Here is a 222,918-nt window from a genome sequence, read left to right as displayed (position 1 = left end):
CGGATCTCGTCGAAGACGTCCATGTAGCGGCCCTCGAGGAACGCCCCGCGGTCGATCACCATGTCGACCTCGTCGGCGCCGTACTCCACCGCCAGCCTCGTGTCGGCCAGCTTGACCTCGCGGCTGGTGCGCCCGGAGGGGAACCCGGTCGCGACGCTGGCCACGTGGACGGCGCTGCCTGCGAGCGCTTCGACCGCGGCCTCGACCATGTCGGGGTAGACGCACACGGCGGCGACGCGCGGGCAGTCCTGCCGCTCCGGGTCGGGCCGCAGCGCCTTCGCCGCGAGCCCGCGAACCTTGCCGCGGGTGTCGGCGCCTTCGAGCGTGGTCAGGTCGACCATCGAGATGGCGGTGTCGATGGCCCAGCGCTTCGCGTCCTTCTTGATGCTTCGCGTGCCCAGGGCCGCCGCACGCTGCTCGACCCCGACCTGGTCGACGCCGGGCAGCCCGTGCAGGAACCGCCGCAGGCTCGCCTCGTCGCGAGTCACGTCCGCCAGCGGCGCCGGGGTGTCCGGTGCCGCGTTCGGGCTGGTGGTTGTGGTCATGCCTGTGAGTGTAGGTGGGCGACTCGCTGTGCCGGGTCACTCACGGGAATCTGTGGATTACTCGACGGGGGGTGCACGACACTGGGCTGCTTCCCGGTCGTGAGGAACTGGTGCAGACCGCGGCGCACAGTGGCCACCGGCACTTCGACGTCGGCCGGGACTTCGGACACGTTGCCCTGGTACACGTACTCGACGAACTCCTCGGGGTCGCCGTCGCCTCGGGTGCTGCCGCCTCGTGTGTCGTGGTAAACGATGAAGCCGAGGGTTTCGCCGAGGCCGACTTCGAGCACGGGGTAGCCGGTGCGGCCCTTGATGCCGAGCTGGATCATCTGGCCGAGCCGGTTGTCGCGCGTCTCGTCGAGCACGCGGTCGAGCAGTTGATCGAGTGCCGCGGGAGTGGTCACCACGATTGCCGGATCACCCTCGGCGAAATCGTTCTCCGGTTCCTGGTCGTACCAGATCTCTAGCTCGACCACTTCTTTCTGCCATGAAGGTCTTGCGATAGTTCGGTCCGTGCACGGTGATCGAGTATCCCGTCGGCAGGATGACGGGGAGAAGGCGGTCGCATCCGAGCAGCCTGACGCAAGGTCGGTTGTTGATCACCAGCTCGATGTGCCTCAATCTTTGCTTCACCATCCGAGCGGCCATCTTCATTTCGACGTGATCGGTGACGACCGGTCTTCGGTCGCAGGAAAGGCCCGCAGCTTGCAGCTGCTGCCATGCGGTTTCGGAGTCCGCGTCTCGTCCGCTGGTCAGGTGTCGCGTGTTTCCTGAGCTGTCGACCCAGCTGCCGTGAGTTTCCGGCCCTCCGGGTTCGGCTTGGGGACCGCAGCGGGCAACCCGGACGGCCGGTTCGAGGGAGACGTCTCGTAGCGTGGTGATCGCCTTGGCGACTGCCGCAACCACATCCCCGACCGACATCAGACCCCGTTTCAGGACTCGATCTGCCGGTTGTCCTTCTTCGCCTTCTTGCGGTACACGACCACACCGCCCCAGAAGGCGAGGCCGTTGATGGTCAGGGTGGGGGCCGTGGGGGGTGCGGGTGGGGCACCGGACTTGTCTTCGAGGACGAAGCCGCCCATGAGGCCGAGGCCGGTGACGTCGACATTGATGTCGTCGGGGACCGTGATTTCGATGCCGCCCATGATGGCGACGGCGGTGATGGTGGACTGCTTGTCGGCGAAGCGGGCGCTGCGCAGGTCGATCTCGGTGCCGCCCCAGAAGGCGATGCTGGTGTGCTGCGGCGGGAGGACCCAGCTGCCCTTGCGGACGGCGCCGGAGAGCACGCCGATCGAGAGGTTCGAGCCCGGGTGGCCGCCGATGCGGTTGTCGGGGAGGCCGAGCGCGCGGGTGGTCGCGGGTTGCAGTGCCGTGGACGGACCCGGGGTGGGGCCGGTCGCGCCGATGGGCAGGTCGCGGGTCACGGGCTTCAGCTCGCCGAGGGTTTTCGCGGCGTAGACGATGGAGAGGCGTTCCTCCAGCTCGGTGATCGTGATGCGGCCCTCGGACAGGGCCTGGTGCAGAACCTGCGCGACCTGCTCGCGGTCGGCGTCGGAGGCCCGCATCTGGTCGGGGCTGGGCAGGGCTGCGTCGTCACTCACCCGGGGCAGCCTAGCCCGATCGGGGGTGGCGCGGGGTCCATCGAACGATGGATAGGGCCAAGATGGGGTGATGGCATCAACACTGGTGGGGACCCTCGCACTGCCCGACGGCGCCGTGGTGCGCGGCCGCGGCCTCGGCCGGCCGACGCCCGAAGGCCCGGCGCCCGGTTATGGGCTGTACCTGGGGTCGGGGCGGTTGCGCCGCAAGTACGACGCCGGGCTGACCTGGGAGCACGAGTGGATCCGGTGGCCGGATTTCTTCCTGCCGCTGAACTGGGGTGACGCGCGGCGCAAGATCCTCGCGCTGCATGCCCGGGCGCTGGCGGGGGAGTCGGTGGAGGTGGCTTGTTACGGAGGGGTCGGCCGGACCGGGACGGTCCTCTCCTGCCTTGCCACCCTCTCCGGACTCGGGCCTGACGAAGCTGTGACGTGGGTACGCGAGAACCACCACCGCCGGGCCGTCGAGACGGCCTGGCAGCGGCGGTGGGTTCGCTGGTTCGCTAGCGCGCGGAGCTGAGGAACGCGGTCCAGGCGGTCGGCGACACGGTGAGGTGGCCGCCTGCGCGGTCCTTCGTGTCGCGGATGCCGATTTCGACCGGTGACGTTGCGGTTACCTCGACACAGTTGGAGTCGTTGGTGGTGTAGGAGCTGTTGCGCCAGGCTCCGACCTCCACACAGTTTGAGTCACTGGTGCTGTATGAGCTCTTTCGCCAAGCCGCGAACTCGACGCAGTTGGACTGGGCCGTCGTGTAGGAGCTCTTCCGCCACGTGGCCTGGGCGAAGTCGGGGGCGATCATGGTTCGTACTCCTCGGCTTGAGTCGTCTCGCCAAGCATATCGGCAATCATCCGGGCCGAGGCGTCTGATGACAGGGCGACAGAGCGGAGCCTGCGCCACGCGGTCTTGACGCTGTCGATGTAGTCATCCTCTTCGAGGAAGCTGCTGGTGCCGCGACTCTCGACGTGCGCGAGGGTCGGCTCGTTGTCGAATTCGAGGAGAACGAAGGGCCCGCGCAATCCGGGGTGGGCGCCGGCTTCGAAGGGCACGATCTCGATGGTGACGTTCGACCGGCGGCTCATTTGGAGCAGGCGGCGGAGTTGGGAATGCATGGTCTCGGCATCACCGATCCGGCGATGAAGGATCATTTCATCTAGCATCAGGTGGACTGCCGGAGCATTCGGTCGGGTCAGGATGAGCTGGCGAGTCATTCGCGCGGAGACCAATCCTTCGACTTCGCGCTCGGTAAGCAGGGGGTTGCTGCCCTGGATCATCGCGCGTGCGTACTCGGGGACCTGAGCGATCCCGGGCATGACAAGGCTCTCGTAGTTCTTGATTGAGGTAGCGTGCTCTTCGAAGCGGATGAGGTCCTTCCATGAGGAGGGTAGTTTCCCCGTCACTTCATGCCAGTTGCGCTCCTCGCCACCCCTCACGAGCGCCATGAGCTCTTGCCGCAGATCCGCCGGCGCCTGGAGAAATCCGAGGATCGCCGCGACATCATCGGGGTACAACCCGCGGTCGCCGGTCTCCATGCGGGAGATCTTGCTCTCCGAGAAGTCCACGCCTTCGGCCACCTGTTTGCAGGTCATCTTCCGCAGTAACCGCAGCCGGCGCAGTTCTCCGGAAACTCTCCGCTGGCGAACGGAGACCCCTTTGTTCTTCGTGATGGGCACACTTTGTCCTCTTGCCACGGTGGCACGAAAGATCGCTCACCTGAAGGAAGGTTGCGTGCGGTTCTGGCATCGGGAGAACGTTTGGCTCGTGTTCTCGCGGAGGAGGAAACCCATGCGCCAGTCCTGGAAGATCAGTGGAGCTTACGCCAACTGGAGGATGATTGTCTGCATCGAGCCGCCGGATGATGCGAACAGTGCCGACGTGCCGAGTTGGCCGATCGACAAGCTGGCGCCCGTCGTGGGGCATTTCTTCGAGGCGGTGAACTACTACGAGATGAGCCGCGACGCGGATGACACCAAGCAGCTAAGTTAGGCGGCATGGATGTGCACGTCGTCGATCACCCGTTGGCCAAGGCCCGCCTGTCCACGATGCGTGACGCCCGCACGGACAGCGCGGCGTTCCGGGCCGCGCTGCACGAGCTGACCGTGATGCTCGTGTACGAAGCCACGCGTGACGTGCCGGTGCGCACCGAGCGGATCCACACGCCCGTCGCGCGCACGGAGGCCTACCGGCTGGCCAGCCCGCCGCTGCTGGTCCCCGTGCTGCGCGCCGGGCTGGGCATGGCCGACGAGGCGCACAAGATGATCCCCGACGCGCAGATGGGCTTCGTCGGCCTCGCGCGCGACGAGGAGACGCTCAAGCCGACTCCCTACCTGGAATCGCTGCCCGAGTCGCTGGCCGACCGGCCCGTGATGGTGCTCGACCCGATGCTCGCCACCGGCGGCTCGATGGAGTACACCATCCGCCTGCTCACCGACCGCGGCGCCACTGACGTCACCGCCATCTGCGCGCTCGCCGCGCCCGAAGGGCTGGCGCACCTGGAGAAGACGGGCCTGCCCGTCCGCGTGGTCACGGCCAGCATCGACGAGCGGCTCAACGACTCCGGCTTCATCGTCCCCGGGCTCGGCGACGCGGGAGACCGGCAGTACGGCGCGGTCTGAACCAAGCCGTCTGAACCAAGCCGTCTGAACCACCCGCACCGAACCAAGACCAGGAAACCCACAACAAACCCTCCCCACCCGGCCACTTCCCGGTGTGACCATCCAAGGGGTGACCGTGGACGCCGAGCTCTTCGGGCGCGCGGCAGGCGGGGACGAGAGGGCGTTCGGCGAGCTGTTCGAACGCCACGCGCAGGCGGTGTGGAACCACGCCTACCGGCTGACCGGGTCGTGGGCGGTGGCCGAGGACCTGACGGCCAACACCTTCCTGATCGCCTGGCGCAAGCGCGCCGAGCTGAAGCTGATCAGGAACAGCGCGCTGCCGTGGCTCTACACCGTCGCGGGCAACCTCGCGCGCACCGAACACCGCGGCGCCCAGCGGCGGTTGCGGCTGCTCAGCCGGCTCCCGGAACCACCGAAAGTCTCCGATCACGCCGACGCCGTGGCCGCCCGGCTCGACGGCGAGGCCCGGCTCAAAGCCGTGCTCGTTGCCGTGCGAAAGCTGCCGAAGGCGCAGCGCCTGGTCGTTGAGCTGTGCCTGCTGGGCGACTTGCCGGCCGCAGACGCGGCGGCGCTGCTCGAAGTCGCGGAGGTCACCGTCCGCTCGCACCTGTCGCGGGCGCGAGCCCACCTGCGTGCGCTCCTCGACGAGAAAACACCGGAGGAACAATGATCGACAACCTCCCCCCACGCCGTGAACTCCCGCCCGAGGTGCGTGACCGCATCCGGTACCGCGTGAACGTCGGGCTCGTGGCCGAGAAGAAGAGCCGGCGACCGATGTGGCTCGCCGCGGCGGCGGTCGTCGTGCTCGCCGCCGGTGCGGTGTTCGCGACCGGCGTCCTGCGCGACGGTGACGGCGACCGGAACCACGCGCCACTCGCGCCCGCCGCGCCCACCACGGCGTCACCCGGTGAACTGCAAGACGCCGTCGACCGGTGCTGGAACGCGGCGAAAACCCGTGGTTACCGCCTCGCCCTGCCGCGCGACTGGCAGCTGAAGATCATCTTCAAGCACAAGGACACACTGTTCCTCGCGGCGATGATCGGCGACAAGCCGCTGTTCTGCGAGACCACGCTGACCTCGGTCACCGTCTCGGATCCTGCGGCGAAGCCGGTGCCTGTTCCCCGAACCCAGAGCACGGTGCTGCTGCGCACGGTGGATGGCGTGGTCGCGGGGATGGCGGACCCGGCGTGGCGGCAGGTGGCGGCGAGCACGCCCGACGCGACGATCTTGCCGGACGGACCGGTGCAGGCCGCGGAGGTTTCGGAAACCTCGCACCAGTTCGTGGTGTTCACCAACGCGGGCGCGGACGTGCCGATCGCGCTCGGCCCGGGGCCCGGCTTGGTGAACAACGCGTCCCTCGTGACGGTGCTGCCCACGCTGATCACGGCGGTCGACCGGCCGGCTCCGGCTCAGCGGACGTCCGACGCCGGGAAGTTCCTCGGCGAGTGCCTCACCGGGTCACGGCAGCCGGTGCCCGACCTCGACGCCTGGGTCGCCGGCGCCCACCTCAGCTGGAACCAGCGCGAGCTGGTGGTCGCGAGGCTGGGCAGGCAGGTGATCACCTGCTCGGCGCGGCCGTATCCGGGGAAGGCCGGGTTGGTCTACTACGCCGTCAACCCCAACCAGCAGGAGCTGACGCCGGGCGAGGCGACCTGGCCGCTCACGCCGGTGCTGGGCCCGGGGAAGGAAACCGGTGAGCCGGAACGGTTGGCGCTCGTGGCCGGCGTGCCGGAGAACGTGACGAGGGTTTCGGTCACCTTCCCCGGTGGCCGGCAGCAGGACGCGGTGGTGGGGCACGGAACGTTCGCGATCTGGCACACCGACGCCGACGAATCATCCGTTGTGGACGGAAGGACGACCGCGAAGGCCTACGACGCCACGGGCAAGGTGGTGATCGAGGCTTCACTCAAGCTGATCTGACCGGCTTCGAGCCGATCACCCAGCGGATGTGGGTGATCGGGTCGTCGACGGTCGGGTCGGGGCCGCGGCCGTAGCGGGCGGTGAAGTCGGCGACGGGGGCGCTGGTCAGCGTCCAGCCGGCGGCACGCAGGGCGGCCGCCGAGTCGGGGCGGGTGCCGTCGTCGAAGAGGCGGCCGATGTCGGTGCCGGTGCTCGTGCCGGTGGCCGCGTAGAGGTCGTGCGTGCGCAGGTTTTCGTCTTCCTGGTCGAGCACGATCTCGTAGCCCAGTTCGCTGCCGGGCGCCGACAGGCGGTCGAGCGAAGCCATCAGCCGGGCCTCGGCGGCGCCGGAGAGGTACGGCAGGACACCCTCGACGAGCCAGGCGGTGGGCCGGGCCGGGTCGAAGCCGGCGTCGGTGAGCACCGCGGCCCAGTCTTCGGCGAGGTCGGCGACGAGGAACTCGTGACGGGTCCTGGGCACCGCGTCGGCGAGCACGCGGCGCTTGAAACCGAGCACGTCGGCGCGGTCGAGCTCGAAGAACCGCAGGTCGGCGGGCAGGTCGAGGCGCCACGCGCGGGTGTCGAGGCCGGAGCCGAGCAGCACGATCTGGCTGACGGTCGAACCCGCAGCCAGCAGGAAGTCGTCGAACGTGCGGGTGCGCAGGCCGGAGTAGCTGCCGCCGCGGCCCCACACCGGGTCGGCGTCGCCGAGGTCGACGTCCTCGATGCGGGTGGGCAGCCGCAGGTCCGGCTCGGCGGCGCGGACGAACCGCTCGGCCCACTCGTCGCGGATGAGGCCGTCGGGGCGGTGGGTTTCGATCGCGCGGGCCGCGGCGATCATCAGGGCCGTGGCGCTCACGCCGGAGTCGATCACGACGGCCCTCCCGACTTGCGGCCGAAGAACCATCGGAAGCCCGCGATCGGGTCGTCGACCGCGGGGTCGGGACCGCGGCCGTAGCGCGGGGTGAAGTCGACGCCGCGGTCGCTCGTGACCTGCCAGCCGGCGGTGCGGAGCGCGGCCGCGGAATCGGGGCGGACGCCGGTGTCGAGCAAGCCGCCCACGTCGTAGCCCGCGGTGTTCGCGGTGGCCGCGTACATCTCGTGCGAGCGCGCTTCGGCGTCCGGCCGGGGGAAGGTCTCGTAGGCGATCTCGCTGCCCGGCGCGGACAGTTCGTCGATCGTCGTCATCAGCAGCGTCTCCACGGTGCCGGGCAGGTAGTACAGAACGCCTTCGATCACCCAGGCCGTCGGCAGGTCCGGGGAGAAACCGGCGCCCAGCAGCGCCCGGCCCCAGTCGTCGGCCAGGTCGACCGCGAGGAAGTGGTGCTCCACCGGGCTCTTGTGGTCGAGCACGCGGCGCTTGAAGTCGAACACCTCTGCGCGGTCCACCTCGAAGAACCGGGTGCGGGCGGGCAGGTCCAGCCGCCACGCGCGGGTGTCCAGGCCGGAGCCCAGCAGCACCACCTGCCGGGCCGTGCGGGACGCGGAGAGCACGAAATCGTCGAACACCCGGGTGCGCAGGGCGAAGTAGCCGCCGCCGCGGTCCCAGAAGGGGTCGGCGTCACCGAGTTCGACGTCTTCGATGTGGGTGGGCAGGTCCGAGGCGGCGGCGTGCACGAAGCGCTCGGCCCACTCGTCGTGCACCAGGCCGTCGGGGCGGTGGGTCTCGACGGCCCGCGCCGCGGCGATCAGCAACGCCGTGGCGCTCACTCCGGGTTCGATCACGCGAGCCAGCCGGAAGCGTTGGCGTGCAAGGCTTTCTCGTACGCACCGCGCACGGTGAACTCCGGCGGCAGGTTCCCCGACAGCTCCAGCGACACCAGCCCGTGGACCAGGCCCCACGAGCTGACGACGATCACCTCGGGCGCGACGTCGGCGAACTGCCCCGACGCGATCCCGTGCCGCACGGTGTCTTCGAGGGGCTTCAGCGTCGCGCGGGCCACGCGGTCGGCGTCGGCGTTGGGCTCGAAACCGGGCACGGACCGGGTGAACATGATCGTGTACAGGTGCGGGTCGGCCTGCGCGCTGGCGCGGTAGGCGACGCCGAGGCGGACGAGGTCGGCCACGGCGTCGCCGGTGCGCGTCACGGCGTCGAGTCGCTCGCCGAAGCGGCGGAACCCCTCGACGTAGAGCGCGTTGACCAGCTCCGGCTTGCCGCCGAAGAGCGAGTACACGGCCGTGGTCGAGGTGCCGGCGTCGGCGGCGAGCTTGCGCAGGGACAGGGCCTTGGGGCCGTCGGCGGAGATGAGCTCGCCGGCCCGGTCCAGCAGCTTCAGCCGGAGGGCCTCGTCGTGCGTACGGGGACGGGGCATGCGCTCAGCGTAACGCAACGGTGTTACCGTACGCGACCCTCAACAGCGGACTTCCCTGACTGCCGCTCTGCAGTACTCACCGGCTGACCTGCGTTGTTCGGAAGTCGTCCCACCCGGTCGGGATTTGACCTGGAGTGCGCTCCAGGTCGTACTGTCGAGTGCATGAGCTACTCGATAGCGGAAGCCGCACGACGTAGCGGCCTGTCGATCGACACCCTTCGGTACTACGAGCGGATCAAGCTGCTGGACCCGCCGGCCCGCGACGCGGCGGGGCGGCGCGCGTATTCGGACGACGATCTGAGCTGGCTCGGGTTCCTCACCAAACTGCGGCTCACCGGCATGCCCATCAAGAGCATGCGCGAGTACGCGTCGCTGCGGCGCGTCGGCGTGGCGAGCGCCGGCCGGCGCAAGGCGATCCTCGTGGAGCAGCGCCAGTCGGTGGCGGACCGGATCGCCGAGCTGCAAGGGTGCCTGGACATCCTGGACTACAAGATCAGCAACTACGACCAGGTGGAACGCAAGGTGTTCGGCCACGTGTCCGCCATGGAGGAGATCTCCGCGTGATCGCGACGAGGAAACTCGGTGAACTGGAAGTCAGCGCCCAGGGCCTGGGCTGCATGGGGATGAGCCAGGCGTACGGCGTGCGCGACGACGACAACGAGTCGATCGCCACCGTGCACCACGCCCTCGATCAGGGGGTGACGTTGCTGGACACGGCCAACGTGTACGGGGCGGGGGAGAACGAGAAGCTGGTCGGCCGCGCGATCGCCGACCGCCGCGACCAGGTGGTGCTGGCCACCAAGTTCGGCATCGTGTGGACCGAGGGCGGCATGACCGCGCGTGGTGACGCCGCGTACGTGAAGCAGTGCTGCGACGAGTCGCTGCAGCGCCTCGGCGTCGACCACATCGACCTCTACTACCAGCACCGCGTGGATCCGAACGTGCCCGTCGAGGAGACGTGGGGCGCGCTGGCAGAGCTGGCGCAGGCCGGAAAGATCCGGTACGCCGGGATTTCCGAGGCGAACGCCGCCACGATCCGGCGCGCGCACGCGGTGCACCCGGTCACGGCGCTGCAGAGCGAGTGGTCGCTGTGGACGCGCGGGATCGAGGACGAGATCCTCGCGACCTGCCGTGAGCTGGGTATCGGTGTGGTGCCGTTCTCGCCGCTGGGCCGGGGTTTCCTGACCGGCGCCGTGACGTCGCTGAAGGACCTGCCCGAGGACGACATGCGCCGCGGGCTACCGCGCTTCGCCGAGGGGAACTTCGAGCGGAACATGGCCATTGTGAACGCTCTGCGCGCGCTGGCCGAACAGAAGGGCGTGACCGCCGGGCAGCTCGCGCTCGCGTGGGTGCAGGCGCAGGGTGAAGACGTGGTGCCGATTCCGGGCACGAAGCGGCGCAAGTACCTCGAAGAGAACGTCGCCGCGGCCTCGCTGCAACTGTCCGAAGAGGACCTTGCGGCGATCGAGCAGGCGGCGCCGGCCGACGCCGTGGCCGGGGCTCGGTATCCCGAGCAGCTCGCGCGTGCGGCCGGCAAATAATCGGAAGCTTGCACCGAACGGGGAGAAACATGGCTGGATCAACGCTGCCCAACCGCCGCCTCGGCACGCTCGAGGTGAGCGCGCAGGGCCTCGGCTGCATGGGGATGAGCGAGTTCTACGGCGAGGGTGACGACACCGAGTCGGTTGCCACCATCCACCGCGCGATCGAACTGGGCGTGACCCTGCTCGACACCGCCGACATGTACGGCCTGGGCGCCAACGAAGAGCTGGTCGGCCGCGCGATCGCCGACCGGCGCGACCAGGTTGTGCTGGCCACGAAGTTCGGCTTCGTCCGCGACCCCGAGGACCCGGCGAAGCGCGGCGTGCGTGGCGACGCGGCGTATGTGCGCGAATCCGTGGAGAACTCGTTGCGGCGCCTCGGAACCGACTACATCGACCTGTACTACCAGCACCGCGTGGATCCGGACGTGCCCATCGAGGAAACGGTCGGCGCCATGGCCGAGCTGGTGCAGCAGGGCAAGGTGCGCCACCTCGGGCTTTCCGAGGCGGGCGCCGAGACGATCCGCCGCGCCCACGCCGTGCACCCGATCTCGGCCGTGCAGACGGAGTGGTCGCTGTGGTCGCGTGACATCGAGGACGCCGTGGTGCCCGCGTGCCGTGAGCTCGGTGTCGGGCTGGTGCCGTACTCGCCGCTGGGCCGCGGGTTCCTCACCGGCAAGTTCACCTCGGCCGACGACTTCGGCGCCGACGACTTCCGCCGCAACACCCAGCCGCGCTTCGCCGACGGGAACCTGGAGAAGAACCTCGCGATGGTCGAGGCGCTGCGCGCGCTCGCCGCGAGCAAGGGTGTGACCGCTGGGCAGCTCGCGCTGGCCTGGGTGCAGGCGCAGGGTGAAGACGTGGTGCCGATCCCCGGGACGAAGCGGCGCAAGTACCTCGAAGAGAACGTCGGCGCGGTCGCGCTCGAACTGTCCGAAGAGGACATCCGCGCGATCGAGACCGCGGTGCCGGTCGACGAGGTCGCGGGCACGCGGTACGCGCAGGCGGCGATGAAGCTCCTGTCACGCTGAGCCATCGGTTTGTGAAGCGCCTCGTGGTGTGAAGGGCCTCTTGGGGTACGCGAGTTTCCCCAAGAGGCCTCTTCCCTGGTGTCCACCGCCCACTGATCGGGACCTCTGAGCCTTTTCTGAGATCTCCGGATCAGGCTGTCGGCCGTCAGGCGAAGATCGAGGCTGGAGGCCGGTGTGGTGGACGACGTTCTGGACTATCTGGTGGTCGGCGCGGGGCCCGCGGGTCTGCAGCTCGGCCGGCAGCTCGAACAGGCGGGTCACCGCTACCTCGTGCTCGAAGCCGGTGCCACGCCGGCGACGTTCTTCACGAGGTTCCCGCGCCACCGCACGCTGATCTCGATCAACAAGAAGCACACCGGCTGGACCGACCCGGAGCTCAACCTGCGCGTCGACTGGAATTCACTCCTCGACGACGGCCCGGACCCCCTGCTGTTCACCGACTACAGCGCCGAGCTGTTCCCGCCGGCCGAGACGTTCGTGCAATACACCGCCGATTACGCGGCGAAGCACAAAGTCGCCATCCGCTACGACACCCGGGTGACGCGGATCAGTCGTGATCAGGAAAGCGCTCTCTTCACGATCACCGACGGCGACGGCAACAGCTACACCACCCAGCGCCTGATCATGGCGACCGGGGTCAGCAAGCCGTACATCCCCGACGTTCCGGGCATGGAGCTCGTGGACCAGTACGCCGACTTCGACACCGATCCCGCGCAGTTCACCAACAAGCGGGTGCTCATCCTCGGCAAGGCCAACTCGGCTTTCGAGACCGCCGACAGCATCAACGCGTACGCGGCCGTGCTGCACGTCGCCGGCCCGCGGCCGGTGAAGCTGGCCTGGCGCACGCACTTCGTCGGGCACCTGCGCGCGTACAACGCCGGCGTGCTCGACATGTACCAGCTCAAGCTGCAGCACGCGATCCTCGACGGCGACGTGCGCGAGATCCGCAAGGACGAAGACGGCTACCACGTGAAGTTCGCCTTCGCCCGCGCCGACGAGGTGGTGAAGGAGATCCGCTACGACCGCGTGATCGCCGCCACCGGCTTCCGCTTCGACAACTCGATGTTCGACGAGGACTGCCGCCCCGAGCTCACCATCAACAACCGCTTCCCGGCGCAGACCTCGTCGTGGGAGTCGGTGAACGTGCCCGATCTGTACTTCGCCGGCACGATCACGCAGGCCCGCGACTTCAAGAAGGCCACCAGCGGCTTCATCCACGGCTTCCGCTACGGCGTGCGCGCGCTGTCGAAGGTGCTCGAAGAGCGCTACCACGAAAACGAGTGGCCGCAGACCGTGCTCAAGGCCGAGACCGGCGAGCTGGTCGACGCCGTGCTCAAGCGCATCAACCGCACCTCAGGGCTGTTCCAGCAGTTCGGGTTCCTCGCCGACGTGCTCGTGGTCGAGGGCGGCCAGGCGCGTTACCTCGAAGAGATGCCGGTGGCCCGCGTCGCCGACACCCCGCTGGGCGAGGCCGAAAACACCTTCCTGATCACCCTCGACTACGGGCCCGACCACGACAAGGTCGACCCGTTCGACTTCACCGTGAAGCGCGCGAGCCAGGACGTCGCCAACGACAACGGCGAGGGCCACTACCTGCACCCGATCGTCCGGCACTACCGGCGGGGCGAGCTGGTGGCCACCCACCACGTGACGGAGAACCTCGAGAACGAGTGGGACCGTCCGGTGCACGTGGAGGCACTCACGAAGTTCTTCACCGACCAGCTGGCCTGAGCCGTGCGCACGATCGCGGAGCTCGAAGCCGCGGCGCGCGACCGGCTCGACCCGGCGCACTACGACTTCTACGCGGGTGGCGCCGGCGACGAGCTGACGGTGCGCGCCAACGAAGAAGCATTCTCGAACCGAGTGCTCGTGCCCCGCGTGCTGCGGGGGGTGGCCAAGCGTGACCTGGCCGCGGAGGTGGTGGGCTCGCCGTTGTCGATGCCGGTGCTGGTGTCGCCGACGGCGTTCCACCGGCTCGCGCACCCCGACGGCGAGCTGGCCACGGCGAAGGCGGCCGCGAAAGCCGGCACGGTGCTGGTGGTGAGCATGGCCGCGACCACGGCCGTGGAGGACATCGCCGACGCGGCCCGCCAGGTCGCGGCCGATCCGGCGTTGTGGTTCCAGCTCTACCCGCAGCCGGACCTGGACTTCACGGAGTCCGTGGTGCGCCGGGCCGAGCGCGCGGGTGTACGGGCGTTCGTGGTCACGGTCGACTCGCCGGTGTTCGGCCGGCGCGAACGCGACCACCGCAACGGCTTCCACGACCTGCCGCCCGGGCTGGTCGTGGAGAACCTGCGCGACGGCACCGGGCGCGTGCGCGACATCGAGATGGGCGCGGAGCTGACGTGGGAGCACGTGGCCTGGCTCAAGCGCACGACCGCGCTTCCCGTGCTGCTCAAGGGAGTGCTGCATCCCGAAGACGCGCGGCTCGCGGTCGAGGCGGGCGTCGACGGGCTCGTGGTGTCGAACCACGGCGGCCGTCAGCTCGACACCGCCGTGTCTACTGTGGACGCTCTGCCGGTGCTGGCCGAGGCCGTGGCGGGGGCGATCCCGCTCGTGCTCGACGGCGGCGTGCGGCGGGGCACCGACGTGGTGAAGGCGCTCGCGCTGGGCGCCACGGCCGTCGGCGTCGGGCGGCCCGTGCTGTGGGGCCTCGCCGCGGCGGGTGAGGAAGGGGTGACCGAAGTGCTGGAACGGCTGCGGGAAGAGACCGACCACGCGCTCGCCTTGTGCGGGGCCGCCGTGCCGGGTGAGCTGACCGCGGACCTCGTCCGATGAGGCGGCTGGTCACGGCCGCGTTGGCCGCGGGGCTCGTGGGATCACTGCCGAAGTGGCTGCCCGGGCGCGTGGTCGCGGCGCGGGTGAAGATCTTCGCGCTGGTCAACGGCGACGAAGGCCTGCCGATCCCCGGCGACCGCGTGGGTGTCGAGGACTTCCGGCGGGTGTACGCCGACCCGGCGGCCAACGGGCGCAGCAAGGGCGCGGCGCTGTCGGACCTGTTCTGGTACTGGCTCGCGCCCGGCCCGGAGGTGCACCAGGAGCACCTCGAGGCGGGGCCGCGCTACGACGAGGTCGCCAAGACCACGCGCCACATCCTCGTGAAGACCCGCGCGGAGTCCGAAGAGCTGACGCGGCGCGTGACCCGGCACGTGCTCGACGGGCTGGAAATCGGCGACGGGCGCCTGATCCGGCTGCGCGACGAGATGATGCCGATCTGGGCCGAGCTGTACTACGAGCTGGTGTTCGGTGAACCGTGCCCACCCGAGGCGCGCGACCTCATCGTGGGCCACGCCGACGACGTCGTCTCGGCGCTCAAGTGCGTGCGCCCCCGGAACATGCGCCGACGCGCGAAGCTCACGAAGTACCTGAAGAAGCGGCTGGCCGACGTGCCGCACGCGCTGCCGACCCGGCTCACGCGTGACGAGCAGGTGTTCTACCTGCAGGGCACGTTCTTCAACACCGCCGTGGTGCAGATGTCGGAGGCGATGGCTCACCTGCTGATGATCATCGCACAGCACGCGGACGTGCAGCGGCGGCTGGTGGCGAACCCCGACGACGACGAGTACCTCGACCGTGTGATCGACGAGGGCCTGCGCACGTACCCGCTCTTCGGCATCGCGCACCGCATCACCACCGGCGACATCGAGCTGGCCGACACCACGATCGACGCCGGCACCGTGCTGCTCTTCAGTTACCTCGACTTCCACCACGCGGGGTTCGAGCGGCCGGACGAGTTCGACCCGTCGCGCTGGGAAGCACCCGCGGGCTGCCCGGCGCACGCCGCGCCCGCGAAGAAGGACGCGAACTTCCTGCCCTTCGGCGTCGCCCAGAACCGCGCGTGCCCGGCCCGTGGCCTCGCGCCCGTTACCATGCGAGTGGTCACGCGGGAGTTCCTGCGCCGCTACGCGCTCGCGTCGTCCGCGGCCCACACCCGCTCGATTCCCAACCGCGGCCCGGTTTTCCTCACTGCGCGCGGCTCGGCGCGCTCGACCCGCGGCCCGCTGGCGTTCCTCGCCGTGCGCGACCGCTGGGAAGACGTGTGGCGCAGCCTCGCCCAGCTCGTGTTCGGCACCTACATGGTCCTCGACGCCCGGCGGAAACGCCTGTGCGTGAACTACTTCGCGAACCACGGAGGCGAATGATGTCCGCAGCGGAAGCGGCCCCGGCGTTTTTCCTCGCGGCAGTGGTGATCCTGGTGGTGGTGCGGCTCGTGACCATGCTCGCGGTGAAGCTCGGGCAGCCGCCCGTGGTCGGCGAGATGGTGTCGGGTGTGCTGCTGGGCCCGTCGCTGCTCGGGCTGCTGCTGCCCGGCGTCCAGTCCTACCTGTTCCCCGACGACGTGCGCACGCTCGTGTACCTGGGTGGGCAGATCGGGCTCGTGCTGTACATGTTCGGTGCCGGTTACGAGTTCCGGACCAAAACGGTGCGGGAGTCGTCGAAGCTGGTGGCCGCCGTGTCGAGCGCCGGCACCGGGATCCCGCTCGTGCTGGGGATCGGCGTCGCCGTGCTCGGCGCGGAGTGGGTCGGCATCCTCAAGCCCGGCGTCTCGCCGGTGGTGTCGGCGGCGTTCGTGGGGGTCGCGATCGCGATCACGGCGTTCCCGATGCTGGCGCGGATCATCACCGAACGCGGCTTGACGAAAACGCGCTTCGGCTCACTCGCGCTGGCGTGCGGCGCGGTCGACGACGTGCTCGCGTGGATCCTGCTGGCCGTGGTCGTCGGCATGCACGCCGGCTCGGTCGGGCCGATCGCGCTGGCGCTGGGCGGCGGTGTGGTGTTCGCGCTGTTCGTGTGGATCGTGGCGCGCCGCGTGTTCGCGAAGATGTTCGCCGGCCCGCGGATGTCGGTGGACCAGCGGCTGCTCGTCACGGCGATGATCCTCTTCGCCGCCGCGTGGTTCACCGACACCATCGGGCTCTACGCGGTGTTCGGCGCCTTCATCACCGGTATCGCGTTCCCCCGCGGCGAGGCGGCCGACGCCGTGGTGTCGAAGCTGCTGCCGGTGGGCAACATCGTGTTCCTGCCGCTGTTTTTCACCTACTCCGGGCTGAACACGCGGTTCGCGCTGCTGGCCGACCCGAACCTGCTGCTGTTCGCGTTGCTGTGCGTGGTGGTGGCGATCGTCGGGAAGCTCGGCGCTTCGTGGGGCGCCGCGCGGCTGGCCGGGGAGCCGCAGCCGATCGCGGTGCGCATCGGCGTGCTCGTGAACGCGCGCGGGTTGATGCAGCTCATCGCGCTGAACGTGGGGCTGCAGGCGGGGATCGTGTCGCCGGCCTTGTTCACGGTGCTGGTGCTGGTGGCGCTGGTGACCACGATCATGACCGCGCCGGTGCTGAGCTGGCTCGACCGGCGCGACCGGAGGAAGTACTCCGCCGATCAGCTGCCGGAGTTCCTCCTTTCGGCTCAGCCGGCGGGAAAGTGATCGATTTCCCTACGAAAGTTGAGGGTTCAATCGGCGATCTGACTGCGAGTATGGACACGTGCACGATGAGGCAGGAACCGCAGCGCGGGTGCTCCTCGTGGAGGACGACCGCGAGCTGGCCGGGATGCTCGCCGAGCTGCTCACCGATTCCGGTTACGAGGTGGAGCTGGCCCACGACGGCCAGCGGGGCTTGCACCGCGGGCTCACGGGGCACCACGACGTGATCGTCCTCGACCGGCGGCTGCCGGTGATGGACGGGCTCGAGGTGCTCGCCGGGCTGCGGCGCCGGGCCGTCACGGCCCGCGTGCTGGTGCTCTCGGCGCTCGGCGAGCTGGCCGACCGCGTGCAGGGTCTCGACGCGGGAGCTGACGACTACCTGGTGAAACCGTTCGAGACCGACGAGCTGCTGGCCCGCATGCGGGCGTTGTGCCGGCGTGATCTCGACGGCGCCGAATGCCTGCCGCTCGGCACCGCGGCCCTCGACCTGCAGCGCCACGAGGTGGTGCTGTCGCGCGGTGAGCGCGTGACGCTGTCGAGGCGCGAGTTCGAGCTGCTGCGCACGCTCGCACAGCGGCCGAAGGCCATCCACCCGCGCGAGTCGCTGCGCACCCACGTGTTCGCCGACTCGACCGGTGAGTCCATTGTGGACACCTATGTGTACTACCTCCGGCGCAAGCTGGGCCGCGACGTGGTGAAGACCGTCCACGGCCTGGGGTACCAGATCGGGGTCATGTGACGGCGGTCGCCGATCCCGACGCGCGGGCGCTGCGGCGCGCGCGGCGGACGATCGCGAGCCAGATCGCCGTGGTGATCACGCTGGTCGTGCTCGCCGCCGGCGCCATCGCGTACGGCGTGCTGGTGCACGGCCAGCACGCGGAAGTCGACCGGCAGATCGACTACACGCTGGCGCGGGGTCTGTCGGCGACCCCGCCCGGCTGCGTGTTCCTGGTGACGCCGGTGGGGCACGTGCCCGCCGCACTGCCGTTCACGCCGCCGCCCCCACCCGCCTTGCCGGCCGGTGGTTCCGTGACCGCGGACCAGGAGCTGGCCGGTGCGCACTACACGGTCCGCGCGGTGGACCACGACGGTCAGGTGTGGCAGGTCTTCGTCGACCTGCGGTACCAGACCGCCGACCGGCAGCAGTTGCTGATGGGCCTGGTGATCGCGGAGCTCGTGGTGCTGCTCGTGTCGGTGTTCAGCGGTTTTGTCCTCGCCGCACGCGCGATCCGGCCGCTGGGGGAGGCCTTGCGGCGCCAGCGCACCTTCGTCGCCGACGCGTCGCACGAGCTGCGGGCGCCGTTGACCCGCTTGCACACCCGTGCGCAGCTGCTCGCGCGCCGGGCACGGCAGGCGCCGGTGCCCTCGGGTGACCTGGATCTGCTCGTGTCCGGCACGCGCGAGCTGGGTGAGGTCGTGGAGGACCTGCTGCTCTCGACGCAGGCGTGCAACGAGCGGCCGCTGCTGGAGCCGGTGGAGCTCGGGCTGCTGGCCGAACAGGCCGTGGCGGCGGAGGCCGTGCGCGCCCAGGACCGGCGGGTGCGGATCGAGGTGCGCCGTCCGCCGGGGTTGCTCGACGTGGTGCCGGGTGTGCCGGCGGCGCTGCGGCGGGTGCTGTCGGCGTTGCTGGACAACGCGATCGGCCACACCCCGCCCGGCGGGTCGATCGAGGTGTCGCTGGAGAACCCGGACGACCGCCACGTCGAGCTCCGCGTGGCCGACACCGGCGTGGGCTTCGCGCAGCGGGACACCGGGCGGCTGTTCGAGCGGTTCGCCCACGGCGACCAGGGTGACGGCCGGCGGTTCGGGCTCGGGCTGGCGCTGGTGCACGAGGTCGTGACGGGACACGGCGGAACGATCACGGCGGCGGGGGTCCCGGGCGCCGGGGCGACGTTCACGCTGAGGTTCACGCGGGCGTAGCGGCCGCACCCCTCAGCATGAGACCGCGCCGTGTCGCGAGTGGTCCAGGACCGGGGTGAACGCACCCGGAACGTCGCCCAGCCCGAGCAGACCGCCGCTGCCATGACGGTGTCCGACGAGGTTGTGCTGGATCCCGGCGGCCGGGGGACACCTTCGCCGCCTTCATGACCGGCTACGACCTGGTCGTGTGCCCGGCGCTCACCGGCGCGGCCTCATCGTCCGTGACAACGTTTCGTGACAGCGTTTTAAAACGATGTTATGGTTGCTCTCGGGGAACACTCTGGGAGGAGAAAGCCATGCACGGACCGACGCAGCTGTTCACGGTCATCGCTCTCGTCTCGCTGCCCACCGTGATGTACGGCGGGTACGCGCTGATGGGGCTGCTCAAGCGCGAGGTGCTCAACGACCAGCAGAAGGGGTTCTTCCGCGCGGGCCACGCCCACGCCGGGGTGCTGCTGGTGCTCGCGCTGGTGGCGTTGCAGGTGCTGGACCGCAGCGGGCTGCCGGATCCGCTGCGGTGGGTGGTGTGTTTCCTGCTGCTGTTCGGCGTGCTCGCGCAGTCGGGCGGGTTCTTCGTGGCGATGCTGCGCACGCGGGTCGGCATGTCGATCACCACGGCCGGCGCGGTGCTGCTGGGCGCGGCCATGTTGATCACCGCGTACGGGGTGGCCTTCCTTTAACGGCTCGGCGCGGTCGTTAAGCTGGTGACCGTGCCTGAATACCTGTCGACCGCGCCTGTCAAGGGGACCCGCGACTTCGTCCCCGCCGAAATGTCCGTCCGCACGCAGGTGTTCGGCCATCTCTACGACGTGCTCGAGCGCTACGGCTTCCTCCGCTACGACGCGCCGGTGCTCGAACCCGCCGAGATCTACGAGCGCAAGTCCGGCCAGGAGATCGCCGACCAGCAGCTGTACACGCTCACCACGAAGGGTGGCGAGCGGCTCGCGCTGCGGCCGGAGATGACGCCTTCGGTGGCGCGGATGATCGCGGGCAACGCGAAGTCGCTGTCGTTCCCCGTGCGCTGGTACAGCCACCCGAACTGCTTCCGCTACGAGCGCCCGCAGCGCGGCCGCGTGCGTGAGCACTGGCAGATCAACGCGGACATCTTCGGTTCCGAGAGCGCGAACTGCGAGATCGAGATGTTCGAGCTCATCCACGACCTCATGGAGTCGGTGGGCGCGTCGTCGGACATGTTCGCCGTGCGCGTGAACGACCGGAACCTGCTCACCTCGGCGCTCACCGACGTCGTGGGCGTTTCGGCGGAGCACCTGCCGGCCGTGTTCGGTCTGGTGGACCGCTGGGAGAAGACGACGGCAGAGGAGCACGCGTCCTCGGCCGAGGAGATCGGGCTCACGGACAAGCAGTTCTCGAAGCTCACCGAAGTTCTCGGCTCCGGCGCCGCGGTGCTCGACGAGCTGCCCACGGAGGTCAAGGAGCAGTCGAACCTGGTGCGCGTGCTGTCCAGCTCGGCCGCGAGCCTGGTGAGGTTCGAGCCGGTGATCGTGCGGGGGCTGGCCTACTACACGTCCACGGTGTTCGAGGTCTTCGACACCTCGCCGAAGAACCGCCGCGCCCTGTTCGGCGGTGGCCGCTACGCGGACCTCGCGTCGCTGTTCACCAAGGAGCAGATCCCCGGCATCGGCTTCGGCATGGGCGACGTCACGCTCATCGACTTCCTCGACACCCACGGCCTCACGCCCACCCCGCGCACCGAGGTGGACGTGATGGTCATCCCGGTCACCGAGGACCTCGCCGACGCCGCTCGCCAGGTCGCGACCTCCCTGCGCCGCGCGGGTCTGCGCACGTCCACCCCGATCGAGCACCGCAAGCTCGGCAAGGAACTCACCCGCGCCGACAAGGCCGGCGCCGCCGCCGTGGTGATCGTGGGCCAGGAGGACTGGGACGCCGCTCGCGTGACCGTGCGGAGCCTGGCGACGCGGGAGCAGCAGCATGTTCCGCTGGCCGAGGTGCCTGCCGTGGTGAGTGCTTTGGTGACGCCGGCCAATCCGGCTTGAGTTCGCGGTGAAGAACCGCCCTGCCGGAGTTCCGGCGGGGCGGTTTTTCGTTGCGGTGATTCAGGTTTGGACGTGAGTGTGCAGATTTTGGCGGGCCGTTCGGCGATCGGGTTGTGCCCCGCGTTGTGATGGTGGAGCGGCGGCGGGTTTTGCTCGCGGGGTGGTGTCGGCAATGGGCGTTTCGGCGACAACCGTCAACCCCGGCTTGAAGTTCACCGATAGAACCGCTCTGCCGGAGTTCCGGCGGGGCGGCTTTTCGTTGCGGCGCTTCAGCTTCCCGCGGCAAACGCGGCGATGACCGCGGCCACCTCCGCCGGCCGTTCGACGAACGGCGTGTGCCCCGCGTCGAGGAAGCGGACCTCGGCACCCGCAGCGCGGTAGCGGGTGGCGCTGCCAGTGTGGTTGTAGAGGCGGTCGCGGCGGCCGAGGAGTGCGAGGGTGGGCCGGCCGAGGGCGGCGACCTGCGTGTCGAGCGGGGTGGTGGCCAGGAGCAGGCGCCGTTCGGTGAGGACGGCGTGGGACACGGCCGGGCTGGTGGCGGCGAAGTCGGCGTGGGCCTGGCGCAAGGGGGTGCGGCGCAGCGCCGAACCGAGGGGCGGGAAGCCGGCCGCGCGGTGCAGCAGCCGGCTGACGGCAGGTCGCGCGAGCAAAGCGTTGCCCGGTGGGAAAGTGGCGTGCGTGTAGTCCGGGGCCTGTCCGATGAGGACGGTCCGGGTCACGTCGTACCGCGCTGCCAGCGCCAGCACCACGTCGGCGCCGAAGGAGTGGCCGACGGCCGTCAGGTGGGTCACGCCGGCGAGCGAGAGGGCGCCGGCCAAGGTTGCGGCCTGCGCTAGGGCGTCGAGGCCGGTGTGACCGCCCGTGCAGCCGTGGCCGCGCAGGTCCGGGCGCAGCACGCGAAACCTGTCGGCCAGCAGCGGCACGAGCCGGTCCCAGGAGTGCAGCGAGCCGATGAAGCCGTGCACGAGCAGCAGCGCCGGGGCGTCGGCGGGGCCGTCTTCACGCAGGTGGAGGGCGACCCCGTCGACGTCGAACACCGTGCCGGTGGCGCGGCGCGTCACGCGGCCGCCCGGGCCATGGCGCGGCCGGCGGCGCGGCCGGAGAAGATGCAGCCGCCGAGGAAGGTGCCTTCGAGGGCGTTGTAGCCGTGCACGCCACCGCCGCCGAAGCCCGCGACCTCGCCCGCCGCATACAGGCCGGGCAACGGCGAACCGTCGGCCCGCAGCACGCGCGAGTCGAGGTCGGTCTGCACGCCGCCGAGGGTCTTGCGCGTGAGGATGTTGAGCCGCACGGCAATCAACGGACCGTGTGCCGGGTCGAGGATCCGGTGCGGCTTCGCGACGCGGGCCACGCGGTCGCCGACGTAGCGGCGCGAGTTGGCCATCGCCATCAGCTGCAGGTCCTTCGAGTACCTGTTGCCGAGCTCCAGGTCCCGCGCCACGATCTGGCGTTCCAGCGTGGTGGCCTCCAGGACCGGCCCGCGCGAGAGCTTGTTCATGCCGGCCACGAGGGTCGCCAGGTCGTCGGCCACCACGAAGTCCACGCCGTGCTTCTTGAACGCGTCGACCGGTCCGGGCGCGCCCTTCGCGGCGCGGCTGAGCAGCGTCTGCTTCAGGTCCTTCTCGGTGATGTCGGGGTTCTGCTCGGAACCCGACAGCATGAACTCCTTCTCGAGGATCGACTGCGTGAGCACGAACCACGAGTAGTCGTAGCCGGTCGAGAGGATGGACTTCAGCGTGCCCAGCGTGTCGAAGCCCGGGAAGTTCGGCGCGGGCAGCCGCTGCCCGGTGGCGTCGAACCACATCGACGACGGGCCCGGGATGATGCGGATCGCGTGGTCGGGCCAGATCGGGTCCCAGTTGTGGATGCCCTCGACGTAGTGCCACATGCGATCGCGGTTGACCACCCGCGCGCCCGCCGCCTCGCTGATGCCGATCATCCGACCGTCCACATGGGCCGGAACGCCGGGGATCATCGTCCTCGGCGCCGGGCCGAGGCGGTCGACGGGCCAGTTCTGGCGCACCAGCTCGTGGTTGTGCCCGATGCCGCCGGAGCTCACCAGCACCGCGGGCGCCGAAAGCTCGAACTGGTCCACGGCGGTGCGCGACGACTTCTTGCCCCGCGGCAGGTCACTCGGTTCGAGCACGGTGCCGCGCACGCCGGTGACCACGCCGTCGGTCTCCACGAGCTCGTCGACCTGGTGGCGGAACGCGAACCGCACCTGGCCACGTTGCTCCGCGGCCAGCACCGGCTCGGCGAACACGCGCACGACCTCGGGTCCGGTGCCCCACGTGAGGTGGAAGCGCGGCACGGAGTTGCCGTGCCCACCCGCGGTGCCACCGCCGCGCTCGGCCCAGCCGACCAGCGGCGTCACGCGCAGGCCCAGCTCGTGCAGGTAGCTGCGCTTCTCGTACGTCGCGAAGCGCACGTACGCCTCGGCCCACTTGCGGGCCCAGCGGTCCTCGTCCTCGCGGTCGAAGCCGGCCGAGTCGAGCCAGTCGCGCAGGGCCAGCTCGTAGGAGTCCTTGATGCCGAGCCGGCGCTGCTCGGGGCTGTCCACGAACAGCAGCCCGCCCAGCGACCAGAACGCCTGGCCGCCGAGGTTCGCGCGGTTCTCCTGGTCGAGCACCAGGACACGGCGCCCGGCCTTCACCAGCTCGTGCGTCGCGACGAGCCCGGCCAGCCCGGCGCCGACGACGATCGCGTCTGCCGCGAAGTCGGTCATGTCAACTCTCCTTGGTGTAAGCGGTGATGACCTGCACGAACAGGTCCTCCCGCCGCCGGCGCACGAGCGGGTTGCCGGGGTCGATGAGGCACTGCGCGCTCGTGCCGTCGTGGAGGGCGACGAGCGCCTGGCCCAGCGCCACGGGATCCGGGATCGAGCGGCCGACGCGCGCGAGCAGCTCGACCAGCAGCGGCATGAGGGCCCCGGCGATCGCGTCCTCGCGCGAGGTCATCACGCGCAGCAGGCTCGGGTTGCGCAGGGCGTGGGCGGTGAACTCGGCACTCACGCGAAACCACACGTCGTCCACGGGAATGGCGGGCAGCACGTGCTTCACGATCGCCCGCACGTCGGGCAGGTCGGTGGCGGTGACCTCGTCGAACGCGGTGCGCACGGCGTCGGTCATCGCCGCGGAACGGCGTTCCCACATGGCGAGGAACAGCTCGTCGAGTGAGGCGAAGTTCGAGTAGAACGCCCCGCGCGTGTAGCCGGCGCGCTCGCAGACCTGCTCCACAGTGGACCGGCCGAAGCCCTCTTCGGCGAACACCGGGAGCGCGGCGTCGAGCAGTCGCCGCCGGGTCTCGGTGCGCCGCCGGGGCACCCGTTCGGCGGTCGGTTCGATCACCACGTCTCCCTCGTTCGATACACAAGCGTACTCAATACGCTTGTGTATCGAAGGCAGGCGTGACGAAGATCAAGATCGACTCCCGCGGGGAAGGCTCAGGCGACGCCGCGCGCCATGACCAGCAGCGGCTTGCCCAGCGCCGACAGCTCGGCCAGCGGGTCGCCATCGACCACCAGCAGATCGGCGGACAGCCCCGGCTCCAGGCGGCCGGTGACCGCACCCAGGCCGAGGCCCGCCGCGCTGTCCTCCGTGGCGATCTCGAGGATCCGCCGCCGGGAGAAGCCGAGCCATTCGTAGAGCTCCAGCGCGCCGAGCGGATCGTCGAACGTCGAGCCGGGCAGGCCGGCGTCGGTGCCCGAGAGCAGGCGCACGCCGTGCTCCTCCAGCCACGGCAGCCGCCCGTAGACGCGCCGCGCGAGGTCCTCGCCCATGCGCTCGGCCATCATCCGCCAGTTGCGGCTGCTCGTGGAGCACGCCGAGGTACCGCCCGCGGCCATGCGGCGCGCGAGTTCCGGGCGCAGGTCGGTCTGCTGCGGGCCGGTCATGAACGTGCAGTGCTCGATCGTCGACACGCCGGCCTCGACGCAGTCGGCGATGGCGTCGGCGCCGTGGGCGTGCGCGGCGACGGGCAGCCCACGCCGGGCGGCCTGCGAAACGACCACGCCGAGCCGGCGCGCGTCGAATTGCGATTCCCACATCTCGGCACCACCGGGTGTGATCTGGCCGCCGCCGGCCATCACCTTGATCACGGCGGCGCCCGCGGCCGCGGTGGCGTCTATGCGCGCGCGGATCTCGGCGTCGGACGTGACGACACCGCCGAAGAAGTGGCAGTGTCCTTCCGGGACGGTGAGCGGCGGCCCGGCCGCGAGCACCCGCGGGCCACGGGCCGCCTTCAGCACCGTGCGGGCGCCGAGGTCGCGCACGGTCGTGACGCCGCTGCGCAGCAGCTGCTCCAGGCGGTCCCGCGCACCGGCCGCGATCGCGGTTTCGTCGCTCGCCAGGAAGTTCGGCAGCATTTCACGCGTGGCGTCGAAGGAGAGGTGCACGTGGGAGTTGATCAGCCCAGCCAGCACCGTCGCGCCGGGGAAGTCGTGGACCACGGGGTCGACGGCCGCCGCGGCCACGTCTTCGCGCCGCCCGACCGCGGCGATCTCGCCGTCGCGCACCAGCACCGCGCCGCCGTCGATCGGGGTCGAGGGCCGCGGCAGCACCCGGGCCGCCGTGATGAGGGTGTCCACGCTCAGCTTTCCTTTCCTGCCAGCGAACTCGCCAGCGACAGCAGCGGCCGCACGTCCGACTCCAGGTCCGCGCCGCCGCCCGGCAGCACGAGCTTGGCCCGCCCGTCGCTGGCCTCACCCGCCGCGTGCCGGGCCAGTGCCTCGTGCAGGGCGGCGGCCGCCGCGGCCGGGTCGTCGGCGGCGAGCGAGGCCAGGTCCGTCTCCAGGTAGGGGCTCAGCTGCACGAGCCCGTCGCGGATCTCGATCACGCGCCGGTAGTAGCGGCGGTGCACGGCGAAGCGGTCGCGCAGCCCGCCACCCGGCGGCGTTCGCAGCACGATGCTCGGGTACGCGGCCACCAGCAGCGTCCACAGTGGAGCGAGCCGGTGGTGGTCGGCCCGGTGCCGGCGCCGCCGGGCCACCGCCGCGACACGGGCGCGCGCGCCGGGGTAGGTGATGCCCGCGAGGAACAGCACGCTGCCGAGGATCACCAGCGGCACCCCCAGCCACAGCAACGCCGGCACGGTCACGTCGAACACCCACGCCACCACCAGGTACAGCGCGCGGAACACGCTGCCGGCCGCCGCCGCGAACAAGCTCGCCGCGCCGATTCGCAGGCCCGTGCGCAGGTGCGGGTCGGCCACGCGCTGGTAGCGCACGATCCACACCGCGCACGCCGTGATCGCGTAGATCAGGTACAGCCCCGCGCCGAAGTAGAACAACGCGATCCCCGGCTCGTGCACCGTGTCCGGCCCGAGCGCGGCGCCCCGCAACGGCAGCGGCGTGCTCGCGAGCGCCACGGTCATCACGGCGATCGCGACCGCCAGCGGCAGGAGCTCCAGCGCCACCCGGCGGACCTGGCGCGGGCCGAGGGCGGAGCCGAGGAAGAAGATCAGCAGTGAGCAGACGCCGCACGAGAGCAGCACGTTGTTCACCAGCCGGGCGCCGCCGGGTGCGGTCAGGCCGTCGAACCAGCTGGTGACGCCGGCTTGCTGGAAGAGGAACGCCAGCGCGAACGCGGCGATGGTGACCGTGACGGCCCAGTTCGGCAGCCTCGGCGACCGCACGAGCTGGTACCCGCGCCAAGCCAGCGCGGCGGCGAAGAGGACGAAAAACGCGGCAGTCACAACCAGCCCTGGTGGTCGCCCAACGTGCCTTGGATGCGCCGCAGGTCGTGGTCGGCCGCGGCGCGGGGGATCGTGTAGTTCAGCACCGACGCCCACTCGAGGATGATCGTGGCCACCGTCTCGGCTTCCCATTCGTGGGCGTCGTCGTAGGAGGTGCGGCGCAGGGCGCGTCGCACCGCGTCGCCGTCGAGGCTCTCGACGGCCGGGCCCCGCAGGAAATCGGCCGGTTCGGCGTCGCCGCCGGGCTCGTGATCGGCGAGCAGGTGGCCGAGTTCGTGCAGGATGATGTGGTCCTGGTGGGCCTTCGTGGTTTCCTGCTGGAAGAAGATGTAGTCGGCCGCCGCGGTCGCGATCCAGCAGCCGAACGGCCCGGGCACCTCAAGTGGGTAGGCCATGAGCCGGATCGGGCGGCCCCGGCGCTCGCCGAGCCGCGCGCACAACTGCGCGACGTCGAGCGGCGGGCTGATGTCGAGGTCCTTCAGCAGCCGTCGGCAGCGTTTGCGCAGTTCGCGTTCCTTCACGACCCGGCGGGGCCTTCCCGTTCGGCGCGCTCGTAGCGTTCGACGAGGTCGAGCAGGTCCATCACCTGACGCCGGCCCTGTGGGGAGAGTTCCTGCGCGCGCATGGCCATCAGTTTGGCCTCGACGGCGGGCGCCCCGCTCGACGAGCGTTCGCTCTCGTCGTCGAAGAAGTACGTGACCGGCACGCCGAACAGCTTCGCCAGCGCCTCGACGTAGTGGATCTTCGGGTTGATCCGTTTACCCGTGGCCAGCTGCTGCAGGTAGGCCGGTGACATCGCGGGCCCGCCGGCGCGCTCGATCGCCGCCGACATCTCGCGGTAGCTGTGCGGTGCGCGGCCGTCGGCCCGGGACGAGTCGATGAGCGCGCTGAGCTTTTCCGCGAAGGTGCGTTGCATGACCCACCCCCCTCTCCCTGATCCGGATTTTAGCGCCGAGTCCACTGTACGCACTTGTTGACACCACCTGTATGCAGTGGTTTACAGTGGCCGCGTCCCGCTCCGGAGGTGTCCGCACTCTGGGGGTGTCCGGAACCCGGAGCGGGATCTTGTCCTGCGCCTGGCTCGCCGGGATCAGCCATTTGTAGTACGCTTGCGTGGTCAAGGTTGATCGCCTCGTAGCGAACCCTTGATCTGGCCTGTTGCCGGAGGTCGACCCCCAGGGCTTCCGGTGACAGGCCCCTTACTTTTTGGAAGATACAGTTCAGGGCCTCACTCCATCAGCGTCGCGGCCACCGTCGCCCCCAGCTCCCGCAACGCCGCCAAGGTCGCTTTGTCCGGTTCACCCGTGACCAGGACCGGGTCCGTGACCTGCGTCCAGCCGAGCCCCGTGGTGATCGACCCGAGCTGGCGCACGGTACCGGCCGTGTCGTTGTTGCCGTGCACGTACGCGCCGAACGGGCGGCCCCGCGTCGCGTCGAGGCACGGGTAGTAGACGGTGTCGAAGAAGTGCTTGAGCGCACCGCTCATGCTGCCGAGGTTCGCGGGTGTGCCGAGCAGGTACCCGTCGGCGTCGAGCACGTCGGCGGCGGTGGCGCCGAGCGCGGGCCGCCGGACGACTTCCACGCCCTCGATGTCGGGGTGCTTCGCCCCGGCGAGCACGGCTTCGAACATCGCTTGCATCGACGGCGACGGCGTGTGGTGCACGAACAAGAGCTTGGCCGGTTTCACCGGACCCAGCCTGCCACTTGTGCGGGCGCCCGCGCGCGGGCAGGCTGGGTCCGGTGATGGGGGACAAGCTGCGGCCCCGTCTTGCCGTGGCCGCGCTCGTGGTGCTCGGCCTCGCCGGGCTCGTCTGCACGCTCATACTGGTATTCGGCGCGTTCGCCGACGCGATTTTCAGCCCGGGCGACTGGACCGACGAGGTCGATCAGCTGTGGCCGTGGACGGTGCCTTCCCTGGTGGGCTTGGTTTTCGCGATCGTCGTGCGGCGGCGCGAGTACATCGCCGCGTTCGTGGTGCTGCTGGTGGTCGACGTCGCGGGCCTGCTCGGGCCCAGCCTGCTGGGCCGCGAAGTCGACCCCGGGATTCCCGCGGCGGTCAGCTCAGCAACCTGTCGATGTCCTGGCGCACCGCGCTGAGCCTGGCGGCCGCGGACTGCCGCGCCGCCGTGAGGTCACCGGTCACCGGGACAACCACCTGCAGATAGGCCTTCAGTTTCGGCTCGGTGCCCGACGGGCGGATCACCACGCGCAGGCCGTCGCCGCTCAGCCGCAGCACGTCGGCGTCGGGCAGCAGGTCCTCCAGCGTCACGGGTACCTCGCCCAGCGTCGCCGGCGGCTCGGCGCGCAGGCCGGCCATCAGCGTGCCGCGCACGGCGAGATCGGTGACGCGCAAGGAAACCTGGTCGGTGAGGTGCACACCGTGGAGGGTGGCGATGTCGTCGAGCACGTCGAGCGGCCCGCGGCCGGCCGCCTTGAGCGCCGCGGCGAACCCGGCGGCGAACACCGACGCGGCGATGCCGTCCTTGTCCCGCACGAACCCGGGGTTCACGCAGAGGCCGAGGGCTTCCTCGTAGGCGAAGACCAGGCCCTCGCCCGCGCGCACGAGCCACTTGAAGCCGGTGAGCGTCTCGGCGTAGCGCGCGTTTGCCGCCTTCGCCAGCTCACCGAGCAGCGACGAGGACACGATGGTCGTCGCCACCAGCGGGTGGGGGTTGTCCGTTGTGGACAGAATGTGCGAGCCCAACAGCACACCCGTTTCGTCGCCACGCAGCATGCGCCACGCGCCGTCACGGCCGCGCGCACCGAGGGCACAGCGGTCGGCGTCGGGGTCGAGCGCCACAGCCAGGTCGGCGTCCACTTCGGACGCGAGCTCCAGCAGCAGGTCGGTGGCGCCGGGTTCTTCGGGGTTGGGGAACGACACGGTGGGGAAGTCGGCGTCGGGCTGCGACTGCGCGGCCACGAAGTGCACGTCGGTGAATCCGGCCTGCGCGAGCGCCGTCTCGAGGGTTGCCGCGCCGACGCCGTGCAGCGCGGTGGCGGCGATCCGCAGCTCGCGCTCCGGCCCGTGCGGCAGCGCGGCGACGTCGGCGAGGTACGCGGGCCGCGGGTCGACGACTTCGCCGCCCGTCGCCCGCCGGACCTCGACGGCGGCGGGCGCGGCCTGGATGGCCCGCTCGATCTCGCCGTCCGACGGCGGCACGATCTGTCCGCCGGTGCTGTCGTAGAGCTTGTACCCGTTGTCCGCGGGCGGGTTGTGCGACGCGGTGATCTGGATCCCGGCGATGGCGTCGTAGTGCTTCACCGAATACGCGAGCAGCGGCGTCGGCAACGGCAGCGGCATCGTCTTCACGGCGAAGCCCGCCGCCACGAGCACTTCGGCCGCAGCCTCCGCGAATGCCTCCGAACCGTGGCGAGCGTCGCGGCCGACCACGACCACCCCACGTTCGTGGCCCTTGTCCTTGAGCCACTTCGCGACGCCCGCCGTGGTCCGCGTGACGACCGCGACGTTCATGCCGTTCGGCCCCGCCCGCACCGGCCCGCGCAGCCCGGCCGTGCCGAACTCCAGCGGCCCGGCCATCCGGTCGGCGAGCTCGGCGGCCGCGTCGGGCTCCCCGGCGAGGGCGCGTTCGAGCACTGCCTGCAGCTCTTCGCGCGTGGCCGGGTCGGGGTCTTCGGCGATCCACCGGTGGGTGGCCTCGCGCAGCTCGGGAGCAATCGTGTTCTGCACCGCGCCAGCCTACGGCGCCGAGGTCAGTCCGTGGTGGTGGCGAGTGGCTCGGCGCCGGCCTTGCCCTGGTCGGCGGGCTGTTCGGTCCGCTGGTGGTGGCCGTCGCGATGACGCAGCCTGAGCAACACGAGGGCGAGGCCGGCGAGCACCGACGCGCCGATCAGCAGGTAACCCGGCGCCATCTTGTTCTTCGTCAGGTCGATCAGCAGCGTCGACGCGAGCGGGGTGAGGCCGCCGAAGACGGCCACCGCGAGGCTGTAGGCCACGGACATACCGAGGCCGCGGATCCGCGTCGGGAACGCTTCGCCGATCAGTGCGCCGAACGGGTACGCCGTAGTTCGTCTTGGCGATCGGTCGGGCCCGCGATGCTGCGGGTCGCGGGTGAGCTGGCCGACGGCACGGTCACGTGGTTGGCCGGGCCGCGGACGTTGGGGGAGCACGTCGTGCCGTCGATGGGGCTCGGGAAGCGCGTGATCGCCGGGTTGCCGGTGTGCGTCACCGCCGCGGAAGCCTCGGTACGGCAACGGATTTCGGCGGATTTCGCACTGGCGGCGCAATCACCGGAGTACCGGGCGGTGTTCGAGCGCGAGGGCGTCGCCGGTGCCGGCGAGGTCGCGGTGGCGGGGGACGAGGACTCCGTCGTGACTCAGCTCGGGCGGCTGCGCGACGCCGGTGTGACCGAATTCTTCTTTTCGCCGCAAGGATCCCCCGCCGAACAACGGCGGACGATCGAGGTCCTTGCCGAATTCACCTGACGGAGCACCGCGAAGTCACTACCGTCGGGCAAGTGCGACTTGTGTTCACCTCCCTCGCGTCCCATGGCCACCTCTACCCGCTGATCCCGCTCGCGGTCGCCGCGCGCGCGGCGGGGCACGAGGTCGCGTTCGCGACCGCGGAGGACTTCCACCCGGTGCTCGACAAGGCGGGTCTGCGGCCGGTGAAGGCCGGTCTCACGATCTACCAGGCCTTCGCCTCGCAGTACGCCGGTGATCCGGCGCAGCGCCGGCGCGAGGCGTCGGACGAGGAGATGAACGAGGTCATCGACCGGGTGTTCGGGCGCGTGCTGCCCGAGCGGTTCGTCGCCGATCTCGGCGCGCTGTTCGAGCGCGAACGGCCGGACCTGGTGGTCTACGAGGTCGGCAATTCCGGCGGCGCGTTCGCGGCGATGAAGGCCGGCATCCCCGCGATGGGCCACGGGTTCGGGCGCGTCTCGAAGGACGGCCTGATGACGGAGATCCGCGGCGCGCTCGACGACTACGCGGCCGAGCTGGGCATCACGGGCGGCGACCGGCCCTCGTGGGGCAACCCGTTCGTGGACATCTGCCCGCCGTCGGTGCAGTCGCCGGAGTTCGTGGCGCGCGCACGGCGGCTGCCGTTGCGGCCGGTGGGCTGGAGCGAGCCGGGTGATCTGCCCGCGGGAGTCGTGGACCGGCAGCGGCCACTCGTCTACCTGACGCTGGGCACCACGCCGATGAGCCAGGCGCACATCCTGACCTCGGCGATCACCGGGCTGGCGGCACTGGACGCCGACGTGCTGGTGGCGACCGGCCCGTCGGTGGACGTGGCCTCGCTGGGTGAAGTGCCGGCGAACGTGCGGCTCGAGGCTTGGGTGCCGCAGTCGGAGCTGTTGCCGCACGTGGACCTCGTGGTGCACCACGGCGGCAGCGGCACGACGATGGGCGCGTTTTCCGCCGGGGTGCCGCAGCTCGTGCTGCCGCAAGGAGCGGACCAGTTCACCAACGCCGAGGCCGTGGCCGCGGCCGGCGTCGGTGAACGGCTGCTCGGCGCGGCCGTCACGGCCGAGGCGGTGCGGGAGGGCGCGCGGCGGCTGCTGGCGGACTCGGCGGTGGCCGACGCCGTGCGTGAGGTGGCGGCCGAGGTGGCGGCGATGCCGTCGCCGGACGAGGTGGCCGCGCAGCTGCCCGGCTACGCGTGAGGCCGGGCAGCCGCGCGGACCGTCACGCGCGGGCGATGAGGTCCTTGAGCAGCGAGCCCATGCGGGTCGCGGCCTGGCGGCCGGCCTCGAGGACTTCTTCGTGGTTGAGCGGCTCGCCCGTCATGCCGGCGGCGAGGTTGGTCACGAGCGAGAGCCCGAACACCTCGACCCCGGCGGCACGGGCCGCGATGGCCTCCAGCACGGTCGACATGCCGACGAGGTCCGCGCCCATCGTGCGCAGCATGCGGATCTCGGCGGGCGTCTCGAAGTGCGGACCGGTGAGGCCGGCGTACACGCCCTCCTCCAGCGAGCCGTCGATCTCCTTCGCCAGGGCGCGCAGCCGCGCGGAGTAGAGGTCGGTCAGGTCCACGAAGTTCGCGCCGACGATCGGCGAGCGGGCCGTGAGGTTGAGGTGGTCGGAGATCAGCACCGGCTGCCCGACGCTGAAGTCCTCGCGCAGACCGCCGGCCGCATTGGTGAGCAGCACGGTGCGCGCCCCGGCCGCGGCGGCGGTGCGCACGTTGTGCACCACCGGGTCGACGCCCTTGCCCTCGTAGAAGTGCGTGCGCCCCAGCAGCACCAGCGCGCGCTTGTCGCCGATCTTCAACGACCGGACGGTGCCGGGGTGCCCCACGGCGCCAGGCGTGGTGAAACCGGGCAGCTCGCCGAACGGGATCTCCGCCTCGGCCGTGCCGATCACGTCCGCGGCCGGGCGCCAGCCCGAGCCGAGCACCACGGCGATGTCGTGCTTCTCGACGCCGGTCCGCTCGGCGATGGCGGCCGCGGCCGCTTCCTCGTGGTTGGTCATGGCGCCGAGCGTAACCGGGCGCTGCGGATGATCAAGAACACCACCAGCCCGAACGGCGACAGGAAGATGGTCAGCACGAGGACCGGGCTGACCAGCCACCACGGGATGCCGAGCCGGCGCCCCTCGAAGTACATCCACCGCCCGAGGAACAGGTCGAACGCGATCAGCTGCGCCCAGATCAGCGCCGCCCCCGCCGAGGACCCCGCAAACGCTTGCAGCAGGGCCAGGTCGGGCCGGCTCACGGCCTGCCACAGCTCACCGAAGTGCGGCAGCGCCACCGCGAAGTAGCACGCCAACGGCAGCACGGGCACCCACGGCGAAGCCATGATCCGCGGTGTCCACCGCCAGGCGGGGGCGAAGATCAGCAGTGCCCAGAACGGCGTGGCGAGGGGGAAGGTCCAGGTGAACACCTGCTGGGTCATCGCACGAGCTCCCGCGCCGGCCGGTACACCGACGCCAGCGTGCCCAGCGCCACGGCCGCGACCAGTGCCCCGGCGGCCGTCAACGTCGGCGCGCTCGGGTGGACCAGGGATTCGCCGCGCACGGCCTGCCAGGTGACGAGGGCGACGAGGCCCGCGTAGCCGACCGTCGCGACCCACACGAGCCGGACGCGCACGGCGCTGTCACGCAGCCGCGGGATGCGCGTGGCCAGCAGGCCGAGGCCCAGCGCCACCAGGGGGAGCAGCTGCAGCGCGTGCATTCCGGTGAAGTGGGGGATGCGCAGGTCACCACCGGTGGTGCTCCAGCCGAGGATCGGCAGACCGGGGCCGCCGTCCGCGACGCCGACGCTGTGTGCGCCCACCAGCGCCGACGTCCCGGTGGCCTTCAGCGACACCAGCTGCGCCGCGGTGGGGCTCGTCATCAGCGCGCCGAGGCCGATGCCGATGAGGGAGATGACCGCGCCGGTGCGCACGGCCCAGTGGGTGGCGCGATCTTCCAGGTGGGTGAACATCAGCAGGACCGTGAGCACGAGCGTCGCGACCCAGAGGACGGCGACCATGCCACCCATGATCTGGAACAGCGTGTTGTCCAGCGGGGTCGCGTTGTTGAAGTGGCTGGGCCGGCCGCGCACGGCCTGGAACACCATCACCGCGTACTCCGCGGTGAACAGCCCGATGGCCGCGTTCGTGGCGACGTTCGCGGTCCGGCGGAAGCGCGGCAGCAGCGACACGAGCCAGCCCCAGGTGAAGAAGTACAACGCGCCCGAGATCGCGAACTTCAGCATCTTCGCCCACACGGGCGCGCCGAGCACCGTGCGCTGGTCCACCACCATCGCGACGACGCACGCCAGCGCCGTGACCACGAGGGTCGCGGCGAAGCGAGTGGCCGGGCGCTGCCAGGTGTTCGTTGAGCTCACGAGCGTCGTCATGTCGTCCTCCCGGAATGGATAGTGAAACTATCTGTTATGGGAAGCTAGACTATCCAAGCTGAGAAGTCCTCAGGGTTTTTCCCCGAACCGGGAGTTGATGCGGCCGTGCGGATGGCCGAACTGAGCGCCGAATCCGGCATGCCGGTCGCGACGATCAAGTACTACTTGCGCGAAGGCCTGCTCCCGCCGGGCGAGCGCACCAGCCCCAACCAGGCGCGTTACGGCGACGAGCACGTGCAGCGCCTCAAGCTGATCCGCGCCCTGCTCGACGTCGGCGGCCTCTCGGTGGCGACCGTCGGCGGCGTCCTCGCGGCCATCGACGCGGGCCGGCCCACCAACGAGGTCCTGGGTGTCACCCAGCGCGCCCTCGTCGGCGGCAGCGATGACCGCGACGACGAGGCCCGTGCGTGGGCCCTGGACCTCCTGGGAAAGGTCGCCACCGCCCACGGCTGGAAGTTCACCCCCGAACACCCCGCGGCGCCCGGCCTGGTCACCACGCTGTGCACCCTGCGCGCGCTGGGCCACCCGGCGCTCGTCGACAGCCTCGACGACTACGCCACCCTCGCCGACCGCATCGCCGAGGTCGACCTCGACACCCTCAGCGCCCAGGCGTCCCTGGACCGCATCGTGGAGGCGGCGGTGGTCGGCACCGTACTGGGGGACCGGCTGTTCGCGGGGCTGCGGCGGCTGGCGCAGGGGGCGGAGTCGCGGCGGAGGTATCCGGACGGGTTGCGCTGAACCCTACTGCTGGCCCGGGAAAGAGAGCGTCTTCTTGATCTGGTCCCACGTCGGCCCGCCGACGTTCTCGATCTCCGCGGGCACCGTGAGCGACACGGCCCACAGCGAGTCGTTCGAAGTCTTGAGGAGAGCGAACGTCGTGCGGGTGATCCCGGAGTCCGAGCCGCGCCGACCGGGTTGGCTGTGTTCCGACGTGCGGTATTTCAGCTCGGTGCCGGCATCGGTTTTCGTGGGCGGTACGACGAAGTTGAACGAATTCGGGCCCGCGGCCTGGAGGCTGGCCTCGTAGTCCGACTCGTCGTGTTTGGCGAGGTAGCCCGGGAAGCGTTCGATGCGCAGGGACAGGTGTCCGTCCGGCGACACGTACTGCACCACTGTGGACGAACCGAGGTTGTTCGAGATCCGGCCGGCGATGAAGCGTTGCCAGCCTTCCGGCACCGAGATGACGTACTCGGTGTCGCGGGTGGCGTTGGCCGTTTCGCTGGCGTTGCCGTGCTGCGGCACCAGCTTCAGCTGCGCCGGTGCCTCCGTGGTGTTCGCCGACCCGGCGGGAGCGGCGCTGCCGGCGGGTGGAACGAGGGGCTGGCCGCTGATCAGGCGCGCGAGAGCGAACCCGCCGACGCCCGCGATGAGGAACAGCACCACCGCCGCCAGAGCCAGCAGTGCCGACGCCCGCGTGCTGCGTCGTGCGGGGGCCGCCGCGGCGACGGGGGCCGGGGCGGCCGGCGCGTTCTGCCGCAGGAACGGCAACGGTCCGGGGTCCGCCGCGAGCGCACCACTGCGTTCCGACTTCTTCTGCGCGGCAGCGGACCCGGTCGGCGCCACCGTCTCCAGCACCTGCGTGTCGGTGGCGTCGAGCTGCGCGGAGGTCTTCTTCCCGTCCGGCGTGCGGAACAGCTCCGGTCCGAACAAGTCGAGCGCGGTCTTGCCCTGCAACGGGTACAGCCGGTGGCGGACCTCGCGCAGCGAGATCCGCTTCTCCGGTTCCTTCTTCATCAACGCGGCGATCACGTCGGCCAGCGGCCCCGGCTTCGGCTTGGGCACCGAGCCGTTCACGACCTTGCCGACCGTCTCCAGTGGATCGCCGTCCGCGTCGTACGGCGGGGCCCCCTCGACGGCGGCGAACAGCGTCGCGCCCAGGCCCCACAGGTCGGCCGCCGGCGTGACCGCACCGCCCGAGGCGACTTCCGGGGCGATGTAGGCGGGCGAGCCGAGCATGATCCCGGTGCGGGTCATGGTGGCTTCGGAGACGTTGCGCGCGATGCCGAAGTCGGTGAGCTTGATGCGGCCGTCACCGGCCACGAGCACGTTGCCCGGCTTCACGTCGCGGTGGGTGATGCCGGCGTCGTGCGCCGCTTCGAGCGCGGCGGCGACGGCGATGCCGACGGCCGCCGTCTGCTCCACGGTGAGCGGTCCGTGATCACGCAGGATGTGCGCGAGGCTGCGCGAGGGCAGCAGCTCCATGACCACGAACGGTTCGTTGTTGTCGCGCGCGACGTCGTGCAGGATGATCACGTTCGGGTGCGACAGCACCGCGATGGCGCGCGCCTCGCGCAGCGTCCGCTCGCGCAGCTCGTCGGCCTGCGACGCCGGGACGCCCGGCGGCAGCTTCATCTCCTTGACGGCCACCGGCCGGTGGAGGAACTCGTCGTAGGCCGACCACACCGTGCCCATCGACCCCGCGCCGAGCACGGAGCGCAGCCGGTAGCGCCCGGCGACCACCCGGGACGACTGCCCCGAGCCGGACTCCGGTGTGCTCGGCTCGTTCGGGCTCGGCTCTTCCTGCGAGGACGACACCCCCTGATTGTGTCGTAAGGCACCGACACACTTCGACCCAGTGGGCAAGAGGTGCCCCGCCCGTGTTCGGCGGATACCCCTGAACACTCCGGTGGGGCGACTAGAGTCACAGGTGCCGGCACTGGCGTGCCTCTACCATCACTGGGTATGACGAACGTGGCTGGGCCGATCTCCGGACCCGAGCTCGCGCTGGCCGCCGGGTTCCCGGCCGCCGACCGGGCGCGGTGGCAGGAACTCGTGGCGGGAGTGCTGCGCAAGAGCGGCCGCCTGCCGGAGGACTTCACGGGCGCGCCGGAGAGCAAGCTCGTCACCCACACGTACGACGGTTTCGACATCCGGCCGCTGTACACGCGCGAAGACGCCGTCGGCGACGCCGGCTACCCGGGCTTGCCGCCGTACGTGCGCGGCGCGCGGCCCGAAGGCGTGGTCGGCACCGGGTGGGACGTGCGCGTGCGGCACCTGCGGGCCGATGCGAAGGCCACCAACACCGCGATCCTCGCCGACCTCGAAGGCGGCGCCACGTCCGTGTGGCTGCGCGTCGGAGTTGAAGGGCTGCCGATCGACGCCCTGGCCGACGCGCTGAACGAGGTCTACCTCGACCTCGCCCCCGTGGTCCTCGACGCCGGCGCGGACTACGCAGCCGCGGCCGAAGCGCTGCTGGACGTGTTGGCGGAGCGCGAAATTCCGCCCAGTGAGGCGGTCGCGGTGCTCGGCGCGGATCCGATCGGCTTCGCCGCGCGCACCGGCGAGGCACTGCCCGTCGCCCCCGCAGCCGAGCTGGCCGCGCGCGTGGCCGCGAAGTACCCGAAGGTACGCACGCTCGTCGCCGACGGCCTGCCGTTCCACGAGGCCGGCGGTTCCGACGCGCAGGAGCTGGGCGCGACCGTCGCCGTCGGCGTCGCGTACCTGCGGGCGCTCACGGAAGCGGGCCTGGACGTCGAAGCCGCGGCCGCGCAGCTGGAGTTCCGCCTGGCCGCCACGGCCGACCAGTTCCTCACCATCGCCAAGTTCCGCGCCGCCCGTCGGCTGTGGGACCGCGTGCTCGAAGTTTCCGGCGCGGCCGCCGGTACCCGTGGTATGCACCAGCACGCCGTGACCTCGCCCGCGATGCTCACCCAGCGCGACCCGTGGGTGAACATGCTGCGCACCACGGTCGCGTGCTTCGCCGCGGGCGTCGGCGGCGCGGACGCAGTGACGGTGCTGCCGTTCGACGCCGCTATCGGCCAGCCCGACGCGTTTTCCGCGCGCATCGCCCGCAACACCAACGCGGTGTTGCTGGAGGAGTCGAAGCTCGGCAGCGTGATCGACCCGGCCGGCGGCTCCTGGTACGTCGAGCAGCTCACCGATGAGCTGGCGAAGGCCGCGTGGGCCGAGTTCACCGCGATCGAAGGCGCGGGTGGCGTGGAGGCCGAGCTGGCCTCGGGCGCGCTGGCCGGGCGGCTGGCGGCCACGTGGGACAAGCGCGCGAAGCGCCTGGCCACGCGCCGCGACCCGATCACCGGCGTGAGCGAGTTCCCGAACCTGGCGGAGAAGCCCGTGACGCGTGAACCCGCGGAGTCCACTTCGGACGGTGGCCTGCCCCGCCACCGCTACGCCGAAGCGTTCGAAAAGCTGCGCGACGCCGCCGACCGGTACCTGGCCGAGCACGGCGAACGGCCGAAGGTCTTCCTCGCCACGCTCGGTCCCGTCGCCGCCCACACCACGCGCGCGGGCTTCGCGGCCAACCTCTTCCAGGCCGGCGGCCTCGAGGTCGTGAACCCGGGGGCGACCGACGACCTGCCCGGCGCGTTCCGCGAGAGCGGCGCGCGCATCGCGTGCCTCTGCGGCACCGACGCCGCGTACGAGGAGCAGGCGGCCGACGTCGCCGCCGCGCTCGGCGCCGAAACGGTGCTGCTCGCGGGCAAGGCGAGTTACCCGGGCGTGAGCGGCAACGTGTTCGCGGGCTGCGACGCGCTCGAAGTCCTGACCGGCGTCCACCAGCAGCTGGGAGTGGAAGCATGAGCGCAGCTCGCAAGCGAATCATCGAAATTCATGCCGGCGCCTCCCGATCGGCCGGCGTGCAACTCCTCATGGAGGCGGCGGCATGAGCATCCCCAACTTCGCCGACGTTCCGCTCGGCACGCCCGAGCCGGGCGATCGCGCCGCGTGGGCGCAGGCCGTGCAGGACGCCACCGGCAAGGGCCCGGACGCGCTGGCCTGGGAGACGCCCGAGGGCATCGGCGTGAAGCCGGTCTACACCGCGGAGGATCTGTCCGATGTGGACTTCCTGGGCACGTACCCGGGCATCGCGCCGTTCCTGCGCGGCCCGTACCCCACGATGTACGTGAACCAGCCGTGGACGATCCGCCAGTACGCCGGGTTCTCCACCGCGCAGGAGTCCAACGCCTTCTACCGCCGCAACCTCGCGGCCGGGCAGAAGGGCCTGTCGGTGGCGTTCGACCTGGCCACGCACCGCGGCTACGACTCCGACCACCCGCGCGTGTCCGGCGACGTCGGCATGGCGGGCGTGGCGATCGACTCGATCTACGACATGCGCCAGCTCTTCGACGGCATCCCGCTGGACAAGATGAGCGTGTCGATGACGATGAACGGCGCCGTGCTGCCCGTGCTCGCGCTCTACGTGGTGGCCGCGGAGGAGCAGGGGGTGGCCCCGGAGCAGCTCGCGGGGACGATCCAGAACGACATCCTCAAGGAGTTCATGGTCCGCAACACCTACATCTACCCGCCGCAGCCGTCGATGCGGATCATCTCCGACATCTTCTCCTACACCTCGCAGCACATGCCGAAGTACAACTCGATCTCGATCTCCGGCTACCACATGCAGGAGGCCGGGGCGACCGCCGATCTGGAGCTGGCGTACACGCTGGCCGACGGCGTCGAGTACATCCGGGCGGGCGTCGACGCGGGGCTGGGCGTGGACAAGTTCGCGCCGCGGCTGTCGTTCTTCTGGGCGATCGGCATGAACTTCTTCATGGAGGTCGCGAAGCTGCGGGCGGCTCGGCTGCTGTGGGCGAAGCTCGTGAAGCAGTTCGACCCGAAGAGCGAAAAGTCGCTTTCGCTGCGCACGCACTCGCAGACGTCGGGCTGGTCGCTGACCGCGCAGGACGTGTACAACAACGTCACGCGCACGTGCGTCGAGGCGATGGCCGCGACGCAGGGGCACACGCAGTCGCTGCACACCAACGCGCTCGACGAGGCCCTGGCGCTGCCGACGGACTTCTCCGCGCGCATCGCCCGCAACACGCAGCTGCTGCTGCAGCAGGAGTCCGGCACCACACGCGTGATCGATCCGTGGGGCGGTAGCGCGTTCGTGGAGAAGCTGACGTATGACCTGGCGCGCAAGGCGTGGGGCCACATCACAGAGGTCGAGAGCGCGGGCGGCATGGCGCGCGCGATCGACGAGGGCATCCCGAAGCTGCGCATCGAGGAGGCCGCCGCGCGCACGCAGGCGCGCATCGACTCCGGTCGCCAGCCCGTGATCGGGGTGAACAAGTACCAGGTCACCGACGACATGGAGATCGAGGTCCTCAAGGTCGACAACGCCGGCGTGCGCACGCAGCAGCTGGAGAAGCTGCGGCGCCTGCGGGAAGAGCGTGACTCCGCGGCGACGGAAGACGCGCTGCGGCGGCTGACCGAGGGTGCGCAGAACGACGGCAACCTGCTGGCGCTGGCCATCGACGCGGCGCGCGCGAAGGCCACCGTCGGTGAGATCTCCGACGCGCTGGAGAAGATCTGGGGCCGCCACTCCGGGCAGATCCGCACGATCTCCGGGGTGTACCGGGAAGAGGTGGGGAAGTCGGACAACGTCGAGAAGGCCCGTGCGCTGGTCGAGAAGTTCGCCGAGGACGAGGGACGCCGGCCGCGCATCCTGATCGCGAAGATGGGCCAGGACGGCCACGACCGCGGCCAGAAGGTGATCGCCACCGGCTTCGCCGACCTCGGTTTCGACGTCGACGTCGGCCCGCTGTTCTCCACGCCGGGTGAGGTCGCGCGGCAGGCGTCGGAGGCCGACGTGCACGTGATCGGCGTGTCGTCGCTGGCCGCGGGGCACCTGTCGTTGGTGCCGGCGCTTCGGCACGAGCTGGCGGAGCTGGGCCGTTCGGACATCATGGTCGTGGTCGGTGGCGTGATCCCGCCGCAGGACTACGACGAGCTGCGCGCCGCGGGTGCCGCCGCGATCTTCGGCCCGGGCACGGTCATCGCCGACGCGGCGATCGGCCTGCTGGAGCAGCTCGCGCACCAGGAGTCCTGAACCTTGCCACGCCGGATCGACGTCGCCGCCTACGCGAAGGGCGTGCTCGCGGGCGACCGCGGCACCCTGTCCAAGGCGATCACGCTGGTCGAGTCCCACCGGGCCGACCACCGGGCGCAGGCGCAGGAGCTGCTGGTGGAGCTGCTGCCGCACGCCGGGAGCGCCCAGCGCGTCGGCATCACGGGCGTGCCCGGTGTCGGCAAGTCGACTTTCATCGACCAACTGGGCACGGACCTCACCGCGGCCGGCCACCGCGTCGCCGTGCTCGCCGTCGACCCTTCGTCGACACGCACGGGCGGCTCGATCCTGGGCGACAAGACGCGCATGTCGCGGTTGGCCGTGGATCCCCACGCGTTCATCCGGCCTTCGCCCACCTCGGGCACGCTGGGCGGCGTCGCGCGGGCGACCCGCGAGACGATCGTGCTGATGGAAGCCGCGGGCTTCGACGTGGTGCTGGTGGAGACCGTCGGCGTCGGGCAGTCCGAGGTCGCGGTGGCCAACATGGTGGACACGTTCCTTTTCCTGACGTTGGCCCGCACGGGTGACCAGCTGCAAGGAATCAAGAAGGGCGTGCTCGAACTGGCCGATGTCATCGCCGTGAACAAGGCCGACGGCCCCCACGCCCGCGACGCCGCCCGCGCTGCCCGCGAGCTGTCGGGTGCGCTGCGGATGATCTACGGCAAGGAGGCGCCGTGGACACCCCCGGTGCTCACCTGCAGCGCCCTGGAGGGCTCCGGCCTCGACGAGGTCTGGGCGACCATCGGCCGCCACCGCACCTTGATGCAGGACTCGGGCGAACTCGCCTCGCGGCGCCGGCAGCAACAGGTGGACTGGACGTGGTCGATGGTCCGCGAACAGCTGCTCGACCGGCTGACCTCCCACCCGGCCGTTCGCGCTCAGGTCGCGGACGTCGAACGGGCCGTCCGCGACGGCGAACTCACGGCGACTCTGGCCGCGGAACGGATCCTGACGGCGTTCGGCGAGCCCGCGGAAGACTGAGCCTGCCGAAGCCCCCGTTCGGGTCCCCGCCCCGCTCACCGCCCCGCCAAACCCACCCTCGGTGGCCCACCGGCCCCCTTCGATGGACGAGCGGTCCCCCGAAGTGACTTTGGTCAGACCTCACGACCGCTCCACGTTCAGTGACGACCGGTCACCGTGTGGTGGTGCGGTCGGCGGGCGGTGGGGCGGGCTCAGCGGTGCGGCTCCACCGCGTGGCGGCTGCGCCCAGAGCCGTTCGACGGGCAGAATGCGACGCAGTGCCGTAGAAGGGATGTCATGGCGAAGGTGCGTGGACTGCTGCTGGCCGGCCTGCTGGGCGCGCTGTTCTTCTGCGCGGCTCCGGCCCAGGCGGCCGTCGTCGAGGTGCCGGCGCAGGTCGTCACCCAGGTCCAGTCCCACGTCGCCGCACCTGCGGAAGCGCTGTTCCCGGCGCCGCGACAGGCGGATCCGGGGCCGGTGCTCGACCCGACGCAGACCGACAAGGCGAACGCGCAGAAGACGCGGAACAAGCTGATCGCGGGTGGGGTCGCCATCGTCCTCCTGGCGATCGTGTTCTTCGGGCGCCGGCAACGCTCGAAGAAGAGCAAGGGCTGACCCGGCCGTTCACCCAGACCGAATTCCGCCGGGCCGTTCAACGCAGATCCGGTACCGGCCGTCTCGGGTCCCTCGTCGAGGTGCGCGGCTTGCCACCTGCATGGTGCACGATCATCTGCAAATGCGTACGACAGATCGAACAGCACGGTGCGGGTCCCCCGGCATCCTCCGTGTTGCGGGAGGAGGTGCGGCGTGACCGTGTTGGATTCACGTCCGGACGTTCCAGGCGACCCCCAGGGTCGCGTCGCCAACCCGATCGAGGCGCCCACCGCGCTGATCACCGAGGCCGGGGTCAGCATGGCACCTGTGGACGATCTCGGTGCGGGCCGTGGCCCGTTCTGGCTTGACGACTGGCTGCGGGCCAACGTCACCGACGTGCTCGCGTGGCGCCGGCACATCCACGCCCACCCGGAGCTGTCGCGGCACGAGTTCGCGACCACCGAGCTGGTCGTGTCGCTGCTGCGCACCGTGGGCCTCAAGCCCTGGGTGCTGCCCGGCGGCACGGGCGTGGTGTGCGACATCGGCCAGGGCGAGCGCTGCGTGGCGCTGCGCGCCGACATGGACGCGCTGCCGCTCACGGAGGACACGGGGCTGCCCTACGCCTCGACCGTCGAGGGCGCGGCCCACATGTGCGGCCACGACGCCCACACGGCCATCCTGCTGGGCGCGGCCCGCGCGCTGGCCGGCGCGCCCGAGCTGCCCGGCCGCGTGCGGCTGATCTTCCAGGCCGCCGAGGAGGTCATGCCCGGCGGCGCGCTGGACATGATCGCGGCGGGGGCGCTGGAAGGCGTCGAGCGGATCTACGGTCTGCACTGCGACCCGCGGCTCGAGGTCGGCAAGATCGGCACCCGCGTCGGCGCGCTGACCTCGGCCGCCGACCTGATCGAGCTGCGCCTCACCTCGCCCGGCGGCCACACGTCGCGGCCGCACCTCACCGCGGACCTCGTGTACGCGCTGGGCACGGTCATCACGTCGCTGCCGTCGGTGCTGTCGCGTCGCGTCGACCCGCGTTCGGGCACCGTCCTCGTGTGGGGCGCGGTGCACGCGGGCCAGGCCGCCAACGCGGTGCCGCAGGACGGCGTTCTGCGCGGCACCCTGCGCACGGCCGACCACGAGGTGTGGACGGCGCTCGAGCCGCTGGTCGCGTCGTCGGTCGAGTCGCTGCTCGCGCCCATCGGTGTCGGGTTCTCGCTCGACTACCGCCGTGGCGTGCCCCCGGTGGTCTCCGACCCGGAGTCCACGGCGCTGCTGCGCGCGGGCGTCGAAGCCGCGCTCGGTGAGCAGGGTCTCGCCGGCACCGAGCAGTCCTCCGGTGGCGAGGACTTCGGCTGGTACCTCGAGCACGTGCGGGGGGCGTTCGCCCGCCTCGGTGTGTGGCCCGGCCCGCCGGCCACGCAGTCCGACATCCACCGCCCCACTTTCACCCTCGACGAGCGGGCGCTGATGGTCGGTGTCCGCACGCTGGTCCACACCGCGCTGGCCACTCTGGCCTGAGTTGTCCACAGGTTCACCCGCTCGAGTTATCCACAGCGCCGCGAAGCTGTGGACAACTCGAGCGGGTGGTTTTTGCGTCCGCGCAAAGCCCTGGGGTCACCTATTTCACCCGGTCTTGTGAACTCTCACTGAGTTGTCGGACGGCCCATTCACCCCGGGTGGTCGCCACCCGGCGCACCACGATGACCGTATTCGTTGAAACGGCAGTTTTTACTTACGCGCCAACGAGTTGCGGTGACCATCAAGCACCTTTGACAACTCCGCCGACGGCCGCGAAACAAAGCGTCGCAAGCCAGAAAGGTGAAACAGTGTCAGGCGTTTACCGGCCAATGGTGAACGCTGTTCACGATGCCCAGGTCGGCGCGGGAATCCGCCGAGTTGTCCACAGGGCTGTGGTCAACCGGTGATCCCGGAGCACGGCCGGGTGCGCAGGTCATCCACATAGTCCGCGGGCGCTCCGGCGGCCTCCGCTGCGTCGGCGAGCACACCGAGGTAGCGGGCCGAGGGCAGGCCGCCCTCGTACGCGTCGAGCACGTACAGCCAGGCGAGCGCCGAGCCGTCCATGGTCTGGACCCGCAGGCGGATCTTGTTGTGCATGCCGAGCTCGCCGCCTTCCCAGCGGTCGAGCCCGGTCTCGTCGAGCGGGGTCACGTCGTAGAGCACCACGAACACGCGCGAAGCGGCGTCCTCGACGATCGTGGCCAGCGCACCTTCCCAGCCGAGGTCCTCGCCCCCGAAGGTCAGCCGCCAGCCCTCCAGCCAGCCGGTGCCGGCCATCGGTGAGTGCGGGGCGCGCTCCAGCATCTGGGCGGGCTCCATGTTCGATCCGTAAGCGGCATACAACGGCACGGGCGACAGCCTAGCGACCCACTCCGCGCACGAGCGGATGCACATGCCGTGTCCGGCCACTTCGCTTGCCGAAAGACCCCTCCGCGTACCGTTGGACCCACCGCCCACACGCGTATCGAGGAGGACCTCAGGTGACCAGGATCGTGATCATGGGCGGGGGCCCGGCGGGTTACGAAGCCGCCTTGGTCGCCGCGCAGCACGGCGCCGACGTGACGATCGTCGAGCGCGACGGCCTGGGCGGCGCTTGTGTCCTCTACGACTGCGTTCCCTCGAAGACGTTCATCGCGTCCTCCGGCGCGCTGGCGAAGATGCACGACCTCGGTGAGCTCGGCATCAACACCGACATCGCCGACACGAGCGTCGACCTGCCCACCGTCCACGGCCGGGTGAAGGGTCTCGCGCTCGCGCAGTCAGCCGACATCCGCGCCCGCGTGCAGCGCGAAGGCGTGCGTGTGGTCAACGGCACCGCCCGCTTCTGCGACGACGAGCCGGGCCTGGCCACCCACAAGGTCGCCGTGACCCACGCCGACGGCACCACCGAGCCGCTGCAGGCCGACGTCGTGCTGATCGCCACCGGCGCCACCCCGCGTGTGCTGCCCGGTGCCGTGCCCGACGGCGAGCGCATCCTCGACTGGCGCCAGCTCTACGACCTCACCGAACTGCCCGAGCACCTCGTCGTGATCGGGTCGGGTGTCACCGGCGCCGAGTTCGCGTCGGCGTACACCGAGATGGGCGTGAAGGTCACCGTGGTGTCCAGCCGCGACCGCGTGCTGCCCCACGAGGACGCCGACGCCGCCGCGGTGCTCGAAGAGGTCTTCTCGCAGCGGGGCACCACCGTCGCGAAGCACGCGCGCGCCGAGCGGGTCGAGCGCACGGAGAAGGGCGTGGCGGTCCACCTCGCCGACGGCCGCGTGATCGAGGCGAGCCACGCGCTGATGACCGTCGGGTCCATTCCGAACACCGCCGGCATCGGCCTCGACAGCGTGGGCATCGAGCCCGGCCCCGGCGGGTTCATCACCGTCGACCGCGTGTCGCGCACCAGCGTGCCCGGCATCTACGCCGCGGGTGACTGCACCGGCGTGCTGATGCTGGCGTCGGTCGCGAGCATGCAGGGCCGCATCGCGATGTGGCACGCGCTGGGTGAGGGTGTGGCGCCGATCAAGCTGAAAACCGTGGCCGCCAACGTGTTCACGCACCCGGAGATCGCGACCGTCGGCATCAGCCAGCACGCCATCGACTCCGGCGAGGTGCCCGCGCGCACGATCATGCTGCCGCTGGCCACCAACGCGCGCGCGAAGATGGAAGGTCTGCGCCGCGGTTTCGTGAAGCTCTTCTGCCGCCCGGCAACGGGTGTGGTGGTCGGCGGGGTCGTCGTGGCGCCGACGGCGAGCGAGCTGATCCTGCCCATCGCGCTGGCCGTGCAGAACCAGCTGACGGTGGACCACCTGGCGCTCACGTTCTCGGTGTACCCGTCGCTGTCGGGTTCGATCACCGAGGCCGGGCGCCAGCTGATGCGCCACGACGATCTCGACTGATCGATCTCGACCGATTTCCGGTTCCCGCGCAACCCGGCGTGGTTCGTCGCGTCTTGTGCGGTGACAGGCTGATGTGACGACGCACGACAAGGGGCCAGCGGGTGCGCAAGAGGGCGGTTTTCGTTGCGGCGATGGCGATCGGGACGATCGCGGTGGCCGGCCAGGCAGTGGCGGCGACCGGCGGGCACGCGCCCGCTCCCACCGGTCCGGCCCCCGCGGCGCCGGCCGTGACCGTGCAGCTGAACCAGGACACGCCGGCGATGCCCGGGCTGGTGAACCACTTCCAGCGCGGTGAGGACAACGTCGCGCTCGCCGACTGCCCCGGCGCGAATGTCGGTTCGACCACCTTCAGCTCGCCCGTGCTGAAGTTCGGGAACTACGACTTCGGCCCGTTCATCGGTGTGCAGGCCACCGTGTCCGCCGACGCCGAGCTCGCGCCCGGCACCGCCGCCGGCGACTACCCGCTCACGGTCGCGTGTGGCGGGAAGACTTACACCGCGAAGTTCTCGGTGCCGGCCGCCCAGGTGACCAAGGTTCCCGCGGGCGCGGCGAAGGCCGGCGACGGAAGCCTGGCTGAATAGCTTTCAAGACTGCGAACAAAGCCGCCGGAATTCGTTTCCGGCGGCTTTTTCGTGTGTGCCGGGCCGAGGTCCCGGTGTGCCCGAATTGTTACCCCTGCTGGCAACCCAGTGCAGGTCAGAGGCGTCTTCATGGTGTCGGAGGAGCGCGGCCGCGAAGCAGGGGGAACTGTGCTCGCGGGGTTGCGGAATCCGCTGGCTCCGTTGCGGAAAAACAGCTGAGGGGAAATTTCATGAAACGCATTGTGATTGTTTCGTCAATTCTCGCGACCGGGTTGCTTTCGGCGGCGCCGGCCTTCGCGGCCGAGGCCACCAAACCGACGCCCACGCCGCCGTCGAGCACCACTTCGCCGGTGCCGCCCACGAGCGACCACCCGGACAAGCCCCGGGCGACGCTCCTGGTCATGCCGCGCGCGGGGCGTGGCGGCGACACCGTGACCGTGCGGGCCGGGTGCGCGGTGGGGACGAGCAAGAAGCTCTCGTCGCCGGTGATCACGTTCGAGGCGCTCGAACCGGTCGGTTCGCCGCAGCAGCTGGACCCCGTGCCCGTGTACCAGGCGCTGGGGAAGGTGGACAAGGACGCGAAGCCGGGCATGTATGCGGTGACGTTCGTGTGCGGGGAGATCAAGGCCGCGCAGAGTTTCAAGGTGCTGCCGGCCAAGGGAGCGGTGACGCCGCCCCCCAAGCAGGTCAGCAAGGTGCCGGTGGGTGCGCCGCAGACGGGTGGCACGGACGGTCCGGTCGGCGACTCGTCGTCCGGGCTCGCGGTGGCGGCGGGAGCGATGGGCGTGCTCGCCGTCGGCGGTGCGGGGATGGCGCCGACGCGGCGGCAGCGCGGCTGAGGCGGGCGGTCGCCGGAGGGACCCCTCCGGCGACCGCACTCAGTCACCTGATGGGGTGAGGACCGCACGCTCGAAGGGGGAGACGTGATCAGGAAGAGGTTCGCCGCGCTGGCGTTGGTGACTGCGGCTCTGCTGGGCGGTTGTGCCGCGCCGCCGGCGCCGGTCGGTTCGGCGCCGGTCCCGCATTCGCCGGCGCCCGTGGCGGAGTCGGCCGTGCTGCCGAAGTCGAAGCCGGTTTCGCTGGACATCCCGAAGATCGGTGCGCGCTCCACGCTCGTGCCGCTGGGGCTCAACGCCGACAACACCGTGCAGGTGCCGCCGTTGAGCACGCCGTTGCAGGCCGGCTGGTACGAGTACTCGCCGACGCCGGGGGAGCGCGGCCCGGCCGTGGTCCTCGGGCACGTGGACGGCAACAAGCACGAGGGGATCTTCTTCCGCCTCAAGGACATGGCGCCGGGTGACGACGTGTCGATCGCGCGCGCCGACGGCACCACGGCGCACTTCGTGGTGACCAGGGTGGACCAGGTGCCGAAGGACGTCTTCCCGAGCGACGCCGTGTACGGCGACACTCCTGATTCGGAGCTGCGCCTGATCACGTGCGGCGGGGTGTTCGACCGGTCGGCACACAACTATGTGGACAACGTGATCGTCTACGCGCGACTGGTGGCCGGCGGTAATTGATCGCCCCTGCTCGTTGGTGGTGGGAGGTCGTTGAGCCGCGCACGCGTTCGGCGGAGCCGACGCAGGCAAAACTGTCGGGGGTCGGTGCGAGACTGTGACCACAGGCACAACTCCGCGACAGATCCATGGGGAGAAACGATGTTGTTCCGCGACGAACGCTGGCCCGACGGCACGCCGTGCTGGGTCGACCTGATGGTGCCCGACAGAACCGCCGCCGCGCGGTTCTACCAGGAGCTCCTGGGCTGGGACGTGCAGTTCGGCGGTCCTGAGACGGGGGGTTACGGCATGGCGCTGCTCGCCGGCCGTCCGGTGGCCGGGGTGGGGGAGACCCCGCCGGAGCAGGCCGGCACGCCGGCCGTGTGGACCACGTACCTCAGCGTGTCCGATGTGGACAAGACGGTGGCGGCCATCGTCGAGGCCGGCGGGCAGGTCATCGCCCCGCCGATGGACGTGATGGCCGAGGGCCGCATGGCCATCGCCGCCGACCCGACGGGCGCGGTGTTCGGCCTCTGGCAGGCGGGCCGCCACTACGGCACGCAGGTCACGCTGGCGCCGGGCGCGCCGGCGTGGAACGAGGACATGTCCCGCGACTTCGCCGCCGCCAAGGCTTTTTACGGCAGCGTGTTCGGTTATACGTTCAACGACATCTCCACCGACCAGTTCACCTACGCCACGCTGGACATCGACGGCCGCCCGACCGGCGGCATCGGCCAGGCCACCGGCGACTACGAACCCGGCTGGATGACCTACTTCTGGTCCTCCGACGTCGACGCCGCCGCCGCCCGAATCCCCGAACTGGGCGGCACCGTGGTCGAGAACCCGGTGGACACGCCCTTCGGCCGCATGCTCATGGCGAAGGACAACCAGGGTGCGTCGTTCCAGCTGATGGCGCCCAACGAACAGTCCGGCACGCGGGAGGGCTGGGGCGCCTGAAACCGGGCGCCTGACCGGTCCGGCCCTCACCCCGAAAGGTGAGGGCCGGGCTCGGGACGCTGAACGGCTGGAACGGCGAGAAATCGCATCCGCCCGGTTCGGTCCTCGCCTGAGGGCCGCCAGGTTGGTCCAGCCGACCCCGCCGGACGACCTCGGCGCTCATGAACCGCCCGAAAACAACCGCGCCTGAAAAAGATCAGCCCGGCCCTCACCCAGAAGGGCGAGGGCCGGGCCCGGCCGGGCTCAGTCGACCCAGTCGAACGTCTTCGTCACGGCCTTCTTCCAGTTGCGGTACTCCGACTCGCGGCGGGACTCGTCCATTGACGGGTCCCACTGCTTGTCCTGAGCCCAGTTCTTGCGGATGTCGTCCTCCGACTCCCAGAACCCGACGGCCAGGCCGGCCGCATACGCCGCGCCCAGGGCGGTGGTCTCGGCGACCACCGGGCGGATCACGGGGACGCCGAGGATGTCGGCCTGGAACTGCATGAGCAGCTCGTTCACGACCATGCCGCCGTCGACCTTGAGGGACTTGAGCGGCACGCCGGAATCGGCGTTCATGGCGTCGATGACCTCGCGCGACTGGAACGCCGTGGCCTCGAGCACGGCGCGCGCGAGGTGGCCCTTGTTCACGAACCGCGTGAGGCCCACGATGGCGCCGCGGGCGTCGGAGCGCCAGTACGGGGCGAACAGGCCGGAGAACGCGGGCACGAAGTACGCGCCGCCGTTGTCCTCCACCGTGCTGGCGTGCTGCTCGATCTCCGCCGCCGACGAGATCATGCCGAGGTTGTCGCGCAGCCACTGCACGAGCGAACCCGTCACGGCGATCGAACCCTCGAGCGCGTAGACGGTGTCCTTCGAGCCGATCTTGTAGCAGACCGTCGTCAGGAGCCCGTTGTCCGACATGACTTTTTCAGTGCCCGTGTTGAGCAGCACGAAGTTGCCGGTGCCGTAGGTGTTCTTGGCCTCGCCGGGGGAAAGGCAGGCCTGGCCGAACGTCGCAGCCTGCTGGTCGCCCAGGATCCCGGCGATCGGCACACCCGCGAGTGCACCCTTTTCGCGCACCTTGCCGTACTCCTCCGACGAGGAGCGGATCTCCGGCATCATCGAGAGCGGAATGCCCATGTCCGCGGCGATGTCCGCGTCCCACTGCAGCGTGTCGAGGTCCATCAGCAGGGTGCGCGAGGCGTTCGTCGGGTCGGTGACGTGGATGCCGCCGTCGACGCCGCCCGTCATGTTCCACAGGACCCACGTGTCCATGTTGCCGAAGACCAGGTCACCGGCCTCGGCCTTGGCGCGGGCGCCTTCGACGTTGTCGAGGACCCACTTGATCTTCGGGCCCGAGAAGTACGTCGCGAGCGGCAGGCCCACCTTCTGGCGGTAACGCTCCTGCCCACCGCCGAGCGCACCGAGGTCGGCGACGACCTTGTCCGTGCGCGTGTCCTGCCAGACGATCGCGTTGTACACCGGCCGGCCCGTGGTCCGGTCCCACACCAGCGCCGTCTCGCGCTGGTTGGTGATGCCGACGGCGACGATGTCCCGCGTGTGCAGGTCGGCCTTCGCGACCGCGCCACCGGCGACCGCGCGCGTGTTTTCCCAGATCTCCTCGGCGTTGTGCTCGACCCAACCGGCCTTGGGGAAGATCTGCTCGTGCTCACGCTGGTCGACGGCCACCACCCGGCCGGAGTGGTCGAAGATCATGCAGCGGGTCGACGTGGTGCCCTGGTCGATCGCGGCTACGTACGAAGTCATCGTTGCTCCCTCGGTCTGGCGGGCTCCATCGGAACGCTGGACTCGCCCGTCATTCGGCGGCCGTCCGCTGGCTCGGCGCCGATTCGTCGGCCGGGACGCGCCCCGGCTCGGGCAGGAACTCGCCGGCCTTCTCCCGGGCCGTGAGGACCTGGCCGATGAGCAGGTCGTAGATCAGGATGCCGACCAAACCGCCGACGAGTGGTCCGACGATCGGAATCCACCAGTAGTTGCTGAACCATTCGCCGTTGCCGGGGAACGCCTTGTTCCCCCACCCTTCGAACAGCGTCAGCAGCCTCGGTCCGAGGTCGCGTGCGGGGTTGATCGCGTAACCGGCGTTCGTGCCGAACGACAGCCCGATCCCCACGACCACGAAGCCGATCAGGGCCGGCCCCAGGTTGCTCTCGGGGGCGTTGTTCCGGGTGTCGATCAGCGCCGCGATGATCCCGACGAGGATCGCGGTGCCGACGATCTGGTCGAGCAGCGGTCCCCACACCCCGTTCCCGAAGTACTCGGCCGGGAAGGTGGCGAAGATGGAGAACGTGCCCAATGAGTCCGGTCGCGACAGTGGTGGGTTCTGCGCGGCGTTGAAGGCGTTGATGGCGTCGTGGTACACGGCGTAGACCACTGCGGCCCCGGCCAGTGCGCCGAGCACCTGCGCCAACCAGTACGGCCCCACCTTGGCCCACGCGAACTTGCGCCGGACGGCGAACGCCAGCGTCACCGCCGGGTTGAGGTGCGCGCCGCTGATACCGGCGGCCATGTAGACCGCGAACATCACCGCGAAGCCCCAGCCGAAGGCAATGATCAGCCAGTTGGCCGGACCGAAATCGACCGACTGCCGGCCGGATCCGGGGAGACCCACCACCGCGACCGCGACCGAGCCGCAGCCGAGCAGGATGATGACGGCTGTCCCGAGAAACTCGGCGAGCATTTCGCCGCCAATGTTCGAGCGCAGTCGGCTCCAACCGTTTGACCTCTGAGAGATTTGCTCGCTCATCGCTTCCCCTCTCACTACGACGCCTCCTTGCGCCGAGGCCTACCATGCTGCTCTGCCTCGTCGGAACGGACAAGTTTCCAGGCCGAGCGGTGCGCTCGGTAGTCGTGCAATGCTGGAGGGGTGCACAACAGCCAGTCGCGAGGAGGGCAGCCGCGGTGACGGAAGCGAAGCTGGGACCGGCGGCGCGGGAGGAGTCCTGGCAGCGCCTCGGCAAGGAGACCTTCGACCTGGTCGTGATCGGCGGCGGCGTCGTGGGCGCCGGGACGGCACTCGACGCCGCGACGCGCGGGCTGCGCGTGGCGCTGGTCGAGGCCCGTGACCTGGCGTCCGGCACGTCGAGCCGATCGAGCAAGCTCTTCCACGGCGGCTTGCGCTACCTGGAACAGCTGGAGTTCGGGCTGGTTCGTGAAGCGCTTCACGAGCGCGAGCTGATGCTGACGAAGCTGGCCCCGCACCTGGTGAAACCGGTGAGCTTCCTGTACCCGCTGACGCACCGCGGGTGGGAGCGCCCGTACACCGCCGCGGGCCTGTTGATGTACGACACGATGGGCGGCGCGCGGTCCGTGCCGGGCCAGAAGCACCTCACCCGGGCGGGTGCTTTGCGGATGGTGCCGGCGTTGAAAAGGTCGGCCCTGATCGGTGGCATCCGCTACTACGACGCACAGTCCGACGACGCCCGCCACACCATGACCGTGGCCCGCACCGCCGCCCACTACGGCGCGGTGGTGCGCACCTCGACCCAGGTCGTGGGTTTCCTGCGCGAAGCCGACCGGATTTCGGGCGTGCGGGTGCGTGACGTCGAGGACGGGCGCGAGACGGAGATCCAGGCCGGCGCGGTGATCAACTGCACCGGCGTGTGGACCGACGAGCTGCAGCGGCTCTCGGGCGGACGCGGCCGGTTCCGCGTGCGCGCGAGCAAGGGCGTGCACATCGTGGTGCCGCGCGACCGGATCGTCTCGGAGTCGGGGCTGATCCTGCGCACTGAAAAATCCGTCCTCTTCGTCATCCCGTGGCGCAACCACTGGATCGTCGGCACGACCGACACCGACTGGCACCTGGACCTGGCGCACCCCGCGGCCACGAAGCACGACATCGACTACATCCTCGATCACGTGAACACAGTTCTGGCCACCCCGCTCACCCACGACGACATCGAGGGTGTGTACGCGGGGCTGCGGCCGCTGCTGGCCGGGGAGAGTGAAGAGACGTCGAAGCTTTCGCGCGAGCACGCCGTCGCGCGCGTGGCGCCGGGGCTGGTCGCGATCGCGGGCGGCAAGTACACGACCTACCGCGTGATGGCGGCCGACGCCGTCGACGCCGCCGTGGTCGACCTGCCGGGCCGGCCGCCCTCGTCCATCACGGACAAGGTGCCGCTGCTCGGCGCCGACGGCTACCACGCGCTCGTGAACCAGGCCGACCACCTGGCCGCGCAGCACGGCCTGCACCCGTACCGCGTGCGCCACCTGCTCGAGCGCTACGGCTCGCTGGTCCACGAGGTCCTCGCGCTGGCCGACGGCCACCCGGAGCTGCTCAAGCCGATCGACTCCGCGCCCGACTACCTGGGTGTCGAGGTCGTCTACGCCGCCAGCCACGAAGGCGCGCTGCACCTGGAAGACGTGCTCGCGCGGCGCACCCGGATCTCGATCGAGTACGCCCACCGGGGCGTCGACTGCGCCGAGCAGGTCGCGCGGCTCGTCGGTGAGGTGCTGGGCTGGTCGGCCGAGACCGTCAAGCGCGAGGTGGACGTGTACACCGCGCGCGTGGAAGCCGAACGCGAGTCACAGTCGCAGCCCACGGACGAGTCGGCCGACGCCTTGCGCGCCTCTGCGCCCGAGGCCCGGTCGGGGATCATCGAACCGGTCAGCTGACGTGCGGTGAAGGGCGACCCGGGGAATTCCTCGGGACGCCCTTCACCCTGTTGAACTGCCGGTGTTTCAGGCCTTGCGGATCCAGCGGATGAGCGGTTCGCCGGTCGGCGCCGGCGTGCGCTCCGGCCCCACGTGCGTGAACCCGCACCGCGCCGCGACCGACGCGGACACGACGTTGCTCTCCTCGTGCCGGTAGCTGATCTCCTGCAGACCGAGCCCGCCGAAGCCGTACCGCAGGGCCGCGCTCAACGCCGTGCTCGCGATGCCCTTGCCGCGCTCGGAGGGATGGGTCCAGACCGACGCCTCGGCCGTGTCGAACGTCAGGTCCAGCTCCCGCAGCCCGACCTCCCCGAGCAGCCGCCCGGTCGTCGGCTCCGCGACGGCCCACGAGCACCGCTCGTCGCACGCCCACTGCGCGGTGCGCAGGGCGATGTACTCGGTGGCCTCGTCGAGCGTCCGCAGCCGGTAGTTCAGCACGTACCGCCGGTGCTCCGGATCGGCGAACGCCTCCATCAACGCGGCCCGGTCGTCGAGGTGCCGGTCCGCGCGCAGTTGGCGCAGGTAGTACGCGCCCGCGTTGATCTCCACGGGTTCCACGTCAAGAGGGTAACCAGAACGTGGTGCTCAGCGCTGCCAGATGACGGGTGCGCCACCTTCGTCGAGCGGTCCGTTGGACACGATTCCGGTGATCGTGCCGTCTTCACCGACCGCCTGCACGTCGCCATCGCGGTATCCGTCGGGCAGCAACAACCTGCCGATCGGGGTGGTGTCCTGCCAGGCGAACGGCGCGCCGGCGTTCGGTGTGGTGGGGTTGGGCAGTTGCCCGGCGCTCAGCCCGGTGCTGTTGACGAACATCGCTTGGTCTCCGAGGGGCAGCGGCTCGGGGCGGTCGGGGGTGACCCACCTGAACGCCTGGCTCGGCGGCGGGCCGTCCGGGTTGGCGAAGCCGACCACCACACCATTGCGGAGGGCGAGCCCGAAGGCCGTGGAGTAGCCGGCCGGCAGCTTGAACGGGGTGGTGACCCCGTCCTGCCACAGGTGGTCGCGGAACAGCACCGTGCCGTCGTTGTCGAGGTGCATGGCGTCGGGCCAATCACCGGTGTGCGGGACGACGACCAAGCCCTGGCCGACCGCGGGCCACAGGCCGACGGCACCCTTGGCCGGGTCGTCGGCGACGAGGTTCACCAGCACGTCGCCGCGATCGTTGAGGGCCAGCACGGTGCTGCCCACGTAGCCGGCAACGTCGGGTACGAGGTGAAAACCGTTGTCGTCCAACAAGAATCCGCGGGTGCGACCGGTGTCGTAGTCGCTCGCGTCCCCGAGCACGACGCCCGAGCCGTTCTCATCCCGCACCGACGCGAACTCGTACCCGGCGGGCACGCCACGCACGGTCGGCCGGCCGTTCGTCCAGGTCACGACCTGCGAGGTGCCGTCGATCCCCAGGTCGCCGGTGTAGCCCCCGTGTCCGTCGGTGCCCATCACGAACCCGGTCGCGTCCTCGTGCCCCACCGGCAGTGGCAACAGAGTCGCGTGCCAGGTCGCCTCGGCGCGTGCCGGGACCGCCCCAGGCCGGTCCCGGCCACCGCCACCGCGGCGACGGCCAGTGCTCTCGGCTTCACGTGATTCCTCCCCTTCCTCGGGGAGTTCACGAACCAGACGAACCCGGCGTTGTCCGGCAAACGGGTGAAGGTCAGAGCAGCCCGCGGCGGTAGGCCTCGGCGACGGCGGCCGCGCGGTCGTTCACGCCGAGTTTCGCGTACGCGTGCAGCAGGTGGGTCTTGGTGCTTGCCTCGCTGATGAACAGCTGGTTCGCTGCCGCGCGGTTGGTGGCGCCGGTGGCGACCAGGCGCAGCACGTCGAGCTCGCGCGAGGTCAGGGCCCCGGGCGTGGGCCGGCGCAGCGGCGCCATCAGGCGGGCCGCGACGCTCGGCGCGAGCACCGCTTCCCCGCGCGCGGCCGCCCGGACGGCGTGCTGCAGGTCGGCCACGGGGGCGTCTTTCAGCAGGTAGCCGGTGGCGCCGGCCTCGATGGCGGGCAGCACGTCGGCTTCGGAGTCGTAAGTGGTGAGGACCAGGACGCGCACCTTCGGGAACGACTCGGCGAGGCGGCGGATCGCGCCGACGCCGTCGAGCTCGGGCATGCGCAGGTCCATGAGCACCACGTCGGGGTGGTGGTGCGCGACGAACGCCAGCGCCTCGACGCCGGTGGCGGCCTCGCCGATCACCTCGATGTCGGCGCAGCCCGTGAACGCGCCGCGCAGCCCGTCGCGGACGATCGGGTGGTCGTCGGTGAGCAGGACGCGGATCATCGGTCCGCCGGGATGGCCGGGAGCTGCACGTTGACCGCGGTGCCTTCACCTGGGGCCGATTCGAGCGTGAAGGTGCCTGCCACCCGCCGCACGCGCTGGCGCATCGCCTGCAGGCCGAAGCCGGTGCCGTCCCCGCGCACCGGCGCGACGGGGTCGAAGCCGGCGCCGTCGTCGCGGACGTCGAGGAGCACGAGGTCGCCGGCGTAGGTGAGCGACACCGCGATGCGGGTCGCGTGTGCGTGTTTTTCCGCGTTGGCCAAGGCTTCCTGTGCCACGCGGTACAGCGTCACCTCCAGTTCCGGCAGCAGCGGCACCGGCTCGCCGCTGGTCTCCGCGGCCACCGCCACCCCCGACGTGTCCGTGACGCGTCGAGCCAGCTCGGCCAGCGCATCGGGCAGGCGCGAGTCGGTGAGGGGCTCGGGCCGCAACGCCAGCACGGCGCGGCGGGCCTCCGTGAGGCTGTCCTTGGCGAGTGCGTGGACCTGGGCGAGGTGGCGTTCGCGCGATGCCGCCGACGCCGCGCGGTCGGCGGCCTGCAGCTGCGTGACGATGCCGGTGAGCCCCTGCGCGAGCGTGTCGTGGATTTCGCGGGCCATTCGCCGGCGTTCGTCGTGCACGCCGGCCTCGCGGGCCTGGGTGAGCAGCTGCGCGTGGAGCCCGGCGTTCTCCTCGAGCGCGGTCTCGAGGCGGGCGTTGGCCTCGGCGAGGGCGGCGTTGGCCAGCCGGCGTTTGTCGTTCTCCACGCCGACGAACCAGGCCGCGTACAGCATCGGGCCGACCACCGAGACCACGTACACCCACGCCGGCGAAGATCCGTCCGTGCCCCAATTCTCCTTGGCCAGCAAGGGAATCACGGCCGTCGCGGTCACGGCGAAGATGCTCCAGCGCGCGGCGAACAACACGAACGCGATGGGGTAGGCGACCGACGCGTAGGCCGTGAACGTGGTGTCGAGGGTGTTGAGCGCGGCGGCCCCGGCGAGCAGACCGGCGAAGTACCCGACCGCGAGCCACGGCCGCTGCGCGCGGTGCGGGAACAGCGGCACGAGCAGCAGCAGCCAGCCCGCCGACAGCCCCGCGGCGGCCAGCGTCGCAGTGTCGACGCCGTCGCTTGCCGCCGCCCAGATCGTGCACGTCGCGAGCACGACGATCCCGATCGCGGCGAACAGCGGCCCGGCCAGGCGCTCCCCGTTCGGGTGCACGGCACCCGGCACCACACCCATCATGGCCGCGATTCTCGCAGTCGCGCGGCCTCGCCGGGCTCCACCGTTCGACGCGGCCATCCACCGATCGGTGGATCAGCGCCGGCGCCAGCCCGTGATCAGCAGCACGGCCAGCGGCAGCGCGAAGACGAGGATGAGCCGCCCACGCGAGAGCACGAACACCGCGATCGCCACCACCACGGCGATGGGCACGGCGAAGCGGATCGCGAAGCGCATCAACGCGCTGTCACCGGCCGGCGGGCCGGCCACCGGCACCGCTGCCGCCGGGCGGGGGATGGCCAGCAGCGCGCTCGGCCGGGGCGAGGGCAGGTCGTCGAAGAGGGGTTCGAGATCGCTGACCCGCTTGGCGGCGGTGACCTTCGCCGAGCGGGTGCCGTATTCGTCGACGTCGAGGCGGCCGGTGCGCACGTGCTCGGAAAGCACGTCGAGGGCGTCCTGGCGTTCTTCGTCGCTCAGCCGCATGTCGGGCACGGGGTGCGCCTCAGCGGTCGAACCGTCGGCGACGGTCGTGGTAGTCGTCGCGCATCTCACGGCGGGCCTCGAGCTGGTCGCGGCGGAACTCGTCACGTAGTTCCCGGCGCGCCTCGCGGTGGTCGAGCCGGTGCTCGCGGCGACGGTCCCGGTGGTGGTCGCCGCCGGCACCCCAGAGCGCCCGGCCGACGATGCTGAGCGCGATCGGCGCCATGATCAGCGGCCACGCGGGCAGCGTGCCCGTGGCGATCAGCGCGATGGCCGCGATCCACACCAGCGGCATCAGTGCGGCCACCGCTCGCTGTCCACCGTTCCAGCCGTCCGGCCGCGCCACGGCCGTCTGCGGGGCAGGAGCCGGAACCGGTGCCGACGCAGGAGCGGGTGCCGCAACCGGCTCGGCGCTCCCGTAAACGGGGTGCGGCGTCGGCAGATCGGCGAACAGCTCGGCCAGCTCACCCCGCGTCTTGGCCGCGGTGATGCGCGCCGAGCGTTCGCCGTACTCGTCGATGTCGATCCGCCCCGCGCTCATGTGCTCACCGAGCGCATTCAGCGCGGATTCCCGTTCCTGGTCGCTGATCCGCAGCTGCGGAGACGGCACCTCTGTCACACCGTTGATGGTAGGCCGCCGCGGGCTCGCGGACCCACGACATTCAGCACAACTTCAGTCCTTGAGCTCCAGAAGCTGCGTGCCCTGGGTCACGGCGGCGCCGACCTCGACCGAAAGCCCCGTGACGGTGCCCGCTTTGTGCGCCGTGACCGGGTTCTCCATCTTCATCGCTTCGAGGACCACGATCAGCTCACCGGCCTCGACCTGCTGGCCTTCCTCCACGGCGATCTTCACGATGGTGCCCTGCATCGGTGCCGTGACGGCGTCGCCGCTCACCGCGGCCTTCGCGCCGCCCGCGCGCTTGCGTGGCTTGGCCTTCGTGGCCGTCGCGCCGCCGCCCGTGCCTTCGAGTGCGAAGCCGCCCGGCAGTGAGACCTCGAGCCGGCGCCCGCCGACCTCGACCACCACGTTCTGGCGCGGGGCTTCTTCCTCGGCCTCGGCTTCAGGCGCGGTGAACGGCTCGATCTTGTTGTCGAACTCCGTCTCGATCCAGCGCGTGTGCACGCTGAAGCCGTTTTCGTCACCGACGAACGCGGGGTCGTTCACGATCACGCGGTCGAACGGCAACACGGTGGCCATACCCTCGACCACGAACTCGGCCAGCGCGCGACGGCTGCGCTCCAGCGCGTTGTTCCGATCGGACCCGGTGACGATCAGCTTCGCCAGCATCGAGTCGAACTGGCCGCCGATCACGCTGCCGGACTCGACGCCGGAGTCGACGCGCACGCCGGGACCGTTGGGCGAGATGAACTTGGTGACCGTGCCCGGCGCCGGCAGGAAGCCGCGGCCGGCGTCCTCGCCGTTGATGCGGAACTCGATCGAGTGCCCGCGCGGCTCGGGGTCTTCGGTGATGCGCAGCTTCTCGCCGCGCGCGATGCGGAACATCTCCCGCACGAGGTCGAGGCCCGTCGTCTCCTCGGAAACCGGGTGCTCCACCTGCAGGCGGGTGTTCACCTCGAGGAAGGAGATGGTGCCGTCGGTGGCCACGAGGTACTCGACCGTGCCGGCGCCGTAGTAACCGGCTTCCTTGCAGATCGCCTTGGCCGACTCGTGGATGCGCGCGCGCTGGTCGTCGGACAGGAACGGCGCGGGCGCTTCCTCGACGAGCTTCTGGTGGCGGCGCTGCAACGAACAGTCGCGGGTGCCGACCACGATCGCGTTGCCGTGCTGGTCGGCCAGCACCTGCGCCTCGACGTGGCGCGGCTTGTCGAGGTAGCGCTCCACGAAGCACTCGCCGCGGCCGAACGCGGCCACCGCCTCACGCGTCGCGGACTCGAACAGCTCGGGGATTTCCTCGCGCGTGCGGGCGACCTTGAGGCCACGCCCGCCACCGCCGAACGCCGCCTTGATCGCCACGGGCAGGCCGTGCTCGTCGGCGAACGCCACGATCTCGCTCGCGTCCTTCACCGGTTCCTTGGTGCCGGGCACGAGCGGCGCACCGGCGCGCGTCGCGATGTGCCGCGCGGTCACCTTGTCGCCGAGGTCGCGAATGGACTGTGGGCTCGGGCCGATCCAGGTGAGCCCGGCATCCAGTACGGCCTGGGCGAAATCGGCGTTCTCCGACAGGAAGCCGTATCCCGGGTGGACGGAGTCGGCACCGGAACGCTTGGCGACGTCGAGGAGTTTGTCGATCGACAGGTAGCTCTCGGCGGCGGTGGTGCCGCCGAGGGAGAACGCTTCGTCGGCCAGGCGCACGTGGGGCGCGTCGCGGTCGGGATCGGCGTACACGGCCACACTTTCGAGACCCGCGTCCTTCGCCGCCCTGATCACGCGGACCGCGATCTCACCGCGGTTGGCGACGAGGATCTTGGTCACCGGACCACCCGTGCTCGCGACGTCCTGCTCGGTCACCCGGTACCTCCCGTGAGCTCCACTGCCTGGTGTCCCGGAGTCTACGGACCGCACTACCCGCTGGGATGAGAGCTGGACCACCTGGTGGTCTCGTTATACCCGCGCGGTGTGCCGCAGCTCGACCGGGAGTTCCGAGTCGAGCACGATCACGTCGTACGGGTTGACCTGGTGGATCTTCGGCAGGTGCTCGGTGTTGATCATGATCCACGGCTGGTGCTCGCCGCAGCAGTCGATCAGGCGGTCGAGTGCGGTGAAGGCGACCAGGGCCACTCGGCCGTCCGGTGTGCGACGCAGCTCGATGTTGGCGCCGGTGCCGCCGTCGGTCGTTCCGCTGACCGGTCCGGTCGGCAGGTACAGGGCTGGGGGGAGGTTGGGGTTCGTCACTCGGACAACATAGACGGCCACCGTCCGCAAGATCGCCTACAGTCTCGGATATGCGGACTTCGCCGACCCGGACCCCGCGGTCCGCGCTGCTCACGGCTGTGCTCGCCGCCGTGGTCACGGTGGCGGCGCTCGTGGTCGTCGTCGTGCTGCGCCCGAAGCCCGACGGCGTGGCCGAGGTCCCGCCCGTGAACCTCGAGCCGGCGGCACCCACCGCGACGACCTGCGGCAGCGGTCCGTGCCGGCAGCTGGCCGCGATGACGGTGTCCGGCACCCCGGTCGTGTTGCTCTCCGACGCTTCGGGCGGCTGGGGCCGGGTGCAGGTGGGACGGCAGCCGGGCACGGAGTTCGAGCTCGCGATCACCACGATGGGCGCGAAGCTCAGCGCGCAGTCGTTGCACTGCGTCGCGGGCGAGACGGCGGCGTGCCTGGTGACCGGCGACGTCGGCGGGGGCGGCGGTGCGTACGGCGAGCTGCTCATCAACTCGGGCGACGTGTGGCGCGACTTCGGGAAGCCGTACTTCGCCGATGCGGGCACGCTTTCGCTCTTCGACGTCGACACCGACGGCCGGCCCGAGGTGATCGTCGTGCGCCACGAGTGTCCCGACGCGACACCCGGCACACCCAGGTGCCAGGCGGCGCCGGTGCTCGCGGAGGTCTACCGGCTCAGCGGCGCGGTGCTCGGGTGCACCCGCACGGTGGTGTCGCCGTCGGACCTGCGCGGCTGGCCGCAGGTCGAGGTGCGGTCCTCGGAGCTGCGGACCTGTCCGGACGGCGGCTGAGCGGGTTTCGTCGCCCGGCCGCCGTCCGGGGTTGATCAGGCGGTGACGGGCGTGGCCTTGGCTGCCTTGTCGGAGGCCGGGGCGTCACGCACCGAGTCGTCGAGCAGGCCTTCGCCGCGGGCGACGATGGTCGGGACCACGATCTGGCCGGCGACGTTGGTGGCCGTGCGCATCATGTCCATGATCGGGTTCACGGAGTAGATGAGCGCGATGCCCAGCGCCACCTGCTTGGCGTCGAGGCCGATGAACGCGGTGGTGAGCGTGAGGGCGGTGAGCCAGCCCGTGGTGCCCGCCGTGGCGAGCGCGCCGAGCACGGCGACCACGACGATGCCGATGTACTGCCCGATGCTCAGCTGCACACCCGAGAGGTTCGCGATGAAAATGGCGCCGATGGCCGGGAACACCGCGGCGCAACCGTCCATTTTGGTCGCACTGGCCAGCGGGGTGGCGAAGGCCGCGTAGGAGGGTTCGACACCGAGGTTCACCGCGGCCTGGCGGGTGAGCGGCAGCGTCGCGGCGGACGACTGCGAGGCGAAGGCGAACTGGATCGCCGTGCCGGCCTTGGCGAAGAACGTGGCGGGGCTGATCTTCGCCACGAACTTCAGCAGGATCGGGTACACGACGAACAGCACCAGCAGGCAGCCGACGTAGACCGCGGCGGTGGTCGAGAGCAGCGGGCGGAAGAGGGCGTCGCCGTAGTTCGACACGGCGGCGCCGATCAGGCCGGCGATGCCGAGCGGGGCGAGGCGCACGATCCAGCCGAGGTAGCGCTGGATGATCTCGAACACGCTCGTGGTGAAGTCGACGAACGGCTTCGCCTTGTCACCCAGGCTGTAGGCCGCGGCACCGATCAGCACCGCGAGGAAGAGCACCTGCAGCGTGTTGCCGTCGGCGAAGGCGGAGAAGAAGTTCTGGGGGAGCAGGCCGTCGATGAAGGCGTCCCACGAACCCCAGTTGCTCACGCTCTTGGCGGCCTTGTCGGCGTTCTTCGCCGTGGCCGCGATGCCCGCGCCGAGGCCGCCGGTGCCCGGGTTGAACAGCTTGCCGATCGCGATGCCGATCAGCGATGCGATGAACGACGTGATGGCGAACCAGAGCACGGTGCGGCCGCCGAGCCGGGCGGCCGTGCGCCCGCCGCCGAGGCCGCGCAGGCTCGTGATGCCGACCACGATCGCGGTGAAGACCAGCGGGATCACCGCGATCTGCAGCAGCGTCGTGAAGATCGAGCCGATCTCGTGCAGGACGTTGGTCAGCGTTGTGGCGCCCGTCGTGCGGGCGAGGATGCCGAGCAGCGCGCCGACGACGAGCGAGCCGATCACGGCGGCAGCGAATACGCGAGGTTTGGTGTAGGCGCGGAGGAAGGACACGAGGCCACCCCAGAGGTCGAAAGTTCCCGTTCAGGCCCGAACCGGGCCGAACATGAACTTTCTTCCTTCACTCGGTGGAGTGAAAGTCTTCTCAGGATGTGGGAGAAATCCAGAGATCCACGACACTCACGCCGACCTCGGTCAGCAGGCGCCGCACGAGTGGCAAGCTGAGCCCGATCACGCTCGACGGGTCGCCCTCGATGCCCTCGACGAACCAGCCGCCGAGCCCGTCGAGCGTGAACGAGCCCGCCACCTGCAGCGGCTCGCCCGTGGCGATGTAGGCGTCGAGCTCCTCGGGGCTGGGCTGTCCGAAGTGGACGGTGGTGCGCTGCGTACCGGCCGCTTCCTTGGTGCGGTGGCCGTTCTCGACGCGGATGATCGCGTGACCGGTCAGCAGCTCGCCCGTCCGGCCGGCCATCGCGGCCCACCGTTCGCGCGCCACCTCGGGCGTGCCGGGCTTGCCGACCATCTCGCCGCCGATGTGCAGCATCGAGTCGCACGCCACGATCACCGCGTCGGTGTGGATGCCCGCCACCTCGGCGAACACGGCGTTGCCCTTGGCCGCGGCGAGTGCCATGACCAGCTCGTCGGGCGTCGGATCCGTGAGCGCCGCCGCGACGGCGTCCTCGTCGACACCGGACACCACGACACTCGGCTCGATCCCGGCGGCGCGCAACAGCGCGAGGCGGGCGGGGGACTGGGAAGCAAGTACGAGACGCACGGGTGAAAGCTACCGCGCGTTCTGAGAGTTGCCGAATTGTGACCTGCAACACCCGATCGTGGAGCTAGTTTGTTGTTGCTCACAACATATCGAGGCTGGGCTCGGCTTGCCCCCGACGCTACCAATAACGACGCCGCGAAGGGACGACGGTGACCATGACGGTCAGGGTGATGGAATCGACCCCGCCGACCAGGCCGCGCTCGGCTTGGTGGTCGCGCCTGCGAGCCCCGAAGCACCGCGAAGCGGTCCGCGGTGGGAGTGCCGAGGTGTTGAAGGGCTCGCCGCCGTTGCGCTGATGGGTCTCCTTCCCGCCCGTGGGCGTGTTCGCGCCGGGCGGTGTTCGACTTTCCTCCCGCGGTAAGCGTGTCGGCCCCTCGGTCCCGGAATCCCGCACCGGTGCCGAGGGGCCGCCACGTCACTGGGGTCGATCGGACTCGTGAACCCGCGGCCGGCCTTGTCGTGAGCAGCTGCGACCCGAGTTCGCGAGCAAGGCGAGCCCCGCCCGTGATCACGCGGTCGCCGGGGCCTCCGAGGTCGTCGGTGTTTTCGCCGGCGCCGGCCGAGGGGCGACGCGGCGGAGGAAGGACGCGGCGACAACACCGAGGAGCAGGACGGCGATCGGCAGGATCAGGGTGGCACGAGCGGCGTCCGTGAGGCCGTTGTGGACCGCCTCCGACGCCAGTCGGCCCGCCTGGGCGGCGAGGTCCGCGGGCAGGCCGGGCATGGCCGCGGGGGCGCCGCCCGAGGAACCGAACTCGCCGGTGGACGCGGCGGCGTGCGCGATGCCCTCGGCGAAGGGCTGCCGGTACTGCTCGGGCAGCTGCGCCGCGGCGATGGTGGCCTCGTCGGTGATGGAGGCGCTGATGCGGGCCTGCAGGAGCACGCCGATGGCCGCGCTGCCGAGAACGCCGCCGACCTGGCGGGCGGTGTTGAAGATGCCCGACGCCGTGCCGGCGAGCTGCGGCTGCACCGACGCCATGGTCAGGTTGCTCATCGGCGAGAAGATGCAGCCGATGCCCAGACCGCAGACCAGCAGGGCCGGGATCAGCGCCCACGGGCTGGTGTCCGGGCGGGCCTGCACGGCGATGACGGCGATGCCCACGGCGAGCAGCGCGAGGCCGCCCATCACGAGGTACTTGCCGTTGATCCGGTCCGACGCGCGGCCCACGAACGGCGCGATCACGCCGGACAACAACGACATCGGCGCGGTGAGCACCCCGGCGAGCGTGGGGCTCAGGCCGAGCACCGTCTGGATGTAGATGATCAACGGCAGGAACATGCCGGTCATCGTGAAGCCGACGGTGGTGGCCGTGAGGGTGCCCGCGGAGAAGTTGCGGTTGCCGAACACGGCGAGCGGCACCAGTGGTTCGCGGCGGTTGTACTTCTGCCACAGCACGAACGCCACCAGCAGCACCACGCCGGCGCCGATGAACTCGAACACCGTGATGCCGCCGAAGACCGTGCCCCAGTCGTACTGCTGGCCGTTCTGCACGCCGAACACCAGGCAGAACAAGCCGGCCGCCGAGAGGAAGATGCCGATGAAGTCGAACGAGTGGGCGTGCTTGGGCTGCCAGTCGGGCACGAGCAGCACGGTGAGCACGATGGCGACCACGCCGATCGGCACGTTGACGAAGAAGATCCACTCCCAGCCGAGGTGGTCGACCAGCACGCCGCCCAGCAGCGGGCCCGCGATGGTGGCCAGGCCGGCGACGCCGCCCCACGCGCCCATGGCCGGGCCGCGCTTGGCGGGCGGGAACAGGTGCGTGATGAACGCCAGCGTCTGCGGCGTCATCAGCGCGGCGCCGAGACCCTGCACGGCACGTGCCGCGATGAGCATCTCGACGCTGCCCGACAGGCCGCACCACAACGACGCGGCCGTGAACACGATCAGGCCGGCGAGGAACACGCGCTTCGGCCCGAAGCGGTCACCCAGGCGGCTCGTGAAGAGCATCGGCACGGCGTAGGTCAGCAGGTAGACGCTGATCACCCACACCACGGAGTTCAAGCCCGTGTTCAGCTTGTCGAGCATGTTGGGGATCGCGATGGACACGATGGTGGTGTCCAGCAGAATCATGAAGAACCCCAGGCACAGCGCGCTGAGCGCGGCCCACGGGTTAGCTTGTCTTGCGTTCATGGTCTTCCTTGGTGATGAGACTGAGCGTGGGCTTTTCGTCCTGGAACCGGATGCGCCCTGAGGAAAGATCGGTGTAGAGGCGGTCGCACCACTCGAGCTCGAAGGCCCGGTGGGCGGCGGCGTAGCGGAAGTCGAGCCAGTAGATCTCGGGCAGGCCCCCGTCGCGCAGGCCCTTGAGCACGGTCTGGTCCGACGCGACCTTCGCGCGCAGCAGCGTGATGCGGTGCTCCAGCTCGGTCATCGAGATGTCCCGGCCGAGGTCGTCGATGACCGCGAGCCCGCTGAGGAACTCCGGGTACTCCTGAGCGACGTCGCCCAGCAGCTCCCGGGCCCGCTGCACGAACACGTCCTTGCCCGCCGCCGTCATCGCGTACACGGTGCGCTCGGGGCGCCTGCCGTCGCGCTGGGTGTCGACGATCTCGATGAAACCGTTGTTCTGCAAGCGTTCCACGGTGTGGTAGAGCGACCCGGCCTTCAGCTTCACGCGCAGATCCACGTAGCGCTCGCGCATGAGCTGAGCCATCTCGTAGGGGTGCATCGGCTTTTCGTGGAGAAGCTCGAGCACGGCCACCCCCAGAGTGGTCAGCTTCGCCGCAACCATGGCTGTTGATCCTTTCGAGTGATCCGATGTGGTTATTCCATGTGGACTATACGTGCTGGATCATACGTCGCGGACTAGTACTCGATCCAGCGTGGTTCAAGCGTGGTTCAAGCGTGGTTCAAGCGTGGTTCAAGCGTGGTTCCGCTGGTGAGCGCGCTGTCGCGCACGGTGATGAGGGGGTTCCGAAGTGGTTGGGTCAAGGTATCCGGGGGCACCGACAAAATCGGGAACGGACGATGTCGAGAACGCGTCATCGGCTGCGTCCCCGGGGCACGAGCGGCCGCAGGGGCCGCCGGGCAGTCACCCGGTCAAGGGAGGAAAACCATGACGGTCCGCCGCATGGATCACGCCGGCGTGGTGGTCGAGGATCTCGCCGCCGCCATCGCGTTCTTCGTCGAGCTCGGCCTGGAGCTGGAGGGGCAGGCCACGGTCGAGGGTGAGTGGGTGGACCAGCTCCTGGGGCTCCCCGGCGTCAAGGCCGACCTCGCCTTCGTGCGCACACCCGACGGCCACAGCCGGATCGAGCTGTCCACGTTCCACTCGCCGGTGAGCACCGCCACGCCGCCGCGGCCTCCCGTGAACACCCCGGGCATCCCGCGCCTCACGTTCGTCGTCGACGACCTCGACGACGTGCTGCGCCGCCTGCGTCCCCACGGCGCCGAGCTCGTGGGTGAGCTCGCGCGGTACGAGGACTACTGCCGCTACGCCTACGTCCGCGGCCCGGCGGGCATCATCGTCGGGCTGGTCGAAGAACTCGGCTGAGCCACCACTCCAGGAGAGGACCACCACCATGGCCGTCGCCGAAGACCTCGACCGCGCCACCGACTCGGCGTGGGACTGGGTCGCCGAGCAGACCCGCACGTACCTGGCCTCGGGAGGTACTGAGGGCCACGAGTCCAACGGCGTGCACACCCTGATCCTCGCCACCACCGGCCGGCGCACCGGCGAGCCCCGCCGCTGCTGCCTGATCTACGGCACCTCGGGCGACGACTTCGTCGTCGTCGCGTCGAAGGGTGGTGCCGACGAGGATCCGGCGTGGTTCAAGAACCTCGAGGCGAACCCGAGCGTCGGCGTGCAGGTCGGGCTGCGGCGGTTCACCGCCCGCGCCAGGGTCGTGCCCGCGGCCGAGCGGGAACCGTTGTGGGCGTTGATGTCCGGCATCTTCCCGCGGTACGACGAGTACGCGCGGAAGACCGACCGCGTGATCCCGCTCGTCGTGCTCACGCCGCAGGACTGAGGGGGTCGCTCGGCGTCAGTCACCCACGTGCTCCAGCTGCCGCCGGGCCTCCCGTGCCCGCCGCCCCCACAGCGAGTACCAGCCGGCGATCGCCGTGCCCACGGTCAACGCGGCCGCGCTCAGGCCCAGCGACCAGTGCACACCCACGGCGGCGCCGAGCAGCCCCACTGTGAACCCGCTGCCGGCGCGCAGGCCGTTGGCCGAGACGTTGTAGACGCCGATCACGCGCCCGCGTTCGGCCGGTTTCGCCAGCAGTTGCACCACCGTCTGCCCGATCGACATCGACGCGAGGTTCGCGATGCCGCCGATCACCAGCAGGACGAGCGCCAGCGGATAGCTGGCCGTCAGCGCGAAGAACAGGCTGGAGAGCCCGTAGATCGCGGTGCTGACCACGGCCGCGAACACGCTCGGTTTGATCCGGCCCGTCGCCTCCAGCAGAATGCCGCCGAGCACACCGCCGGCGCCGTTGGCGAACAACAGCACGCCGTAGGCCGTGCCGGCGCTGCCCGCGCCGAGGTCCTGGGCGAAGATCGGCATCGAGCTCTGCATCGAAGCGCCGACGAAAAACGCGCCCAGCCCGGCCAGGATGATCATGCCGACCATCGTGGGGTTCGCGCCGACCTCGCGCAGCACCCGCACCGAGTCGAACAGTCCCACGCGCGGCCGGGCGACGATGCCGCCGTCGCGCGTGTGGCCGGTGAAGTTGGTGCGGAACAGGAAAAGCGTGAGCGGCAGGTAGAACGCGACGTTCACGAAGATGCCCGCCACCGGCCCCAGCCCGAGCAGCAGCGCCGACCCGACGACCGGGCCGAACAGGATGCCGAGGCTGCGGAAGGTGGCGTTCAGTCGTACCGCGCTCGGCAGTTCGGCCGGGCCCACGAAGTCGTGCAGCATCAATTGTTCGCCCGGGCCCCAGACCGCGCCGGCTATGCCGTGGAGGATCAAGAGCACGCACGCGCTCCAGACCTGCAGCGTGTCGGTGACGATCAGCACGCCCCACAGCACGGACACGAGCATGAACAGCACCTGCGCGGCCTGGATGATCCGCCGGCAGTCGTGGCGGTCGGCCAGCCCGCCGAAGTACACCGAGAACAACAGGAACGGGACCCAGTGGCTGATCACCTCGAAGCCGGTGAGCGCGGGGGACTGGAACTTCTCCCACAGCACCCAGTAGGTGATCACGTGCTCGATGTTGTCGGCCATCATCGCCAGCCCCGCGCCGAACAGGTACGGGCGGCAGTCCTTGTTGTACAGCGCGGCGAACTTGCGCGGCGCGGTCGGCTCTTCCAGGACGTGCGTCGGCACGCCACACGCGGAACACATGTCGGTGACCCCCTTTTGCCGCGGCTCACGCTAGACGCGACGTTGCGTCTTGTCTAGAAGCCGATTAGGCTCGCCGACGTGGGAAACGCCACTTCACCCGATACCCGCCGCCACCACGGCAACCGCTACGGCCGCAGTGAGGACGCCCGCCGCGCCGTCCTCGACGCCGCCGACGACCTGCTGGTGGACCACGGCTTCGCCGGCTTCACGATCGAGCGCCTCGCCGCCGCCGCGGGCGTGGCGAAGCAGACGATCTACCGCTGGTGGCCGTCCAAAGTGGACGTTCTCCTCGACGCCCTCGGTGACGACCTCGCCGAAGAACTCGTGCCCCCCGACCACGGCGACCTCCGCCGCGACCTGCGCGACCACCTCGCCGCCGTCGCCACCTTCCTCACCACCGCCGACGCCGGCGCCGTGTTCCGCGCCCTCATCGGCCAGGCCCAGCACGACCCGTCTCTGGCCGCCCGGCTGCGCGCGGAGCAGATCCACGGGCAGCGCGCACGCGACCGGCTGCCGTTCGAGCGGGCCCTGGCTCGCGGCGAGCTGCCGACCGGAACGGATCTGGATTGGCTGGTGGAGCAGGCGATCGGGCCGATCCACTACCGGGTGCTGGTCACGGGTGCGCCGGTGACGCGGAAGTTCACCGATGCTCTGGCGGATCGTGTTGTGAAGGCCTGCACCGGAATCTGACGCTGGAGCCCCGATACGGCGTTGGGTGCGTGGGGCGCACCGAATGCCGCATCGGGGTGCACGCGGCGACAGGTCAGCGCGGCAACGCGGAAGCGCGCCACGCACCGTCGCCCGGCTGGGGCAAGGTGCCCAGCCGGGTCGCGCGGTCGGTCCACCACGACGTGCGCCGGGGGGCAGCCGGTGCGCTGCCGGAAGACGCGGCCACCGCGGCGACCACGGCGGTGAGGGCGGCCAGTTCGGCGTCGTCCGGGTTGCCGCGGACGACGCGGAGCAGGGGGCGGTCGCTCACGGGAGGCCTCACAGGGGGATGTTGCCGTGCTTCTTGGGCGGGAGCGTTTCACGCTTGGTCTTCAGCAGGGCCAGCGCCTTCGTGATGTGGCCGCGCGTGTGGGCGGGCACGATGACCGAGTCGACGTACCCGCGTTCGGCGGCGGCGTACGGGTTCAGCAGCGTGTCCTCGTACTCCTGGATCAGCTCGGCGCGCAGGGCGTCCACGTCGCGGCCCTCGGCGGCGGCCGTGGCGAGCGTCTTGCGGTGCACGATGTTCGCGGCGCCCTGGGCGCCCATCACGGCGACCTGCGCGGTCGGCCAGGCGAGGTTGACGTCGGCGCCGAGGTGCTTGGAGCCCATCACGTCGTACGCGCCGCCGTAGGCCTTGCGGGTGATCACGGTGACCAGCGGGACCGTGGCCTCGGCGTAGGCGTAGATCAGCTTGGCGCCGCGGCGGATGATGCCGTTCCACTCCTGGTCGGTGCCGGGCAGGAAGCCGGGCACGTCGACGAAGGTGAGCACGGGGATGTTGAACGCGTCGCAGGTGCGCACGAACCGCGCGGCCTTCTCCGACGCCGCGATGTCCAGGCAGCCGGCGAACTGCGTCGGCTGGTTCGCGACCACGCCCACGCTCTGCCCGTCGACGCGGCCGAAGCCCACGAGGATGTTGGGCGCGAAGAGCTCGTGGACCTCGAGGAACTCGCCGTCGTCGAGCACGCGGGTGACGACCTCGTGCATGTCGTACGGCGTGTTCGGCGAGTCGGGGATGATCGTGTCGAGCTCGCGGTCGGTGTCGGTCACGTCGTCGAAGAAGCCGGCGGGCTCACCCGGCGCGAAGGCGGGCGGCTCGGACAGGTTGTTCTGCGGCAGGTACGACAGCAGTTCCTTGACGTAGGAGATCGCGTCCTCGTCGTCGGAGCCGAGGTAGTGCGCGACACCCGACTTGGTGTTGTGCGTGCGCGCGCCGCCGAGTTCCTCGAAGGTCACGTCCTCGCCGGTCACGGTCTTCACGACGTCCGGGCCGGTGATGAACATCTGCGAGGTCTCGTCGACCATCACCACGAAGTCCGTGAGCGCGGGCGAGTACACGTGCCCGCCGGCGTTGGCGCCCATGATCAGCGAGATCTGCGGGATCACGCCCGACGCGTGGGTGTTGCGGCGGAAGATCTCGGCGTAGAGGCCGAGCGACACCACACCTTCCTGGATGCGCGCGCCGCCGCCCTCGTTCATGCCGATGATCGGGCAGCCGGTCTTGATCGCGAGGTCCATGACCTTCACGATCTTCTCGCCGTAGACCTCGCCGAGCGCTCCGCCGAAGACCGTCACGTCCTGGGAGAACACGCACACCGGGCGGCCGTTGACGGTGCCGTAGCCCGACACCACGCCGTCGCCGTAGGGGCGGTTCTTCTCCAGCCCGAAGTTCGTGGAGCGGTGGCGCGCCAGCTCGTCGAGCTCGACGAACGAGCCCTCGTCGAGCAGCAGATCGATGCGCTCGCGGGCAGTCTTCTTGCCCTTCGCGTGCTGCTTCTCGATCGCACGCTCGGACCCGGCGTGCACGGCCTCGTCGTAACGGCGGTAGAGGTCCGCGAGCTTGCCGGCCGTGGTGTGGATGTCCGGTTCTTCCTCGGGCGGAGTCCCGAGCGGCTGCGTCGCACTGCTCATGAAGCGGAGCTTAGCTACCACGGGGTCGCTTCGCGTGTGGCGTACGCCTCCCCGGGCATAGGCTGGCGGCGTGCTTCCCGTCCGCCCGCTCGGGCCCGCCGACCTGTCCGCCTGCCTCGATCTCGGCGCCGACCGCGACTGGCCCCGCGAGCACCGCAAGTGGTCGATCCTGCTCGACGTCGGCCGCGGCTTCGGCATCGACGCCCCCGACGGCGGCTTGGCGGCAACGTCGATCCTGGTCGAGACGGGCCCGGTCGCGTCGATCTCGATGGTCGTGGTCGCCGCCCGCCACGAACGCCAGGGCCTGGGCGGCCGGGTGACCTCCGCGGCCGTCGCGGCGGCCGGTGACGCCACGGTGTTCCTCCACGCGAGCGACTTCGGCCTGCGCCTGTACGAATCCCTGGGCTTCGTGGCCGACGGCGGTTGCGAGGGCCACCTCGGCACACTCTCCGACGACGGCGGCCCGGTTTCGCGCGCCGTCCGGCCCGGCGACCTGGACCGCGTGTACGAACTGGACACCGCCGCGCAGGGCTTCGAGCGCCGCGCGCTGCTCGACCGGCTCCTGTTCGAAGCCGAGCACGTCCACGTGCTCGACGACGGCTTCGCCCTCGGCACGGTGCTCGACGACGTGACCGTGATCGGCCCGGTCGTCGCGCCGGACGAGGAGCAGGCTCGCGCCCTGATCCGCGGCATCGCGCGCTCGGCCGGCGGCCGGATCCGGGTCGACGTCGACTTGGCTCAGCCGGGGCTTTCGTCGTGGTGCCGCGCTTCGGGGCTGCTCCCGATCGCCCCGGCGCCCCGGCTGGTCCACGGCGGCAAAGCACTGCCGGGGATCGCCGCGCGGCGGTTCGCGCCGTACAACCGCGCGCTGGGCTGAGTCAGCCGAGGTGCCGACAGCACGCCCGGGGCGTGGCGATGTGGCGCACGTTCGTCTCGACTCATTCACCCCCGCCGGCAGCGCGGTGTCGAGCCTGCCCGCGAGTACTCCACACGCGGTGGAATCTCGGCGTGGGCCTCGCGGTGGACGATGTCGCCGTGCTCCGGTTCGCGCAACGACTGGATCAGCATCTTCTCGTTGATCCCGGCCACTCCGCTTGAGCTCGCCGAACGGTCAGGGATCCTCGTGCAACGCCCAGCGCACCAGCGACTTCGAGCGGCCGCCGCTCACGTCGACGGCGTCGAGCCCGCAGTTGTACCTGCGTGGCGCCATCCTCGATCCTTGCGCGGTCCGACTCGCGCACGTCGTGGCCGAGGGTGCGCAGGGTTTCCAAGCCGTCGTCGCGCAGCGCGCCGCCGAGGGAGCAGGGGTCGGGGTGGGCGAAGAGCCAGAGGACGTTCATGGCGCCAGGGTCGCTCGCTCTGATAGGCGGAGACAGTGGCCCGATGGACAACCTGTGCAAGAATCGAGCCATGTCCGTTTTCCGGCACCCCGAGAGGCACCACGTGGCGGTGCTGGTGCGCCACGGCATGCTCGTGATGGAGCTCGGCATCGTGCACCGCCTGTTCGGCCAGGCGCGCTCGGCCGACGGCGAGCCGCTGTACGAGGTGGTCACCTGCACGCCCGAGCGCGGCGACGTCCGCACCGACTCCGACGTGGTGATCCCCGTCCCGGTGGGGCCGGAGGCGATCGCCGAGGCCGACACGGTGGTGGTGCCGGCGTCGTCGCTCGAGTACGAGCCCACGGGCCGCGACTACCCGCCCGCGCTGGCCGGCGCGATCGGGCGCATCCGGCCCGGCGCACGCGTCGCGTCGATCTGCACCGGCGCGTTCGTGCTCGCGGCCGCGGGCCTGCTCGACGGCCGCCGCGCGACCACGCACTGGCGCTCAGCCGGCGACTTCCGGCTGGAGTACCCGCGAGTCAAACTCGACCCGGACGTGCTCTACACCGAGGACGGCAACGTCTTCACCTCCGCCGGCGTCGCATCCGGCATCGACCTCTGCCTGCACTTGATCCGGCGTGATTTCGGCGCCGCCGTGGCCAACGAGGTCGCTCGCGGCACCGTCGTCTCACCCCACCGCGAGGGCGGGCAGGCGCAGTTCATCCGGCGTCCGGTGCCCGAACCGCAGACCGCGTCGACGGGCACCGCGCGAGCGTGGGCCCTGGAGCACCTCGACCGGCCACTGACGCTGCGCGATCTCGCCGCGAAGGAGTCGATGAGCGTGCGCACGTTCACCCGGCGCTTCCGCGAGGAGGTCGGGATCTCGGCGTTGCAGTGGCTCACGCAGCAGCGCGTCGAACGCGCCCGCCGGCTGCTCGAGGAGACGGACCGGCCGATCGACCGCATCGCCACCGACTGCGGGTTCGGTACGGCGGCCTCGTTGCGCCAGCACCTGCAGAGCGCGCTCGGGGTGTCGCCCAGCGCCTACCGCAGCACGTTCCGTCGCACGGCCTGAACTCGGCGGTCCGTGGGGGCGCCCGGTGCTCGGACGCCCCACGGACCGACCCCCAGAATCCGCCGAAGACGGTGGTGGGTCGCCTTCGCCACGACCCATCTTCCGGCGGCACCGGGGTGTTCGGTACCGGTCTGACCAGGTCTTACAGAATCTGACAGGGTCAGGGGACGACCGTGATGAGGACGTACACCGGCCGCTTCGTGGTGAAGAACTCCGTGCCCGCCGCGTCGACCATCTTCCAGCCGATCCAGCAGCGGCCCGGCGCGTCCGACGCCGTCACCGGCACGCTGATCATCACGTGCTCACCCGGCGAGGTGTCGCCGATCAGCACCCGCGCGGGGGTGTGGCAGGTGCCCGGCGCGGGCGGCAGGTCCGTGCGCTGGAGGTAGCGCTGGTGCCAGCGGACGTTGCCCGAGTTCTCGAGCTCCCACACCTTCTGCACGGTCACGCCGACGTGCACGGGCGTGCCGTCGGGCACCGTCACGTCGGCGATGAACCTGGTGTTGTCCCCGGGGATGCGGGCGCTCGCGTCACCGGCCGGCTCGCCGAACTTGCCCGGGAGGACGAACGCGGCCACCGCCAGCAGCACCACCACGACGGCGGCGGTCACGACCAGCACGTTCCGCCGGGGCAAGCGTTTGCGCGGCGGCGGGGCGATCCTGACGCCCTCGGCTTCACCCGCGGCCGGCTCGGGCTCACTCGCCTCGGTGGCGTTCTGCCCGGCGGTCTTCGGTCCGGCGGCACCCGGCTCGGTCACCGCAGAGGGCTCCGCCACCACCGGCGCGCCCTTGAGCTCCGCCCACCGCAGCCGCCACCGTTCTTCGTCCGCGCCACACGCCTTCACGAACTCCCGCGTCGTCTCCCAGGACGGGAAGCGGGTGCCCTTCACCGCCTCGTGCAGCGTGGTGTGGGAGATGCGGCCGGAGCGTTCGGCCATCTTGCGGAACGACGGGTCGCCGGCGCTCGCCCGCAGCGCGGCCAGCTCCGCGGCGAGCACGTCGGCCGGGGTCGGCTCCGCGCTCATCGCTCTCCCTGGTGTCAGATCCGCTGCTGAAGGACAAGTCTGACACCCGGCGTGCCCCGGCGAAGGATCACCCCAGGGCCGCCGGCGACTCCGCGTCCGGCACCAGCACGCGGGGCACGCCGCTGCCGTCGGCCGGCACCGTCCACACGTCCGAGTGCTGCGTGCCCCGCGGGATGCCGTAGGCGACGGAGCGGTTGTCGAGCCACGCGGCCTGGTCGTCGACGCTGCGGGTCTCCGCGAGGGGTGTCACGCGGCCCGACGCGAGGTCCAGCACGGACAGCCGCCAGCCCTTCGCCGGGTCATCGGCGATCGCGGACTTGAAGGCGATCCTCGTGCTGTCCGGCGACAGCGACGGGCACTCCACGTTCTCCCGGATCGACACGATCGTGTGGGCCCGGAAGTCGCCGCGGACGAGGTAGCGGCGGCCGGCCGTGGACATGGTGGCGTAGAAGGTGTGGTCGTCGCGGGTGAAGGTGACGCCCCAGAAGTTGAGGTCCACGGCGGTGTAGGGCTTGCCGTTCAGCGTCACCGCGAAGTCCTCCAGCGTCGGCGCCAGCTCGCCCGTGCGGACGTCGAGGATGCCGGCGCGGGTGGAGAACACACCGCCGTTGTAGGAGTCGCCGGTGACGAACACCGTCCACGCCACCAGGTTGCCGCTGGGCGACACCCGGGCGCGGTTGGGCAGGCCGACCAGCGGGATCTCGCGCTTGGACGTCAGCGAAGAGTCGAGCACCGCCAGCTGGTACGTCGTGAGGTCGCCGTCCTGACGCAGGCACAGGCCGGTGCCCGCGGACGCGTACACCCGCGCGCACGTCACCGGCGACACCGCGCGCGGTCCGCCCGGATCGGTCACCGAAACCGTGACGACGTGGCCGCGCGAGGCGTCGGCCGTGCTGCGCACCAGCAGCCGGGGGCCCGGCGCCAGGGACACCGTGCCGGTGGCCGCGACGTCACGGTTGCGCGCCGCCGCCATGCCGACGTACACCGCCGCCGCGGCGACCAGCACCACGATGCCCGCCACCGCCACCAGGATCCGCGTTTTCATCGCGCCTTCCGCAAGAGTCCGAACGTCACCACGATCGCGAGCACGGCCGCGCCGGCCGCCACGGCCATCGACGGCCCGATGCCCCACACCTGCCACGCCAGCCCGAACAGCGCCGACGACACGAAGTACGCCACCGCCTGCCCGGTCTGGATGAGCGAGATCCCGGTCGTCCGCAGGGCTTCCGGCAGCACCGGCCCGGCCAGCGCCATCAGCACGCCGTCGGTGGCGGCGTAGAACGTGCCGTAGAGCGCGAGCGAAAGCACCACGAGCGGCCAGCCCGACACGGGCCCGGCCAGCAGCAGGTACACCACGACCAGTGCGCTGTAGCCGCCGAGCACCACCGGCAGCCGGCCGAACTTGTCGGCCAGCGAGCCGAGCGGCGCGGCCAGCACGAGGTAGGCGAGGTTCGTGCCCACGGCCAGCAGCGGGAACCAGCCCGTGCCGATGTCCTCGCGCCGCTGCAGCAGCAGGTACACGAAGCCGTCGCCGATCGTCGCCGTGCCGAGCACGCACGCGGCGATCAGCAGCCGCCGCACGGGCGCCGACTTCAGCAGTGCCGCCGCGGCTTTCGGCGACACGGTGCCGGTGGCCGGGCGCGGGGTGCGGTGGTCGCGGACGAAGAGGATCAAGAGCAACACGGCGATCGCGGCGATGCAGAAGCTGGTCACGAACACCGCGTCGAACGCGTCGGTGCTCGAAGCGCCGACCAGCGCGAGCACCCCCAGCGCCACGAGCGGTCCCGCGAACGCGCCCGCGCTGTCCATCGCGCGGTGCACGCCGAACGCGCGCCCGAGCATGTCCTGCGGCGCCGACAAGGTGATCAACGCGTCGCGCGGCGCCGTGCGCAGGCCCTTGCCGGTGCGGTCCGCGGTGATCACGGCGCCGATCGCCCCGGCCGACGCGCTGGCCGCGACCAGCCCGAGCTTGGCGACGGCCGAGATCGCGTAGCCGATCCCGGCGATGGTCTTGCGCCGGCTCACCCGGTCGGCGAGGTACCCGCCGACGAGCCGCAGCAGTGCCGTCGCGCCGGTGTAGAGGCCGTCGACCAGGCCGTAGATCGCGGGGCTCAGGTGGAGGCTGAGCACGAGGTAGATGGGCAGCACCGCCGTGACCATCTCCGAGGAGATGTCCGTGACGAGGCTGACGGTGCCGAGCGCGAGCACGTTCGCGGCGATCTTGCCTTTCGAGGCCTTGTGCTCACTGCGGCCGATGGTGGACAAGTACACGGGCGGGTCCTTCCGACGGACCGCGGGTGCGTCCACAATGGACGCACCCGCGGCGGGGACTCACTGCCAGACGTCGAGGATCGGCGACTTGCTCGCCGCGCCCGCGATCCCCGGCAGGCCGTAGGAGGCCTCGATGGTGCGCAGGACCGTGTAGTGGTTGATGGATTCGGAGTAGCTGCCCGGCTTCACGTGGGCGCCGACGAACGAGGTGTAGATCTGGTTGACCGAGGTGCCGCTGTCCTCGTCGAACGTGACGATCAGCAGGCTGTTGTGCGTCTTGGCCCACTGCGCGTACGAGTCGAGGTGGCTCTTCAGCCAGGTGTCACCGGTGCCGATCGAGCAGTCGTGCATGTCACTGCACATGTTCGGCGTCACGAAGGACACCGTGGGCAGCTTGGTGTAGTCGGTGGGAAAGCTGGAGTAGCGGACGTTGCTGGAGCTCGGCACGTTGGAGAAGTCCACCCAGCTGTTGTGCTTGCGCATGTAGGTGCCGCTGGAGCAGCCGGTGTAACCGTCGGACGGCATGGACTCCGAGTAGCCCTTGAACGTCTTGCCGGCGCCGATCAGCTGCTGGCCGAGGTTGGCCTTGCTGCCGAGGTTGGCGGGGCACGAGTCGCTCGTGACGCCCTGCGTCGCGCCGGAGAACAGCGCGACGTAGTTGGGCTGGCTCGGGTGGGTGATCGCGAAGGAACTGGTGAACTTCGCGCCTTGGCTCGCCAAGGACGTGAAGTACGGGGCGGCCGACGACGTGATGGACGAGGCTTTCTTGTTCTCGAACATCACCAGCACGACGTGGTCGAACGACGGCACGGCCGCGGCGGCGGGCGCCACGTCCGGAACGCCTGCGTTCGTCACGGCCGCCGTGACCACGCCGGCCGCGGCCAGCGTCGCCGCGGCGAGCGCGGCCACGATCCGCTTGCGGATCATGAGTCCTCCTGGGTAGGGGGGAAGGGCGACTCATGATGGGGACGCGAGCGGACCGGTTCGTGTTGGGTTGGCGTCTGGTACGTGGTCAGAAAATGAACAACTGTGTTTTCGGCCCCGCCTCCGGCGGGGCGTGCGAGATCGCCTTTGAGCCGTCTTCCGGATGGCGCAGTCGGATCGGCTTGGTGGCCGATCGCACTGCGCCATCCGGAAACCGGCACGATCTCGCGGGTCGTTCACGCCATCACGCGGTGGCGACCAGGAAGTCCTCGCCGGAGGATGGGCGCAGGTCGTCGGCGCGGTTCGCGAAGTACGGGCTGGTCGATCTCGAACACCTTGGTGACGCCGGGGTGCCGTTGCGCGAACGAGTCGAGCCCGGCGCCGAGGATCACGTACTGGCTCGCGTCGCGTTCGCGCACCAGCTCCTCGACGAACCGCGCCCGCGCGACCATGCTCGGCCGAAACCCTTGTGTCGTCACGGGATCCATGTCCGGCCGCTGCCGCCAGGCCGCTTCCGGCGCGGCAACCTCCAACCCCACGCGATCCTCGAACACGTGCGGGGGTGCGTCGGCTTCGAGGTGCAGCGCGCGCCACAACGCGGTGCGCAGCGCGGTGTTGCCGACGGTCACGCCTGCAGTGTCCACAAACGACCGTCGGGATCGCGCACGACCACCTCGCGCGTGCCGTAGTGCGTGTCTTCGTACGGCGTCACGACTTCGACGTCCGGCTCGGCCTCGCTGCTCGCTTCTCCTCCTGTTCCAGGTACTCGCGCAGCTAGCCAACAGTCGTCGCCAATTCCCGAAAAGGGCGTGATTCAGCGCAGCTCGCGGAAGCAGGCGTCGGCGAGGTGGCGCAGGTCCTTCGCGGCCCCGGACGAGGACCGGTCGGGCGGGGGTCCGTCTCCCACCGGGGCGGGGACGCCCTGGGCGATGCGCCGCGTGTTCGGGGCCTTCTCGAGCGAGTGGGCGCGGTAGTGCCACCGCCCGTCGAAGCGGGGCTGGACGCGGCCCGAGAGCGCCGCGGGGTCCGGGAACTCCGGGAACAACTCGGCCAGGAACTCGACCGTCGCGTACGTCCGGGCGCCACCGGCGTCGACCGACCAGACGTACAGCGTCACCCACCGGTCGGCGGCGACCCGCATGGCGTAGACGTCACCGGCGGACGCCGGCTCCGTGCCGACGGATCGCGGAATCGTGCCGGGGCGGTTCAGTTCCTTGACCCGCTTTGCGACGGCCGCCGCCGGCGTCGAACCGGGCGCGGGGTCCGGCGTCGGGCGGGGCGCGTCGAAGTCGACGTCCGTGGTGTCGAAGTCCGCGAAGGCCTCGCGCAGGACGCAGTCCGTCGGACGAACGCCACCACGCCAGCGGCGCCTGGACCTCGATCCGGTCGTTCGGGCGCTGGTCCCGCTCGACGCAGTCCGACCACCGCTCGGCCAGCCCGGGGTGCTCGGCCGTGGCCACCACGCCGACGAGCGCGAGTTCTTCGAGCACGCTGCCGTACGCGTGAACGGCGGTCGTGTCGAGGAGGCGGTTGCCGTCGGGCAAGGCGCGAAGCACGGTCAGCACCGCGCGCAGCAGCCAGCGGTCGTGCTCGGACGGGGCCGGCCGCGGCTGATCGGCCAGCTCCTCCAGCGCGGGGACGTGCCAGGGCACGTCCCCGTCGATCGGCACGCCCGCGGTGTGGCGCCGGTACCACGCGTCCGCCGACGCGAGTACCGCCGGCGCGTCCGTCCCGCACACGCGGCAGGAGGTGGAGCTTCGATACGGCTGCGACTCGTGCTCGGGTACGGCGCGCGCGAGCAGGGCCCCGGTCAGCGCGGGGCGCCACGCCCACGACGCCGACCACAACCCCGCCACCCACACCGACGCCGCGGCACGAACGTCCCACGCGGCACCGAGCTCCCGCAGCGCTTCCACCGCTTCGTCGTGCGTGAACCGCCGCAGCTCGTCGAGCGGCCGACGCCGGCGGCCAGCGCTTCCGCGTCGCCCTTCGTCGCGGCCGTCACCCTGGGCAGGGAAAGCCGTCCGTCGGGGAGGTACGTCGTGTCCGCGCTCACCCGCGCGTACCGCGCGAGCAGCTCAACCGCCTCGGTGCTGTGCACGGCGGCAGGCTGACCGCGGCCACGCGGTGTCAGAGCGCGAGCATCGCCACAGCGACCTCGTCGACGGCCGCCGTGGGGATCGCGGTCGCGGCCTCGTCGAGCACGAGCAGCCGCGCGCCGGGGATCTCGCGCGCGAGCGCTTCGCCGTTGCCGACGGGGAAAAACGGGTCGTGGCGGCCGTGCACCACGAGCGTCGGCACGGTGAGGTCGGGCAACCGCTCACGCCACCGCGGCGTGCAGTCGAGCCGGGCGAACACCGTGCCCAGCTGGTTGGCCACCCGGACCGACGGCGCCGCGCCGGGGGTGCGGTCGAAGATCCGCTCGGCGGTCACCCGCGCGGCGACGGGATCGTCCCCGAACACCTCCGCCCCGGCGGCGGCGAATTCCGCCACGGAGGCACGGTCGGACCAGTCGGGGTTCGCCAGCGCGAACCGGCGCCGCAGCACCTCCGCGTCGTGGTCGGGCAGGTCACCGTCGACCGGCCCGGGCGCGACGGGCCGCGTCCCCACCAGCGTCAGCGCCCCGAACGCCTCCGGATGATCCAGCGCGGCGACCTGCGCCACCATCCCGCTGACGCCGATGCCCGCCAGGTGCGCCGGCCGCCCGCCGCCCAGCCCGCTCGCGAGCGCGGCGGCATCGGCGGCGAGGTCGCGCAGCGTGTAAGCGGGCGCTTCGGGGTCCTCCGTTGTCGACGTGCCGGAGTCACGCAGGTCGTAGCGCACGACGTGCCGCCCGCCGCGCGCGAGCGCCTCGCACAGCGCATCGGGCCAGGAGAGCATGGTGGTGCCGCCGGCGAGCAGCACGAGGGGCGCGGCCGGGTCGCCGAAGTGCTCGACGCCGAGGGTGATGCCGTCGGGGGTGCGGAACGAGTGCATCGGCACCCTCCTCGGTTGACTGCCTACGCGGCCGGTCGGCCCGCTCCCGCGTAATCATCGCCCCGCGAGTGGTACGTGTGAATCTGGATCGCCTGGCCTTCGGTCGGCGCGTTGATCATCAGTCCGTTGCCCAGGTAGAGCCCGACGTGGTGGATCCGCGTGGTCGGCGAGCCGTAGAACACCAGGTCGCCCAGCTGGGGTTCGCCGTTGACCGGCGGCAGGGAGCGGAACTGGCTGTCCGCCGTGCGGGGCAGGGTCACGCCGGCGCTGTCGTAGGAGGCCTTCGTCAGGCCGGAGCAGTCGAAGCCCGCGGCGCCGGCGTCGGGGCCGTTGCCGCCCCAGACGTACGGCAGGCCGAGCTGGCCGAGGGCGAAGCGGGTGGCGCGGACGGCCGGCGAAGAAGCCTTCGCGGGGTCCAGCGAGAGGGTGGCGTAGAGCTGCGCGTTGCCGAGCACGCGCTGGCGGAACAGCTCCGTGTCCTTGCTCGCGTACGCGGCGATCGACTTCCACCAGCCCGTGCCCGCGGACAGGTCGGCGCCGCCGGCGCACAGCGCGCGGCCGGCGGCGACGGAGGCCGCGCTGGGGTCGGTGAGGGCCGGCTTGTCGATGCCGGGGATCTTCGCGCCGTACTTCTTCCACGACGCCGTCGAGAGGCTCATCGGGTTGGCGTGGTCGGAGCCGGCGGCGCCGACGCCCGCGAGCGTCACCCACGAAAGGTGGCAGCCGGGGTCTTCGGAGCGCAGCGCGAGCTCGCCGTCGGCGTAGCCGATCAGCGCGTCGGCCGGGATGTCGAGGGGGCCGGCGAGCGATTCGGCCCACTGCTGCAACGGCGTCTTGCCACCGCCGCCCGAGGCGCCCTGGCCGGGTTCCTGCGCGGCGACGGGCGCGCTCACCTGGAGCACCGACGGTCCCGCCGTGACCGCGGCCGCCGCGACCGGAGCGGGCGGCGGCGCGGGTTGGTCGCGGTCCGCCACGAGCCAGCCCGCGGTGGCGAGGCCGGCCACGAGCGGCAGCGCGACGAGTCCACGGTGGACCGCGCCACGCGCCCACGACTTGCCCGCGGCGGGTTTTTCGGGCACGGCCGGGGAATCCGGCACGGCGTTGTGCTCGGGGTCAGGCGGGGTCACAGCGTCCAATCTAGAAGAGCGCACCTCTGCGTAACGAGCGAGTCGCTTGCACGTTAGGGGGACTTTCCTATTCTGGGCACATGTCTGGCCTGGACGCAGCGCGACTGCGGGACGAACTCGGCGACCGCTACACCCGCGTGGCCGTGGTGGAGACCACCGGCTCCACCAACGCCGACCTGCGGGAAGCCCTGGAAAACGGGGGTGCGGACCGCTCGGTGCTGCTCGCCGAACAGCAGACCGCGGGCGTCGGCCGGCGGGCCCGCTCGTGGAGCTCGCCCAAGGGCGCCGGGCTGTACTTGAGCGTGGCGCTGCGGCCCGCGGGCGTGCCGTTCGCCGCGCTCGGCTCACTGTCCGTGGTGGCCGGGCTCGCCGTGCGCGGGGTCGCCGCCCGGTTGGGTGTCGACGCAGTACTCAAATGGCCCAACGACGTGCTGGCCGGGCCCGAGCGCGCGAAGTGCGCGGGGATCCTGGCCGAGGCCGTCGCGGGGACCGCGCCGGGTGTCGTGCTCGGCATCGGGCTCAACGTGTTGCCGCTCGGGGAGGACGTGCCGGCCGGGCCGGGAGGCCTGCCCGCGACGTCGCTCGCCGAGCAGGGCGCCGCCGATCCGGACCGCACCGACGTCGCCCTCGCCCTGCTCACCCGCCTCGACGACCTCGAACGCCGCTGGCGCGCCGCGGCCGGCGACCTCACCGCCGCAGGCCTGCTCCAGGACTACCGCGCCCACTGCGCCACCCTCGGCCAGGACGTGCGGGTGGAGCTGCCCGGCGGCCGCACGCTCACCGGCCGCGCGGCCGACCTCGACGCGTCCGGGCAGCTGCTGGTCGACGCCACCGACGGCCGCCGGGTGACGGTGTCGGCCGGCGACGTCGTCCACGTCCGACCGGCCTGACCCCGAACGCGCCGCGCGGCGCCTCGCGCCGGTACGGTGAGTCGACCAGCGCAGACACAGACCAGGGGAGCGCGCGCCGTGGCCTATCCGGACGATTTGCTCAGCCAGAACGAGCAAGTGGTGGTGCACAGCCACCCGCATTTCAAGATGCTGATCTTCCCGTTCGTGGCCTTCGTGATCACGATCGCGGCTGCCGTCTGGCTCATCCTGCTCGCGCAGGACGCGGCGCCGCCGTGGAACAACGTCGCGATGATCGCCATCGGCGTGGTGGCACTGGTGCTCGTGGTGTGGCTGTTCCTCGCGCCGCTCGTGCGCTGGCGGACCACGCACTTCATCGTGACCACCGACCGGCTGATCGCCCGCGAGGGCGTCGTCAAGCGCACCGGCATCGACATCCCGATGTCGCGCATCAACAGCGTCCAGTTCGAGCACGGCCTGCTGGACCGGGTCTTCGGCTGCGGCACGCTGATCATCGAGTCGGCGTCGGACGAGCCGCTGAGGTTCGACGACATCCCCCACGTCGAGCGCGTGCACACGGTGATCTACCGCGAGGTCAACGACAACCCGTACGACGACTACCGCGGTGACCCCGGGCAGAGTGGTCCTCAGGACACCGAACCGCTGCCCCCCAGCCACCCGCCGCGCGGAAGGCGGCGCTGACGTGGGTGCCCGTGAAGTGGGCCTGCCCGAACGGGTCCCCGCCGAAGGGCTGCCCGCGCGCGTCACGATCTGGGAGGTCGGCCCGCGCGACGGCCTGCAGAACGAGAAGTCGGTCGTGCCCGTGGAGGTGAAGCTGGAGTTCCTCGACCGCCTCGCGGGAGCCGGCCTCACCACGCTGGAGGCGACCAGCTTCGTGCACCCGAAGTGGGTGCCGCAGCTGGCCGACGCCGAACAGCTGCTGGCCGGCCTCGACCGCCGCGAGGGCGTGCGTTACCCGGTGCTCGTGCCCAACGAGCGCGGCCTCAACCGCGCACTCGACGCCGGCGTCTCCGACATCGCGATCTTCGCCAGCGCGAGCGAGACCTTCGCCCAGCGCAACCTGAACTCCACGCTCGACGAGCAGTTCGCCATGTTCGAGCCGGTCGTCACCCGCGCCCGCGCCGAGGGCCTCGACGTGCGCGGCTACCTGTCGATGTGCTTCGGCGACCCGTGGGAAGGCGTGGTCCCCGCCGAACAGGTCGTGCGCGCCGGGCGGCGGCTGCTCGACTTCGGCTGCTCGCAGCTCTCGCTGGGCGACACCATCGGCGTCGCGACGACCGGCCAGGTCACGCGGCTGATCGAGCACTTCGGGAAATCCGGTGTGGACGTTTCGGCGCTCGCCGTGCACTTCCACGACACCTACGGCCAGGCCCTCGCCAACACCGAGGCGGCCCTGCGCGCCGGAGTGTCCACTGTGGACTCCTCGGCCGGCGGCCTCGGCGGCTGCCCGTACGCTGAATCGGCCACGGGCAACCTCGCGACCGAGGACCTCGTCTGGCTGCTCGAAGGCCTCGGCATCGACCACGGCGTGGACCTCGGCAAGCTGGTGGAGACGAGCGTGTGGATGGCCGGGCAGCTCGGTCGTCCGTCGCCTTCGCGGGTCGTGACGGCTCTCGCCGGCTGAGCCCGGCCGAACGGCCCTCCCGGTGCGCGCGTTGGTGAAGCGGAAGATCGCCGGCGGCGGATAAGGTGGATTCAGCACCTTGTCCGGTGCCGCGCGGAAGTTCCCCCGATCGGGGAATTGTGGGGAACCGGGCGACGCGGCGGACGTCTTTCCTGATGTCGGAGCAACCGAGAAGAGGGTGTCCGTGTCCGAACACGCCGAACCGGCCGACACCGACCTGGCCACCGGGCCCATCCGGGTGCCCGCTCAGTACGGCGGCTCGCTCGACGGCGGGTTCGACCAGGGTTTCGGCCAGCGTTTCGAGCAGGGGACTGACGACCTCCCGACGCCCCCGAACGGCACTCGCCTGCCGCCGGTGCCCCAGCCGTCTCGCGCACCCGGCGCCCACCCGTACGGAGTCCAGCCGCCCGGTCGACCGCGCAGCGGCGCCGCCCCGTACTACCCGACCCCCCAGCCTCAGGCCTTCCACGGTCACCCTTACCCGGCCCCGCCGCCGGTACCCCCGATGGGCGCGCTGCGGACCGAGCGCGAAAGCGTGCTCGCGCTGTTCCTGGTCCACATGTTCCCGATCGGCCACCTGCCCGTCGCCGCGGACCGGCCCGCGTTGCAGCTGCCGTTGCCGGAGAACGGTTCCGGCCCGTTCGATCACCCCGACTCCGCACTCCTCGACGACACCGCGACGCTCGAGTACGTGTCCCGCGGCCTCCGTCGCACCCCCGCGCCACCCGCGGACCCCGAGCCGCCCGCGGCGGTGCTGGACGGTCACGAGCCGGCCGAAGGCGAGACGTGGCCGCCGGCCCAGCCGGAGGACGCCGTGGTGCTGCCCGAAAACACCCTGCTCGACCGGTTCGGCGACGAGCACGGCCGCTTCTTCGCCCCCGACGGCACGCCGTTCGCGCAGCGCTCGCTGCCCGGCTCCGCGCGGCACGCCGGCTACCGGCGCTACCGCGTGGTGAAACCCGTGCCCGTGTGGCGCTCGACCGCCGCGGCCTGGGCCGGCCGGCCCGGCGGCGGCACCCGCTACCGCGCCGTGCTCGCCGCCGACGAGCTGGTCACCCTGGGGTTCCTGACCGACGTGACACGGGAGGCGCGATGAACACCCAGTCGATCCGCCGCTGGCTCGACCGCCTGGGCGTGCCCGCGGAAGTCGTGTCCGTGGGCACCGAGGCCGACAACGCGTGGTGCCTCATGCCCGCCGCCGACGAGGGCTGGGAAGTCTTCTGGCGCGAGCAGGGCAACCGGTACGACTGGGCCCGCTTCACGTCCGAACAGGTCGCCTGCCACTACCTGTTCGGCCGCTTGGCGTGGTCCCAGGTCGCCCGCGGCGCGGTCGGCGTCCTGCCCGGCACCCCCTGACCGTCAGCGCACGTCGGCGGGTCGCAGCGCGGGTGCCACGGCGGCCGCCCACGCCACCTGAGCGCCGGCCAGTGTCACCAGGCAGAACAGGATGCCCTCGATCTGGAGCGCGCTGAGTGTCATCGCCGGATCGACCATGTTCGCCAATCCGGACAGGACGACGACCAACGCGTACAACGGGACCGCGACGAAGGTGAGCACCCGCGCCACCGACTGGGCGCCGGCGCGGGACAGCGCCGGCGTCAACGCCAGGATCGCCCAGATGCCGACCACACTTGCGACGGTGAAGGAAACCCGCCAGACGTCGGCGATCGCCGGGGCCACCTGAGCCAGGAGGGCCGCGATTCCGGGGATCACGAACTGCAGCGACACCAGGTACGACATCCGGCTGGCAGTGCGAAGTCGAATGGGCGGCCGTCCCGTCGGCGTTGCCGCTTTCCGGCCCGAATCGATCGGGCCGAAAAGCAATGGTCGACTAACGCTTGAGCACGGCCAGCGCAGCATCGTGCAGCACGCCGTTGGAAGACAACGCCGAGCCGCCCTCGTAGGTCGCCACGCCTGTGAGGTCGCTGAAGCGCCCGCCGGCCTCGGTCACGAGGACCTGGGCGGCCGCGACGTCCCACGGGTTCACGATGCACTCGGCCGCGAGGTCGAGCGCGCCCTCCGCCACGAGGCAGTGCTGCCAGAAATCGCCGAACGCGCGGCTTTCCCAGCAGGCCTCGGTGAGGGCGAGGTACTTCTCGCGCGAGTGGTACTCGGACCACGTGTCGAGGTCCGTCGTGGACAGGTAAGCATCTTCCAGTTCCGCCACGGCCGACACGGACAACCGCCGTGACCCCGCGACGTCGCTGCTGAACGCACCGTCGCCCCGTGAAGCCCACCAGCGGCGGCCCAGCAGGGGCGCGCTGATCATGCCGACGACGGGCGAACCGTCCTCGACCAGGGCGATCAGCGTGGCCCAGACCGGCACGCCGCGCAGGAAGTTCTTGGTCCCGTCGATCGGGTCGACGACCCACGCGCGCCCAGTGGCGCCCGCCGTCCCGCCGCGTTCCTCGCCCGCGACGGCGTCGGCCGGCCGCTCTGTGGCGAGGATCGCACGGATCGCGTCCTCGACGGCGGTGTCGGCGTCGGTCACCGGAGTGCGGTCGGGTTTGCGCGACACCGAAAGGTCCAGCGCGCGGAAACGCGCAGTGGTGATCGCGTCGGCGGCGTCAGCCAGCCGGGTGGCAAGGGTCAGATCATCCTCGTAGCCAGGCACGGTCACGATGGTTTCACGGGTGTTCGCCGTAAGGTTGGCGAGGTGAGCATGGTCCTACTTGCCGAAGACGACCCCACCATCGCCGAGCCGCTGTCCCGGGCGCTGCAGCGAGAGGGGTACGAGGTCGAGGTCGTCACCGACGGACCGGCGGTGCTCGGCGCCACGGCCGCCCACCGCGTCGACCTGCTCGTGCTCGACCTGGGGCTGCCCGGCATGGACGGGCTGGAGGTGTGCCGCAGGCTGCGCGCCGACGGCACCGAGCTGCCGGTGCTGATGCTCACGGCCCGCACCGACGAGGTCGACTTCGTCGTGGGCCTCGACGCGGGCGCCGACGACTACGTGGCCAAACCCTTCCGGCTGGCCGAGCTCCTGGCCCGCATCCGCGCGCTGCTGCGCCGCCGGGTGCCGGAGGTGCTGGAGTCCGGCGGCGTCCGCATGGACCTCGGCGCGCGGCTCGTCACCGTCGACCTGCACGAGGTGCAGCTGGCGAACAAGGAGTTCGAGCTGCTGCGCGTGCTGATGAGCCGCGCGGGCCAGGTCGTGAGCCGCGACGAGATCCTCGCCGAGGTGTGGAACGAGCTGGAGTCGAAAACGTCGAAGACGCTCGACATGCACATGTCGTGGCTTCGCCGGAAGCTCGCCGTCGCGGCCGACGAGGCGGCCGGGCGGCCCGCGAAGTCCACGCACTCCGACGGCGAACGGCGCATCGCGACCGTGCGCGGCGTCGGCTTCCGCTTCAACGTCGACTGACGCCGCCATGAGCATGCGCCGCCGCATCCTGATGGCCATCCTGCTGGCCGTGCTGGTCACGGCGGCCGTCCTCGGCATCCCGCTCGGCGTCACCGCCTGGCGGCTGGTGGAGAACCTCAACCGCGAGAGCCTGGCCGAACGCGCGCGCAGCATCGCGGCGACCATCGACACGCAGGTGGCCAACGGCGACGAGATCGACCTCGAGCAGTTCCGCGTCGGCGTGCCGCACGGCGGGTTCCTGGAGGTCCGCGTCGACGGCCTGATGGAGAAGCACCTCGGTGTCGACCCCGGCCCCGACCCGGTCGTGGAGCGGGTGCCGACGGCTCGCCAAGGCGAGGTGATCCTGTCGATCCCGAGCGGTCCGGTGCGCACGAAGCAGACGCAGGTGACCCTGCTCGTGGTGTTGCTGGTGGTGCTGTCCGTCGGCACGGGCGCGGTGGTGGCGACGGTGACCGCGCGCCGGCTGGCGAAACCGCTGCGGCACGTCGCCGATCGCGCGTCTCGCCTCGGTGGCGGCGACTTCCGGCCCGACCCCGGGCGCTACAGCGTGGCCGAGCTGGACATGGTCGCCGAGGCGCTGGACACGTCGGCATCGGCGCTGGCGCAGCTCGTGCAGCGCGAGCGTCAGCTCGTCGGCGACGTCTCGCACCAGCTGCGCAGCCGGCTCACCGCGCTGCAGCTGCGGCTGGAACCGCTGACGGTCCACGGCGACCCCGACGTGGTCGAGGAGTCGCGGGCCGCGCAGGAGCAGGCCGACCGGCTGGCCGACGCACTCGACGAGCTGCTTGCCGCCGCCCGCGCGGCGCGCGAGGTGGACGCCGAGCCCGTGGACCTGCCCGCGACGCTGCCCGAGGTCGCGGAGGAGTGGCGGCAGCTGCTGCGCGTCGAGGGCCGCAACCTTCGCTTGAAGATCGCCGACGGGCTCATGGCCCGGGCGACGCCGGGCCGTTTGCGGGAGGTCATCGGCGTGCTGCTGGACAACGCGCTGCGCCACGGCGCCGGCACCGTCACGCTCGCCGCCCGGCGCGGCGAGTCCGAGGCCACCGTGGTGATCGAGGTCGGTGACACCGGCTCCGGCGTGCCCGACGAGATCGCCCCGCACATCTTCGAACGCGGTTTCTCCGGCGGCGGGTCGACCGGTGTCGGCCTCGCCCTGGCTCGTGCCCTGGTCGAGGCCGACGGCGGCCGGCTGGAGCTGTCGAACAAGCGGCCGGCGATCTTCAGCCTGTTCCTCAAGGTGCCGCGCCCGGACGACGTCGGTGAAGTCCGCTGGCCGGCCGAACCGGTGCCGCGTTGACCCACGGCTTCGCGGGGTTTCGCCGGCCACGGGCCTGACGCTGGAAGCGCGCAGATCCGCGGACAACCGATTCACCGCGGCAGGCGTGTGACCTGCTCGCGCCGGCGCTCGCCGAGCTCGTCGGGGAACACCCACTTCTTGAAGCCCCAGAACCGGAACACCATCGCCAGCAGCATGCCGATGATCGAGCCGCTCGCGAAGTCGGCGAACTCCTGCATGAACCTCGACACGAACGGCTCTTCGAGGTGCAGGACGTACCGCGACACGTACAGCGGGATCAGGTTCACCACCACGGCCACACCGCTGATCACGAAGAACAACGCGGCCTCGTGGGTCCGCTCGCGCCCGCCGCGCGTGCGGAAGGACCACTCGCGGTTGAGCACGTACGACACGATCGTGGCCACGATGATGGCGATGGCCTTCGCCGTGGTCGGCTTCGACTCGAGGACGCTCAGCTTGAGCAGGTACCAGACACCGTTGTCGACGACGAAGGTCGTGCCGCCGACGATCGCGAACTTCAGCATCTCCCGGTGCTTGATGAGCACCGAGCGCAGTGGCTCCGGCGTACGGGCCAGCACGGTCTCGACAACGGTCACGCCGCCCAGTTTAGAGAACCCGAGGTCACCGCGGGTCTCAGGCGGCCTTCCTGCCGGGAATGTCCGGGTCGTTGGATGACCGGACAGCGCGCAACCGGGCACCCTCGGTGGGGAACACCCACTTCTTGAACGCCCACCAGCGGAACAGGGTGCCCAGCAGCGTGCCGAGGATCATGCCGCTCACGAAGTCGGCGATCTCCTGCCCGAGCAACGTCAGGTGCGGCTGCTGCAGGTCGAGGACGTAGCGGGAGATCCACTGCGGCAGCGCGTTGAGCCCGAGCGCGATGCCGCTGATGAGGAAGAACAACGCGGCCTCGTGCGTGCGCTCGCGGCCGCCGCGGGTGCGGAAGGACCACTCGCGGTTGGCGACGTAGGAGAAGATCGTGGCGATCAGCACGCCGATGATGAGCGCCGTGACCGGGTTGTGCCGGAGCACGGTGAACTTCAGGACGTAGGTGATCGCCGTGGTGATCAGGAAGCTGATCCCACCGACCACGGCGAACCGCAGCAACTCGCGGTGCTTCGCCAGGAACGCTCGCACCGCGCCGACGCTACCCCCTCAGCCAGTCGAAAAAGCCGCGGGGCTCGATCGACGGCGGGGCCTCGCCGGGTTTGCCGGAGTTGCCGTTTCCGGGGGTCGGCGGCGCGCTCGTGGTGGTGGGCGGCGTGCTCGGCGGGGTGGTGGTGACCGGGTCCGTCGGCTTCGCCGGCGGGGTGCTGGAGGTCGGCTCGTGCTTGCGCGTCGGCTTCTTCGACGAGCTGGAGGACGGCCCCGAAGACTCCGAAGACTCCGAAGAACCCGACGTCTCCGGCGTGTCGGACGAGCTCGACGTCGTCGGCGGCACCCCGGTGGTCGGGTACGGCACCTCGCAGATGCCGAGCCAGCAGCCGAACGACACCTGGGCCTGCTGCGCCGCTTTGCCGAGCGTCGCGCTCACGGTCACCGGTGCGTTGCGGGCCGGGCGGCCCTTGACCCGCACCCACAGGTTCACGTGCTGGCCGGGGGCGAGCGCGCCGCGGGTGGTGCAGGTGGCGCCGGTGTCGGTCGAGTGGCAGGGGAAGCCGCTGAGGCTCCACGACTGGTACAGCGCGTGGTCGAAGGTGACCGTGACCGGTTTCGTGGTCTTGCCGGTGTTGCGCACGCGGACGTACACGAGCGGGTTGCGCGTCCACGGGAACGCCGAGAGACCGTCGGTGTCGGCCTGCAGCGCGAGCAGGTCGGGCGGCGACTTCACGGTGACCTTCACGCTCACCGCGACCTTGATCTTCGCGCCGGCGGTGACCGAGCCGGTGACGGTGCCGCCCTGCGCGGAGTCGTCGGCCTGCAGGCGGAACGTGAGCACGGCCGACTGGCCGGGCTGCAGGCCGGAGCCGGTCTTGCAGGTCACGGTGCCGGTGCCGCCGGGGCAGTCGACGGCGACCTGGGTCGTCGCGGGGGTGTCCGGGGTGTCGGCCTGGCGGGCGAACCCGCTGACCGCGCCGCCGCCACCACCCGCGGGCACGGCGGACACACCCGGCGGCAGGTTCAGCGCGACCTCGACGGGGTCGGACGGGCTGCCGCCGTCGTTGCGGACGGTGATCGGCAGGGTGACCGGTCCGTCGCCGGGCTGCAGCTCCAGGCCGTCCGGCGGCGTGGTGGCCGACATCCGCGCGGGCGCGGCCGGGGGAGCGGCCGGCGGCGCGGCGGGCGGCTGGACCGGTGGCGGCCCGGGCTGCGCGGGCGGCGGCGCCTGCGGCGGGGCCGGTGGGGCCGGCGGTGCGGGAGGCGCCGGGGGCGCGGGAGGTGCCGGAGGCGCCGGCTTGGCGGGCGGGGCCGCGGGCGCGGCCGGTGGCGGCACCTGGGCGGCCACCGGGATCTCCTGCGGCGAGCCGGCCGCGGCCAGCGCGACGGCCACCGCCGCCACGATGGCGGCGCCCGAAGCCGCGACGCCCACGAACTGCCGGGGCGCGGAAGCCGCGGCGGCGGCACCGGCCTTGGCGCCACCCGCGGCGGCCGCACCGGCTCCGACGGCGGCACCGGCCGTGGCCGCGCTCGCCTTCGCGGCACCGATCGTGGCGAGGTAACCCAGCGCGGCACCACCCAGCACGATCGGGGCGATGATCGCGCGCAGGCCGCCGTTCACGTCGGCCAGCTCGGCCGCCAGGGCGCGACAGTCCTCGCACTCGTCGAGGTGGTTCTCCACTTGGGAGCGTTCGCGTTTGGACAGCCCGTCGCGCGTCCACGCGCCCAGCCGCTCGGCCGTGGCGTGACAGCGTTCCGCGGCGGTTTCCTGCAGGTGGACCTGCAGGTACGCCTGGCGCAGGCCCTCACGTGCGCGGTAGGCGAGCGCGGACACGCCGTTGGCGGTCAGGCCCAGCAGCGGCGCGACCTCGGCCGGGCTCTGCTGCTCGATCTCGGTGTGCCACAACACGGCCTGCCAGCGCTCGGGCAGCCGTGCGAACGCCTTGGCGGCCAGTGTGCGTTCGAGCCCGGCCACGGCGGTGTCGGAGAACGGCACGGTGAGCGCTTCGCCGACGGCACCGCCGACGTCGCTCATGTCCTCGTTGAGGTCGATGCGGCGGTCGCGACGGGTCTTGTCGTAGGCGGTGTGGCGCAGCGCGGTGAGGAGGTAGGCGCGGAACGCGGTGTCCGGACCTTTGCCGCCGCGCAGCGTCTCGAGAACCTTCGAGAAGGCCTCGGACACGAGGTCGTCGGCCTCCGAGCTCGAACGCGCGAGCTGGCGGGCGAGGTTGTGGGCGGCGCCGCTGTGCCGCTCGTAGAGGGGCCCGTAGCTGGCGATGTTCCCGGAGCGGACCTCGGCGATCAGCTCGGCGTCGCTCTTACCGGACAGATCGGCGGGAACGGTGGACACGAGGCTCCTTCATCTGGCGCACGCGGCCTGGCCAGCCACGATCTACCTCTCTAACGCGAGGACAAGTGTGACGGACGCGGCGATACGCGTCACCTCGTGGTCGGCGTGTTGACTCCGTCGGCGCAACAAGTTCACCCGGCCCTGCGGAGTGTCGCCCGTGATCACTTCGGGAAACCACCCCGGAACGCCGTCACGCGGACGGGGGCTGGACGTCCCTCGTGTGGAGCAGGAACAAGATCGACATCGACCGGGAAGGAGCGGTGGCCAGTGGACGAACCGGCGACCGGGGCACTGTCCGGTCCCGCCGGCGAGCAGGAGTACCGCGCCCGGTTCGACCGGGATCGGAACCTGCGCGCCCTGCGGGCCCGCTGGCGCACCGCCAGTCTCGCCGCGGGGTGGCGTTTCCCCAGCGACTGGGCACTGCCCGAAGTGGACGCCGTCTGCGCCGCCGTGGTCCGCCACGGCTCGACGGGCGCCGAGACGGCGCTGGCCGGCCTCGGCCGCGCCCGGGCCGCCGCGGGGGCGAACCTCGCCGAGACGCTGTCCGACCTCGCCGCGTTGCACGCCGTGCTCGACGACCCGGACGCGGTGGACGGGTTCGTGTCCCCGGACGTCGACGCGACGCCTGCACGGTTGCTCCGCGTGACGGCGTTGGCGTGGGCGGACGTGGCGACGGACCAGCTCGTGCACACGGAGGTCACGGATCCGCTGACCGGACTGCCGTCCGCGGCGTACCTGCGGACGCGGCTCGCGGAGGTCTACCGCGCGCAGATCGTGGACGAGCACGTGCTGCTCCTCGTCTCGATGGACTTGACCACGGTGTCGGGCTGGCCGCGGCTCACGGGGATGATCCTCGTCGCCGATGCCGTGCGCGCCGTTTTCGACACCGGCGAGAGCCACGCGACGCTCGGCCCGTCCGTGGTGGCGGTGCTGTGCCGCCGCGACGATCGCCTCGCTTCCCGGGGCGTGGCCCTGCGGCGGGCGCTGAACGACCGGCTGTCGGTGGACGCGCAGCTGCGCGAGGTCAACCGGCCGAAGATCTCGGCGGCGCGGCTGCCCGTTTCGCACGATCGCGCCTGCGACCTGCTGGCCGAGCTCGGACGGGGCTGACCGTGGCCGGAGGTGAGCGGGATGTGGTTCTGATCTTCGCGAGGTGAGCGTCCGCGGCCCGACCCATCGGGCCTGCTCCGGCGCGTTCATGATTTCCTGGTGGGGTGACCAGGACCGTACCCTCCGCCGTCGACGGCGCAGCTCCGGCGAGCGCGGCCCAGCCCCGCCTGGCCCTGCGCAAGTCGCTGGCCAGGCTGTCGATGCGGCCGCGGTCGATCCTGATCCTCTCGGTCATCCCACTGATCGCGATCGGGTTCGGGATCTGGGGCTGGACCCACGAGTGGCACCTGGGTGTCGACAGCGCGGTCTACCGCGGCGGCGCGCTGACGCTGTTGCGGGGAAACTCGCTCTACGACACCAACACGCTGGCCACCGAGCCGTTCTGGGCGCTGCTGCCCTTCACCTACCCGCCGACCGCCGCGTTGTTCTTCGTGCCGCTGGCGCTCGTGCCCACGCAGGTGGCGTGGGGGTTCCTCACGGCCGTGTCGCTGGCCGCGCTCGCGCTGTCGGTGCGGATCTCGATCGGCGCGCTGCCGCGTCCCGACGAGGACGGACCGCGGTGGTGGGCCTCGCCCGCGCGCTCGACGATCGTGTTCTTCGTCGTGTTCCTCGGCCTGGAACCAGTGTGGCGCACCATTTTCCTCGGCCAGATCAACCTGATCCTGATGGCCTTGATCCTGCTGGACATGCTCGTGCTCGGCGCGCGCGGCAGCCGCTGGGGCGGCGTTCTGGTGGGCGTCGCGGCCGCGATCAAGCTGACGCCGCTGGTGTTCCTGGGGCACCTGTTCATCACCGGCCGCCGCAAGGACGCGCTGCGCGGGCTGGCGACCTTCGTGGTCCTGCAGGGCGTGATGTTCCTGATCAACTCGCACGACGCCTGGCGCTACTGGACCGCGACGCTGCCCGACACCAGCCGCATCGGCCCGGTGCACTGGGCGGGCAACCAGTCGCTCAACGGGCTGATGAACCGCGCCACCGACCTCGCGCCGTGGGCGTCGAAGGCCGCGATGGGCATCGGGGTGCTGCTGGCGATTCCGGCGCTGTGGCTGCTGATGCGCTTCCACCGGCGCGGGCAGGCGCTCGCCGCCGTGCTGGTCACGGCGTTCTGGACGCTGCTGATGTCGCCGATCTCCTGGTCGCACCACTGGGTGTGGGTCGCGCCGCTGATCGTGCTGCTCGTGTCGCGCCTGCCCAGGACGACGCCGGCCACGGCGTGGAAACGCTGGCTGGGCACGGGGTTGGTGGCGTTCGTGTTCGTCAGCTGCGTGCTGCTGATCCTGCCCAACGGCCGCAACGTGGAGCTGCACTGGAAGGTGTGGCAGAACGTGCTCGGTGACGCCTACATCCTGACGCCGGTGGTCCTCGGTGTCGCGCTGATCGTGCGCTGGGGGATTCGGCGCCGCAACCGTGTTTCGGGTTCTGGTTCCGGGGAGGCCACCGACCGTGCCGACACCACGCCGGCTCTTTGACCCACGTCTGCTCGTACCGCCGCTCGTCGCGCTCGTCCTCGGTTTCGTCGTCTGGCTCACGCACCGGCACGTCGGTGCGGACGCCGCCGTCTACCGGGCCGGCGCGCTGACGCTGTTCAAGGGCGAGCCGCTCTACACCACCGCCGACCTCACGACGCTGCCCGACTGGGTACGGCTGCCCTTTACCTACACCCCGGCCGCGGCCGCGTTGTTCCTGCCACTCGCGCTCGTCCCGTCGGGCCTGGAGTGGGGTGTGCTCACGGTGCTGTCGATCGTGTCGCTGACCGTGGTGATCGCGGTCGTCGCCCGGCCGTCGCGCTGGTGGCTGTTCGGGACGACGGGCGCGGCCCTGGTGCTGGAGCCGGTGTGGAAAACGCTGTCGCTGGGCCAGGTCAACCTGATCCTGATGGCGTTCGTGATCGTCGACGTCCTGGTGCTCTCCGCCCGTGGCTCGCGCTGGGCCGGTGTGCTGATCGGCGTCGCGGCGGCCGTCAAACTGACGCCGCTGGTCTTCGTGCCCTTTCTCTTCTTCACCGGCCGTTTGAAAGACGGCCTGCGCGCCCTGGCCACCTTCGTCGGCCTCGAAGCGGTCATGTTCGCCGTCATCCCGCACGACGCGTGGCTCTTCTGGACGAAGGCCGCCACCGACCCCAGCCGCGTGGGTTCGGTGACGTGGATCTTCAACCAGTCGCTCAACGGCCTGGTCAACCGCGCGTCGGCACTGGCGCCGTGGTCGCTCGCGGTGGCCGTGGGCATCGGCGCGGTGCTCGCCGTGCCCGCCGGGTGGCTCGTCATCCGGTACGCCCGCCGCGGTGAAACGCTGGCGGCGCTGCTGGTGACAGCGTTCTACGGGCTGCTGCTCTCGCCGGTTTCCTGGTCGCACCACTGGGTGTGGGCGCTGCCGCTGATCGCGTTGCTGATCAGGACGGGCCGCCGCTGGTGGGCCCTGGCGGCGTTCGCCCTGTTCGCCTCCCAGATCGTGATGCTCGTCCCGAACGGCGGCGACGTCGAGTTCACGTGGGGCGTGGGCTGGTCGATCCTCGGCAACGCCTACGTGGTGGCGGCGGCTTGCGCGATCGTGGGGTTGTCGGTGCGCGAGTTGCGGGTTCAGCAGCGGGTTCCGGCCTTCGTGAAATAGCTCCGCGCCGCCGCGGCCGAATCCACGTCGTACAGTGGAACGACTGCCGGGAGGTGCATGGCGGTGGTGAACGGCGAGGCGGCCGAGCGGGCCTTCGCCGGACAGGCGTGGCGCGAGGTGTACACGCGGCTCACCGGAGGCCGGGCGTCGCTGACCGCGGAGGATCTCGTACGCCTTTCGACGGCGGCTTACCTGCTCGGGCACGACGACGAAAGCTTCGACTCGTGGGAGCGCGCGTATCGCGAGTACGTGCGGGGCGGCGAGCCGGCCGAGGCTGCGCGGTGCGCGTTCTCCCTGGCCATGCCGTTGCTGCTGCGGGGCGAGCCGGCGCGCGCGAACGGCTGGCTCGCGCGGGCGCGGCGGCTGCTCGACGAGCACGGGCTGGACTGCGTCGAACGGGGTTACCTGCTGGTGCCGGTCGGGCTGCAGCGCATCCAGACGGGAGACAACCGGGGCGCGCACGACGCGTTCACCGCCGCCGTGGAGATCGGCTCCCGGTTCGGTGAGGTGGACCTGCTCGCGCTGGGCCGGCACGCGCAGGGGCGCGCCCTGATCAAGTTGCACCGCACCGCCGAAGGCCTGGCTCTGCTCGACGAGGCGATGGTGTCGGTGACCTCGGGCGAGGTGTCGCCGATCCCGGCGGGAGTGGTCTACTGCAGCGCGATCGAAGGCTGTCACGAGGTGTTCGACGTCGGCCGGGCGCAGGAGTGGACGGCGTCGCTGAGCGCGTGGTGCGCGGCGCAGCCGGACCTGGTGCTCTTCCGCGGCCAGTGCCTGGTGCACCGTTCGCAGGTCCTGCAGGCGCTCGGCGCGTGGCCGGAAGCCCTGGCGGAGGCCCACCGCGCCGCGGAGCGTTTCTCCTGGCCACGTCGTCAGCCCGCCCTCGGCATGGCGCTGTACCAGGAAGCCGAGCTGCACCGGCTGCGCGGTGAGCTCGCGGCGGCCGACGAGGGCTACCGGCGGGCGAGCGAGTACGGGCACCCGACTCAGCCGGGCTGCGCGTTGCTGCGGCTGGCCCAGGGCAGAACGGCCGCGGCGGTGTCCACGATCGGCCACGCCGTGGCGGAGGCGGCGGACGACCACCTCCTGCGCGCCCGGATGCTCGCGGCACAGGTCGAGATCGTGCTGGTCGCCGGGGACGTCGGGGTCGCCCGCCGCGCCGCCGACGAGCTGTCGGCGATCGCCGGCGAGATCGGGATGCCGCTGCTGCGGGCGACGGCCGCGCACGCGCTGGGCTCGGTCCTGCTGACCGACGGCGATCCGGTGGCCGCGCTCGGTGAGCTGCGCGCCGCGTGCGAGGGCTGGGCCGAGCTGGGCGCCCCGTACGACAGTGCCCGCTCGCGCCTGCTCATCGGCCGGGCCCGGCAGCTGATCGGCGACGACGACGCGGCCGAGGTCGACTTCGCCGCCGCCCGTGAGGTCCTGCTGCGGCTCGGCGCGGGCGCCCCGAGTTCACCGACCTCGCCGACTTCGCTGACCGAGAGGGAGCTGCAGGTGCTGGCGCTGGCGGCCGAGGGTCTGTCGAACCGGCAGATCGCGGTGCGGCTGGTGATCAGCGAACACACCGTGCGCCGGCACCTGCAGAACGTGTTCGCGAAGCTCGGCGTGCCCTCGCGCACCGCCGCGGCCACCCACGCGGTGCAGCACCACCTCATCTGAGGCGTGGTACGGACGGACCACCCCGCGCCCGCCGAAGTGGTACGGCTGTGCGATGCCGCTCGCGCCACCGGCTCCTAACGTGCTGGTCAGGAGGTATTTCCGATGAACGAGCACGAGCGCACCGAAACCGTGGTCATCGGGGCGGGCCAAGCGGGTCTGTCGACCGGGTACCACCTCGCGCGGCGGGGCCGAGACTTCGTGGTCCTCGACGGCAACGACCGGATCGGGGACAACTGGCGCTGCCAGTGGGACTCGCTGCGGCTGTTCACCCCGGCCCTGGCCGCCGGGCTGCCCGGGATGCCGTACCCGGGCCCGCCGATGCACTACCTGACCAAGGACGAGATGGCGGACTACCTCGAGACCTACGCAGCCAGGTTCTCGCTGCCCGTGCGGGGTGGGCAGCGCGTGGAGCGGCTGACGCGCAACGGCGCCGGTTACGTGGTGACCACCGGGACCACGACGTTCAGGTGCGACAACGTGGTGGTCGCCACGGGCACGTTCGGCCGCACACCGCGCGTCCCCGAGTTCGCCGGCCGGCTCGACGCGGGGATCCGGCAGCTGCACTCCAGCGAGTACCGGAACCCGGCCCAGCTGAAGCCCGGGCCGGTGCTGGTCGTCGGCGCGTCGCACTCGGGCGGCGACATCGCGTTCGAAACGGCGCGGGCGGGCCACCCGACGGTGCTCAGCGGACCGATCCGCGGCCAGTTCCCGTTCGACATCAACCGGCGCCCGGCTCGGGTCCTGTTCCCGGTGCTCTTCTTCGCGGCCAAACACGTGCTGACCCTGCGGACTCCGCTCGGCCGCGCAATGCGGTCCGAGATCCGGGCGCACGGCGGACCGCTCATCCGCGTCAAGCGTGCCGACCTCACCGGCGCGGGTGTCGAGCTCGTCGCCGACCGCACGACCGGCGTCCGCGACGGCGCACCCGTCCTCGGCGACGGCCGGGTGCTCGACGTCGCCAATGTCGTGTGGTGCACCGGGTTCCGCCAGGACTTCTCCTGGATCGACCCGCCGGTCACGGACGACTCCGGCTGGCCGCGCGAAGAGCGCGGAGTGGCGACCACGGCGCCTGGCCTGTACTTCGTGGGGCTGTCGTTCCAGTACGCGTTCTCGTCGATGCTCGTCGGCGGTGCCGGGCGGGATGCCGAGTACATCGCGAGGCACCTGGCCGCCCGTACCCGGCCTGAGGGGGGCGTACGGCTGGGCGCGAGCGTCGGTGGCGCAGGTCACTGAGCCGGTACCCGCCTCCGCGCCGCGACCGGCCAAGTAACCTGAGCGGCGCTATGGACAAACGAACCGGTCTTCCCGTGGTGGGCATGGTGGGTGGTGGGCAGCTGGCCCGCATGACCCACCAGGCGGCGATCTCCCTCGGCCAGTCGCTGAAGGTCCTGTCGGCGGGAGCCGACGATTCGGCCGCGCTGGTGGCGTCCGACGTGGTCATCGGGCACCACACGGACCTCGACGCGCTGCGGAAGTTCGCCCAGGGTGTCGACGTGCTCACGTTCGACCACGAGCACGTGCCGGGTGAGCACCTGCTGACGCTCGTGATGGAGGGCGTCGTGGTGCGGCCGGCGCCGACGGCGCTCGGGTTCGCGCAGAACAAGCTCGTGATGCGCGAGATGATGGCCGGGATGGACGTGCCCGGGCCGGACTTCGCCGAAGTGTCCACTGTGGAGGACGTGATCGCGTTCGGCGCGGCGCACCGGTGGCCCGTGGTGCTGAAGGCGTCGAGCGGCGGGTACGACGGCCGCGGCGTCTGGATGCTCGACACGGCGCGGCAGGCGCGCGAGCTCGTGCCGCGGCTGCTCGACGCGAGCACGGCGTTGCTGGTCGAGGAGCGGGTGGAGATGAAGCGCGAGCTGTCCGCGCTGGTCGCCCGCTCGCCGTTCGGCCAGGGCGCCGCGTACCCCGTGGTCGAGACGGTGCAGACGGCCGGCATCAACACCGAGGTCCTCGCGCCCGCGCCCGGCCTGTCCGAAGAGCGCGTGCACGAGGCGCAGGACCTCGCGCTGCGCATCGCGTCGCAGCTCGACGTGACCGGGCTGCTGGCCGTGGAGCTGTTCGAGACCGAGACCGGCCTGCTCGTCAACGAGCTCGCCATGCGCCCCCACAACTCCGGTCACTGGACGATGGACGGCTCGCGCACGTCGCAGTTCGAGCAGCACCTGCGTGGCGTGCTCGACTACCCGCTGGGGCGCACCGACCTCATCGCGCCCGCGTGTGTGATGGCCAACGTGCTCGGCGCGGACGTCACACCGCAGATGAGCCCCGACGAGCGGGTGCACCACTTGTTCGCGCGGTTCCCCGACGTGAAGATCCACCTCTACGGCAAGCAGGATCGCCCCGGCCGCAAGCTCGGCCACGTGAACTTCGTCGGCGACGACATGGACGACCTGCGCAACCGGGCGCTGCTGTCGGCCCACTGGCTGTCCCACGCCGTCTGGCTCGACGGCCACGAGATCCACTGAAGGGAACACTTATGGCGCCGCAGGTGGGCGTGATCATGGGCAGCGACTCCGACTGGCCCGTCATGGAGGCCGCCGCCCAGGCCCTGACGGAGTTCGGCGTGGAGTACGAGGTCGGCGTCTACTCCGCCCACCGCACGCCGCAGCGCATGCTCGACTACGCCGCGTCCGCCGCCTCGCGCGGCCTGCGCGCCGTGATCGCCGGCGCCGGCGGGGCCGCCCACCTGCCGGGCATGGTCGCCGCGGCCACCGTGTTGCCCGTCATCGGCGTCCCGGTGCCCCTGAAGTACCTCGACGGTCTCGACTCGCTCCTGTCCATCGTCCAGATGCCCGCCGGCATCCCCGTGGCCACCGTCTCCGTCGGCGGCGCGCGCAACGCGGGCCTGCTCGCGGTGCGCATCCTGGCCGCCTCGGACCTCCAGCTGCAGTCGAAGCTGGGCGAGTTCCAGGCGAGCCTGGAGACGATGGTGCTGGAGAAGGACGCGGCGCTGCGGGAGAAGGCCGGGCAGTAGGCCTGCTCGGGCCTACTCGCCGGCCGTCCGCTGCCGGCTCGACTCGACGTACGCGGCCCTGCGATAGGTGAGCACCGGATCGTCCGACAGCTCGATCCCCGGGGTGAGCCGCGCCGGGTCGAACGGACCGGCGCCGACCCGCCCGACCAGCTCGTCGGTGAGGTGTCCTGCCGGCCGGCACCCCGAACACGGCGGCGGAGCCCGGATGGGCGGTGACGAACTCGATCACCGCCGCGGCGCGCTCCGGACTGCCGTGGGTGCTGGAGAACCGGACGACGGCGGGCACCGGGCGACGCTGGAGGTGAGCGGCGGTGGTGAACGGAGCGGCGTCTCCGAGGCTACCCACGGACGGCTGCCCGAAAGGGCAGTGTTCAGGAGCCCGAACTCGGCTCGGGCAGCTGCTTCCTGAGCTCCCGCTTCAGCACCTTTCCCGCCGCCGACACCGGGATCTCGTCGACGAAGTGCAGCTCCCGAAGCCGCTTGTACGGCAGCACCCTCTCGTTCACCGCCGCGATCAGCGCCTCGGCTTCGAGTTCGGCATCGGGCTGCCGCACCACGAACGCGACGGGCAGCTCGCCGACGTCGGCCTTCGGGCGGCCGACCACCGCGGCCGTCACCACGCCGGGCAACGCGACCAGCAGCTCTTCCAGCTCGCGCGGGAAGACGTTGTACCCCTTGTACAGCAGCATGTCCTTTTTGCGGTCCACAATGGACAGGTAGCCGTCCTCGTCGAGCACGCCGATGTCGCCGGTGTGCAGCCAGCCCCCGACCAAGGCGGCAGCCGTCTCCTCCGGACGGTTGCGGTAGCCGCGCATCATCTGCGGCCCGCGCAGGCACACCTCGCCCTCGACACCGGCGGGCAGCGGGGTCTCGTCGGCGCCGACGATCTTCACCTCGGTGTCGAAGATCGGCCCGCCGACGGAGCCCACCTTGCGCACTCCCGACCGGTACGACGGCGAGATCACGGCGCCCATCGTCATCTCGGTGAGGCCGTAGCCCTCGGTGATCAGGACGCCGGGGAAGCGTTCGTGGAGCGCGCGGATCATCTCGTGGTTCATCGGTGCGGCGCCGGAGCCGATGCTGCGCACGGACGACAGGTCGGCCGTGTGGAACGAGGGTGTGGCCAGCAGCGCGGCGAACAGCGCGGGCGCGCCGCCGAGGGAGGTCACCCGCAGGCGTTCGGCGTCGGCGACATACGCGACCGGGTCGAAGCGCGCGTGCAGCACGGTCCGGGAGCCGCTCATCACGGGAGCGTTGAGGCCCGCGATCACGCCCATGGCGTGGAACCAGGGCGTCAGGTTGATCGCGACGCCGGTGGTGAGCCGGGCGGGCCACTCGTCCTCGGTGCCGATCTGGTCGAGGATCACGTCACCGCCGGCGTCCAGCGCGGGCACGGAACCGGTGGTCCAGCAGGCGTTCTGGAGCGTGTTGACCACGATGTTGCGGTGCGTGAGCTCCACGCCCTTCGACCGGCCGGTGGTGCCGCCGGTGTAGGCGAGGTGCGCGAGGTCGCGGTGGACGTCGATGGCCACGTCGGGCCGGGTCGCGGGGGCGTCGGCGAAGAACTGCTTGAACTCGACGACGTCGTCGGCACCGGGTGCGGTGGGGGTGACGACGATGGTCAGCCGTGCCGGAATCCGGTCCGCGACCGCCGCGACGGTGCCCGCCACCGGCCCGAACGTGACCACGGCGGCGGCCTCGCAGTCGCTGAGCTGGAAGGCCAGGTCGTCGGGCGGGAGCAGCGGGTTGGTGGGGCTGAAGGTGGCGCCGGCGAGCAGGGTGCCGTAGTAGGCGATGGGGTAGGCGAGGCAGTTGGGCAGGTGGATCGCCACCACGTCGCCGTGACCGATGCCGCGGGCAACCAGGGCGTTGGCGAACTTGCAGGCACCTGCGTACGTTTCGGTGAAGGTGAGGCTGTCGTCGCCCATGGCGAACACCGTGCGATCGCCGAAGCGCTTGGCGGCGCCGGCGAGTATGGAACCCACCGGGACCTCGGGATAGGTGAGGGAGGCGGGCAATCCGGGCGGCGGCGTCGACGCGGTGATGGCCATCACCCGACCTTACGAAGAGTGCGGTCAAGGACACAAGATCGAGCGGGGCACCGGGGGTGAACGAGCGCTAACATCGGTCGAAATCTCCCCAATGCTGCAGAGAAGGTGACGGAAGTGGCCGAGGGCCTGTATCAGCTTGCCGAAGAGCACGAGGAGCTGCGGGCCGCGGTCCGGGCTCTGGCCGAAAAGGAGATCGCGCCGTACGCGGCCGACGTCGACGAGAACGAGCGGTTCCCGACCGAGGCGCTGGCGGCGCTGAACAAGTCCGGCTTCAACGCCGTGCACATCGGCGAGGAGTACGACGGCCAGGGTGCCGACGCCGTGGGCGCGTGCATCGTGATCGAGGAGGTCGCGCGGGTCGACGCGGCGGCGTCGCTGATCCCGGCGGTCAACAAGCTGGGCACGCAGCCGATCATCCTGTCGGCGTCGGAGGAGCTGAAGAAGCTCGTGCTGCCGTCGATCGCTTCGGGGGAGGCCATGGCGTCGTACGCGTTGTCGGAGCGCGAAGCCGGCTCGGACACGGCGTCGATGCGCACGCGCGCTCGGCTCGACGGCGATCACTGGGTGCTCAACGGCACCAAGGCGTGGATCACCAATGCGGGTGAATCTTCGTGGTACACGGTGATGGCCGTGAGCAACCCGGATGCGGAGAAGAAGTCCAACGGCATTTCCGCGTTCGTCGTGCACAAGGACGACCCGGGTTTCTCGGTGGGGCCGAAGGAGAAGAAGCTCGGCATCAAGGGCTCGCCGACGCGTGAGGTCTACTTCGAGAACTGCACCATCCCGGCCGACCGGATCATCGGTGAACCGGGCACGGGCCTCAAGACCGCGCTGAAGACGCTGGACCACACACGTCCGACGATCGGCGCGCAGGCGCTGGGCATCGCACAGGGTGCGCTGGACGCGGCTGTGGCCTACGTCAAGGACCGCAAGCAGTTCGGCAAGGCGATCGCCGAGTTCCAGGGCGTGCAGTTCATGCTCGCCGACATGGGCACGAAGATCGAGGCCGCCCGCCACCTCGTCTACGCCTCCGCCGCCGCCTCCGAACGCGGTGACAAGCGCGCGGGCTTCATGGCTTCCGCCGCGAAGGCCTACGCGTCCGACATCGCGATGTCCGTGACCACCGACGCCGTGCAGCTCTTCGGCGGCGCCGGCTACACCCGCGACTTCCCGGTCGAGCGCATGATGCGCGACGCGAAGATCACGCAGATCTACGAAGGTACGAACCAGATCCAGCGCATGGTGATGGCCCGGGCGCTGTTGAAGGGCTGATTTTCGGTGCCGGCCTTCGAGGCAGAGGCGTTCGCCGCCTTCCGCCGCGGTGAGACCGAGCTCGTGGAGCGGCTCAGCCGCAGCGAGCTCGACCGTGCGCGGGAGGCCGGCGATCTCCCCGGCCAGGTCGACGCGCTGTGCATGCTGGCGCGCGTCGCGGTGCGGGGCGGCGAGCTCGATCGGACGCGCGAGCTCGCCGAGGCGGCCCTGGAGCTGGCGCGCGAATCCGGTGACCGGCGCCTGCTGCGCTCCCCGGTCCACATCCTGGCGGCGGTGGCGCGGTTGGCCGGTAACTACGACACGGCGCGGGCCGGGTTCCTGGAGAGCATCGCGCTGCGCCAGGAGCTCGGGCTCGCCGATCTGGTGGTGTGGGAGCAGCTCAACCTCGGCGATGTCGAGCTCCGGACCGGGCACCCCGAGCGGGCCCGCGAACTCTTCGCCGGCGTGCACCGCCACGCGATCGAGCACGGCTTCGGCGACCTGCTCGCGTACGCCAGGCTCGCCGAAGCAGCCCTGGCGGAAGGCGACGGCGACCACCCTCAGGCGGCGCGGCTCCTCGGGCAGGCAGAGACGGGATTGCGAGCCCGCGGTGAGGTCCCTGATCCGCCTGCCGCCCTTGAAGCCACGGCTTTGCGGGCGCGGCTGGTCGCGGTGCTCGGGCCCAAGGAGTTCGAACGCTGGTACGCGCCGGCTGAGGCGTCTTGAATTCTTTCGCCCGTTTCCCGGGCTTTTTTAGCTTGACCGCCACCCGGCTCGGATCTTGGCGGCGTCCTCGATCCGGTAGAGGACGTCGAGGCAGATCAGTTCTTTTTCCTCGAGCTGCAGCAGCCGGGATTCGGTTTCGGGATCGTCGGGGTTTTTCGCCAGGTTGATGCGCTGCTGCTTGAACGATTCGCGCTGTTCGCTCCAGACGCCGGCGAGGCGGTGCAGGTCGCGCGCCGTGTAGCGCAGGATCTCCTGCAGGCCGGGCACCTCGCGTTCGACGAACCGGCTTTGCAGGGTGCGGACCTTTTCTTCGGCGTCTTCGCGGTGCCGGTTGGCGGTGTCGGCGGCGTCGGTGGCCGATTCCAGTTCGTCGGTGGCTTGGGACAGTTGCTCGAACAGCGACGAGCGCGCCGGCAGGACCATGTTGGCCAGCGAGGTGTTGAGGACCTTCGCGATGGCCACGGCTTCACTGAGCCTGATCGTGCGCATCCCGGTGCTGCCGTCGGCGTGTTTTTCGATGCGGGTGATGGCGGTGCTGTCGAGCTGGATGCCGACCAGCTCGAGCTTCTTCGCCAGACCGGCCTGGGAGACGCCGAGTTCTTCCCGGAGCGCGCGCATGTTGAGGGCGAACGTGCGCTCGGCTTGGGCGCCGATGGCGTCGCCCGGCGCTTCTGGGTGGTCCTGCACGAGGAGCAGTGTAGTGCTTGACGCGCAGCGTTGCTTGAGGCACTCTGGGTGACAGCGGTGCGATTGGAGCACCGTGCTGCACGAGGAGCACTGGAATGGCTGGTGGGGGAATGAGGAGTGGTGATGGTTTCCTGGGACAAGGCTGTGCGCCGGAGGCGTTTCGGCACGCTGCGTGGTGTGCGTACCAGGACGAAGGCAGGCACAGCTGTGTCTCCGGCGCCCCTGACGTCTGCGCGGCCGGCGATCCACCGGCGGTCGTCGCCGCGGCAGCCTGGCGGCCCCCGACCGCCCGGCGTCCCACGGTTCTGCTGTACGTCGAGAACTCCACGGCTTGGGCTGAGATCGAGGTGGCCGCTTCGCGGGCCCGCGACTTGGCCGCGCACCTGATCACTGCCGCGGACCTGATCGAGCCGTTGTGTGGTGCCGCGTGATGCCGCACACGTCGTCCGGAAGCCGCTGGATCCTGGCGTTCGTCGTGCAATCCGGGCGGGTTGTCCCGAGGACGAAATCAGCCGTGACCTCGGCCTGCCGGTGGACTGGGTTCGGTTGCGGTGCCGCGAGCTCGCGGTTAGCGGGTATCTGGGCGAGCGGTCTTGCCGTGGGTGCCGGCTGGGGGAGGGGAGCAGGGTGGGGGAGAGGTCTGGGGTGGGGGAGAGTCCGGGGTGGGGGAGAAGCGTCGGTGGGTCGAAACGGACAAGGCGCGGGCGTGGTACCTCGGCGGCGGAGCGGAGGCCGCAGCGTAAGGGTCGGGGAGGCCGGGAGCGGCCTCCAGCTCACCCTGCATCCGCGCGACGGCCGCCGGCACGTGCACTGGTTCGCGCTTCAGCCCGCGATCACTCCTTCTCGACGCGACCTCGAGTGCCTCCCCGCGGGGCTGTTCGGCGAGACGGACCGGCTGCTGCGGGCGCTGCGGTGCTCGATCCCGATGACACCGAGGTGTGGGCCGCGTTGCCGGGGCGGCTGATCGAAACGCTGGGAGAGGAGGAAGCCAAGCGAAATTAACCGTCCACAGTGGCCGGTGAGATCCAGCTCGCCAGCAGCCGCAGGCGTTCCTCGGAAGGGGAGCCGGGCTCGACGGTGGTGATGCCGAGGGTTTGTTCGGGGTCGTCCACGGGGGTCATGGCTTCGTAGCCGAGGGTCAGCTCGCCGACGAGCGGGTGGTGGTAGTGCTTGACGCCGTGGGTGCGTTCGAAGACGTCGTGGTCGGCCCACCAGCGGCGGAAGTCCTGGTCGCGCAAGGAGAGTTCGCCGATGAGCTCGGCCAGGGCCGGGTCGTGGGGGTGGCGGCCGGCGTAGAGGTGGAGGGTGGCGACGATGCCGCGGGCGGCGCCTTCCCAGTCGGTGTAGAGGGCGCGGACGGAGTCGTCGAGAAAGATGAGGCGGGCCATGTTGCGGGATCGCGGAGGGAGGGCGTCGAAGTCGGTGTAGAGGGCGCTGGCCATGCGGTTGGCGGCGAGCACGTCCATGCGACGGCCGAGGACGAGGGCCGGCACGTGGTGGAGGCTGTCGAGCACGAGCTGCAGGCCCGGGCGCACGTGCTGGGGCGGCAGCGGGCGCGGCCGCGAGCGCGTGGGTTTGGCGAGGGTGCGCAGGTGAGTGCGTTCGAGGTCGTTGAGCTGCAACGCGCGGGAGATGGCGTCGAGCACGGACTCGGAGACGTTGAGGGTGCGGCCGCGCTCGAGGCGGACGTAGTAGTCCACGCTCACGCCCGCTAACTGCGCGACCTCTTCGCGGCGCAAGCCCGGCACGCGGCGAGGGCCGGGGTGCGGGGTGAGGCCCGCGGCTTCGGGGGTGAGCTTCGCGCGGCGCGAGCGCAGGAAGTCGCGGAGTTGCTCGCTCATGAGGCCAGCGTAGGACGGATCGGCGGTACGAGAGGGGGTCTGCTGGACCCCCGGTGGAAGGAGTCCTCTCACCGGGGACACCAACGGTGGTTGCGTAGGAGGTATGAAACGACGTTTTCTCGGCGGGACCGGAATCTCCGTGAGCGAGTACGCGCTCGGGGCCATGATGTTCGGCGCGATGGGCAACACCGACCACGACGAGTCGGTCGGCATGATCCGGGCGGCGCTCGACGCCGGTGTCAACTTTGTCGACACGGCGGATGTGTACTCAGGTGGCGAGTCTGAGGTGATCGTCGGCAAGGCGCTCGCGGGGCGGCGCGAGAGCGTGGTGCTGGCGACCAAGTTCGGGCTTCCCATGGACGACGAGCCGAACCACGGCGGAGCCTCGCCGCGGTGGGTGAAGCGGGCGCTGGAGGACAGCCTGCGCCGGCTGGGCACGGACTACGTGGACCTGTACCAGCTGCACCGGCCGGATCCGGCGACCGACATCGACGAGACGCTCGGGGCGCTGTCCGACCTCGTGCGAGAGGGCAAGGTGCGGGCGATCGGCAGCTCGTTCTTCTCGCCGGAGGAGACCGTGGAGGCGCAGTGGACGGCCGAGCGTCGTGGCCACCACCGGTTCCGCACGGAGCAGCCGCCGTACTCGATCCTCACGCGGGGGATCGAGCAGCGGGTGCTGCCGACGGCGCAGCGGTACGGCATGGGTGTGCTGACGTTCGGCCCGTTGAACTCCGGGTGGCTCTCCGGGCGCGCGGACCCGACGACCGGGCACCGCAGCGCGGGGCGGGGTGCGCAGATGTTCGACCTGTCGCGGCCGGGGGTGCGGGCGAAGGCCGAGGCCGTCGCGGAGCTGACGAAGCTCGCCGCGGAAACGGGGATTTCGGTGCCGCACCTGGCGATCGCGTTCGTGCGGGCGCATCCGGCCGTCACGTCGGTGCTGATCGGGCCGCGGCGGCCCGAGCAGCTGACCGATCTGCTGGCCGGCGTCGACATGGAGCTGGGTGACGACGTGCTCGACCGGATCGACGAGATCGTGCCGCCGGGCGTCGACGTGCACTCGGGCGACTTCTACATCAGCCCCACGCCGCCGATGCTCGACAAGCGGCTGCGGCGGCGTTGATCACTTCGCGGTGGCGAGCAGGAGGCCGATGACCTGCACGGCGTCGTCGAGGCGTGGCTCGCCGCCGAGGAGCTGCGAGTACATGAAGGAGTCGCCGATTCGGATCACGGCCTGCGCGACGGCCGCGGTCGGTGCGTCGAAGCGCAGGCCGTTGCGGTCGAGCAGCTCGGAGAACAGGCGCGTCGCCCGGGTTTCCACCTCGCCGGGTGCCATGATCACCTTCGCGAACAGCACGGGGTCGCGCCGGGCGAGGTCCTTCAGCGGGGCGAGCGTGACGACGGTGCGCATGAACCGCTCGACCACGACCAGCGTCCGCACCAGACCCGGGGGACCGGACACCGCGGCCTCGATCGCGAGGTAGGTCCGCTCGGTGCTGTCGGCGAGCACGCGGCCGAGCAGCTGTTCGTGGTTGCCGACGCGGCGGTACAGCGTCGCGCGGCTCAGGCCCAGCTCGGTCGCCAGGGCCGACATGTCGATGGCTCGGCCGCGCAGGTAGGCCTCGGTCGCCGCGAGGACGACGTCGTCGGTGGAGGGGGAGCCGGCCATCCGCGCAGTATGGCCGAGTCCGCTTGCCAAAACACGCTGAACGTGAGACAAACCCCTTGTCTGTCTCAATGTGGAGGTGCGGTGTGGCCACGGTGACCGGGAGCGGTGGGCAACAGGTCCACTACGTCGACCACGGTGGTGAGGGCCCGGCCGTCGTGCTGCTGCACAGCTTCCTGATGGACGTCGCCATGTGGCTGCCGCAGGTCGAGGCGTTCCGCGGCGACTTCCGGCTGATCGCCATCGACGAGCGCGGCCACGGCGGCACGCCGGCGGACGGGCCGTTCGACTACTGGGACGTGGCGCGCGACGCGCTCGCCGTGCTCGACCACCTCGGCTTCGACCACGCCGCGGTGATCGGCACGAGCCAGGGCGGGTTCATCGGCCTGCGCATGGCGCTGCTCGCGCCCGAGCGCGTGACCGCGCTGGCCGTGCTGGGCACGTCGGCCGACGCGGAGCCCGACGAGGTCGCCGCCGTGTACCGGCAGCTCGGCGAGATGTGGGCGCAGGACGGCCCCGACAACGTGATCGACGGCGTCGCCGCCATCTGCTTCGGCGACGGCTTCGAGGGAGCCGGCGCGTGGAAGGCCAAGTGGCGCGAGCGCACCCGAGGCGACCACGCCCGCCTGGTGATCAACGTGCTCGCCGGTCGCGACAGTCTGCTCGATCGCATCGGCGAGATCCAGGCTCCGGTGCAAGTCCTGCACGGTACGGATGACCGCGCCTACCCCGTCGAGAAGGCCGAACAGCTCGTCGCGGGCCTGCCCAACGCCAAGCCGCTGGTCACGATCGAAGGTGGCGCGCACTTCCTGAGCCTGACCCATGCCGCCGAGGTGAACCCGCACCTCAAGGGCTTCCTCGCCGCCCACGCCGCGGCGAAGTGAACCGGCTCCCGGAGGCGGTGAGCGGGCGCCGTTCCGGCGAAACCCGCCGCGCATTCGGGTGAGGATTTTCCCACCGCTTGCCCCGGCCGGAGCGTCGTGAGACATGTGCCATGCTGATCCCCAACGCGGAGGTGTCGGATGGCTACGGTGACCGTCAACGGTGGGCAGCAGGTCCACTTCATCGACTACGGCGGCGACGGCCCTCCGGTGGTGCTGCTGCACAGCTTCCTGATGGACATCGACATGTGGGAGCCGCAGGTCGAGGCGTTCGGCGCCGACTACCGGCTCATCGCGGTCGACGAGCGCGGCCACGGCGGCACCCCTGCGGAAGCGGACTTCGACTACTGGGACGTCGCGCGTGACGCGTTCGGCGTGCTCGACCACCTCGGCATCGAGCGGGCCGCGGTCATCGGCACGAGCCAGGGTGGGTTCATCGCGCTGCGGATGGCGTTGCTCGAACCCGCGCGCGTGACCGCGCTGGCCGTGCTCGGCACGTCCGCCGAGACGGAAGCCGAGGGGACCGGCACGGTCTACCGGCACCTGATCGCCGCGTGGAACGACAACGGGCCGGAGCAGCTGGTCGACGGCGTGGCCACGTTCTGCCTCGGCGACTACGAGGCCTCGGCCTGGAAGCAGAAGTGGCTCAAGGTTTCGGGCGAGAAGTTCGAGCGGATCATGACGACGCTCGTGAGCCGCGACGGGGTGCTCGATCGCGCCGGTGAGATCCAGGCGCCGGTGCTCGTGCTGCACGGCAGCGGGGACAACGAGTACCCGATGGCCCGGGCCGAGTCGCTCGTGGCCGCGCTGCCGAACGCCGAACCGCTGGTCACGGTCGTGAGCGGCGCGCACTTCCTCAGCCTCACGCACGCCGCCGAAGTGAACCCGCACCTCAAGGCGTTCCTCGAAGCGAACGCAGCGGGCAAGTAACCCACTCGGAGGAGTTTCCGTTCCCCTCTCGACCCGTTAACTGATCAGGTGACACGGGTCACCGCCAGTTCACGGAGAGGTGGGGCGGATGGGTGTGCGCGCGTTCGGGCGTCGGGTGGTGGTTCTCGTGGCGGCCGTGGGGGCGGTGGTCCTGAGCACCGGCACCGCGGACGCGGCGGTGAAGGAACCGACCGGTCCGGTCCAGCCGAACATCATCTCGGCGGCGCTGTACTCGGTGCTGCAACCGACCATCGCGCCACCGGGGGCCAACGACTGGAACTGCAAGCCCTCGGCCGAACACCCCAATCCGGTATTGCTGTCCAACGGCACCACCGCCAACGCGTACGAGAACTGGGCCAACCTCTCGAAGGTCCTCGCCGACCACGGCTACTGCGTGTTCGCCGGCAACTTCGGTGGCTCGCCGGGCAGCTTCCTGCAGACCGTCGGTCCGGTCGCGGGCACGGCCGCGCAGCTCGCGAAGTTCGGGGACAAGGTGCTGGCGGCCACGGGCGCGGCCAAGCTCGACGTCGTCGGCCACTCGCAGGGCGGGATGAACCCGCGCTACTGGATCAAGTACCTCGGCGGCGCCTCGAAGATCGGCAAGGTCATCGGCCTCTCGCCGTCGAACTACGGCACGAGCCTCTACGGCCTGCTCAGCACCCTGCAGGCCATCCCACCGGTGCGTGACCTCGTGGGAATCGCGTGCGCGGCCTGCAACGAGCAGTCCACCGGCTCGGCCTTCCTCACCGATCTCAACGCCGGCGGCGACACCGTGCCCGGCATCGACTACACCGTGATCCAGACCAAGTACGACGACGTGGTCACGCCTTACACCAACGCGTTCCTCAAGCCGGCGCCGAACGTGAAGAACATCGTGCTGCAGGACCTCTGCTCGGCGGACTTCACCGATCACCTGGGCATCCCGTACGACCCGATCGCCCAGCGCGAGGTGCTCAACGCGCTGGACCCGGCCCACGCGCAGACCCCGCGGTGCGTGTTCGTGCCCCCGGTGATCAGCTGATCGGCTGGAACATCACGTGCAGTCCCACGTAGCCGTGCGTGGGGTGGTGGAAGGCGCCCGGCACCGTGCCGATCACGGTGAAGCCGAGTGATTTCCACAGGGCGACCGCGTGGGTGTTGGTTTCGACGACGGCGTTGAACTGCACCCCGCGGTAGCCCTCGGCTCTCGCCCAGTCGAGCATGTGGATGCCGAGGGTGCGGCCGGCGCCCTGGCCGGCGGAAGCGGGCGCCACCATAAAACTCGCGGTCGCGATGTGCGACCCGGGTCCTTCTCGGTTCGGGCCCATCTTGGCCGAGCCAAGAATGTCACCGAAATTGTTGACGATCACCACCGTGCGGCCGGGTGGTGCCGTCATCCAGTAGTCGCGCGCGGCCTGTTCACCCAGGTCACGGGGCAGTGCGTAGGTTTCACCGGCGGCGGTGATCTCGTGCAGGAACGGCCAGATCCCGGGCCAGTCTTCGCTCGTCGCGTCGCGGATCAGCACGAGACGAGGATTTCAGAAGTTGGTACGAACGCGAAGTCTTTTCGTCCCGTTGTGCCATTCCGGTTGTGCAGGCCCGCACCCGAGTGTCACAGTCCTCCCCATGTTCTGGCCGGTCCCTGACACCTGGAAGCCGAGCGACGACGCCGAGTTGGTCGCCGGCTGGCGGCTGTGGCTCGAGTTGAGCGATCGAGCCTGGCCCACCGCCGCGTGGGACGGGACGCCCGCCGACGCGGTCAAGCAACTGCGCGAGTTCCTCGAAGCGTGCGACGACATCGAGACCGTGTACCGCGAGTCCTCCGCGGATCCGTCGGAGGAGTTCGTGCGCGTGATCCAGTCGCTGGCGCTCTGCGCGAGCGCCGTGATCAGCCTGTGGTGGGACGACTTCGCGCCCCTGGACCCCGGCCGCGCGCAGAAGCTGCACGAGGATTTGCAGCGCTTCGCCGCCCACGCGGAGCAGGTGCTCACGCTGCTGGCCACCCACGGCGGGTGGGCCGAGCTCGACTCCGTGCGCCGCCGCCCCGCCTGAGTCCACACGCGACTGTCCCGGCTGCGCCGAATGGCCCAACCAGTGGCTGATTCCGTGTCAGGTGGGCGAAATCCGGGCACTCCCGCCACGGAGGTGTCCGGTGAACGCAGTCAGAGCGAGAATCCCCATCGGCAAAACGCGCAGCAGCCCGACCGCCCAAACGCTCGGCCGCGCCGGGATGGCGTGTTACGGCGTGGTGCACTTGATCGTCGCGTACCTCGCGCTGCGCATCGCCTTCGGTGGCAGCGGTCAGCCCGCGGACCAGAACGGCGCGTTGCAGGAGATCGGCTCGACCGGGTTCGGCCGCGTCGTGCTGTGGGTGCTCGCGATCGGTCTGGTCGCCTACGGGGCCTGGCAGGTGCTCATGGCCGCGACCGGGTACGAGTGGGTACGCGGCGGCAAGCGCCTGCGCAAGCGACTCGGCTCGGTCGGCCGCGCGATCGTCGTGTTCGCGCTGGCGTACAGCGCGATCCGGATCGCGGTGGGCGCCGGCTCGGCCGCCGGTAACCAGCGCCAGCAAGAGGTGACGGCGAAGTTGCTCGCGCTGCCCGCCGGACCCGCGATCGTGGTGGTCGCGGCGTGCTGCGTGGCCGCGATCGCCATCGCCGCCGGCGTGAAGGGTGTACGGCGCTCTTTCCTGGAAGACCTCGACACCACCGAGCTGGCGCGGGCCACCCGGCGCTGGGTGGCCCGCCTCGGCACCGTTGGCTACCTGGCGAAAGGCGTGGTGTTCGCCGTGGTGGCCGTGCTGCTCGCGTACGCCGGCCTGCGCGCCGACGCGCGCGAAGCCGGCGGCCTCGACGCGGCGCTGCGAACGCTCGCCGGGCAGCCCTTCGGCACGGTGCTGCTCACGATCGTGGCCTTGGGCCTCGCGGCCTTCGGCGCGTTCTGCGCGGGGGCGGCGTGGGCCCACCGGCGCTGACGCTCAGCGTGGCCGGTCGCACCCGCTCGAAACTCTTGCCGAAAGGTGTGGCGTCATCCGTGCTGCTCGGGTACGCCGGGCAGCGCGCCGACGCCTGGGCGGTCGGCGGGCCTTCGCAGGAGGGCTTCGGCTCGGTGGTCAACGGCTCGGTGGTCAACGGCGCGGTGCTCATCGGCGCGGTGCTCATCGGCGCGGTGCTCAACGGCGCGGTGCTCAACGGCGCGGTGCTCATCGGCGAGTGGGGCTCGGCGCGTGCGGCGCCGAGGCGGCCTGCGAACGTCGGCGGTGGCACCTCACTTCGGCCGGTATTCGGCGAACTCGCTGAAGAACACCCCTTCACCCTGGGACAACGCCGGCAGCGCCTGCTCGAACTCGCGCACCGACGCGGCCGGGATGGTGCCGGTAACCGTGCACGTCGTGGCCGTGAACGTGGGCTCGGCGGGGATCGCGCGCAGGTCCACGAGATTGCGCAGCACCCCGCTCACCGCGGTGGCCGGGGCTTCGACCTCGAAGCTGTGCACGGGTTCGTGCACACGGGTGCCGGCGTCGCGCAGGGCGGCGGTGAGGGTGAGGGCGGTGAGGCCGCGGAAGTCGGACGCCGTGCTGAGCGGCGGGAAGAAAGCGGCGGTGGTGAGGGTGACCACGCAGTCGATCACCGGGCGCGGGCGGTGGCTCAGCTGCTCGCGCACGGTGTCCTCGACGGCCTTGTGGAACGCGAGTGGCAGTGATCCGAGCTCGACCTCGATCCCGTAGCGGACGCCGGACGCGGGCGGGCCGGGTTCGACGCGCAGGCCCACAGTGGCCCAGAAGAACACGCGGTCCTCGGGGCGGCGGTGGCCGATCGCGTGGCCGCGCCCGAGCGGCCGTTCCACCAGCAGGGTGCGGGATTCCTCGAACCGGGCGGCCAGACCGAAGTCCTCGGCCAGCGTCGAGCGGATGACTTCCTTCTGCACTTCGCCGTAGAGCCGCAGGGAAACCTCGTGCTCGTGGCGGCGGACGCTGATCAACGGGTCCTGTTCGGACAGTCGTTCGAGCGCCGTGTAGAGGGCCACGGCGTCGTCCGGGTCCACGGGGCGCACCACCGTTTCCAGGCTGGGCGGGGCGAAGAACCCGGGGGCGGCCGCCAGGTCGGCGGGACCGAGCTGGTCGCCGATCCGGACGTCGCGAAGGCCCCACACCCGGGCGACGTCCCCGGCGCACGCCGTGGCGTCGACCGGGGTGGCGCCGTGTTCGTACACGCGCACGGCGGACGCGCGGCCGGTCAGCTCGGTGATCGTGCCGTCGGATTCGCGGCGGTGGAAAGGGATCGGCTGCCGGGGGCGCAGCGAACCCGATCGCATGCGGACGTACGCGATCTTCTCGCCGGCATGGCCACGTTCGATCTTGAACACGGTGGCGCACGGCTCGCCGGCGTCCGTGCGATCGAAAGCGGGGAACAGCGAGCGCACCCGGGAGCCGAGCGCGGCAACGCCGGAACCCGTGATCGCGGAGCCGAAGACCACGGGGTGCACGGCACCGCGCGCGACCTGGCGGACCAGGGCCGCGTGGTGGTCGGGGTCGCGTCCCTCCACATAGGACGACAAGAACTCGTCGTCGTCGGCCAGTGCCTCGGTCAGCTGGTCGCCGGGTGGCAGCGGCACGGGTTTCGCCTGCGGGGTGCCGATTCCGGTCACGGTGTCCAGCGCGACGCATCGCGGGGACAACCGCGTGCGCAAGGCGTCGAGCAGCGCGGCTTCCTGCGCGCCGGGGCGGTCGATCTTGTTCACGAACACCAGCACCGGGAGGCGCAGTCGCGCGAGGGTTCGCATGAGCACGCGAGTCTGCGCCTGCACACCCTCCACGGCGGACACCACGAGCACGGCCCCGTCGAGCACGCCGAGGGCGCGTTCGACCTCCGCGATGAAGTCGGCGTGGCCGGGGGTGTCCACGAGCGTGAGCCGGTGCTCGCCCGTGGTCACCGCGACGACGGCCGACTTGATGGTGATGCCACGGCGGCGTTCGATCGCCAGCGAGTCGGTCTGGGTGTCGCCGGAATCGACGCTGCCGAGGTGGCCGATCACGCCGGTCTCGAAGAGCAGGCGCTCGGTCAGGCTGGTCTTACCGGCGTCGACGTGCGCGAGAATGCCAAGGGTAAGGGTCTTCATGTGCGGGTGAGGTCCTCATCGATGCGATGGACAGGCCGAACTGGGGTCGGTCGGACTGTCGGCGCATCGGGGTCTCCTCACGGTCGCGAGCTGGGAAGACGGCACCATACCGCTCGGTGACGAACGCGTACAGCGAGTATTTCCCGGTGCCTGTCGGTTTCCTGTCGATCACTCGCCGAAGCGGGCCTCCGCGATGCCGGTCGACCTACTGTGGGCCGGGACAGGGAGAAGATCACCGACCGGGGAGCCGGGAATGGACACACGAGTCAAGGACATCGCACTGCTGCTCGGCCGCATCGGCGTGGCAGTGGTGTTCTTCGCCCACGGCCTGCAGAAGTGGAACAGCGGCGTCGACGCGACCTCGAGCTTCTTCAGCCAGGTCGGCGTGCCGCTGCCCACGGTCGCGGCGGTTTTCGTGATCGTGCTGGAGGTCTTCGGCTCGATCGCCTTCGTCGCGGGCTTCCTGCTGCCCGTGATCGCCCTCGGCTACGTCGTGGACATGACGGGCGCGCTGCTTTCGGTCCACGCCCCCAATGGCCTCACGGGCAACGGCGGCTACGAGCTCGTGCTGGTGCTCGGGCTGGCCGCCCTCGCCCTCGGCTTCAACGGCGGCCGCCTGTCGCTCGACCACGTGCTGTTCTGGCGCAAGCGCGAGGCTCGGTCGGCCGAGCTGCAAACCGCCTGACGCTCGTCAGCCGAGGTCGGTCGTGGTGCGTTCGGCTTCGCGTTTGCGGTCGAGCTTCGCCGGGTCCGCGTGCGTGATCTGCACGAGGTGGGCGCTCGCGGCCAGCGGAACCAGGAAGCCGTCGAGCACGCCCTCCGGAACGGTCCAGTCCAGAGTGGACAGAACGCGGTCGGCTGCCGACAGGCCGAGCTTTTCCGCCCGCGCCCGCGCCTCGGCGAGCACCTCGTCCACAGTGGACGCGCCGAGGGCGGGGGTGTCACCGGGGATCGGCGACAGCGGGGTGAACTGGTCGCCGGACATGCGGGCCTCGGTGAGGTAGTCGAGGGCGCCGCCGGGCGGGGGAGCGGACAGGCCGCGGCCCATCGGGTCGAGCGAGACCACGGCGACCGCCGGGGCGTCGACCGAAGCGTCCGGACCGATGAACACCACGCGCGCAGCGGAGGACGAGGGGACGACGCGGGCGCCGCACCACCAGGCGCCGAGCAGGATGCCGGCGGTCTGCCAGTGGGCGGGCAGCTGCACGGCGACGTCGTCGCCCGGCTCCACGTCGAACTCGTCGACGAGCCAGTTGGCCGTCTTCGCGGCCCAGTTGAGCGTGGTCGCCACCGACAGCTCGACGCGGCTGCCCACCTGGTCGTCGTAGTGCGTGATCAGCGGTTTCGCGGGCGAGGCCAGCAGCGGGCGCAGCAGCTGTTCGGTGAGACTCATGTCCTCAGGCTAAGGACCTCAGTCGACGCACGGCACGCCGGGGAGGCCCGACTGCAGCTGCGCCACCGGGGCGCCCGCGGCCGCCCCACCGCCGCCCGTAGGCGCGCGCCCGACCAAACCGGCCACGAACTTCTGCACCGCCGCCGGGTCGATCTCGACGATGCTCTGCCCGTCGGCGCTGCGGCCGTTGGCGGTGATCACCGGGATGGTCGTGAAGTTCAGGTCGCCCGAGGCCACGCCCTTCACCTGCTGCGCGAAGTCGAGCACGTCGAGCCCGTCGTCCAGGGTGATCGAGCGGTGCACGGCGTCCATGAGGTTGCCCATCGTCGACGGGCTGGTCAGCGTGCCCGCCGAGAGCACCTGGTGCAGCGCCGAGGACAGGAACGCCTGCTGCCGCACGATCCGGTCGAGGTCCCCGTGAGGCAGGTTCTTGCGCTGGCGCACGAAGGACAACGCCTCGCCGCCCGACACCTTCTGCACGCCGCGGCGGAAGTCCGCGCCCGAGTCCTTGTCCGACGTCGCGTGGTTCAAGCACACCTGCACGCCGCCGAGGGCCTCGGTGAGCAGGTAGAAGCCCAGCAGGTTGATCTCGGCGTAGTGGTCGACGCGGATCTTCGTGAGGTCCTGCACGGTCTGGACCAGTACGCGCCGGCCCTCGCTGTCGGAGTCGCGCTCGATCTTCGCCTGGTCGCGCTCGCCGCGGGCGCGCTCGGCGTCGGCGAACTTGGCCTTCGCCACGCCGTACGCCGAGTTGATCTTCGACTGGCCGCGGCCCGGGATGTCGACCCAGCTGTCGCGCGGGATAGAGACGCCCGAGGGTTTGCTGCCGTCCTTTGGAAAACGCAGCAGGATGATCGTGTCGGTGTTGATGCCCGCCTTCTCCTCGGTGCGCAGCGACTTCAGCATCCGGGCGGGCAGGGGGTTGCCCTGCGCGTCGGTGCGCGCGTCGCTGCCGACGAGCAGGATGTCGGTGGCGCCGTCGTCGGCGGGCGGGGCCGGCGGTTCACCCGCGCGGGGGGTGAGGACGTCGGTGGTGGGGACGTTGCTCTGCAGCTGGTCCTTCGTCACGTACGCGTAGCCCGTGGCGCCCAGCGCCAGCACGGAGACGAGGCCGAGCGCGATTCGCCGGGTGACCCGGCCGGCCCGGCCGGGACGGACACGCGGTGTCCTGACCGTGGGCTGCGGCAGGTCCAACCGGGGGTGGGGTGACGGCTTCCACTCGTCGGACTCCGAAGATTCGTCACTGTCCGAGGCGGCAGTGGCGGTCTCGACCACCTCGTCCGGCTCGGCCGCGGATGCGGCGGCCGGCACCGCGGCATCGGTCCGGTCCGGCTGGTCCTCGTTCTCGTCTTCGCGCTCGTCGTGCTCGTCCACCCCAAGTACCTCCCCGTGTGCCAGCCTAGAGGCCGCCCCCGACCGCCACGCTGCGTGCCCGACTCTAGTTGACGCAGGGCACTCCGCCGGCCGTGATCGGCGGAGCGGGTGGCACCGGAGGTGTACTGGACCTGGTTGGCGTAGTGCCGGTGGGCGTCGACCCGGAGCCGGCACCCGCCGAACTGCGGTCCTTGCCGAGCAGCACGCGCACGTGCCCGGCGGTGACGTCGGCGTCGGGTTCGGCCGTGAGGTCGCCGCCGAGCGCCTGGCGCACGAGCGCCGGCGCGGCCTCATCGGCCGGGTTGTAGCGCAGCACGGTGCTCGCGCGGGTGGAGAGCTTCGCGTCGCCCGCCAGCTTGAACCCCTTGCCCTGCAACAGGGTGCGGGTCTGCGTGGCGAGCTCGGCGCCGCTGCCGTCGAACAGCTCGACGGTCACCGCGTCGGCGCCCGGCAGCGTGGCGGGGGTCGACGGTGTGCCCGGCGGGGTGTCGGGTTTGCCGTCGGAGGTGAGCCGGTCGACTTCGGCCCGCACCTGCGCCGGGTCGACACGCAGCACGTCGGCGCCGCCGATCACCGCGTTGCCCTGGGTGGGGATGGTGTGGAACTCGACGTTGCCGCCGGTGAGCCCGCGCATCTGCTCCGCGAACTCCGTGAGGTCCCAGCCCTCCGAGAGCACTACGGACTTCTTCACGGCGTCGACGAGCTGCGCGATCTTGACCGGGTTGGCCAGCACGTCGCCGGAGAGCACCTTGTTGGCCAGCCCCGAGAGGAACGCCTGCTGGCGCGCGATGCGGTCGAGGTCGCCGCCCGGCAGGCCGTAGCGCTGCCGCACGAACGCGAGCGCCTGCACGCCCGAGATGGTCTGGCGCCCGCCCGGCAGGTCCACGCCGGACTTCTTCTCCTTCACCGGCGCCTTGAGGCACACGTCGACACCGCCGATGGCCTTGGTGATCTCGTAGAAGCTCGCGAGGTTCACCTCGGCGTAGCGGTCGATCATGCCCGGCTTGCCGATGAACTTCTCCAGCGTGGCCACGAGGTTCTTGCGGCCGGCGACCTTCGACTTCTCGTCGACGTCCTTGAGGTCGGTGTCGCCCTGGTTCTGCAGCGTCTTGAACGTGTCGTTGTAGGCGTACACATACGCGCTATTGAGCTTGTGCTTGCCGAAGCCGCCGGTGATCTCGACGTAGGAGTCGCGCGGGAACGAGACCGCGATCGCGTGCTCCCCGTTCTGCGGGATGTGCACGAGGATCATCGTGTCGGTCTGCTTCTCGCCGTCGGCGATGCCGGCGTGGAGCATGTCGAGGACCTCGCGCGGCAGCGGGTTGCCCTGCGCGTCGGTGCGGCTGTCCTGGCCGACCAGGAGGATGTCGACGGCGCCGTCGAGCGGTTTGGCGTGCGCCTCGGGCTCGTCGAAGATCTGCGTGGTCGTGAACCCGTTCTGCGGGTCGCCGATGAACTGCCAGCCGTACCAGGTCAGCGCTAGGACCACGACCGAGAGGATCGAGACCACGACCTTGCCGCCGCGGCGCAGCACCACGAGTGCTCCGCGGCCGTGCGCTGCCGGTATCCGGCTCGCCGGCAGTGGTGACCCAGGCCACTCGGTCACGCGTTCCTCCCCCACCCATGCCCCTGGGGCACCGGGGTGCCTCAGGCAGACTCTACCGAGTCCCGGGTGAGTCCTCCGTAGTCTGGTGGTCGGATTGCCCGGTCGGGCACAAGCAGCGGGCACGAAGGGTGGAGAAGGATGCGAGTCCTGGTCACGGGCGGTGCGGGGTTCATCGGATCGCACTACGTCCGGCAGGTGGTTTCGGGTGCCTACCCGACGCTGCGTGACGCCGAGGTCGTGGTCCTCGACAAGCTCACCTACGCGGGCAACGAGGCCAACCTCGACCCGGTCGCCGACAGCCCCCGACTGCGGTTCGTGCGTGGCGACATCTGCGACGCCCCGCTGGTCACGGACCTGATGCGCGGCATCGACCTGGTGGTGCACTTCGCCGCCGAGTCGCATGTGGACCGTTCGATCCTGGGCTCGGCCGACTTCGTGCTCACCAACGTGCTGGGCACCCAGACCCTGCTGCAGGCTGCGCTGGAGGCGGGCGTCGGCAAGTTCGTGCACGTGTCCACCGACGAGGTCTACGGGTCCATCGCGGACGGTTCGTGGTCGGAAGACCACGTGCTGGAGCCGAATTCGCCGTACTCGGCGTCGAAGGCGTCCTCGGACCTCATCGCGCGCTCGTTCTTCCGCACCCACGGGCTGCCCGTGTGCGTCACGCGGTGCTCGAACAACTACGGGCCGTACCAGTTCCCTGAAAAGGTCATCCCGGTCTTCGTCACCAACCTGCTCGACGGGCTGAAAGTGCCCCTCTACGGCGACGGGCTGAACGTGCGCGACTGGCTGCACGTCGACGACCACTGCCACGGCATCCAGCTCGTCGCCGACGGCGGGCGCGCCGGCGAGATCTACAACATCGGCGGTGGCACGGAGCTCACGAACCGCGAGCTCACCGGCCGGCTGCTCGACGCCGTGGGCGTCGGCTGGGAACGGGTGGAGGCCGTGGCGGACCGCAAGGGCCACGACCGGCGCTACAGCGTCGACATCACCAAGATCAGCTCCGAGCTCGGTTACGCGCCGCGGGTGTCCTTCGAGGACGGTCTGGCGGGTACGGTGCGCTGGTACGCCGACAACCGCGCGTGGTGGGAGCCGCTGAAGGGCCGCGCCGCGCTCGGCACGTCCTGAGGTTTTTTCGTGCGTTTCGTGTGGAGGTAAGACGGTGCGGCTCGCTCTGCTCGTCCCCGGCGGTTCCGGCCAGCTCGGCCGCGACCTGGCAGCGCTCGCGGGTCCCGAGGTCGAGGTGGTCGCGCCGGCTTCGGCGGAGCTCGACGTCCGCTCGGCGGGCGAGGTGCTGCGGGCGCTCGACGCGCTCGTGTCCCGTGCTGCCGAGACGGGTGCCGCCCCGGTGGTCGTGAACGCTGCGGCCTACACGGCCGTCGACGCGGCGGAGACCGACGAGGTGCGCGCGTTCGGCGTGAACGCCGACGGGCCTCGCGTGCTCGCCGCGGTGTGCTCGTCGCGGCGGGTGCCGCTCGTGCACGTGTCCACGGACTACGTGTTCCCCGGCGACGCTTCGCGGCCCTACGAGGTCGACGACGAGCTGGGGCCGAAAAGCGCGTACGGGCGGACCAAGGCGGCCGGCGAGGACGCCGTGCTCGGGTCGGGGGCCTCTGCCTGGGTCGTGCGCACGAGCTGGGTCTACGGCAAGCACGGCGCCAACTTCGTGAAGACCATCCAGCGGCTGGCGGGGGAGCGTGAGCAGCTGACCGTGGTGGACGACCAGCTCGGGTCGCCCACGTGGTCGGCCGATCTCGCCGCCGGGCTCGTGGAGCTGGCCGGCCGGATCGCCGCCGGGGACGGTCCCGCGTCGCGGGTGCTGCACTGCACCGGCGGCGGCGAGGTGACGTGGTGCGGGTTCGCGCGTGCGATCTTCGAGGAGATCGGCGCGGACCCCGAGCGCGTGCGGCCGTGCACCACGGAGGAGTTCCCGCGCCCCGCGCCGCGGCCGGCGTATTCGGTGCTGTCCAACGCGTCCTGGCGCGAGGCGGGGCTGACGCCGTTGCGGCCGTGGCGAGAAGCGCTCGCGGCGTACTTCTCGGAGTGAGCTACCGGTTCGCGGCGCGGCGGTAGGCCTCGACGGTGAGGGTGGCCGTGTTGCGCCACGTGAAGCTCGACGCGTGGGTGCGGCGCGCCGTCGAGGTGGCCGTGGCGTGGGGGTCTTCCACGGCTTGGCGCAGGGCGGCGACGAGACCGTCGACGTCGTCGTAGGGCACGAACGTGGCGCAGGGCCCACCGACCTCCACGAGCGCCGGGATGTCCGTGCACACCACGGGCACGTCGGACGCCATGGCTTCCAGCACGGGCAGGCCGAAGCCTTCGTCGCGCGAAGGGAGCACGAGCGCGGCCGCGCCGGCCACCACCGTCCTCAAGTCCACATCGGACAGATAACCCGTCTGTCCCGAACGCGGCAGGCGCGGGAACGGGCCGGGACCCGCGAACACCAGCGGCGGCAGGTCTTCGGCGGCGGCGTGGGCGCGGGCCAGCCAGTCGAGGCCCTTGCGCGGCCCGGCGGCGCCCGCGAACAGCAGGTACTTGCCGGGCAGACGCAGTTTCGCGCGCTGGCCGTCGTCCGGCGGCCGGGCGGTGAACCACGCCGGGTTGACGCCCAGGGGAGTGACCACGACCTTGTCGCGGTCGACGTCGAGCCGCTCGGCCACGGAGTCGGCGACGGCGGCCGTGGGCGTGCAGATCACGTCGGCCCGGTGGGCGCCGCGGCGGACCAGCTCGGGCAGCGTGCGGTCCGACGGCGCGAGCTCCTCGGGGACGTCGAGGAACGCCAGGTCGTGGATGGTCAGCACGCCGGCGGCGCGGAACCGGCCGGGCAGCACGAAGTTCGTGCCGTGGACGACGTCGGTGGGGCCGGCGAACAGCTCGACCGGAGGCAGCTCGGACCGCAGCCACGCGCGGCGCAGCAGCCGAGCCGGCACCGGCATGCCCCGGGCGCGGGCGCCGTGGGGCAGCACACCGCGCAGCTTTCGCCAGCCGCGCAAGGTGAACGCCACGGCACGAGGGTCCACTTCGGACATCGAAGCGAGCTCTTCGCTCAACGCCGCGGTGTAGCGCCCGATTCCCGTGCGGGAACCGAGCAGTGGGGTGCCGTCGAGCAGCACGCGCAGCGGGCGGTCAGCCACGGCGCAACCGTTGCCGGGCGACCTTCACGACCCGGCCGCCGACGCGGCGGGCCAGCTCGCTCGGGCCACCCTGGGCGAGGTACTCACGGACGAGGTCGACGTCGCGGCGGACCATCGCCGTGCCGCGGACGGGGGCGGTGCTCGTGAGGTCCGCGGTGCCCGGCAGCCGGTCGGCGGCCGGACGCGGGTTGCGGCAGAACTCGACCAGCGGCTTCAGCGCCTCCGGCCACGCGTACCGCCGCGCGACCTCGGCGATGCGCTCGACGCAGCCGGCCGCGAACTCCTCGTCGTAGAGCGCCTTTTCGAGCGCCGCGGCCAGCGCCTCGGCGTCCTCGGCCGGCACGACGACCCCGAGCCGCTCGGTGCGCACCAGGTCGGCGAACGCATCGCCGTCGGTGGTGACGATCGGCAGGCCCGCCCACAGGTAGTCGAGCACGCGGGTGCGGAACGCGAAGGTGGTCTCGACGTGCTCGTAGTGCGTGGTCACACCGCAGTCGGCGTCGAGCAGCCAGTTCTGGCGCTCGCCGTAGGGCACCCACTGCTCGTTGAAGAACACGTGCTTGTCCGTGAGGCCGAGCGAATCGGCCAGCCGGATCGTCCGGGCGCCGATGTCCATCTCGGCGACCTCGGGGTTCGGGTGCTTCATACCCAGGAACACGAGCCGCGCGTCGTCCCGGTTCCGGCGGAGCAGATCCACGGCGCGGATGAGCGTGAGCGGGTCGAACCAGCTGTACACGCCGCCGGCCCACAGCACCACGCGGTCGGACTCGCCGAGCCCCAGCGACGCGCGCAGGCCGGGGCCGGTGCGCACGGGTGCTTCGGGGGAGAGGCCGAAGGGCACCACGGCCAGCAGCGACTGCGTGGTCGGGTCGGCGTCGTAGAGGCGCGGCGAGAGCCGGCCCAGTGCGGCGAGGTGGCCCAACCAGAAGTGGCGCTGCCGCTCCGAGGCGCAGAGGAAGAAGTCGGCGCGCTCCAGTTGGGCGTCGAGCACCCTCGTGACGCCGGCGAGGTCGAGGGCGCGCTGGTCGTCGGCCACGCCCTTGCCCTGCTCCAGCAGCTCGAGGTGCATGGGGTCGTAGACGTCGGCGACCACGATCTTGTTCGCGTGCTGCTTCTTCAGCGTCGGCGCGAGCTCCAGCACGTGACCCTGCAGGATGATCACGTCGGCCCACTCGACGGGGGCGTCGAGGTCGCGGAACTTGCCCGAGCTGATCCGGAACGCGGCGGGCGGCGGCGAGAGCAGCGGGTTGGTGGTCATCAAGTGCACGTCGTGCTCGGTGGCGAGCGTCGAGGCGATGTTCCACGCGCGGATCGCCGGGCCGGCCATGCGCTCGGTGATCGAGTCGCCGGTGAGCACGAGGATCCTGCGCCGCTGGCCGAACGCCTCCTCGATGCCGAAGGCTTCGACGAGGATCTCGTGGGCGCGCAGGTAGTCCGGCAGCGGGTACGCGGGCTCCAAAGCCTTGCGCAGCAAGGGAAGCAGGTCGGCGTCAGTGCGCACGCGCGCGGCCTGCTCCTCGGCGCGCGATTCGGCGAGCGAGGGCATCAGCTCCACGAACCGGTCGATCGCCAGCACGCCCGCGAGCGTGGTGCGCGGCACCGCGACGTCACCCGTCTCGACCGGCCCGACGCCCTTCTCGAGGTTGAGCTGCTCGGGGTCGAGGCCGCCGCGGGCGGTGGCGCGGCGCACGGCCAGCGCGAGCGCCGCGGGCAGGGCCTTGGCGAGCGACTCGTCGGAGAGGTTCTTGTACAGCGCGGCGAGGGCGTTGCGTTCCAGCAGGAAGGTCTCGCGGCCGGTCTCGGGTGCGTCGACGGTGTTCATCGTGCCGTGGTGGCGGTGGTAGGCCAGTGATTCGGGCACGTACCGCACGCGCCAGCCGCGCAGGTTGAGCCGCCAGCCGAGGTCGACGTCCTCGTAGAACATGAAGAAGCGTTCGTCGAAGCCGCCGAGCTCGGCGAAGACCGAAGCACGCACGAACATCGCCGAGCCGGTGCCGAAGAGCACGTCCTTGGCCACTTCGCGCTCGGCCTCGGGCACGTCGGCCAGCGGACTGCCCGCGTGGCGCTTGTAGCCCATGCCGAACCAGGTCAGGCCGGCGTCGACGAAGTCGGTGCCGGTGCCTTCCCAGTCGACGACCTTGCTCGCCACCGCGGCGACGGTGGGCTGCGCCCGCAGCTCGGCGACGGCCGCGGAGATCCACGCGGGCCCCGGGCGGGCGTCGTTGTTGAGGAAGGCGAGCACGGTGCCGTTCGCGTTCTTCGCGCCGAGGTTGCAGCCCCCGGCGAAGCCGCTGTTCACAGGCGACTCGATCAGCGTCGCGCCCGGCACGGCGGCGCGGATGCGCTCGGCGTCGTCGCCCCCGGAGGCGTTGTCGACGCAGATCAGCTCGACGTGCTGGTAGCCCGGTTCCGTCGACAGCGCTTGCAGGCAGGTGATCGTGTCTTCGGCGCCGCGGTAGTTCACCACGATCACCGAGACGAGCGGATGCGGTTCCCCCAGCGCCAAAACGAGCTCCTGTCCGTGGTGTCGGGCCTGGCCCAGCTTAAAGGCCCGCCCAGGCGTCCCAGATCGCCCCTCGACCCAGGACCGCGATCTTGCCGATCGCCTTGCGCGCCCGCAGCGTGGCGGGCAGTTTCACGGCGACTTCGGCCAGCACGCGGCAGCGGAGGCCGACCTGGAAGTTGGCAGCTGCGGGCTTGTTCCTTCGCAGCGGGAGCAGGGCCGTGATCACGGCGAAGCGGAGGATCTCCTTCACGGCGATCTTGCCGGGGGCGCACCGGAGGAGCATGAGGAGACGGTTGCGTTCGTTCCAGCGGTGGAACAGCGGGGAGCCGGGGTGGGTGCTGGCGCCGTGGAGGTGGCGGACGCGGGCCTTCGGCGCAGCGATGACGTGGTGGCCGGCCAGCCGCAGCCGCCACGCGGTGTCGGTGTCCTCGTAGTAGCAGAAGAAGCTCGCCGGGACACCGCCGACGGCTTTCACGGCGTCGGTGTGCAGCAGGGCGGCGCCGCCGCAGAAGCCGAAGACCTCCTCTGCTCCTTCGGTGAGATCCTGTCCGTGGCCGTCGGCGGTGAGGCGGACGCCGGTGGACTGGACGGCGCCGTCGGCCAGCTCCAAGCGGCTCGTGGCGGCGGCGGCCAGCGGCTGGGCGGCGAGGGCGTCTTCGAGCTCGGCGAGCCAGGTGGGTTCCGGGGCGGCGTCGTCGTTGAGCCAGGCCATCCACTTCGTGCCGACGCGGGTGAGGGCCTCGGCCATCGCGCCGGCGTAACCGGTGTTGCGCCTGAGCCGGACGACCTGCGGTTTCGACGGGTGATCTCGCAGGAGAGCGGCCGTGCCGTCGTCGGAGGCGTTGTCGATCACGAGTGTCCGATGTGGACGGTCCTGGGCCACGAGGGCGTCGAGGCAGGCCGTGATGTGGGCCGCGCCACGCCAGGTGACCACGACGACGGTGCTGCCGGTTTCCGCGCTGGTCACCTGGGTGAGAATAGCGGGGTGCCCGAACTGGTAGTGCTCGCCGAGCAGCTGCTCGCCCCCGTCCCGGGTGGTACGGGCCGTTACACCGCCGAACTGCTGCCCGCGCTGGCGCGCACCGCGCCGCCGGGGTGGACGGTGTCGAGCGTGGTCGCGCGTCACGCGGACGTTTCCGCCGCCGTCGTCGAAGGTGTCGAGGGGCCCCGCGTGCTGCCGGTGCCGCCCCGCGCGCTGGTTGCGCTCTGGCAGCTCGGCGTGCCCTGGTGGCCGGGCGGCGACGCGGTGCACGCGCCGACGCCCTTCGCGCCGCCGCGCCCGCCCGCGGGGCGCACCCTGACCGTGACGGTGCACGACACCGTGCCCTGGACCCACCCCGAGACCCTCACGGCTCGCGGCGTGAGCTGGCACCGGTCGATGATCGCGCGCGCCGCGCGCCGGGCGTCTTCGCTGATCGTGCCCACCCGCGCGGTGGCCGACGAGCTGGCGGTGCTGGTCGACGTGGCGGTGCCGGTGCGCGTCGTGCCCCACGGCGTGACGGTGCCGCGGGGGGACGCCGATCTGGATCTGCCCTCCAAGTACGTGCTCGCCGTGGGGACCATCGAGCCACGCAAGGGCATCGACGTGCTGGTGGACGCCGTCGCCGCTGTCGGCGACGTCGCCCTGGTCCTGGCCGGCCAGCCCGGCTGGGGCGACGTGGACCCGGTCCGGCTGGCGGCTTCCCGCGGCCTGACGGACGTGCACGTGCTGGGCAAGGTCACGGACGCGCAGCTGGCGACGGCCCTGAGCGGGGCGAGCGTGCTGGCCGTGCCGAGCCTCGCGGAGGGCTTCGGGCTGCCGCTGCTGGAAGCCATGGCCTCGGGGGTGCCCGTGGTGCACACCGACGTCCCGGCCCTGGTGGAGGTCGCGGGCGGCGCGGGTGTTGTCGTACCTCGCGGTGACGCGGAGGCGTTGGCGGCGGGGCTGCGGGAAGTGTTGGGGTCGCCGACGCGCGCCGCGGAACTAGTCCGCCTGGGCCGGGAACGGGCGCGCGAGTTCACGTGGCGAGCGGCGGCGGAGTCGGTGTGGGCCGCGCATCGGAAGCGGACTTGAGGTTCGGGCACATCACACACTGTCAGTTCGTCGGTTCCTCACCTGTGCGTTGGGTGATCGCCGTACTCTGCTCACGTGACCGGTGATCCCCGTGTGCTGATCGACGCGACCGCGGTGCCCGCGGATCGGGGTGGCGTCGGCCGGTACGTGGATTCGCTGGTGGCCGCGCTGGACGCCGACGGTGCGCGGCTGACGGTGGTGTGCCAGCCGCGGGACTTGTCGTTGTACGACCGGCTCGCGCCCGGGGCCCGGGTGGTGCCCGCGTCGCCCGCGACGTCCACCCGCACGGCTCGCCTGACCTGGGAACAGGCGACGTTGCCGCGCCTCGTGCGCAAGCTGGCGGCCGACGTCGTGCACTCGCCGCACTACACGATGCCGCTCGCGAGCGGCGCGGCGTCGGTGGTGACGCTGCACGACGCGACGTTCTTCACCGACCCCGTGCTGCATTCGTCGGTGAAGGCCCGGTTCTTCCGCGCGTGGACGGTGGCCGCCCTGCGCCGCGCGACGCTGTGCGTCGTTCCCAGCCAGGCGACGGCGCTCGAACTCGGCCGCGTGACTCCCGTTCGGCACGCGGAGCTGGAAATCATTCACCACGGCGTGGACACGGAACGCTTTCACCCGCCGTCCCCGGAGGAGATCTCCGCGGCTCGTGCGGCCGTCGGGATCGGGCGGACGCCGTACATCGCGTTCCTCGGCGCCCTTGAGCCACGCAAGAACGTGCCGGCTCTGATCCGTGGATACGCCCGCGCGATGGTGGGGGTGCGTGACGCGCCGGCGCTGGTGCTGGCCGGCCAGCCAGGCTGGGACACGCAGGTCGAACGCGCGCTGGACGCCGTGCCGCACCGGCTGCGCGTGATCCGCGCGGGGTACCTGCCGTTCGGCACCCTGGCGGGTTTCCTGGGCGGGGCGGAACTGGTGGCTTACCCGTCACTCGGCGAGGGCTTCGGCCTCCCGGTGCTCGAAGCCATGGCCTGCGGCGCCGCCGTCCTCACCACCCGCCGCCTGTCCCTCCCGGAAGTCGGCGGCGACGCGGTGGCCTACTGCGGCGTCGGCGCGGGCGACGTGGCGGCCGCGATCACGGAGCTGCTGGCGGATCCGCCGCGCCGGGCGTTCCTCTCGTCGGCCGCACAGCAGCGGGCGAAGGACTTCTCCTGGGCTACGACGGCGGAACGTCATCGTGAGGCGTATGGGAAGGCTTGGGATCGGCATCGGCGGATGCGCTGAGCCATGTTCTGCCAAGTTCTGCTACGAGGCCCTCGTAGGGCTGAGTATGAGAGCCTGTGATGCGTCCGGACGGTCGTCTCACAGGCTTTCGCCTTTTCAGAGCCTGATGTGCGCCTCGACCAATCCCGCGGCACGCTGGGCCCATCCCCCGCCGGCCCCGAAGCACCAGGCGACTGCGTCGGAGGTCCAGAGGATGAGTTCCAGTGTCGAGTCGAGGTGCTCGTGTGTCAGCTCGGTTTTCGAGGGGCGCGAACCCAGCGTTTGCCAGAGGGTCCGGTGGTCGTGTGCATCTCGTTCGTTGCGAGTGTCCAGCACCAGCGCGCCGCGTGGGGCGGAGGTGGGCGGGTTCCACGAGCGTCACGCACAGCAGGAACTGGCGGCCACGGGCTGATTCGTCGACAAAGTCGTGCACGGACATCCGGACATCTCCCGCGCCGAAAATCACCCTCGGTGACGGGGTCGATGCGTGCCCGTAGCCGTGCGTGAGCGGGGGACAATGAGTGGCGTGACTGAGCAGCGCAGCTACGGCGACAATCTGGCCGTCGTGACCGTGACCTACTTTCCCGGCGACATGCTCGAGAAGTTCCTCGACACGCTGGAGAAGGCGACCGACCGGGACGTCCGCGTGGTGATCGCGGACAACGCGTCCACGGATGGCGGGCCGGAGAAGGCGGCGGAGCGCGAGAACGTCACGCTGGTCAGCATCGGGGAGAACGTCGGGTACGGCACGGCCGCCAACAGGGGCGTGGCGGCGCTCGACGACAGCTACGGGTGGGTCGTCGTGGTCAACCCGGACCTGGAGTGGGAGCCGGGGTCGATCGACGCGCTGCTGGAGGTCGCGAAGCGGTGGCCGCGGGGGGCTGCGTTCGGGCCGTTGATCCACGATCTCGACGGGACCGTCTACCCGTCCGCGCGTCTGCTTCCTTCGTTCGGGCGGGGGATCGGACACGCGGTCTTCGCGAAGATCTGGCCGGGCAACCCCTGGACGCGCCAGTACCGGCAGGAAAACGCCGCCCCGCAAGAGCGCACGTCAGAGTGGCTGAGCGGCTCGTGCCAGCTGTTCCGGCGCGAGGCGTTCGACTCGGTGGGCGGCTTCGACACGCGCTACTTCATGTACTTCGAAGACGTCGACCTCGGTGATCGCCTCACCAAAGCCGGCTGGCTGAACGTGTACGCGCCCTCGTCGAGTGTCATGCACATCGGCGGGGTGTCGACGGCGCGCGTGTCGAAGAAGATGCTGCGCGCGCACCACGCCAGCGCCTACCGCTACCTCGCCGACCGGCACCAGGGCGTGCTGTGGAAGCCCGTGCTGGCGGCGGTGAAGCTCGGGCTGGCCGTGCGCGTCAAGCTCGAAGGCGCCTGATCACAGCCCGTCGAGCCGGCGCGACAGGTTCGACCGCCCGCTGCTCTGCTTGATCGTCGGCACGAGCCCGGTGAGCTCTTCCTCGTCGGGCTCGCGCAGCGGGCTCGGCACGGGCGCGGCCTGCGGACGCGGCACCAGCGGCGTGGTCACCTGCGCGGCGGGCACCTCGAGCGGCGTGGTCGTGCTCGGCCGCGCGAGCGGGTGCTCGTCGTTCTCCTCGATCAACGACGCCGGCAGCTGCGTGGTCGTGTCGGGATCTTGCTGGTCGAGCTCCTTGACGACGGATCTCGCGATCTGCTGCGTGTTGGAGGCGTCCATCGGCGATGTCATGTTGTCCGGCGTCACCACAAAGGCGCCGCGGGCACGTGCGCGTGCGAGCAGGGCGTCCGCGCGATCGCGGGGGTCCATCCCCTCGGCCTCCCGACTGACCCGGGGCCTCTGGGGAAAGGCCCACCTGTTTCCTGTCTAGGGTAGGCCCTCGGGGGCGCGCTCGTCAGCGTTTCCCACGGCTTGTCGCTCAGCGGTGCGTGATACAAGAGGAGTTTTCTGTGACGTCCGAGCTCGAGGTCGACGCCGTCGTGCTGGTCGGGGGCAAGGGCACCCGGCTGCGGCCGCTCACCCTGTCCGCGCCGAAGCCGATGCTGCCGACGGCCGGCACCCCCTACTTGAGTCACCTGTTCTCGCGAATTCGCGCGGCCGGGATCCGGCACGTGGTGCTCGGCACGTCCTACCGCGCGGAGGTCTTCGAGGAGTACTTCGGCGACGGTTCGGCCCACGGCCTCGAGCTCGAGTACGTCGTTGAGGACGAGCCGCTCGACACCGGCGGCGCCATCCGCAACGTGTACGACAAGCTGCGCGCCGACCACGCGATCATCTTCAACGGCGACATCCTCTCCGGCGCCGACCTGCGCCACCAGCTGCAGACCCATGTGGACTCCGGCGCCGACGTCACCCTGCACCTGCAGCGCGTGCCCGACCCGAGCCGCTTCGGTTCCGTCCCCACGGACGCCGACGGGCGCGTGCAGGCGTTCCTGGAGAAGACGCCCAACCCGCCGACGGACCAGATCAACGCCGGCTGCTACGTCTTCCGCCGCTCGGTGGTCGAGACCATTCCGACGGGCCGGCGCGTGTCCGTGGAACGCGAGACGTTCCCCGGGCTCCTCGAAGCCGGCGCGCACCTGCACGGTTTCGTCGACTCTTCGTACTGGCTCGACGTCGGCACGCCCGAGGCGTTCGTGCGTGGCAGCGCCGACCTCGTGCGTGGGGTCGCGCCGACGTCGGCGCTGGCCGGCCCGACCGGCGAGGCGCTGGTGCTGGACGGGGCCGTGGTGGCGGCGTCGGCTCAGCTGACGGGCGGCACGACCGTGGGCGCGAAGTCCGTGATCGGAGAGGGTGCGCAGATCGACGGTTCGGTCGTGTTCGACGAAGCCGTGGTCGAGGCCGGGGCCATTGTGGAGCGTTCGGTGCTCGGTCGCGGCTCGGTCGTCGGGGCCGGCGCCGTGCTGCGCGGCGTGGTCCTCGGCGACGGCGCGTCGGTCGGCGCCGGCTGCGAGCTGCTCAACGGCGCCCGCGTGTGGCCCGGCATCACCCTGCCCGACGGCGGCATCCGGTTCTCGAGCGACGCATGATCGAGTGGCGACCGCCGTTCCCGCTGGACCTGGCCACGGTGCTGGGTCCGCTCAGCCGTGGCCGCGGTTCGCTGAACTTCCGGTTCGACCGCGGTGCCTGGTGGCTGGCCGCCAACACGCCGTCCGGTGAGGGCACGCTCGCGTTGCTGCGCCGCCCGGACGGCGTGATCGAGGCCGACGCGTGGGGCCCCGGCGCCGAGTTCCTGCTCGACGGCGTGCCCGCGCTCCTGGGCGCCGAAGACGACGACAGCGGCTTCGTCGCCCACCACCCCGTGGTCGCCCGTGCCCGACACGACGCCCCCGGCCTGCGCCTCGGCTCGACGCGGCGCGTGTGGGACTCGCTCGTGCTCGCGGTGCTGGAGCAGAAGGTGACGGGCAAGGAAGCGATCCGGTCGTGGGCGGAGCTGTGCCGCTGGTTCGGCACTCCCGCGCCGGGCCCTGGCCCGCGCGGCTTGCGCGTGCCGCCGTCACCGCTCGCCATCCGGTCCATCGTGGACTGGAACTGGCACCGCATCGGCGTGGACCTCAAACGCCGGACCGCGCTGATCAACGCCGCGCGCGTCGCCCCGCGGCTGGAGGAAGCTGTGGCGCTGCGGGGTTCCGAGGGAAGGGCCCTGCTGCGGAAGGTCTCGGGCATCGGCGTGTGGACCGCGGCCGAAATCGCCCAACGCGCTTGGGGCGATCCGGACGCCGTGAGCTTCGGGGACTACAACATCCCGAACATGGTCGGCCACACGCTGCTGGGCCACCGCATCGACGACGAGGTCATGGCGGAACTGCTGGCGCCGTACGCGCCGCACCGCCAGCGGGTGATCCGGTATCTGGAGATCGGTGGGGCGCGGGCGCCGCGCTACGGGCCGCGGATCGAACTGCGGGACTACCGCGCGATGTGAGCTGTTGGGGCGGTTGTTGCCGGCAGGGCTGTGCGGCCGGGCCGGGTCGGCCGGGCTGCTGTGGGGGACAGGCCTGGTACGGGTTCTGGCCCGGCTGCTGCGGTCCCGCAAAGCCCTGCTGCTGGTCCCCGGGGTACTGCCCCGGATACTCCGAAGCCTGCTGCCCCGGCGGAGATCCGGGCGGCTGCGGATACCCCGGCGGCCGCATTCCTTGCCACGGCGGCGAAATCGGGGGCCGGCTCCGTCGAGCGGAAGATCCTCAGCCCAGCGCGGCCCGCACAATCGCCAGCGCTTCCTCCGCCGACAACCCCAGCTGCCGCGTCACTGCTGAATAATCGGCAGCCGCCGCCAGAGCCCGCGAACGCGATTCATCCCCCGAAGCCCCCACGAAGCTCCCGGCCCGACCGCGCGTCTCGATCAAGCCGGCTTCCTCCAGCTCCCGATACGCACGCGCCACCGTGTTCGGCGCGACGCCCAGGTCCGAAGCCAGGGCCCGCACGGTGGGGAGCTTGGCGCCGACCGCGAGCGTGCCGTCGTTGATCTGCGCGGCGATCGACGAGCGCACCTGCTCGAACGGCGGCACCGAAGAGGCGCTGTCGTAGCTCACGGTCACGGCCAAAACCCCCTGCTGTGCTGATGGTTGCCAATCCGACCCAGCCACGGCCGAATGGCTTCGCAGCAAAGGTTACGTGCCGCGTGGAGGCCGGCCTACTTCCGGCCGGATTGGTAACGACGTCGGCGCTTCCTGCGCAGGCTCACGACCACACCCACCACGACCAGCAAGATCGCCACCGCGAAGCCGACCGCCACGACCCACCCGCTGACGAACCCGCCGTCACCGGTGTGGATGTGCGGGTTGGCGGGCACCAGAGGCATGCCCGCCACCTTAACGGGACGAAACGGCCGCGGTCACGAGTTCCGCGAGATCCTCCGAGCCCGCGGGCAGGGCGTCCACGGGCCACCAGCGCAGGTCGTCGGACTCGTCACTGCGGATGGGCGAAGCCCCCGCCGGCGCGCGGACCACGTAGCGCACGTCGAAGTGGCGCGTGGGGACGCCGAGGGAGCAGGTGATCGGGTGGACGTCGAGGTGCACCGGCTCGGCGCCGATCTCCAGGCCCGTCATGCCGGATTCCTCGGTCGCCTCGCGCAGGGCGGCGGCGGCGACCGACGCGTCCGACGGTTCGCAGTGCCCGCCGAGCTGCAGCCAGCGGCCGACGCGCGGGTGCAGGGTCAGCAGCACCTGCGTGCCCGTCGAGTCGAGGACCACGGCCGACGCCGTGAGGTGGCCCGCCGCGCACGAGCGCTGCACGGTGTCCTCGCGCGAAGCCAGAAAACCGAGAAACGCCTGGCGCAGCGATTCTTGCGAGCCGAGCGAAGGCGCCCAAGCCGAAAGCACCGACACGGCGTCCGAATGCAGAGTCACAGTTCGACGAGCCCTTCTCCCGGTTCTCCCGGCGAACGCGCGGCCGGCGTCTCCAGCGGGTGCCCGATCGCGACGGCACCCAGCGGTTCCCAGCGGGAGTCCAAACCCAGTGTCGAGCGCACGAGGTCGGCCGCGAAGATCGTGGACCCGATCCAGCACGAGCCGAGGTCCTCGGCCGCCAGCGCCACCAGCAAACCCTGCACCGCGGCGCCGGCCGCGACCGTGAACATCGTGTGCTCACAAGCGTTCCGCCGCGCGTCCGGGTACGTGTGCGCACCTTCGGCGACCAGGAACGGGATCACGACCTCGGGCGCGCGGTAGAGAATGTCCCCGCGCGACAAGCGTTTCTCGATCTGCGACGGCGTGAAGTCGTCGCTCGAAAGGTCCGCCCGCCACGATTCGCGCATGGCGTCGAGCAGCTTCGCGCGCAGCCCGGCGTCGCGCAGCCACACGAACCGCACGGGGTGCGTGTGGTGCGGCGCGGGCGCGGTCAACGCCGCCGCGACGGAACGGCGCAACGCGGCGGGATCCACTGGCGCGTCGGAGAACGCGCGCACCGAACGCCGGTTCGGCACGGCTTCGCGACGGCCCTGCGCGAGAGCTTCGTTGGTGCCCAAGCGGAACAGGTCCTCGTCGACGGGCCGGATCAGATCCCGCGCCGCGGAACCGTCGTCGGTGAGCTGCAGGCCGCGCACGACCGCCACCGGCAGGCCGCCGAGCTTGCCCTTCACCAGGTCCGCGGCGGCGGCGAGCTCGTCGGCCACCGCGATCTCGGTGACGGCGAGCTCGTTGCCCTGCGAGTCGATCCGGCCCGCGTAGCCGTGCAGCACGCGCAGGCCCGAGGCCCCGATCGCGGCGTCGGTCTGCCCGACGCGCCACGCGCGGCCCATGGTGTCCGTGACGACCACCGCGACCTCGACCCCGAGCCGCTCGCGAAGACCGCCGCGCAGGGCGTGCGCCGACGCGTCGGGGTCCGACGGCAGCAGCGCCACCTCGTCGCCCTGCACGTTGGACGCGTCGATCCCCGACGCGGCCTGCACGATCCCCAGCGGGTTCTCCGTGATCACGGTGCGCGCGACCCGCGCGACGACCCGCACGGTCTCCTGGTCGATCAGCTCGCGCCGCGCGGCGTCGCGGGCCTCGGGGTCGCTCGGCACGCGCACGAGCCGGCCCTCGACCTTCGAGAACACCTTGCTCGTCACCACCACCACGTCGCCGGAGCGCAGCCACGGCGCGGCCGCGACGATGGCGCCGGTGAGGTCGTCGCCGGGCCGGAACTCCGGGAGGCCGGTCACGGGCAGGATCTCGACCTTCGCCGAGGCGTGGTCGCTGAACTCAGGCTGGGCCGAATCAGACACCGGACACTCCCGCAACGTCGAAGGCCGCTCGCACCATGGCGGCGGTGGCATCCACATCGGACATCAGCAGCGGCACCGCGCGCACGTCGACACCCGGCACCGTCACGTCGTGGTCCTCCTCGGCGACGAGCCAGCCGTCGAGCACTCCGCCGTCGGAACGGGCGCCGTAGTGCCGGCCCACGGCCTCGGCCGAGGTCTCCACGCCGATCGCCGTGAGGCACGCGTCGGCCATGCCGCGCAGCGCCTTGCCGCCGATGATCGGCGAGATGCCCACCACCTTGGCGCGCGACTTGCGCAGCGCCTCGCGCACGCCCGGCACCCCGAGCGTCGTGCCGACGCTCACCACCGGGTTCGACGGCGCGAACAGCACCAGATCGGCCTCGGCCAGCGCCTCGAGCACTCCCGGCCCGGGCTTGGCCTCGTCGGCGCCGACCGAGACGATCGAGTGCGCCGGGCGGTCGGCCCGGTAGCGCACCCACCACTCCTGGAAGTGGATCGCCTTCTGCTGCTCGGGCTGGTCGGGGTCGTCGATCACGACGTGGGTCTCCACGCGGTCGTCCGACATCGGCAGCAGCCGCACGCCCGGGCGCCAGCGGTCGCACAGCGCCTCGGTCACGGCTGAGAGCGGGTAGCCCGCGCGCAACATCCGCGAGCGGATCAGGTGCGTCGCGATGTCCTTGTCGCCGAGGCCGAACCACGTCGGCTCGGCGCCGTACGCGGCGAGTTCCTCCTTGACGACCCACGTCTCGCCCGCGTGGCCCCACCCGCGTTCGGTGTCGATGCCGCCGCCGAGGGTGTACATGCAGGTGTCGAGGTCGGGGCAGATGCGCAGGCCGTGCATCCACACGTCGTCGCTGGTGTTCACCAGCGCCGTGACCTCGTGCCGCGGCGACCCGGCCGGGGTCTCCGCCTCGCCGATCGCGGGCATCCCGAGTGCGGTCTTCACGCCGAGCAGGAAGCGCGCGCCCCCGACTCCACCGACCAAAACGACGATCTTCACGACTGCGGATCCTCGCACGCGCCGGGTCCCGGGCCCCAGTAGCGGTACCTGTGGTGCTCCGTACAGCCGAGGCCGGAATACAGCTTCAGCGCACCCGTGTTGTCCTCCGCCACCTGCAGCACCCACCTTTCCGCTCCGTGCGCGCGGCCCCAACCGGCCAGCGCGGACATCAGCGCCGACGCCAGCCCGCGGCGCCGGAACTCCGGCCGCACGGCCAGCCGTGACACGTGCAGCCACTCGCCCACGATGGCACCGCGCACGGCCCCGGCGGTGACGCCCTCCACCTCGACCACGCCGTACCCCACTTTGCCCGTGCTGAGCACGTGCCGTTCGGCGGCACTCGGCGAAGGGCTGTCGGCCGCGAGTTCCCACCACGCGGGAGTGGGCTCGTCGAGCACCTCGGCTTCGGACGGCTCGGCGCGCAGCGGTCCGACGAGCACCGCGACCCGGTGACCCGCGGCGTGCTCGCTCCACTCGCGCCAGCCGGCGGCCGCGACCGCGCGCTCGGTGTCGCTGTCCTGGATCACCTGGACGACCGGCGCGATACCCCGACCGTGGGCGAAGTCACAGACCGCGGCCAACGCGGTGGTGATCTCCCGCCCGGCGTCGCCGACGGCGAGCGCGCTGTTCGCCCGCCCGGTGAAGCCGTCGGCCCAGCGCAGACGCCACTCGCCGAGGGGTTCGTCGACCACCGGCGGCCAGGCCCGCGCGCACACCATTTCGAGCATTTCCGAGTCGTTCACGGTTAGATTGTGTCGGAGGCGGCAACGCGGCCGCGGCCCCATTTCCGCAGGGAGAACCGATGAGCTACGCGCGCAGGGACGACCGGCACAACGACGACCTCGTCGACGAGATCGCCGACGGCTTCGAACGCACCCTCAAGGAAAAGCGCGAGGACAGCACCGGCAAGACGCAGCCCACCGGCCCGGGTTTCGTCATCACGGGCGACGCGCGCAACACCCCGAAGCCCCGCCGCCGCGACCGCTGAGCGGGACATTCGCGGCCATACCAGGGGTATGGCTAAGGGTTGCCTAAGCACGACCTGCGGTGCGGCAAGCGCGTAATGTCCGCAGGGACTGGCTCTAGAGAAATGCGGGAGTGCGCAGTGACCTACGTGATCGCCGAGCCCTGCGTCGACGTGCTCGACAAGGCGTGTATCGACGAGTGCCCCGTGGACTGCATCTACGAGGGCGAGCGGATGCTGTACATCCACCCCGACGAGTGCGTGGACTGCGGCGCCTGCGAACCGGTCTGCCCCGTCGAGGCGATCTACTACGAGGACGACGTCCCCGACAACTGGTCCGACTACACCAAGGCCAACGTCGACTTCTTCGACACGCTCGGCTCGCCCGGCGGTGCCTCGAAGGTCGGCAAGACCAGCCACGACCCGGCCTTCATCAAGGCGCTGGCCCCGCAGGGCGAATGACGACCCGCCCTCTGCCGGACTTCCCCTGGGATTCGCTCGCCGAAGTCAAGGCCCGCGCGCAAGCGCACCCCGGCGGGATCGTCGACCTTTCCGTCGGCACGCCCGTGGACCCGGTTCCGGCCAGGATCCGCGACGCGCTGGCGTCGGTCTCGGAGATCCCGGGCTACCCGGCGACGCACGGCACGCCCGCGCTGCGGGCCACTGCCGTCGAGGCGCTGGGCCGGCGGTACGGCGTCGCCGGCCTGGAGTCGGACGCGGTGCTGCCGACCATCGGGTCGAAGGAAGCCGTGGCCTGGTTGCCGAGGCTGCTCGGCCTCGGCGCCGGCGACCTCGTGGTGATTCCCGAGCTGGCGTACCCCACCTACGAGGTGGGCGCGCTGCTGGCGGGCGCCGACGTCGCTCGCGCCGACGGCCTCACGCAGCTGGGCCCGCAGCGCCCGGCCATGATCTGGCTCAACTCGCCGTCGAACCCGACCGGCAAGGTGCTCGGTGTCGAGCACCTGCGCAAGGTCGTGGAGTGGGCGCGCGAGCGCGACGTGATCGTGGCGTCGGACGAGTGCTACCTCTCGCTCGGCTGGGACGCCGAGCCCGTGTCGGTGCTGCACCCGTCCGTCCACGGTGGACGGCTCGACAACCTGCTGGCCGTGCACTCGCTGTCGAAGTCGGTGAACCTCGCGAGCTACCGCGCCGGCTTCATCGCCGGTGATCCCCGGCTGGTCAAGCAGCTGCTGGAGATCCGCAAGCACGCGGGCATGATCGTGCCGCGTCCGGTTCAGGAGGCCATGGTGGCCGGCCTGACCGACGACGAGGCCGTTGCCGCTCAACGCGAGCGGTACCTGCGGCGCCGGACAGTGTTGCGGAAAGCCTTGCAGGACAACGGGTTCGAGATCTCGCACTCCGAAGCGGGCCTGTACCTGTGGTCCACGCGCGGCGAACCGGCGCTGGACACCGTCGCCTGGCTCGCCGAGCGGGGCATCCTCGTCGCACCCGGCACGTTCTACGGCCCGGCCGGCGCCAACCACGTGCGGGTGGCGCTGACGGCGACCGACGAGCGGATCGAGGCGGCGGCGGAGCGGCTGAACTCCTGACTGAACGTGAAGCGAGCCGGTGCCTTTCGGGGCACCGGCTCGCTTCTTTTTCACCCTTCGACCGACCACACGTAGCCGTCCGGCCGCACCACAACTCGACGGTCGGCGGCGCCGTAAGCGGCGTAAGCGTGCCCGCCCGCGTCCACCAGATCGGGGCCCGAAGCGGCGGAACCGGCCGGCAGCACGCGGTACCCCGGGAACTCCGCGCGAACGAGACCGGTGCCGAAGACCAGCTCCGTGCTGTGCGGGCCGCGGAAGAGGTCGAAGAGGCGGACCGGCTTGCCGTTGGCGTCGGCCAGCGGGGCGTCCGGGGCGCGGTCCCCGGGCCGCAGGTTGCCGGACGACGCGGGGGAGAGCGGGCCACCGCGGTAGCCGACGTCGAGCTGCTTCGTTTCGTCGCCGCGGCGGTGGGCGTCTTCGGCGCCGTCGGCGTACTTCTCCAGCAGCGCGGTGGAGACGCCGAGCACGCGGGCGGCGACGGTGCGGCGTTCGGGCTCGTAGGAGTCCAGCAGCTCGGGTGAGCCGTCGGCGAGTTTCCAGCCCAGGTTGTACGCGTCCTGCACGCCGGTGTTCAGGCCCTGGCCGCCGGTGGGCGGGTGGACATGGGCGGCGTCGCCCGCCAGGAACACGCGGCCCCGGCGGAAGGCGGCGGCGAGGCGCACGTTGGGGCGCCACAAGGTGGACCACGCGAGGTCGTGCAGCCGGATCGTGCCGCCGGTCACGGCGTCGACGCGGGCCTGAAGGGCGGGCAGCGTGGCCGACGCTTCATCGGAGTCGAGCGGAGCGCCGAATTGGAAGTGCGGGGTACCGGCGAGCGGGGTGAAGACGACGCCGCTCATCGGATTTTCCTTGGTGGCGAACCAGTACGACGAGTCGTGGGACAGGCCCTCGGCCTGCACGTCGCCGAGCAGCATCCGGATCGTCTCGTCGGTGGTGCCCTCGAACGGGATCCCGAGGGTCCTGCGCACGAAGCTCTTGCCGCCGTCGGCGCCCACCAGGTACTGGGCGTGCACGGTCTCGCCGGTGGCCAGCGTCGCCGTGACGCCGCCGGTGTCCTGGGTGAACCCGGTCAGGCCCGCGCCCAGCTCCACGCGCACGCCGAACTGCGCGAGCCGGTCGCGCAGGATGCCCTCGGTCTGGGACTGCCCCAGGAACCAGACGTTCGGGTACGGCACGGCGGGCGTCGGCTCGAGCCGGTCGGCCATCCAGCGCTCGTCCACGAACTCGCCACTCAGGTACACCTTCACCGGGTACTGCGGCGAGCCCGCGGCCAGCACCGCATCGAGCACGCCGAGGTCCTCGAAGACCTCCAGCGTGCGGGGCTGCAGGCCGTCGCCTCGCGAGCCGGTGAAGAACGCGTCTGCCTTCTCGACCACCCGCACGGCGACGTCGCGCCGGGCCAGCTCGATGGCGAGCGTCAGCCCGGTCGGGCCCGCTCCCGCGATGAGAACCGTGGTGTCCATGTCCCCTCCAGTGAATTAGAATTCAGTGAATCTGGATTCAGAATGCGCGCTGCTAGCGTTCATGTCAAGGGAGGTGGGCATGACGGCGACGAGCCGCAAGGAGAAGGCCGCCGAGACGGAGACGGCGCTGAAGGAGGCCGCCAAGCGCGTGTTCGCGCGCAAGGGCTACCTGAACACGAAGATCACCGACATCACGGCGGAAGCCGGCCGTGCGGCGGGCTCGTTCTACAACCACTTCGCGAGCAAGGAAGAGCTCCTCGAGGCGCTCCTGGGCGACCTCGCGGCGGCGGGCGACGAGGAAGCCCTCTCGGACGGGCACCTCACCGACTTCAGCGACCCCGCGGCCGTGCGCTGGCACGTGCGCCAGTACTGGCACTTCTACCGCGCCAACGCACCCACGATGCAGGCCCTGCGCCAGGCCGCGATGGTGAACGAGGACTTCGCCCGCACGATCTCGACCTTCGGTGCCACGCAGGCCGCCGACCTCAGCGGCCACCTGGCCCACGTGACGGCCGCCGGCCACTCGCTTCCGGCGTCGACGCAGCTCAGCATCGCGATGATGTACCAGCTGATCGACGGCGCCGCCCAGATGTGGCTCATCGCCCCGGCGGGGACAACACCGCCATCCGACGACGAGGCGATCGAAGCGCTGACCCGCTTCGTCTACCGCGGCTTCACGGGTCGCGACTACTGAGCCGGCGGGTCAGAAGGCCGTGCGGGCCGCCTTGTCGATCTGGGCCCACACGGCGGGCCAGGCCGCGCGGGCCTCGGTGCGTTTGAGCAGTTCGTGCTCCGCGATGCGGCCCGCGATGAAGCCGATCTCCCCGTCGGCGGTCGGCACGAGGCCGCGCACCTTCTCGGCGGCGATGACCGCGTCCTGGTGGTCGCCGAGCACCGTCTGGAGCTTGCGCGTGGCCTTCATCAGCGAGAGGAGCTCGGCGGCCTGCTTCTTCTTCGCCGACGAGCTGGCGAGCTCGGCTGTGTAGCGCAGCTTCTTGCCGTGGATGCGCAGCGCGTGCAGATCGTCGTCCGGCGGGTCCGCGGGCAGCGCGGCCACGGCCTTCGCCAGGCGCCGGTAGGGCTTGCGCACGTCGGTGGCCATGCCGCCGGCACCCACCGGCGTCGGGTCGATCTCCCGCTCCGGCACTCGCGTCAGCTGGGCCACGCTCTGCAGCAGGGCTGCGTAGCGGGCGCTCGACAGGGCACGGGTGAGCCGGCGGCGGGCGGCGGCGCGTTCGGTGACGAACTTCGAGACGAGGCGGCGGCCCGCGGCCTGATCGCGGACGTCGAACGTGGCGATGACCTCGCGCAGGTGCCCGATGAGCACGTCGTAGTCGCGGACCTCGCCGAGTGACTGGCCGAGCCACCCGAGCTCCGCGCGCACCGGCTCGGCGCCCGCGCCGACGAGCGAGCCGGACGTCTTCAGCACGCTGCGCATGCGGCGCAGGGCCACGCGCATCTGGTGGAGGTCTTCGGGATCCGCGCCGCTTCGGGTGCCGGCTTCGCGCGAGAGCAGCTCGCGCAGCTCGTGGTCCAGCTTGGCTCGGACGTGGGTGGCCGCCGGGTCCCGAGGGCCGGCTTTCGCGGGCTCGTCGGGGAGGCCCAGCTCGGCCGGGGTCGTCGGCTCAGGTGCGCGGCCGCGGGTCGAGGAGGGCAACGGATCGGTGGTCACCACATGAATGGTAAGTGAACACGCAGGCAGACGGCATGTCACCTGTGACGAAAAAGGGTGCGCCCAGGTCGGACGCACCCCCATTTTCGTAGTCGACACCGCAGTAGTCGACACCGCCGTAGTCGACACCGCCGTAGTCGACACCGCCGTAGTCGACACCGCCGTAGTCGACACCGCCGTGGCCGATACCGCCGTGGTCGACACCGCCGCAGTCGATACCTTCGTAGCCGAGAGCTCAGTTCGCGTGCAGCGCCGCGTTCAGCTCGATGCCCGAGCCGGTGCGCGAGGAGACCTCCACCGCACCGGTCGCGGAGTTGCGGCGGAAGAGCGCGCCCGAGATGCCGGAGATCTCGCGGGCCTTCACCGTCTTGCCGTCGACGACGACCTTCGTGCCGGCCGTGATGTACAGACCGGCTTCGACCACGGAGTCGTCGCCCAGGGAGATCCCGACGCCGCCGTTGGCGCCGATCAGGCAGCGCTCGCCGAGGGAGATGACCTCCTTGCCGCCACCCGAGAGCGTGCCCATGATCGACGCGCCGCCGCCGACGTCGCTGCCGTCGCCCACGACCACGCCGGCCGAGATGCGGCCCTCGACCATCGACGCGCCGAGCGTGCCGGCGTTGAAGTTCACGAAGCCCTCGTGCATCACGGTCGTGCCGGACGCGAGGTGCGCGCCGAGGCGCACGCGGTCGGCGTCGGCGATGCGCACGCCCGTGGGGAGCACGTAGTCGACCATCCGGGGGAACTTGTCCACGCCGTAGACGGCCACCGCGCCGCGGCCGCGCAGGCGCAGCCGGGTCTGCTCGAAGCCCTCGACCGGGCACGGGCCGTGGCTCGTCCACACGACGTTGGCCAGCTTGCCGAAGATGCCGTCGAGGTTCTGCCCGTGCGGGCGCACCAGGCGGTGCGACAGCAGGTGCAGGCGGAGGTAGGCGTCGTGCGCGTCGGCGGGGGCCTCGGCCAGGCGGCCGATCGTCACGCGCACGGCCACGACCTCGACACCGCGGTCGGTGTCCGGGCCGAGCAGCGCGGCCGCCGCGTCGCCGAGGAGCTCGGTGGTCTCCTCGGCCGAGAGCCGCTCGGTGCTGCCGTTGCCGGACTCGGTCAGCTTCGGGTGCGGGTACCAGGTGTCCAGCACCGTCCCGTCGGACGCGACGGTGGCCAGCCCGACGCCGACGGCGCCGGTCGTTTCGGGGTCAGGGGTCTGCTCGCTCACGCCGGTCACGGTAGTCGAGCGATGCGGCTCAACCCGTGGTGGCCTGCTGGTTCACGAGCGTCTTCACCGACGTGAGCGCGCCCGAGATGGTGATCAGCGCCTGCGTGCACGGGCCGCCCGCGGTGGGCACGGTGGTGCAGCCGGCGCCGCGGAACGCGCCGACGCCCTGGTCGAGCGCGGCTGCCGCGTGCTCCAGCGCCACGTCGACGGTCTTGCCGGCCGCCGCGCGCGCGTGCACGGCTCCGGCGGTGCCGCTGACCTCCGTGACGTACTTCTCGCAGCCCTTCGGCAGCTGCGTCTGCGGGCTCGTGTAGCAGGCGTCGGCGGACAGCGCGTCGAGCTTGATCGGCAGCGCGTCGGGACCCGGGGTGCCGGGGTTCGGGCCGGGCGTGGGGCCAGCCTCGGAACCGCAGCCGGCGAGGGTCAGGGTGAGGAGGACGCCGCCGAGAGCGACCAGGGAGCTTCGCGTGCGCACGTCCCTCACGGTAGCCCTCGCGCCGGGTGGGTACGGTGCCGGTATGACCTCGCTGGACCTGCGCGCCGACCCCGCCGACCTCACCGCCGCTCTCGTCGACGCGTTCAGCGTCTCCGGCGAGGAGGCGAAGCTCGCGGACGCCGTGCAGGCCGCCCTGGCCGAGCAGGCGCCGCACCTCGAGGTGATCCGCAACGGCGACGCGGTGCTGGCGCGCACTCGGCTGGGCCGCGCGTCACGCGTGATCCTCGCCGGGCACCTCGACACCGTGCCGGAGAACGCCAACCTCCCCTCGCGCCGCACGGGCTCCGGCGACGACGAGCTGCTCCACGGCCTCGGCTCCGTCGACATGAAGGGCGGCGACGCGGTGTTCCTGCACCTGGCCGCCACGCTGCCGTCGCCGCGCCACGACGTCACCTTCGTCTTCTACGACAACGAAGAGGTCGAAGCGGTCAAGAACGGCCTCGGCCGCATCGAGCGCGAGCTGCCCGGGTGGCTGGCGGGCGACCTGGCCGTGGTCGGCGAGCCCTCCAACGGCGTGATCGAGGCCGGCTGCCAGGGCACGCTGCGCGTCGAGATCCGCACCAGCGGCACCCGCGCGCACACCGCCCGCGCGTGGATGGGCGAGAACGCGATCCACGCGCTGGCCGAGCCCTTGCGCCGCCTCGCCGAGTACTCGCCCCGGGTGGTCGACATCGACGGGCTGACGTACCGCGAAGGCCTCCAGGCCACGAAGATCTCGGGCGGGGTGGCCGGCAACGTCGTGCCCGACGCCGCCGTGCTCACGGTCAACTTCCGCTTCGCGCCGGACCGCAACCCCGCGCAGGCGGAGTCCCACGTGCGCGAGGTCTTCGACGGCTACGACGTGACGTTGACGGACCTCTCCCCGGGCGCCCTGCCCGGCCTGGCCGCTCCGGCGGCCGCCGAACTCGTGGCCGCCGCCGGTGGTCGCGCCGCCGCGAAGCTGGGCTGGACGGATGTCGCGCGCTTCGCCGCGCTGGGGATGCCGGCGGTGAACTTCGGTCCGGGCAACCCGAGCCTGGCGCACACGCAGCAGGAACACGTGCACGTGGCGGAGATCCGCCAGGTGGCCGACGTGCTGCGCAAGTTCCTGGGCTGACCCCGGCTCGGGTGCCGGCTCGAAGCACCCCAATGCGGCGTTGGTTGCGTTGAGCGCACCGAATGCCGCGTTGGGTGCTTGCCGCGGGGAGGGTGAAGGTCGAGGTCGAGGGGTCAGGCGCGGACGGCCTGGACGTCGAGCTTGATCTCGATCGTCGAACCCACCATGACCAGGCCCTTGGCCAGCGTCTGCTGCCAGTTGATGGTGAAGTCCTCGCGGTGGAGCTCGGTCGTGGCGACGGCGCCGAGGCGGTCGCCGTTCCAGGTGCGCAGGCCGAGGTAGCCGGCGTCGAGGCGGACGCCGCGGCTGGCGCCGTGGAGGTTGAGGGTGCCGTCGATGCTCCAGCGGTCGCCGGGGGCGTGGCGGAAGCGGTGGCCGTGGAAGCGGATCTGCGGGAAGCGGCCCACGTCGAGGAAATCGGCGGAGCGCAGGTGCTCGTCGCGTTTGGCGGCGGAGGTGTCGATGCTCGCGGCGTCGATCACGACCTCGACGGTCGAGTCCTCGATCTGCTTGCCGACGACGATGCTGCCCTGGAAGCTGCGGAAGCGGCCGTGGACCTCGCACAGCCCGATGTGGCGCGCGATGAACCGGATGGCCGTGTGGTCGGGATCGAGCACCCACTCGCCCGGGTCGGGCAGCTGCCGGTCCTCGTCCGGGACGAGGCGCAGGTCCTCGAGCGAGGTGTGGTCACCGCTGAAGATCTCGACGGTGCGGCTCTGCGCCCGGTAGCCGCCCGCGCTCACCGACACCGCGTAGGTCCCGGCGGACAACGTGCTCACCGCCAGGCCGAAGTCGTCGGCGGTGGCCGTCGTCCGCCGTTGGGTGCGCTTGTGCAGCATCACCATCTGCGTGCCCGGGAGCGGGTGGCCGTTCTCGTCGCCGACCCGCACGCTCAGCAGCCCGGCTTCGGCGTTGAACGTGACGGGGCCGCCTCGCTGCCCGGTTCCGCGCTTGCGCCCGAACACGTCGTCTCCTCTGCTCGACTGGGTGTCGGTGCACATTACCAATCCGACCAAAAGTAGGCCGCCCCTCACGCGGACGTAACCGTTGCTCGAAACTATTCGGCCGTGACTGTGGTCGGATTGGTAACGATCGGCACAGTCAGCGCGGTCAACGCCCTTCGAGCGAGCGAACGTTGTCGCCGAAGGTCCAGTTCCTCGAGCCGTCCCAGTTGATCGACCAGGTCATCAGGCCCTTCACACCGGATACCGAGCGGTAGGCCTGCGACACCAGGCTCGGCGCCATGTACCCGCCGCCCGCGCCGGACTGCGCAGGCAACCCGGGCACCTGCTTGTCGAGCGGCACCTTCACCGTCGTGCCCTGCACGACCAGGCCCTTCGCGAGGCAGTTGGTCTGCACGGTGAAGCCCTGCACGGTGCCGGCGTCGTACGAATCGGCCGAGCAGCCGTACATGGATCCGTTGTAGTACTGCATGTTCAGCCACCACAGGCGGCCGTTGTCGGCGTACTTCTTGACGATCGGCAGGTACGAGCCCCAGATCGAGCCGTAGGTGATGCTGCCGCCGGTCACGTAAGCGGTTTCGGGGGCCATCGTGAGGCCGAAGTTCGACGGCATCTGGGCGAGTACGCCGTCGATGATGCGGATGAGGTTCGCCTGCGAGGCCGAGAGCGAGTTGATGTTCCCGCTGCCGGTCAGGCCCGTCTCGATGTCGATGTCGATCCCGTCGAAGTTGTACTTCTTGAGGATCGGCACGATCGTGCTCACGAACTTGTCGGCCACCGTCGCCGACGACAGGTCGATGCCCGCCGCCGCGCCGCCGATGGACATCAGGATCGTGGCGCCCGACGCCTTCGCGGCGCACATGTCGGCTGGAGTCGCGACCTTCACGCCGGCGTCCATGCCGTCTTCCCACAGCACCGTGCCGTCGGAGCGGATCACGGGGAACGCCGCGTTGATCACGTTGTAGCCGTGGGACTTGATGCGCGCGTCGGTGATCGGCACCCAGCCCAGGCCCGGGTGCACGCCGTTGGCGGCGCCGTCCCAGTTCTCCCAGTAGCCCTGCAGCACCTTCCCGGCGGGCTTCGACTTCACCGCGCAGGTGTCGGCCTGCACCGACGCCCCGGCGGGCGTGAGCCCGGCCAACGGCAGCGCCAGCGCGGCGGCCAGCACCGCTCCGAAGATTCGTGACCTGCGACCGAACATCCCGGCTCCCGTCTCGCGACAACGTTGTCCCAGCACGCGGCGTTCCGGCTGAACGGTAGGCGGGGTGGTGCTCGGCTGACTACCGACGAATGGATGGTCTAGACAAATAGGTGGGTCTGAACAAGCGCGGGCGGCGGACCGTCCACAGTGGTCAGGCGCTCGGGATGATCACTTAAAGTAACTGCATAATCACACATCGGGTAAAGGGTCCACAAGGGACTGTTCAACTCGGCGTCGCCCGATGGTGGCGACGCTGGGGTTCTGCCTGGCGGGAGGGCCCGTAGGCTGGGTTGGTGAGCGAACAGTCTGAGTTTCCGGACGGCCAGTACCCCGAGCGCCCGGTGGAGCGCCACAAGGGCCCGGTCGTGCTGCGGCGCGACCGGCGTGACCAGGGCAGCACCACCGACCAGCGCCTCCTGGACGCGCGCGGCCCGAGCGACTGGGTGCACACCGACCCGTGGCGGGTGCTGCGCATCCAGGCCGAGTTCGTGGAGGGCTTCGGTGCGCTGGCCGAGGTGCCGCGCGCGGTGACCGTGTTCGGGTCCGCGCGGACCAAGCGCGACGAGCCCGAGTACGAACTGGGCCGCAAGATCGGTGGCGCGCTGGCCGACGCCGGCTTCGCCGTGATCACCGGCGGCGGGCCGGGCGCGATGGAGGCCGTGAACCGCGGCGCGAACGAGGCCGGCGGTTTCTCGGTGGGCCTCGGGATCGAGCTGCCGTTCGAGCAGGGCCTGAACCCGTGGGTCGACCTGGGCGTGAACTTCCGCTACTTCTTCGCGCGCAAGACGATGTTCATCAAGTACTCGCAGGCCTTCATCTGCCTGCCCGGCGGCTTCGGCACGCTCGACGAGCTGTTCGAGGCGCTCGTGCTGGTGCAGACCAAGAAGGTCACGAAGTTCCCGGTGGTGCTGTTCGGCACCGAGTACTGGGGCGGGCTCTACGACTGGATCTCGAAAGCGGTGCTCGACGGCGGCAAGATCAGCGAGAAGGACCTCGACCTGCTCCACCTCACCGACGACATCGACGACGCCGTGCGCGTGGTCGAGGAGTCGTACCAGGCCTGGGAGGACACCCACTGATGAGCTCGCTGCGCCGGATCTGCGTGTTCTGCGGCTCGTCGACGGGCTTGTCCCCGGTCTATGCCGAAGCCGCCACCACGCTGGGCAAACTGCTGGCCCAGCGCGGGATCGGCCTCGTGTACGGCGGGGCGAGCGTGGGAACCATGGGCGCGGTGGCCGACGCCGCGCTCGCCGCGGGCGGTGAGGTGATCGGCGTGATCCCCGAGGCGCTGTCCAGTGTGGAGATCGCGCACGCGGGCCTCACCGAGCTCCACGTGGTCCCTGACATGCACCAGCGCAAAGCCAAGATGGCGGCCCTGTCCGACGGGTTCCTCACGCTGCCCGGCGGCGCGGGCACGCTGGAGGAGCTCTTCGAGGTCTGGACCTGGGCCCAGCTCGGCCTGCACACGAAGCCCATCGGCCTCGTCGACGTCGGCGGGTACTACAGCGGGCTCGTGTCCTTCGCCGACCACATGGTCACCGAGGGGTTCCTGGGCGCCGGCTACCGCGACCTGCTGCTGGTGGACGCCGACGCATCGGCACTGCTCGACCGCTTCGTGGACTACACCCCATCCGCGGCGCCCAAGTGGGATTGACGCTGGGGATTGATCAGGCGGCGCCTTCGCTCGGGCGCTTGTGGTAGCTGTCCACGTATTCCTGACCCGACAGCTCGAGGATCGAGTACATGACCTCGTCGGTCACGGAGCGGCGGATCGCCGACGACGAGTCCTGCCCCTCGTAGCGGGAGAAGTCGAGCGGGGTGCCGAACTTGACCTTGATCGGGCACACGCGCGGGCGTTTCGAGCCGTTCGGCTGGATGCCCTCGGTGCCGGAAAGGGCGACGGGCACGACCTTCGCCCCGGTGGACAGCGCCAGCGCCGCGACCCCGGTGTGCCCGCGGTAGAGGCGGCCGTCGAGCGAGCGCGTGCCCTCGGGGTAGATGGCGAACACCCCGCCGTTTTCGAGCACGCGGCGGCCGGCTTCGAGCGCGGCGAGGCCGGCCGAGGCGCTGCCGCGCTCCACGGGGATGTAGCCCAGCGCGTCGAGCGAGCTGGCGATGAAGCGGCCCTTGATCCCGGTGCCCGTGAAGTACTCGGCCTTGCTGAGGAACCGCACCTTGCGCGGCGTGGTGAAGGTGATCACGCCGGTGTCCAGCGCTGCCCGGTGGTTGGCCGCGATCAGCACCGGTCCGTCGGCCGGCACGTTCTCCACGCCCTCGACCTCGGGGCGGTAGATCGCGCGGACCAGCGGACCGAGCGCGAAACGGACGAGCAGGGGCAGCAAGGGGTCTCCCTCCGGTGGACAGGTCGCCGTCACCAGCATGGCACGATCGGCCGATGAGCTGGTTCGAACGCCGCACCTGGCAGGAACCCGGGTGGACGCCCGCGGACATCCTGGCGGCCAAGCGTGACCGCACGGTTTCCGTGGTGCTTCCGGCGCTGGACGAAGAGCGAACGGTGGGTGACGTCGTCGCGTCGGTGCGCCCGTTGCTCGGCACCGTGGTCGACGAGCTGGTGGTGATCGACTCCGGCTCCACGGATGCGACGGCGTCGGTTGCCGCGGCCGCCGGCGCGCGCGTGGTGCACCGCGAGGAGGTGCTGCCCGACCTGCCGCCGCGCCCCGGCAAGGGCGAGGTGCTGTGGCGTTCGCTGGCCGCGACGACCGGCGACCTCGTGGTGTTCCTCGACTCCGACCTCGTGGACCCCGACCCGGCGTTCGTGCCTGCGCTGCTCGGCCCGCTGCTCACCGAACCCGACGTGCACCTGGTCAAAGGTTTCTACCGTCGACCGCTGCGGCTGGAGAGCACCGGCGGCGGCCGCGTGACGGAGCTGCTCGCGCGGCCCGTGCTGTCGGCGCTGCGCCCGGCGCTCGGGGAGCTCGTGCAGCCGCTGGGCGGTGAGTACGCGGGCACGCGCGAGTTCTTCGAGTCGGTGCCGTTCGCCGGCGGCTACGGCGTGGAGATCGGGCTGTTGCTCGACGCCGAGCAGCGCTACGGCCTCGACGGGCTCGCCCAGGTCAACCTCGGCGTCCGCAAGCACCGCAACCGGTCGCTGCTGCAGCTGGGCGTGATGGCTCGTCAGATCCTCGGCACGGCACTGGCCCGCTGCGGCGTGCCGACCGATCCCGAAGCCCGGCTGACGCAGTTCGTGCAGGTGTCGGGGGAGTGGCTGCCCGACGTCAGCGAGATCCCCGTGCTGGACCGGCCGCCGATGGCCGAGGTGCTGGCCGCCCGTCCTCGAGACTGAGCACGCGGTCGAAACCGGCGAGGTGCTCGGGGCGGTGCGTCACGAGCACGACGGTGCCCTGCGCGTGCGCGAGGACGCGGGCGAGGACCTCGTCGCCGTGGGCTTCGTCGAGGCCCTCCACGGGTTCGTCGAGCACGAGCACCGGGGGCGCGGCGAGCACGGCGCGGGTGAGGACCAGCCGTTGGCGCTGGCCGCCGGAGAGCGTGGTGGCGTCGCGGTCCAGGGAGACGTCGAGGTCGGTGACAGCACAGGCTTCGCGAAGGTCCTCGTCGGTCGCGTGCGGGGCGGCCACGAGGAGGTTCTCCCGCACGGTGGTGGCGAAGACGTGGGCATCGGCCAGCGCGCCGGACACCACCTGCGGGCTCGGGCCTTCGATCGGCTGATCGTCCACTGTGGCCTGACCCGAGGTGGGGACGGCGAAGCCGAGCAGGACGTGCAGCAGCGTGGTTTTCCCGGCGCCGGACGGGCCGAGCACACCCAGCCGCGTGCCCGGCGGGAGGTCGAGGTCGATGCCGTCGAGAGCGGCAACCCGGCCGGGGTGCCGGACGCTGACGTGGTCGAGCCGCAGATGACCCGGTCCGGTGTGCTCACGTGTTTCGGGCGGGGTGGTCGCGAGCAGTTCGCGCACGCGCCGCAGCGACGTCCGCAGCTCCGGCACCCGCTGGGCCGCGGCCGTCAGCGGCAGGACGATTTCGAACAGAGCCAGCACCACCAGCGTCAACGCGGCGGTCACCGGGAGGCTCGCGCCGGCCAGCAGTGATACGGCGACGGTGGTCGCCAGCTGCACCAGCACACCCGTGGCGGTGAGCACCGACAGCCGGGCCGCGACACCGCGGGCCCGCTCGGCGATGCCGTCGATCACCGAGCCGGCGGCCGCCGTGGCGCGCGGTTCGGCGCCGTAGGCCACCAGTTCCCGGCGGCCGGTGACCAGCTCGACGGTGCGTTCGGCCAGCTCCTGCCGCGCGGGTGAGGTGCGAGCCTGGCTCGCGGCCGTGACCCGCACGACCAGCCACGGCAGCAGACCGCCTGCGACGAGCAACCCGGCCGCGAGCACGCCGGCGGCCGGGAGGCTCACGAACGCCGTGAGCACGGTCGCCGCGAGGCCGACCAGACCCGCCACCGCGGCGGGCAAGGCGAGGCGCAGCACGGCGTCCTGCACCGCGTCCACATCGGACACCAGGCGGGTGACGAGGTCGGCGCCGGAGTGCTCGGTCACGCGCCGCGGCACGAGCGCCGCGTAGACGCGGGCCCGCAGTGCGCCCAGGTAGCGCAGCACGACCTCGTGCCCGGCGAGCCGCTCGGCGTACCGCAACCCGCCGCGGGCCAGCGCGAACACCCGCACCGCCACGATCGCGACGGTCAACGCGGCGAGCGGCGGCTGTTCGGCCGCGCGCATCAGCAGCCAGGCCGCCGTGCCGGTCAGCGCCAGGCCGGAGACTTCGGCGCCGGCCGCGAGCAGTGCGGCTCGCAGCAGCCGGGTGATGTTCATCGAGCCTCCAGGGGAACGCGGCTGCTCGTGAGGGGGACGGCTCGGGTGGCCGCGGCGGTCGGGGTTGTGTGGCTGGGCGGTGTTGAGGTTGGGCAGCGCCGGCCTGGGTACCTTGGCGTGGGCGACGAGTCGTGCGGTCCGCAGCGGCCGGGCGGTGTTCATCTGGCCCCCAGGGGAACGCGGCCGCCCACGCGGGGGACGGCTCGGGTGGCCGCGACGACCGGGGCGGTATGGCCGGGCGGTAGTGCCTGGCTGCCGTGGAGATTGGACCGCAGCGCCGGCCTGGGTATCTGGGCGCCGGCCGCCGGCAGTGCGGCTCGTAGCACTCGGGTGATGTTCATCGCGTCTCCCGGGGGGATGCGGCCGCCCGGTGAGGGGATTGGCTCGGGTGGCTGCGACGACCAGGGTTGTGTGGCCGGGCGGTAGTGGCTGGTGGTGTTGAGGTCGGACAGCACCGGCCAGCAGACTTCGGCGCCGGCCGCGAGCGCTGCGGCCCGCAGCAACCAGGCGACGTTCATCGGACCCCCAGGGGAACGCGGCCGCCCACGAGGGGGACGGCTCGAGTGGCCGCGGCGACCAGCGCCGGGTGGTGGGCCACGAACAGGGCCGTGCGGCCGGACAGCAACGCCCGCGTGCCGTCGAGCACCGCCTGTTCGGTGACCCGGTCGAGCCGGGCGGTGGGTTCGTCGAGCAGCACGAGCCCGGCTTCCGCGCGGGCGAGTGCGCGGGCGAGGCCGAGGCGTTGGCGTTGTCCGGCCGACAGTCCCGCGCCCAGCTCGCCGATGCGGGTCGCGTAGCCCTCGGGTAGTTCGGTGATGACCTCGTCGAGGGCAGCGGCCCGGGAAGCGGCGACGACGTCAGCGTGGGAACCCAGCGCGATGTTCTCCGTGACCGTGCCGCTGAACAACGTCGGCCGTTGCGGCAGCCACGCCGTTTCCCGCAGCCAGGCCGCGTGGTCGAGCTCCCGCAGGTCCACGCCGTCCACGAGCACGCGGCCAGCCGACGGCTCGAGGAAACCGAGCAGCACGGCCAGCAACGTCGACTTCCCGGACCCGCTGGGCCCGGTGATCGCGACGTGCTCGCCGCGGCCTAGCACCAAGTCCACTTCGGACAGCGCCGCCGTCGACCCGTAGTGCACGGAAACTCCGCGGAACTCGATTTCCGGCGGCCCGGCCGGCCGGGTCACGGTGCCGGTGCGCCGAGTGCGCAGAGGTGTGGCGAGGGCTTCGCGCAACGCGGTGAGCCCCTCGGCCGCCGCGTGGAACTTCGCGCCCGCCGCGCGCAGCGGCAGGTATGCCTCGGGCGCGAGCACCAGCACGAGCATCGCCGTGTGCGCGGGGAGCGAACCGTCGAGCAACCGGAATCCGATGGGCACGGCGATGAGCGCGATCGACAGCGTGGCCACCAGCTCCAGCACCAGCGACGACAGGAACGCCACCCGCAGCGTGCCGAGCGTGGCGTCGGCGTGGGCGTCGGCCATCAGGCGCACGTGCTGCGCCTGCGCGCGGGCGCGGCCGAAGAGCTTCAACGTCGGCAGGCCGCGCACGGCGTCGAGGAAATGCCCGCCGAGGCGGGTCAGCAGCGCCCACTGCCGTTGCGTGCGCGCCCGCGCGCGACCACCGACGAGCGCGGCGAACACCGGGATCAACGGCAGCGTCGCCACCACGATCAACGCCGAGGTGAGCTCGGCCGAGAACAGCCGCACCACCACGGCCACCGGCACCAGCACCGAGGCCACCAGCGCCGGCAGGTACCCGGTGAGGTACGCCGTGGTCGCGTCGACACCGTGGGTGACCTGGGTGGCGACCACACCCGCGTCGGCGGTCGACCCGAGCAGCCGGTGCCGGAGCCCGGCCTGCGCTCCCGCGGCGAACCGTCCCGTGACCACCCCCAGGGCGAGCGCGAGCAGCACCCGCAGGGCCACGGCGACGACCAGCGCGAACCCGACGCCACCGCCGGTGAGCAGCGTCGCGAGGCCTTCGGCCTGCACGAGGACGACACCGGCGCCCACCGCACCGAACACCCCGAGCACGACCAGGTACCGGCGCAAGCCGGGCAACGACGGCATTTCGGTTCCCCCTCTAGAAGTGCAGCAGCGACCGGCGGTCGACGGGACCGCGGTTCGCGCGCCAGGTCAGCCACTGCACGACGATCAGCACCACGAGCACGGGCACCGCGAACCAGACCAGCAGCGCGGCCGTTTCCGGCGCCGTGGCGGCCTCGGAGACGGTCAGCGCGTACGCCGGGTCCGAAGTGGACACCAGGACCGTCGGGAACCGCAGCACGCCCACGAGCAGGGCCGGGGTCGCCGACAGGAGCATCGCGGCGGGCAGCGCGAGGCGGTACCGCTTGGCCTGCAGTCCGAAGAGGACGATGGCGAACGCGGCGAACGCCACCGCCGTGACCACGATCGCGAGCCAGGACGCTCCCGAAACGGTGAGCAGACCCCACGCCGTGGCCACCACGAGGAAGGTGCCCACCGGAGCCGTGAACGACCGGGCGAACCGCGCCGCGCGGCCGGTCAGGTCCGCCGGCCCGCGAACCGTGAGGAACACCGCGCCCTGCAGCCCGAACAACGCGACGAACCCGAGCCCCCACAACACGGCGTACGGGTCGAAGAGGGAGAGCACGTCGTCGACCGGGTTGCCGCGCGCGTCCATCGGCAGGCCACGCACGAGGTTGCCGAGGAACAGCCCCCACGAGACCGTCGTCACGAGCGCGCCCGCCGTGATGCCGACCGTCCACGGACCGCGCCGCGCTTCGGGCCGGCGGCTGCGCAGCTGCACCGCCGCCGTGAACGTGACGAGCCCGAGCAGCAGCGTCACCACCAGCACATACGCGCCGGCGAACACGTGGCCCTCCAGGTGCGGGAACACACCGAACAACAGCCCGACGGCGGCGATCAACCACACCTCGTTGGCGAGGAAAAACGGCCCGAGCGCACCGAGCACCCGTCGCTGCTGGGGTTCGTCACGGCCGAAGCCCGGCAGCAGGAACCCGACGCCGTAGTCGTAGCCCGCGAGCGCGAAGTAGCCGCCGAGCAGCAGGCCGAGCACACACCACCAGATCGTCACCATGATCAGACTCCGCTCAGGACGGGGAGTTCGGGCTCGGCCGGCTGCTCTTCGGGCTCCGGCCCGCGCCGCGCGATGCGCGACAGCAGCACCCAGTCGGCCACGGCGAGCGCCGCGAACAGCACACCGAACGCGATGAAGGAGAACAAGACCTGGCCGCCGGGCACGTCGGCGACCGCGTCGGCCGTGCGCAGCTGGCCCCAGATCAGCCACGGCTGACGGCCCAGCTCACGCACCAGCCAGCCGCAGATCGCCGCGGCGAACGGCAGCACGATCGCGGGCACCATCAGGTAGTGCAGGAACCGCGCGCGCATCAGCCAGCCGCGCAGCAGCAGGATCGTGCCGACGAGCGAGCACAGCAGCGCGACGAACCCGATGCCGATCATCGCCGCCAGCGGCACGCCGACAGCGCTCTCGCCGAGCTTGTCCGGCTGGTAGGTCGCCAGCTCGCCGAACTGCTCGAAGCCCTGGTTGACCGTGACGATGCTGCCGATCAGCGCGGTCACCACGCCGATCCGCATCGAGCGGGAGAAGAAGTCGACCTCGCCGGTGCGCTTGAGGAAGTGGTACGCGCTCACGCCGGTCACGAAGAAGCCACCGGTCATCAGCGCGGCGCCGGCCACATGCGGCAGCGAAGCCACGAGCGCGGGGTTGGTGAACAGCGCGCCGAAGTCGTCGAGGCGCAGCTGCCCGCCCTGCAGGTGGCTGCCGACCGGGTCCTGCAGGAACGAGTTGGCGACCATGATGAACAGCGCCGAGGCATACGCGGTGAGCGTGACCAGCCAGATCATCGTCAGGTGCAGCCACTTGTTCATCCGGCCCCAGCCGAAGATCCACAGGCCCAGGAATGTGGACTCGAGGAAGAACGCGACCAGTGTCTCGATCGCGAGTGGTGCGCCGAATACGTCACCGGCGAATGCGGAGAGCCCGGTCCAGGTGAGCCCGAACTGGAATTCCATCACGATTCCGGTCACGATACCCAGCGCGTAATTGATCACGTAGAGCCGGCCCCAGAACCGGGTCATGCGGGTCAGCTGCGGGGTGCCGCTGAGGGTCGCGCGGGTCTGCATGACCGCCACCACGGTCACCAAGCCCAGTGTGAGCAGCACGAACAGGAAGTGGAACGACGTCGTGGTCGCGAACTGGAGTCTTGCGATGGGTAGTGGGTCCATGGCGAGCGAGTGTATAGGTAGCGCGCCTACATGTAGTAGAGAAATCTATGAGATCAGGGTCATCTCAGGGTTTTTCCCGGGCGCGTGCCCGAGGTCGGGGGATTACGCTTCGGGTGTCGGTATGGGTAGACTGCTTACCTATGAAGGCGGACACGTTGCGCGGGCACCTCGACGCGCTGCTGCTGGCTGTGCTCGACGGCCGGAAGCTGCACGGCTACGCGATCATCGAGGCGCTCTCGCTGCGCAGCGACGGTGCGCTCGACCTGCCGACGGGCACGGTGTACCCGGCGCTGCGCAGGCTCGAGCGGGCCGGTTACCTGGCCAGCGAGTGGGACGTGGTGTCGGGGCGCAAGCGCCGCACCTACCGGCTCACCCGGTCCGGGCAGCAGGCGCTCTCCGCCGAGCGGGCCGAGTGGCAGGAGTTCACCACGGTGATCGGCGGCGTGCTGAGGGCGGAGGCATGACGGCGGGGGAGGTGCGCGTGAATCTGATCGAGGGTTATCTGGCGGACCTGGATCGGCGGCTGGTCGGCTGCCGGTCGACGGCCTGCACGACGCGGCCGACGCGTACCGCGAGGGCGGCTGGCCGGCCGACGAAGCCGAGCGCCGCGCGGTGGCCGACTTCGGCGGGGTCGACGTGATCGCCGGCGACTACCAGGCCGAGCTGTCGATGCACAGCGGCGTGCGCACGCTCTGGAAGCTCGTGCTCGGCGTGCCCGCGATGCAGCTTTCGTGGGACTTCGCCCGGATCCTCACCTTCGGCGACTGGACGAAGCTGTCGACCCCGACGCCCGAGTGGTACCGCTGGGCCACGCACTTCTCGCACGGCGCGGTGTTCGTGGTCCCCGCCGTCGGGCTCGTCGCGCTGGTCTGCGCGCGCTGGCTGAGCCGCCGCGTCGACGGCGTTCGCCTCGCGCGCACGTGCGGCTTCTTCATCGCCGCGGCCGTCGGCGTGAACCTCGCCTCGGTGCTCACGCTGGTGGTCGCGACGGGGTTCGTGGACGTGTCGAGGCTGTTCCTCTCCGTCCCGTGTGTGTTGCTGATGGTGGCCTACGTACTGCTGTCGGTGCGTCTCGTCGTGCTCGCGCGACGGTCGTGGGGCCGGTGTGCCACGATCGTGGCGTGACGACCGCGCTGATCTACCTCGTAGTCATGCTGCTGGTGGCCGCCGTGGTGTTCCTGCTCGCCGCCGTGGTGTTCGGCCGGGGCGAGGAGCTGGCCCCGCTGCCGCCGGGCAGCTCGCCCACGCGCCTGCCCGCCGAGGACATCACCGGTGAGGACGTGCGTCACGTGCGCTACCAGCTCGTGCTGCGCGGCTACAAGATGTCCGAAGTGGACTGGGTGATGCGCCGGCTCGGCGTGGAGCTCGACGAGCTGCGCGGTCGCGTCGCGGAGCTCGAGGCCGCCGCGCCGGAGCCGAGGCCCGCCGGTGAGCAGTGACCTGATCCTGTCCGTCGAGGTCGAGGCCCCGGCGGGCACGACCTGGCTGGCGCTCACCGACTGGCCACGCCAGCAGGAGTGGGTGCTGGGCACCACCGTGCGCGTGCTCGAGGGCAACGGGCGCAGCGTCGGCTCGAAGATCGCGGCCACCACGGGGATCGCCGGGGTCGGGTTCACCGACACCATGGAGATCACGGCGTGGGAGCCGCCGCTGCGGGTCACCGTGCGCCACCTCGGCAGCCTCGTGCGCGGAACCGCGGCGTTCCAGGTCGTGGCCAACGGGCCGGACCGCTCCACGTTCGTCTGGGCCGAGCACCTCGACCTGCCGTTCGGTCTGCTCGGACGCGTCGGCTGGCCCGCGGTGCGCCCCGCGTTCTCGCTGGGCCTGCGGCACTCGCTGAAGCAGTTCGCGAAGTTCGCGAAGGACTACTCGGTCGGTGAGCGGTGACGGGCCTGCTGGGCTCCGACGGCGTCTCCCGCTGCTCCTGGGGCAACTCGACGCCGGACTACGCGGCCTACCACGACGAGGAGTGGGGCACCCCGCTGCACGGCGAGGCCGCGCTGTACGAGCGGCTGTGCCTCGAGTCGTTCCAGTCGGGACTGTCGTGGATCACGATCCTGCGCAAGCGGGAGAACTTCCGCGCGGCGTTCCGCAAGTTCCAGCCGGCGAAGGTGGCGCGCTTCGGCGAGGCCGACATCGAGCGGCTGATGGCCGATGCCGGAATCGTGCGCAACCGCGCGAAGATCCTGGCGGCCATCACCAACGCGCGGGCGATCGAGGACCTGGACCAGCCACTGGACGAGCTGCTGTGGTCGTTCGCGCCGGTCAAGCACCAGCGCCCGAAGACGATGGCCGACGTGCCGGCCGTGACGGACGAGTCGAAGGCCATGGCGAAGGACCTGAAGAAGCGCGGGTTCGCGTTCCTCGGACCCACGACGTGCTACGCGTTGATGCAGGCGACCGGCATGGTCGACGACCACGTGAAGGACTGCTTCCGCGCGAAGTGAGCTCGCCGGAAGCAGCCCCACGCGGCTACTTGCCCTGGAACGTCGGCTTGCGCTTGCCGACGAAGGCCTCCACGGCCTCGGTGTGGTCGGCCGTGGCGCCGAGCGCGGTCTGGGCCTCGTCCTCGGCGACCAGTGCTTCGTCCAGAGAGGACTGCGCGGAGACGGCGAGCACCTGCTTGATCTTCGCGTACGCCACCGTCGGGCCCGCGGCGAGCTTCGCGGCCACGGCGTGGGCACGCGCGGCGAGCTCCTCGTCGGGCACGACCTCGCCGACCAGGCCGATGCGCTGCGCCTCGCCCGCGTCGACCGCGCGGGCCAGCAGCATCAGCTCGGCGGCGCGACCGAGGCCGATGAGCCGCTGCAACGTCCACGACGCGCCCGAGTCGGGACCGAGCCCGACGTTCGCGAACGCCATCAGGAACGACGACGACTCGGCGGCGATCCGCAGGTCGCTCGCGTAGGCGAAGGCCGCGCCCGCGCCCGCGGCGGTGCCGTTGACCGCGGCGATCACCGGCTTCGGCATGTCCACGATGGCCTTGACGATCGGGTTGTAGTGGTCGCTCACGGTGTGCAGCGGGGCCGGGTCGTTCGCCTGCAGGAGGCCGACGTGCTCCTTCAGGTCCTGGCCCGCGCAGAACGCCTTGCCCGCGCCGGTGAGCACGATCGCGCGGACGTCCGCGTCCTCGGCCGCCGCGCGAAGCTCCGCGAGCAGCCGTTCCTTGAGCTCGACGGTCAGCGAGTTGTACGCCTCCGGCCGGTTCAGGGTCAGGGTGCGCACGCCGTCGGCGTCGGCGGTCAGGAGGACGTCGGGTGTGGTCACTGTGGTGCTCCTCTTGGCGTAATCGTGGGTCCTCAGGGGAGTCTTTCAGCCCCGCGTGGCGCATACCAGCACCGATACGGCGGCAAATGATCGGTCCGCGTTCGCGCCCGGCCGCTGATGAGGGACAATGGGGGTCAAGACCCGGCTGGCATGGGAGTGCGCGACCCGGGCGCGCCGGTTGAGACGGAGGGAGCACGCTATGGCGGCCATGAAGCCCCGGACCGGAGATGGTCCCCTCGAAGTGACCAAGGAGGGGCGGGGCCTCGTGATGCGGGTGCCACTGGAAGGTGGCGGCCGGCTCGTCGTCGAGCTCTCCGCGGAAGAAGCGAAGGACCTCGGCGCAGCACTTCAGGAGGTCACCGGCTGATTCCGGCTCCCCTCCCCATTCCGTCGTCGCACCCCGGTCTCCTCCTGGAGGCCGGGGTCGCGGTTCATCTGCGCCCGAAGGTTGCTCACTGTGCGTAACTCGCTACCGCCTGTTCCGACCAAACTGCCCGAGATCGAGGTCGCCGACGCGTTCCGGCGCGGGGCTCCGCACGTGGTGCTGGCGCTCGCGTCGGCCGAGGTGGAGCTCGGCGGCGTGACGGCAACCGGCAAGGCGGGCGACGTGCAGGAAGTGCCCGCCGACGGCGCCGTGCGCTGGGTCGCCGGCCTCGGCGAGGGCCGGCCGCGCGACTTCCGGCGAGCCGGCGCGGCGCTGGTGCGCGCGGTGTCCTCGGTGGACCAGCCCGCGCGCACGGTCCAGGTGGCCCTGCCCGACGACGTGACCGCCGAGCACGTCGGCGAGCTCGCGATGGGCCTGTACCTCGGCGGCTACCGGTTCGTGGTGACCACAGAGGACCCGAAGCCCGCGGTGCAGACCGTTCGCCTGGTGTCCGCGAACGGCATTTCGGCTTACTCGGACGAAGTCGCCCGCGTCCGCGAACTGGCGGCCGCTGCCGCGCTCACGCGCGACCTGGCCAACGCCCCGTCGAACATCAAGAACCCGTCGTGGCTCGCCAACACCGCCGCGAAGGTCGTCGGCTCGGGCGCCGTGACGGTGACCATTCGCGACGAGGCCTGGCTCGCGGCCCACGGCTTCGGCGGCGTCCTCGCCGTCGGCGGCGGCTCGGCCTCCCCGCCCCGCCTCATCGAGCTCGAGTACCGACCCCGCGGCGCGAAAACCCACCTGCTGTTCGTCGGCAAGGGCATCACGTTCGACACCGGCGGCCTGTCGATCAAACCCGCCGACGGCATGCACCTCATGCGCACCGACATGGCCGGCGGCGCCGCCGTGATCGCCTCCGTGCGCGCCATCGCCGCGTTGGGCTTGCCCGTACGCGTCACCGCCTTGGTCCCCGCCGCCGAGAACCACGTCTCCGGTGGTTCGTACCGCCCGGGCGACATCGTCCGCCACTACGGCGGCCGCACCACCGAGGTGGGCAACACGGACGCCGAGGGCCGCATGGTCATGGCCGACGCCCTGGCCTACGGAATCTCCCAGTACAAACCCGACGCCGTCATCGACGCCGCAACCTTGACCGGCGCCATGAAGGTCTCCCTCGGCCTGCGCACCGGCGGCCTCTTCTCCACCGACGACGCCCTCGCCCAGCGCGTCATCGACGCCGGCACCCGCGCCGGCGAATCCTGGTGGCGCATGCCCCTGGTCGACGACTACGCCCCCGGCATCGAAGGTGAACTCGGCGACGTCCGCCAGGCCCCTGGCGGCCCCGGCGGCATCATGGCAGCGCTGTTCCTCCGCGAATTCACCGCAGGCCTGCCCTGGGCCCACCTGGACATCGCCGGCCCCGCCCGCGCCGACAAAACCTACGACGACATAGTCCCCGGCGCCTCGGGCTTCGCCGCCAGGACCCTGGTGGAACTGGCCGCCTCGTACACTTCCTGACCCCCCCTCGCGGCTTCTTCACCACATCGCCCCCATGTGGCATTTCGTTGCGTTCAACGACGGAATGCCACATTGGCGCACCCAACGCTCCCCATCGAGGCAACGCCACACCGCGGTGCTCACCCCACCCCGCACCACGGCAAGGTGGCACGACTGCGCCAACGCAAGGGACCGCCCGTTCCCAACGCGATTGACTTCCTTTCTCAACGCAAGGGACCACCACTCCGCCAACGCGGTGACTTCCCCTTTCCAAGGAACAGGGCCACCCTTCCCCGCCCGAGCGACTTCCCCTTCCCAACGCAAGTGATTGCCACCTGACCAACGCAAGTGACTACCACCAGACCAACGCAAGTGATTGCCACCCGACCAACGCAAGTGATTGCCACCCGACCAACGCAAGTGATTGCCACCTGGCCAACGCAAGCGATTGCCACCTGATCAACGCAACGTGATTACCGCCCGACCTCGCAACGGGCCGTACCAACGCAAGTCCGCATGAACCCATGCCCTCCCCGGCACCCCGATCCGAAGCCTCCTTGCGGCCGCCGAGCCGTTGTCAAGGCACGCTTTCCCGCCTTGACAACGGCTCAGCGGCCGTCGACACAATCCAGCTTCGGGGTGCACGCCCAACGCAAGCCGCCCCGCGAGGCCAACAACACCGAAACAAACCGCAAGCCGTCCCGCGAGGCCAACAACACCGAAACAAACCGCAAGCCGCCCTGCGAGGACCAAACACCCGACCCGCACCTCGCCCTGCGAGGACCAAACACCCGACCCGCACCTCGCCCTGCGAGGACCAAACACCCGACCCGCAACTCGCCCCGCGAGAATCACAACACCCCCCAACACAAACCTCAAAACCCAACCCCACTCCCCAAAACAAACTCCCTGAACCTCCCCACCGCTCCACTCCCACCCTCCCCCTTCCTCCAAACCAACCCAATCTCCCTCCCCACCCCAGGCTCAATCCCCACCTCCACAACCCCCACCGGCGCCCCAGGCTCGAACTCCGGCAACAACGCCACCCCCAATCCAGCCGCAACCAACCCCCGAACCGTGTCCGACTCCTGCCCCTCGAACGCGACCTTCGGCGAAAACCCAGCCTCCGCACACAACTCATCCGTAATCGACCGCAGCCCGTACCCGGGCTCCAACATCACGAACTCCTCCTCCTCCAACTCGGAAACCCGCACGGACGAACGACCAGCCAACCGATGCCCAGCCGGCACCGACAACAAAATCGGCTGCGATACCAACACCGCCGTCTCAAACACCGCCTCCGAAGGAACCGGTGCCAACAACGCCAAATCCAGCTCCCCGGCCCCCAGCCGATCCACCATCTCCTGCCGCGACCCCTGCACCAACGTGAACCGCGCGCCCGGCACCCGCTCCCGATACCCCCGTAGCAACGCCGGCACCAACGACCTCCCCAGCAGGTGCAAGAACCCCAGCACCACCCGCCCACTCGACGGCTCGATCTCCTCCCGAGCCGACCGCGCTCCGGCATCCACGAACCCCAGCGCCCGCTCAGCCGACTCCGCCAACACCTCCGCCGCCCGGGTCAGCCGGATCCCCCGCCCGTCCGGCACCGTCAACGGCGCGCCCAGGGCCTCCCCGAGCGCCGCCAACCTTCGGCTCACGGTCGGCTGCGGCACCCCCAGCAACTCGGCCGTGCGTGTGACATTCCTCGTGCTCCGCAGGGTCGCGAGAAGCAGCAGATGGGGCGCGAGCTGGGAAGTCAGCGGTTCATACGGCACAGCATGAATTATCGCGCACAACCGTATTGGACGTATTGGTTAGCCATCCTTAGCTTCGACAGCTGTGACCACCACAGCCAGCACCACCACCCGGGTCAAGGTCGCCGTCACCGCAGCCGGCTTCACCTCGTTCGCCCTGCTCTACGCGCCGCAAGCCGTGCTGCCGCAGCTCGCGCAGCAGTACCACCTCGACCCCGGCGGGGCGTCGCTGGCGGTGAGCGTGGCGACGGGCGCGCTGGCGATCTCCGTCCTGCCGATCGCGGCGCTGTCCGAAGTGGTGGGCCGGCGGCGGGTGATCATCGCGTCGGTGGTCATCTCCGCGGTCCTGGGCCTGCTGCTGCCGCTCGTGCCGTCGTACTCGCTGATGCTGGTGCTGCGCGCGGTGCAGGGCGTGGCGATCGCGGGGTTCCCGGGCGTGGCCACGGCGTACCTCGTCGAACGGCTCGGCAAGGTCGGCGTCGCGGCCGCGGTGGGAGCGATGATCGCCGGCAACTCCATCGGCGGCATGACCGGGCGGCTCGCGACGGGCTTCACCGCGAGCCCGTTCGGCTGGCGCGGCGCGCTCTACGTGGTGGCCGGGATCTCGCTGGTCTGCGCGGTCGTCACCGTGGTGGCCCTGCCGCGCGGGCGGGAGCACCGCGAAGACCGCCAGACCCTGCGTGACGTCGGTGTCGGCCTGCTGCACGCCGTGCGCAAGCCGGTGCTGCTGGCGCAGTACGCCGTCGCGCTGCTGGCCATGGGCTCGTTCGTCGCGCTGTACAACGCGGCCGGCTTCCGGCTCACCGGCGAGCTGCACCTCTCGCCGGCCATCGCGTCACTCGTGTTCCTCGCCTACGCGCTGGGCTCGGTCTCGTCGGCGACCGCCAACCGGCTGGCCACGCGGCTCGGCCGGCGCCGGGCGATCGTGGCGGTGCTGCTGCTCATGGCCGTCGGCGCGGTGCTCACCATCCCGGACTCTCCGGCGATGGTCGCCGTGGGTTTCGTGGTGCTGACCTGCTCGTTCTTCGCCGCGCACGCGATCGCGAACGGCTGGGCCGCCGCGGAGGCGCCCGAGAACGCGCGCGGCCAGACCGGCGGCTTCTACACGCTCATGTACTACCTCGGCAGCAGCGTCGGTGGGGCCGTCGGTGCCGTCATCTACGGTGCGGCGGGCTGGGCCTGGCTCGTCGTCGCCGTGTGTGCGTGGCTGGTGCTCGCCGCGGCCGCCGTCGGGGTCGGCACCACGGTCCGGGCGCGCGGCACCAGCGCGCTGGCCCACACCTGAGACCTCAGCCGACCGCCGCGACCAGCAGTCCGCCGCCTACCGGCAACAGCGCAGGGACCAGGCGTTCGTCCTCCCGCATGGCCCGGGCGACCTCGCGCAGGGCGAGCGTCTCGGGGTCGCGGCGCGACGGGTCGGCGACGCGGCCGCCGGCCAGCACGTTGTGGAAGGCGATGATCCCGCCGCGGCGAAGCAGCGAGACGCCCTTCTCGTAGTAGCTCGGGAACTCGATGCGGGTCGCGTCGACGAACACCAGGTCGTAGCCGCCGGGGGTGAGCCGGGGGAGCACGTCGAGGGCGCGGCCGACGATCAGCCGCGTGCGGCCGGGCGGGATGCCGGCTTCGCGGAACGTCGTGCGCGCCGCGCGCTGGTACTCCGGCTCGAGGTCGATCGACGTCAGCACACCGTCGGGGGCCATCCCGCGCAGCAGGTGCAGGCCGCTCACGCCGACGCCCGTGCCGACCTCCACCACGGCCCGCGCGCCCAGCGTCGCGGCGAGGAAACGCAAGGTCGCGCCCGCCCCCGAGGCCAGCGGGGCGCAGCCCAGGTCGGCCGCGCGCGCCCGCGCCGCGGCCAGTACGTCGTCGTCGGGAAGGTACCCGTCGACGTACTCGGCGCCGACCGGCTCGGCCGCCGAGGCCGCATGCGTCCCGGAACTCACGCGCGAAGGTTAGCGTTGCTTGTCGATAAATCAGCGAAGGCTCCCTGGTAAGCCCGCCGAAATAACTTCTCAGCCTGCTCTCAGTCACGTCTCACCAGAACCATAAGGAGACCCGACAAACTCGGGTTTCGACCGCGCGGGAACACCGTGCCCGAGAGCCGCGTTGGCTAGGCAGAAGAGGAGACTCGCAGATGGAGGTGCCTGCTCCCCTGATGCAGAACGCCGAACAGTCGGATCCCGAGCCGGTGACCGTGGACTCGGGCGAGGCCACCTGGACGCCCCCGTCCTGGGACGAGATCGTGCGCGAACACGCCGACCGCGTCTACCGCCTGGCCTACCGCCTCACCGGTAACGCGCACGACGCCGAGGACCTCACGCAGGAGACGTTCATCCGCGTGTTCCGGTCGCTGGCGTCGTACAAGCCCGGCACGTTCGAGGGCTGGCTGCACCGCATCACCACCAACTTGTTCCTCGACATGGCGCGCCGCCGCTCGCGCGTGCGCATGGAGGGGCTGCCCGACGACACCGACCGCATCGTCGGCGACGACCCGAGTCCCGAGCAGGTCTACACCGACACGCACCTCGACCCCGACCTGCAGGAGGCGCTCGACGAGCTGCCCCCGGAGTTCCGGGCCGCCGTGGTGCTCTGTGACGTCGAAGGGCTCTCGTACGAGGAGATCGGCACCACACTGGGTGTCAAGCTCGGCACCGTCCGCAGCCGCATCCACCGCGGCCGGCAGGCGCTGCGCGCGTCGCTGGAGCGCCGCCGTGCGCTTCGGGGCGAGGTTGCGAAGGTGTCGGTATGACCGCTGCGCGAGGGTGGGGTCTCCCCGAGTCGCACCTGCTTCCCGACGTCGTGGTCGCCCTGGTCGACGGCGAGCTTTCGCTCGGCGCCCAGGACCGCGCGTCGGCCCACGTCGCCCGCTGCCCGCTGTGCGCGTCGGAGGTGGCTGCCCAGCGCCAGGCCGTCGCGGCCGTGAAGGGTGCGGGGGAGCCGTCGATGTCGGCCGGGTTCCTCGCGAGCCTGCGGTCGATCCCGGACCACACCGAGCTGCCCGGCACCCCCGACAACCTGGCGGTGACCGCCGACGGCCAGCTCGTCGCCATCCAGCGCCCCGATCGCGTCGCCGGGCTGCGCGACGCGGGAGTCCTCGGGGGTACCGCCCCATTGGGATCATCCACGCCGCTCGGGCACTCACCCCACGTACTCGGCGGCGGACGCTTCACCCTCACTCGTAAGCGCGCGGCCCAGGGCGCCGGCGTGGTCGTCTCGGGCCTGGTCCTGAGCGCACTGGCGCTCGTCGGCACCACCGCCGACAGCGGCGAGGGCGTCACCGACCCCGGCGGCGTCCCCCAGCCGAACGCCAACCTGCTGCCCGCGCAGATGGCCGTACCCCAGCAGCCGGTCCTGCCGCCCACCTCGTCGACCACCCCCACCGCGACCCAGGTGGTCGACCGGCTGGCGCCTGTTCCGGCCCGCTGAGCCACCCGCACCGCCGCTCGAGAGGGAGGTGGCGGTGCGGGGCACTGTCTTCGGCCGTGCCCGGTTCGCCTCGAGGAACGGCGGACCAACAGCCATTTCACCGTCGTCTCGGCAGACTCGGACGTCGAGGCTTGGGTATCGTCACGCCCAGCCACCTGATCTCAGCCCCGGGGAATGATGACCGACCAGCCGAACGCGAACTCCGCCCAGCCGCCCGCCGCGGGTGGCGGTGACGATCGGCTGGGGCCCCGGCCGCTCGATCGCCCCGCCGTGGATCCGGCGCAGGAAGCGGTGTTCGGGCGGCCGCGGGGGGTCGACGGGGCGTTCGACAAGCTCTACACACCCGCCACCAACGGCAGTCGCAACCTGGATCTGGTGCCGCCGACGCCCGAGTCGCTCGCGGAGGCGTTCCGGCGGCCGCCGGGGGCCGAAGGGGTGGTGCTGGAGCGGCCGCGCGAGGCCACCGGCGACCAGCCGGCGCCCGAGCATCCGCTGTGGACGGACGGGCGCGACCCGTGGCGCGATCCCGCCGCCGGGGCGGTGCTGGCGGGGCCGGCGATGCCCGCCGACGACGAGGAGAAGCCGAAGAAGCGACCGTCCGGGGCGTTGCTGAGCTTGCCCGAGGTGCTGTTCGGGCGTCGGGTGCAGCCGCGGGCGCTGGCGTTGCTCGGGGTGGTCGCGCTGCTCGTGGGCGCGGTCGGGGGGCTCGTCGGCTGGTGGATCGCCGACACGGGCTCGGCGCTCACCGGCAGCGCCACGATCTCCGAGGCCGAAGCGTCGAAGGAACGCCCGCCGGGGTCGATTTCGGACATCGCCAAGCGCGTGTCGCCCGCGGTCGTGTCGCTCGAGGTGTTCAAGCCGGGCGCCGACTCGGGGGAGCAGGGCTCGGGCGTGATGATCGACCCGCAGGGCTACGTCCTCACCAACGAGCACGTGGTCACCACCGCGGTCGCCGACCCGACCGTGAAGATCACCGCGATCTTCAACGACGGCACGCGCACCGAGGCCAAGATCGTCGGCTCCGACCAGAAGACCGACCTCGCCGTGGTGAAGGTCAACGTGACCAACCCCGTGGTGATGCAGATCGGCAAGTCGGCCGATCTTCAGGTGGGCGACGCCGTGATCGCCGTCGGTTCGCCGCTGGCGCTGCAGAACTCGGTGACCTCGGGCATCGTCAGCGCGCTCAACCGGCCGATCACGGCCGGTGGCGACGGTGGCGCACCGCCCGTCACGTACGAGGCGATCCAGACCGACGCCGCCATCAACCACGGCAACTCCGGTGGCGCGCTCGTCGACTCCACGGGCGCGCTGGTGGGCATCAACTCCTCCATCCGCTCGTCGAGCGCCGACGGCGGCAGCATCGGCATCGGCTTCGCCATTCCCAGCGACTACGCGATGAAGATCGCCAAGGCGCTCATCAAGGACGGCAAGGTCGTGCACGCCGACATCGGCATCAACTCGTCCTCGACGGTCGCCGGCTCGTCCACGATGGGCGCGCAGGTGAAGAACGTGGAGCCGAACGGTCCCGCCGCCGCGGCCGGCATCAAGGAGGGCGACGTGATCACGAAGGTCGGCGACCGCCTGGTGCGTGATTCCGCCGAGCTGACCGTGGCCGTGCGCAACCACGACGTCGGTGAGGTCGTGCCGGTCCAGCTCGCACGCGCCGGTGCCGTGCTCGTGGTCGACGTGACTCTCGGGTCCGACTGAAGTCACATCCTCTTAAGCCCAGCTTCGGCGTTCGGGCCTGCCGGAACGCGGGGCGGCCCGGGTACTCTGAGCGGGGAAGTTCCGAGCGGAGGTTGAGCGGGTGTTCGACAGTGTCGGGTGGGGCGAGATTCTCGTGCTCATCGTCGCGGGGCTCTTCATCCTCGGCCCGGAGCGGCTTCCGGAAGCGGCGTCGTGGCTGGCGAAGAGCGTGCGCAAGGTCCGCGAGTTCGCCAACGGCGCGCGAAACCAGCTGCGCGAGGAGATGGGGCCGGAGTTCGACCAGCTCCGCAAGCCGCTGGAGGACCTGCGTGGGCTGCGCAACTTCGACCCCAAGCGGGTCGTCACGCAGCACTTGTTCGACGGTGACTCGGATCCGTTGGGGCTCAACGGTTTCAACGCGAACGGCACCAACGGTTCGAACGGGTCCAACGGATCTCACGCCGTGAAGCCGCAGAGCGCCGCGACGCAGGCCGAGCCGCTCAAGCCCGGCGAGCGTCCGCCGGTCGACCCCGACGCCACCTGATCTCCCGACGCACACCGTCGACTTGCGACGGCCGGGTCGGACGGTGGGCTCCGGGCGCGTTGCCGCCGGAGGTGGGCCCGTGCGTGGTTGAGTGAGCTTCCTGGGTAGCCTCGGACAATCCGCCCATACTGTGTCGATTGTTACTGATCCGACCACAGCCACGACCGAATGACTTCGCGGCAACGGTTACGTGCCGTGAGGGGGTCGGCCTACTTTTGGTCGAATCAGTAACGAACCTGGAGGTCTCTGACATGTCACGCCGTGCGGGTGCCCTCACCGCGTTGATCGCCGCCGCGGGTGTCCTGGCGGCCGGGTGCACCGCGGACGACGAGCCGAGCACCGCCCCACCGGCCACCTTCACCTCGGTGCCCGCGCCCGCGTCCACGGGCGGCCCGTCGAACCCGCCCGCCTCCACGGCCGTCGCCACGCAGGCCGACGTGAAGCGCGGTGCCGACACCGGCGTGCCCGGCATCGACGTGCTTGTGACCATCACCTGGACCGCGGGCAAGGTCACGCCGCCGGCCGGCACCGTCGACGTGCAGGTGGGCCAGAAGGTCCGCGTGCACGTTTCCAGCGACCAGCGCGTGGACGTCAACGTCGAAGGCCACCCCGAGGCCGCCGTCACCGTCGACCCGGACGACGCCGGGGACCTCGACTGGACCGTCACGCAGCTCGGCGACACCGCGGTGACGCTGGGTGCCGACAAAACCCTGCTGACGACGGTGCAGGCCGTCTAGCCGAAGCCCGGCTCAGCGGCCGGCGGGGGTGACGTTCAGCATCATCCCCGCCAGGCCCCGGGCCCGGACGGTGAGCTTCTTCGCCGCTTCCTTGAGCACCAGCGACGCCGGCGCGTCCGGCTCGGCCAGCACGATCGGCGTGCCCGCGTCGCCCTGCTCGCGCAGGCGCGGGTCGAGCGGCACCTGGCCCAGCAGAGGCACGGTCGAGCCCACGGAGTTCGACAGCGAGTCGGCCACCGCCTGGCCACCGCCGGAGCCGAAGATCTCCATCCGCTCGCCCGAAGGAGTCTCGAGCCACGACATGTTCTCGATGACCCCGGCCACGCGCTGGCGCGTCTGCATCGCGATCGCGCCCGCGCGCTCGGCCACCTCGGCGGCGGCCTGCTGCGGCGTGGTCACCACGAGGATCTCGGCGTTGGGGATCAGCTGCGCCACCGAGATGGCGATGTCGCCGGTGCCCGGCGGCAGGTCCAGCAGGAGGATGTCGAGGTCGCCCCAGAACACGTCGGCGAGGAACTGCTGCAGCGCGCGGTGCAGCATCGGGCCCCGCCACACGACCGGCGCGTTGCCCGGCGTGAACATGCCGATCGAGATCACCTTCACGCCGTGCGACTGCGGCGGCATGATCATCGTCTCGACCTTGGTCGGCTTCTCGCGCGCGCCCAGCATGCGGGGGATCGAGTGGCCGTAGATGTCGGCGTCGACAACACCGACGGACAGGCCGCGCTCGGCCATCGCGACGGCCAGGTTCACGGTGACCGACGACTTGCCGACCCCGCCCTTGCCCGAAGCCACGCAGTACACGCGGGTCATCGACCCCGGCTGCGCGAACGGGATCACCGGCTCGGCGGAGTCGCCGCGCAGCGACTTGCGCAGCTCGGTGCGCTGCTCGTCGCTCATCACGTCGAGCTCCACCCGCACGTCGGCGACGCCGGGGAGCTTCTTCACGGCCTTGGTGGTGTCCTCGGTCAGTGTCGCCTTGAGCGGGCAGCCGGCCACGGTGAGGTAGATGCCGACGGCGACCACACCGTCTTCACCGACCACGACGTCCTTCACCATGCCGAGGTCGGTGATCGGCTTTTTGATTTCGGGGTCGTACACGTCCTTCAGCGCGGTGCGGACGTCGTCGACGCTGGGGAGCTGCTGTGTACTCGTCACCAGACCCATGTTACGTACCGGTCGGCACGTCCGATTTCGCCGCCTGCTTCGCCTTGCGTGATTTCGGTCGTACGGCGAGGTCGTCGCGCAGCCGGTCGAGCTCGCTGCGCAGGTAGTCGCGGGTGGCGACCTCGCCGACGGCGAGCCGCAGCGCCGCCAGCTCACGCGCCAGGTACTCGGTGTCGGCCTTCGTCTGCGCGGCCCGCGTGCGGTCCTCTTCCAGCGACACGCGGTCGCGGTCGTCCTGCCGGTTCTGCGCCAGCAGGATCAGCGGCGCGGCGTACGCGGCCTGCGTGGAGAAGGCCAGGTTGAGCAGGATGAACGGGTACGGGTCCCAGCGCAGCGACACCGCCGCCAGGTTCAGCACGATCCAGACGATGACGATGAGCGTCTGCCAGAACAGGTACTTGCCGGTGCCGAGGAACCGCGCGATGCGCTCGGTGAAGCGGCCGAAGGTGTCCGGGTCGATGTTGAGCCGGAAGCGGGCCTGGCTGCGCGGCTGGTCGAGCCTGCGGCCCGAGGAGAGTTCGGGCACGTCAGGCCTCCTGAGGGTGGGCGTCCCGGTGGACTTCGGCGGGCACGTCGGCGACGTCGTGCAGGCCGGTTTCGCGCCAGTCGTCGGGCAGCAGGTGGTCGAGGACGTCGTCGACGGTCACGGCGCCCAGCAGGTGCTCCTCGGCGTCGACCACGGGGCCGCACGCCAGGTTGTACGCGGCGAAGTAGCGCGTGACCTCGGCCAGCGAGGCTTCGGGCCGCAGCGCGGTGAGGTCGGTGTCCACGGCGCTGGCCACGAGCTCGGCGGGTGGCTCGCGCAGCAGCCGCTGGAAGTGCACCACACCCACGAACCGGCCGGTCGGCGTCGCCGTGGGCGGGCGGCACACGAAGACCATGCTGGCCAGCGCGGCGGGCAGGTCGGCGTTGCGGATGTGCGCGAGCGCCTCGGCCACGGTCGAGTCGGGGGTGAGCACCACCGGTTCCGGCGTCATCAGGCCGCCCGCGGTGTCGGACGAGTAGGCCAGCAGCCGCTTGACCGGCGCCGACTCCTCGGGCTGCATCAGCGCCAGCAGCCGGCTCTGCTCGGCGGGCGCGAGCTCCGCGAGCAGGTCGGCGGCGTCGTCGGGGCTCATCGCCTCGAGGATGTCGGCCGCACGCTCCTCCGAGAGGTAGGCCAGCAGCTCCTTCTGGTCGTCGTCGGGCAGTTCTTCGATCATGTCGGCCAGGCGCTCGTCGTCCATGGCGTCGGCGACCTCGTGGCGGCGCTTGAGCGGCAGGTCGCGCACGGTGGCCGCGATGTCGACGGCGCGCATCGTGTCGAACAGCATCAGCAGCTGGCCGGCGCCCTGGGGCTGCCCGGTCAGGTCGGTCAGGCCCAGCCCGGCGACCTCGTCCCACGCCAGCACGTGCATGGCCGTGCGGCGGCGCCCGAGCGCGAGGCGGGTCTGGCGTTCGCGGATGGCGAGCTTGGCCAGCACCCAGTCGCGCGTGCGGGTGGGCTCCATCGCGGCGTCGACCACCGTCACGCGCGTGTCGGTGCCGGCCAGCGACGCGTGCGCGTCGAGCAGCTGCCCGCACACGAGGACCTCGTTGGGGCGCTGGGTGAAGTGGCGCATGTTGACCGAACCGGTGGCCAGCGTCACAGCGGTGGGCTCGATCGTGGTCACGCGCAGCATCGGCACGAAAACCCGCCGCCGCGTCGCGAGCTCGACCACGAGGCCGAGGATGCGGGGCGGCTGCTGGTCGAGTCGCAGGCCCGCGACCACGTCGCGGACCTTGCCGATCGACTCGCCGTCGGGCCCGAACACCGGCAGACCCGCCAGCCGAGCGACGAAAACCCTGTTCACAGCGGCCATGGAGCAGACACTATCTGTTGGCGGGTTCGCGCGCCCGCGTCGCGGATCCGTGTCTTGCCAGCGTGCTCTCAGCTAAGGACTTGAGGGCCCACGAGGTCAAAACGGGCAGGGCGGCCCAGGACGGCTGCTCGTCGCCGAGATCGGCGAACTCGCGCAGATCCGACTCGAACCACAGCCGGTTCTGCACCGCGCGCACCAGCGTCCACGCACGCACCCGGTCGGCGTCGAGCCGGTGGCGGTCAGCTTTGGTCCACTGTGGACTCATCAAATCGGTTCCACAGCAAGGAGAACACACCGTACTCGAGGTCGCCGGCAATCGGCTTGGGGTCGATCACGAGCCACGGTTCGCGCTGTCCGGCGAGCACGTTCTCGTAGTGCAGGTCCTCGTTCACGCGCCGCTCCAGCTGCTGCACACCTTCGTCGGGCGCGGCTTCGAGCAGCAGCACCGCACCGCGACCGGCCCATGTGGACAGTGCCAATGAATCGTCGCGGCTTTCTTCGTGCGGCCAGCCGAGTTTGAGCACGACGGGCGTGCCGTCGGCGCGGCGTGCGGGTTGCACGACCCCGACGAACCCCTGCAGCGCCGGGCCTTCGAACACGAGGTTCCACGCGCGGGCGAAGCGGTCGGCCAGGTCCGGCAACGCCGCCAGCCACGGAACGCTTTCGGGTCCGAGAACACGAGGCGCACGCGCGGCGAACGGCGGCGGGATCACGAGTCGGGTCACGTCCTCGATCGTGCCGGTCACGTCGAGTCATTTCTTTGGGCGCAATCCGCGCGTACAGTGAAATTCCAGGGGTTCTGCGATCCCGGGGAGTAGCCATGATCGTTGAAATTCTCAGTGCCGTGGTCGTCGCCGGCGGGGTTTGGTTCGCGTCGGGCGTGCGGGTCGTGAAGCAGTTCGAACGCGGGCTGGTGTTCCGCTTCGGCCGCGTGCGGCCCGAGGTGCGTGGCCCGGGCGTGACGCTGCTGGTGCCGGTGGTCGACCGCATGCACAAGGTGAACATGCAGATCGTCACCATGCCGGTGCCCGGCCAGGACGGCATCACGCGCGACAACGTGACCGTTCGCGTCGACGCCGTCGTGTACTTCAAGGTCGTCGACCCGGTGCTGGCCGCGGTCAACGTGCAGGACTACCGCGCGGCCGTCGGGCAGGTCGCCCAGACGTCGCTGCGGTCCATCATCGGCAAGAGCGACCTCGACGACCTGCTGTCCAACCGCGAACGGCTCAACCAGGGCCTCGAGCTCATGATCGACAGCCCCGCCATCGACTGGGGCATCCACATCGACCGCGTCGAGATCAAGGACGTGGCTCTGCCGGAGTCCATGAAGCGCTCCATGTCCCGCCAAGCCGAGGCCGAACGCGAACGCCGCGCCCGCGTGATCTCGGCCGACGGCGAACTCCAGGCCTCGGAAAAGCTCGCCCAGGCCGCGGCCGCGATGAGCGACCACCCGGGCGCCCTGCAGCTGCGCCTGCTGGAGACGGTGGTGCAAGTCTCGGCGGAAAAGAACTCGACATTGGTGCTGCCGTTCCCGGTGGAACTGCTGCGGTTCCTCGACGCGAACACGCAGAAGGCGAAGAAGGAGTCTTCGCAGGAAGCGGTTCCGCCGGAGACGCCGGCGATCGAGAAGCCCGAGACGAATGGGTTTGCCGGGCCGCCGCAGCCGCGCCATGAAGGTGACGCTCTGGCTGAGTGAGGTGCGCGGCCCGTCTTGTCGCGACGGGCCGCGCTGGAGTGCTTCGGGTCAGTTGTCGAGGTAGCCGTTCGTGCCGAGGGCCACGATGGTGACGATGAAGCCCACGTACAGGGCCACGATCACGTAGCCGATCACCACGGCCGCCAGTGCCATGCCGCGGCCGCCGGCTTCGCCGCGGTTGGCCTTCGCGAGGGCGATGTGGCCCATGATGATGCCGGGGACGGCGACGAGGCACGTGATGAGGCCGAGCAGGGAGCAGACGAGGGCGCCGATGGCCAGGCCGGTGTTCTGGTCCGTGTTGTAGTTGTGCGGCTGGCCGTAGGGGTACGGCGCGTAGGGCTGTCCGTAGGGCGCGGCGACCGGGGCCGCGCCGGGGTAGGACGCGGTGGGGCCCGGGTACGGCTGGCCCGGGTAGGCCGGCGCGGCGTAGGCGGCGGCGAACTCGCCGGAAGGCTGGCTGCCCGGTGTGGCGAAGCCGGAGGGCTCGCTGGGGGGCGCGTACGGCGACGGGGTTTCACCGGAGGCCGCGTAGGGCGAGGCTGTCCCGCCCGGAGCGGCGTAGGCCGACGGGACCTCGCCGGTGGCGCCCGGAGCTGCGTACGGCGCGGCGGTGCTGCCGGGAGCGGCGAAGGGCGTCGAGGGTGCGCCGTAGGGCGAGGGAGCCTCACCCGCCGGAGCCGTGCTGCCCGGCGCCGTGAACGAAGCCGAACCCGAGTCCGGACCACCGAACCCACTGCTGTCCGGCGACGTGAACGTCGTCGAGTCGGCGGAGGGTGGGTCGTACGGGGCCGGGTCGGCGGATGCGGGTGGGTCGTACGGAGCCGGGTCCGCGGTGGCGGGTGGGTCGTAGGCCGTGGTGGTGTCGGGCCGGTCCTGCGGCTCGGACGGGTTGGTCATGGGTTCCCCCTCGGTTCTGGTGGTCGCCCACCGCGTGCCTCCTCAGCCGAAGGCGCCGTACTTGTCGAGCTCGTGCAGGACGAGCGGGATCATGATCCCCCACACCGCCAGCGCGAGGTAGCCGATCACGAACCCGGCCACCGCCAGCGCGCCGCCGGTCGCGCGGCCGTGGCGGGAGCGGTAGTGGGCGACGTGCCCCATCACGATCCCCGCTATCGCGGCCGGCCCGCACACGATGAAGCCCGCGATCGAGCACACCAGCGACCCGATCGCCAGCCCCGCACCGGGCGGCGGCCCCTGCGGCGGGTACGGCTGGTGTTCGAACGACGGGTGTTCGTAACCTTCACTCATCACGCTCCTTCCCCACCACAGGTTGTCCGGAACCGCACTTTAACGGGGCCGTGTGAGCACGCACCCCGCAGACCGGCGTCCCCCGCGGAATCACCCAGGACGCGTTCGGCGAGTACCCGACTTCACACCGAGGTCAACAAAACCACTCGTACCCTGAACTGGTGGAACCGGACACCGAGCTGACGCGCGCCGCCCAGTCCGGTGACGTGCCGGCGCTCGGCCTGCTGCTCGCCCGCCACGAGGCCGGCATGCGCGGCGTAGCCCTCGCGATCCTCGGCCACACCCCCGAGGCCGACGACGCCGTGCAGGACGCGGCCGTGGTGGCGCTGCGGCGCATCGGCGACGTCCGTGACCCGGCGGCGGTCGGTGCGTGGCTGAAGATGGTGGTGCGCAACGCCTGCCGGGCCCGCCTTCGGTCCACACGGGACATTCCCGTCGCCGATGGCTGGGACCTCACCGCGTCGGCGTCGGCCACGCCCGAGCAACTCCTCGACGACCACGCGCTGCGCGACTGGGTGTGGCAGGCGATCGAACAGCTGACACCACCCGTGCGGCTCGTGATGATCCTGCGGCACTTTTCCCGAGGCGTCACCTCGTACGAGCAGATCGCCCGGGTGCTCGGCATCCCGGTCGGCACGGTGCGCAGCCGCCTCAGCCAGGGCCGCGCGAAGCTCGCCGAAGCCCTGCGCGCCACGGCGGCCACGGCCCACGCCGACGCCGGTGCGCTCGCCGCCGGCAGCCGCCTAGATGCCCTCGACACCCTCGCCGCCGCCGAGCGCGGCGAGTTCACCCGGGTCCTGGCCGACCGGTGGGCGAAGGACGTGGTCCTCACCGCCGGTGACGTGAGCGGTGTCGGCTGGGACTTCCTCGCCCGCGGCATGGAAGGCGACCTCGCCGCGGGCGTGCGCCAGCGGCCGGTGCACGTCGTCGCGAGCCGCGAGGTCGTGGTGTGGGAGATGGACCTGCTCAACCCACCCGACAAACCCACGCACTGCCCACCCGGGGTCGCCTGGGTGATGTCGCTCGACGCCGGCCGCGTCACCGATCTCAGGCTGCACCACGCCCCTCGATGACCCATGACCGCCGTCACAGCGAACGGATCGAACCAACCGCGGCGCTCACGCATCGTGCGGGTGTCCAGACCCCGTATCGAGACGGAGCACCCCGTGACCGACCACCTTTCCCCCGGCACCCACACCGTCGAGCTCGACGGCCTCCGGCAGCGCTACCACGTGCACGGCACCGGTCCCGTGCTGCTCGCCCACTCGGGCGGCCCCGGCATCGACTGGGCGTACCTGCGCATGCCGGTCGTGGAGGAGCAGTTCACCGTCGTCTACCCCGAGCCCCTCGGCACAGGCGGTTCCGGCCTCCTCCCCACCCACCCCGACGGCTACACGCGCGACCGCTACGTGCGCGCAATCCTCGCGCTGCTCGACCACCTCGGCCTCGACCGGACGCTGTTCCTCGGCCACTCCCACGGCGGGTTCGTGGCCCAGCGCCTCGCGCTGACGCACCCCGAGCGCGTGTCCGGCGTCGTGCTCTACGACAGCGCGCCGGTGGTCGGAGCCGAACACGGCGAGGAGCTGATGCGCCAACTCGAGGCCTACGCGCAGCGCTCGGCCGGCGACCCGGGCCTGCCCGCCGTGCTCGCCGCCTTCGGCTCGATCGGCTCGATCGGCTCGGACGAGGACATGACCCGGGCCGTGCGGGGAGTCCTGCCCGCGTACTTCGCCGACTTCCGCGGCCGCGTCGCCGAGTTCGGCCCGCTGCAGAGCGAGGTGAGCGGCGGGTACATCTCCGGCCGCGACGCCGACGGCACACCCGAGCTGTTCGACGATCGCCCGGTGCTGCACACGATCGGGGTGCCCACCCTGGTGATCGTCGGCCGCTACGACGTGATCTGCGGGGTCCGCTGGGGCCGCGAGCTGCACGACGGGATCCCGGGCTCGCAGCTGGTGGTCCTGGAGCACAGCGGCCACTTCGGCCACCTCGAGGAACCGGCGTTGTTCGCCGACGCCGTGCTCGGTTTCGCGAAGGGGCTGGACCACTGATGCACGGAAAGTGAACAGCTTTCACCGATACGCGGTTCGCACGGTTCGCCGGTTCTTGACAAGATGGACCCCTCGGACCGGACGAGTACGCAGGTGATGATGGTGAGCAGTCCCTTTGGTGGTGGACGGCCGACCGGGCCGCCGCGGCTCCCGACGCCGCCGTCGGGCTGGCCGATCGGGTCGTACGGCACTTACCAGGAAGCCCAGCGCGCGGTGGACTTCCTGGCGGAGAGCGAGTTCGCGGTCACCGACGTGACGATCGTCGGCGTGGACCTGATGCTCGTGGAGCGCGTGATCGGCAGGCTCACGTGGGGGCGGGTGCTGGGCGCGGGCGCGATGTCCGGCGCGTGGTTCGGCTTGTTCGCCGGGCTGCTGCTGGGCCTGTTCGTGAACCAGGGCTTCGCCTTGCAACTGCTCACCGGGCTCGTGCTGGGTGTCCTTTCCGGTCTGCTGTTCGCCGCCATCGGCTATCGCGCGGCCCGTGGACGCCGTGACTTCTCGTCGGCGAGCCAATTGGTGGCCGGTCGTTACGACGTGCTGTGCCAGCCGCGTTCGGCCGAACAGGGGCGGGAACTGCTCTCGAAGCTCGCGTTGAAGCCGCCGCCCGCCACGGCCTGAGCGCGCGTTCTTTGCCGTTGCGGCAGGAGGCTCGGGTCGAATTCGGGTTGTGCTCTTCGTGAATTCGTGCTTGGTCACCCGAATGGCAGCACATCCGGTCCACAGTTCACCCTGGTAAATACGGCGTTTCACGCTGCACGGGCCTGAATCGTTACCGATACTGCTTGCGGGGTGTGATCGCCCGGCATAGGTTGTCCGACACCAGTCGGGCGGCCGCGTCCTCCAGCGCGACCGGCCGAGCACTAGCACGTCGGGGTGCTGGCGCGACTCGCCTCATCGCGTCGTGATGCCTGGGGGCGTCACGGTAACCGGCGTGCGCGGGTGAGGAGGCTTTTGTTCGATGGGGAAGAAGAGGCTACGGGGACGCTCGCCCGCCCGGAGGGGCGCGCTGCTGGCCACCGGATTGGTGGCCACGGGTCTGCTCGCCGCGTGCGGCACGGACTCCGGACCGATGAAGATCAACGTGTACTACGCGCCCGAGGACAATTTCCAGACCGTTGTCGACAACTGCAACAAAGCCGCGGGCGGGCGCTACGAAATCGTCTACAACAAACTCCAGCGCGGCGCCGACGACCAGCGAATCCAGATGGCCCGCCGCCTCGCCGCGGGTGACACGTCGATGGACGTGCTCGGGCTCGACGTCACGTGGGTCTCGGAGTTCGCCGAGGCCGGCTGGGCCGAGGAGTGGACTGGGCAGAACAAGGCCGCCGCGTCCGACGGCGTGCTGCAGGGCCCGCTGGAGACGGCCACCTACGAGGGAAAGCTCTACGCCGCACCGAAGAACACCAATGTGCAGCTGCTCTGGTACGACGACCGCATCACCCCGAACCCGCCGAAGACGTGGGACGAGATGATGCAGATGTCGCAGCAGCTGAAAACCGAGAAAAAGCCGTACAGCATCGTGTTCACCGGCGCCCAGTACGAAGGCCTGGTCGTCGTCTACAACACGCTGGTGGAATCGTTCGGCGGCCACATCCTGTCCGACGACGGCAAGTCCGTGGTGATGGACCAGGGCGCGGTCGACGCGCTGGCGCTGCTCAAGCACGTCACGTCGTCGGGCATCACCGATCCGTCGCTGACCAACCAGAAGGAGGACGACGTCCGCCAGACGTTCCAGCGCGGCAACGCCGCGTTCGAGCTCAACTGGCCCTTCGTCTACGCCTCCTACGCCGAGGAGAAGCCGCAGGACCTGGCGCACTTCAAGTGGGCGGTGTACCCCGAGGCGAAGGCCGGCCTGCCGGCGAAGACGACCATCGGTGGTTACGACCTCGCGGTGAGCACGTACTCGCAGCACAAGCCCCAGGCGTTCGAAGCCGCGTTGTGCTTGCGCAGCGCGGAGAACCAGAAGTTCTCGGCCATCAACGACGGGGTGCCGCCGACCATCGAATCGGTGTACCACAACGACGTTCCGCTCGACCCGTCGAAGCCGGCGTCGAACGACAACCCGAACATGGCCATCAAGTACCCGATGCGCGACACCATCCTCGACGCGCTGAAGACCGCCGCGGTGCGCCCGCTTTCCCCGGCGTACCAGAACGCGTCCACGGTGATGTCGAAGATCCTGTCGCCGCCTTCGGAGATCAACCCGCCCGTGACGGCTCAGCAGCTGCGGGAACAACTCAATGACGCGCTCCAGTCGAAGGGAGTGATCCCGTGACCGTCCAGGACCCCTCAACCGGCACCGTCGACCCGACGGGCACGCCGGTTGCCCACGAGGCCACGAGCCACCGCAAGGCGAAGCCCGTTCTGAGCGAGGGGAAGAAGGCCGAACGGCGGCTGGGGCTGTGGCTCTGCGCGCCGGCCTTCCTCGTGATGATCGCGGTGACGGGGTACCCGATCGTCTACTCGATCTGGCTCTCGCTGCAGCGCTACGACCTGAGGTTTCCCGACCAGCAGGAGTTCGTCGGGTTCGCCAACTACGGCGCCGTGCTGACCAGCTCCTACTGGTGGACCGCGTTCGGCACCACGATGTTCCTCACCGTGGTGTCGGTGGCGATCGAGTTCGCACTCGGCATGGCGCTCGCGCTGATCATGCACCGCACGCTCGTGGGCCGCGGTCTCGTGCGCACCGTCGCGCTGATCCCGTACGGCATCGTCACGGTCGTGGCGGCGTTCTCGTGGTACTTCGCGTGGACGCCGGAAACCGGCTACCTCGCCAACGCCCTCGGCGAAGGCGCGGCGCCGCTCACCCAGCAGTGGCCGTCGCTGTTCCTCATCATCCTCGCGGAGGTGTGGAAGACCACGCCGTTCATGGCGCTGCTGCTGATGGCCGGCCTCGCGCTCGTGCCGGAGGACCTGCTCAAGGCCGCGGCGATGGACGGTGCCAGCGCGTGGCAGCGGTTCACCAAGGTGATGCTGCCGGTGATGAAACCCGCGATCCTCGTCGCGCTGCTGTTCCGCACGCTCGACGCGTTCCGCATCTTCGACAACATCTACGTGCTCACCAACGGCGCGCAGGACACCGGATCGGTGTCGATGATCACCTACGACAACCTCGTCAAGGGCCTCAACCTCGGCATCGGGTCCACGATGGCCGTGCTGATCTTCATCACGGTGGCGATCATCGCGTTCCTCTTCATCAAGGTGTTCGGCACTGCCGCACCCGGTACGGACGACGGGGGTAAACGCTGATGGCCATCGGTGGTGCGGTCACGACCGGCCGCAAAGTGACCTGGGGTGTCATCGACATCCTCGTGGTGGCGTTCGCGCTGATCCCCGTGCTGTGGATCATCTCGCTGTCGTTCAAGACGAAGGACACGCTCAACGACGGCAGCTTCTGGCCGCAGCAGTGGACGCTCAAGAACTACGCCGACATCTTCCAGACGTCGGAGTTCCTGCGGGCGCTGGTGAACTCCATCGGCATCGCGGTGATCTCCACGGTGATCGCGGTGGTGCTGGGCACGATGGCGGCCTACGCCATCGCGCGCCTGGACTTCCCGGGCAAGCAGCTGCTCGTGGGGCTGTCGCTGCTGATCGCGATGTTCCCGCAGGTCTCGCTCGTCACGCCGCTGTTCAACATCGAGCGCAACCTCGGTCTGTTCGACACGTGGCCGGGCCTGATCCTGCCCTACATCACGTTCGCCCTGCCGCTTTCGATCTACACGCTCTCGGCGTTCTTCCGGGAGATCCCGTGGGAGCTCGAAAAGGCGGCGAAGATGGACGGCGCCACGCCGGCCCAGGCCTTCCGGAAGGTGATCGCGCCGCTGGCCGCGCCGGGCGTGTTCACCACCGCGATCCTGGTGTTCATCTTCTGCTGGAACGACTTCCTGTTCGCCATCTCGCTCACGTCCACCACGGCGTCGCGCACGGTGCCGGCCGCGTTGTCGTTCTTCACCGGGTCTTCGCAGTTCGAGGACCCGACGGGTCAGGTGAGCGCGGCCGCGGTCGTGATCACCATCCCGATCATCCTGTTCGTGTTGTTCTTCCAGCGTCGCATCGTGGCGGGGCTGACGTCCGGTGCGGTGAAGGGCTGAGCCATGGCTGAAATCGTCCTCGACAAGGTTTCGAAGCGTTACCCCGACGGTGCGCTCGCGGTGTCCGAAGTGGACATCACGATCGCGGACGGCGAGTTCATCATCCTCGTGGGCCCGTCCGGCTGCGGGAAGTCGACCACGCTCAACATGGTGGCGGGGCTGGAGGACATCTCTTCCGGTGAGCTGCGCATCGACGGGCAGCGAGTGAACGAGCGGGCACCGAAGGACCGCGACATCGCGATGGTGTTCCAGTCCTACGCGCTCTACCCGCACATGAGCGTGCGCGAGAACATGGCCTTCCCGTTGCGGCTGGCCAAGGTGCCCGACGCGACGGTGAAGGCGAAGGTGGAGGAAGCGGCAAAAATCCTCGACCTCACCGCGCACCTGGACCGCAAGCCGTCGAACCTCTCCGGCGGCCAGCGCCAGCGCGTGGCGATGGGCCGCGCGATCGTGCGCAACCCCAAGGCGTTCCTGATGGACGAACCACTGTCCAACCTGGACGCCAAGCTGCGTGGCCAGATGCGCACGTCGGTGTCGAAGATCCAGAAGCAGCTGGGCACGACCACGCTGTACGTGACGCACGACCAGACCGAGGCCATGACGCTGGGCGACCGCGTGGTGGTGCTGCGGGCCGGGTACGTGCAGCAGATCGGCTCGCCGCAGTTCCTCTACGACAACCCGGCGAACCTGTTCGTGGCCGGGTTCATCGGCTCGCCGTCGATGAACTTCGTGCCGGCGACGCTGGAGAACGGCGAACTGCACAGCCCGCTGGGCACCACGCCGCTCACCGACCGCGTCCGCCGGATGGCGGAGGCCGCCAACGCGCCGCGGGAGGTGATCGCGGGCGTCCGGCCCGAGAACTTCGAGGACGCGTCGCTCGTCGACGCAGCCCAGCGCGGTGGTGGATCCACCTTCACCGCGCACATCGACGTGTTGGAGTCGATGGGGTCGGAGAAGTTCGCGCACTTCACGGTGGAAGGCGAGGTGGCCACGTCGGCCGAGCTCGCCGAGCTGGCCGCCGACAGCGGTTCCGCCGACGTGCCGGGCGCCGCGTCGCTCATCGTGGCCCGGCTTTCGGCCGAGTCGCGGGCGGCGGAGAACTCGGACCTGGAGATCTGGTTCGACGCCGACAAGGTCAAGCTGTTCGACCCGAGCAACGGCCGGAACCTGACCTACGAGGAGTGAGTTGCCGCGCGGAAGGCCCCTTCTGTTCACGCGGAAGGGGCCTTCGTCGTGCTCAGGGGATCTTGGCGAAGACCAGCGCGGCGACCTGGCTCGCCGCAGGGCAGGCCGCCGTGCCACTCGAGCCCGTCGTGTCCACGACGCTCACCACGGCCTGCTCACCGCGGCCCGGCGTGTCAGGGGAGGGCTGCGTGGTGGTGAGCCGGCAGAACGCGCCGTCGGTGTTCTGCCGCGCCGTGCGGCCGCCGAGCGTTTCGCTCGCGCCGGCCGGGGCTTGTTTCTGCACCGAGAACTCGACGCTCACCGTGCCGCGGATGCACGAGTGACCGGACAGCCCGGCCGACGGCTGTGTGCCGGCGCCACTGATCGCGTCGAGTTCGTGGACGTCGAGCAGCGCGCACGGGTCGACGCGGCCCCACGACCGGTCGGGGAACTGGTGGTGGCGCACCCGGCCGCCGGTCGCGGCGGCGAGCGCGCCGCCCACCACGGCGTCGGCGTCGGCGCAGCGGGCGTCCGCCGCGCCCGGGCCCTCGGCGTCGGACACGGTGACGCCGAGACGGATGCCGTCGGCGAACGTCACCGCCCGCGAGCACGTCTTGTCGGGCGTGAACCCGGACTGCTGCACGGCGACGCCGTCGGGCAGCGGACCCGAGTACTGGTACGGCTTCACGTTCGGATCGGGCTCGGCGGCCAGCGCTCCGACGCTCACCGTGTGCGGCCGCCCGCTCCGCACGTAGTCGGCGCGGCAGTCGGTGAACGACGAGTCGGGGTCGTCGGCCGTCGCGCCGCGCAGGCGGGACACGTCGAGCAGGCTGCAGTAGTCCAGCGTGGTGAAGTCACCCAGCGCGGCCACCGCCGTCAACGGTGACGGGGCTTGCGTGGCGGCGGGCGCCGGCGCGGCCGCCGAGGAACAGGCGGCGAGCACGAGGGCACCGCCGAGCGCGACGACAACGGGTCCGAATGGGGAACGCACGGGGTGCAGTATCACCACGAATCGCGCGAAAAATCAGCCCTGACAGGGAAATCACATGCGGTGTTCGCCCGTCAACGCAGGTCAACCGGGTGCGGTAGCGCATCGGCGGGTGCGCGACCCCGGTCGTGGCGCAGGCCCTTAGGGGGCCGAATCGTCCCGGGGAGCGATGTGGTGGGCCCCGCGGAACTGGTGTCCTGGAGTCACGAACCCAACGGGAGGGACCCACGATGACCGCACCTGTCACGCAGCGGCTGAGCCGCCCGCGCCACGACCGCGTGATCGGCGGTGTGTGCGCCGGGCTGGCCCGCCGGTTCGGCACCACGCCGGGCAAGGTGCGCGTGCTCGCGCTGCTGTCCTGCCTGCTGCCGGGGCCGCAGTTCGTCGCCTACCTGATCCTGTGGGCCGTCATGCCGACCGACTGACCGGGCTTTGCCGTGAAGGACTCCTCGTGCGGCGAGGGGTCCTTCACGCGTTTTCGGTTCGGCTGTGCCGGGGCTGGCGCCACGCGCACATGGCCTGGTCGATCTCTTCCTGGTCCAGGCCGGGCTGGGGCAGGTCGGTCGTGCGGCCGGGTTCGGCGCGCAGGCCGTCGAGCAGCAGCGCGAGGTAACGCCGCCAGAGACCGGGCTCCACGATGTGGGTGTACTCGACCACGGATCCGATCATCTGGTGCAGCAGCGGCAGATCGGTCGGCACGACGTCGGGCCGCAGCTGCCCGGAGGCCTGCGCGCGCTCGACGATCTGCGTGATGAGCGGCACCATCCGGGCCTTCACCTCGGCCACGTTCTCGTGGCCGAACGCCTTCGACAGCAGGATCTCGCGCAGGCCGCGGTCGGCCGAGTGCAGCTCGACCGTGCGCCACACGAAGTGCGTGAAGCCGTCCCAGGCGTCTTCGGCCTGCAGTGCCTCCTCCGCTAGGTCGGCGACCTCACTGAGCTGCTCCACGAACATGGCCTCGACCAGGTGTTCCTTGCTCGGGAAGCGCCGGTAGACCGTGCCGACGCCGAGGCCGGCGTGGTGGGCGACGTCGTCGAGCGTGGCTTCCAGGCCACGCTTGCCGAACACGGCGCGGGCGGATTCGAGGATGCGCCGGCGGTTGAGCTCGGCATCGCGCCGCAGCGGCCGCGCCGGTGCGGTGTCCGGAGTCATGACGCCCAGGTTACCAAAAGAAGTCGAGGCACCATCTCCGGTTTTTGTGTACCTTGGGCCAAGTAAGGGGAGGTATCTACTCCACATAGCGTCTTGATCACTATCCGTGAGGAAAATCCACATGCCTGACTCGACGGCCACGCTCGAACGTCCGGGGGAGGACGCGCCGAGCCACGCCGAAAACCCGCACCACTCCAGACGCTGGGCCATCCTCGTGATGATCGGCCTGGCGCAGCTGATGGTGGTGCTCGACGCCACCGTCGTGAACATCGCGCTGCCCTCGGCTCAGGTCGACCTCGGCTTCTCCAACGACGCCCGCCAGTGGGTGGTCACCGCGTACGCGCTGGCGTTCGGCAGCCTGCTGCTGCTCGGTGGGCGGCTCGCGGACCTGTTCGGCCGCAAGAACGCCTTCCTCGTCGGCCTCGCGGGCTTCGCCGCGGTGTCGGCGATCGGCGGCGCGGCGAGCAGCATCGAGATGCTGCTGATCGCCCGCGCGGCCCAGGGTGTGTTCGGTGCGCTGCTCGCGCCGGCCGCGCTGTCGCTGCTCACCACCACGTTCACCGACCCGAAGGAACGCGGCCGCGCGTTCGGGGTGTTCGGCGCGATCGGCGGTGGTGGCGCGGCCATCGGCCTGCTGCTGGGCGGCGTGCTCACCGAGTACCTCGACTGGCGCTGGTGCATGTTCGTGAACATCGTGTTCGCGGTGATCGCCTTCGCCGGCGGCGCGCTGCTGCTGCGCCGCCACGAGGCCGACGGTCCGCGTCCGAAGCTCGACCTGCCGGGCACGATCAGCGCTTCGGCCGGCCTGTTCGCCCTCGTCTACGGCTTCTCCAACGCCGAGCACGACTCGTGGGGCTCGGTCTCGGTGTGGGGTTTCCTCGCGGCCGGTGTGGTGCTGCTGGTGACGTTCGTGGTGCTGCAGCAGCGGGTGCGGCACCCGTTGCTGCCGCTGCGCGTGCTGCTGGACCGGGACCGCGGTGGTTCCTACCTCGCGATGTTCCTGTTGGCGATCGGGATGTTCGCGATCTTCCTGTTCCTGACCTTTTACGTGCAGCTCAACCTGAAGTTCACGCCCATCCAGAGCGGCTTCGGCTTCCTGCCGATGGTCGCGACGCTCATGGTGGCCGCCACCGCCGCCACGAGCGTGCTGTTGCCGCGCTTCGGCCCCAAGCCGCTGGTGCCCACGGGCATGCTCATCGCGGCCGGCGGCCTGCTGTGGCTGAGCGCGATCGATCTGCACAGCACCTACGCCGGGGGTGTGCTCGGCCCGCTCATGGTGATGGGCCTGGGCATCGGCCTGTCGATGGCGCCGTCGATGAGCGTCGCGACCTTCGGTGTCGAACTGCACGACGCAGGCGTGGCGTCGGCCACGGTCAACACCATGCAACAGGTCGGCGGCTCGATCGGCACGGCGCTGCTGAGCACCCTCGCGGGCAACGCGGCCACCTCGTACCTGGCGGGGCGTGCCGCCACGCCGCAGCTGGCCGCTGAAGCTGCGGTGCACAGTTACACGACGGCGTTTACTTGGGCTGCGGTCATTTTCGCGGCCGGTGCGGTGATCACGGGGCTGCTGCTGCGCCCTGGTGCACCTCGCGGAGCGGCTGTGGTGCCCGCCGTACACGTGTAGTTGTTCGATCGGGCCCCTGCCCAGCTTTCCACCGGCTGATTCGTATTTCTGAAATGAATGTGCTGCAAGGTGCTCCGAGCCGTCCATCAGGCCCGGGGCACCATACGGCAAGTTGCAGTGTCGGACTGTATTCGCGGAAAGCGTGTTCGCAACGGCAGCGTTCGCCCGAACTGGCAAGGGAGAGCTCAACGCCGGCCGTTGCAAGATCCACGGTTACCGTTCTTGGCGAGGGCGGGGTCCGGACTGGCCAAGCGATGTGGTGTGGCAACGAGCGATCCTTTTTCAACGCGCGTAACCGCCACCGTAGTGGCGCCGACTCATCGGACATGACGGACCCGGCGAAAATCTTCTTCCGCGATCCGAGCTACGACGGCCAGTTCGCGCGCACGCTCAACGCCGCGGTCGTGCACGCGGCCGACCTCGGCGAGGCGTTCGCGACCGCGCGCGCCCTGAAGCCCACCGGCGGCGGGTGGTACGACGCCTGGTCGGCCACGGCCGACCGTGCCCGCGTGGCGGCCGACTCGGCGCTGGCCGCGGGCGACCGCGTGAGCGCTCGGCACGCGTTCCTGCGCGCCAGTGAGTACTTCCGCCAGGCCTACTTCTTCCTGCGGTCCGATGTGGACGATCCCCGGCTGCAGGCGGCGTACCGCGGCCACGTGGAGGCGTTCGCGGCGGCCGTGAAACTCCTCGAACACCCAGCCGAAGCGGTGCGGATCCCCTATGAGGACACGACTCTGCACGGGTACCTCTTCGCGCCGTCTGCACCGGCCACGCCCCGGCCCACCATCGTGCTGCCGTGCGGCTACGATTCCACGGCCGAGTCCGGCTGGCTCGACGTGCCCGGCGCCATCGACCGCGGCTACAACGTGCTCGTGTTCGATGGCCCCGGCCAGGGCGAGACCCTCTACACCCAGCACCGCTACCTCCGCCCCGACTTCGAAAACGTCCTCACCCCGGTCCTCGACTGGCTCCTCGCCCGGCCAGAGGTCGACCCCGCGAAAGTTGTGCTCATCGGGCGCTCGTTCGCCGGCTACCTCGCCCCGCGTGCCGCCACCGTGGAGCACCGGATCGCCGCGCTGGTCTGCGATCCCGCACAACCGGACCTCGGCGCGCGGGTGCCGTCGGGCCCGCTGGGGCTGGCCGCCGTGCCGGTGGTCCGCACGCAGATGCGCCGCAACGCCGACCGCGCCGAGTTCTTCCACGCCCGCATGGCCGCCCACGGCCTGGACTCCGTCCGCGCGTACTTCGCCGAACTGCGCCGCTACACCATGCTGGCCGACGCCCCCGCCATCACCTGCCCGACCCTCCTGATCGACTCCGAACACGACTTCACCCCCGGCGGCGCCCCCACCCTGCGCGACGCCCTCACCACGCCTGCGCAGGTCGTGACCCTCACCGCCGCAGAGGGCGCCGACGGCCACTGCGCCGGCCTCGGCCAGCAGGTGTGGACGGGGGTCGTCCACTCGTGGCTGAGCCGCACGCTTTCGGCCTCGGTTGTGGGCTGAAACCTTTCGCGCGCTGTGGATCACTCCTGCTGGTGCTTCTGGCAAGAGGCTTTTTGTCTCACCGAGCGAGGTCAGAACACCGTCCACTCCAGACGATCACTTGTCAGTTGAAAAGCGTTCCCATGCCGACTGCCGTGTCACGCCCAGGGCGTCGCCGATGCGGGACCAGGCGATGCCGCGTGAGCGGAGGAGGTCGACTTGCGCCTGGATGCGGGCGTCGGCCTGGGCGCTCACCATGGCCATGCGCGGGATGCTCTGCAGGATCTCCTCGTCGGATTTCCGGTCCCACAGTGTGACTTCCGGGGTGGCCGGCTCGTGCTGCCCGGCGAGGATCTCGCCGCAAAGGGTTACGCAGCCGTCGCAGATGTAGACGCCGGCGCCGGAGATGAGTTTGCCGACCTCGGCCGCGGGTTTGAGGCAGAAGGAGCAGTAGCTGTCGTCGGTCATCGGAGTTCCCCCTCGCCGAGCAGACGTGTCAGGACTGCCCTGACGATAGCGGTGTCAGGGCAGTCCTGACAAGAGGTCAGTGTGAGCGCAACGCCTCGATCACGTCGTCGTCCCAGCGGTGGGTGCGGATGAGCCGGTAGCGCTCGGCGGCGACCCAGATGTAGGCCTCCGCGTCGGTGCGGTCGCCGATCAGGTCGGCCTGGCGCAGCATGTCGGTGACCGGCGTGAACTCCTCGTCGAACCAGCGCTGGGCGAGCGTCGCGCGGTCGGTGAAGCGGCCTTCGTCCTGCATCAGGCGGAAGCCCCACGCCTCGACGTGCTCGCCGAGCTTCGCGTAGTCCCACGGGTCGGACATGACCACCGACGCCCGCGCGTGGCCGGTCAGCGGCACGCGCTCCAGGAACAGCCGCCGGTAGTCCTTCACGATCAGGTCGCCGCGGTAGCGGATGCCGTTCGGGTTGAGCTTGGTGCGCACCACGGTGACCTGTGCCTCTATTGTGGACAGACCCTGCGCGTGGGCGACGGAAACCCGGTGGTGGCCGTCGATGATGAAGTGCAGCTCGCCCACGCGGTACACCTCGATGGGCGGAATGGCCTCGCCGCGCCGTGACGCCAGCGCCAGCCGCTCCCACCGCTCGCGCACGCGCCCGGACGTCGGGCGGAAGCGGCGGTCGAAGTCGCGGCTGCGGTCCACTGTGCCCACGATCGAGTCCAAAGTGATCACCCGTAGGCCGATGCGCGTCTCGCCCGCGAAGCCGAGCGCGTCGACGACCTCGTGGAACGGCAGCATGATGTTCACGTCGTCTGGTTCGCGACGCAACCAAGTGGACAGTCGCGAAAGGACCTGGCGACGGCGGGCGCGCAGGAAGTCGTGCTCGGCGTCGGCGCGCGGGAAACCCGTGGGTCTGGTCATCGCGGGAACTCCATGATCCGGTGGCCCACCACGTTGCGCACGCGGGTGGTGCCGACCACGCGGTCGGGCACCGGTTCGCCGTGCGGGTGGATGTGGCCGTGCAGCAGCCAATGCGGCCGCAGCGTGGCGATCGTGCGGTGCAGGCCGGCGAAACCGCGGTGCGCTGGGTCGTCGCGGTCCCCGAGGTGCAGCGGCGGGGAGTGGGTGAGCAGCACGTCGATCTCACGCCCGTCGCGGCGGCGGCGCCACCTCGCGCGCCACTCCAGCCCGCGGGCCCGGCGCGACTGCTGGGCTTGCGTCCACTGGTTCGGGCCCTCGTTGTGGCGGATCGACCCGCCGAGCCCGGCGAACCGGAGCCCGGCGACGTCGACCACGCGCCCGTCGGCGTTGATCCCCCCGGCGGGGCCGGGCCATTCCGTCGGGAAACCGTCCTTCATGGACAGTCCCCCGTAGCGCGTGTAGCCGCTCAGGTCGGGATCGTGGTTGCCGGGCACGAACACGCACGGTACGTCGAGCGCGCCGGCGAGGAACTCCAGGTAGTCGTACGGCAGGTCGCCGGCGCCGACCACGAGGTCGACGTCGAGGGAGCGGACTGCACCGGTCCACAGCCGCTCGTCGACCTCGTCGGCCACCACCAGCGCTTTCGGCATGAGCCCAGGGTAAGCCTCACTTCATGCCGTGCGAGAACCCCGGGTTGAGGCTGATCACGGTGATGATGCCGAGGATCCAGACGATTCCCAGGGCCAGGGCCCAGAACTTGAGGTTGGTCAGCAGACGGGGCATGGGAGTACTCCTGTAGCGCTACCGGGTGAACGGGGACCGTGTGGTGGCCTAGAGCCAACCGTTCTTCCGGAATATTCGGTACAGGAGCAGACAGATCGCGAAGATCACCGTGACCGCGATCGGATAGCCGAACTTCCAGTGCAGTTCGGGCATGTAGTCGAAGTTCATGCCGTAGATCCCCGCGCCCATCGTGGGCACGGTGATGATCGCCGCCCACGCGGTGATCTTGCGCATGTCGGTGTTCTGCTGCAGCGAGATCTTCGCGACGGTGGCGTCGACCAGGGTGCTCAGCAGCTCGTCGAACGCGGCCACGCGCTCGGACACGGTCACGAGGTGGTCGGCGACGTCGCGGAAATACGAGCGCACCTCGTCGGGCACCAGCCGCGTGTACCCCTCGGCCAGGCGCGAGACGGGCGTGGCGAGCGGCAGCACGGCGCGGCGCAGCTCGAGCACTTCCCGCTTCATCAGGTAGATCTGCTCGGCACTGACGAGGGACCGCGGCGCGAACACCTGTGCCTCGATCTCGTCGATGTCGGACTCGATGCGGCTCGACACCTCGAGGTAGTGGTCCACCACGTGGTCGGCGATGGCGTGGACCACGGCGGCCGGGCCGAGGCCGAGGCGCTCGGGGTCGTCGTCGAGGTCGCGGCGCAGGCGGGCCAGGCCGGAATGGTTGCCGTGGCGCACGGTGATCACGAAGTCGCGGCCGAGGAACACCATGAGCTCGCCCGTCTCGACGATCTCGTTGGCCGTGGTCGGCGACTCGTGCTCCACGTAGCGGACGGTCTTGAGCACCAGGAAGAGCGTGTCGTCGTAACGCTCGAGCTTCGGGCGCTGGTGGGCTTCCAGCGCGTCTTCCACGGCGAGCTCGTGCAGCCCGAACGTGTCGGCGATGCCCTGGATCTGCTCTTCGTCCGGTTCGTGCAGTCCGATCCAGACGAATCCCGCGTGGCGCTTGCGCACCTCTTTGATGGCGTCGGAGTGCGTCCAGCGGCCGGGCAGGCGCGAACCGTCCACGTACACCGCGCAGTCGACGACATAAGCCGACAGGGGCACGGGAATCGGCCGCTCGAGCATCGGCTTGGTGCGGCCGGCGCCGCGGCCGCGAAGGCCTCCGAGCGAAGGGATGGCAGGCATGGGATCTCCTGGGCTGGCGTCGTGTGTGGAGCGCGAAAACGACGGCCAGGCGGACTTCAGCGTCCGTCCGGCATCACCGGCGTTCCCTGTTCGCCGGACCTACCAGGAGAGAAATCGGCCGGCCGGCTGGGTGGGAACGCTGGGACTACTAGGGAGCGGACTATCGCCACTACTCATAAGGCGTTCCTCACCTCCTTCGGGCCGACGCGATCGTGAGGGGGCTCGCGTTGACGCACGAACACCAATGGTCGAGGGTACTCCTCACCACCGGTGAGTGTCGCAAGTGGCTCTGGCGGCGTTACCCGGCCGGGAGTCGTTTCTAGGAGGAGCACGGGTGGCCATCGCCCTGGAAGAGATCAAGCAGCGGCTGCGCAGGTTCGCCGAGGTCGAGGCGCGCGGAGTTTCGCCGCTGTACGACCACCTCGCCACGCAGTCGGCCGAGGACGACGACGTGGCGGGTCTGCTGACCGACGCCCGCGGCGGCGAGGCCCGCGCCACGCTGCTCCTGGCCACCGCGCACCGCCTGGTCCAGGCCGACCCGATCCACCCGCTCTCGCGTTACTACCCGTCACTGGGTGGTTTCGACGGCGTCGACAACCAGACCTGGCCCCTGTTCCGGACCTTCCTCCTGGAGCGCGCGGACAAGGCCCGCCGGATCATTTCGACGCGCTACACGCAGACCAACGAGGTCCGCCGCGCGTCGCTCGTGTACCCCGCCATCGCGGCCGCGGCGAAGGAAGCGGGCGGCAAGATCGCCCTGCTGGAGGTCGGCTGCAGCGCCGGCCTGCTGCTGGGTCTGGACCGGTTCTCCTACCGCTACCAGTGCGACGGCGGCGAACAGCTGCTCGCCGGCCCCGCCAAGGCCGCCATCGGCCTGCACTGCGCCCTGGACCTCGCGCCCGGCGCCGTGCTGCCGAAGCTGCCGAAGAAAGTGGCCATCGGCGCCCGCGCCGGCCTCGACCGCGCCCCCGTCGACCTCTCCGACGAGGACGAACTGGCGTGGCTGGAGGCCTGCGTGTGGGCCGACCAGCCCGACCGCATCCGGCTGCTGCGCACCGCCGCCGCGGAACAGCAGAAGCACCGCCCGCCCCTCATCACCGGTGACGGCGTGGCCGACCTCGCCTCGGCCGCCGCGACGCTCCCCGCGGACCTGCCCCTGGTCGTCCTGACGAGCCACGCCCTGGGCTACTTCGGCGACCGCCGGGCGGACTTCGTGGCGGCGCTGGGCGAGCTGGCCGGTTCGCGGCCGCTGTGGTGGGTCACCGAGGGGTTCTACGAGGCCGGGCTGCAGCTCGTGCTGCCGGACCGCACGGACCTGGCCACGACCTCGGAGCCGGGCTCGGCGGATACCGCCCTGCTCGGGCTGGTGACGTGGTCTTCGGGGGAACCGTCGGCGCGTGTTCTGGCGAGGACCTCGCCGCACGGGCAGCGGATGACTTGGCTGCCTGCTTGACGAGGTGGCCAGGACAGGCCCCACCCTCCCGAGGGGGCCGTCCCCGGGTCCAGTCTATCGGCCGCGACCGACAAAATCCCTGGTCAAAGCGTCAGGGGATGGAGTTGTCCACAGCCGTTCGGGTGGGATTTCCGCGTCGAAGGACGGCGTGATCCGGCCGCCGACTGCACGCTGTGTAACTTGTGTCACAGTCACCCCACCAGTCACACCGACCACCCCGCGCCCGTGCACCTTCCTTTGCACCCGCATTGATGCGGAAATGCGCAACCCCGCATTTCCCGTGCTCATCCGGCCCGGACCGAGCCGATAACACCATTCACCCACTCGCGAAATCCCCGGATATTCGCGCAAGCAATCGTGCACCGTCGGAAATGCACCGACCGCAATCAGGCTCGCGGCAACGCACCCCAGTCACGCAGGGTCACGAAAAGAAGGTCCACCAAGCGTCCCGAGGTGTTCAGTTCCACCAGTTCGGCCGAGTCGACCCAGCGGGCGTCGGCGGCGTCGTCGCCGGGGGTGAGGGTTCCGGGGGTCGCCGTGCACTCGTAGTCCCGGATGTCGTAGGGGCCGCGGGCGACCATGCCGACGAATGTGTGCGGTGTCACGTCGAGTCCGGTCTCTTCGCGCAGCTCGCGGACCACGGCTTCGGTGTCCGTTTCGCCCTTTTCGACGCGGCCGCCCGGGAGGGACCACAGGCCGGCGCCCGGGTCGTGACCACGCTGGATGAGCAGCAGTCTGCCCTGGTCGTCGAACACGATGCCGCCCACGCAGGGCACTCGTGTGCCGTTTTCCGTCGACCCCATGGTGTCAACCCCGAATTCATCACGCTGTACACGGAGAGTAGCCATACGGTACACTTCGGACGGCCTGCTGACCCATGCGCGGGACTTTCCTGCCGCGTGGGTGGTTGGTGCGGTACAACGTAGAAAGTCAGTTTTCCGGTGCCACGTTTAGAGACGGGATTGATCGCTGTGAACGCGAAGAAGCTTGCGGGTCTCGTGGGTATCGCGTTGGTGCTGTTCTTCGTGATCGCTCAGCCGAACCAGGCGGCGGGTCTCGTCGGCAACATCGTCGACTTCCTGCGCAGCTCGGCCGAATCGGTGGTCTCGTTCGTCAGCAACGTGTTCAACGGCTAGGCGGGGGATAACCTCGAGACATGTTCGCGCCACGCGACCCTGACGAGTACCTGCTCGACACCGAGCGGCGGGTCATCCGCATCCGCCGCCATTGGGCAGTGCTGCTCTGGGACACGTTCGAGGCGGCGGCGCTGCTCGCCGTCTGTGTGCTGGTCTCGTACCTGCTGCCACCGTCGTTGTGGGTGGTGCAGAACATCCTCTGGTACGTCGCGCTGCTGGTCGTCCTGCGGTTCGCGTACGCGGTGGTGCAGTGGTGGGTCGAGCGGCTCGTCGTCACGGACAAGCGGTTCGTGCTGACGAAGGGCGTCATCACCACGAAGGTGCTGATGATGCCCATCACGAAGGTCACCGACCTCACCTACGAGCGGCCCGGCTGGGGCCGGGTGCTCGGCTACGGCACGATGGTCGTCGAGTCAGCAGGTCAGATCCAGGCGCTGAACCGCATCGACTACCTGCCGCGCCCCGAGGAGTTCTACGACACGATCTCGGAGCTCGTGTTCGGCGACAAGCAGAAGCAGGCCGAGCGGTTCTCCATGATCAAGGCGCAGCGCGCGGCTCGGGGCAAGAAGCCGGTCGGCTGACCTGCGGGTACCGGCGTCGCTGTGACGCAGCGCATCGTCGACAATGGACCCGATGCGCATCGACCTGCACGCCCATTCCACGGCCTCCGACGGCACCGACAGCCCTTCCGGGCTCGTCGACGCTGCCGTCCGGGCCGGCCTCGACGTGGTCGCGATCACCGACCACGACACCACCGCCGGATGGGGCCCGGCGGCGGAGGCCGTCCCGCCGGGGCTGACCCTCGTTCCCGGCGCCGAGCTGTCCACGGTGTCCGTCGACCCGGAAACGGGCTGGCGGATCAGCGTGCACCTGCTCGCGTACCTCTTCGACCCGACCGCGCCCGCGCTCGTCGCCGAGCAGTCGCGCCTGCGGGCCGAGCGCCGCACGCGGCTGCGCGCGATGGCCGCCCGCATGGCCGCCGACGGCCTGCCGATCGACGCCGACGAGATCATGGGCCTGCTGCCCGAGGACTCGCCCGCCGGCCGCCCGCACCTCGCGCAGGCTCTTGTGCGCGCGGGCCTGGTGACGAGCGTCGACCAGGCCTTCGCGGAGTACCTCGGCAGCGGCCGCGGCTACTACGTGCCGCGCCACGACACGCCCGTCGAGGAGGCGATCGACATGATCGCCGCGGCGGGTGGCGTCACGGTGATCGCGCACCCCTTCGCCTACAGCCGCGGCGCGACGATCAGCGAGGACACCCTGCGCGACCTCGCCCGGCGCGGCCTCACCGGCGTCGAGGTGGACCACCCCAACCACGAGCCGCCCACGCGCGTGCGCACGCGTGAGCTGGCCGACGAGCTGGGGCTCGTGCGCACCGGGTCGAGCGACTACCACGGCACGAACAAGACGATCGGGCTCGGCCAGGAGACGACCGACCCCGGCCAGCTCGAGGAGCTCGTCGCGCGCGCCACCGGGTCGCAGATCGTGAAGGGCTGAGATGGGCCTCGCCCAGTTCTTCGACGCGAAGCTGTTCCTCAGCGCCACCATCACGTTGGTCGTCATCATGGACCCGCCCGGCACGGTGCCGGTGTTCCTGAGCCTGGTCGGCCGCAAGCCCATGGCCACGCGCGTGAAGGCGGCGCGCCAGGCCGTGCTGGTGTCGCTGCTGGTGATTTCGCTGTTCGCCGTTGCCGGGCAGGCGATCCTCGCGTACCTCGGCATCGGTATCCCCGCGCTCCAGGGCGCCGGCGGTCTGCTGCTCCTGCTGATCGCGTTGCAACTGCTCACCGGCAAGGGCGGCAACGAACCCGAAGCGGCCGACGACGTCAACGTCGCCCTCGTGCCCCTCGGCACCCCGCTGCTGGCCGGTCCGGGCGCCATCGCGGCGACGATCGTGTTCGTCCGCCAGGCCGACGGTCACCTCGGCGCGTACATCGCGCTCGGCCTCGCGATCCTGGCCGTGCACTTCGTGATCTACACGTGCATGCGCTTCTCGGGCGTGGTGATCCGGCTGATCAAGGAAAGCGGCATCACGCTGCTGGCGAAGATCGCGGGCCTGCTGCTGGCCGCGATCGCGGTGGAGCTCGTGGCGAACTCGGTGAAGGGGTTCATCGCCGGGAACTTCTAGTCCCCCGCGCCGGAAAGTGTCGGTGGTGGTGCGTAGCGTGGGCGCCGGAACCGAACGGGGGTCGTGTGAAGGAACAGCTGGGCTTCGATTTCGGCGTGGAGCAGCCGGTGCGGCTCACGAAGGTGTCGCCGGCGCGGTTGAGCACGTTCGAGGACTGCCCGCGCCGCTACCGGTTGGGCTACCTGCAGCGGCCCACGCCGCTGCGCACGGGCCCGTGGGCGCACAGCACGCTGGGCGCGGTGGTGCACAACGCGTTGCGGGCGTTGTTCGACCTGCCCGCGGCCAAGCGCACCGCGCAACGGGCGATGGCGCTCGTGGGTGAGCACTGGAAGGACGCGGGGTTCGAGGACGCCGCGCAGGCCGCGCGCTACCGGGCGCGGGCGAAGGGCTGGGTCGGGGAGTACGTGGAGGACCACGACGTCACCGAAGACCCGGTCGGGCTCGAACGCTGGGTGTCCGCGCCGGTCAGTCTCGACGGTGGCCGGCCCACGATGATCATCGAGGGCCGCACCGACCGCATCGACCAGCGCGGGGGCGAACTGGTGATCGTGGACTACAAAACGGGCCGGCGCGCGCCGGACGAGTACGAGGCCCGGGCGTCGCAGGCGCTGGCGATGTACGCGGTGGCTTCGTCGCGCACGCTGCGCATGCCGTGCACGAAGGTCGAGCTGCACCACCTGCCCACCGGCACGGTCGCCGCGGCCACCCACACGACCGAGTCCCTGCAGCGCCACCTCCAGCGCGCCTCGGAAACCGCGAACGACCTCCGCCTCGCCACGGACACCCTCGACGCGGGCGCCGACGGCGACACCCTCTTCCCCGCCCGCCCCGACCGCCGCTGCTCCTGGTGCGACTTCCGCCCCAGCTGCGCCGAAGGCCAGCAAGCCGGCCCGGCGGCGCAGCCGTGGGATCTGCTGGCGCCCTGAGCTCTCTTCGACGACTGGACTTGGGTTTATGGCCTCACCTGATACCGATGAACTGACTCCGGCGCCGCTCACGGACACTTGCCCCGACGCGGCTCATGCCCCGCAGGCGGATGGCGCCTTGGCCTCGGAGACACCGCTCACCGCGGACTCCCAGACTGAGGAGTCTGCCGCAGTGGAACGGCAACCTGACACCGATGCGAGCGACGCCGCCCTCGATGCGCAGGCGGACGGTCTCGAACCGGAAGGCCCCGTACCGGCGAAGGGCGGCGAGGAGAGCGCTGAACTCGCTTCTGTGACGGACGAGCCGGTCGCCGTCACCACGGAGGCGCAGCGGGATGAAACCCCGGCGCCGGTGAACCACGACAGCGTTCCAACCGCTGCGCCGCAGAGGATCGAAGCACCGGCGACGGGGAAGCCTCGCGGCCGCTGGTGGCGAGGCTTCACCGGCTCGGTGGCCGCAGGGCTCGCCGTGCTGGCGGTCGGGGTCCTCGGGGTCGAGGTCGTCTGCCTGGTCACCGGTGCGCCGGGGCCGAGCGTGCTGCTGCTCGTGGGCCACCCCGTCGCGGCGGTGGTGGCGCTGGCGCTGCAGCGGGTCGCGGACCGGCGGTACGGCCGGGTTGCCGCGCTGGCGGGCCTGGGAGTCTTGCTGGTCACGTTCGTGGCGCTCACCGTGTTCTGGTGGGCGTGACGCTGTCCGACGCCGAGGCCGCCGAGCTGTACGACGTCCTCAACCGCTGGGGCGATTTCCCCGCGGACGCCTTCTACGAAGCCCTCGTCGACAACGTCCCGACGGTCCTCGACGTCGGGTGCGGCACCGGCGGGATGCTGCACCACACCCGCGAGCGAGGCCACCGAGGCCGGCTCGCCGGCGTTGATCCCGAAGCCGCGGCGCTGGTCCGGGCGCGACGCCGCACGGACGTGGAGTGGCGGAACGGAACAGCCGCCGAGCTCGGCTTCGAGGCGGAGTTCGAGCTCGCCACGATGACCGGTCACGCGTTCCAGTGCCTCGTCACCGACCGGCAGTTGCGCCTGTCGCTCCACCCCACCCGGCGAGCGCTGCGGCCCGGTGGGCGGTTCGCGTTCGAGACGCGCCACCCGGGCGCAAAGGCTTGGGAGGACTGGACTCCTGCCCACGCGGTCACCGTCTCGCAGCCGCGCGAGCTGCGCCTGTGGCACGAGGTCGAGGCGCTTGCCGGTGATGTCGTCACGTTCACCGAGCCCGCGGCCCAAGTCGACGGCACTGTGCTGCGCGTCGACCGCGCTGCCTAACGCAGTGCCGCCACCACAGTGCCACGCTGCTCAAGCAACACCGGTCCCAGCGCCGTGAGCCGCACGACGCCTGTGTACGCGCCGCGGTCGACGCCCACCGTGCGGATGGTCGAGCCGTCGGATTCGTTGAGCACCGCCAGGCCGCCCGGGATGGGGACGACCAGTTGGCGCGCGAAGGTGATGCCGGGGCCGCGGGTCCCCGAGAGGGTCCAGCGGGGGGCGAGGGTGTCGCGGGACAGGGCAACGGTCTTGGTGCCCGTGAACCAGTAGACGCCGCCGTCGGTGCGGGTGGTTTGTTCGGTGCCGCCCGCGGGGTCGGCGGCCAGGTCGGACGCCGGGAGGTCCATGGGGTAGGCGGAGCGCTCGGTGCCGTCCGCGCCGTAGATGACCAGGAGTTTCTGGTCGGGCAGCAGGACGGCCGTGTTGTCGCCCGACATGGCGATCACGCGGGCGCGCGAGCCGGCCAGCACGGTGCTGAAGACGACCTGCGGTTCGTCCTCGTGCTCGGCCGTGGACTTGTAGACGGTGAGGCGGTCGTGCGGGTCGCCGGGGCAACGCTCGATCACGCCGACCTTGTCGGCGCCCGCCGCGACGGTGCCGTAGGTGCAGCCGGTGCGGGGCTGCTTGTTCGGGTTGACCATGAACGGCACCTGGCCGTATTCCATGCTCTTCACGAGGTCGTCGCGCCAGGTGTCGAGCAGGTGCTTGCCCGTGGTGGTCACGTGGCTGCCGTCACTGACGAGCTGGGTGCCGAGTTCGGCGTCGCCGTTGCGCTGGGCCGTGATCTGGCCCGTGGTGGGGTCGAGCTGCGTGACCTCGCTGCAGCCCATTGCCTTGTGGTACACCGCGTTCACGCGGCCCCAGGCAGTGTCCACAGTGCACAGTTGGAGGTTCTCGCGCGTGTAGTGCCAGCGGATCTTGCCCGTGAGCGGATCGCGGCCGGCAACCTCGCCGCCGTCGGCGGTGGTCACGTTGTCGCCCTCGCCGATCGGCACGGGCGTGGCCGCGCTGGGCGCCTGCCACAGCTGCGACATCGAGCCAGGCACGGCCGTGGGGGCCGGCGGCAACGTCGGCGCACCGGCGGCGAGTGCGCGGCTGGTGTGCAGGTTGTCGCTGTTCAACGCGACCACCAGCGCCACCACGACCACCACCACGGCGATCGACGCCGCGATCACCCGGTCCCGTCCGCGGTTCCACGGCGAACGCCGCACGCGAACGGGCGGCCCCGCCGCAGCAGGACTCTGCGACGGGGGCAACACGTCTTCGGTGCCGTACGGGCGGCGGGAAACCACCCCGGGGTCAGGCGGGCCCGCCGAACCGACCTCTGCGGGCGATTCGGGCGCACTGTCCCCGTGGTCGCTCACGTCCCTGACTCCCGCCGTCGGCTCCGCTGGTCCCCTCAGTCTGCCGACGCAGGTGTATCAGACGTCGCGGAGGGGCGGCGACGACGGCGCCGACGTGCCGGACGCTCACCCGTTTCACCGGTTTCTCCCGAAACCGAGGCCGACGCGGTGGCCGCGCCGGCGGGACCGGTCGACTCACCACCGCCGCCACCACGGGTGCGGCGACGCGTGCGCGTGCGCTCTTCCCCGGCCGGCGCGGCGTCCCCGGAAGCAGCAGCCGCGGCATCCGCCTTCTCGACCGCCTCGGCGGCCTTCGCCCCGCCACGGGTGCGCTTGCGCGGAGCCCGCGTGCGCTTGCGCGGCGCGTCGTCCGAGCCGGCACCAGCAGCACCCCGGCCACCACGGCCACGGCGCTTGCCACCCAGGTCCTCTTCCTCCTCCGCGGCCAGCCCGGCGCGGGTCCGCTTCGAGAGCGGGAGCCGGCCGGTGGTGCCCTCCGGGATGCCGAGGTCGCTGAACAGGTGCGGCGACGACGAGTACGTCTCGACCGGCTCCGGCTTGTCCAGACCGAGCGTGTCGGAGATCAGCTTCCACCGCGGGATCTCGTCCCAGTCGACGAGCGTGACCGCGACACCCGTGCGCCCCGCGCGGCCGGTGCGGCCGATGCGGTGGACGTAGGTCTTCTCGTCCTCGGGGCACTGGTAGTTGATGACGTGGGTGACGTCGTCGATGTCGATGCCGCGCGCGGCGACATCGGTGGCCACCAGCACGTCGACTTTGCCCGAGCGGAACGCGCGCAGCGCCTGCTCGCGCGCGCCCTGGCCCAGGTCACCGTGGACGGCGGCCGCGGCGAACCCGCGCTCCACCAGGTCGTCGGCCACCTTCTGCGCGGTGCGCTTGGTGCGGCTGAAGATCATCGTGAGCCCGCGGCCCTCGGCCTGCAGGATCCGGGCGATGACCTCCGGCTTGTCCATCGAGTGCGCGCGGTAGACGAACTGCGTGGTGCGCTCGTGGACGGCGCCGGCGTCGTTCTCCTCGGCACGGATGTGGGTGGGCTGACGCAGGAACGTGCGCGCCAGCGTGATGATCGGGCCCGGCATCGTGGCGGAGAACAGCATGGTCTGCCGCTCCTCCGGCACCATCCGCAGGATGCGCTCGATGTCGGGCAGGAAGCCCAGGTCGAGCATCTCGTCGGCCTCGTCGAGCACGAGCCCGCGAACCTTGCCCAGCACCAGGTGCTGCTGCTCGGCCAGGTCGAGCAAGCGGCCCGGGGTGCCGATCACGACGTCGACGCCCTTGCGCAGCGCCTCGATCTGCGGCTCGTACGGCCGCCCGCCGTAAATGGCCAGCGTGCGGATGCCGAGGTGCTTGCCGGCGCCCTTGAGGTCGTTGGCGACCTGGATGCACAGCTCGCGGGTCGGGACCACGACCAGCACCTGCGGGGTGCCGTCGCCGGGCACCTGCACGCGGTGCAGCAGCGGGACGCCGAAGCCCAGCGTCTTGCCCATGCCGGTGCGGGCCTGGCCGATGAGGTCGTCGCCCGCCATGGCCAGCGGCAGCGTGAGTGCCTGGATGGCGAACGTGCGCTCGATGCCGACCTCGCCCAGGGCCTTCACGATCTCCGGCTTCACGCCGAACGACGCGAACGTGGGCGCCTCCGGCTCGACCTCGACGCCCGCCTGCAGCGGGTGCGACGTGTCGAGCGCGGCCGGTCCGGTCTCGCTGTGTTCCAGCGCGACGGCGGTGGCCTGCGTGGGGGTGGTGGTTTCTTCGGTTGTGGACTGTTCTGCGGTCAGGGTGATCGCCTCTCTCGTGACCAGCGCGCACAGGCCGGTTGTCACTCGACACTCGACCGGGGGTTCTGACGGGCACCGTTGACGGCGCCGCAGCCGCCCTCCCGGGAATGCCGCTGGAGGCGTGCACGCACAATTGCGGCGAACCCCGGCAGCCCTGGTGGCGCCGGTCGTCCGCCTGTTTCCCGCAGCCAGAAGACGTGCGGAAGCCTTGTCAATCTTTCCGCAGTGTACCTGGTCAGGAGTTTTTCAACAGTACCGGGCGAGACGGCGCGGCGTGGGATCGGTCTCTTCACGGCGTCGACCACGGGTTCGGCGATACCCTCGTCGCCGTGACCGACCCGAAAGAGATCAGCGAAGGCGTCGTCGACCTGCTCGGCGTGATCGCCTATCTCGAGCTTTCCGCGTTCGACCGCATGGCCGAGGACGCCCGCAGCGCGCCCACGCTGGCCGGTCGCGCCGCGCTCGCCTCGATGGCGGCGGCCGAGATCGGGCACTTCGACCTCCTGTCGGCACACCTGTCCGCCCACGGCGTCGCGGTCGACCACGCCATGGGCCCGTTCGTGGCCCAGGTCGACGCCTGGCACGCCTCCACGCGGCCCAAGTCGTGGCTGGAATCGCTGGTCAAGGCCTACGTCGGCGACGGCCTCGCGGCGGACCTGTACCGCGAGATCGCGAGCTGGCTCGACGCCGAGACCAAGGACCTCGTGCTGACCGTGCTCGCCGACACGGGGCATTCGGCGTTCGCCGAGCGCGAAGTCGCCGCGGGCATCAAGGCCGATCCGAAGACGCGCGACAAGCTCGCGCTGTGGGGGCGGCGGCTGCTGGGCGAAGCGCTGACGCAGGCCCAGTACGTGGTCGCCGAACGCGATGGCCTGGCCGAACTCATCGTCAGCGGCTCCGGTGACCTGTCGGGAATCGCCGGCTTGTTCCGGCGGTTGCAGCAGGGGCACACGAAGCGCATGCAGGCGCTCGGTCTGGGCTGAAGTGCCGGTTCACCACGCGGTGGCGCGACACCGCAGCGCCGCGGTTGGGCTAGCCTTGCCAGGCGTAACGACAACGAATTTCCTGCGGAGGTCCCACGTGGAGGTCAAGATCGGCATCAAGGACACGCCGCGCGAGCTGGTGGTGTCCAGTGGCCAGACCGCCGACGAGGTGGAGAAGCTGGTCGCCGAGGCGCTGACGGCCGGTGACGGGCTCTTCCGCCTCAACGACGAGAAGGGCCGCAAGTACATCGTCCCGTCCGACCGCATCGCGTACGTCGAGATCGCCCCCTCGGACGTCCGCAAGGTCGGTTTCGGCGTCGGCGACTGACGCTCGCCGGTTCTGGTTCTGACGGCGAAGCCGCTCCGGGTTCAGGCCCGGGGCGGCTTTTTCGTGCGGTCGGGAGCCGGCCGGGTGGTTGCTTCACCGCATCGGTGCGCAACGTTTGGTGTGTCGTCGCGGGGCTTTCTACGTTCGGGCTCGAATCCGGAGCCGGAAGGGGCGCCGGCGGGCAAACAGGGAGTCCAGCGGAGATGACGACGGTCGAACCCGCGACGGAAGCGGTCGGGGACCTGGTGCGGGTGACGCTTTCGGCCCACAAGTCGATGTTCCTCGCGACGGCGGGCAGCGCGGGCCCGTGGGCCGGGGGCGTGTACTTCGCCGAGAGCGACCCGTTCACCTCGGCCTGGTGATCGAACGCTCCGGCCGCACCCTCGCCGCGATCCGCGAGAACCCGCTGGTGTCGGTGGTCGTGTCGACGGGCTCGCCGATGCAGCCGTTCCTCCAGGCTCAGGCGGAGGCCGAGATCGTGACCGGCGAGGTCGCCTCGGCCGTGCGCACGGCGCTGGTGGCGAAGGTGCCGGAGGTGCAGCCGTTCCTGGCGATTCCGGTGGAGACGGTTCGGCTGCACGGTCGGCAGTGGCGGGCCACGGATGTGGTGAACGGGTGGCTGCCGGGGCGGGAGTTGCCGGGGCCGCGTGGCGGGGAGTGATGTGAGTGCGGAGGCCGCCTCTTCTGGATGGGAGGGGCGGCCTTCGCGTGTCTTGGGGGCGGCTGGTTCACGCCGGGGTGATTTCCGCGGGGCCGCCGGGCCGGCATGGGGGCTTCCGTGAGGCCGGGGTGGTGTTCGTGAGGCCGCCTTTCCGGCTGGAGGCGTTTTGTGTCCGGCGCTCGGTTCTCGCGGAGGGTGGCTTTCGCGCGCGGCCGGGTTCGCGCGGGGTGGATTCCCTGAGGCCGCCTTTCGTTTGTCTGGCGCGGGTTCTTGTTGCGGCTTTCGCCCGTGAGGCGCCGGATCGTGCCGGATTTCGGGCCTTCCGGCGGCTGTGGATCTCACCCGATTGGTTGTGGATAAGTGGCGCTGACCAGCGGTGATCCGCCGAAATTGTCGGGGGTGGCCGGTAGACTGAGCATGGGACGTCCCCCCTGGGAGGGCGGGGGCGTTTCTTCCGGCGGGGTGGGGGCACAAGGCGGTCAGGCTGTTGCCGCTTCGGCTTCTTCCAGGGTGGTCGGCACCGTGAACGGCGGGGTGGACGTGCCCATGAGCCGGTAGCGGCCCCACGGGTCCGGGTCCGACAGTTCGCCCGCGGCGGTGCGATCGCCGATCGTCACGGTGCACGCGGTTTTGCGGCCGCTCGCCGCCGACGCCAGGGTTGGGTCGGGGGAGACGCGGCCGTACCAGTGGTAGTAGCCGTCGATGGGTTGGAAGTAGCCGCGCAGGTCGAGGTGGACCTGCAACACCGTGCCGTCGATGGTGAGGGTGGCGGGGCCGGTGTAGCCGTCTTCGTCGGTCATGCGGAGTCCTCCCGGAAAAGGGGTCAGCCGGCGTCGGTGTCAGCGGTGGCGGAGGCAGGGGCGGAGCCGGACGGATCGGATTTGGTGCGGCCCAGCTGCACGACCTTGTTCTCCTCCAAGGGCAGGTTCGGGTCGATGACCACGCCGTGCTGGCGGGTCAGGCCGTCGATGGCCGCCCAGATGATCTGGGTGAGGTACTCGACCACGGAGTCGCGGCTCATGGAGCGGCGGTCGAGCCACCATTCGCCCGTGCTCTGGACCATGCCGACGATGCCGTGGGCCCACGGTTCCGCCGCGCCGGAGTCCATGGAGAACATGCGCATGTAGTCGCCGAGCAGGGCGGTGAGCGCGGTGGCGATCACTTCCTTGTCCTCGGCCACGACGTCGGAGTCGCTCACCACCTTCTCGTGCAGGCCGCCGCGGGCCAGCAGGCGGTAGAGGTTCGGGTGTTCCTCGATGACCGAGAAGAACGCGTCCAGCGCCATGCGGATGCGGGGCACCGGGGCGAGTTCGGCGTTGATCGCGGGAATGAGGCGCTCGAAGAGGATCTCCGTGCCGCGCCGGCCGAGGGCCACGTAGAGGTCGGCCTTGTCCTCGAAGTGCCGGTACAGCACGGGTTTCGTGACACCGGCCTCGGCCGCGACGTCCTCCATGCCCAGGTCCGGACCATGGCTGTCGAGCGCCCGCAGCGCGGCCTCCACGAACTCCGCCCGCCGCGCGATGCGGTGCTTGCGCCACCGGTCGCGCCGGGCATCGCCGGTCGCGGCCTCACCCGGCGCCGGGTGCTTGCTGGAGCGCTTGACACGTTCGATCACCCGAGTCATGCTACCAAAGGTAACTGTTACCTCAAGTTACATCTATACCGAGAAGGGGCGAGCGATGACGCGGACGCTCAAGGAGACCGACCGGGAGAAGACCGCCGAACGGCTGCTGAAGTCCTCGGCGAACAAGTTCTACGACCCCGACGTCGACATCGACTGGGACGCCCCGCTCGTCGACGGGAAGAACTACATCCTCCCGGAGCGCTCGTCGCTCTACGGCACGAAACTCTGGGACACCCTCAGCCCCGAGCAGCGCATCGAGCTCGGCAAGCACGAGGTCGCGAGTGTCGCCACGACCGGGCTGTGGTTCGAGATCCTCCTGATGCAGATGCTGCTCAAGGAGGTCTACGACGAGGACCCCACCAGCTCCCACGCGCAGTTCGCCCTCACCGAGATCGCCGACGAGTGCCGCCACTCCACGATGTTCGCGCGCATGGCCGCGCGCATCGGCTGCCCCGCCTACGGCCCGGTGCCGGCGCTGCGCCAGTTCGCGAAGCTCATGCCCACCATTTCCTACGGCCCCGCCCGCTACGGAGCGATCCTCGTGGCCGAGGAGGTGCTCGACCGCCTGCAGCGCGAGCAGATGGTGGACGAGAACGTGCAGCCGCTGGTGCGCATGGTCAACCGCATCCACGTACTCGAAGAAGCGCGGCACGTGACCTTCGCGCGCGAAGAGGTCACGCGAGGAATGGCCAAACTGGGCAAGCACGAGATCGCTTTCCAGCAGTTCATCATCGCGTTGATCTCGTACTTCGTCACGCGCGCGTTCATCAACCCCAACGTCTACAAGGCGGTGGGCATCCGCCCGCGCGACGGTGTCGAAGCGGCGCTGAACAACCCGCACTGGCAGGCGACGATCGCGTGGGCCGGGGAGAAGATCATGCCGTTCCTGCGGGAGTCGGGCCTCGTCGGCTTGCCGGGCCGCTACTTCTGGAAGAAGTCGTTCCTGCTGCCGGAGGGCAAGTGACCACGCTCGAACGGCTCCGGAATCCATCGCGGGAGCACCGGTTCGTGACCGGTGACGGAGTCGCGCTGCACGTCGAGCCGTCCGGCCCCGCCGACGCGCCGGCGACGCTCGTGCTGGTGCACGGCTGGACGCAGGACCACCGCACGTGGGACGGCGTCGTGCGCCGCCTCGGACCGGCCACGCGGGTCCTGCGCTACGACCTGCGTGGCCACGGGGGATCGTCGCCGGCTCGACGGGGGGCGGCGACGATCCCCAGACTCGCCGACGACCTGGCCGAGCTGATCGCCGACCGCGTGCCGCGCGGGCCGATCGTGCTCGCGGGGCACTCGATGGGCGGCATGACGGTCATGGCGCTGGCCGAACGGCATCCCGACCTGGTGAAAGCGCGTGTGAGCGGGGTGGCGTTCGTGGCCACGTCGTCGGGGCAGATGGACCGGATCACGCTCGGGCTGCCGGGACTGGCCGGATCGATGTCGGCGCGGTTCGAGCGGCGGCTGGCCAAGGCGCTGTCTCACCGCAAGGGTGAGCGGCTGCCGTTGCGCCCGGCGATGGTGCGCTCCGGCGCGCGGTTCCTGGTGTTCGGCGACAAACCGGCGCGCGGGGACGTGAACAGCGTTGTCGACCAGCTGTTGTGCGCGCACCCGGCTAGCCTGGGCGAGTTCCAGGACGCGATTTCCGTGCACGACTGCCGCGTGGCGTTGCGCGCGCTGCGGACCGTGCCCGCGGTGGTGCTGGCGGGCGAGAAGGACCGGCTGTGCCCCTTGCCGCACGCGAAGGTGATCGCCGACGAGCTGCCCGACGCCGAGTTCGTGCGCTACCCGGGCGCGGGCCACATGCTGCCGCAGGAACGCGCGGCGGAGGTCGCCGCACGGATCAGCACGCTCCTGCCGCGCTAGACCACCTGCGCGGCAAGGGATTCCAGCTGTGCGACAGTCGCGGGCACATCCTCGTACACGGGGGTGTGCCCCGTGTCCACTGTGGACAAAAAAGCGTTCGGGAGACGGTCGACGAGGTACTGGGCGTCCGCCACCGACCGGGCCCGGTCGTGCACGCCGTGCAGCACCCGCGCCGGGCAGCGGATCGACGCGAGCTGCTCGGTCAGGTCGAGATCGCGCTGGCTCGTGAGCACCTCCAGCGCCGCCGCCTGCGGCACTCGGGCGGCGTAGGCGAGCAGCTCGGCGCGCACTTCCGCGGGCAATGGCGAAGCGAACGACCGGTCCAGCACCGCCGCGTGCAGCTCGGGTCCCCACGCCTGCGAAACGGCCGTGAGGATCCCGTCGACGTCACCGTGGCCGCGCATGTGCGCGCCGGTGTTCGCGAGCAGCAGCCCGGCCACCAGTTCGGGGTGCTCGGCAGCCAGCCGCAACGCGATGCACCCGCCCGTCGAGTGCCCCACGAGCAGCACCGGCCCGGAAAGCCGTGCTGCGATCCGCGAGGCCACGTCCTCGATCCGCCACGGTCCGGGCGCCGACATCCAGTCGACCGCGTGCACCACCCCGGGCCACGCGCGCGCGAGCGGACCGAAGACCGCCGGGCTGCACAGTGTGCCGGGGACGGCCACGACGAGCGGGGCCAATCGCGTCAGCCGTCCTTGAGCGGGAAGCCACCGCCGATGCCGCGCCACGCGAGGTTGGCCGTGAGCGCCACGGCCTCCTCCCGGGACATCGCCTGGTTGTGCTGGAGCCAGTAGCGCGCCGAGACCTGCGACATGCCGACCAGTCCCACGGCGAGCAGCCGCGCCTTGTGGTCATCGAGCCCGGCGTCGGCCGTGATGGTCTCGGTGATCGCCTCGACACTCGCCGAAGTCGCGCGGTCCACGGCCTCCTGCACGGCCGGTTCGCCGCGCAGGTCGCTCTCGAAGACCATCCGGAACGCGCCGGCGTCTTCGCTGACGAAGTCGAAGAAGGCGCCGACCGTGGCCGGCACGCGCTGGCGGTTGTCGCTCGTGGAGTCGAGCGCGCCCTTGACCCGGCTCACCAGGTCGTCGACGTGGCTTTCCAGCAGCGCGATGTAGAGGTCGAGCTTGCCGGGGAAGTGCTGGTACAAAACGGGCTTGCTGACGCCCGCCTCCTCGGCGATCTCGTCCATGGCCGCGGCGTGGTAGCCGTTTTCGGCGAAGACGCGTTGCGCGGCCGTCAGCAGCTGGGCTCGGCGTTCGGTCCTGGGCAGCCGGACACCGCGTTGCTGCAGTCGCGCCATTTCCGTCATTCTTCCTCCCGTCCACGGCTTCGCCGGGCAGTAGCACCACCGCGTGAAGCGGGTTTGAGATTACTCGCGGGTACGCCCGAAACGCCAAGTGTCGGGCATCCTGGGGTGGTGACCACATCCACGACGCGCCCGGCGACCGCGACGGCGGTGCGTCCGCCCGTGACCCACGTGCCGCTGTCGCCGGCGCCGCTGCCCGCGCTCGAGCCGGTGCTGCCGCCCTGGCCCGGCGTGGTCGAGGAGGTCGGCGGGGTCTCGCTCAACGTCCGCCGCACTCCCGGACCCGACGGTACCGTTGCCGTCTACGTCCACGGCCTCGGCGGGTCGTCCAGCAACTGGACCGACCTCGCCGCACTGCTCGCGCCCACCGCGAGCGGCCGCGCGATCGACCTGCCGGGCTTCGGTTTTTCCGAGCCCACAGCCGGGTTCGACTTCGGCCTCGACGAGCACGCCGACGTGGTCGCGCGCTACATCGAGGGCCTCGGCGCGGGTCCGGTGCACCTGGTCGGCAACTCGATGGGCGGCGCGATCGTGCTGCTCGTGGCCGCCGCGCGCCCCGAACTGGTGCGCACCCTCACGCTCATCTCGCCCGCCATGCCCGACCGCCGGCCGGACCCGCGACGGCTGTCGGACCCGATGATGGCGCTGGCCTACCTGCCGGTGGTCGGCGCGCGAGTGCGGCGCCGGCTGGCCGCGATGACGGCCCGCGAACGCGCGGCGCAGGTCATCAACCTCTGCTTCTACGAGCCGGCGAAGTTTCCGGAGCAACGGCTCGACGAGCTCACCGAGGAACACGGCGCCCGCGCCGCGCTGGCGTGGGCCGCGCCCGCGCTCGCGCGCAGCACGTTCGGGATCTTCCGGCGCTGGAGCTCGGTGGGTGAGGCGTCGCTGTGGTCGGTGGCGGCGCGGGTGAGCATTCCCACACTCGTTGTCTGGGGCCTGCACGACCGGGTGATCTCGGTGCGGCGCGCGCCCCGCACCGCGCGGCTGCTCCGGCACGCGCGGCTTCTGGTCCTTCCCCGGACCGGCCACGTGGCTCAGATGGAACGCCCGAATGTCGTAGCGAGAGCGGTTCTGGGCCTGTGGGAGGCCGTGGAGAAGGGCACCTGGTAGGCCGAACGAGTGACAGATGATCTCTCGGTCATCAGCCGGTCGCCGAGAGCATCACGGTTCGGATATGGCACCCTGAGGCGGTGGACCGGCCGAAGGACGCACGAGGAGACGACCGGCGAGCCTCGTACTCCGGTTCAGCCAGGCGTGCGACGTCGGCCTCGTCGAAGAACTCATCAGCCGGCTCATCGAGGACTTCCTCGAGGAGCACGGACAATTCACCGCTCACCGACACGGGCTCGCCCCGCGTCGGTCAGTTCCGTCCGTCGAAGCCGCCCGCCCAGCGCGTGGGCGAGGACCGTTACCGCCCCGGCACCCGCCGCACGAGCGGTGAGCCGCTGAAGGCGTCGTGGCAGCCGAAGGGCGAGGACGAGAAGCCCCCGGCGCGCCGGCCGGCCGCGAAGAAGCGCGGTGTCGGCGGGTTCGTGAAGACCTACGGCTGGCGCGTGTACGCCCTGCCGATCCTCGTCGTGATCACCGTGCTGGTCGTGGTGAACACGGCTACCAGCCCGGCCGAGCCGGGGTCGAGCGCGGCCTCGGGCAGCGGCGCGCCGGCGGCGGGCGACGCGGGCGCGGGCGCGATCGACGGCGGCCAGGCCATCCCGGAGAACCCCGCAAAACCGGTGGACGTGAACGTGCCGACGGCCGAGCTGCCGACGGGCGGGCCCTACACCGAGAGCGGCAAGGGCACCTGGCACGTCGTGCCGGGTTCCGGCCCGGTCGTCGGGAAGGGCGGCAAGCTCTACACCTACACGGTCGACGTCGAGGACGGCATCGACCCGTCGAGCTACGCCGGCGACGACAGCTTCGCCACGGCGGTGCAGGGCATCCTGTCCGATCCGCGCAGCTGGACGTGGAACGGCGAGATCCGGCTGCAGCGCGTGGACGCGAGCTTCCCCGACCCGAGCTTCCACGTGAGCCTCACCACGCCGAACACCACGCACCGCGCCGACGCGTGCGGGTTCCAGATCAAGTTCGAGGCCTCTTGCTACCGCCGCAGCATGGACCGCGTGCTCATCAACCTCGCCCGCTGGGTGCGGGGCGCGAAGGTCTACGGCGCCGACATGACGGGCTACCGGCAGTACGCCATCAACCACGAGGTGGGCCACGCGCTGGGCAACGTCCACGTCGGCTGCCCCGGAAACGGCCGGCCCGCGCCCGTGATGATGCAGCAGTCGTTCGGCGTCGCCGACGACTACGTGGCGATGCTGAACAACATCCCCGGCGGCGACAAGGGCAAGGTCGCGTCCGACCACCACGTGTGCGTGCCCAACGCCTGGCCGAACCCGACGCCGCCCGGCCAGTAACCGCTCAGCAAACACTCCGGTACAAAACAACCCCCGTCCCACGATCCGGACGCCGGGAAGCCCACCTTGCCTGATGGCGTTGTGGATACTGGGATTGACTACGCGATCCACGCGAGTATGGAGGACCCGATGTCAGACACGGCACTGCCGCCGCTCGTCGAGCCGGCTGCGGAGCTCACGAAGGAAGAGGTGGCCCGGTACAGCCGCCACCTCATCATCCCGGACGTCGGGGTGACCGGGCAGAAGCGACTCAAGAACGCGAAGGTCCTGGTCATCGGTGCCGGCGGCCTCGGCAGCCCCGCGCTGCTCTACCTGGCCGCGGCGGGCGTCGGCACGCTCGGCATCATCGACTTCGACGTGGTCGACGAGTCGAACCTGCAGCGCCAGGTCATCCACGGCCAGTCCGACATCGGCAAGCTCAAGGCCGCGTCGGCGCAGGAGTCGATCGCCGAGATCAACCCGCTGGTCAAGGTCAACCTGCACGTCGAGCGGCTGGAATCGTCGAACGCGCTGGAGATCTTCCGCGACTACGACCTGATCCTCGACGGCACCGACAACTTCGCCACGCGCTACCTGGTCAACGACGCCGCCGTGCTGCTGGGCAAGCCGTACGTGTGGGGTTCGATCTTCCGCTTCGAAGGCCAGGTCAGCGTCTTCTGGGAAGACGCGCCGAACGGCAAGGGCCTGAACTACCGCGACCTCTACCCCGAGCCGCCGCCTCCCGGCATGGTTCCCTCCTGCGCCGAGGGCGGCGTGCTGGGCGTGCTGTGCGCGTCGATCGGCTCGATCATGGTCACCGAGGCGATCAAGCTCATCACCGGCATCGGTGAGCCCCTGCTCGGGCGGCTCATCAGCTACGACGCGCTGGAGATGAAGTACCGCGAGGTCAAGATCCGCAAGGACCCCCAGACCCCGAAGATCACCGAGCTGATCGACTACGAGGCGTTCTGCGGTGTCGTGTCCGACGAGGCCGCGCAGGCCGCTTCGGGCAGCACGATCACGCCGGCGGAGCTCAAGGCCAAGTTCGACAACGGCGAAGACTTCGCCCTCATCGACGTCCGCGAGCCCGGCGAGTACGAGATCGTGAACATCAAGGGCGCCACGCTGATCCCGAAGGACCGCATCCTCTCGGGCGAGGCGCTGGCCGAGCTGCCGCAGGACAAGCCGATCGTGCTGCACTGCAAGTCGGGCGCGCGCTCGGCGGAGGCGCTGGCCGCACTGCACGCGGCCGGGTTCAAGGACGCCACGCACCTCGGTGGCGGCATCCTGTCCTGGGCGAAGCAGATCGACCCGAGCCTGCCCACCTACTGACGGTTCCGGTTCAGGAAGGCCTTCCCGGTTCGACCGGGGAGGCCTTCCCGGCGTTTCGGGCCCGGTGCCCGAAATATGAAAGCGTTCCGTGACCAGCGCGTCTTCTCGAACGTGGCGCGGGTCGGCGGGTACCTTCGGATCTCGTGCGGTCCACTCTCGAACGGCCACCCGAGCGGGTGTGCGCGGCCTTCGGCGGCGACGTCGACGGCGTTTCGGCGCTGCCGGATTCCACGGCCTGGCGCTGCGGCGACCTCGTGCTGAAGCCGGTCACCGACCGCTCGCGCACGCTGTGGACGGCCCGCGCGCTGGAGCACGCCGAGGACCCGGGGCTGCGGATCGCGAAGCCGGTGCGCGCGAGTGACGGGCGCTGGATCGTCGGCGACTGGTCGGCGTGGCGGTACGTCTCGGGTTCGGCCGAGAACCAGGTGGACGGCGCCATGCTCGCCGCTGTGAAGCTGCACCGCGCCACGGCCGACCTGCCGCGGCCCGATTTCCTGTCCGCGCGCGACGACCTCGACGCGGTGGCCGACCGCATCGCGTGGGAAGAGCTCGACCGCCCGCTCGACGAGGCGAAGGGCGGCCGCTGGTTCGAGGTGCTCGCGCCCTCGCGCCGGCCGATCAAGCTGCCGCTGCAGGTCGCGCACGGCGAGCTGCTGGCGGGCGTGCTCTTCGACGGCGACGCGGCGCCCGGCATCGTCGACTTCGTGCCGTACTACCGGCCGGGCGAATGGGGTGCGGCGATCGTCGCCGTGGACGCCATGGCGTGGGGTGGGGCGAGTGGTGAGCTGCTCGACCGCTGGGCGCACCTGCCGGAGTGGCCGCAGCTGCTTCTTCGCGCGATGTTGTTCCGGTTGGCCGCCAACGCGTTGAACCCGCGCTCGACGGGTGCCGCGCTCGACGGCCTGCGCGCGGCGGCGCGTGAGGTCAGCGCGATCCTCTAGTCCGCGGGATTCTCACCGCCGAGTTCTCACTGCCGAGGCGTGGGAAGTGGCGAGTGATGTCAACTGGCTGAAACATTCCAGCGTTTCCAGGTAACACGGCGTGCTTAGCGTCGGGGCCATCGCCGACCCCGAGGAGCGCCCGTGCCGCACGTCGACACGCACTGCCCCTACTGCGCGCTGCAGTGCGGCATGCGCTTGGAGGGCACTCGCGTCACTCCGCGCGAGTTCCCGGTCAACGCCGGCGGCCTGTGCCAGAAGGGGTGGACGTCGGGGGAGCTGCTGCACTCGGGTCCGCGGCTGACCACGCCGCTCGTGCGGCGCAACGGGGAGCTCGTGCCGGCGAGCTGGGCCGAGGCGCTGGACCTCGTGGCGGCGAAGCTTCGGGAACTGCGCCGGCAGCACGGTCCCGATGCCGTCGCGGTGTTCGGCGGCGGTGGGCTCACCAACGAAAAGGCTTACCTGCTCGGGAAGTTCGCGCGAGTCGCGCTGGGGACCTCGCAGATCGACTACAACGGCCGGTTCTGCATGTCCTCGGCCGCCGCGGCGGGGCTGAAGGCGTTCGGGGTCGATCGTGGGCTGCCGTTCCCCGTCACGGATCTCGCGGGCGCCGACGTGGTGCTGCTGGCCGGCGCGAACCCGGCCGAGACGATGCCGCCGTTCGTGCAGCACCTGCGCGATGCGGAGCTGATCGTGATCGACCCGCGCCGCACGCCGACGGCCGAGCTCGCGGCCCTGCACCTCGCGCCCGCGCCGGGCACGGATCTCGCGCTGGCGCTAGGGATCCTGCACGCCGTGGTCGCCGAGGGGTATCTCGAAAAGTCCTTTGTGGACCTTCGAACGGCCGGGTTCGAGGACGTGTGGCGGATCGCCGCCGGCTGGTGGCCGGAGCGGGCCGAGCGGGTGACCGGCGTGGCGGCCGCCGACCAGCGCCGGGCCGCCGCGATGCTGGGCGAGGCGCACCGCGCGTACGTGCTCACCGCCCGGGGCACCGAGCAGCACGCGACGGGCACGGCGAACGTCAGCGGCTGGATCAACCTCGCGCTGGCGCTGGGGTTGCCGGGCCGCGAAGGCGCGGGGTTCGGATGCCTCACCGGACAGGGCAACGGACAGGGCGGGCGTGAACACGGGCAGAAGGCCGACCAGCTGCCGGGCTACCGCAAGATCGACGATCCGGCGGCCCGGGCCCACGTCGCCGAGGTCTGGGGCGTGGCGCCGGAAAGCCTGCCGGGGCCGGGGCGGTCGGCGACCGAGCTGCTCGACGCGCTGGGGAGCGACGGTGGACCGAAGGCGTTGCTCGTGTTCGGCAGCAACGTCGTGGTGTCGGCGCCGCGGTCACAGCGCGTCCAAGAGCGACTGTCCGCTTTGGACCTCCTGGTGGTCGCCGACTTCGTGCTCTCGGAGACGGCCGAGCGGGCCGACGTCGTGCTGCCCGTGACGCAGTGGGCGGAGGAGGACGGCACGCTCACCAACCTCGAAGGCCGTGTACTGCTGCGCCGCAAGGCCGTGGACGCGCCGCCGGGCGTGCGGTCCGACCTCGAGGTGCTCAACGGTCTCGCCACCCGGCTCGGTCAGCCCGCCGAGCGGTTCCCCACCGACGCCCAGGCCGCGTTCGTGGAGCTGCGCGCGGCGTCGAAGGGCGGCCCGGCCGACTACTCCGGGGTCACCTACGACCGGCTGCGTGCCGGTGAGGCCCTGCACTGGCCGGTTCCCGGTGCGGACCACGCCGGGACCCCGCGGCTGTTCCTCGACCGCTTCGCGCACCCGGACGGCCGTGCGCGGTTCGTCGCGGTGGATCACACCGGGCCAGCCGAACTGACCGACGCGGAGTTTCCGTTGCAGGCCACGACGGGCCGGGTGTTGCAGCACTACCAGTCGGGCGCGCAGACCCGCCGGATCGCGGAGCTGGTGGCCGTGGTGCCGGAGGTGTTCGTGGAGGTGCACCCCGACACCGCCGCCCGCGCGGGCCTCGCCGAGGGCGAGCGGGCGCTGGTGCGGTCACGGCGCGGGGAGACGATCGCGCGGGTGCGGTGCGTGGGTTCACTGCGGCCCGACCTGGTGTTCCTGCCGTTCCACTTTCCTGGTGCGGGACGCGCGAACCTGCTCACCAACCCCGCACTGGATCCGGTGAGCCGCATGCCGGAGTTCAAGGTGTGCGCGGTGGCACTGTCGAAAGTGGACTCGTGAGCGCCCGGCACGTCGTCGTGGCCGGCTACGGCATGGCCGGGGCCCGGCTGGCCGACGAGATCCGGCGCCGGGACCCCGCGGCCGAGCGGGTGCGGCTGACGATTGTCGGCGCCGAGCAGCACCCCGCGTACAACCGGGTGCTGCTCTCGTCCGTGCTCGCGGGCGGGATGACCGCGGCCACGGTCCGGCTGCACGACGACGAGTGGGCCGCTCGCGCGAACGTCGACCTGCGCCTGGGCACAACCGTGACCGGCCTCGATCGTGGGAGCCGACGGGTGACGACCACCGGCGGGGCGCTCAGCTACGACGCGCTCGTGCTCGCCACTGGTGCCACGCCGTGGCTGCCGCCCGTCGAGGGCCTCGAGCCGGGGCCGGGGGTGGCGCTGTTCCGGACCCTCGACGACTGCACGCGGATTCTCGACGCCGCCCGGCCCGGCGCGCCCGTCGTGGTGCTCGGCGGCGGGCTGCTCGGACTCGAGGCCGCGCGGGGCCTGGCGGGCCGCGGGGCGAACGTGACCGTGGTGCACCCGCACGGCCACCCGATGGAACGCCACCTCGACACCGGCGCCGGCCGCGTGCTCGCGCGGCGGCTCACCGACCTCGGCGTGAGCTTCCGCTTCGACGCCACGGCCGCGCGCCACCTGCCCGGTGACGGCGTGAAGCTCGACGACGGCGGTTTCGTTCCGGCCGATCTCGTGGTGGTCGCCGCGGGCGTGCGCCCGGACACCGCGCTCGCCGAGGCCGCCGGGCTCGCCGTGGACCGCGGTGTGCTCGTCGACGACCTGCTGCGCACCAGTGACGGCCGCATTCACGCCCTAGGCGACTGCGCGCGGCACGCGCACGCGCCGGCCGGGCTCGTCCAGCCCGCGTGGGACCAGGCGGCGGTGCTCGCCGACCTCCTCACCGGCGCCGACACGGCGGCGCGCTACCGCGGCACGACCGTGGTCACGCGGCTGAAGGCCCGGGGCGTCGACCTCACCGCGTTCGGCGAAACCCACCCGGGCGACGGCGCCGAAGTGCTCACCGTCGACGACCCCGCCGGCGGTCGCTACGGCAAGCTCGTGATCCGCGACAACCGCGTGACCGGCGCGATCCTGCTCGGTCTGCCCGACGCCGCGGCCACCGTCACGCAGCTGCACGACCGCGGGATCCCGCTGCCCGAAGACCGGCTCGCCGTGCTGCTCGGTCGCGCGCTGGCCGCGGGTGCGCCCGCGGCGGCGAGCCCCGCCGACCTGCCGGCGTCGGCGCTGATCTGCCGGTGCAACGCCGTGACCAAGAGCCGGCTCGTCGACGCGTGGCGCGGTGGCGCCACCGACGTCGCCGCGCTCGCCCGCACCACCCGCGCCACCACCGGCTGCGGCGGCTGCCACGACACCGTGTCCGCTGTCGCCGGATGGCTGGCGGCCCAATGACCGACGCTGAGGAGGACGCCGTGAAATCCCGTTGGATCGAGCGCTGGGCACCCGAGGACGAGACGTTCTGGGAGACGACCGGGCAGCGGATCGCCCGGCGAAACCTGTGGTTCTCCGTGTTCGCCGAGCACATCGGCTTCTCGGTCTGGACACTGTGGTCGGTCGTCGTGCTGTTCATGGGCCCCGAGTACGGGTTCTCGGCGGCGGACAAGTTCCTGCTGGTGTCCACGCCGACGCTCGTGGGCGCGATCATGCGGCTGCCCTACACGTTCGCCGTGGCGAAGTTCGGCGGTCGCAACTGGACGATCTTCAGCGCGGCGCTGCTGCTGGTGCCGACGGTGCTCACGGCGATCGTGCTGCACCCCGGCACTTCGCTGGGCACGTTCGTGCTGATGGCCGCGCTCGGCGGGGTCGGTGGCGGGAACTTCGCGTCGTCGATGACGAACATCAACACCTTCTACCCCGAGCGGCACAAGGGCTGGGCGCTCGGGCTCAACGCGGGTGGCGGCAACCTGGGCGTGGCCGTGATCCAGCTGGTCGGGCTGCTCGTGATCGGCACGGCCGGGGCGGCGGCGCCACGGCTGGTGTTGTTCGTCTACCTGCCGCTGATCGTGCTCGCCGCCCTCGGCGCGGCGTTGTTCATGGACAACCTGGCGACGGTTCGCGGTGACACGAAGGCCATGCGTGAGGTCGTCCGGTACGGCCACACGTGGGTGATGTCGCTGCTGTACGTCGGCACGTTCGGCTCGTTCATCGGGTACAGCTTCGCGTTCGGGCTGGTGCTGCAGAACCAGTTCGGCCGCACGCCGCTGCAGGCGGCGGCGGTGACGTTCCTCGGGCCGCTGCTGGGGTCGCTGGCGCGGCCACTGGGTGGCCGGCTGTCCGACCGGCTCGGCGGTGCCCGGGTCACGTTCGCCGTCTTCGGCGCGATGGCGCTGGCCACGGTGGTGCTGGTGCTGGCCTCGTCGGCGAAGTCGCTGGTGTTGTTCACGGTCGCGTTCATCGTCCTTTTCGTCCTCACCGGAATCGGCAACGGTTCGACGTACAAGATGATCCCGGCGCTGTTCCAGGTGAAGGCCCGCGCGGCCATCGACCTCGGCGGCGACGAGGCGGCGGAACTGCTCAAGGCCCGCCGCCTGTCGGGTGCGCTGATCGGGCTGGCGGGCGCGATCGGGGCGGTGGGCGGGTTGTTCATCAACCTCGCGTTCCGCCAGTCGTTCGCCGACGCGCACAGCGGGATCCCGGCGTTCGTCGGGTTCCTGGTGTTCTACGCGGTGTGCGTGGGGGTCACGTGGGCGGTGTACCTGCGCAAACCCGTGGTGCGGGCCCAGGTCGCGCTGGCCGGGGGAGAGGTCTGATGCGGACACTCGTGGTGGCCGGGCACGGCATGGTCGCGCACCGGCTCGTGGAGGCCTTGCGGGCGGCGGACACAGCCGGTGAGTGGCGGGTCGTGGTGCTGGCCGAGGAGAACCGGCCCGCGTACGACCGCGTCGCCTTGACGTCCTATGTCGACACCTGGGATCCGGCTGCGCTCGCCTTGCCGGGCGCGGACTACGCTCACGATCCGCTGGTTGACCTGCGTCTCGGCGAAGCCGTGGTGGCGGTCGACCGCGCGGCTCGCACGGTGACCACCGCGTCCGGGCACGAGCAGGCCTACGACGCCCTGGTTCTGGCCACCGGTTCGCGCCCGTTCGTGCCGCCGGTGCCGGGCCGGGACCTGCCGGGTGTCTTCGTGTACCGGACCATCGAGGACCTCGACGCCATCCGCGAAGCCGCGACGAAACCGGGCCGCGGGCGCCGGGCGGCGGTGGTGATCGGCGGTGGGCTCCTCGGCCTGGAAGCCGCGAAGGCGTTGCGGGACCTGGGGCTTTCGCCGCACGTGGTGGAGATGGCGCCACGGCTCATGCCGGTGCAGGTCGACGAAGGCGGCGGCGCGCTGTTGCGCCGGCTCGTGCAGCAGCTCGACGTGACCGTCCACACGGGAACCTCGACGGACGCGATCGAAGCCGACGGGTCGCGGCTGCTGGCCAAGCTCGGCAACGGCACCGAGCTCGACGTCGACCTCGTGGTGTTCTCCGCGGGGATCCGCCCGCGCGATGACCTGGGCCGGGAGGCCGGCCTGGCGGTCGGCGAACGCGGCGGTGTGCTCGTGGACGCCGGCTGCCGCACGAGTGACCCGGCGGTGTTCGCGATCGGCGAGTGCGCGGCCGTCGAAGGGACGGTGTACGGCATCGTCGCGCCGGGGTACGCGATGGCGGAGGTCGTGGCCGATCGGCTCACCGGGGGAGCGGCGACGTTCCCGGAACCGGACACGGCCACGAAGCTGAAGCTCATGGGTGTCGATGTCGCCAGTTTCGGCGACGCGCACGCTCGCACCGAGGGCGCGCTCGAAGTCGCGGTGAACGACGCCGTGGCCGGCACGTACAAGAAACTCGTGGTCACCGACGACGGCCGCACGCTGCTCGGCGGCGTGCTCGTCGGCGACGCGGCCGAATACCACACGCTGCGAGCACTGGTCGGCCGTCCGCTGCCCGCCGAACCGGGTGCGCTGCTCGCGCCGGCCGGGGGAGGCGCGGCCGTCGGCGTCGAGGCACTGCCGGACGAGGCGCAGATCTGTTCGTGCAACGGCGTGACCAAGGGCGCGCTGATGCGGGCGATCCACGAGGACGGCTGTGACTCGGTCGGCAAGCTCAAGGCGTGCACACGGGCGGGCACGTCGTGCGGCTCGTGTGTGCCGATGTTGACGAAGCTGCTCAACGTGTGCGGAGTCGAACAGTCGACGGCGCTGTGTGAACACTTCGCGCAGTCGCGTGCGGAGTTGTTCGAGATCGCACACGCCACGCACATCTCCACGTTCAGCGAGCTGATCAGCCGCTACGGCACCGGCACCGGTTGCGCGGTGTGCAAACCGGCCGTCGCGTCGATCCTGGCCACGCTGGGCAACGGCCACATCCTCGGCGGCGAACAGGCAACGCTGCAGGACACGAACGACAAGTTCCTCGCCAACCTGCAGCGCAACGGCAGCTACTCCGTGGTCCCGCGCATCCCCGGCGGTGAGATCACACCGGCGAAGCTCATGGTGATCGCCCAGGTCGCCCAGGACTTCGGGCTGTACACGAAAATCACCGGCGGCCAGCGGATCGACCTGCTCGGCGCCACGGTCGACCAGCTGCCGGAGATCTGGCGCCGGCTCGTCGACGCGGGGTTCGAGTCCGGGCACGCTTACGGAAAGTCACTGCGCACGGTGAAGTCGTGCGTGGGGTCGACGTGGTGCCGCTACGGCGTGCAGGACAGCGTCGGGCTAGCGATCGAGCTGGAACTGCGCTACCGCGGCTTGCGCTCGCCGCACAAGATCAAGGCCGGCGTGTCCGGCTGCGCGCGGGAATGCGCCGAGGCGCGCGGCAAGGACTTCGGCGTGATCGCGACCGAGAAGGGCTGGAACCTCTACCTCGGCGGCAACGGCGGCGCGAATCCACGCCACGCGCAGCTGTTCCTGTCCGAAGTGGACACCGAGACGTTGATCCGCACCATCGACCGCTTCCTGATGTTCTACATCCGCACCGCCGATCGGCTGCAGCGCACGGCACCGTGGCTGGAGGAGCTCGACGGCGGCCTGGAGCACCTGCGCGCGGTGATCGTGGACGACCGCCTCGGCATCTGCGAGGACCTCGACGCCGCCATGGCCAAGCACGTCGACGACTACGCCGACGAATGGCGCGGAGTGCTGGAGGACCCGGAAAAGCTCGCGCGGTTCAGCTCCTTCGTGAACGCCCCGGGCACCCCGGACCCGTCGATCTCGTTCCGCCCGGAACGCGCGCAACGCGTGCCGGTGCTGCTGGGTGTCCCGCGGCTCGGAAAACCGGAGGTACGGCGATGACCACGTCGATCGAGCGGACCTGGACGTCCGTGTGTTCAGCTTCGAGAGTGGGCGACGGCTCGGGTGTGGCGGCGCTGGTCGAGGGTGAGCAGGTGGCCGTGTTCCACGTCGGCTCTGCTTGGTTCGCCCTGTCCAATTGGGACCCGTGCAGTGGTGCGGCCGTGCTCTCGCGCGGGATCGTCGGTGACGCCGGTGGTGAGCCCGTGGTCGCGTCTCCGGTCTACAAGGAACGGTTCTCCCTGCGCACCGGACAGTGCCTCGACGCACCCGGGATCGCGGTGCCGGTCTACGGCGTGCGGGTGCGCGAGGGGATCGTCGAGGTGGGCTCCCCGTGACCGACGTGCTCCCGCTGGCCGGGTTCGTCGCCGGCATCACCGCGGCGCGCCGGGCCGAGGAGCTCGGCGCGCTGCTGGTGCGCAAGGGTGCGACCGTGCGCTACGGCCCGGCCATCCGGATCGTGCCGCTCGCCGACGACACCGAGCTGCACGCCGCCACTACGCGACTGCTGAAGTCCACAGTGGACGTCGTGGTGGCGACGACCGGAATCGGCTTCCGCGGCTGGGTCGAAGCCGCCGAGGGCTGGGGACTCGGCGAGACGCTGCTGGCCCACCTGTCCCGCGCCCGCCTCGTCGCCCGCGGCCCGAAGGCGACGGGTGCCCTGCGGGCCGCGGGACTGTCGGAGGACTACTCGCCGCCGTCGGAGAGCAACGCGGGCGTGCTGCAGCACCTGCTCGAATCCGGGGTGGCCGGGAGGACGATCGCGGTCCAGCTGCACGGCGAGCCCCTGCCGTTCTTCGCCGACGCCCTGCGCGCGGCGGGCGCGTCGGTGATCGAGATCCCGGTCTACCGCTGGGTCGGCCCGGCCGATCCCGGGCCGCTCGCCCGCCTCGTCGACGCCGTGCTCGACGGCACCGTCGACGCGCTGCCCTTCACCTCCGCGCCGGCCGCCGCGTCGACGGTCGCCCTGGCGCGGCGCACCGGCCGGCTGCCCGCGCTGGTAGAAGCCCTGACCACGCGCGTGGTCGTCGCCTGCGTCGGCCCCATCACGGCCGCGCCCCTTGCGGCGCTGGGCATTCCCACCGTCCAGCCCGCCCGCTCACGCCTCGGCGCGCTGGCCCGCACGGTCGCCGACGCTCTCCTGGCCCGCACCCCGCGCCTCACGGTCGCCGGCCACGCCCTCGAACTGCGCGGCCAGGCCGTGGTCCTCGACGGCGACTGGCACGACATCGCCCCCGCCCCCATGGCGGTGCTGCGGCTGCTCGCTCATTCCCCGGGCCGGGTGGTCTCGCGGCGTGAGCTCACCACGGCGCTGCCGGGCGGCGGTGAGGAGCACGCGGTGGAGACGGCGATCGGCCGCCTGCGCGTGGCTCTCGGCGGCCCGGCCGTGATCCAGACGGTGGTCAAGCGCGGCTACCGGCTGGCCGTCGAGCGGTGAAGTCGGGGAGCACCAGCGCACTGTGCTCGGGCCGGCCGGGACTGTCGGGCAAGGTCGTGAGCCGGCGCAGCGCGGCGTTGCGCGCGGCCAGCGCCTCGGCCG

Annotated in this window: 235 protein-coding genes and 1 pseudogene (2 of these 236 only partly in view); 125 read left to right on the top strand and 111 right to left on the bottom strand. The window is 70.9% G+C overall.

The features are described from left to right. The 4 genes in view from deoC to ACWEOE_RS07650 are tightly spaced (at most 11 nt apart) and all read right to left on the bottom strand, a layout consistent with a single transcriptional unit that may run on beyond the window. On the bottom strand, positions 1–545 hold the 5' portion of the coding sequence (gene deoC, locus ACWEOE_RS07665; protein ID WP_452005331.1) for a deoxyribose-phosphate aldolase. Its footprint begins 430 nt before the window's first position; 545 of the gene's 975 nt are visible here — the first part of the coding sequence; it begins with the start codon at positions 543–545; its stop codon lies beyond the left edge, outside the window. Continuing rightward, positions 542–1,021 carry an Imm1 family immunity protein gene (locus ACWEOE_RS07660; protein ID WP_452005328.1) on the bottom strand — a complete coding sequence of 160 codons (480 nt, stop codon included), beginning with the start codon at positions 1,019–1,021 and terminating at the stop codon, positions 542–544. The genes deoC and ACWEOE_RS07660 overlap by 4 nt, the downstream gene beginning before the upstream one ends. Continuing rightward, on the bottom strand, positions 963–1,466 hold the full coding sequence (locus ACWEOE_RS07655) for a DddA-like double-stranded DNA deaminase toxin (protein WP_452005325.1): 504 nt from the start codon (positions 1,464–1,466) through the stop codon (positions 963–965). The genes ACWEOE_RS07660 and ACWEOE_RS07655 overlap by 59 nt, the downstream gene beginning before the upstream one ends. Positions 1,467–1,477: 11 nt before the next feature. Beyond that, a complete protein-coding gene (locus ACWEOE_RS07650) occupies positions 1,478–2,110 on the bottom strand; it encodes a DUF1707 SHOCT-like domain-containing protein (RefSeq protein WP_452005685.1) in 633 nt (210 codons plus the stop codon). Positions 2,111–2,216: 106 nt separating this feature from the next. Between ACWEOE_RS07650 and ACWEOE_RS07645 the strand changes: the two genes are divergently transcribed. Next, complete coding sequence (locus tag ACWEOE_RS07645) at positions 2,217–2,663, top strand: protein-tyrosine phosphatase family protein (RefSeq protein ID WP_452005323.1); 447 nt, start codon at positions 2,217–2,219, stop codon at positions 2,661–2,663. Here the strand turns inward: ACWEOE_RS07645 and ACWEOE_RS07640 are convergent. Both ACWEOE_RS07640 and ACWEOE_RS07635 read right to left on the bottom strand, forming a co-directional pair. Then, complete coding sequence (locus tag ACWEOE_RS07640) at positions 2,647–2,943, bottom strand: DUF397 domain-containing protein (protein WP_452005320.1); 297 nt, start codon at positions 2,941–2,943, stop codon at positions 2,647–2,649. The two genes, ACWEOE_RS07645 and ACWEOE_RS07640, sit on opposite strands and share 17 nt — an antisense overlap. Beyond that, a complete protein-coding gene (locus tag ACWEOE_RS07635; RefSeq protein ID WP_452005317.1) occupies positions 2,940–3,815 on the bottom strand; it encodes a helix-turn-helix domain-containing protein in 876 nt (291 codons plus the stop codon). Before ACWEOE_RS07635 ends, ACWEOE_RS07640 begins: the two co-directional genes overlap by 4 nt. Before the next feature lie 112 nt (positions 3,816–3,927). On the opposite strand from ACWEOE_RS07635, the gene ACWEOE_RS07630 reads away from it, so the two are divergent. The 4 genes from ACWEOE_RS07630 (at position 3,928) to ACWEOE_RS07615 (ending at position 6,677) form a co-directional block, all read left to right on the top strand. After that, complete coding sequence (locus ACWEOE_RS07630; protein WP_452005315.1) at positions 3,928–4,128, top strand: hypothetical protein; 201 nt, start codon at positions 3,928–3,930, stop codon at positions 4,126–4,128. 5 nt (positions 4,129–4,133) lie between these two features. Further along, positions 4,134–4,757, top strand: coding sequence for a uracil phosphoribosyltransferase (upp, locus tag ACWEOE_RS07625; protein WP_220246256.1), 624 nt, complete (start codon positions 4,134–4,136; stop codon positions 4,755–4,757). A gap of 109 nt (positions 4,758–4,866) precedes the next feature. After that, positions 4,867–5,427, top strand: a complete 561-nt coding sequence (locus tag ACWEOE_RS07620; protein ID WP_452005311.1) for an RNA polymerase sigma factor — start codon at positions 4,867–4,869, stop codon at positions 5,425–5,427. Continuing rightward, complete coding sequence (locus ACWEOE_RS07615; RefSeq protein ID WP_452005308.1) at positions 5,424–6,677, top strand: hypothetical protein; 1,254 nt, start codon at positions 5,424–5,426, stop codon at positions 6,675–6,677. The genes ACWEOE_RS07620 and ACWEOE_RS07615 overlap by 4 nt, the downstream gene beginning before the upstream one ends. Here ACWEOE_RS07615 and ACWEOE_RS07610 read toward each other — a convergent pair. The 3 genes from ACWEOE_RS07610 to ACWEOE_RS07600 are packed head-to-tail and all read right to left on the bottom strand — an operon-like array spanning position 6,664 to position 8,968. Continuing rightward, positions 6,664–7,530, bottom strand: a complete 867-nt coding sequence (locus ACWEOE_RS07610) for an SAM-dependent methyltransferase (RefSeq protein WP_452005306.1) — start codon at positions 7,528–7,530, stop codon at positions 6,664–6,666. The genes ACWEOE_RS07615 and ACWEOE_RS07610 overlap by 14 nt on opposite strands. After that, positions 7,527–8,381: an SAM-dependent methyltransferase gene (locus ACWEOE_RS07605; protein WP_452005304.1), complete on the bottom strand. Its 855-nt coding sequence runs from the start codon at positions 8,379–8,381 to the stop codon at positions 7,527–7,529. The genes ACWEOE_RS07610 and ACWEOE_RS07605 overlap by 4 nt, the downstream gene beginning before the upstream one ends. Continuing rightward, on the bottom strand, positions 8,378–8,968 hold the full coding sequence (locus ACWEOE_RS07600) for a TetR/AcrR family transcriptional regulator (RefSeq protein ID WP_452005301.1): 591 nt from the start codon (positions 8,966–8,968) through the stop codon (positions 8,378–8,380). The genes ACWEOE_RS07605 and ACWEOE_RS07600 overlap by 4 nt, the downstream gene beginning before the upstream one ends. A gap of 162 nt (positions 8,969–9,130) precedes the next feature. Here ACWEOE_RS07600 and ACWEOE_RS07595 point away from each other — a divergent pair, with 162 nt between their 5' ends. The 11 genes from ACWEOE_RS07595 (at position 9,131) to hisS (ending at position 20,894) form a co-directional block, all read left to right on the top strand. Continuing rightward, on the top strand, positions 9,131–9,532 hold the full coding sequence (locus tag ACWEOE_RS07595) for a MerR family transcriptional regulator (RefSeq protein ID WP_452005298.1): 402 nt from the start codon (positions 9,131–9,133) through the stop codon (positions 9,530–9,532). Further along, on the top strand, positions 9,529–10,509 hold the full coding sequence (locus ACWEOE_RS07590; protein WP_452005297.1) for an aldo/keto reductase: 981 nt from the start codon (positions 9,529–9,531) through the stop codon (positions 10,507–10,509). Before ACWEOE_RS07595 ends, ACWEOE_RS07590 begins: the two co-directional genes overlap by 4 nt. A 29-nt stretch (positions 10,510–10,538) precedes the next feature. Beyond that, positions 10,539–11,540, top strand: coding sequence for an aldo/keto reductase (locus ACWEOE_RS07585; RefSeq protein WP_452005294.1), 1,002 nt, complete (start codon positions 10,539–10,541; stop codon positions 11,538–11,540). A 177-nt stretch (positions 11,541–11,717) separates the two neighbouring features. Next, complete coding sequence (locus ACWEOE_RS07580) at positions 11,718–13,271, top strand: NAD(P)-binding domain-containing protein (RefSeq protein WP_452005292.1); 1,554 nt, start codon at positions 11,718–11,720, stop codon at positions 13,269–13,271. 3 nt (positions 13,272–13,274) lie between these two features. After that, positions 13,275–14,318, top strand: coding sequence for an alpha-hydroxy acid oxidase (locus tag ACWEOE_RS07575; protein WP_452005290.1), 1,044 nt, complete (start codon positions 13,275–13,277; stop codon positions 14,316–14,318). Continuing rightward, entirely contained in the window at positions 14,315–15,682 is a 1,368-nt protein-coding gene (locus ACWEOE_RS07570) for a cytochrome P450 (protein ID WP_452005287.1), read from the top strand. The genes ACWEOE_RS07575 and ACWEOE_RS07570 overlap by 4 nt, the downstream gene beginning before the upstream one ends. Then, on the top strand, positions 15,682–16,962 hold the full coding sequence (locus tag ACWEOE_RS07565) for a cation:proton antiporter (protein ID WP_452005284.1): 1,281 nt from the start codon (positions 15,682–15,684) through the stop codon (positions 16,960–16,962). Before ACWEOE_RS07570 ends, ACWEOE_RS07565 begins: the two co-directional genes overlap by 1 nt. A gap of 88 nt (positions 16,963–17,050) precedes the next feature. After that, on the top strand, positions 17,051–17,698 hold the full coding sequence (locus ACWEOE_RS07560) for a response regulator transcription factor (RefSeq protein WP_452005682.1): 648 nt from the start codon (positions 17,051–17,053) through the stop codon (positions 17,696–17,698). Then, complete coding sequence (locus ACWEOE_RS07555; RefSeq protein ID WP_452005281.1) at positions 17,695–18,879, top strand: sensor histidine kinase; 1,185 nt, start codon at positions 17,695–17,697, stop codon at positions 18,877–18,879. Before ACWEOE_RS07560 ends, ACWEOE_RS07555 begins: the two co-directional genes overlap by 4 nt. Positions 18,880–19,175: 296 nt before the next feature. Then, positions 19,176–19,559, top strand: coding sequence for a hypothetical protein (locus ACWEOE_RS07550; RefSeq protein WP_452005279.1), 384 nt, complete (start codon positions 19,176–19,178; stop codon positions 19,557–19,559). Between the two features lie 30 nt (positions 19,560–19,589). Then, on the top strand, positions 19,590–20,894 hold the full coding sequence (gene hisS, locus ACWEOE_RS07545; RefSeq protein ID WP_452005277.1) for a histidine--tRNA ligase: 1,305 nt from the start codon (positions 19,590–19,592) through the stop codon (positions 20,892–20,894). A gap of 269 nt (positions 20,895–21,163) precedes the next feature. On the opposite strand, the gene ACWEOE_RS07540 is transcribed toward hisS, so the two are convergent. The 8 genes from ACWEOE_RS07540 to ACWEOE_RS07505 all read right to left on the bottom strand — a co-directional run bounded on the left by ACWEOE_RS07540 (position 21,164) and on the right by ACWEOE_RS07505 (position 28,224). Next, positions 21,164–21,955 carry an alpha/beta fold hydrolase gene (locus tag ACWEOE_RS07540; RefSeq protein ID WP_452005275.1) on the bottom strand — a complete coding sequence of 264 codons (792 nt, stop codon included), beginning with the start codon at positions 21,953–21,955 and terminating at the stop codon, positions 21,164–21,166. After that, entirely contained in the window at positions 21,952–23,619 is a 1,668-nt protein-coding gene (locus ACWEOE_RS07535; protein ID WP_452005272.1) for an FAD-binding dehydrogenase, read from the bottom strand. The genes ACWEOE_RS07540 and ACWEOE_RS07535 overlap by 4 nt, the downstream gene beginning before the upstream one ends. Position 23,620: 1 nt before the next feature. Then, positions 23,621–24,241 (bottom strand): TetR/AcrR family transcriptional regulator, encoded by a 621-nt coding sequence (locus tag ACWEOE_RS07530; protein WP_452005269.1) that lies wholly within the window; start codon positions 24,239–24,241, stop codon positions 23,621–23,623. A 95-nt stretch (positions 24,242–24,336) separates the two neighbouring features. Continuing rightward, positions 24,337–25,479: an amidohydrolase family protein gene (locus tag ACWEOE_RS07525; RefSeq protein ID WP_452005266.1), complete on the bottom strand. Its 1,143-nt coding sequence runs from the start codon at positions 25,477–25,479 to the stop codon at positions 24,337–24,339. Positions 25,480–25,481: 2 nt separating this feature from the next. Continuing rightward, positions 25,482–26,585 (bottom strand): MAB_1171c family putative transporter, encoded by a 1,104-nt coding sequence (locus ACWEOE_RS07520; protein ID WP_452005263.1) that lies wholly within the window; start codon positions 26,583–26,585, stop codon positions 25,482–25,484. Next, positions 26,582–27,106, bottom strand: a complete 525-nt coding sequence (locus tag ACWEOE_RS07515; protein WP_452005262.1) for a hypothetical protein — start codon at positions 27,104–27,106, stop codon at positions 26,582–26,584. The genes ACWEOE_RS07520 and ACWEOE_RS07515 overlap by 4 nt, the downstream gene beginning before the upstream one ends. Beyond that, the gene (locus tag ACWEOE_RS07510; RefSeq protein ID WP_452005259.1) at positions 27,103–27,501 is read right to left on the bottom strand and encodes a helix-turn-helix domain-containing protein; all 399 of its coding nucleotides are present in this window, start codon (positions 27,499–27,501) and stop codon (positions 27,103–27,105) included. The genes ACWEOE_RS07515 and ACWEOE_RS07510 overlap by 4 nt, the downstream gene beginning before the upstream one ends. Before the next feature lie 312 nt (positions 27,502–27,813). After that, on the bottom strand, positions 27,814–28,224 hold the full coding sequence (locus ACWEOE_RS07505; RefSeq protein ID WP_452005679.1) for a flavodoxin family protein: 411 nt from the start codon (positions 28,222–28,224) through the stop codon (positions 27,814–27,816). Between the two features lie 101 nt (positions 28,225–28,325). On the opposite strand from ACWEOE_RS07505, the gene ACWEOE_RS07500 reads away from it, so the two are divergent. Continuing rightward, entirely contained in the window at positions 28,326–28,682 is a 357-nt protein-coding gene (locus ACWEOE_RS07500; RefSeq protein WP_452005256.1) for a hypothetical protein, read from the top strand. On the opposite strand, the gene ACWEOE_RS07495 is transcribed toward ACWEOE_RS07500, so the two are convergent. Together ACWEOE_RS07495 and ACWEOE_RS07490 are read right to left on the bottom strand one after the other, a co-directional pair. Further along, the gene (locus ACWEOE_RS07495; protein WP_452005254.1) at positions 28,642–30,273 is read right to left on the bottom strand and encodes a phospho-sugar mutase; all 1,632 of its coding nucleotides are present in this window, start codon (positions 30,271–30,273) and stop codon (positions 28,642–28,644) included. The genes ACWEOE_RS07500 and ACWEOE_RS07495 overlap by 41 nt on opposite strands. A 23-nt stretch (positions 30,274–30,296) precedes the next feature. Further along, positions 30,297–30,539 carry a hypothetical protein gene (locus ACWEOE_RS07490; protein ID WP_452005252.1) on the bottom strand — a complete coding sequence of 81 codons (243 nt, stop codon included), beginning with the start codon at positions 30,537–30,539 and terminating at the stop codon, positions 30,297–30,299. Between the two features lie 99 nt (positions 30,540–30,638). Here ACWEOE_RS07490 and ACWEOE_RS07485 point away from each other — a divergent pair, with 99 nt between their 5' ends. Both ACWEOE_RS07485 and ACWEOE_RS07480 read left to right on the top strand, forming a co-directional pair. Continuing rightward, positions 30,639–31,028: a hypothetical protein gene (locus ACWEOE_RS07485; protein ID WP_452005250.1), complete on the top strand. Its 390-nt coding sequence runs from the start codon at positions 30,639–30,641 to the stop codon at positions 31,026–31,028. A gap of 32 nt (positions 31,029–31,060) precedes the next feature. Further along, entirely contained in the window at positions 31,061–32,209 is a 1,149-nt protein-coding gene (locus tag ACWEOE_RS07480) for a nucleotide disphospho-sugar-binding domain-containing protein (protein ID WP_452005248.1), read from the top strand. A 22-nt stretch (positions 32,210–32,231) separates the two neighbouring features. Here the strand turns inward: ACWEOE_RS07480 and ACWEOE_RS07475 are convergent, their stop codons facing one another. From ACWEOE_RS07475 to ACWEOE_RS07465, 3 genes are read right to left on the bottom strand one after another with little or no spacing between them, the layout of a single operon-like run. Beyond that, positions 32,232–33,017 carry a purine-nucleoside phosphorylase gene (locus ACWEOE_RS07475; RefSeq protein ID WP_452005246.1) on the bottom strand — a complete coding sequence of 262 codons (786 nt, stop codon included), beginning with the start codon at positions 33,015–33,017 and terminating at the stop codon, positions 32,232–32,234. Continuing rightward, positions 33,014–33,439 carry an ABA4-like family protein gene (locus tag ACWEOE_RS07470; protein ID WP_452005245.1) on the bottom strand — a complete coding sequence of 142 codons (426 nt, stop codon included), beginning with the start codon at positions 33,437–33,439 and terminating at the stop codon, positions 33,014–33,016. Before ACWEOE_RS07470 ends, ACWEOE_RS07475 begins: the two co-directional genes overlap by 4 nt. After that, the gene (locus tag ACWEOE_RS07465; RefSeq protein WP_452005243.1) at positions 33,436–34,386 is read right to left on the bottom strand and encodes a hypothetical protein; all 951 of its coding nucleotides are present in this window, start codon (positions 34,384–34,386) and stop codon (positions 33,436–33,438) included. Before ACWEOE_RS07465 ends, ACWEOE_RS07470 begins: the two co-directional genes overlap by 4 nt. 111 nt (positions 34,387–34,497) lie before the next feature. Here ACWEOE_RS07465 and ACWEOE_RS07460 point away from each other — a divergent pair, with 111 nt between their 5' ends. Next, positions 34,498–35,124: a MerR family transcriptional regulator gene (locus ACWEOE_RS07460; protein ID WP_452005240.1), complete on the top strand. Its 627-nt coding sequence runs from the start codon at positions 34,498–34,500 to the stop codon at positions 35,122–35,124. Between the two features lie 3 nt (positions 35,125–35,127). On the opposite strand, the gene ACWEOE_RS07455 is transcribed toward ACWEOE_RS07460, so the two are convergent. Further along, positions 35,128–36,846 (bottom strand): serine/threonine-protein kinase, encoded by a 1,719-nt coding sequence (locus ACWEOE_RS07455; protein ID WP_452005676.1) that lies wholly within the window; start codon positions 36,844–36,846, stop codon positions 35,128–35,130. Between the two features lie 222 nt (positions 36,847–37,068). On the opposite strand from ACWEOE_RS07455, the gene ACWEOE_RS07450 reads away from it, so the two are divergent. From ACWEOE_RS07450 to ACWEOE_RS07430, 5 genes are all read left to right on the top strand, one after another. After that, on the top strand, positions 37,069–38,922 hold the full coding sequence (locus ACWEOE_RS07450; protein ID WP_452005238.1) for a methylmalonyl-CoA mutase family protein: 1,854 nt from the start codon (positions 37,069–37,071) through the stop codon (positions 38,920–38,922). A gap of 82 nt (positions 38,923–39,004) precedes the next feature. Then, complete coding sequence (gene scpA, locus ACWEOE_RS07445) at positions 39,005–41,173, top strand: methylmalonyl-CoA mutase (RefSeq protein ID WP_452005236.1); 2,169 nt, start codon at positions 39,005–39,007, stop codon at positions 41,171–41,173. 3 nt (positions 41,174–41,176) lie between these two features. After that, the gene (meaB, locus tag ACWEOE_RS07440) at positions 41,177–42,172 is read left to right on the top strand and encodes a methylmalonyl Co-A mutase-associated GTPase MeaB (protein ID WP_452005234.1); all 996 of its coding nucleotides are present in this window, start codon (positions 41,177–41,179) and stop codon (positions 42,170–42,172) included. 276 nt (positions 42,173–42,448) lie between these two features. Next, entirely contained in the window at positions 42,449–42,766 is a 318-nt protein-coding gene (locus ACWEOE_RS07435; protein ID WP_452005231.1) for a hypothetical protein, read from the top strand. Between the two features lie 192 nt (positions 42,767–42,958). Continuing rightward, positions 42,959–44,260, top strand: a complete 1,302-nt coding sequence (locus ACWEOE_RS07430) for an amidohydrolase (RefSeq protein ID WP_452005229.1) — start codon at positions 42,959–42,961, stop codon at positions 44,258–44,260. A gap of 396 nt (positions 44,261–44,656) precedes the next feature. Here ACWEOE_RS07430 and ACWEOE_RS07425 read toward each other — a convergent pair whose 3' ends face one another. After that, positions 44,657–45,109: a gamma-glutamylcyclotransferase gene (locus ACWEOE_RS07425; protein WP_452005226.1), complete on the bottom strand. Its 453-nt coding sequence runs from the start codon at positions 45,107–45,109 to the stop codon at positions 44,657–44,659. Positions 45,110–45,240: 131 nt separating this feature from the next. On the opposite strand from ACWEOE_RS07425, the gene ACWEOE_RS07420 reads away from it, so the two are divergent. The 5 genes from ACWEOE_RS07420 (at position 45,241) to ACWEOE_RS07400 (ending at position 49,678) form a co-directional block, all read left to right on the top strand. Continuing rightward, on the top strand, positions 45,241–46,644 hold the full coding sequence (locus ACWEOE_RS07420) for an NAD(P)H-quinone dehydrogenase (RefSeq protein ID WP_452005223.1): 1,404 nt from the start codon (positions 45,241–45,243) through the stop codon (positions 46,642–46,644). Positions 46,645–46,775: 131 nt separating this feature from the next. Further along, on the top strand, positions 46,776–47,225 hold the full coding sequence (locus ACWEOE_RS07415) for a hypothetical protein (RefSeq protein ID WP_452005220.1): 450 nt from the start codon (positions 46,776–46,778) through the stop codon (positions 47,223–47,225). A 230-nt stretch (positions 47,226–47,455) separates the two neighbouring features. Then, positions 47,456–48,064, top strand: coding sequence for a hypothetical protein (locus ACWEOE_RS07410; protein ID WP_452005218.1), 609 nt, complete (start codon positions 47,456–47,458; stop codon positions 48,062–48,064). An 84-nt stretch (positions 48,065–48,148) separates the two neighbouring features. Continuing rightward, a complete protein-coding gene (locus tag ACWEOE_RS07405; RefSeq protein ID WP_452005215.1) occupies positions 48,149–48,745 on the top strand; it encodes a class F sortase in 597 nt (198 codons plus the stop codon). A gap of 138 nt (positions 48,746–48,883) precedes the next feature. After that, the gene (locus tag ACWEOE_RS07400; RefSeq protein WP_452005212.1) at positions 48,884–49,678 is read left to right on the top strand and encodes a VOC family protein; all 795 of its coding nucleotides are present in this window, start codon (positions 48,884–48,886) and stop codon (positions 49,676–49,678) included. Between the two features lie 243 nt (positions 49,679–49,921). Here ACWEOE_RS07400 and glpK read toward each other — a convergent pair whose 3' ends face one another. Further along, complete coding sequence (gene glpK / locus ACWEOE_RS07395) at positions 49,922–51,427, bottom strand: glycerol kinase GlpK (protein WP_452005209.1); 1,506 nt, start codon at positions 51,425–51,427, stop codon at positions 49,922–49,924. A gap of 49 nt (positions 51,428–51,476) precedes the next feature. Next, positions 51,477–52,424 carry an MIP/aquaporin family protein gene (locus ACWEOE_RS07390; protein WP_452005207.1) on the bottom strand — a complete coding sequence of 316 codons (948 nt, stop codon included), beginning with the start codon at positions 52,422–52,424 and terminating at the stop codon, positions 51,477–51,479. 155 nt (positions 52,425–52,579) lie between these two features. Between ACWEOE_RS07390 and ACWEOE_RS07385 the strand changes: the two genes are divergently transcribed. After that, positions 52,580–54,292, top strand: a complete 1,713-nt coding sequence (locus ACWEOE_RS07385; protein WP_452005205.1) for a glycerol-3-phosphate dehydrogenase/oxidase — start codon at positions 52,580–52,582, stop codon at positions 54,290–54,292. A 66-nt stretch (positions 54,293–54,358) separates the two neighbouring features. Here ACWEOE_RS07385 and ACWEOE_RS07380 read toward each other — a convergent pair whose 3' ends face one another. The 8 genes from ACWEOE_RS07380 to ACWEOE_RS07345 all read right to left on the bottom strand — a co-directional run bounded on the left by ACWEOE_RS07380 (position 54,359) and on the right by ACWEOE_RS07345 (position 61,133). Then, positions 54,359–54,889 (bottom strand): GNAT family N-acetyltransferase, encoded by a 531-nt coding sequence (locus tag ACWEOE_RS07380; RefSeq protein WP_452005202.1) that lies wholly within the window; start codon positions 54,887–54,889, stop codon positions 54,359–54,361. 27 nt (positions 54,890–54,916) lie between these two features. Continuing rightward, positions 54,917–55,813, bottom strand: a complete 897-nt coding sequence (locus ACWEOE_RS07375; RefSeq protein WP_452005199.1) for a hypothetical protein — start codon at positions 55,811–55,813, stop codon at positions 54,917–54,919. A gap of 169 nt (positions 55,814–55,982) precedes the next feature. Further along, on the bottom strand, positions 55,983–56,600 hold the full coding sequence (locus ACWEOE_RS07370) for a response regulator (protein WP_452005197.1): 618 nt from the start codon (positions 56,598–56,600) through the stop codon (positions 55,983–55,985). After that, a complete protein-coding gene (locus ACWEOE_RS07365) occupies positions 56,597–57,823 on the bottom strand; it encodes a sensor histidine kinase (RefSeq protein ID WP_452005194.1) in 1,227 nt (408 codons plus the stop codon). The genes ACWEOE_RS07370 and ACWEOE_RS07365 overlap by 4 nt, the downstream gene beginning before the upstream one ends. 72 nt (positions 57,824–57,895) lie before the next feature. Then, positions 57,896–58,282 carry a DUF1707 SHOCT-like domain-containing protein gene (locus tag ACWEOE_RS07360; RefSeq protein ID WP_452005673.1) on the bottom strand — a complete coding sequence of 129 codons (387 nt, stop codon included), beginning with the start codon at positions 58,280–58,282 and terminating at the stop codon, positions 57,896–57,898. A gap of 19 nt (positions 58,283–58,301) precedes the next feature. Further along, the gene (locus ACWEOE_RS07355) at positions 58,302–58,898 is read right to left on the bottom strand and encodes a DUF1707 SHOCT-like domain-containing protein (RefSeq protein ID WP_452005191.1); all 597 of its coding nucleotides are present in this window, start codon (positions 58,896–58,898) and stop codon (positions 58,302–58,304) included. 54 nt (positions 58,899–58,952) lie between these two features. Further along, on the bottom strand, positions 58,953–60,749 hold the full coding sequence (locus ACWEOE_RS07350; RefSeq protein WP_452005188.1) for an acetyl/propionyl/methylcrotonyl-CoA carboxylase subunit alpha: 1,797 nt from the start codon (positions 60,747–60,749) through the stop codon (positions 58,953–58,955). Positions 60,750–60,842: 93 nt separating this feature from the next. Then, the gene (locus ACWEOE_RS07345; RefSeq protein ID WP_285970436.1) at positions 60,843–61,133 is read right to left on the bottom strand and encodes an SAV_915 family protein; all 291 of its coding nucleotides are present in this window, start codon (positions 61,131–61,133) and stop codon (positions 60,843–60,845) included. Positions 61,134–61,183: 50 nt separating this feature from the next. Between ACWEOE_RS07345 and ACWEOE_RS07340 the strand changes: the two genes are divergently transcribed. Further along, entirely contained in the window at positions 61,184–61,912 is a 729-nt protein-coding gene (locus ACWEOE_RS07340; RefSeq protein WP_452005185.1) for a hypothetical protein, read from the top strand. 35 nt (positions 61,913–61,947) lie between these two features. On the opposite strand, the gene ACWEOE_RS07335 is transcribed toward ACWEOE_RS07340, so the two are convergent. The 4 genes from ACWEOE_RS07335 to ACWEOE_RS07320 all read right to left on the bottom strand — a co-directional run bounded on the left by ACWEOE_RS07335 (position 61,948) and on the right by ACWEOE_RS07320 (position 66,735). Continuing rightward, positions 61,948–63,279: a dicarboxylate/amino acid:cation symporter gene (locus ACWEOE_RS07335; protein WP_452005182.1), complete on the bottom strand. Its 1,332-nt coding sequence runs from the start codon at positions 63,277–63,279 to the stop codon at positions 61,948–61,950. Positions 63,280–63,370: 91 nt separating this feature from the next. Next, positions 63,371–64,000 (bottom strand): Maf family protein, encoded by a 630-nt coding sequence (locus ACWEOE_RS07330; RefSeq protein ID WP_452005181.1) that lies wholly within the window; start codon positions 63,998–64,000, stop codon positions 63,371–63,373. A gap of 508 nt (positions 64,001–64,508) precedes the next feature. Continuing rightward, positions 64,509–66,134 carry a DHA2 family efflux MFS transporter permease subunit gene (locus tag ACWEOE_RS07325; RefSeq protein WP_452005178.1) on the bottom strand — a complete coding sequence of 542 codons (1,626 nt, stop codon included), beginning with the start codon at positions 66,132–66,134 and terminating at the stop codon, positions 64,509–64,511. Further along, positions 66,115–66,735: a PadR family transcriptional regulator gene (locus ACWEOE_RS07320; protein WP_452005175.1), complete on the bottom strand. Its 621-nt coding sequence runs from the start codon at positions 66,733–66,735 to the stop codon at positions 66,115–66,117. Before ACWEOE_RS07320 ends, ACWEOE_RS07325 begins: the two co-directional genes overlap by 20 nt. A gap of 324 nt (positions 66,736–67,059) precedes the next feature. On the opposite strand from ACWEOE_RS07320, the gene ACWEOE_RS07315 reads away from it, so the two are divergent. Beyond that, entirely contained in the window at positions 67,060–67,497 is a 438-nt protein-coding gene (locus ACWEOE_RS07315; protein WP_452005172.1) for a VOC family protein, read from the top strand. A 28-nt stretch (positions 67,498–67,525) separates the two neighbouring features. Continuing rightward, entirely contained in the window at positions 67,526–67,972 is a 447-nt protein-coding gene (locus tag ACWEOE_RS07310) for a nitroreductase family deazaflavin-dependent oxidoreductase (RefSeq protein WP_452005170.1), read from the top strand. A 15-nt stretch (positions 67,973–67,987) separates the two neighbouring features. On the opposite strand, the gene ACWEOE_RS07305 is transcribed toward ACWEOE_RS07310, so the two are convergent. Continuing rightward, positions 67,988–69,277 (bottom strand): MFS transporter, encoded by a 1,290-nt coding sequence (locus ACWEOE_RS07305; RefSeq protein WP_452005167.1) that lies wholly within the window; start codon positions 69,275–69,277, stop codon positions 67,988–67,990. A gap of 96 nt (positions 69,278–69,373) precedes the next feature. On the opposite strand from ACWEOE_RS07305, the gene ACWEOE_RS07300 reads away from it, so the two are divergent. Further along, positions 69,374–69,985, top strand: coding sequence for a TetR/AcrR family transcriptional regulator (locus ACWEOE_RS07300; protein WP_452005164.1), 612 nt, complete (start codon positions 69,374–69,376; stop codon positions 69,983–69,985). A 73-nt stretch (positions 69,986–70,058) separates the two neighbouring features. On the opposite strand, the gene ACWEOE_RS07295 is transcribed toward ACWEOE_RS07300, so the two are convergent. Further along, positions 70,059–70,274: an acyl-CoA carboxylase subunit epsilon gene (locus ACWEOE_RS07295; protein WP_452005161.1), complete on the bottom strand. Its 216-nt coding sequence runs from the start codon at positions 70,272–70,274 to the stop codon at positions 70,059–70,061. Between the two features lie 8 nt (positions 70,275–70,282). Beyond that, entirely contained in the window at positions 70,283–71,917 is a 1,635-nt protein-coding gene (locus ACWEOE_RS07290; RefSeq protein ID WP_452005159.1) for an acyl-CoA carboxylase subunit beta, read from the bottom strand. 70 nt (positions 71,918–71,987) lie between these two features. Between ACWEOE_RS07290 and ACWEOE_RS07285 the strand changes: the two genes are divergently transcribed. Then, positions 71,988–72,794, top strand: coding sequence for a GNAT family N-acetyltransferase (locus ACWEOE_RS07285; protein WP_452005157.1), 807 nt, complete (start codon positions 71,988–71,990; stop codon positions 72,792–72,794). Positions 72,795–72,859: 65 nt separating this feature from the next. On the opposite strand, the gene ACWEOE_RS07280 is transcribed toward ACWEOE_RS07285, so the two are convergent. Continuing rightward, on the bottom strand, positions 72,860–72,985 hold the full coding sequence (locus tag ACWEOE_RS07280) for a winged helix-turn-helix transcriptional regulator (RefSeq protein WP_452005670.1): 126 nt from the start codon (positions 72,983–72,985) through the stop codon (positions 72,860–72,862). Between the two features lie 342 nt (positions 72,986–73,327). Here ACWEOE_RS07280 and ACWEOE_RS07275 point away from each other — a divergent pair, with 342 nt between their 5' ends. Next, a complete protein-coding gene (locus ACWEOE_RS07275; protein ID WP_452005154.1) occupies positions 73,328–74,311 on the top strand; it encodes a GlxA family transcriptional regulator in 984 nt (327 codons plus the stop codon). A 160-nt stretch (positions 74,312–74,471) separates the two neighbouring features. Here the strand turns inward: ACWEOE_RS07275 and ACWEOE_RS07270 are convergent, their stop codons facing one another. From ACWEOE_RS07270 to ACWEOE_RS07240, 7 genes are all read right to left on the bottom strand, one after another. Further along, on the bottom strand, positions 74,472–75,335 hold the full coding sequence (locus ACWEOE_RS07270) for an NBR1-Ig-like domain-containing protein (protein ID WP_452005152.1): 864 nt from the start codon (positions 75,333–75,335) through the stop codon (positions 74,472–74,474). A 67-nt stretch (positions 75,336–75,402) separates the two neighbouring features. Further along, positions 75,403–76,380: a TolB family protein gene (locus ACWEOE_RS07265; protein ID WP_452005149.1), complete on the bottom strand. Its 978-nt coding sequence runs from the start codon at positions 76,378–76,380 to the stop codon at positions 75,403–75,405. Beyond that, on the bottom strand, positions 76,377–77,606 hold the full coding sequence (locus ACWEOE_RS07260; RefSeq protein ID WP_452005146.1) for an MFS transporter: 1,230 nt from the start codon (positions 77,604–77,606) through the stop codon (positions 76,377–76,379). The genes ACWEOE_RS07265 and ACWEOE_RS07260 overlap by 4 nt, the downstream gene beginning before the upstream one ends. Before the next feature lie 60 nt (positions 77,607–77,666). Next, positions 77,667–78,533, bottom strand: coding sequence for an alkaline phosphatase family protein (locus ACWEOE_RS07255; RefSeq protein ID WP_452005143.1), 867 nt, complete (start codon positions 78,531–78,533; stop codon positions 77,667–77,669). 233 nt (positions 78,534–78,766) lie between these two features. Beyond that, entirely contained in the window at positions 78,767–79,159 is a 393-nt protein-coding gene (locus ACWEOE_RS07250; protein ID WP_452005141.1) for a class I SAM-dependent methyltransferase, read from the bottom strand. A 185-nt stretch (positions 79,160–79,344) separates the two neighbouring features. Next, the gene (locus ACWEOE_RS07245) at positions 79,345–79,671 is read right to left on the bottom strand and encodes a hypothetical protein (protein WP_452005139.1); all 327 of its coding nucleotides are present in this window, start codon (positions 79,669–79,671) and stop codon (positions 79,345–79,347) included. Positions 79,672–79,681: 10 nt separating this feature from the next. Continuing rightward, entirely contained in the window at positions 79,682–80,446 is a 765-nt protein-coding gene (locus tag ACWEOE_RS07240; RefSeq protein WP_452005137.1) for a hypothetical protein, read from the bottom strand. 9 nt (positions 80,447–80,455) lie between these two features. On the opposite strand from ACWEOE_RS07240, the gene ACWEOE_RS07235 reads away from it, so the two are divergent. Continuing rightward, positions 80,456–80,644 (top strand): hypothetical protein, encoded by a 189-nt coding sequence (locus ACWEOE_RS07235; protein ID WP_452005135.1) that lies wholly within the window; start codon positions 80,456–80,458, stop codon positions 80,642–80,644. 16 nt (positions 80,645–80,660) lie between these two features. On the opposite strand, the gene ACWEOE_RS07230 is transcribed toward ACWEOE_RS07235, so the two are convergent. Together ACWEOE_RS07230 and ACWEOE_RS07225 are read right to left on the bottom strand one after the other, a co-directional pair. Next, positions 80,661–81,506, bottom strand: coding sequence for an alpha/beta fold hydrolase (locus tag ACWEOE_RS07230; RefSeq protein WP_452005133.1), 846 nt, complete (start codon positions 81,504–81,506; stop codon positions 80,661–80,663). A gap of 23 nt (positions 81,507–81,529) precedes the next feature. Beyond that, positions 81,530–82,585, bottom strand: coding sequence for a C40 family peptidase (locus ACWEOE_RS07225; protein ID WP_452005667.1), 1,056 nt, complete (start codon positions 82,583–82,585; stop codon positions 81,530–81,532). A 128-nt stretch (positions 82,586–82,713) separates the two neighbouring features. On the opposite strand from ACWEOE_RS07225, the gene ACWEOE_RS07220 reads away from it, so the two are divergent. The 5 genes from ACWEOE_RS07220 to ACWEOE_RS07200 all read left to right on the top strand — a co-directional run bounded on the left by ACWEOE_RS07220 (position 82,714) and on the right by ACWEOE_RS07200 (position 86,482). After that, positions 82,714–83,523, top strand: coding sequence for a biotin--[acetyl-CoA-carboxylase] ligase (locus tag ACWEOE_RS07220; RefSeq protein ID WP_452005130.1), 810 nt, complete (start codon positions 82,714–82,716; stop codon positions 83,521–83,523). Positions 83,524–83,601: 78 nt separating this feature from the next. Continuing rightward, complete coding sequence (locus ACWEOE_RS07215; protein ID WP_452005127.1) at positions 83,602–84,183, top strand: PH domain-containing protein; 582 nt, start codon at positions 83,602–83,604, stop codon at positions 84,181–84,183. A gap of 1 nt (position 84,184) precedes the next feature. Continuing rightward, positions 84,185–85,126, top strand: a complete 942-nt coding sequence (locus tag ACWEOE_RS07210; RefSeq protein WP_452005125.1) for a hydroxymethylglutaryl-CoA lyase — start codon at positions 84,185–84,187, stop codon at positions 85,124–85,126. Positions 85,127–85,310: 184 nt separating this feature from the next. Next, complete coding sequence (locus ACWEOE_RS07205) at positions 85,311–86,222, top strand: TNT domain-containing protein (RefSeq protein ID WP_452005123.1); 912 nt, start codon at positions 85,311–85,313, stop codon at positions 86,220–86,222. After that, the gene (locus ACWEOE_RS07200; RefSeq protein WP_326568358.1) at positions 86,219–86,482 is read left to right on the top strand and encodes a hypothetical protein; all 264 of its coding nucleotides are present in this window, start codon (positions 86,219–86,221) and stop codon (positions 86,480–86,482) included. Before ACWEOE_RS07205 ends, ACWEOE_RS07200 begins: the two co-directional genes overlap by 4 nt. A gap of 3 nt (positions 86,483–86,485) precedes the next feature. On the opposite strand, the gene ACWEOE_RS07195 is transcribed toward ACWEOE_RS07200, so the two are convergent. Then, positions 86,486–86,866 (bottom strand): hypothetical protein, encoded by a 381-nt coding sequence (locus ACWEOE_RS07195; RefSeq protein WP_452005120.1) that lies wholly within the window; start codon positions 86,864–86,866, stop codon positions 86,486–86,488. Between the two features lie 91 nt (positions 86,867–86,957). Continuing rightward, on the bottom strand, positions 86,958–87,746 hold the full coding sequence (gene hisN / locus ACWEOE_RS07190) for a histidinol-phosphatase (RefSeq protein ID WP_452005118.1): 789 nt from the start codon (positions 87,744–87,746) through the stop codon (positions 86,958–86,960). A 42-nt stretch (positions 87,747–87,788) separates the two neighbouring features. Here hisN and ACWEOE_RS07185 point away from each other — a divergent pair, with 42 nt between their 5' ends. Beyond that, the gene (locus ACWEOE_RS07185; RefSeq protein WP_452005665.1) at positions 87,789–88,490 is read left to right on the top strand and encodes a response regulator transcription factor; all 702 of its coding nucleotides are present in this window, start codon (positions 87,789–87,791) and stop codon (positions 88,488–88,490) included. A 13-nt stretch (positions 88,491–88,503) separates the two neighbouring features. After that, positions 88,504–89,787 carry an ATP-binding protein gene (locus tag ACWEOE_RS07180; protein WP_452005662.1) on the top strand — a complete coding sequence of 428 codons (1,284 nt, stop codon included), beginning with the start codon at positions 88,504–88,506 and terminating at the stop codon, positions 89,785–89,787. A 71-nt stretch (positions 89,788–89,858) separates the two neighbouring features. On the opposite strand, the gene ACWEOE_RS07175 is transcribed toward ACWEOE_RS07180, so the two are convergent. From ACWEOE_RS07175 to ACWEOE_RS07165, 3 genes are read right to left on the bottom strand one after another with little or no spacing between them, the layout of a single operon-like run. Next, the gene (locus tag ACWEOE_RS07175; RefSeq protein ID WP_452005116.1) at positions 89,859–90,383 is read right to left on the bottom strand and encodes a GtrA family protein; all 525 of its coding nucleotides are present in this window, start codon (positions 90,381–90,383) and stop codon (positions 89,859–89,861) included. 37 nt (positions 90,384–90,420) lie between these two features. Further along, entirely contained in the window at positions 90,421–90,924 is a 504-nt protein-coding gene (locus ACWEOE_RS07170; RefSeq protein WP_452005113.1) for a GtrA family protein, read from the bottom strand. Between the two features lie 10 nt (positions 90,925–90,934). Then, complete coding sequence (locus ACWEOE_RS07165) at positions 90,935–93,235, bottom strand: sigma-70 family RNA polymerase sigma factor (RefSeq protein WP_452005111.1); 2,301 nt, start codon at positions 93,233–93,235, stop codon at positions 90,935–90,937. 267 nt (positions 93,236–93,502) lie between these two features. Between ACWEOE_RS07165 and ACWEOE_RS07160 the strand changes: the two genes are divergently transcribed. From ACWEOE_RS07160 to purE, 7 genes are all read left to right on the top strand, one after another. Next, on the top strand, positions 93,503–94,345 hold the full coding sequence (locus ACWEOE_RS07160) for a GGDEF domain-containing protein (protein ID WP_452005108.1): 843 nt from the start codon (positions 93,503–93,505) through the stop codon (positions 94,343–94,345). A gap of 104 nt (positions 94,346–94,449) precedes the next feature. Then, positions 94,450–95,814 (top strand): glycosyltransferase 87 family protein, encoded by a 1,365-nt coding sequence (locus ACWEOE_RS07155; RefSeq protein ID WP_452005105.1) that lies wholly within the window; start codon positions 94,450–94,452, stop codon positions 95,812–95,814. Next, positions 95,789–96,952, top strand: a complete 1,164-nt coding sequence (locus ACWEOE_RS07150) for a glycosyltransferase 87 family protein (RefSeq protein WP_452005102.1) — start codon at positions 95,789–95,791, stop codon at positions 96,950–96,952. The genes ACWEOE_RS07155 and ACWEOE_RS07150 overlap by 26 nt, the downstream gene beginning before the upstream one ends. Positions 96,953–97,009: 57 nt before the next feature. Further along, a complete protein-coding gene (locus tag ACWEOE_RS07145; protein ID WP_452005100.1) occupies positions 97,010–98,611 on the top strand; it encodes a LuxR C-terminal-related transcriptional regulator in 1,602 nt (533 codons plus the stop codon). A 102-nt stretch (positions 98,612–98,713) separates the two neighbouring features. After that, on the top strand, positions 98,714–99,844 hold the full coding sequence (locus tag ACWEOE_RS07140; protein ID WP_452005097.1) for a flavin-containing monooxygenase: 1,131 nt from the start codon (positions 98,714–98,716) through the stop codon (positions 99,842–99,844). Positions 99,845–99,894: 50 nt separating this feature from the next. After that, entirely contained in the window at positions 99,895–101,079 is a 1,185-nt protein-coding gene (locus ACWEOE_RS07135) for a 5-(carboxyamino)imidazole ribonucleotide synthase (RefSeq protein ID WP_452005095.1), read from the top strand. A gap of 11 nt (positions 101,080–101,090) precedes the next feature. Next, positions 101,091–101,588 (top strand): 5-(carboxyamino)imidazole ribonucleotide mutase, encoded by a 498-nt coding sequence (gene purE, locus ACWEOE_RS07130; RefSeq protein WP_452005092.1) that lies wholly within the window; start codon positions 101,091–101,093, stop codon positions 101,586–101,588. A gap of 371 nt (positions 101,589–101,959) precedes the next feature. Here the strand turns inward: purE and ACWEOE_RS07125 are convergent, their stop codons facing one another. Next, positions 101,960–103,639, bottom strand: coding sequence for a class I adenylate-forming enzyme family protein (locus ACWEOE_RS07125; protein WP_452005089.1), 1,680 nt, complete (start codon positions 103,637–103,639; stop codon positions 101,960–101,962). A gap of 114 nt (positions 103,640–103,753) precedes the next feature. On the opposite strand from ACWEOE_RS07125, the gene ACWEOE_RS07120 reads away from it, so the two are divergent. Next, positions 103,754–104,911 (top strand): acyl-CoA dehydrogenase family protein, encoded by a 1,158-nt coding sequence (locus tag ACWEOE_RS07120; protein WP_452005086.1) that lies wholly within the window; start codon positions 103,754–103,756, stop codon positions 104,909–104,911. Between the two features lie 6 nt (positions 104,912–104,917). Continuing rightward, positions 104,918–105,616 carry a tetratricopeptide repeat protein gene (locus ACWEOE_RS07115; RefSeq protein WP_452005084.1) on the top strand — a complete coding sequence of 233 codons (699 nt, stop codon included), beginning with the start codon at positions 104,918–104,920 and terminating at the stop codon, positions 105,614–105,616. A 27-nt stretch (positions 105,617–105,643) separates the two neighbouring features. Here the strand turns inward: ACWEOE_RS07115 and ACWEOE_RS07110 are convergent, their stop codons facing one another. Beyond that, positions 105,644–106,303, bottom strand: a complete 660-nt coding sequence (locus ACWEOE_RS07110; protein ID WP_452005080.1) for a helix-turn-helix transcriptional regulator — start codon at positions 106,301–106,303, stop codon at positions 105,644–105,646. A gap of 998 nt (positions 106,304–107,301) precedes the next feature. Beyond that, positions 107,302–108,144: a helix-turn-helix domain-containing protein gene (locus ACWEOE_RS07105; RefSeq protein ID WP_452005078.1), complete on the bottom strand. Its 843-nt coding sequence runs from the start codon at positions 108,142–108,144 to the stop codon at positions 107,302–107,304. Positions 108,145–108,247: 103 nt separating this feature from the next. Here ACWEOE_RS07105 and ACWEOE_RS07100 point away from each other — a divergent pair, with 103 nt between their 5' ends. Beyond that, positions 108,248–109,264: an aldo/keto reductase gene (locus tag ACWEOE_RS07100; RefSeq protein ID WP_452005076.1), complete on the top strand. Its 1,017-nt coding sequence runs from the start codon at positions 108,248–108,250 to the stop codon at positions 109,262–109,264. On the opposite strand, the gene ACWEOE_RS07095 is transcribed toward ACWEOE_RS07100, so the two are convergent. Then, the gene (locus tag ACWEOE_RS07095) at positions 109,265–109,810 is read right to left on the bottom strand and encodes a QsdR family transcriptional regulator (RefSeq protein ID WP_452005074.1); all 546 of its coding nucleotides are present in this window, start codon (positions 109,808–109,810) and stop codon (positions 109,265–109,267) included. An 83-nt stretch (positions 109,811–109,893) separates the two neighbouring features. On the opposite strand from ACWEOE_RS07095, the gene ACWEOE_RS07090 reads away from it, so the two are divergent. The 3 genes from ACWEOE_RS07090 to ACWEOE_RS07080 all read left to right on the top strand — a co-directional run bounded on the left by ACWEOE_RS07090 (position 109,894) and on the right by ACWEOE_RS07080 (position 112,639). Continuing rightward, positions 109,894–110,691 (top strand): alpha/beta fold hydrolase, encoded by a 798-nt coding sequence (locus ACWEOE_RS07090; RefSeq protein ID WP_452005071.1) that lies wholly within the window; start codon positions 109,894–109,896, stop codon positions 110,689–110,691. A gap of 138 nt (positions 110,692–110,829) precedes the next feature. Beyond that, positions 110,830–111,618 (top strand): alpha/beta fold hydrolase, encoded by a 789-nt coding sequence (locus ACWEOE_RS07085; protein ID WP_452005068.1) that lies wholly within the window; start codon positions 110,830–110,832, stop codon positions 111,616–111,618. Positions 111,619–111,706: 88 nt separating this feature from the next. After that, entirely contained in the window at positions 111,707–112,639 is a 933-nt protein-coding gene (locus ACWEOE_RS07080) for an esterase/lipase family protein (RefSeq protein ID WP_452005066.1), read from the top strand. Here ACWEOE_RS07080 and ACWEOE_RS07075 read toward each other — a convergent pair. Then, positions 112,632–113,123, bottom strand: a complete 492-nt coding sequence (locus ACWEOE_RS07075; protein ID WP_452005063.1) for an N-acetyltransferase family protein — start codon at positions 113,121–113,123, stop codon at positions 112,632–112,634. The genes ACWEOE_RS07080 and ACWEOE_RS07075 overlap by 8 nt on opposite strands. Before the next feature lie 100 nt (positions 113,124–113,223). On the opposite strand from ACWEOE_RS07075, the gene ACWEOE_RS07070 reads away from it, so the two are divergent. Beyond that, positions 113,224–113,649, top strand: a complete 426-nt coding sequence (locus ACWEOE_RS07070) for a hypothetical protein (RefSeq protein WP_452005060.1) — start codon at positions 113,224–113,226, stop codon at positions 113,647–113,649. A gap of 100 nt (positions 113,650–113,749) precedes the next feature. Further along, complete coding sequence (locus ACWEOE_RS07065) at positions 113,750–114,571, top strand: DUF1206 domain-containing protein (protein WP_452005058.1); 822 nt, start codon at positions 113,750–113,752, stop codon at positions 114,569–114,571. Positions 114,572–114,864: 293 nt separating this feature from the next. On the opposite strand, the gene ACWEOE_RS07060 is transcribed toward ACWEOE_RS07065, so the two are convergent. Beyond that, positions 114,865–116,715, bottom strand: a complete 1,851-nt coding sequence (locus ACWEOE_RS07060; protein ID WP_452005055.1) for a GTP-binding protein — start codon at positions 116,713–116,715, stop codon at positions 114,865–114,867. Between the two features lie 253 nt (positions 116,716–116,968). Here ACWEOE_RS07060 and ACWEOE_RS07055 point away from each other — a divergent pair, with 253 nt between their 5' ends. After that, positions 116,969–117,400 carry a DoxX family protein gene (locus tag ACWEOE_RS07055; RefSeq protein WP_452005053.1) on the top strand — a complete coding sequence of 144 codons (432 nt, stop codon included), beginning with the start codon at positions 116,969–116,971 and terminating at the stop codon, positions 117,398–117,400. Positions 117,401–117,406: 6 nt separating this feature from the next. On the opposite strand, the gene ACWEOE_RS07050 is transcribed toward ACWEOE_RS07055, so the two are convergent. The 3 genes from ACWEOE_RS07050 to ACWEOE_RS07040 form a co-directional block, all read right to left on the bottom strand. Further along, on the bottom strand, positions 117,407–118,108 hold the full coding sequence (locus ACWEOE_RS07050; protein WP_452005051.1) for a TIGR03089 family protein: 702 nt from the start codon (positions 118,106–118,108) through the stop codon (positions 117,407–117,409). A gap of 18 nt (positions 118,109–118,126) precedes the next feature. Further along, a complete protein-coding gene (locus tag ACWEOE_RS07045) occupies positions 118,127–119,482 on the bottom strand; it encodes an LCP family protein (RefSeq protein ID WP_452005048.1) in 1,356 nt (451 codons plus the stop codon). Between the two features lie 64 nt (positions 119,483–119,546). Then, positions 119,547–121,088 carry an LCP family protein gene (locus tag ACWEOE_RS07040; protein ID WP_452005046.1) on the bottom strand — a complete coding sequence of 514 codons (1,542 nt, stop codon included), beginning with the start codon at positions 121,086–121,088 and terminating at the stop codon, positions 119,547–119,549. Between the two features lie 138 nt (positions 121,089–121,226). Between ACWEOE_RS07040 and rfbB the strand changes: the two genes are divergently transcribed. Together rfbB and rfbD are read left to right on the top strand one after the other, a co-directional pair. Continuing rightward, entirely contained in the window at positions 121,227–122,219 is a 993-nt protein-coding gene (gene rfbB / locus ACWEOE_RS07035; protein ID WP_452005044.1) for a dTDP-glucose 4,6-dehydratase, read from the top strand. Positions 122,220–122,253: 34 nt separating this feature from the next. Next, positions 122,254–123,138: a dTDP-4-dehydrorhamnose reductase gene (gene rfbD / locus ACWEOE_RS07030; protein WP_452005042.1), complete on the top strand. Its 885-nt coding sequence runs from the start codon at positions 122,254–122,256 to the stop codon at positions 123,136–123,138. A 1-nt stretch (position 123,139) separates the two neighbouring features. On the opposite strand, the gene ACWEOE_RS07025 is transcribed toward rfbD, so the two are convergent. The 3 genes from ACWEOE_RS07025 to ACWEOE_RS07015 are packed head-to-tail and all read right to left on the bottom strand — an operon-like array spanning position 123,140 to position 127,698. Next, positions 123,140–124,225 carry a glycosyltransferase family 4 protein gene (locus tag ACWEOE_RS07025; protein ID WP_452005039.1) on the bottom strand — a complete coding sequence of 362 codons (1,086 nt, stop codon included), beginning with the start codon at positions 124,223–124,225 and terminating at the stop codon, positions 123,140–123,142. Next, on the bottom strand, positions 124,218–126,731 hold the full coding sequence (locus ACWEOE_RS07020) for a glycosyltransferase (RefSeq protein ID WP_452005036.1): 2,514 nt from the start codon (positions 126,729–126,731) through the stop codon (positions 124,218–124,220). Before ACWEOE_RS07020 ends, ACWEOE_RS07025 begins: the two co-directional genes overlap by 8 nt. A gap of 37 nt (positions 126,732–126,768) precedes the next feature. Further along, on the bottom strand, positions 126,769–127,698 hold the full coding sequence (locus ACWEOE_RS07015) for a glycosyltransferase family 2 protein (RefSeq protein ID WP_452005034.1): 930 nt from the start codon (positions 127,696–127,698) through the stop codon (positions 126,769–126,771). 18 nt (positions 127,699–127,716) lie between these two features. On the opposite strand from ACWEOE_RS07015, the gene ACWEOE_RS07010 reads away from it, so the two are divergent. The 3 genes from ACWEOE_RS07010 to ACWEOE_RS07000 all read left to right on the top strand — a co-directional run bounded on the left by ACWEOE_RS07010 (position 127,717) and on the right by ACWEOE_RS07000 (position 131,371). Next, complete coding sequence (locus ACWEOE_RS07010) at positions 127,717–128,784, top strand: glycosyltransferase family 4 protein (RefSeq protein WP_452005032.1); 1,068 nt, start codon at positions 127,717–127,719, stop codon at positions 128,782–128,784. A 93-nt stretch (positions 128,785–128,877) separates the two neighbouring features. Continuing rightward, entirely contained in the window at positions 128,878–130,008 is a 1,131-nt protein-coding gene (locus ACWEOE_RS07005) for a glycosyltransferase family 4 protein (protein ID WP_452005660.1), read from the top strand. A gap of 505 nt (positions 130,009–130,513) precedes the next feature. Then, positions 130,514–131,371, top strand: a complete 858-nt coding sequence (locus ACWEOE_RS07000) for a glycosyltransferase family 2 protein (RefSeq protein ID WP_452005029.1) — start codon at positions 130,514–130,516, stop codon at positions 131,369–131,371. On the opposite strand, the gene ACWEOE_RS06995 is transcribed toward ACWEOE_RS07000, so the two are convergent. Further along, the gene (locus ACWEOE_RS06995; protein ID WP_452005026.1) at positions 131,372–131,779 is read right to left on the bottom strand and encodes a hypothetical protein; all 408 of its coding nucleotides are present in this window, start codon (positions 131,777–131,779) and stop codon (positions 131,372–131,374) included. A 140-nt stretch (positions 131,780–131,919) separates the two neighbouring features. On the opposite strand from ACWEOE_RS06995, the gene ACWEOE_RS06990 reads away from it, so the two are divergent. Beyond that, a complete protein-coding gene (locus tag ACWEOE_RS06990; RefSeq protein WP_452005023.1) occupies positions 131,920–132,999 on the top strand; it encodes a sugar phosphate nucleotidyltransferase in 1,080 nt (359 codons plus the stop codon). Then, complete coding sequence (locus ACWEOE_RS06985; protein WP_452005657.1) at positions 132,999–133,892, top strand: DNA-3-methyladenine glycosylase family protein; 894 nt, start codon at positions 132,999–133,001, stop codon at positions 133,890–133,892. Before ACWEOE_RS06990 ends, ACWEOE_RS06985 begins: the two co-directional genes overlap by 1 nt. Before the next feature lie 259 nt (positions 133,893–134,151). Here ACWEOE_RS06985 and ACWEOE_RS06980 read toward each other — a convergent pair whose 3' ends face one another. The 6 genes from ACWEOE_RS06980 to ACWEOE_RS06955 all read right to left on the bottom strand — a co-directional run bounded on the left by ACWEOE_RS06980 (position 134,152) and on the right by ACWEOE_RS06955 (position 138,416). Next, positions 134,152–134,505 carry a GntR family transcriptional regulator gene (locus ACWEOE_RS06980; protein ID WP_452005021.1) on the bottom strand — a complete coding sequence of 118 codons (354 nt, stop codon included), beginning with the start codon at positions 134,503–134,505 and terminating at the stop codon, positions 134,152–134,154. 95 nt (positions 134,506–134,600) lie between these two features. After that, entirely contained in the window at positions 134,601–134,768 is a 168-nt protein-coding gene (locus ACWEOE_RS06975; protein ID WP_452005018.1) for a hypothetical protein, read from the bottom strand. A 10-nt stretch (positions 134,769–134,778) separates the two neighbouring features. Continuing rightward, positions 134,779–135,315, bottom strand: coding sequence for an NUDIX hydrolase (locus ACWEOE_RS06970; protein WP_452005015.1), 537 nt, complete (start codon positions 135,313–135,315; stop codon positions 134,779–134,781). Continuing rightward, entirely contained in the window at positions 135,312–136,724 is a 1,413-nt protein-coding gene (locus ACWEOE_RS06965) for a coenzyme F420-0:L-glutamate ligase (protein WP_452005013.1), read from the bottom strand. Before ACWEOE_RS06965 ends, ACWEOE_RS06970 begins: the two co-directional genes overlap by 4 nt. Further along, the gene (cofD, locus tag ACWEOE_RS06960) at positions 136,666–137,673 is read right to left on the bottom strand and encodes a 2-phospho-L-lactate transferase (protein ID WP_452005011.1); all 1,008 of its coding nucleotides are present in this window, start codon (positions 137,671–137,673) and stop codon (positions 136,666–136,668) included. Before cofD ends, ACWEOE_RS06965 begins: the two co-directional genes overlap by 59 nt. Continuing rightward, positions 137,670–138,416 (bottom strand): GNAT family N-acetyltransferase, encoded by a 747-nt coding sequence (locus ACWEOE_RS06955; protein WP_452005008.1) that lies wholly within the window; start codon positions 138,414–138,416, stop codon positions 137,670–137,672. Before ACWEOE_RS06955 ends, cofD begins: the two co-directional genes overlap by 4 nt. Positions 138,417–138,475: 59 nt before the next feature. On the opposite strand from ACWEOE_RS06955, the gene ACWEOE_RS06950 reads away from it, so the two are divergent. From ACWEOE_RS06950 to dapC, 3 genes are all read left to right on the top strand, one after another. Continuing rightward, positions 138,476–138,661 carry a hypothetical protein gene (locus tag ACWEOE_RS06950; protein WP_452005005.1) on the top strand — a complete coding sequence of 62 codons (186 nt, stop codon included), beginning with the start codon at positions 138,476–138,478 and terminating at the stop codon, positions 138,659–138,661. Positions 138,662–138,778: 117 nt separating this feature from the next. Further along, positions 138,779–139,099, top strand: a complete 321-nt coding sequence (gene fdxA, locus ACWEOE_RS06945; RefSeq protein ID WP_326568408.1) for a ferredoxin — start codon at positions 138,779–138,781, stop codon at positions 139,097–139,099. Next, positions 139,096–140,187: a succinyldiaminopimelate transaminase gene (gene dapC, locus ACWEOE_RS06940; protein WP_452005003.1), complete on the top strand. Its 1,092-nt coding sequence runs from the start codon at positions 139,096–139,098 to the stop codon at positions 140,185–140,187. Before fdxA ends, dapC begins: the two co-directional genes overlap by 4 nt. A 50-nt stretch (positions 140,188–140,237) precedes the next feature. Here dapC and ACWEOE_RS06935 read toward each other — a convergent pair whose 3' ends face one another. Continuing rightward, positions 140,238–141,650 (bottom strand): FAD-dependent monooxygenase, encoded by a 1,413-nt coding sequence (locus tag ACWEOE_RS06935; RefSeq protein WP_452005000.1) that lies wholly within the window; start codon positions 141,648–141,650, stop codon positions 140,238–140,240. Positions 141,651–141,729: 79 nt separating this feature from the next. Here ACWEOE_RS06935 and ACWEOE_RS06930 point away from each other — a divergent pair, with 79 nt between their 5' ends. Beyond that, positions 141,730–142,344: a TetR/AcrR family transcriptional regulator gene (locus ACWEOE_RS06930; protein WP_452004999.1), complete on the top strand. Its 615-nt coding sequence runs from the start codon at positions 141,730–141,732 to the stop codon at positions 142,342–142,344. A 9-nt stretch (positions 142,345–142,353) separates the two neighbouring features. On the opposite strand, the gene ACWEOE_RS06925 is transcribed toward ACWEOE_RS06930, so the two are convergent. The 4 genes from ACWEOE_RS06925 to ACWEOE_RS06910 are packed head-to-tail and all read right to left on the bottom strand — an operon-like array spanning position 142,354 to position 145,013. Continuing rightward, positions 142,354–143,322 (bottom strand): CHAD domain-containing protein, encoded by a 969-nt coding sequence (locus ACWEOE_RS06925; protein WP_452004997.1) that lies wholly within the window; start codon positions 143,320–143,322, stop codon positions 142,354–142,356. Positions 143,323–143,360: 38 nt separating this feature from the next. After that, positions 143,361–143,534 carry a pentapeptide repeat-containing protein gene (locus ACWEOE_RS06920; protein WP_452005654.1) on the bottom strand — a complete coding sequence of 58 codons (174 nt, stop codon included), beginning with the start codon at positions 143,532–143,534 and terminating at the stop codon, positions 143,361–143,363. A 23-nt stretch (positions 143,535–143,557) separates the two neighbouring features. Beyond that, a complete protein-coding gene (dapD, locus tag ACWEOE_RS06915) occupies positions 143,558–144,538 on the bottom strand; it encodes a 2,3,4,5-tetrahydropyridine-2,6-dicarboxylate N-succinyltransferase (protein ID WP_452004995.1) in 981 nt (326 codons plus the stop codon). 28 nt (positions 144,539–144,566) lie between these two features. Further along, a complete protein-coding gene (locus ACWEOE_RS06910; protein WP_452004993.1) occupies positions 144,567–145,013 on the bottom strand; it encodes a hypothetical protein in 447 nt (148 codons plus the stop codon). A gap of 43 nt (positions 145,014–145,056) precedes the next feature. On the opposite strand from ACWEOE_RS06910, the gene dapE reads away from it, so the two are divergent. Continuing rightward, positions 145,057–146,130 (top strand): succinyl-diaminopimelate desuccinylase, encoded by a 1,074-nt coding sequence (gene dapE, locus ACWEOE_RS06905; protein ID WP_452004991.1) that lies wholly within the window; start codon positions 145,057–145,059, stop codon positions 146,128–146,130. Between the two features lie 113 nt (positions 146,131–146,243). On the opposite strand, the gene ACWEOE_RS06900 is transcribed toward dapE, so the two are convergent. Next, complete coding sequence (locus tag ACWEOE_RS06900; RefSeq protein ID WP_452004989.1) at positions 146,244–147,131, bottom strand: YceI family protein; 888 nt, start codon at positions 147,129–147,131, stop codon at positions 146,244–146,246. Positions 147,132–147,240: 109 nt separating this feature from the next. Then, complete coding sequence (locus ACWEOE_RS06895; protein ID WP_452004987.1) at positions 147,241–148,293, bottom strand: chitinase; 1,053 nt, start codon at positions 148,291–148,293, stop codon at positions 147,241–147,243. 293 nt (positions 148,294–148,586) lie between these two features. Here ACWEOE_RS06895 and ACWEOE_RS06890 point away from each other — a divergent pair, with 293 nt between their 5' ends. After that, entirely contained in the window at positions 148,587–149,372 is a 786-nt protein-coding gene (locus ACWEOE_RS06890) for an LOG family protein (RefSeq protein ID WP_452004985.1), read from the top strand. Then, positions 149,372–149,947, top strand: coding sequence for an LOG family protein (locus tag ACWEOE_RS06885; protein ID WP_452004982.1), 576 nt, complete (start codon positions 149,372–149,374; stop codon positions 149,945–149,947). Before ACWEOE_RS06890 ends, ACWEOE_RS06885 begins: the two co-directional genes overlap by 1 nt. Positions 149,948–149,960: 13 nt before the next feature. Here the strand turns inward: ACWEOE_RS06885 and ACWEOE_RS06880 are convergent, their stop codons facing one another. Further along, positions 149,961–150,635: a lysophospholipid acyltransferase family protein gene (locus ACWEOE_RS06880; RefSeq protein WP_452004980.1), complete on the bottom strand. Its 675-nt coding sequence runs from the start codon at positions 150,633–150,635 to the stop codon at positions 149,961–149,963. Between the two features lie 53 nt (positions 150,636–150,688). Between ACWEOE_RS06880 and ACWEOE_RS06875 the strand changes: the two genes are divergently transcribed. Next, the gene (locus tag ACWEOE_RS06875) at positions 150,689–151,597 is read left to right on the top strand and encodes a glucosyl-3-phosphoglycerate synthase (protein WP_452004977.1); all 909 of its coding nucleotides are present in this window, start codon (positions 150,689–150,691) and stop codon (positions 151,595–151,597) included. On the opposite strand, the gene cydC is transcribed toward ACWEOE_RS06875, so the two are convergent. The 4 genes from cydC to ACWEOE_RS06855 all read right to left on the bottom strand — a co-directional run bounded on the left by cydC (position 151,530) and on the right by ACWEOE_RS06855 (position 157,332). Further along, positions 151,530–153,086, bottom strand: a complete 1,557-nt coding sequence (cydC, locus tag ACWEOE_RS06870) for a thiol reductant ABC exporter subunit CydC (protein WP_452004975.1) — start codon at positions 153,084–153,086, stop codon at positions 151,530–151,532. The two genes, ACWEOE_RS06875 and cydC, sit on opposite strands and share 68 nt — an antisense overlap. A gap of 514 nt (positions 153,087–153,600) precedes the next feature. Next, a complete protein-coding gene (gene cydD, locus ACWEOE_RS06865) occupies positions 153,601–155,154 on the bottom strand; it encodes a thiol reductant ABC exporter subunit CydD (protein ID WP_452004972.1) in 1,554 nt (517 codons plus the stop codon). Positions 155,155–155,167: 13 nt separating this feature from the next. Further along, positions 155,168–156,163, bottom strand: coding sequence for a cytochrome d ubiquinol oxidase subunit II (locus ACWEOE_RS06860; RefSeq protein WP_452004970.1), 996 nt, complete (start codon positions 156,161–156,163; stop codon positions 155,168–155,170). Between the two features lie 2 nt (positions 156,164–156,165). Further along, complete coding sequence (locus tag ACWEOE_RS06855; RefSeq protein ID WP_452004968.1) at positions 156,166–157,332, bottom strand: cytochrome ubiquinol oxidase subunit I; 1,167 nt, start codon at positions 157,330–157,332, stop codon at positions 156,166–156,168. 140 nt (positions 157,333–157,472) lie between these two features. Here ACWEOE_RS06855 and ACWEOE_RS06850 point away from each other — a divergent pair, with 140 nt between their 5' ends. From ACWEOE_RS06850 to ACWEOE_RS06825, 6 genes and pseudogenes are all read left to right on the top strand, one after another. Next, a complete protein-coding gene (locus ACWEOE_RS06850; RefSeq protein ID WP_452004965.1) occupies positions 157,473–157,796 on the top strand; it encodes a helix-turn-helix transcriptional regulator in 324 nt (107 codons plus the stop codon). A gap of 67 nt (positions 157,797–157,863) precedes the next feature. Continuing rightward, positions 157,864–157,935, top strand: a pseudogene (locus ACWEOE_RS06845) (hypothetical protein); the annotation flags it as partial. A gap of 9 nt (positions 157,936–157,944) precedes the next feature. Then, positions 157,945–158,457, top strand: a complete 513-nt coding sequence (locus tag ACWEOE_RS06840; RefSeq protein ID WP_452004963.1) for a permease prefix domain 1-containing protein — start codon at positions 157,945–157,947, stop codon at positions 158,455–158,457. Next, positions 158,454–158,771 (top strand): DivIVA domain-containing protein, encoded by a 318-nt coding sequence (locus ACWEOE_RS06835; protein ID WP_452004962.1) that lies wholly within the window; start codon positions 158,454–158,456, stop codon positions 158,769–158,771. Before ACWEOE_RS06840 ends, ACWEOE_RS06835 begins: the two co-directional genes overlap by 4 nt. After that, on the top strand, positions 158,761–159,219 hold the full coding sequence (locus tag ACWEOE_RS06830) for an SRPBCC family protein (protein WP_452004960.1): 459 nt from the start codon (positions 158,761–158,763) through the stop codon (positions 159,217–159,219). The genes ACWEOE_RS06835 and ACWEOE_RS06830 overlap by 11 nt, the downstream gene beginning before the upstream one ends. Beyond that, positions 159,216–159,779, top strand: a complete 564-nt coding sequence (locus ACWEOE_RS06825) for a DNA-3-methyladenine glycosylase I (RefSeq protein WP_452004958.1) — start codon at positions 159,216–159,218, stop codon at positions 159,777–159,779. Before ACWEOE_RS06830 ends, ACWEOE_RS06825 begins: the two co-directional genes overlap by 4 nt. A 25-nt stretch (positions 159,780–159,804) precedes the next feature. Here ACWEOE_RS06825 and ACWEOE_RS06820 read toward each other — a convergent pair whose 3' ends face one another. Further along, positions 159,805–160,599 (bottom strand): enoyl-CoA hydratase-related protein, encoded by a 795-nt coding sequence (locus tag ACWEOE_RS06820; protein WP_452004955.1) that lies wholly within the window; start codon positions 160,597–160,599, stop codon positions 159,805–159,807. Between the two features lie 199 nt (positions 160,600–160,798). Here ACWEOE_RS06820 and ACWEOE_RS06815 point away from each other — a divergent pair, with 199 nt between their 5' ends. Together ACWEOE_RS06815 and ACWEOE_RS06810 are read left to right on the top strand one after the other, a co-directional pair. Next, complete coding sequence (locus ACWEOE_RS06815; protein WP_005155393.1) at positions 160,799–160,966, top strand: DUF3117 domain-containing protein; 168 nt, start codon at positions 160,799–160,801, stop codon at positions 160,964–160,966. 90 nt (positions 160,967–161,056) lie between these two features. Next, positions 161,057–162,484 (top strand): leucyl aminopeptidase family protein, encoded by a 1,428-nt coding sequence (locus tag ACWEOE_RS06810; RefSeq protein ID WP_452004952.1) that lies wholly within the window; start codon positions 161,057–161,059, stop codon positions 162,482–162,484. Between the two features lie 854 nt (positions 162,485–163,338). Here ACWEOE_RS06810 and ACWEOE_RS06805 read toward each other — a convergent pair. Then, positions 163,339–164,241: a LysR family transcriptional regulator gene (locus ACWEOE_RS06805; RefSeq protein ID WP_452004950.1), complete on the bottom strand. Its 903-nt coding sequence runs from the start codon at positions 164,239–164,241 to the stop codon at positions 163,339–163,341. A 64-nt stretch (positions 164,242–164,305) separates the two neighbouring features. On the opposite strand from ACWEOE_RS06805, the gene ACWEOE_RS06800 reads away from it, so the two are divergent. After that, positions 164,306–165,505 carry an MFS transporter gene (locus tag ACWEOE_RS06800; RefSeq protein WP_452004948.1) on the top strand — a complete coding sequence of 400 codons (1,200 nt, stop codon included), beginning with the start codon at positions 164,306–164,308 and terminating at the stop codon, positions 165,503–165,505. A 4-nt stretch (positions 165,506–165,509) separates the two neighbouring features. Here the strand turns inward: ACWEOE_RS06800 and ACWEOE_RS06795 are convergent, their stop codons facing one another. Further along, positions 165,510–166,163: an O-methyltransferase gene (locus ACWEOE_RS06795; protein WP_452004946.1), complete on the bottom strand. Its 654-nt coding sequence runs from the start codon at positions 166,161–166,163 to the stop codon at positions 165,510–165,512. 191 nt (positions 166,164–166,354) lie between these two features. Here ACWEOE_RS06795 and sigE point away from each other — a divergent pair, with 191 nt between their 5' ends. The 5 genes from sigE to ACWEOE_RS06770 all read left to right on the top strand — a co-directional run bounded on the left by sigE (position 166,355) and on the right by ACWEOE_RS06770 (position 170,613). Continuing rightward, positions 166,355–166,969 (top strand): RNA polymerase sigma factor SigE, encoded by a 615-nt coding sequence (gene sigE, locus ACWEOE_RS06790; protein WP_452004944.1) that lies wholly within the window; start codon positions 166,355–166,357, stop codon positions 166,967–166,969. Beyond that, complete coding sequence (locus ACWEOE_RS06785) at positions 166,966–167,646, top strand: hypothetical protein (protein ID WP_452004942.1); 681 nt, start codon at positions 166,966–166,968, stop codon at positions 167,644–167,646. Before sigE ends, ACWEOE_RS06785 begins: the two co-directional genes overlap by 4 nt. 177 nt (positions 167,647–167,823) lie before the next feature. Further along, complete coding sequence (locus ACWEOE_RS06780) at positions 167,824–169,353, top strand: trypsin-like peptidase domain-containing protein (RefSeq protein WP_452004939.1); 1,530 nt, start codon at positions 167,824–167,826, stop codon at positions 169,351–169,353. 100 nt (positions 169,354–169,453) lie between these two features. Further along, positions 169,454–169,876 carry a Sec-independent protein translocase protein TatB gene (gene tatB, locus ACWEOE_RS06775; protein WP_452004938.1) on the top strand — a complete coding sequence of 141 codons (423 nt, stop codon included), beginning with the start codon at positions 169,454–169,456 and terminating at the stop codon, positions 169,874–169,876. Positions 169,877–170,127: 251 nt separating this feature from the next. Beyond that, positions 170,128–170,613: a hypothetical protein gene (locus tag ACWEOE_RS06770; RefSeq protein WP_452004935.1), complete on the top strand. Its 486-nt coding sequence runs from the start codon at positions 170,128–170,130 to the stop codon at positions 170,611–170,613. 12 nt (positions 170,614–170,625) lie between these two features. On the opposite strand, the gene ACWEOE_RS06765 is transcribed toward ACWEOE_RS06770, so the two are convergent. The 5 genes from ACWEOE_RS06765 to ACWEOE_RS06745 are packed head-to-tail and all read right to left on the bottom strand — an operon-like array spanning position 170,626 to position 174,367. After that, complete coding sequence (locus ACWEOE_RS06765; RefSeq protein WP_452004934.1) at positions 170,626–171,771, bottom strand: Mrp/NBP35 family ATP-binding protein; 1,146 nt, start codon at positions 171,769–171,771, stop codon at positions 170,626–170,628. 10 nt (positions 171,772–171,781) lie between these two features. Further along, positions 171,782–172,306: a DUF1003 domain-containing protein gene (locus tag ACWEOE_RS06760; protein ID WP_452004932.1), complete on the bottom strand. Its 525-nt coding sequence runs from the start codon at positions 172,304–172,306 to the stop codon at positions 171,782–171,784. Position 172,307: 1 nt separating this feature from the next. Beyond that, on the bottom strand, positions 172,308–173,621 hold the full coding sequence (locus ACWEOE_RS06755) for a magnesium transporter MgtE N-terminal domain-containing protein (RefSeq protein WP_452004930.1): 1,314 nt from the start codon (positions 173,619–173,621) through the stop codon (positions 172,308–172,310). Positions 173,622–173,631: 10 nt separating this feature from the next. After that, complete coding sequence (locus ACWEOE_RS06750; RefSeq protein WP_452004928.1) at positions 173,632–173,886, bottom strand: hypothetical protein; 255 nt, start codon at positions 173,884–173,886, stop codon at positions 173,632–173,634. Further along, positions 173,861–174,367 carry an aminoglycoside phosphotransferase family protein gene (locus ACWEOE_RS06745; protein WP_452004925.1) on the bottom strand — a complete coding sequence of 169 codons (507 nt, stop codon included), beginning with the start codon at positions 174,365–174,367 and terminating at the stop codon, positions 173,861–173,863. Before ACWEOE_RS06745 ends, ACWEOE_RS06750 begins: the two co-directional genes overlap by 26 nt. A 74-nt stretch (positions 174,368–174,441) precedes the next feature. Here ACWEOE_RS06745 and ACWEOE_RS06740 point away from each other — a divergent pair, with 74 nt between their 5' ends. Continuing rightward, positions 174,442–175,317, top strand: a complete 876-nt coding sequence (locus tag ACWEOE_RS06740; RefSeq protein ID WP_452004922.1) for a slipin family protein — start codon at positions 174,442–174,444, stop codon at positions 175,315–175,317. Between the two features lie 48 nt (positions 175,318–175,365). Here ACWEOE_RS06740 and ACWEOE_RS06735 read toward each other — a convergent pair whose 3' ends face one another. Together ACWEOE_RS06735 and ACWEOE_RS06730 are read right to left on the bottom strand one after the other, a co-directional pair. Further along, a complete protein-coding gene (locus ACWEOE_RS06735) occupies positions 175,366–176,214 on the bottom strand; it encodes a DUF4190 domain-containing protein (protein WP_452004919.1) in 849 nt (282 codons plus the stop codon). A gap of 42 nt (positions 176,215–176,256) precedes the next feature. Next, entirely contained in the window at positions 176,257–176,565 is a 309-nt protein-coding gene (locus ACWEOE_RS06730; RefSeq protein ID WP_452004916.1) for a DUF4190 domain-containing protein, read from the bottom strand. A 161-nt stretch (positions 176,566–176,726) separates the two neighbouring features. Here ACWEOE_RS06730 and ACWEOE_RS06725 point away from each other — a divergent pair, with 161 nt between their 5' ends. From ACWEOE_RS06725 to ACWEOE_RS06695, 7 genes are all read left to right on the top strand, one after another. Further along, positions 176,727–177,638 carry an RNA polymerase sigma factor gene (locus tag ACWEOE_RS06725; RefSeq protein ID WP_452004914.1) on the top strand — a complete coding sequence of 304 codons (912 nt, stop codon included), beginning with the start codon at positions 176,727–176,729 and terminating at the stop codon, positions 177,636–177,638. A gap of 93 nt (positions 177,639–177,731) precedes the next feature. Then, complete coding sequence (locus ACWEOE_RS06720; RefSeq protein ID WP_452004911.1) at positions 177,732–178,616, top strand: alpha/beta fold hydrolase; 885 nt, start codon at positions 177,732–177,734, stop codon at positions 178,614–178,616. A gap of 96 nt (positions 178,617–178,712) precedes the next feature. Beyond that, positions 178,713–179,234: a general stress protein gene (locus ACWEOE_RS06715; protein WP_452005652.1), complete on the top strand. Its 522-nt coding sequence runs from the start codon at positions 178,713–178,715 to the stop codon at positions 179,232–179,234. A 340-nt stretch (positions 179,235–179,574) separates the two neighbouring features. Then, positions 179,575–180,891 (top strand): ABC transporter substrate-binding protein, encoded by a 1,317-nt coding sequence (locus ACWEOE_RS06710; protein ID WP_452004908.1) that lies wholly within the window; start codon positions 179,575–179,577, stop codon positions 180,889–180,891. Positions 180,892–180,980: 89 nt separating this feature from the next. Next, a complete protein-coding gene (locus ACWEOE_RS06705; protein ID WP_452005649.1) occupies positions 180,981–181,865 on the top strand; it encodes a carbohydrate ABC transporter permease in 885 nt (294 codons plus the stop codon). Beyond that, positions 181,865–182,707 (top strand): carbohydrate ABC transporter permease, encoded by an 843-nt coding sequence (locus tag ACWEOE_RS06700; protein ID WP_452004906.1) that lies wholly within the window; start codon positions 181,865–181,867, stop codon positions 182,705–182,707. The genes ACWEOE_RS06705 and ACWEOE_RS06700 overlap by 1 nt, the downstream gene beginning before the upstream one ends. A gap of 3 nt (positions 182,708–182,710) precedes the next feature. Next, the gene (locus tag ACWEOE_RS06695; protein WP_452004904.1) at positions 182,711–183,892 is read left to right on the top strand and encodes an ABC transporter ATP-binding protein; all 1,182 of its coding nucleotides are present in this window, start codon (positions 182,711–182,713) and stop codon (positions 183,890–183,892) included. 52 nt (positions 183,893–183,944) lie between these two features. Here the strand turns inward: ACWEOE_RS06695 and ACWEOE_RS06690 are convergent, their stop codons facing one another. Then, positions 183,945–184,862, bottom strand: a complete 918-nt coding sequence (locus ACWEOE_RS06690) for a hypothetical protein (protein WP_452004902.1) — start codon at positions 184,860–184,862, stop codon at positions 183,945–183,947. A gap of 227 nt (positions 184,863–185,089) precedes the next feature. Between ACWEOE_RS06690 and ACWEOE_RS06685 the strand changes: the two genes are divergently transcribed. Continuing rightward, positions 185,090–185,284 (top strand): PspC domain-containing protein, encoded by a 195-nt coding sequence (locus tag ACWEOE_RS06685; protein WP_452004899.1) that lies wholly within the window; start codon positions 185,090–185,092, stop codon positions 185,282–185,284. A gap of 43 nt (positions 185,285–185,327) precedes the next feature. Here the strand turns inward: ACWEOE_RS06685 and ACWEOE_RS06680 are convergent, their stop codons facing one another. Further along, positions 185,328–186,011, bottom strand: a complete 684-nt coding sequence (locus ACWEOE_RS06680; RefSeq protein ID WP_452004897.1) for a TetR/AcrR family transcriptional regulator — start codon at positions 186,009–186,011, stop codon at positions 185,328–185,330. Between the two features lie 121 nt (positions 186,012–186,132). Between ACWEOE_RS06680 and ACWEOE_RS06675 the strand changes: the two genes are divergently transcribed. Together ACWEOE_RS06675 and ACWEOE_RS06670 are read left to right on the top strand one after the other, a co-directional pair. Then, positions 186,133–187,638 carry an MFS transporter gene (locus tag ACWEOE_RS06675; RefSeq protein ID WP_452004895.1) on the top strand — a complete coding sequence of 502 codons (1,506 nt, stop codon included), beginning with the start codon at positions 186,133–186,135 and terminating at the stop codon, positions 187,636–187,638. A 326-nt stretch (positions 187,639–187,964) separates the two neighbouring features. After that, positions 187,965–189,143, top strand: coding sequence for an alpha/beta hydrolase family protein (locus ACWEOE_RS06670; protein ID WP_452004892.1), 1,179 nt, complete (start codon positions 187,965–187,967; stop codon positions 189,141–189,143). 96 nt (positions 189,144–189,239) lie between these two features. Here the strand turns inward: ACWEOE_RS06670 and ACWEOE_RS06665 are convergent, their stop codons facing one another. From ACWEOE_RS06665 to corA, 4 genes are all read right to left on the bottom strand, one after another. After that, complete coding sequence (locus ACWEOE_RS06665) at positions 189,240–189,590, bottom strand: ClpX C4-type zinc finger protein (protein WP_452004889.1); 351 nt, start codon at positions 189,588–189,590, stop codon at positions 189,240–189,242. 76 nt (positions 189,591–189,666) lie between these two features. Continuing rightward, positions 189,667–190,503, bottom strand: coding sequence for a chromosome partitioning protein ParB (locus tag ACWEOE_RS06660; RefSeq protein WP_452004886.1), 837 nt, complete (start codon positions 190,501–190,503; stop codon positions 189,667–189,669). After that, positions 190,500–191,153: a metallophosphoesterase family protein gene (locus ACWEOE_RS06655; RefSeq protein ID WP_452004885.1), complete on the bottom strand. Its 654-nt coding sequence runs from the start codon at positions 191,151–191,153 to the stop codon at positions 190,500–190,502. The genes ACWEOE_RS06660 and ACWEOE_RS06655 overlap by 4 nt, the downstream gene beginning before the upstream one ends. A gap of 181 nt (positions 191,154–191,334) precedes the next feature. Beyond that, positions 191,335–192,423 carry a magnesium/cobalt transporter CorA gene (gene corA, locus ACWEOE_RS06650; RefSeq protein WP_452004883.1) on the bottom strand — a complete coding sequence of 363 codons (1,089 nt, stop codon included), beginning with the start codon at positions 192,421–192,423 and terminating at the stop codon, positions 191,335–191,337. A 334-nt stretch (positions 192,424–192,757) separates the two neighbouring features. Here corA and ACWEOE_RS06645 point away from each other — a divergent pair, with 334 nt between their 5' ends. Next, positions 192,758–193,876 carry a DUF2332 domain-containing protein gene (locus ACWEOE_RS06645; RefSeq protein ID WP_452004881.1) on the top strand — a complete coding sequence of 373 codons (1,119 nt, stop codon included), beginning with the start codon at positions 192,758–192,760 and terminating at the stop codon, positions 193,874–193,876. A 386-nt stretch (positions 193,877–194,262) separates the two neighbouring features. Here ACWEOE_RS06645 and ACWEOE_RS06640 read toward each other — a convergent pair whose 3' ends face one another. After that, complete coding sequence (locus ACWEOE_RS06640) at positions 194,263–194,679, bottom strand: NUDIX hydrolase (RefSeq protein ID WP_452004878.1); 417 nt, start codon at positions 194,677–194,679, stop codon at positions 194,263–194,265. Positions 194,680–194,847: 168 nt separating this feature from the next. Between ACWEOE_RS06640 and ACWEOE_RS06635 the strand changes: the two genes are divergently transcribed. From ACWEOE_RS06635 to ACWEOE_RS06605, 7 genes are all read left to right on the top strand, one after another. Then, on the top strand, positions 194,848–195,012 hold the full coding sequence (locus ACWEOE_RS06635; protein WP_285970301.1) for a hypothetical protein: 165 nt from the start codon (positions 194,848–194,850) through the stop codon (positions 195,010–195,012). A gap of 20 nt (positions 195,013–195,032) precedes the next feature. Continuing rightward, complete coding sequence (locus ACWEOE_RS06630) at positions 195,033–195,593, top strand: PH domain-containing protein (protein WP_220246440.1); 561 nt, start codon at positions 195,033–195,035, stop codon at positions 195,591–195,593. 52 nt (positions 195,594–195,645) lie between these two features. Next, positions 195,646–196,509 (top strand): PHP domain-containing protein, encoded by an 864-nt coding sequence (locus ACWEOE_RS06625; protein ID WP_452004875.1) that lies wholly within the window; start codon positions 195,646–195,648, stop codon positions 196,507–196,509. 1 nt (position 196,510) lies between these two features. Then, a complete protein-coding gene (locus ACWEOE_RS06620; protein WP_452004872.1) occupies positions 196,511–197,140 on the top strand; it encodes a MarC family protein in 630 nt (209 codons plus the stop codon). A 65-nt stretch (positions 197,141–197,205) separates the two neighbouring features. Continuing rightward, on the top strand, positions 197,206–198,066 hold the full coding sequence (locus ACWEOE_RS06615; protein ID WP_452004869.1) for a RecB family exonuclease: 861 nt from the start codon (positions 197,206–197,208) through the stop codon (positions 198,064–198,066). A gap of 172 nt (positions 198,067–198,238) precedes the next feature. Further along, positions 198,239–198,754: a hypothetical protein gene (locus ACWEOE_RS06610; RefSeq protein WP_452004866.1), complete on the top strand. Its 516-nt coding sequence runs from the start codon at positions 198,239–198,241 to the stop codon at positions 198,752–198,754. After that, entirely contained in the window at positions 198,745–199,335 is a 591-nt protein-coding gene (locus ACWEOE_RS06605; RefSeq protein ID WP_452004863.1) for a class I SAM-dependent methyltransferase, read from the top strand. Before ACWEOE_RS06610 ends, ACWEOE_RS06605 begins: the two co-directional genes overlap by 10 nt. Here the strand turns inward: ACWEOE_RS06605 and ACWEOE_RS06600 are convergent. Next, positions 199,332–200,699, bottom strand: a complete 1,368-nt coding sequence (locus ACWEOE_RS06600) for an Rv3212 family protein (protein ID WP_452004860.1) — start codon at positions 200,697–200,699, stop codon at positions 199,332–199,334. The two genes, ACWEOE_RS06605 and ACWEOE_RS06600, sit on opposite strands and share 4 nt — an antisense overlap. A gap of 35 nt (positions 200,700–200,734) precedes the next feature. Further along, complete coding sequence (locus ACWEOE_RS06595; RefSeq protein WP_452004857.1) at positions 200,735–202,519, bottom strand: DEAD/DEAH box helicase; 1,785 nt, start codon at positions 202,517–202,519, stop codon at positions 200,735–200,737. 284 nt (positions 202,520–202,803) lie between these two features. Between ACWEOE_RS06595 and ACWEOE_RS06590 the strand changes: the two genes are divergently transcribed. The 4 genes from ACWEOE_RS06590 to ACWEOE_RS06575 all read left to right on the top strand — a co-directional run bounded on the left by ACWEOE_RS06590 (position 202,804) and on the right by ACWEOE_RS06575 (position 204,446). After that, positions 202,804–203,457, top strand: a complete 654-nt coding sequence (locus ACWEOE_RS06590) for a ferritin-like fold-containing protein (RefSeq protein ID WP_452004854.1) — start codon at positions 202,804–202,806, stop codon at positions 203,455–203,457. A 97-nt stretch (positions 203,458–203,554) separates the two neighbouring features. Further along, a complete protein-coding gene (locus ACWEOE_RS06585; RefSeq protein ID WP_220246448.1) occupies positions 203,555–203,785 on the top strand; it encodes a DUF3107 domain-containing protein in 231 nt (76 codons plus the stop codon). A gap of 203 nt (positions 203,786–203,988) precedes the next feature. Continuing rightward, positions 203,989–204,147 (top strand): hypothetical protein, encoded by a 159-nt coding sequence (locus ACWEOE_RS06580; protein ID WP_452004851.1) that lies wholly within the window; start codon positions 203,989–203,991, stop codon positions 204,145–204,147. Further along, on the top strand, positions 204,144–204,446 hold the full coding sequence (locus ACWEOE_RS06575; RefSeq protein ID WP_452004849.1) for a pyridoxamine 5'-phosphate oxidase family protein: 303 nt from the start codon (positions 204,144–204,146) through the stop codon (positions 204,444–204,446). Before ACWEOE_RS06580 ends, ACWEOE_RS06575 begins: the two co-directional genes overlap by 4 nt. A 479-nt stretch (positions 204,447–204,925) precedes the next feature. Here the strand turns inward: ACWEOE_RS06575 and ACWEOE_RS06570 are convergent, their stop codons facing one another. Continuing rightward, the gene (locus ACWEOE_RS06570) at positions 204,926–205,246 is read right to left on the bottom strand and encodes a DUF4873 domain-containing protein (RefSeq protein WP_452004846.1); all 321 of its coding nucleotides are present in this window, start codon (positions 205,244–205,246) and stop codon (positions 204,926–204,928) included. Positions 205,247–205,269: 23 nt separating this feature from the next. Further along, the gene (locus ACWEOE_RS06565; protein WP_452004844.1) at positions 205,270–206,070 is read right to left on the bottom strand and encodes a TetR/AcrR family transcriptional regulator; all 801 of its coding nucleotides are present in this window, start codon (positions 206,068–206,070) and stop codon (positions 205,270–205,272) included. Positions 206,071–206,125: 55 nt separating this feature from the next. On the opposite strand from ACWEOE_RS06565, the gene ACWEOE_RS06560 reads away from it, so the two are divergent. Both ACWEOE_RS06560 and ACWEOE_RS06555 read left to right on the top strand, forming a co-directional pair. Beyond that, positions 206,126–207,034: an AurF N-oxygenase family protein gene (locus tag ACWEOE_RS06560; protein ID WP_452004841.1), complete on the top strand. Its 909-nt coding sequence runs from the start codon at positions 206,126–206,128 to the stop codon at positions 207,032–207,034. Continuing rightward, entirely contained in the window at positions 207,031–207,930 is a 900-nt protein-coding gene (locus ACWEOE_RS06555; protein WP_452004838.1) for an alpha/beta fold hydrolase, read from the top strand. The genes ACWEOE_RS06560 and ACWEOE_RS06555 overlap by 4 nt, the downstream gene beginning before the upstream one ends. Here ACWEOE_RS06555 and ACWEOE_RS06550 read toward each other — a convergent pair. Together ACWEOE_RS06550 and ACWEOE_RS06545 are read right to left on the bottom strand one after the other, a co-directional pair. Beyond that, positions 207,927–208,610 (bottom strand): alpha/beta fold hydrolase, encoded by a 684-nt coding sequence (locus ACWEOE_RS06550; protein ID WP_452004836.1) that lies wholly within the window; start codon positions 208,608–208,610, stop codon positions 207,927–207,929. The two genes, ACWEOE_RS06555 and ACWEOE_RS06550, sit on opposite strands and share 4 nt — an antisense overlap. A 5-nt stretch (positions 208,611–208,615) precedes the next feature. Further along, positions 208,616–209,242 carry a TetR/AcrR family transcriptional regulator gene (locus ACWEOE_RS06545; RefSeq protein WP_452004834.1) on the bottom strand — a complete coding sequence of 209 codons (627 nt, stop codon included), beginning with the start codon at positions 209,240–209,242 and terminating at the stop codon, positions 208,616–208,618. A 105-nt stretch (positions 209,243–209,347) separates the two neighbouring features. Between ACWEOE_RS06545 and ACWEOE_RS06540 the strand changes: the two genes are divergently transcribed. From ACWEOE_RS06540 to ACWEOE_RS06495, 10 genes are all read left to right on the top strand, one after another. Further along, a complete protein-coding gene (locus ACWEOE_RS06540) occupies positions 209,348–210,352 on the top strand; it encodes an alpha/beta fold hydrolase (RefSeq protein WP_452004831.1) in 1,005 nt (334 codons plus the stop codon). 80 nt (positions 210,353–210,432) lie between these two features. Further along, positions 210,433–211,656 carry a DUF3152 domain-containing protein gene (locus ACWEOE_RS06535; protein ID WP_452004829.1) on the top strand — a complete coding sequence of 408 codons (1,224 nt, stop codon included), beginning with the start codon at positions 210,433–210,435 and terminating at the stop codon, positions 211,654–211,656. A 129-nt stretch (positions 211,657–211,785) separates the two neighbouring features. Further along, on the top strand, positions 211,786–212,967 hold the full coding sequence (moeZ, locus tag ACWEOE_RS06530) for an adenylyltransferase/sulfurtransferase MoeZ (RefSeq protein WP_452004828.1): 1,182 nt from the start codon (positions 211,786–211,788) through the stop codon (positions 212,965–212,967). Between the two features lie 143 nt (positions 212,968–213,110). Next, positions 213,111–213,908, top strand: coding sequence for a TIGR02569 family protein (locus ACWEOE_RS06525; protein ID WP_452004825.1), 798 nt, complete (start codon positions 213,111–213,113; stop codon positions 213,906–213,908). A gap of 141 nt (positions 213,909–214,049) precedes the next feature. Next, positions 214,050–216,092 (top strand): molybdopterin oxidoreductase family protein, encoded by a 2,043-nt coding sequence (locus tag ACWEOE_RS06520; RefSeq protein ID WP_452004822.1) that lies wholly within the window; start codon positions 214,050–214,052, stop codon positions 216,090–216,092. After that, entirely contained in the window at positions 216,089–217,504 is a 1,416-nt protein-coding gene (locus ACWEOE_RS06515; protein WP_452004821.1) for an FAD-dependent oxidoreductase, read from the top strand. Before ACWEOE_RS06520 ends, ACWEOE_RS06515 begins: the two co-directional genes overlap by 4 nt. Positions 217,505–217,524: 20 nt before the next feature. Next, complete coding sequence (locus ACWEOE_RS06510; RefSeq protein WP_452004819.1) at positions 217,525–218,862, top strand: nitrate/nitrite transporter; 1,338 nt, start codon at positions 217,525–217,527, stop codon at positions 218,860–218,862. Continuing rightward, on the top strand, positions 218,862–221,381 hold the full coding sequence (gene nirB / locus ACWEOE_RS06505; RefSeq protein ID WP_452004817.1) for a nitrite reductase large subunit NirB: 2,520 nt from the start codon (positions 218,862–218,864) through the stop codon (positions 221,379–221,381). Before ACWEOE_RS06510 ends, nirB begins: the two co-directional genes overlap by 1 nt. After that, positions 221,378–221,716 carry a nitrite reductase small subunit NirD gene (gene nirD, locus ACWEOE_RS06500; protein WP_452004815.1) on the top strand — a complete coding sequence of 113 codons (339 nt, stop codon included), beginning with the start codon at positions 221,378–221,380 and terminating at the stop codon, positions 221,714–221,716. The genes nirB and nirD overlap by 4 nt, the downstream gene beginning before the upstream one ends. Further along, complete coding sequence (locus ACWEOE_RS06495; RefSeq protein ID WP_452004813.1) at positions 221,713–222,816, top strand: uroporphyrinogen-III synthase; 1,104 nt, start codon at positions 221,713–221,715, stop codon at positions 222,814–222,816. Before nirD ends, ACWEOE_RS06495 begins: the two co-directional genes overlap by 4 nt. On the opposite strand, the gene ACWEOE_RS06490 is transcribed toward ACWEOE_RS06495, so the two are convergent. Then, positions 222,782–222,918, bottom strand: partial view of an FAD-dependent monooxygenase gene (locus ACWEOE_RS06490; protein WP_452004812.1) — the 3' portion only. 1,060 nt of this gene lie beyond the right edge of the window; only the last 137 of its 1,197 coding nucleotides appear in the window; the start codon falls outside the window, past its right edge; it ends in the stop codon at positions 222,782–222,784. The genes ACWEOE_RS06495 and ACWEOE_RS06490 overlap by 35 nt on opposite strands.

This window comes from Amycolatopsis sp. NPDC004368 (assembly GCF_053602515.1).
Note: the sequence above shows the minus strand (reverse complement) of the source record. Positions and strands in the feature narration are given on the sequence as shown.

Coding starts and splice junctions, on each gene's coding strand:
- ACWEOE_RS06950 (WP_452005005.1), top strand. CDS start 138,476: ATGAGCTACGCGCGCAGGGACGACCGGCACAACGACGACCTCGTCGAC.
- ACWEOE_RS06685 (WP_452004899.1), top strand. CDS start 185,090: ATGACCGCACCTGTCACGCAGCGGCTGAGCCGCCCGCGCCACGACCGC.
- ACWEOE_RS06975 (WP_452005018.1), bottom strand. CDS start 134,768: ATGCCTCTGGTGCCCGCCAACCCGCACATCCACACCGGTGACGGCGGG.
- ACWEOE_RS07340 (WP_452005185.1), top strand. CDS start 61,184: ATGCGGACTTCGCCGACCCGGACCCCGCGGTCCGCGCTGCTCACGGCT.
- corA (WP_452004883.1), bottom strand. CDS start 192,423: ATGCCTGCCATCCCTTCGCTCGGAGGCCTTCGCGGCCGCGGCGCCGGC.
- ACWEOE_RS06850 (WP_452004965.1), top strand. CDS start 157,473: ATGAAGGCGGACACGTTGCGCGGGCACCTCGACGCGCTGCTGCTGGCT.
- ACWEOE_RS07550 (WP_452005279.1), top strand. CDS start 19,176: ATGCACGGACCGACGCAGCTGTTCACGGTCATCGCTCTCGTCTCGCTG.
- ACWEOE_RS07370 (WP_452005197.1), bottom strand. CDS start 56,600: ATGATCCGCGTCCTGCTCACCGACGACCACCCGATCGTCCGCGACGGG.
- ACWEOE_RS06695 (WP_452004904.1), top strand. CDS start 182,711: ATGGCTGAAATCGTCCTCGACAAGGTTTCGAAGCGTTACCCCGACGGT.
- ACWEOE_RS07655 (WP_452005325.1), bottom strand. CDS start 1,466: ATGTCGGTCGGGGATGTGGTTGCGGCAGTCGCCAAGGCGATCACCACG.
- ACWEOE_RS07400 (WP_452005212.1), top strand. CDS start 48,884: ATGTTGTTCCGCGACGAACGCTGGCCCGACGGCACGCCGTGCTGGGTC.
- ACWEOE_RS07135 (WP_452005095.1), top strand. CDS start 99,895: ATGGACAAACGAACCGGTCTTCCCGTGGTGGGCATGGTGGGTGGTGGG.
- sigE (WP_452004944.1), top strand. CDS start 166,355: ATGGAGGTGCCTGCTCCCCTGATGCAGAACGCCGAACAGTCGGATCCC.
- ACWEOE_RS07630 (WP_452005315.1), top strand. CDS start 3,928: ATGCGCCAGTCCTGGAAGATCAGTGGAGCTTACGCCAACTGGAGGATG.
- ACWEOE_RS06625 (WP_452004875.1), top strand. CDS start 195,646: ATGCGCATCGACCTGCACGCCCATTCCACGGCCTCCGACGGCACCGAC.
- glpK (WP_452005209.1), bottom strand. CDS start 51,427: ATGACTTCGTACGTAGCCGCGATCGACCAGGGCACCACGTCGACCCGC.
- ACWEOE_RS07505 (WP_452005679.1), bottom strand. CDS start 28,224: ATGCAAGCGATGTTCGAAGCCGTGCTCGCCGGGGCGAAGCACCCCGAC.
- ACWEOE_RS06620 (WP_452004872.1), top strand. CDS start 196,511: ATGGGCCTCGCCCAGTTCTTCGACGCGAAGCTGTTCCTCAGCGCCACC.
- ACWEOE_RS06655 (WP_452004885.1), bottom strand. CDS start 191,153: ATGCCGAAAGCGCTGGTGGTGGCCGACGAGGTCGACGAGCGGCTGTGG.
- ACWEOE_RS07535 (WP_452005272.1), bottom strand. CDS start 23,619: ATGACCGACTTCGCGGCAGACGCGATCGTCGTCGGCGCCGGGCTGGCC.
- ACWEOE_RS06630 (WP_220246440.1), top strand. CDS start 195,033: ATGTTCGCGCCACGCGACCCTGACGAGTACCTGCTCGACACCGAGCGG.
- ACWEOE_RS06665 (WP_452004889.1), bottom strand. CDS start 189,590: ATGACCGACGACAGCTACTGCTCCTTCTGCCTCAAACCCGCGGCCGAG.
- ACWEOE_RS07265 (WP_452005149.1), bottom strand. CDS start 76,380: ATGAAAACGCGGATCCTGGTGGCGGTGGCGGGCATCGTGGTGCTGGTC.
- ACWEOE_RS07325 (WP_452005178.1), bottom strand. CDS start 66,134: ATGAACGCAAGACAAGCTAACCCGTGGGCCGCGCTCAGCGCGCTGTGC.
- ACWEOE_RS06785 (WP_452004942.1), top strand. CDS start 166,966: ATGACCGCTGCGCGAGGGTGGGGTCTCCCCGAGTCGCACCTGCTTCCC.
- ACWEOE_RS07280 (WP_452005670.1), bottom strand. CDS start 72,985: ATGCTGATCCAGTCGTTGCGCGAACCGGAGCACGGCGACATCGTCCAC.
- ACWEOE_RS06680 (WP_452004897.1), bottom strand. CDS start 186,011: ATGACTCCGGACACCGCACCGGCGCGGCCGCTGCGGCGCGATGCCGAG.
- ACWEOE_RS06660 (WP_452004886.1), bottom strand. CDS start 190,503: ATGACCAGACCCACGGGTTTCCCGCGCGCCGACGCCGAGCACGACTTC.
- ACWEOE_RS06570 (WP_452004846.1), bottom strand. CDS start 205,246: ATGACCGACGAAGACGGCTACACCGGCCCCGCCACCCTCACCATCGAC.
- ACWEOE_RS07255 (WP_452005143.1), bottom strand. CDS start 78,533: ATGATCCGCAAGCGGATCGTGGCCGCGCTCGCCGCGGCGACGCTGGCC.
- nirB (WP_452004817.1), top strand. CDS start 218,862: ATGCGGACACTCGTGGTGGCCGGGCACGGCATGGTCGCGCACCGGCTC.
- ACWEOE_RS07245 (WP_452005139.1), bottom strand. CDS start 79,671: ATGCGGGTCGCCGCCGACCGGTGGGTGACGCTGTACGTCTGGTCGGTC.
- ACWEOE_RS06730 (WP_452004916.1), bottom strand. CDS start 176,565: ATGAGTGAAGGTTACGAACACCCGTCGTTCGAACACCAGCCGTACCCG.
- ACWEOE_RS06710 (WP_452004908.1), top strand. CDS start 179,575: ATGGGGAAGAAGAGGCTACGGGGACGCTCGCCCGCCCGGAGGGGCGCG.
- ACWEOE_RS06780 (WP_452004939.1), top strand. CDS start 167,824: ATGACCGACCAGCCGAACGCGAACTCCGCCCAGCCGCCCGCCGCGGGT.
- ACWEOE_RS06700 (WP_452004906.1), top strand. CDS start 181,865: ATGGCCATCGGTGGTGCGGTCACGACCGGCCGCAAAGTGACCTGGGGT.
- ACWEOE_RS07220 (WP_452005130.1), top strand. CDS start 82,714: ATGTCTGGCCTGGACGCAGCGCGACTGCGGGACGAACTCGGCGACCGC.
- dapE (WP_452004991.1), top strand. CDS start 145,057: ATGACCTCGCTGGACCTGCGCGCCGACCCCGCCGACCTCACCGCCGCT.
- ACWEOE_RS07600 (WP_452005301.1), bottom strand. CDS start 8,968: ATGCCCCGTCCCCGTACGCACGACGAGGCCCTCCGGCTGAAGCTGCTG.
- ACWEOE_RS07055 (WP_452005053.1), top strand. CDS start 116,969: ATGGACACACGAGTCAAGGACATCGCACTGCTGCTCGGCCGCATCGGC.
- ACWEOE_RS07465 (WP_452005243.1), bottom strand. CDS start 34,386: ATGACGACGCTCGTGAGCTCAACGAACACCTGGCAGCGCCCGGCCACT.
- ACWEOE_RS06545 (WP_452004834.1), bottom strand. CDS start 209,242: ATGACGGAAATGGCGCGACTGCAGCAACGCGGTGTCCGGCTGCCCAGG.
- ACWEOE_RS06740 (WP_452004922.1), top strand. CDS start 174,442: ATGATCGTTGAAATTCTCAGTGCCGTGGTCGTCGCCGGCGGGGTTTGG.
- ACWEOE_RS06860 (WP_452004970.1), bottom strand. CDS start 156,163: ATGGTGACGATCTGGTGGTGTGTGCTCGGCCTGCTGCTCGGCGGCTAC.
- upp (WP_220246256.1), top strand. CDS start 4,134: ATGGATGTGCACGTCGTCGATCACCCGTTGGCCAAGGCCCGCCTGTCC.
- ACWEOE_RS06875 (WP_452004977.1), top strand. CDS start 150,689: ATGAGCTGGTTCGAACGCCGCACCTGGCAGGAACCCGGGTGGACGCCC.
- ACWEOE_RS07565 (WP_452005284.1), top strand. CDS start 15,682: ATGTCCGCAGCGGAAGCGGCCCCGGCGTTTTTCCTCGCGGCAGTGGTG.
- ACWEOE_RS07275 (WP_452005154.1), top strand. CDS start 73,328: ATGTCCGTTTTCCGGCACCCCGAGAGGCACCACGTGGCGGTGCTGGTG.
- ACWEOE_RS07125 (WP_452005089.1), bottom strand. CDS start 103,639: ATGGCCATCACCGCGTCGACGCCGCCGCCCGGATTGCCCGCCTCCCTC.
- ACWEOE_RS06935 (WP_452005000.1), bottom strand. CDS start 141,650: ATGGACACCACGGTTCTCATCGCGGGAGCGGGCCCGACCGGGCTGACG.
- ACWEOE_RS06895 (WP_452004987.1), bottom strand. CDS start 148,293: ATGTTCGGTCGCAGGTCACGAATCTTCGGAGCGGTGCTGGCCGCCGCG.
- cydD (WP_452004972.1), bottom strand. CDS start 155,154: ATGCCGTCGTTGCCCGGCTTGCGCCGGTACCTGGTCGTGCTCGGGGTG.
- ACWEOE_RS06640 (WP_452004878.1), bottom strand. CDS start 194,679: ATGGGGTCGACGGAAAACGGCACACGAGTGCCCTGCGTGGGCGGCATC.
- ACWEOE_RS06715 (WP_452005652.1), top strand. CDS start 178,713: ATGATGGTGAGCAGTCCCTTTGGTGGTGGACGGCCGACCGGGCCGCCG.
- dapC (WP_452005003.1), top strand. CDS start 139,096: ATGACGACCCGCCCTCTGCCGGACTTCCCCTGGGATTCGCTCGCCGAA.
- ACWEOE_RS06755 (WP_452004930.1), bottom strand. CDS start 173,621: ATGGCCGCTGTGAACAGGGTTTTCGTCGCTCGGCTGGCGGGTCTGCCG.
- ACWEOE_RS07060 (WP_452005055.1), bottom strand. CDS start 116,715: ATGAAGACCCTTACCCTTGGCATTCTCGCGCACGTCGACGCCGGTAAG.
- ACWEOE_RS07415 (WP_452005220.1), top strand. CDS start 46,776: ATGGCGATCGGGACGATCGCGGTGGCCGGCCAGGCAGTGGCGGCGACC.
- ACWEOE_RS07050 (WP_452005051.1), bottom strand. CDS start 118,108: ATGAGTCTCACCGAACAGCTGCTGCGCCCGCTGCTGGCCTCGCCCGCG.
- ACWEOE_RS07435 (WP_452005231.1), top strand. CDS start 42,449: ATGGCGAAGGTGCGTGGACTGCTGCTGGCCGGCCTGCTGGGCGCGCTG.
- ACWEOE_RS07230 (WP_452005133.1), bottom strand. CDS start 81,506: ATGCACTCGTTCCGCACCCCCGACGGCATCACCCTCGGCGTCGAGCAC.
- ACWEOE_RS06815 (WP_005155393.1), top strand. CDS start 160,799: ATGGCGGCCATGAAGCCCCGGACCGGAGATGGTCCCCTCGAAGTGACC.
- moeZ (WP_452004828.1), top strand. CDS start 211,786: ATGTCAGACACGGCACTGCCGCCGCTCGTCGAGCCGGCTGCGGAGCTC.
- ACWEOE_RS07200 (WP_326568358.1), top strand. CDS start 86,219: ATGAACACCCAGTCGATCCGCCGCTGGCTCGACCGCCTGGGCGTGCCC.
- ACWEOE_RS06580 (WP_452004851.1), top strand. CDS start 203,989: ATGACGACGGTCGAACCCGCGACGGAAGCGGTCGGGGACCTGGTGCGG.
- ACWEOE_RS07095 (WP_452005074.1), bottom strand. CDS start 109,810: ATGGCCGGCTCCCCCTCCACCGACGACGTCGTCCTCGCGGCGACCGAG.
- purE (WP_452005092.1), top strand. CDS start 101,091: ATGGCGCCGCAGGTGGGCGTGATCATGGGCAGCGACTCCGACTGGCCC.
- ACWEOE_RS07645 (WP_452005323.1), top strand. CDS start 2,217: ATGGCATCAACACTGGTGGGGACCCTCGCACTGCCCGACGGCGCCGTG.
- ACWEOE_RS07470 (WP_452005245.1), bottom strand. CDS start 33,439: ATGACCCAGCAGGTGTTCACCTGGACCTTCCCCCTCGCCACGCCGTTC.
- ACWEOE_RS06670 (WP_452004892.1), top strand. CDS start 187,965: ATGACGGACCCGGCGAAAATCTTCTTCCGCGATCCGAGCTACGACGGC.
- ACWEOE_RS07410 (WP_452005218.1), top strand. CDS start 47,456: ATGAAACGCATTGTGATTGTTTCGTCAATTCTCGCGACCGGGTTGCTT.
- ACWEOE_RS07615 (WP_452005308.1), top strand. CDS start 5,424: ATGATCGACAACCTCCCCCCACGCCGTGAACTCCCGCCCGAGGTGCGT.
- ACWEOE_RS07460 (WP_452005240.1), top strand. CDS start 34,498: ATGGCCGAACTGAGCGCCGAATCCGGCATGCCGGTCGCGACGATCAAG.
- ACWEOE_RS07475 (WP_452005246.1), bottom strand. CDS start 33,017: ATGACCAACCACGAGGAAGCGGCCGCGGCCGCCATCGCCGAGCGGACC.
- ACWEOE_RS07290 (WP_452005159.1), bottom strand. CDS start 71,917: ATGAGCAGTGCGACGCAGCCGCTCGGGACTCCGCCCGAGGAAGAACCG.
- ACWEOE_RS07650 (WP_452005685.1), bottom strand. CDS start 2,110: ATGCGGGCCTCCGACGCCGACCGCGAGCAGGTCGCGCAGGTTCTGCAC.
- ACWEOE_RS06995 (WP_452005026.1), bottom strand. CDS start 131,779: ATGGACCCCCGCGATCGCGCGGACGCCCTGCTCGCACGCGCACGTGCC.
- ACWEOE_RS06885 (WP_452004982.1), top strand. CDS start 149,372: ATGAGCTCGCTGCGCCGGATCTGCGTGTTCTGCGGCTCGTCGACGGGC.
- ACWEOE_RS07180 (WP_452005662.1), top strand. CDS start 88,504: ATGCGCCGCCGCATCCTGATGGCCATCCTGCTGGCCGTGCTGGTCACG.
- ACWEOE_RS07080 (WP_452005066.1), top strand. CDS start 111,707: ATGGGTGTGCGCGCGTTCGGGCGTCGGGTGGTGGTTCTCGTGGCGGCC.
- ACWEOE_RS07450 (WP_452005238.1), top strand. CDS start 37,069: ATGACGAACGTGGCTGGGCCGATCTCCGGACCCGAGCTCGCGCTGGCC.
- ACWEOE_RS06855 (WP_452004968.1), bottom strand. CDS start 157,332: ATGGACCCACTACCCATCGCAAGACTCCAGTTCGCGACCACGACGTCG.
- ACWEOE_RS06560 (WP_452004841.1), top strand. CDS start 206,126: ATGACGCGGACGCTCAAGGAGACCGACCGGGAGAAGACCGCCGAACGG.
- ACWEOE_RS07595 (WP_452005298.1), top strand. CDS start 9,131: ATGAGCTACTCGATAGCGGAAGCCGCACGACGTAGCGGCCTGTCGATC.
- cydC (WP_452004975.1), bottom strand. CDS start 153,086: ATGAACATCACCCGGCTGCTGCGAGCCGCACTGCTCGCGGCCGGCGCC.
- ACWEOE_RS06930 (WP_452004999.1), top strand. CDS start 141,730: ATGACGGCGACGAGCCGCAAGGAGAAGGCCGCCGAGACGGAGACGGCG.
- ACWEOE_RS07085 (WP_452005068.1), top strand. CDS start 110,830: ATGGCTACGGTGACCGTCAACGGTGGGCAGCAGGTCCACTTCATCGAC.
- ACWEOE_RS06965 (WP_452005013.1), bottom strand. CDS start 136,724: ATGCCACCGCCGCCATGGTGCGAGCGGCCTTCGACGTTGCGGGAGTGT.
- scpA (WP_452005236.1), top strand. CDS start 39,005: ATGAGCATCCCCAACTTCGCCGACGTTCCGCTCGGCACGCCCGAGCCG.
- ACWEOE_RS07145 (WP_452005100.1), top strand. CDS start 97,010: ATGGCGGTGGTGAACGGCGAGGCGGCCGAGCGGGCCTTCGCCGGACAG.
- ACWEOE_RS06675 (WP_452004895.1), top strand. CDS start 186,133: ATGCCTGACTCGACGGCCACGCTCGAACGTCCGGGGGAGGACGCGCCG.
- ACWEOE_RS07360 (WP_452005673.1), bottom strand. CDS start 58,282: ATGCGGCTGAGCGACGAAGAACGCCAGGACGCCCTCGACGTGCTTTCC.
- ACWEOE_RS06770 (WP_452004935.1), top strand. CDS start 170,128: ATGTCACGCCGTGCGGGTGCCCTCACCGCGTTGATCGCCGCCGCGGGT.
- ACWEOE_RS07510 (WP_452005259.1), bottom strand. CDS start 27,501: ATGCAACGCACCTTCGCGGAAAAGCTCAGCGCGCTCATCGACTCGTCC.
- ACWEOE_RS07105 (WP_452005078.1), bottom strand. CDS start 108,144: ATGAGCGAGCAACTCCGCGACTTCCTGCGCTCGCGCCGCGCGAAGCTC.
- ACWEOE_RS07070 (WP_452005060.1), top strand. CDS start 113,224: ATGTTCTGGCCGGTCCCTGACACCTGGAAGCCGAGCGACGACGCCGAG.
- ACWEOE_RS07315 (WP_452005172.1), top strand. CDS start 67,060: ATGACGGTCCGCCGCATGGATCACGCCGGCGTGGTGGTCGAGGATCTC.
- ACWEOE_RS06900 (WP_452004989.1), bottom strand. CDS start 147,131: ATGTGCACCGACACCCAGTCGAGCAGAGGAGACGACGTGTTCGGGCGC.
- ACWEOE_RS06565 (WP_452004844.1), bottom strand. CDS start 206,070: ATGACTCGGGTGATCGAACGTGTCAAGCGCTCCAGCAAGCACCCGGCG.
- ACWEOE_RS07185 (WP_452005665.1), top strand. CDS start 87,789: ATGGTCCTACTTGCCGAAGACGACCCCACCATCGCCGAGCCGCTGTCC.
- ACWEOE_RS07570 (WP_452005287.1), top strand. CDS start 14,315: ATGAGGCGGCTGGTCACGGCCGCGTTGGCCGCGGGGCTCGTGGGATCA.
- ACWEOE_RS07390 (WP_452005207.1), bottom strand. CDS start 52,424: ATGAGCGAGCAAATCTCTCAGAGGTCAAACGGTTGGAGCCGACTGCGC.
- rfbB (WP_452005044.1), top strand. CDS start 121,227: ATGCGAGTCCTGGTCACGGGCGGTGCGGGGTTCATCGGATCGCACTAC.
- ACWEOE_RS07140 (WP_452005097.1), top strand. CDS start 98,714: ATGAACGAGCACGAGCGCACCGAAACCGTGGTCATCGGGGCGGGCCAA.
- nirD (WP_452004815.1), top strand. CDS start 221,378: ATGACCACGTCGATCGAGCGGACCTGGACGTCCGTGTGTTCAGCTTCG.
- ACWEOE_RS06750 (WP_452004928.1), bottom strand. CDS start 173,886: ATGAGTCCACAGTGGACCAAAGCTGACCGCCACCGGCTCGACGCCGAC.
- ACWEOE_RS07195 (WP_452005120.1), bottom strand. CDS start 86,866: ATGTCGTACCTGGTGTCGCTGCAGTTCGTGATCCCCGGAATCGCGGCC.
- ACWEOE_RS07270 (WP_452005152.1), bottom strand. CDS start 75,335: ATGAGCGCGGAGCCGACCCCGGCCGACGTGCTCGCCGCGGAGCTGGCC.
- ACWEOE_RS07100 (WP_452005076.1), top strand. CDS start 108,248: ATGAAACGACGTTTTCTCGGCGGGACCGGAATCTCCGTGAGCGAGTAC.
- ACWEOE_RS07365 (WP_452005194.1), bottom strand. CDS start 57,823: ATGATGGGTGTGGTGCCGGGTGCCGTGCACCCGAACGGGGAGCGCCTG.
- ACWEOE_RS07640 (WP_452005320.1), bottom strand. CDS start 2,943: ATGATCGCCCCCGACTTCGCCCAGGCCACGTGGCGGAAGAGCTCCTAC.
- ACWEOE_RS07310 (WP_452005170.1), top strand. CDS start 67,526: ATGGCCGTCGCCGAAGACCTCGACCGCGCCACCGACTCGGCGTGGGAC.
- ACWEOE_RS07485 (WP_452005250.1), top strand. CDS start 30,639: ATGCTGCGGGTCGCGGGTGAGCTGGCCGACGGCACGGTCACGTGGTTG.
- ACWEOE_RS07585 (WP_452005294.1), top strand. CDS start 10,539: ATGGCTGGATCAACGCTGCCCAACCGCCGCCTCGGCACGCTCGAGGTG.
- ACWEOE_RS07320 (WP_452005175.1), bottom strand. CDS start 66,735: ATGGTTGCGGCGAAGCTGACCACTCTGGGGGTGGCCGTGCTCGAGCTT.
- ACWEOE_RS06735 (WP_452004919.1), bottom strand. CDS start 176,214: ATGACCAACCCGTCCGAGCCGCAGGACCGGCCCGACACCACCACGGCC.